The sequence below is a fragment of the Pseudonocardia sp. ZF1 genome (assembly GCF_056835605.1).
In genome coordinates, this window is the sequence record NZ_JAJNBY010000001.1 from 5168573 (window position 1) to 5394304 (window position 225732).

Annotated in this window: 214 protein-coding genes, 1 tRNA gene, 4 pseudogenes and 2 riboswitches (1 of these 221 running past the window's edge); of the genes and pseudogenes, 98 read left to right on the top strand and 121 right to left on the bottom strand. The window is 74.4% G+C overall.

All coding sequences use genetic code 11. The annotated features are described in order from the left end of the window. Positions 1 to 96: 96 nt before the first annotated feature. Positions 97 to 305, bottom strand: a riboswitch (cobalamin riboswitch). A 233-nt stretch (positions 306 to 538) separates the two neighbouring features. The 3 genes from mdo to ZF1_RS24830 all read left to right on the top strand — a co-directional run bounded on the left by mdo (position 539) and on the right by ZF1_RS24830 (position 4794). Continuing rightward, positions 539 to 1831, top strand: coding sequence for an NDMA-dependent methanol dehydrogenase (gene mdo, locus ZF1_RS24820; protein ID WP_073576638.1), 1293 nt, complete (start codon positions 539 to 541; stop codon positions 1829 to 1831). Positions 1832 to 1967: 136 nt separating this feature from the next. Further along, positions 1968 to 3239, top strand: a complete 1272-nt coding sequence (locus ZF1_RS24825) for an AAA family ATPase (RefSeq protein ID WP_350663360.1) — start codon at positions 1968 to 1970, stop codon at positions 3237 to 3239. A gap of 13 nt (positions 3240 to 3252) precedes the next feature. Further along, positions 3253 to 4794 carry a VWA domain-containing protein gene (locus ZF1_RS24830; RefSeq protein ID WP_482638458.1) on the top strand — a complete coding sequence of 514 codons (1542 nt, stop codon included), beginning with the start codon at positions 3253 to 3255 and terminating at the stop codon, positions 4792 to 4794. A 54-nt stretch (positions 4795 to 4848) separates the two neighbouring features. On the opposite strand, the gene ZF1_RS24835 is transcribed toward ZF1_RS24830, so the two are convergent. Then, positions 4849 to 5844, bottom strand: a complete 996-nt coding sequence (locus ZF1_RS24835) for a zinc-binding alcohol dehydrogenase family protein (RefSeq protein ID WP_251782914.1) — start codon at positions 5842 to 5844, stop codon at positions 4849 to 4851. A 177-nt stretch (positions 5845 to 6021) separates the two neighbouring features. Here ZF1_RS24835 and ZF1_RS24840 point away from each other — a divergent pair, with 177 nt between their 5' ends. Continuing rightward, on the top strand, positions 6022 to 6582 hold the full coding sequence (locus ZF1_RS24840) for a hypothetical protein (protein WP_482638459.1): 561 nt from the start codon (positions 6022 to 6024) through the stop codon (positions 6580 to 6582). Between the two features lie 128 nt (positions 6583 to 6710). Continuing rightward, positions 6711 to 7421 carry a mycofactocin oligosaccharide methyltransferase MftM gene (gene mftM / locus ZF1_RS24845; protein WP_073576643.1) on the top strand — a complete coding sequence of 237 codons (711 nt, stop codon included), beginning with the start codon at positions 6711 to 6713 and terminating at the stop codon, positions 7419 to 7421. Here mftM and ZF1_RS24850 read toward each other — a convergent pair. Together ZF1_RS24850 and ZF1_RS24855 are read right to left on the bottom strand one after the other, a co-directional pair. Beyond that, on the bottom strand, positions 7375 to 8511 hold the full coding sequence (locus ZF1_RS24850; protein WP_161152659.1) for a DUF418 domain-containing protein: 1137 nt from the start codon (positions 8509 to 8511) through the stop codon (positions 7375 to 7377). The genes mftM and ZF1_RS24850 overlap by 47 nt on opposite strands. After that, positions 8501 to 9100, bottom strand: a complete 600-nt coding sequence (locus ZF1_RS24855; protein ID WP_476652921.1) for a hypothetical protein — start codon at positions 9098 to 9100, stop codon at positions 8501 to 8503. Before ZF1_RS24855 ends, ZF1_RS24850 begins: the two co-directional genes overlap by 11 nt. Positions 9101 to 9210: 110 nt before the next feature. Between ZF1_RS24855 and ZF1_RS24860 the strand changes: the two genes are divergently transcribed. Beyond that, positions 9211 to 10551, top strand: coding sequence for a sensor histidine kinase (locus ZF1_RS24860; RefSeq protein WP_482638460.1), 1341 nt, complete (start codon positions 9211 to 9213; stop codon positions 10549 to 10551). Next, the gene (locus ZF1_RS24865) at positions 10548 to 11231 is read left to right on the top strand and encodes a response regulator (RefSeq protein WP_251782919.1); all 684 of its coding nucleotides are present in this window, start codon (positions 10548 to 10550) and stop codon (positions 11229 to 11231) included. The genes ZF1_RS24860 and ZF1_RS24865 overlap by 4 nt, the downstream gene beginning before the upstream one ends. Before the next feature lie 51 nt (positions 11232 to 11282). Here ZF1_RS24865 and ZF1_RS24870 read toward each other — a convergent pair whose 3' ends face one another. The 5 genes from ZF1_RS24870 to thiC form a co-directional block, all read right to left on the bottom strand. Next, on the bottom strand, positions 11283 to 12101 hold the full coding sequence (locus ZF1_RS24870) for an FAD binding domain-containing protein (protein ID WP_482638461.1): 819 nt from the start codon (positions 12099 to 12101) through the stop codon (positions 11283 to 11285). Beyond that, positions 12098 to 12646 (bottom strand): (2Fe-2S)-binding protein, encoded by a 549-nt coding sequence (locus tag ZF1_RS24875; protein ID WP_073576649.1) that lies wholly within the window; start codon positions 12644 to 12646, stop codon positions 12098 to 12100. The genes ZF1_RS24870 and ZF1_RS24875 overlap by 4 nt, the downstream gene beginning before the upstream one ends. Beyond that, positions 12643 to 14904 (bottom strand): xanthine dehydrogenase family protein molybdopterin-binding subunit, encoded by a 2262-nt coding sequence (locus tag ZF1_RS24880; protein WP_482638462.1) that lies wholly within the window; start codon positions 14902 to 14904, stop codon positions 12643 to 12645. Before ZF1_RS24880 ends, ZF1_RS24875 begins: the two co-directional genes overlap by 4 nt. Positions 14905 to 15094: 190 nt before the next feature. Then, on the bottom strand, positions 15095 to 15946 hold the full coding sequence (gene thiD / locus ZF1_RS24885) for a bifunctional hydroxymethylpyrimidine kinase/phosphomethylpyrimidine kinase (RefSeq protein ID WP_174525526.1): 852 nt from the start codon (positions 15944 to 15946) through the stop codon (positions 15095 to 15097). 195 nt (positions 15947 to 16141) lie between these two features. Continuing rightward, positions 16142 to 17779, bottom strand: a complete 1638-nt coding sequence (gene thiC / locus ZF1_RS24890; protein ID WP_251782920.1) for a phosphomethylpyrimidine synthase ThiC — start codon at positions 17777 to 17779, stop codon at positions 16142 to 16144. Between the two features lie 199 nt (positions 17780 to 17978). On the opposite strand from thiC, the gene ZF1_RS24895 reads away from it, so the two are divergent. Then, the gene (locus ZF1_RS24895) at positions 17979 to 18410 is read left to right on the top strand and encodes a nitroreductase family deazaflavin-dependent oxidoreductase (protein WP_405421475.1); all 432 of its coding nucleotides are present in this window, start codon (positions 17979 to 17981) and stop codon (positions 18408 to 18410) included. Between the two features lie 47 nt (positions 18411 to 18457). On the opposite strand, the gene ZF1_RS24900 is transcribed toward ZF1_RS24895, so the two are convergent. After that, positions 18458 to 20572, bottom strand: coding sequence for an FtsX-like permease family protein (locus ZF1_RS24900; protein WP_482638463.1), 2115 nt, complete (start codon positions 20570 to 20572; stop codon positions 18458 to 18460). Next, on the bottom strand, positions 20569 to 21381 hold the full coding sequence (locus ZF1_RS24905) for an ABC transporter ATP-binding protein (protein WP_226367756.1): 813 nt from the start codon (positions 21379 to 21381) through the stop codon (positions 20569 to 20571). Before ZF1_RS24905 ends, ZF1_RS24900 begins: the two co-directional genes overlap by 4 nt. 122 nt (positions 21382 to 21503) lie before the next feature. Between ZF1_RS24905 and ZF1_RS24910 the strand changes: the two genes are divergently transcribed. Continuing rightward, complete coding sequence (locus tag ZF1_RS24910) at positions 21504 to 22658, top strand: sensor histidine kinase (protein ID WP_405421469.1); 1155 nt, start codon at positions 21504 to 21506, stop codon at positions 22656 to 22658. Beyond that, a complete protein-coding gene (locus ZF1_RS24915) occupies positions 22655 to 23299 on the top strand; it encodes a response regulator (RefSeq protein ID WP_308215800.1) in 645 nt (214 codons plus the stop codon). The genes ZF1_RS24910 and ZF1_RS24915 overlap by 4 nt, the downstream gene beginning before the upstream one ends. Positions 23300 to 23310: 11 nt before the next feature. On the opposite strand, the gene ZF1_RS24920 is transcribed toward ZF1_RS24915, so the two are convergent. Together ZF1_RS24920 and ZF1_RS24925 are read right to left on the bottom strand one after the other, a co-directional pair. After that, positions 23311 to 23577 carry a hypothetical protein gene (locus ZF1_RS24920; protein ID WP_482638464.1) on the bottom strand — a complete coding sequence of 89 codons (267 nt, stop codon included), beginning with the start codon at positions 23575 to 23577 and terminating at the stop codon, positions 23311 to 23313. Positions 23578 to 23683: 106 nt separating this feature from the next. Beyond that, entirely contained in the window at positions 23684 to 24265 is a 582-nt protein-coding gene (locus ZF1_RS24925; protein WP_100878846.1) for a peptide deformylase, read from the bottom strand. Positions 24266 to 24469: 204 nt separating this feature from the next. On the opposite strand from ZF1_RS24925, the gene ZF1_RS24930 reads away from it, so the two are divergent. Together ZF1_RS24930 and ZF1_RS24935 are read left to right on the top strand one after the other, a co-directional pair. Beyond that, positions 24470 to 24787 carry a DUF3263 domain-containing protein gene (locus tag ZF1_RS24930; RefSeq protein ID WP_100878847.1) on the top strand — a complete coding sequence of 106 codons (318 nt, stop codon included), beginning with the start codon at positions 24470 to 24472 and terminating at the stop codon, positions 24785 to 24787. Between the two features lie 16 nt (positions 24788 to 24803). Beyond that, positions 24804 to 25499, top strand: a complete 696-nt coding sequence (locus ZF1_RS24935; protein ID WP_346109291.1) for a LytR C-terminal domain-containing protein — start codon at positions 24804 to 24806, stop codon at positions 25497 to 25499. A 77-nt stretch (positions 25500 to 25576) separates the two neighbouring features. Here the strand turns inward: ZF1_RS24935 and ZF1_RS24940 are convergent, their stop codons facing one another. The 4 genes from ZF1_RS24940 to moeA form a co-directional block, all read right to left on the bottom strand. After that, the gene (locus ZF1_RS24940; RefSeq protein WP_476652935.1) at positions 25577 to 27937 is read right to left on the bottom strand and encodes an AAA family ATPase; all 2361 of its coding nucleotides are present in this window, start codon (positions 27935 to 27937) and stop codon (positions 25577 to 25579) included. 23 nt (positions 27938 to 27960) lie between these two features. Further along, on the bottom strand, positions 27961 to 28968 hold the full coding sequence (gene pssA / locus ZF1_RS24945; RefSeq protein ID WP_346109295.1) for a CDP-diacylglycerol--serine O-phosphatidyltransferase: 1008 nt from the start codon (positions 28966 to 28968) through the stop codon (positions 27961 to 27963). Between the two features lie 10 nt (positions 28969 to 28978). Continuing rightward, a complete protein-coding gene (locus tag ZF1_RS24950) occupies positions 28979 to 29689 on the bottom strand; it encodes a phosphatidylserine decarboxylase (protein ID WP_226354032.1) in 711 nt (236 codons plus the stop codon). Between the two features lie 603 nt (positions 29690 to 30292). Further along, entirely contained in the window at positions 30293 to 31546 is a 1254-nt protein-coding gene (gene moeA / locus ZF1_RS24955; RefSeq protein ID WP_346109298.1) for a molybdopterin molybdotransferase MoeA, read from the bottom strand. 218 nt (positions 31547 to 31764) lie between these two features. Between moeA and groL the strand changes: the two genes are divergently transcribed. After that, entirely contained in the window at positions 31765 to 33393 is a 1629-nt protein-coding gene (gene groL, locus ZF1_RS24960; RefSeq protein WP_020622657.1) for a chaperonin GroEL, read from the top strand. A gap of 89 nt (positions 33394 to 33482) precedes the next feature. Here groL and ZF1_RS24965 read toward each other — a convergent pair whose 3' ends face one another. After that, the gene (locus tag ZF1_RS24965; RefSeq protein ID WP_482638465.1) at positions 33483 to 34448 is read right to left on the bottom strand and encodes a helix-turn-helix transcriptional regulator; all 966 of its coding nucleotides are present in this window, start codon (positions 34446 to 34448) and stop codon (positions 33483 to 33485) included. A 63-nt stretch (positions 34449 to 34511) separates the two neighbouring features. Here ZF1_RS24965 and ZF1_RS24970 point away from each other — a divergent pair, with 63 nt between their 5' ends. Further along, positions 34512 to 35120, top strand: a complete 609-nt coding sequence (locus ZF1_RS24970; protein WP_482638466.1) for a TIGR03086 family metal-binding protein — start codon at positions 34512 to 34514, stop codon at positions 35118 to 35120. An 81-nt stretch (positions 35121 to 35201) separates the two neighbouring features. On the opposite strand, the gene ZF1_RS24975 is transcribed toward ZF1_RS24970, so the two are convergent. From ZF1_RS24975 to ZF1_RS24985, 3 genes are all read right to left on the bottom strand, one after another. Then, positions 35202 to 35783: a PspC domain-containing protein gene (locus ZF1_RS24975; protein WP_308215801.1), complete on the bottom strand. Its 582-nt coding sequence runs from the start codon at positions 35781 to 35783 to the stop codon at positions 35202 to 35204. A 119-nt stretch (positions 35784 to 35902) separates the two neighbouring features. Next, on the bottom strand, positions 35903 to 36121 hold the full coding sequence (locus tag ZF1_RS24980; RefSeq protein ID WP_476652941.1) for a hypothetical protein: 219 nt from the start codon (positions 36119 to 36121) through the stop codon (positions 35903 to 35905). Between the two features lie 81 nt (positions 36122 to 36202). Beyond that, positions 36203 to 37864 carry a DNA repair helicase XPB gene (locus ZF1_RS24985; protein WP_253069366.1) on the bottom strand — a complete coding sequence of 554 codons (1662 nt, stop codon included), beginning with the start codon at positions 37862 to 37864 and terminating at the stop codon, positions 36203 to 36205. A gap of 363 nt (positions 37865 to 38227) precedes the next feature. Between ZF1_RS24985 and ZF1_RS24990 the strand changes: the two genes are divergently transcribed. The 4 genes from ZF1_RS24990 (at position 38228) to ZF1_RS25005 (ending at position 44379) form a co-directional block, all read left to right on the top strand. Next, entirely contained in the window at positions 38228 to 42574 is a 4347-nt protein-coding gene (locus ZF1_RS24990; RefSeq protein WP_482638467.1) for a nitrate- and nitrite sensing domain-containing protein, read from the top strand. Then, a complete protein-coding gene (locus tag ZF1_RS24995) occupies positions 42571 to 42999 on the top strand; it encodes a roadblock/LC7 domain-containing protein (RefSeq protein ID WP_020623626.1) in 429 nt (142 codons plus the stop codon). The genes ZF1_RS24990 and ZF1_RS24995 overlap by 4 nt, the downstream gene beginning before the upstream one ends. Positions 43000 to 43076: 77 nt before the next feature. Beyond that, complete coding sequence (locus ZF1_RS25000; protein WP_482638468.1) at positions 43077 to 43781, top strand: DUF742 domain-containing protein; 705 nt, start codon at positions 43077 to 43079, stop codon at positions 43779 to 43781. Then, complete coding sequence (locus tag ZF1_RS25005) at positions 43762 to 44379, top strand: GTP-binding protein (protein ID WP_062398279.1); 618 nt, start codon at positions 43762 to 43764, stop codon at positions 44377 to 44379. Before ZF1_RS25000 ends, ZF1_RS25005 begins: the two co-directional genes overlap by 20 nt. A gap of 79 nt (positions 44380 to 44458) precedes the next feature. Here the strand turns inward: ZF1_RS25005 and ZF1_RS25010 are convergent, their stop codons facing one another. Beyond that, positions 44459 to 46780, bottom strand: a complete 2322-nt coding sequence (locus tag ZF1_RS25010) for a helicase-associated domain-containing protein (RefSeq protein WP_482638469.1) — start codon at positions 46778 to 46780, stop codon at positions 44459 to 44461. A gap of 123 nt (positions 46781 to 46903) precedes the next feature. Here ZF1_RS25010 and ZF1_RS25015 point away from each other — a divergent pair, with 123 nt between their 5' ends. Next, on the top strand, positions 46904 to 47086 hold the full coding sequence (locus ZF1_RS25015) for a hypothetical protein (protein ID WP_062398283.1): 183 nt from the start codon (positions 46904 to 46906) through the stop codon (positions 47084 to 47086). A gap of 2 nt (positions 47087 to 47088) precedes the next feature. Further along, a complete protein-coding gene (locus tag ZF1_RS25020; protein WP_073576670.1) occupies positions 47089 to 47691 on the top strand; it encodes a nucleotidyltransferase family protein in 603 nt (200 codons plus the stop codon). Between the two features lie 73 nt (positions 47692 to 47764). On the opposite strand, the gene ZF1_RS25025 is transcribed toward ZF1_RS25020, so the two are convergent. After that, the gene (locus tag ZF1_RS25025) at positions 47765 to 48370 is read right to left on the bottom strand and encodes a LysM peptidoglycan-binding domain-containing protein (RefSeq protein WP_224401300.1); all 606 of its coding nucleotides are present in this window, start codon (positions 48368 to 48370) and stop codon (positions 47765 to 47767) included. 456 nt (positions 48371 to 48826) lie between these two features. Here ZF1_RS25025 and moaC point away from each other — a divergent pair, with 456 nt between their 5' ends. Genes moaC through ZF1_RS25040 form a run of 3 tightly spaced genes read left to right on the top strand, consistent with a single transcriptional unit; the run spans position 48827 to position 50261 of the window. Next, complete coding sequence (gene moaC / locus ZF1_RS25030; protein ID WP_073576672.1) at positions 48827 to 49336, top strand: cyclic pyranopterin monophosphate synthase MoaC; 510 nt, start codon at positions 48827 to 48829, stop codon at positions 49334 to 49336. After that, entirely contained in the window at positions 49333 to 49815 is a 483-nt protein-coding gene (locus ZF1_RS25035; RefSeq protein WP_073576673.1) for a MogA/MoaB family molybdenum cofactor biosynthesis protein, read from the top strand. The genes moaC and ZF1_RS25035 overlap by 4 nt, the downstream gene beginning before the upstream one ends. Continuing rightward, positions 49812 to 50261 carry a molybdenum cofactor biosynthesis protein MoaE gene (locus tag ZF1_RS25040; RefSeq protein ID WP_100878857.1) on the top strand — a complete coding sequence of 150 codons (450 nt, stop codon included), beginning with the start codon at positions 49812 to 49814 and terminating at the stop codon, positions 50259 to 50261. The genes ZF1_RS25035 and ZF1_RS25040 overlap by 4 nt, the downstream gene beginning before the upstream one ends. 158 nt (positions 50262 to 50419) lie before the next feature. On the opposite strand, the gene ZF1_RS25045 is transcribed toward ZF1_RS25040, so the two are convergent. After that, positions 50420 to 50950, bottom strand: coding sequence for a transglycosylase family protein (locus tag ZF1_RS25045; RefSeq protein ID WP_482638470.1), 531 nt, complete (start codon positions 50948 to 50950; stop codon positions 50420 to 50422). A gap of 578 nt (positions 50951 to 51528) precedes the next feature. On the opposite strand from ZF1_RS25045, the gene ZF1_RS25050 reads away from it, so the two are divergent. From ZF1_RS25050 to ZF1_RS25075, 6 genes are all read left to right on the top strand, one after another. Beyond that, complete coding sequence (locus tag ZF1_RS25050; RefSeq protein WP_073576676.1) at positions 51529 to 52422, top strand: AAA family ATPase; 894 nt, start codon at positions 51529 to 51531, stop codon at positions 52420 to 52422. A gap of 10 nt (positions 52423 to 52432) precedes the next feature. Beyond that, positions 52433 to 53614 (top strand): vWA domain-containing protein, encoded by a 1182-nt coding sequence (locus ZF1_RS25055; protein WP_083658813.1) that lies wholly within the window; start codon positions 52433 to 52435, stop codon positions 53612 to 53614. Continuing rightward, positions 53607 to 54722, top strand: coding sequence for an XdhC family protein (locus tag ZF1_RS25060; RefSeq protein ID WP_482638471.1), 1116 nt, complete (start codon positions 53607 to 53609; stop codon positions 54720 to 54722). Before ZF1_RS25055 ends, ZF1_RS25060 begins: the two co-directional genes overlap by 8 nt. Positions 54723 to 54979: 257 nt before the next feature. After that, complete coding sequence (locus ZF1_RS25065) at positions 54980 to 56239, top strand: iron-containing alcohol dehydrogenase (RefSeq protein WP_482638472.1); 1260 nt, start codon at positions 54980 to 54982, stop codon at positions 56237 to 56239. 22 nt (positions 56240 to 56261) lie between these two features. Next, complete coding sequence (locus ZF1_RS25070) at positions 56262 to 57644, top strand: MadS family sensor histidine kinase (RefSeq protein WP_307799856.1); 1383 nt, start codon at positions 56262 to 56264, stop codon at positions 57642 to 57644. Next, the gene (locus ZF1_RS25075; RefSeq protein ID WP_482638473.1) at positions 57641 to 58567 is read left to right on the top strand and encodes a MadR family response regulator transcription factor; all 927 of its coding nucleotides are present in this window, start codon (positions 57641 to 57643) and stop codon (positions 58565 to 58567) included. Before ZF1_RS25070 ends, ZF1_RS25075 begins: the two co-directional genes overlap by 4 nt. Positions 58568 to 58743: 176 nt before the next feature. On the opposite strand, the gene ZF1_RS25080 is transcribed toward ZF1_RS25075, so the two are convergent. Beyond that, complete coding sequence (locus tag ZF1_RS25080) at positions 58744 to 59553, bottom strand: class I SAM-dependent methyltransferase (protein ID WP_482638474.1); 810 nt, start codon at positions 59551 to 59553, stop codon at positions 58744 to 58746. 64 nt (positions 59554 to 59617) lie between these two features. Between ZF1_RS25080 and ZF1_RS25085 the strand changes: the two genes are divergently transcribed. Both ZF1_RS25085 and ZF1_RS25090 read left to right on the top strand, forming a co-directional pair. Then, entirely contained in the window at positions 59618 to 60223 is a 606-nt protein-coding gene (locus ZF1_RS25085; protein WP_482638475.1) for a hypothetical protein, read from the top strand. A gap of 74 nt (positions 60224 to 60297) precedes the next feature. After that, entirely contained in the window at positions 60298 to 60819 is a 522-nt protein-coding gene (locus ZF1_RS25090; protein WP_482638476.1) for a gamma carbonic anhydrase family protein, read from the top strand. Positions 60820 to 60871: 52 nt separating this feature from the next. On the opposite strand, the gene thiG is transcribed toward ZF1_RS25090, so the two are convergent. From thiG to thiO, 3 genes are all read right to left on the bottom strand, one after another. Continuing rightward, complete coding sequence (thiG, locus tag ZF1_RS25095; RefSeq protein WP_482638477.1) at positions 60872 to 61642, bottom strand: thiazole synthase; 771 nt, start codon at positions 61640 to 61642, stop codon at positions 60872 to 60874. Between the two features lie 2 nt (positions 61643 to 61644). After that, positions 61645 to 61845, bottom strand: coding sequence for a sulfur carrier protein ThiS (thiS, locus tag ZF1_RS25100; RefSeq protein ID WP_062398305.1), 201 nt, complete (start codon positions 61843 to 61845; stop codon positions 61645 to 61647). Continuing rightward, positions 61845 to 63017 carry a glycine oxidase ThiO gene (gene thiO, locus ZF1_RS25105; protein WP_062403851.1) on the bottom strand — a complete coding sequence of 391 codons (1173 nt, stop codon included), beginning with the start codon at positions 63015 to 63017 and terminating at the stop codon, positions 61845 to 61847. Before thiO ends, thiS begins: the two co-directional genes overlap by 1 nt. Next, positions 63015 to 63123: riboswitch (TPP riboswitch) on the bottom strand. It overlaps the preceding gene by 3 nt. A 30-nt stretch (positions 63124 to 63153) precedes the next feature. Between thiO and thiE the strand changes: the two genes are divergently transcribed. Then, on the top strand, positions 63154 to 63855 hold the full coding sequence (gene thiE / locus ZF1_RS25110; RefSeq protein WP_405421666.1) for a thiamine phosphate synthase: 702 nt from the start codon (positions 63154 to 63156) through the stop codon (positions 63853 to 63855). Positions 63856 to 63920: 65 nt separating this feature from the next. Here the strand turns inward: thiE and ZF1_RS25115 are convergent, their stop codons facing one another. After that, the gene (locus tag ZF1_RS25115; protein ID WP_482638478.1) at positions 63921 to 65114 is read right to left on the bottom strand and encodes a hypothetical protein; all 1194 of its coding nucleotides are present in this window, start codon (positions 65112 to 65114) and stop codon (positions 63921 to 63923) included. Positions 65115 to 65385: 271 nt separating this feature from the next. Beyond that, positions 65386 to 65856, bottom strand: a complete 471-nt coding sequence (locus ZF1_RS25120) for a DUF3159 domain-containing protein (RefSeq protein ID WP_482638479.1) — start codon at positions 65854 to 65856, stop codon at positions 65386 to 65388. A 350-nt stretch (positions 65857 to 66206) separates the two neighbouring features. Here ZF1_RS25120 and ZF1_RS25125 point away from each other — a divergent pair, with 350 nt between their 5' ends. Next, on the top strand, positions 66207 to 66995 hold the full coding sequence (locus ZF1_RS25125; protein WP_405421422.1) for an SGNH/GDSL hydrolase family protein: 789 nt from the start codon (positions 66207 to 66209) through the stop codon (positions 66993 to 66995). Between the two features lie 11 nt (positions 66996 to 67006). Here ZF1_RS25125 and thpD read toward each other — a convergent pair whose 3' ends face one another. The 4 genes from thpD to ectA all read right to left on the bottom strand — a co-directional run bounded on the left by thpD (position 67007) and on the right by ectA (position 70308). Continuing rightward, positions 67007 to 67933 (bottom strand): ectoine hydroxylase, encoded by a 927-nt coding sequence (gene thpD / locus ZF1_RS25130; RefSeq protein WP_482638480.1) that lies wholly within the window; start codon positions 67931 to 67933, stop codon positions 67007 to 67009. Positions 67934 to 68062: 129 nt separating this feature from the next. Beyond that, positions 68063 to 68458: an ectoine synthase gene (locus ZF1_RS25135; RefSeq protein WP_062398314.1), complete on the bottom strand. Its 396-nt coding sequence runs from the start codon at positions 68456 to 68458 to the stop codon at positions 68063 to 68065. A 9-nt stretch (positions 68459 to 68467) separates the two neighbouring features. Continuing rightward, on the bottom strand, positions 68468 to 69721 hold the full coding sequence (gene ectB, locus ZF1_RS25140; RefSeq protein ID WP_405421418.1) for a diaminobutyrate--2-oxoglutarate transaminase: 1254 nt from the start codon (positions 69719 to 69721) through the stop codon (positions 68468 to 68470). Continuing rightward, a complete protein-coding gene (gene ectA / locus ZF1_RS25145; protein ID WP_482638481.1) occupies positions 69718 to 70308 on the bottom strand; it encodes a diaminobutyrate acetyltransferase in 591 nt (196 codons plus the stop codon). The genes ectB and ectA overlap by 4 nt, the downstream gene beginning before the upstream one ends. Before the next feature lie 325 nt (positions 70309 to 70633). On the opposite strand from ectA, the gene ZF1_RS25150 reads away from it, so the two are divergent. After that, on the top strand, positions 70634 to 70942 hold the full coding sequence (locus tag ZF1_RS25150) for a hypothetical protein (RefSeq protein WP_157818361.1): 309 nt from the start codon (positions 70634 to 70636) through the stop codon (positions 70940 to 70942). 112 nt (positions 70943 to 71054) lie between these two features. Here ZF1_RS25150 and ZF1_RS25155 read toward each other — a convergent pair whose 3' ends face one another. Next, the gene (locus tag ZF1_RS25155) at positions 71055 to 71795 is read right to left on the bottom strand and encodes an SDR family oxidoreductase (protein WP_482638482.1); all 741 of its coding nucleotides are present in this window, start codon (positions 71793 to 71795) and stop codon (positions 71055 to 71057) included. 20 nt (positions 71796 to 71815) lie between these two features. Further along, positions 71816 to 72091 (bottom strand): Sec-independent protein translocase subunit TatA, encoded by a 276-nt coding sequence (tatA, locus tag ZF1_RS25160; protein ID WP_251782960.1) that lies wholly within the window; start codon positions 72089 to 72091, stop codon positions 71816 to 71818. 204 nt (positions 72092 to 72295) lie between these two features. On the opposite strand from tatA, the gene ZF1_RS25165 reads away from it, so the two are divergent. The 4 genes from ZF1_RS25165 (at position 72296) to ZF1_RS25180 (ending at position 77183) form a co-directional block, all read left to right on the top strand. After that, complete coding sequence (locus tag ZF1_RS25165; protein ID WP_482638483.1) at positions 72296 to 73165, top strand: HalD/BesD family halogenase; 870 nt, start codon at positions 72296 to 72298, stop codon at positions 73163 to 73165. Positions 73166 to 73170: 5 nt separating this feature from the next. Continuing rightward, positions 73171 to 74955, top strand: a complete 1785-nt coding sequence (locus tag ZF1_RS25170; RefSeq protein WP_482638484.1) for a choline/carnitine O-acyltransferase — start codon at positions 73171 to 73173, stop codon at positions 74953 to 74955. Positions 74956 to 74972: 17 nt separating this feature from the next. Next, positions 74973 to 75947 carry an NAD-dependent epimerase/dehydratase family protein gene (locus ZF1_RS25175; RefSeq protein ID WP_482638485.1) on the top strand — a complete coding sequence of 325 codons (975 nt, stop codon included), beginning with the start codon at positions 74973 to 74975 and terminating at the stop codon, positions 75945 to 75947. Positions 75948 to 76067: 120 nt separating this feature from the next. Further along, complete coding sequence (locus tag ZF1_RS25180) at positions 76068 to 77183, top strand: hypothetical protein (RefSeq protein WP_482638486.1); 1116 nt, start codon at positions 76068 to 76070, stop codon at positions 77181 to 77183. Between the two features lie 16 nt (positions 77184 to 77199). Here ZF1_RS25180 and ZF1_RS25185 read toward each other — a convergent pair whose 3' ends face one another. Both ZF1_RS25185 and ZF1_RS25190 read right to left on the bottom strand, forming a co-directional pair. After that, entirely contained in the window at positions 77200 to 79203 is a 2004-nt protein-coding gene (locus ZF1_RS25185; protein ID WP_482638487.1) for an alpha-amylase family protein, read from the bottom strand. A gap of 31 nt (positions 79204 to 79234) precedes the next feature. After that, positions 79235 to 79576 (bottom strand): alpha/beta fold hydrolase, encoded by a 342-nt coding sequence (locus ZF1_RS25190; protein WP_482638488.1) that lies wholly within the window; start codon positions 79574 to 79576, stop codon positions 79235 to 79237. Positions 79577 to 79620: 44 nt separating this feature from the next. Here ZF1_RS25190 and ZF1_RS25195 point away from each other — a divergent pair, with 44 nt between their 5' ends. Continuing rightward, positions 79621 to 80205: a VldE C-terminal domain-containing protein gene (locus ZF1_RS25195; RefSeq protein ID WP_224401287.1), complete on the top strand. Its 585-nt coding sequence runs from the start codon at positions 79621 to 79623 to the stop codon at positions 80203 to 80205. 9 nt (positions 80206 to 80214) lie between these two features. Here the strand turns inward: ZF1_RS25195 and ZF1_RS25200 are convergent, their stop codons facing one another. From ZF1_RS25200 to ZF1_RS25210, 3 genes are read right to left on the bottom strand one after another with little or no spacing between them, the layout of a single operon-like run. Further along, complete coding sequence (locus ZF1_RS25200; protein WP_482638489.1) at positions 80215 to 80724, bottom strand: VOC family protein; 510 nt, start codon at positions 80722 to 80724, stop codon at positions 80215 to 80217. 5 nt (positions 80725 to 80729) lie between these two features. Next, complete coding sequence (locus ZF1_RS25205; protein ID WP_073576696.1) at positions 80730 to 81341, bottom strand: CE1759 family FMN reductase; 612 nt, start codon at positions 81339 to 81341, stop codon at positions 80730 to 80732. Beyond that, positions 81341 to 82468: an LLM class flavin-dependent oxidoreductase gene (locus tag ZF1_RS25210; protein ID WP_482638490.1), complete on the bottom strand. Its 1128-nt coding sequence runs from the start codon at positions 82466 to 82468 to the stop codon at positions 81341 to 81343. The genes ZF1_RS25205 and ZF1_RS25210 overlap by 1 nt, the downstream gene beginning before the upstream one ends. 99 nt (positions 82469 to 82567) lie before the next feature. On the opposite strand from ZF1_RS25210, the gene ZF1_RS25215 reads away from it, so the two are divergent. After that, positions 82568 to 83029 carry a MarR family winged helix-turn-helix transcriptional regulator gene (locus tag ZF1_RS25215; protein ID WP_405421396.1) on the top strand — a complete coding sequence of 154 codons (462 nt, stop codon included), beginning with the start codon at positions 82568 to 82570 and terminating at the stop codon, positions 83027 to 83029. An 85-nt stretch (positions 83030 to 83114) separates the two neighbouring features. On the opposite strand, the gene ZF1_RS25220 is transcribed toward ZF1_RS25215, so the two are convergent. Genes ZF1_RS25220 through ZF1_RS25230 form a run of 3 tightly spaced genes read right to left on the bottom strand, consistent with a single transcriptional unit; the run spans position 83115 to position 85869 of the window. Then, the gene (locus ZF1_RS25220; RefSeq protein WP_208822929.1) at positions 83115 to 84140 is read right to left on the bottom strand and encodes an NAD(P)-dependent alcohol dehydrogenase; all 1026 of its coding nucleotides are present in this window, start codon (positions 84138 to 84140) and stop codon (positions 83115 to 83117) included. Continuing rightward, on the bottom strand, positions 84137 to 84856 hold the full coding sequence (locus ZF1_RS25225) for an iron-sulfur cluster assembly protein (RefSeq protein ID WP_224401284.1): 720 nt from the start codon (positions 84854 to 84856) through the stop codon (positions 84137 to 84139). The genes ZF1_RS25220 and ZF1_RS25225 overlap by 4 nt, the downstream gene beginning before the upstream one ends. Further along, on the bottom strand, positions 84853 to 85869 hold the full coding sequence (locus tag ZF1_RS25230; RefSeq protein WP_073576701.1) for an amidohydrolase family protein: 1017 nt from the start codon (positions 85867 to 85869) through the stop codon (positions 84853 to 84855). Before ZF1_RS25230 ends, ZF1_RS25225 begins: the two co-directional genes overlap by 4 nt. Positions 85870 to 86042: 173 nt before the next feature. Between ZF1_RS25230 and ZF1_RS25235 the strand changes: the two genes are divergently transcribed. The 4 genes from ZF1_RS25235 (at position 86043) to ZF1_RS25250 (ending at position 89299) form a co-directional block, all read left to right on the top strand. After that, positions 86043 to 87464, top strand: coding sequence for an AAA-type ATPase lid domain-containing protein (locus ZF1_RS25235; protein WP_482638491.1), 1422 nt, complete (start codon positions 86043 to 86045; stop codon positions 87462 to 87464). A 139-nt stretch (positions 87465 to 87603) separates the two neighbouring features. Next, positions 87604 to 87831, top strand: coding sequence for a hypothetical protein (locus tag ZF1_RS25240; RefSeq protein WP_482638492.1), 228 nt, complete (start codon positions 87604 to 87606; stop codon positions 87829 to 87831). 342 nt (positions 87832 to 88173) lie between these two features. Then, positions 88174 to 88797 carry a DedA family protein gene (locus ZF1_RS25245; RefSeq protein WP_208822936.1) on the top strand — a complete coding sequence of 208 codons (624 nt, stop codon included), beginning with the start codon at positions 88174 to 88176 and terminating at the stop codon, positions 88795 to 88797. A 49-nt stretch (positions 88798 to 88846) separates the two neighbouring features. Further along, positions 88847 to 89299 (top strand): hypothetical protein, encoded by a 453-nt coding sequence (locus tag ZF1_RS25250; protein WP_482638493.1) that lies wholly within the window; start codon positions 88847 to 88849, stop codon positions 89297 to 89299. Between the two features lie 14 nt (positions 89300 to 89313). Here ZF1_RS25250 and ZF1_RS25255 read toward each other — a convergent pair whose 3' ends face one another. The 4 genes from ZF1_RS25255 to ZF1_RS25270 form a co-directional block, all read right to left on the bottom strand. Next, the gene (locus ZF1_RS25255; RefSeq protein ID WP_251787395.1) at positions 89314 to 90180 is read right to left on the bottom strand and encodes a vWA domain-containing protein; all 867 of its coding nucleotides are present in this window, start codon (positions 90178 to 90180) and stop codon (positions 89314 to 89316) included. A gap of 83 nt (positions 90181 to 90263) precedes the next feature. After that, a complete protein-coding gene (locus ZF1_RS25260) occupies positions 90264 to 91196 on the bottom strand; it encodes an AAA family ATPase (protein WP_482638494.1) in 933 nt (310 codons plus the stop codon). Then, a complete protein-coding gene (locus ZF1_RS25265) occupies positions 91196 to 92308 on the bottom strand; it encodes an NDMA-dependent alcohol dehydrogenase (RefSeq protein ID WP_251787393.1) in 1113 nt (370 codons plus the stop codon). Before ZF1_RS25265 ends, ZF1_RS25260 begins: the two co-directional genes overlap by 1 nt. Before the next feature lie 113 nt (positions 92309 to 92421). Then, entirely contained in the window at positions 92422 to 94062 is a 1641-nt protein-coding gene (locus ZF1_RS25270) for a sigma-54-dependent Fis family transcriptional regulator (protein ID WP_482638495.1), read from the bottom strand. A gap of 100 nt (positions 94063 to 94162) precedes the next feature. Between ZF1_RS25270 and ZF1_RS25275 the strand changes: the two genes are divergently transcribed. Next, on the top strand, positions 94163 to 95560 hold the full coding sequence (locus ZF1_RS25275) for an amidase (protein WP_482638496.1): 1398 nt from the start codon (positions 94163 to 94165) through the stop codon (positions 95558 to 95560). Positions 95561 to 95581: 21 nt separating this feature from the next. On the opposite strand, the gene hppD is transcribed toward ZF1_RS25275, so the two are convergent. After that, positions 95582 to 96778 (bottom strand): 4-hydroxyphenylpyruvate dioxygenase, encoded by a 1197-nt coding sequence (gene hppD, locus ZF1_RS25280; RefSeq protein ID WP_405421370.1) that lies wholly within the window; start codon positions 96776 to 96778, stop codon positions 95582 to 95584. Then, a complete protein-coding gene (locus tag ZF1_RS25285) occupies positions 96778 to 97824 on the bottom strand; it encodes a Glu/Leu/Phe/Val dehydrogenase dimerization domain-containing protein (protein WP_482638497.1) in 1047 nt (348 codons plus the stop codon). The genes hppD and ZF1_RS25285 overlap by 1 nt, the downstream gene beginning before the upstream one ends. A 189-nt stretch (positions 97825 to 98013) precedes the next feature. On the opposite strand from ZF1_RS25285, the gene ZF1_RS25290 reads away from it, so the two are divergent. The 6 genes from ZF1_RS25290 (at position 98014) to ZF1_RS25315 (ending at position 101427) form a co-directional block, all read left to right on the top strand. Then, positions 98014 to 98628: a carboxymuconolactone decarboxylase family protein gene (locus tag ZF1_RS25290; protein ID WP_482638498.1), complete on the top strand. Its 615-nt coding sequence runs from the start codon at positions 98014 to 98016 to the stop codon at positions 98626 to 98628. Between the two features lie 35 nt (positions 98629 to 98663). Then, a complete protein-coding gene (locus ZF1_RS25295; RefSeq protein WP_073576711.1) occupies positions 98664 to 99104 on the top strand; it encodes a CBS domain-containing protein in 441 nt (146 codons plus the stop codon). A gap of 100 nt (positions 99105 to 99204) precedes the next feature. Beyond that, the gene (locus tag ZF1_RS25300) at positions 99205 to 100047 is read left to right on the top strand and encodes an aldo/keto reductase (RefSeq protein WP_405421364.1); all 843 of its coding nucleotides are present in this window, start codon (positions 99205 to 99207) and stop codon (positions 100045 to 100047) included. 74 nt (positions 100048 to 100121) lie between these two features. Further along, entirely contained in the window at positions 100122 to 100325 is a 204-nt protein-coding gene (locus ZF1_RS25305; RefSeq protein WP_405421362.1) for a CsbD family protein, read from the top strand. A gap of 126 nt (positions 100326 to 100451) precedes the next feature. Continuing rightward, complete coding sequence (locus ZF1_RS25310; RefSeq protein WP_308817178.1) at positions 100452 to 101057, top strand: NAD(P)H-dependent oxidoreductase; 606 nt, start codon at positions 100452 to 100454, stop codon at positions 101055 to 101057. 58 nt (positions 101058 to 101115) lie between these two features. Continuing rightward, positions 101116 to 101427, top strand: coding sequence for a hypothetical protein (locus tag ZF1_RS25315; RefSeq protein WP_482638499.1), 312 nt, complete (start codon positions 101116 to 101118; stop codon positions 101425 to 101427). Between the two features lie 7 nt (positions 101428 to 101434). Here ZF1_RS25315 and ZF1_RS25320 read toward each other — a convergent pair whose 3' ends face one another. The 14 genes and pseudogenes from ZF1_RS25320 to ZF1_RS25385 form a co-directional block, all read right to left on the bottom strand. Next, positions 101435 to 102187, bottom strand: coding sequence for an LLM class flavin-dependent oxidoreductase (locus ZF1_RS25320; RefSeq protein ID WP_482638500.1), 753 nt, complete (start codon positions 102185 to 102187; stop codon positions 101435 to 101437). 2 nt (positions 102188 to 102189) lie between these two features. Next, on the bottom strand, positions 102190 to 104142 hold the full coding sequence (locus ZF1_RS25325) for an acetoacetate--CoA ligase (RefSeq protein ID WP_482638501.1): 1953 nt from the start codon (positions 104140 to 104142) through the stop codon (positions 102190 to 102192). 134 nt (positions 104143 to 104276) lie between these two features. Then, positions 104277 to 105275: an LLM class flavin-dependent oxidoreductase gene (locus tag ZF1_RS25330; protein WP_346105796.1), complete on the bottom strand. Its 999-nt coding sequence runs from the start codon at positions 105273 to 105275 to the stop codon at positions 104277 to 104279. 33 nt (positions 105276 to 105308) lie between these two features. Then, positions 105309 to 106844: an acyl-CoA synthetase gene (locus ZF1_RS25335; RefSeq protein ID WP_482638502.1), complete on the bottom strand. Its 1536-nt coding sequence runs from the start codon at positions 106842 to 106844 to the stop codon at positions 105309 to 105311. A gap of 162 nt (positions 106845 to 107006) precedes the next feature. Further along, complete coding sequence (locus ZF1_RS25340) at positions 107007 to 107315, bottom strand: YciI family protein (protein ID WP_482638503.1); 309 nt, start codon at positions 107313 to 107315, stop codon at positions 107007 to 107009. Between the two features lie 58 nt (positions 107316 to 107373). After that, positions 107374 to 108321 (bottom strand): acyl-CoA desaturase, encoded by a 948-nt coding sequence (locus tag ZF1_RS25345; protein WP_482638504.1) that lies wholly within the window; start codon positions 108319 to 108321, stop codon positions 107374 to 107376. Positions 108322 to 108445: 124 nt separating this feature from the next. Then, on the bottom strand, positions 108446 to 109702 hold the full coding sequence (locus tag ZF1_RS25350) for an IS256 family transposase (RefSeq protein ID WP_482636365.1): 1257 nt from the start codon (positions 109700 to 109702) through the stop codon (positions 108446 to 108448). A gap of 266 nt (positions 109703 to 109968) precedes the next feature. Continuing rightward, positions 109969 to 110211: a hypothetical protein gene (locus tag ZF1_RS25355; RefSeq protein WP_482638505.1), complete on the bottom strand. Its 243-nt coding sequence runs from the start codon at positions 110209 to 110211 to the stop codon at positions 109969 to 109971. A gap of 113 nt (positions 110212 to 110324) precedes the next feature. Next, entirely contained in the window at positions 110325 to 110936 is a 612-nt protein-coding gene (locus ZF1_RS25360; RefSeq protein ID WP_482638506.1) for an Asp23/Gls24 family envelope stress response protein, read from the bottom strand. Positions 110937 to 111013: 77 nt separating this feature from the next. Beyond that, positions 111014 to 111352, bottom strand: a pseudogene (locus ZF1_RS25365) (RNA polymerase sigma factor); the annotation flags it as partial. Positions 111353 to 111714: 362 nt separating this feature from the next. Then, a complete protein-coding gene (locus ZF1_RS25370) occupies positions 111715 to 111912 on the bottom strand; it encodes a hypothetical protein (RefSeq protein WP_062398389.1) in 198 nt (65 codons plus the stop codon). Positions 111913 to 112046: 134 nt separating this feature from the next. Continuing rightward, on the bottom strand, positions 112047 to 112487 hold the full coding sequence (locus tag ZF1_RS25375) for an STAS domain-containing protein (RefSeq protein ID WP_083474382.1): 441 nt from the start codon (positions 112485 to 112487) through the stop codon (positions 112047 to 112049). Between the two features lie 368 nt (positions 112488 to 112855). After that, positions 112856 to 113035 (bottom strand): hypothetical protein, encoded by a 180-nt coding sequence (locus ZF1_RS25380; RefSeq protein ID WP_482638507.1) that lies wholly within the window; start codon positions 113033 to 113035, stop codon positions 112856 to 112858. Positions 113036 to 113390: 355 nt separating this feature from the next. Beyond that, a tRNA-Thr gene (locus ZF1_RS25385) sits at positions 113391 to 113465 on the bottom strand. Positions 113466 to 113619: 154 nt separating this feature from the next. Here ZF1_RS25385 and ZF1_RS25390 point away from each other — a divergent pair. The 3 genes from ZF1_RS25390 to otsB are packed head-to-tail and all read left to right on the top strand — an operon-like array spanning position 113620 to position 117304. Next, positions 113620 to 115092, top strand: a complete 1473-nt coding sequence (locus ZF1_RS25390; protein ID WP_405421241.1) for a threonine/serine exporter family protein — start codon at positions 113620 to 113622, stop codon at positions 115090 to 115092. Positions 115093 to 115124: 32 nt separating this feature from the next. Beyond that, positions 115125 to 116543, top strand: coding sequence for an alpha,alpha-trehalose-phosphate synthase (UDP-forming) (locus ZF1_RS25395; RefSeq protein WP_100878896.1), 1419 nt, complete (start codon positions 115125 to 115127; stop codon positions 116541 to 116543). Continuing rightward, a complete protein-coding gene (otsB, locus tag ZF1_RS25400; RefSeq protein WP_482638508.1) occupies positions 116540 to 117304 on the top strand; it encodes a trehalose-phosphatase in 765 nt (254 codons plus the stop codon). Before ZF1_RS25395 ends, otsB begins: the two co-directional genes overlap by 4 nt. Before the next feature lie 26 nt (positions 117305 to 117330). Here otsB and ZF1_RS25405 read toward each other — a convergent pair whose 3' ends face one another. From ZF1_RS25405 to ZF1_RS25415, 3 genes are all read right to left on the bottom strand, one after another. Beyond that, a complete protein-coding gene (locus ZF1_RS25405; protein WP_482638509.1) occupies positions 117331 to 118281 on the bottom strand; it encodes a transglycosylase domain-containing protein in 951 nt (316 codons plus the stop codon). Positions 118282 to 118768: 487 nt separating this feature from the next. After that, a complete protein-coding gene (locus ZF1_RS25410) occupies positions 118769 to 119611 on the bottom strand; it encodes an MOSC domain-containing protein (protein ID WP_405421235.1) in 843 nt (280 codons plus the stop codon). Further along, the gene (locus tag ZF1_RS25415; RefSeq protein ID WP_208826660.1) at positions 119605 to 120708 is read right to left on the bottom strand and encodes a LacI family DNA-binding transcriptional regulator; all 1104 of its coding nucleotides are present in this window, start codon (positions 120706 to 120708) and stop codon (positions 119605 to 119607) included. Before ZF1_RS25415 ends, ZF1_RS25410 begins: the two co-directional genes overlap by 7 nt. Positions 120709 to 120871: 163 nt before the next feature. Here ZF1_RS25415 and ZF1_RS25420 point away from each other — a divergent pair, with 163 nt between their 5' ends. From ZF1_RS25420 to ZF1_RS25430, 3 genes are read left to right on the top strand one after another with little or no spacing between them, the layout of a single operon-like run. Next, a complete protein-coding gene (locus ZF1_RS25420; protein WP_405421232.1) occupies positions 120872 to 121885 on the top strand; it encodes a metal ABC transporter solute-binding protein, Zn/Mn family in 1014 nt (337 codons plus the stop codon). A gap of 1 nt (position 121886) precedes the next feature. After that, on the top strand, positions 121887 to 122723 hold the full coding sequence (locus ZF1_RS25425; protein ID WP_208826658.1) for a metal ABC transporter ATP-binding protein: 837 nt from the start codon (positions 121887 to 121889) through the stop codon (positions 122721 to 122723). Between the two features lie 8 nt (positions 122724 to 122731). Then, entirely contained in the window at positions 122732 to 123577 is an 846-nt protein-coding gene (locus tag ZF1_RS25430) for a metal ABC transporter permease (protein WP_405421664.1), read from the top strand. Between the two features lie 81 nt (positions 123578 to 123658). Here the strand turns inward: ZF1_RS25430 and rlmB are convergent, their stop codons facing one another. Together rlmB and cysS are read right to left on the bottom strand one after the other, a co-directional pair. Further along, a complete protein-coding gene (rlmB, locus tag ZF1_RS25435) occupies positions 123659 to 124633 on the bottom strand; it encodes a 23S rRNA (guanosine(2251)-2'-O)-methyltransferase RlmB (protein ID WP_062398410.1) in 975 nt (324 codons plus the stop codon). A 14-nt stretch (positions 124634 to 124647) separates the two neighbouring features. Next, on the bottom strand, positions 124648 to 126039 hold the full coding sequence (cysS, locus tag ZF1_RS25440) for a cysteine--tRNA ligase (protein WP_208826657.1): 1392 nt from the start codon (positions 126037 to 126039) through the stop codon (positions 124648 to 124650). Between the two features lie 67 nt (positions 126040 to 126106). Between cysS and ZF1_RS25445 the strand changes: the two genes are divergently transcribed. Further along, on the top strand, positions 126107 to 126526 hold the full coding sequence (locus ZF1_RS25445) for a VOC family protein (protein ID WP_482638510.1): 420 nt from the start codon (positions 126107 to 126109) through the stop codon (positions 126524 to 126526). Here the strand turns inward: ZF1_RS25445 and ispF are convergent. The 3 genes from ispF to ZF1_RS25460 are packed head-to-tail and all read right to left on the bottom strand — an operon-like array spanning position 126523 to position 128200. Further along, positions 126523 to 126990, bottom strand: coding sequence for a 2-C-methyl-D-erythritol 2,4-cyclodiphosphate synthase (ispF, locus tag ZF1_RS25450; protein ID WP_405421226.1), 468 nt, complete (start codon positions 126988 to 126990; stop codon positions 126523 to 126525). The genes ZF1_RS25445 and ispF overlap by 4 nt on opposite strands. Further along, positions 126987 to 127703, bottom strand: a complete 717-nt coding sequence (ispD, locus tag ZF1_RS25455) for a 2-C-methyl-D-erythritol 4-phosphate cytidylyltransferase (RefSeq protein ID WP_482638511.1) — start codon at positions 127701 to 127703, stop codon at positions 126987 to 126989. The genes ispF and ispD overlap by 4 nt, the downstream gene beginning before the upstream one ends. A gap of 5 nt (positions 127704 to 127708) precedes the next feature. Continuing rightward, positions 127709 to 128200 carry a CarD family transcriptional regulator gene (locus tag ZF1_RS25460; RefSeq protein WP_020625956.1) on the bottom strand — a complete coding sequence of 164 codons (492 nt, stop codon included), beginning with the start codon at positions 128198 to 128200 and terminating at the stop codon, positions 127709 to 127711. Positions 128201 to 128544: 344 nt separating this feature from the next. Here ZF1_RS25460 and ZF1_RS25465 point away from each other — a divergent pair, with 344 nt between their 5' ends. Further along, complete coding sequence (locus tag ZF1_RS25465) at positions 128545 to 129282, top strand: copper chaperone PCu(A)C (RefSeq protein ID WP_482638512.1); 738 nt, start codon at positions 128545 to 128547, stop codon at positions 129280 to 129282. Then, positions 129279 to 130658 (top strand): DNA repair protein RadA, encoded by a 1380-nt coding sequence (radA, locus tag ZF1_RS25470; protein ID WP_075309695.1) that lies wholly within the window; start codon positions 129279 to 129281, stop codon positions 130656 to 130658. Before ZF1_RS25465 ends, radA begins: the two co-directional genes overlap by 4 nt. A 3-nt stretch (positions 130659 to 130661) precedes the next feature. On the opposite strand, the gene ZF1_RS25475 is transcribed toward radA, so the two are convergent. Beyond that, positions 130662 to 131498, bottom strand: coding sequence for a hypothetical protein (locus tag ZF1_RS25475; protein WP_482638513.1), 837 nt, complete (start codon positions 131496 to 131498; stop codon positions 130662 to 130664). Positions 131499 to 131922: 424 nt separating this feature from the next. Here ZF1_RS25475 and ZF1_RS25480 point away from each other — a divergent pair, with 424 nt between their 5' ends. Together ZF1_RS25480 and ZF1_RS25485 are read left to right on the top strand one after the other, a co-directional pair. Continuing rightward, positions 131923 to 132786, top strand: coding sequence for an A/G-specific adenine glycosylase (locus ZF1_RS25480; protein ID WP_208826213.1), 864 nt, complete (start codon positions 131923 to 131925; stop codon positions 132784 to 132786). An 11-nt stretch (positions 132787 to 132797) separates the two neighbouring features. Then, a complete protein-coding gene (locus ZF1_RS25485; protein ID WP_251783608.1) occupies positions 132798 to 133298 on the top strand; it encodes a 2'-5' RNA ligase family protein in 501 nt (166 codons plus the stop codon). On the opposite strand, the gene ZF1_RS25490 is transcribed toward ZF1_RS25485, so the two are convergent. After that, the gene (locus ZF1_RS25490; protein WP_405421218.1) at positions 133285 to 133479 is read right to left on the bottom strand and encodes a hypothetical protein; all 195 of its coding nucleotides are present in this window, start codon (positions 133477 to 133479) and stop codon (positions 133285 to 133287) included. The two genes, ZF1_RS25485 and ZF1_RS25490, sit on opposite strands and share 14 nt — an antisense overlap. Positions 133480 to 133668: 189 nt before the next feature. Here ZF1_RS25490 and ZF1_RS25495 point away from each other — a divergent pair, with 189 nt between their 5' ends. From ZF1_RS25495 to ZF1_RS25505, 3 genes are all read left to right on the top strand, one after another. After that, entirely contained in the window at positions 133669 to 134022 is a 354-nt protein-coding gene (locus ZF1_RS25495) for an MmcQ/YjbR family DNA-binding protein (protein ID WP_073576750.1), read from the top strand. A gap of 10 nt (positions 134023 to 134032) precedes the next feature. Beyond that, the gene (locus ZF1_RS25500) at positions 134033 to 134350 is read left to right on the top strand and encodes an antibiotic biosynthesis monooxygenase family protein (protein WP_073576923.1); all 318 of its coding nucleotides are present in this window, start codon (positions 134033 to 134035) and stop codon (positions 134348 to 134350) included. A 101-nt stretch (positions 134351 to 134451) separates the two neighbouring features. Then, positions 134452 to 135192, top strand: coding sequence for an SIR2 family NAD-dependent protein deacylase (locus tag ZF1_RS25505; protein ID WP_482638514.1), 741 nt, complete (start codon positions 134452 to 134454; stop codon positions 135190 to 135192). 45 nt (positions 135193 to 135237) lie between these two features. On the opposite strand, the gene ZF1_RS25510 is transcribed toward ZF1_RS25505, so the two are convergent. The 3 genes from ZF1_RS25510 to exaC all read right to left on the bottom strand — a co-directional run bounded on the left by ZF1_RS25510 (position 135238) and on the right by exaC (position 137811). Next, entirely contained in the window at positions 135238 to 135822 is a 585-nt protein-coding gene (locus tag ZF1_RS25510; RefSeq protein WP_178375743.1) for a cysteine hydrolase family protein, read from the bottom strand. 64 nt (positions 135823 to 135886) lie between these two features. Continuing rightward, positions 135887 to 136288: a DUF779 domain-containing protein gene (locus ZF1_RS25515; RefSeq protein ID WP_179761640.1), complete on the bottom strand. Its 402-nt coding sequence runs from the start codon at positions 136286 to 136288 to the stop codon at positions 135887 to 135889. After that, positions 136288 to 137811, bottom strand: a complete 1524-nt coding sequence (gene exaC, locus ZF1_RS25520) for an acetaldehyde dehydrogenase ExaC (protein ID WP_379674619.1) — start codon at positions 137809 to 137811, stop codon at positions 136288 to 136290. The genes ZF1_RS25515 and exaC overlap by 1 nt, the downstream gene beginning before the upstream one ends. A 191-nt stretch (positions 137812 to 138002) precedes the next feature. On the opposite strand from exaC, the gene ZF1_RS25525 reads away from it, so the two are divergent. After that, complete coding sequence (locus tag ZF1_RS25525; protein ID WP_482638515.1) at positions 138003 to 139475, top strand: helix-turn-helix domain-containing protein; 1473 nt, start codon at positions 138003 to 138005, stop codon at positions 139473 to 139475. 4 nt (positions 139476 to 139479) lie between these two features. On the opposite strand, the gene ZF1_RS25530 is transcribed toward ZF1_RS25525, so the two are convergent. Continuing rightward, complete coding sequence (locus ZF1_RS25530) at positions 139480 to 140514, bottom strand: YihY/virulence factor BrkB family protein (protein WP_073576755.1); 1035 nt, start codon at positions 140512 to 140514, stop codon at positions 139480 to 139482. Positions 140515 to 140542: 28 nt separating this feature from the next. Here ZF1_RS25530 and ZF1_RS25535 point away from each other — a divergent pair, with 28 nt between their 5' ends. Continuing rightward, on the top strand, positions 140543 to 141259 hold the full coding sequence (locus ZF1_RS25535; RefSeq protein WP_476652995.1) for a nucleoside/nucleotide kinase family protein: 717 nt from the start codon (positions 140543 to 140545) through the stop codon (positions 141257 to 141259). Positions 141260 to 141386: 127 nt separating this feature from the next. Here the strand turns inward: ZF1_RS25535 and ZF1_RS25540 are convergent, their stop codons facing one another. The 4 genes from ZF1_RS25540 to lysS all read right to left on the bottom strand — a co-directional run bounded on the left by ZF1_RS25540 (position 141387) and on the right by lysS (position 147150). Then, entirely contained in the window at positions 141387 to 143930 is a 2544-nt protein-coding gene (locus ZF1_RS25540; protein ID WP_062398450.1) for an ATP-dependent Clp protease ATP-binding subunit, read from the bottom strand. Between the two features lie 230 nt (positions 143931 to 144160). After that, on the bottom strand, positions 144161 to 144988 hold the full coding sequence (locus ZF1_RS25545) for a siderophore-interacting protein (protein WP_405421203.1): 828 nt from the start codon (positions 144986 to 144988) through the stop codon (positions 144161 to 144163). Between the two features lie 79 nt (positions 144989 to 145067). After that, complete coding sequence (locus ZF1_RS25550) at positions 145068 to 145415, bottom strand: histone-like nucleoid-structuring protein Lsr2 (protein ID WP_073576759.1); 348 nt, start codon at positions 145413 to 145415, stop codon at positions 145068 to 145070. Positions 145416 to 145692: 277 nt separating this feature from the next. Further along, the gene (gene lysS / locus ZF1_RS25555) at positions 145693 to 147150 is read right to left on the bottom strand and encodes a lysine--tRNA ligase (protein WP_482638756.1); all 1458 of its coding nucleotides are present in this window, start codon (positions 147148 to 147150) and stop codon (positions 145693 to 145695) included. Positions 147151 to 147310: 160 nt separating this feature from the next. On the opposite strand from lysS, the gene ZF1_RS25560 reads away from it, so the two are divergent. Further along, a complete protein-coding gene (locus tag ZF1_RS25560; RefSeq protein ID WP_482638516.1) occupies positions 147311 to 148069 on the top strand; it encodes a class I SAM-dependent methyltransferase in 759 nt (252 codons plus the stop codon). Positions 148070 to 148153: 84 nt separating this feature from the next. On the opposite strand, the gene ZF1_RS25565 is transcribed toward ZF1_RS25560, so the two are convergent. The 11 genes from ZF1_RS25565 to ftsH all read right to left on the bottom strand — a co-directional run bounded on the left by ZF1_RS25565 (position 148154) and on the right by ftsH (position 158843). Next, positions 148154 to 148957 carry a type III pantothenate kinase gene (locus ZF1_RS25565; protein ID WP_062398459.1) on the bottom strand — a complete coding sequence of 268 codons (804 nt, stop codon included), beginning with the start codon at positions 148955 to 148957 and terminating at the stop codon, positions 148154 to 148156. A 10-nt stretch (positions 148958 to 148967) separates the two neighbouring features. Then, positions 148968 to 149378, bottom strand: coding sequence for an aspartate 1-decarboxylase (gene panD / locus ZF1_RS25570; protein WP_208826235.1), 411 nt, complete (start codon positions 149376 to 149378; stop codon positions 148968 to 148970). 22 nt (positions 149379 to 149400) lie between these two features. Further along, positions 149401 to 150288, bottom strand: coding sequence for a pantoate--beta-alanine ligase (gene panC, locus ZF1_RS25575; RefSeq protein WP_482638517.1), 888 nt, complete (start codon positions 150286 to 150288; stop codon positions 149401 to 149403). Further along, a complete protein-coding gene (locus ZF1_RS25580; protein ID WP_251783589.1) occupies positions 150285 to 151208 on the bottom strand; it encodes a Rossmann-like and DUF2520 domain-containing protein in 924 nt (307 codons plus the stop codon). Before ZF1_RS25580 ends, panC begins: the two co-directional genes overlap by 4 nt. A 306-nt stretch (positions 151209 to 151514) precedes the next feature. Beyond that, positions 151515 to 153362, bottom strand: a complete 1848-nt coding sequence (locus ZF1_RS25585) for a PrsW family intramembrane metalloprotease (protein WP_482638518.1) — start codon at positions 153360 to 153362, stop codon at positions 151515 to 151517. A 48-nt stretch (positions 153363 to 153410) separates the two neighbouring features. Beyond that, complete coding sequence (locus tag ZF1_RS25590; protein ID WP_482638519.1) at positions 153411 to 153947, bottom strand: DUF3180 domain-containing protein; 537 nt, start codon at positions 153945 to 153947, stop codon at positions 153411 to 153413. Next, the gene (gene folK / locus ZF1_RS25595; RefSeq protein ID WP_346106319.1) at positions 153944 to 154459 is read right to left on the bottom strand and encodes a 2-amino-4-hydroxy-6-hydroxymethyldihydropteridine diphosphokinase; all 516 of its coding nucleotides are present in this window, start codon (positions 154457 to 154459) and stop codon (positions 153944 to 153946) included. Before folK ends, ZF1_RS25590 begins: the two co-directional genes overlap by 4 nt. Continuing rightward, positions 154456 to 154821: a dihydroneopterin aldolase gene (gene folB / locus ZF1_RS25600; protein WP_178375735.1), complete on the bottom strand. Its 366-nt coding sequence runs from the start codon at positions 154819 to 154821 to the stop codon at positions 154456 to 154458. Before folB ends, folK begins: the two co-directional genes overlap by 4 nt. Further along, entirely contained in the window at positions 154818 to 155648 is an 831-nt protein-coding gene (gene folP, locus ZF1_RS25605; RefSeq protein ID WP_208826391.1) for a dihydropteroate synthase, read from the bottom strand. The genes folB and folP overlap by 4 nt, the downstream gene beginning before the upstream one ends. Before the next feature lie 49 nt (positions 155649 to 155697). After that, entirely contained in the window at positions 155698 to 156312 is a 615-nt protein-coding gene (gene folE / locus ZF1_RS25610; RefSeq protein WP_412763174.1) for a GTP cyclohydrolase I FolE, read from the bottom strand. A gap of 32 nt (positions 156313 to 156344) precedes the next feature. After that, positions 156345 to 158843: an ATP-dependent zinc metalloprotease FtsH gene (gene ftsH / locus ZF1_RS25615; protein ID WP_346106321.1), complete on the bottom strand. Its 2499-nt coding sequence runs from the start codon at positions 158841 to 158843 to the stop codon at positions 156345 to 156347. Positions 158844 to 159188: 345 nt separating this feature from the next. Here ftsH and ZF1_RS25620 point away from each other — a divergent pair, with 345 nt between their 5' ends. Beyond that, positions 159189 to 160199, top strand: coding sequence for a serine protease (locus tag ZF1_RS25620; RefSeq protein WP_346106323.1), 1011 nt, complete (start codon positions 159189 to 159191; stop codon positions 160197 to 160199). A gap of 7 nt (positions 160200 to 160206) precedes the next feature. Here ZF1_RS25620 and hpt read toward each other — a convergent pair whose 3' ends face one another. From hpt to dacB, 4 genes are read right to left on the bottom strand one after another with little or no spacing between them, the layout of a single operon-like run. Continuing rightward, complete coding sequence (gene hpt, locus ZF1_RS25625) at positions 160207 to 160767, bottom strand: hypoxanthine phosphoribosyltransferase (protein WP_020623080.1); 561 nt, start codon at positions 160765 to 160767, stop codon at positions 160207 to 160209. Between the two features lie 59 nt (positions 160768 to 160826). Then, entirely contained in the window at positions 160827 to 161939 is a 1113-nt protein-coding gene (gene tilS / locus ZF1_RS25630) for a tRNA lysidine(34) synthetase TilS (protein ID WP_346864537.1), read from the bottom strand. Next, on the bottom strand, positions 161936 to 163021 hold the full coding sequence (locus tag ZF1_RS25635; RefSeq protein ID WP_346106326.1) for a zinc-dependent metalloprotease: 1086 nt from the start codon (positions 163019 to 163021) through the stop codon (positions 161936 to 161938). The genes tilS and ZF1_RS25635 overlap by 4 nt, the downstream gene beginning before the upstream one ends. 41 nt (positions 163022 to 163062) lie before the next feature. Continuing rightward, on the bottom strand, positions 163063 to 164472 hold the full coding sequence (gene dacB, locus ZF1_RS25640) for a D-alanyl-D-alanine carboxypeptidase/D-alanyl-D-alanine endopeptidase (RefSeq protein WP_062398478.1): 1410 nt from the start codon (positions 164470 to 164472) through the stop codon (positions 163063 to 163065). 226 nt (positions 164473 to 164698) lie between these two features. Here dacB and ZF1_RS25645 point away from each other — a divergent pair, with 226 nt between their 5' ends. Continuing rightward, the gene (locus ZF1_RS25645; RefSeq protein ID WP_073576771.1) at positions 164699 to 165187 is read left to right on the top strand and encodes an inorganic diphosphatase; all 489 of its coding nucleotides are present in this window, start codon (positions 164699 to 164701) and stop codon (positions 165185 to 165187) included. Positions 165188 to 165229: 42 nt separating this feature from the next. Here ZF1_RS25645 and ZF1_RS25650 read toward each other — a convergent pair whose 3' ends face one another. Further along, positions 165230 to 166441 carry an acetyl-CoA C-acetyltransferase gene (locus tag ZF1_RS25650; protein WP_482638520.1) on the bottom strand — a complete coding sequence of 404 codons (1212 nt, stop codon included), beginning with the start codon at positions 166439 to 166441 and terminating at the stop codon, positions 165230 to 165232. 13 nt (positions 166442 to 166454) lie between these two features. Continuing rightward, positions 166455 to 166907 carry a MaoC family dehydratase gene (locus ZF1_RS25655; protein WP_346106331.1) on the bottom strand — a complete coding sequence of 151 codons (453 nt, stop codon included), beginning with the start codon at positions 166905 to 166907 and terminating at the stop codon, positions 166455 to 166457. A gap of 222 nt (positions 166908 to 167129) precedes the next feature. Here ZF1_RS25655 and ZF1_RS25660 point away from each other — a divergent pair, with 222 nt between their 5' ends. Together ZF1_RS25660 and ZF1_RS25665 are read left to right on the top strand one after the other, a co-directional pair. Beyond that, complete coding sequence (locus ZF1_RS25660) at positions 167130 to 168095, top strand: ATP-binding protein (protein ID WP_346106333.1); 966 nt, start codon at positions 167130 to 167132, stop codon at positions 168093 to 168095. A 19-nt stretch (positions 168096 to 168114) separates the two neighbouring features. After that, positions 168115 to 168942, top strand: a complete 828-nt coding sequence (locus ZF1_RS25665) for a SirB1 family protein (RefSeq protein WP_346106335.1) — start codon at positions 168115 to 168117, stop codon at positions 168940 to 168942. A gap of 8 nt (positions 168943 to 168950) precedes the next feature. Here ZF1_RS25665 and ZF1_RS25670 read toward each other — a convergent pair whose 3' ends face one another. Beyond that, positions 168951 to 170327, bottom strand: coding sequence for an ATP-dependent 6-phosphofructokinase (locus tag ZF1_RS25670; protein WP_224401228.1), 1377 nt, complete (start codon positions 170325 to 170327; stop codon positions 168951 to 168953). 302 nt (positions 170328 to 170629) lie between these two features. Here ZF1_RS25670 and ZF1_RS25675 point away from each other — a divergent pair, with 302 nt between their 5' ends. Then, positions 170630 to 170806, top strand: coding sequence for a hypothetical protein (locus tag ZF1_RS25675; RefSeq protein WP_168172146.1), 177 nt, complete (start codon positions 170630 to 170632; stop codon positions 170804 to 170806). Here ZF1_RS25675 and ZF1_RS25680 read toward each other — a convergent pair. The 8 genes from ZF1_RS25680 to ZF1_RS25715 all read right to left on the bottom strand — a co-directional run bounded on the left by ZF1_RS25680 (position 170748) and on the right by ZF1_RS25715 (position 180258). After that, entirely contained in the window at positions 170748 to 171308 is a 561-nt protein-coding gene (locus tag ZF1_RS25680; protein ID WP_405421184.1) for a flavin reductase family protein, read from the bottom strand. The genes ZF1_RS25675 and ZF1_RS25680 overlap by 59 nt on opposite strands. Then, positions 171305 to 171904 (bottom strand): superoxide dismutase, encoded by a 600-nt coding sequence (locus ZF1_RS25685; protein ID WP_482638521.1) that lies wholly within the window; start codon positions 171902 to 171904, stop codon positions 171305 to 171307. The genes ZF1_RS25680 and ZF1_RS25685 overlap by 4 nt, the downstream gene beginning before the upstream one ends. Positions 171905 to 171968: 64 nt before the next feature. Further along, positions 171969 to 172409, bottom strand: coding sequence for a hypothetical protein (locus ZF1_RS25690; RefSeq protein ID WP_020627019.1), 441 nt, complete (start codon positions 172407 to 172409; stop codon positions 171969 to 171971). A 402-nt stretch (positions 172410 to 172811) separates the two neighbouring features. Further along, positions 172812 to 174275, bottom strand: coding sequence for a fused MFS/spermidine synthase (locus ZF1_RS25695; RefSeq protein ID WP_482638522.1), 1464 nt, complete (start codon positions 174273 to 174275; stop codon positions 172812 to 172814). Between the two features lie 22 nt (positions 174276 to 174297). Next, positions 174298 to 175317, bottom strand: a complete 1020-nt coding sequence (locus tag ZF1_RS25700) for an NADP-dependent oxidoreductase (RefSeq protein WP_208821624.1) — start codon at positions 175315 to 175317, stop codon at positions 174298 to 174300. Between the two features lie 92 nt (positions 175318 to 175409). Continuing rightward, the gene (locus ZF1_RS25705) at positions 175410 to 176570 is read right to left on the bottom strand and encodes an acyl-CoA dehydrogenase family protein (RefSeq protein WP_350663677.1); all 1161 of its coding nucleotides are present in this window, start codon (positions 176568 to 176570) and stop codon (positions 175410 to 175412) included. Beyond that, positions 176567 to 178651, bottom strand: a complete 2085-nt coding sequence (locus ZF1_RS25710) for an acetyl/propionyl/methylcrotonyl-CoA carboxylase subunit alpha (RefSeq protein ID WP_482638523.1) — start codon at positions 178649 to 178651, stop codon at positions 176567 to 176569. Before ZF1_RS25710 ends, ZF1_RS25705 begins: the two co-directional genes overlap by 4 nt. A gap of 8 nt (positions 178652 to 178659) precedes the next feature. Further along, a complete protein-coding gene (locus tag ZF1_RS25715; RefSeq protein WP_482638524.1) occupies positions 178660 to 180258 on the bottom strand; it encodes a carboxyl transferase domain-containing protein in 1599 nt (532 codons plus the stop codon). A gap of 102 nt (positions 180259 to 180360) precedes the next feature. Here ZF1_RS25715 and ZF1_RS25720 point away from each other — a divergent pair, with 102 nt between their 5' ends. Beyond that, positions 180361 to 181050: a response regulator transcription factor gene (locus tag ZF1_RS25720; RefSeq protein ID WP_073576792.1), complete on the top strand. Its 690-nt coding sequence runs from the start codon at positions 180361 to 180363 to the stop codon at positions 181048 to 181050. Positions 181051 to 181404: 354 nt separating this feature from the next. Continuing rightward, positions 181405 to 181683, top strand: a pseudogene (locus ZF1_RS25725) (pentapeptide repeat-containing protein); the annotation flags it as partial. A 285-nt stretch (positions 181684 to 181968) separates the two neighbouring features. On the opposite strand, the pseudogene ZF1_RS25730 reads toward ZF1_RS25725, so the two are convergent. Beyond that, positions 181969 to 183444: pseudogene (locus tag ZF1_RS25730) on the bottom strand (HAMP domain-containing sensor histidine kinase); the annotation flags it as partial. A gap of 96 nt (positions 183445 to 183540) precedes the next feature. Here ZF1_RS25730 and ZF1_RS25735 point away from each other — a divergent pair. Beyond that, positions 183541 to 184164 (top strand): SACE_7040 family transcriptional regulator, encoded by a 624-nt coding sequence (locus ZF1_RS25735; RefSeq protein ID WP_208821612.1) that lies wholly within the window; start codon positions 183541 to 183543, stop codon positions 184162 to 184164. Between the two features lie 22 nt (positions 184165 to 184186). Here ZF1_RS25735 and ZF1_RS25740 read toward each other — a convergent pair whose 3' ends face one another. Beyond that, positions 184187 to 186118, bottom strand: coding sequence for a heavy metal translocating P-type ATPase (locus ZF1_RS25740; RefSeq protein ID WP_482638525.1), 1932 nt, complete (start codon positions 186116 to 186118; stop codon positions 184187 to 184189). Between the two features lie 99 nt (positions 186119 to 186217). Here ZF1_RS25740 and ZF1_RS25745 point away from each other — a divergent pair, with 99 nt between their 5' ends. The 3 genes from ZF1_RS25745 (at position 186218) to ZF1_RS25755 (ending at position 187802) form a co-directional block, all read left to right on the top strand. Next, positions 186218 to 186538 carry an ArsR/SmtB family transcription factor gene (locus ZF1_RS25745; protein WP_062398503.1) on the top strand — a complete coding sequence of 107 codons (321 nt, stop codon included), beginning with the start codon at positions 186218 to 186220 and terminating at the stop codon, positions 186536 to 186538. 65 nt (positions 186539 to 186603) lie between these two features. Further along, positions 186604 to 187449, top strand: coding sequence for an alpha/beta fold hydrolase (locus ZF1_RS25750; protein ID WP_357437087.1), 846 nt, complete (start codon positions 186604 to 186606; stop codon positions 187447 to 187449). A 71-nt stretch (positions 187450 to 187520) separates the two neighbouring features. Further along, positions 187521 to 187802: a helix-turn-helix domain-containing protein gene (locus ZF1_RS25755; protein WP_357437089.1), complete on the top strand. Its 282-nt coding sequence runs from the start codon at positions 187521 to 187523 to the stop codon at positions 187800 to 187802. 11 nt (positions 187803 to 187813) lie between these two features. Here ZF1_RS25755 and ZF1_RS25760 read toward each other — a convergent pair whose 3' ends face one another. From ZF1_RS25760 to ZF1_RS25775, 4 genes are all read right to left on the bottom strand, one after another. Further along, positions 187814 to 188425, bottom strand: a complete 612-nt coding sequence (locus tag ZF1_RS25760) for a ClpP family protease (RefSeq protein ID WP_062403890.1) — start codon at positions 188423 to 188425, stop codon at positions 187814 to 187816. Positions 188426 to 188430: 5 nt separating this feature from the next. Further along, positions 188431 to 189048: a ClpP family protease gene (locus tag ZF1_RS25765; RefSeq protein ID WP_251783550.1), complete on the bottom strand. Its 618-nt coding sequence runs from the start codon at positions 189046 to 189048 to the stop codon at positions 188431 to 188433. A 79-nt stretch (positions 189049 to 189127) separates the two neighbouring features. Next, on the bottom strand, positions 189128 to 190762 hold the full coding sequence (locus tag ZF1_RS25770) for a DICT sensory domain-containing protein (protein WP_357437090.1): 1635 nt from the start codon (positions 190760 to 190762) through the stop codon (positions 189128 to 189130). A gap of 200 nt (positions 190763 to 190962) precedes the next feature. Then, complete coding sequence (locus tag ZF1_RS25775; RefSeq protein WP_482638526.1) at positions 190963 to 192624, bottom strand: putative PEP-binding protein; 1662 nt, start codon at positions 192622 to 192624, stop codon at positions 190963 to 190965. A 98-nt stretch (positions 192625 to 192722) separates the two neighbouring features. Here ZF1_RS25775 and ZF1_RS25780 point away from each other — a divergent pair, with 98 nt between their 5' ends. From ZF1_RS25780 to ZF1_RS25800, 5 genes are read left to right on the top strand one after another with little or no spacing between them, the layout of a single operon-like run. Next, positions 192723 to 193484, top strand: coding sequence for a DeoR/GlpR family DNA-binding transcription regulator (locus ZF1_RS25780; protein ID WP_357437094.1), 762 nt, complete (start codon positions 192723 to 192725; stop codon positions 193482 to 193484). Between the two features lie 26 nt (positions 193485 to 193510). After that, on the top strand, positions 193511 to 194458 hold the full coding sequence (gene pfkB, locus ZF1_RS25785; protein WP_073576934.1) for a 1-phosphofructokinase: 948 nt from the start codon (positions 193511 to 193513) through the stop codon (positions 194456 to 194458). Further along, on the top strand, positions 194455 to 194904 hold the full coding sequence (locus tag ZF1_RS25790) for a PTS sugar transporter subunit IIA (RefSeq protein ID WP_062398515.1): 450 nt from the start codon (positions 194455 to 194457) through the stop codon (positions 194902 to 194904). The genes pfkB and ZF1_RS25790 overlap by 4 nt, the downstream gene beginning before the upstream one ends. Continuing rightward, positions 194901 to 196415 carry a PTS fructose transporter subunit IIC gene (locus tag ZF1_RS25795; protein WP_482638527.1) on the top strand — a complete coding sequence of 505 codons (1515 nt, stop codon included), beginning with the start codon at positions 194901 to 194903 and terminating at the stop codon, positions 196413 to 196415. The genes ZF1_RS25790 and ZF1_RS25795 overlap by 4 nt, the downstream gene beginning before the upstream one ends. A 26-nt stretch (positions 196416 to 196441) precedes the next feature. Beyond that, positions 196442 to 196720 carry an HPr family phosphocarrier protein gene (locus ZF1_RS25800; RefSeq protein ID WP_062398519.1) on the top strand — a complete coding sequence of 93 codons (279 nt, stop codon included), beginning with the start codon at positions 196442 to 196444 and terminating at the stop codon, positions 196718 to 196720. A 7-nt stretch (positions 196721 to 196727) separates the two neighbouring features. Here ZF1_RS25800 and ZF1_RS25805 read toward each other — a convergent pair whose 3' ends face one another. Next, entirely contained in the window at positions 196728 to 198878 is a 2151-nt protein-coding gene (locus tag ZF1_RS25805) for a beta-galactosidase (protein ID WP_482638528.1), read from the bottom strand. A gap of 207 nt (positions 198879 to 199085) precedes the next feature. On the opposite strand from ZF1_RS25805, the gene ppc reads away from it, so the two are divergent. From ppc to ZF1_RS25835, 6 genes are all read left to right on the top strand, one after another. Further along, the gene (gene ppc / locus ZF1_RS25810; RefSeq protein WP_482638529.1) at positions 199086 to 201854 is read left to right on the top strand and encodes a phosphoenolpyruvate carboxylase; all 2769 of its coding nucleotides are present in this window, start codon (positions 199086 to 199088) and stop codon (positions 201852 to 201854) included. A gap of 80 nt (positions 201855 to 201934) precedes the next feature. Beyond that, on the top strand, positions 201935 to 202135 hold the full coding sequence (locus tag ZF1_RS25815) for a hypothetical protein (protein WP_062398523.1): 201 nt from the start codon (positions 201935 to 201937) through the stop codon (positions 202133 to 202135). 49 nt (positions 202136 to 202184) lie between these two features. Beyond that, entirely contained in the window at positions 202185 to 202985 is an 801-nt protein-coding gene (locus ZF1_RS25820; RefSeq protein WP_482638530.1) for an rRNA methyltransferase, read from the top strand. 398 nt (positions 202986 to 203383) lie between these two features. Further along, positions 203384 to 204142: a LamB/YcsF family protein gene (locus ZF1_RS25825; RefSeq protein ID WP_482638531.1), complete on the top strand. Its 759-nt coding sequence runs from the start codon at positions 203384 to 203386 to the stop codon at positions 204140 to 204142. A 14-nt stretch (positions 204143 to 204156) separates the two neighbouring features. Continuing rightward, positions 204157 to 206160, top strand: coding sequence for a prolyl oligopeptidase family serine peptidase (locus ZF1_RS25830; protein WP_482638532.1), 2004 nt, complete (start codon positions 204157 to 204159; stop codon positions 206158 to 206160). After that, the gene (locus tag ZF1_RS25835; protein WP_476653024.1) at positions 206157 to 206837 is read left to right on the top strand and encodes an SIMPL domain-containing protein; all 681 of its coding nucleotides are present in this window, start codon (positions 206157 to 206159) and stop codon (positions 206835 to 206837) included. The genes ZF1_RS25830 and ZF1_RS25835 overlap by 4 nt, the downstream gene beginning before the upstream one ends. A 14-nt stretch (positions 206838 to 206851) precedes the next feature. Here ZF1_RS25835 and ZF1_RS25840 read toward each other — a convergent pair whose 3' ends face one another. Further along, positions 206852 to 208468 carry an acyl-CoA synthetase gene (locus tag ZF1_RS25840; protein ID WP_482638533.1) on the bottom strand — a complete coding sequence of 539 codons (1617 nt, stop codon included), beginning with the start codon at positions 208466 to 208468 and terminating at the stop codon, positions 206852 to 206854. 31 nt (positions 208469 to 208499) lie between these two features. Continuing rightward, positions 208500 to 210062, bottom strand: a complete 1563-nt coding sequence (locus ZF1_RS25845) for an adenylate/guanylate cyclase domain-containing protein (RefSeq protein ID WP_482638534.1) — start codon at positions 210060 to 210062, stop codon at positions 208500 to 208502. A 161-nt stretch (positions 210063 to 210223) separates the two neighbouring features. Between ZF1_RS25845 and ZF1_RS25850 the strand changes: the two are divergent. Continuing rightward, positions 210224 to 210769: pseudogene (locus tag ZF1_RS25850) on the top strand (VC0807 family protein); the annotation flags it as partial. 211 nt (positions 210770 to 210980) lie between these two features. Here ZF1_RS25850 and ZF1_RS25855 read toward each other — a convergent pair. The 4 genes from ZF1_RS25855 to ZF1_RS25870 all read right to left on the bottom strand — a co-directional run bounded on the left by ZF1_RS25855 (position 210981) and on the right by ZF1_RS25870 (position 216054). After that, on the bottom strand, positions 210981 to 212141 hold the full coding sequence (locus tag ZF1_RS25855) for a pyridoxal phosphate-dependent aminotransferase (RefSeq protein WP_482638535.1): 1161 nt from the start codon (positions 212139 to 212141) through the stop codon (positions 210981 to 210983). Positions 212142 to 212504: 363 nt separating this feature from the next. After that, a complete protein-coding gene (locus ZF1_RS25860) occupies positions 212505 to 213401 on the bottom strand; it encodes a MaoC family dehydratase (protein ID WP_482638536.1) in 897 nt (298 codons plus the stop codon). Then, entirely contained in the window at positions 213401 to 214753 is a 1353-nt protein-coding gene (locus ZF1_RS25865) for a 3-oxoacyl-ACP reductase (protein WP_482638537.1), read from the bottom strand. Before ZF1_RS25865 ends, ZF1_RS25860 begins: the two co-directional genes overlap by 1 nt. Continuing rightward, on the bottom strand, positions 214750 to 216054 hold the full coding sequence (locus ZF1_RS25870) for an acetyl-CoA C-acetyltransferase (RefSeq protein ID WP_350589421.1): 1305 nt from the start codon (positions 216052 to 216054) through the stop codon (positions 214750 to 214752). Before ZF1_RS25870 ends, ZF1_RS25865 begins: the two co-directional genes overlap by 4 nt. A 136-nt stretch (positions 216055 to 216190) precedes the next feature. Here ZF1_RS25870 and ZF1_RS25875 point away from each other — a divergent pair, with 136 nt between their 5' ends. Both ZF1_RS25875 and ZF1_RS25880 read left to right on the top strand, forming a co-directional pair. After that, positions 216191 to 216910, top strand: coding sequence for a TetR family transcriptional regulator (locus ZF1_RS25875; RefSeq protein ID WP_179761606.1), 720 nt, complete (start codon positions 216191 to 216193; stop codon positions 216908 to 216910). Then, positions 216907 to 218892, top strand: coding sequence for an acyl-CoA dehydrogenase family protein (locus ZF1_RS25880; protein ID WP_482638538.1), 1986 nt, complete (start codon positions 216907 to 216909; stop codon positions 218890 to 218892). The genes ZF1_RS25875 and ZF1_RS25880 overlap by 4 nt, the downstream gene beginning before the upstream one ends. An 83-nt stretch (positions 218893 to 218975) precedes the next feature. Here ZF1_RS25880 and ZF1_RS25885 read toward each other — a convergent pair whose 3' ends face one another. Beyond that, the gene (locus ZF1_RS25885) at positions 218976 to 219161 is read right to left on the bottom strand and encodes a hypothetical protein (RefSeq protein WP_208821541.1); all 186 of its coding nucleotides are present in this window, start codon (positions 219159 to 219161) and stop codon (positions 218976 to 218978) included. 199 nt (positions 219162 to 219360) lie between these two features. On the opposite strand from ZF1_RS25885, the gene ZF1_RS25890 reads away from it, so the two are divergent. The 5 genes from ZF1_RS25890 to ZF1_RS25910 all read left to right on the top strand — a co-directional run. Further along, complete coding sequence (locus ZF1_RS25890) at positions 219361 to 219831, top strand: RrF2 family transcriptional regulator (RefSeq protein WP_073576818.1); 471 nt, start codon at positions 219361 to 219363, stop codon at positions 219829 to 219831. Positions 219832 to 219884: 53 nt separating this feature from the next. Then, positions 219885 to 220367, top strand: a complete 483-nt coding sequence (locus ZF1_RS25895; protein WP_073576936.1) for a carboxymuconolactone decarboxylase family protein — start codon at positions 219885 to 219887, stop codon at positions 220365 to 220367. Between the two features lie 126 nt (positions 220368 to 220493). Beyond that, complete coding sequence (locus ZF1_RS25900; protein WP_482638539.1) at positions 220494 to 222815, top strand: FdhF/YdeP family oxidoreductase; 2322 nt, start codon at positions 220494 to 220496, stop codon at positions 222813 to 222815. 102 nt (positions 222816 to 222917) lie between these two features. Then, on the top strand, positions 222918 to 224153 hold the full coding sequence (locus tag ZF1_RS25905; protein ID WP_482638540.1) for a multidrug effflux MFS transporter: 1236 nt from the start codon (positions 222918 to 222920) through the stop codon (positions 224151 to 224153). A 50-nt stretch (positions 224154 to 224203) separates the two neighbouring features. Further along, positions 224204 to 225732: the 5' portion of an ABC transporter ATP-binding protein gene (locus tag ZF1_RS25910; protein WP_350589426.1), read on the top strand. 328 nt of this gene lie beyond the right edge of the window; only the first 1529 of its 1857 coding nucleotides appear in the window; its start codon is at positions 224204 to 224206; its stop codon lies off the right edge, out of view.

Consider the following 225732-nt stretch of genomic DNA (forward strand, 5'->3'; position numbering starts at 1 on the left):
CCCGTCGCCGGCACGGGGCGCCTGCGACCGCCGGGCACGACGGTGCCCGGTCGTCCGCCCGGTCCTCCCGCGAGGCCACGGATCCGCGCACGCCGGACGGCGCACGCACCGGCGGCAGGTCTTCGGACTCACGGGCGCACTGCGCACACCTACTGGCCGTCGCTTCCCGGGATCACTCCCAGTGCTGTTGACGGCGGTCGTTCCCGTTCACCGCTGCGGGGCAGTCCCGGATTCCCACCGGGTTCCCTCTTGCCTCGTGACGCCCCGTCGTCGGGCCGGCACGAACCGTCGGCGAGCCGACAGTACCCCGGACCGGCCGGACAGACTGTTGCCGAGCGATCCCTGTTGCCATACATTGGCATTACTGTCACACCCTCCCCGGCGGCCGGGTCGAGGGCGACCTCACCCTGTGCCCCTCCGTTCGGAGGGGGAACCTGCCCGGTCTCCCGAGGGGTAATGGCGATCACCCCTGTGCCCGCGGCCACAGGGGTCATAGCGTGCGGTCTCGACCCATCCACCTGCCTCAGAAAGGGCTGACATGCAGGTAGACGAGCTGCTCAAGCCGTTCCCCATCAAGGAGTTCCACCCGTTCCCCCGTGCGCTCATGGGTCCGGGGTCGCACGAGCTCATCGGCCCGGAGGCCCTGAAGCTGGGCTTCAAGAAGACCCTGGTCATGACGTCGGGCCTGCGGGGCACCGACATCGTCCACAAGATCGTCGAGTCGATGAAGTACCACGGCCTCGAGGTCGTGCTGTACGACAAGGTCGAGTCGAACCCCAAGGACTACAACGTCATGGACGCTGTGGGCCTCTACCAGCAGAACAACTGCGACTCGTTCGTCTCCATCGGCGGCGGCTCCTCGCACGACGCCTGCAAGGGCGCGCGCATCTCGGTCGCGCACGACGGCCGCAACGTCAACGAGTTCGAGGGCTTCAACAAGTCCGAGAACCCGGCCAACCCGCCGCACATCGCGGTCTCCACCACGGCCGGCACCGGCTCGGAGACCTCGTGGGCCTACGTCATCACCGACACCACGACCGACCCCGACAACCCGCACAAGTACGTCGCGTTCGACGACGCCTCGGTCACCACCCTGGCGATCGACGACCCGGTGCTCTACTACGACTGCCCGATCGACTACACCGCGCAGTGCGGGTTCGACGTGCTCGCGCACGCCTCGGAGCCCTACGTCTCGCGGCTGGACTTCCAGCCGTCGCTGGGCAACGCGCTGCACGCGATCAAGCTGACCTCGCAGAACCTGCGCAAGGCCGTCTGGAACGGCCAGGAGCTCTCCGGCCGCGAGGGCATGATGTACGCGCAGTACATCGCCGCCCAGGCGTTCAACTCCGGTGGCCTCGGCATCATCCACTCGATCAGCCACGCGGTGTCGGCGTTCTACGACACCCACCACGGCCTGAACAACGCCATCGCGCTGCCCCGCGTGTGGGCGTTCAACATGCCCGTCGTGTACGAGCGCTTCGCCGACATCGCCGAGGCGATGGGGGTCGACACCCGCGGCATGACCAAGCCGCAGGCCGCCGACGCCGCGCTCGCCGCCTCCATCCGGCTGCTGCGCGACGTGGGCATCCCGGAGAAGTTCGCCGACGTCAAGCAGGACACCTACTCGAAGAACCGGCTGGGCACCGGCCCGACCAAGTTCTACGAGAACGCGCCCACCATCGTCGGTGACGCGGCCGACGTCGACCGGATCACCAACCACGTCCTCGGCGACGCCTGCACCCCGGGCAACCCGAAGGAGTGCACGTTCGAGACCGTCCGCCCGGTCGTCGACCACTCCATCAACGGTGACCTGGACGACCTGCTGACCTGATCCGCAGGTCAGTACGTCCACCGTCGCACCAGCGGGCCCAGCCATCCGAGGTGATACTCGGGTGGGTGGGCCCGCTGGCTGCGGCCCCGCTCTTCTCCGCACCAGAGCCGGTGCGGCCCGCGAAGGAGATATCCGCGTGTCCGAGGCTGTCGTCCCCACTGTGACCGAGGCGGCGGACGCCGTCGCCTCGACCGGTCCGTTCGAGTCCGTCGACCAGGTGATCGAGACCCTGCGGGAGCAGGGCTACATCGCCGACACCCGCCTGGCCACGACGGTGTTCCTGCTGACCCGGCTGGACAAGCCGCTGCTGCTGGAGGGGCCCGCCGGGGTCGGCAAGACCGAGCTGGCGAAGATGCTCGCCGTCGCCACCGGGCGCCGGCTGCTGCGCCTGCAGTGCTACGAGGGCCAGGACGAGACCAAGGCCCTGTACGAGTGGGACTACGGCAAGCAGCTCATGTACACCCAGATCCTCCGCGAGAAGATCGGGCAGCTCGTCGAGGACGCCCCCGACCTCGCCTCCGCGGTCGACCGCATCGGGTCCCAGGAGAGCGTGTTCTTCTCCGAGCGCTTCCTCGCGCCGCGCCCGCTGCTGGAGGCCATCCGCTCCGAACAGCCCGTCGTGCTGCTGATCGACGAGGTCGACCGCGCCGACGAGGCCCTGGAGGCCGTCCTGCTGGAGACCCTGGGCGAGTTCCAGATCTCCGTGCCCGAGATCGGCACCTTCGTCGCCGAGCAGCGCCCGTACGTGCTGCTGACCTCGAACAACACCCGCGACCTCGCCGCCGCGCTCAAGCGCCGCTGCCTGCACCTGTTCCTCGACTACCCGTCGGCCTCCCGCGAGCTGGAGATCGTCAAGTCGAAGAAGACCGGGCTGTCGGACCAGCTGGCCGAGGAGCTCGTCAACGTCGTGCGCGGGCTGCGCGAGCTGGAGCTGCGCAAGTCGCCCTCGATCTCGGAGACCATCGACTGGGCGCGCACGCTGGCCGTCCTGGGGGTCGACGAGCTGAGCTCGCAGATCCTGTCCGACACCGTCTCGGTCGTCGTCAAGTACGACAAGGACGTCAAGAAGGCGCTGGACGCGCTGCCGAACCTGGTCGACCCGAACGCGGTCGTCGCCGAGCAGGGCCACGGACACGGGCACGGCCACGGACACGGACACGACGGCGACCACAGCCACGACGAGCCCGCGCCGCGCGCCGCGCGCACCCCGAGCGCCCGCGACGACGACCCGGACGACGGTGACATCGACGGCCGCGCCAAGCGGGCCGCGAAGGACCAGGCCGGCCGGCACGGCGGCATCTACGGCGGCCTGCCGGGCGGCGTCGCCCCGCCGCCGTCGGCGGTCCGGAAGGTCTCGCCCGGCCAGGGCTCCCGGTCCTTCGGCGGCTCCCGCAAGCGCCCGGTCTGATCGGGGCGTCGGCGTGGAAGCGAGCATCCACCGTTTCGTCCGGCTCCTGCGGATCCGGGCGGTGCGCATCTCGGTGTCCGAGGCACTCGACGCGATGGCCTGCGCCGCCCAGCCCGGGGTGCTGTCCGACAAGGCGGTGCTCAAGGAGGCGCTGCGCATCGCGCTGATCAAGGACCGGCGTGACGAGTCGACCTTCGACGAGGTCTTCGACCTGTTCTTCGCCCTGGTCAGGGTGGGCGAGGCGGACACCGGCCACGGGCACGGCCACGGCCACGGCGATCTGTCCGACGACACCCCACTGGAGAACTTCACGCTGTCCGAGGAGCCGTCGGAGACCCCGCAGGAGGGGCACGACCACGGCTCACCGGTCGACATCAAGGAGTTCTTCGACCCGGAGGACCTGGCCGAGCAGTACAATCTGCACCAGGAGGCCAACAAGATCGACATGGCCTCGATGACGGACGAGATCGTGCTCTCCAAGGAGCAGGCGGGCGACGTCACCGACGGCCAGCGCGTGCAGATCGAGACCGACCGGTTCTCCGGCGGCGGTCAACCCGGCGACATCTCCCAGCAGCAGGGCACCAAGGTCGACGCCGACCTGTCGGTCGCCCAGCAGGACGCGCTGCTGGGCTGGCTGAACTCCGAGGAGGACCGGCTGTCGGAGGAGGAGCAGGGCACCGAGGACGACGCCGCTGCGCTGCGCCGGCGCCTCACCGGGGTGCTCGACAACCTCCCGGAGCTGCTCAAGGCGCACCTGGAGAAGCTGCTCGCGATCGAGCAGCGGATCGTCGAGGGCCACGACGACGCCGAACGCGTCGCCGAGGTCGACCGGGCGAGCGAGACCGAGCGCATGCAGCTGGAGGACTCGTTGCGGCGGCTGGCCAAGTCGCTGCACGGTGCGCTCACGCACCGCAGACGGGTCTCGCCGCGGGGCCGGATCGACTCGGCCCGCACCATGCGCAAGAACATGCGCTACGACGGCGTCCCGTTCTCCCCGGTCACCGTGCAGCGCCAGGAGGACAAGCCGCGCCTGGTGGTGCTGGCCGACGTCTCGCTGTCGGTCCGGGCCACCGCGCGGTTCACCCTGCACCTGGTGCACGGGCTGCAGGACCTGTTCGGCCAGGTGCGCTCGTTCGCGTTCGTGGCCGACCTCGTCGAGGTGACCGACCTGTTCGCCGACCACCCCGTCGAGCACGCCCTCGGTCTGATCTTCGGGGGCGACCAGCTCGACGTCGACGCCAACTCCAACTACGGCCTGGCCTTCGGCCAGTTCCTGGAGGACCACGGCTCGGCGGTCACCCGCCGGACCACGGTCCTGGTGCTCGGCGACGGCCGCGGGAACGGCAACGACCCCAACATGGAGGCGTTCGTCGAGATCACCCGGCGGGCCCGGGAGACGATCTGGCTGACCCCGGAGCCGCGGTACTCGTGGGGGCTCGGCCGCTGCGACCTGCCCGCCTACGCCGAGTACTGCGACCGCGTCCGCGTGGTCCGGGACCTGTCCGGTTTCGAGGCGACCACGAACGAGATGGCCGGCGAGCTGATCGGCCGCTGACCCCGCCGGTGGGTGGTGCCGGTGTCCGCACCGGGGCCACCCGCCGGGGTCCACCTACCGCTCGACCACGATCTTCCCGACGGTGCCGCCGGACTCGATGAGCCGGTGCGCCTCCCGCAGCGACGCCGCGGTCAGCCCCTGCAGGCGCCGCGTCTCGGTGGTCCGCAGCTCCCCGGCGTCCACGAGCCGGGACACCTCGTCCAGGATCTCCCGCTGCACCGTCGAGCCCGGTTCCGACAGCGGCCGGGTGAACATCAGCTCCCAGTGCCAGGCCTGCGACTTCGTCTTCAGCGGGAGCGTGTCCAGGCCCTCCGGCTCGTCGATGGCGACGACGATCCCGCGCGGGGTCATCAGCTCCGCGTAGGCCTCGACGTTGCCCGCCGACACCGGCGAGAACACGTACTGCACGCCGTCCGGGGCGACCTCGCGCACCGTGCCGACGAGGTCGTGGTGGTCGGCGACCGCGTGCGCACCCATCTGCCGCGCCCAGTCCGCGGACTCCGTGCGGGAGGCGGTGCCGACCAGCGTCAGCCCGGTGCGCCGGCCGAGCTGCAGGACCATCGACCCGACCCCGCCCGCGGCGGACACGACGAGCAGCGTCCCGGTGGTGTCGGCGGTGACGCGCAGGTGGTCGTGCAGGCACTCCCACGCGGTGATCGAGGTCAGCGGCAGCGCGGCCGCGGCGGCGAAGTCCAGGGTCGACGGCTTGCGCCCGACGATGCGGGAGTCGACGAGCTGGCGGTGGGCGTTGCTGCCGGGCCGGTCGATCGCGCCGGCGTAGTAGACCTCGTCGCCGGGGGCGTACCCCTGCACCCGGTCGCCCACCTCGACGACGACGCCCGCGGCGTCGAAGCCGAGGACCTTCGGCCCGTCGGCCGCGTCGAACGACGAGCGGACCTTGCCGTCCACCGGGTTCACCGAGACGGCGCGGACGTCGACGAGCAGGTCGTGCGGGCCGGGCGCACCGACCTCGATCTCGGCGTCGACGAGGCACTCGGGGTCGTCGACGGGCAGCGGTCGGGGCGCCACGACGGCGGGTACGGAAGCCATGACCGGACACTATCCGCCCCACCGGGCCGCCGCCCGACGCATCGATGCCCCCGGCTGGGCCGATCGGCCGATTTCGTGCCGCCGCAGGGGCGGCCCGGAGTACGATCGGGCGTCCCCTTCGGGAAGGAGGGCCGGATGTCGGACGGTGGCGGAGCGGTCCTCCGGATCGTCGGTCGCGTGTGCACCGCGCTGTGGGGCTACACGCCGGGGGTGATCCCGGCGATGGTCACCATGATGGGCAGCGGGCCCGCGCTGCGCTGGTTCGCGGCCAACTTCCCGCGCTTCCTGGTCACCCTGCGCGTGCTGGGCCCCGTACGCACCCACCTCGCCGGGCTCACGATCTCCCTGGTGAACGGGTGCACGTACTGCGCCTACGGTCGTGCGCACGCCCTGGAGCTGATCCACCTGCGCGACCGGGACCTGCTGTTCCCGCTCGATGCCCGCACCCTCGAGAGCTGGAACGGGCTGTCCCGCCGCGAGATCGGGCTGCGGCTGCGCGGTGTGCTCGAGGAGGCCGGGATGCACGCCGAGGTGATCTGGGTGAACCGCACCCTGGCCCTGCTCGACGGCGCCCCGCCCGTCGACGCCGACGAGCGCCGCATCGCCCACCTGTGCCGGATGGTCGGCACCATGAACGCGATCGCCGTCGCCGCGGGGACGACCCCGGACGGCGCCCACGACCCGGTCAACAAGGACGCCGCACTGAAGGCCCGGCTGCTCGCCGCCCAGGGCGCCTGAGCATCCCGGACCGGCACCGGAGCCCGCCCCCACCGTCCGGACGGGGAGGGACCCGGCCGTCGGACGTGGTGCGGCGTGCCCGCGACCGCCTAGCGTGGAGCGGGCCCCCGCACGCACAGGAGCGATCCATGATCGGAACCGACCGGCTCTCCAACGACCTCGCCGGCTGGCTGGACCGCACCCTGGTGCAGCCCGGGATCCTGCCGGCCGAGCGTTTCGAGGAGGCGTTCGTCGCCTGCGTCGCGAGCGCCGCGAAGGACCCCGACCTCCCGGACGACGCGTGGCTCGCCTTCTACCGCAACACCCTCGACGCGCTGGCCGGTGAGCCCGAGCCCGGCGGCACCAACGCCGAGATGGCGCCGGTGCACGCCCGCGCCCGCTCCCTCGTGCTGGGCGAGGAGGTGCTGGAGCTCGGCTGCTGCTTCGGCTTCCTGTCGCTGCAGCTGGCCCGCGACGGCCATCGCGTCACCGCCACCGACCTGACCGGAGGCACCGTCGAGCTGCTGACCCGGATGGCGCCGCAGCTCGGCGCCGACGTCGAGACCCACGTCGCCGACGCGCGTGCCGTCGCCCTGCCCGACGGCTGCGCGGACACCGTGTTCGCCGTGCACCTCGTCGAGCACCTGTCCGAGTCCGACGGCGACGAGGTCGTCGTCGAGATGCTGCGCCTGGCCCGGCGACGGGTGGTCGTCGCCGTCCCGTTCGAGAACGAGCCGAACCCCGCCTGGGGTCACGTCCGGGTCTTCGACGAGCGCGTCCTGACCCGGATCGGGGAGCGCACCGGCCATCCGTTCACGGTGTCCGAGCACCACGGCGGCTGGCTGGTGATCGACCTCTGAGCAGGGCCTGGGTGAGTGCCTCCAGCGGCCCGCGGTCGTGGCGGCGCAGCCACCACCCCGCCGCCGCGGCCGACCCGGCGACGACGAGGACCCACATCCCGACCACCGCCCCGGTCCGCAGCGGCGCCGCGACACCGGCGAGCGCCCCGGCCACGCCGAGCCCCCAGGCGCCGAACAGCACCGCGGCCACGACGTTCTGGCCGACGTAGCAGCTCATCGCGGTCCGGCCGAGCGCGATGAGCCCGCACCGCACCGGACCGGCCGGGCCGCGCAGCCGGGCCAGGACCTCCGGGACCAGGCCGAGCAGCCCCAGCGCGACCAGCGGGGCGACCAGGTAGCGCTCGACGAGGAACCACGGGTCACCGCCCAGCGTGGTGAGCACCGTGAGCAGCGCGCCGGCCACCCCGGTGCCGATCATCCGTCGGCGCAGGGTGGTCGCACCGGCGTCGAACAGCCCGGCGCGCAGCAGCGCGGACCCGGCCAGGAACAGCACCACCGCCGACGGGACGATCAGCGCCAGCTCGACCCGGTACAGCAGCGGGTCGGCCAGCCGTGCGGCCACCTGCCCGGTCCAGGTCGCCGGGTACGGCGGGAGCGGCACGTCTGCGCCGGTGCTCCCGGCCGTCGCGACGGTCGCACCGCCCACCAGCAGCACCGTGACCGCCCCGGCGACGCAGGCGGCCGCCACCCGCACCCGCGCCGACCGCCCCACCAGCCACGCGACGAGCACCGAGGCGGTCGCGTAGCCCATCAGCACGTCGAACTCGAAGACCAGCACGTAGTGCAGCAGTCCCTCGGTGAACAGGATCGCGGCGCGGGCGAGGTGGCGGCCCGGCCACCGCAGGCCGCGGCGCACCGCCGAGCGGTACTGCAGCTCCATCCCGATCCCGAACAGCAGCGTGAGCAGCGCGAGGAACTTCCCGTTCGCGACGGCGCGGAGCGCGGTGTCGAGCCACCAGCCCCCGGCGAACCCGGCGAACACCGCGCCCGGCCCGCGCGGGTCGGCGAACACCCAGACGTTCGTCGCGAAGGTCCCGGCGATCGCGAGGCCACGGAGCACGTCCGGGGCGGCGAGGCGGTCACCGGACACCGGTGCGCTCCCGGTCCCCGCTGCCGGGGAAGACGGTCGCCCACAGCGGCCCCACGACGAACCAGATCCCGGCGGCCAGCGACGCCGTCGCGAGCCAGGACCACATCGGGTCCTCCGGCCAGGCGCCCGGCGCCGGGAACGTGCGGCCGCCGGCCACCGACAGCAGGACCAGCACCGCCGCCGTGACCACCCAGGCGGCGACGACCTTGCGGTACTCGCGCCACTCGTACCGCGTCCGGGCGACCCCGCCCCGGGGCGGGCGCACCGGTGCCGGGCCGCCCGCGAAGCGGTGGGCGCCCCGGACGTCGGCCCACCGCACCAGCGAGTGCCCGAACGCGACGGTGATCCCGAGGTAGAGCGCGGCCAGCCCGTGCACCCGCGACGGTGCGCCGCCGGTCGCGAGGTCCACCGTCGAGGCGGTGACCAGCACGAGGTCCATCAGCGGCACCCCCAGCAGCAGCACCGCCCCCAGGCCCCGGCGGCGCAGCACGTAGCGCGCCCCCAGCCCGGCCGGCAGGAACACCCAGAACCCGATCTCGGCACCGACGATCAGCCACAGCAGCGGCTCGGCGAACAAGGACTCCCCCATGGCCGGTGATCGTGCCGACCCGGCCGCGGTGACGCGTCCGGCGTGCGACCGATCCGCGCGTACCACCTTCGACGGACGCCGCGCGGGCGCCGGGCGTGCTGGGATGGGGTGTGATCACGTACCTGGTGAACCGCGACGGCGGCGCACCCTCGGTGCTGCGGGACGCCGGTACCGGCGTGGTGTGGTTCGTGGTCGGGCTGCTGCTGATCTGGGCACTGCCCGACGCGGGGATCGCCTGGTGGGGCGCGGACACCGGGGCGACGACGGCGTCGCTGCTGGTCATGGGGCTGGGCTGCGCCGCGTCGGCGGTGCGCCGGATCGGGGTGCCCGCCGGCCTGCTGGTCGGCACGGCGGCCCTGGTCGCGGGCCCCGTCCTGGGCGGCCGCACCGAGATCGGGACGGTGCTCGTGTTCACCGACCTGCTCTACTGCGCCGTGGTGTTCCCGCCACGGCGCACCGCGCGTGCGGTGGCCGTCGCCGCCGGTGGGGTCGCCACCGTCCTCGGTGTCGCCGCGCTGCTCGTGGCGGGCACCCGCACCGGCACCTACGCCGTGCTCAACCTGACGCTGGTGGTCGGGCTCCCGCTGGTCTGGGGGCTGGAGGTGCGCCGGTTCCGGGACCTGGCGGCCGTCGAGGGGGAACGGGCCGTCGCGGCGGAGCGGACGGCGGCCCGGGAGCGGGACGCCGCCGTCGCCGCGGAACGTGCCCGGATGGCCCGCGACCTGCACGACGTCGTCGCCGGGCGGCTGTCGGCGATCGCGCTGCAGTCCGAGGCGGCACTGCAGCCCGGCGCCGACCCCGCGCTGGTCCGGCGGGTGCTGGGGACGGTGCGGTCCTCCGGCGTCGCCGCGCTCGGGGAGATGCGCACGATGATCGGGCTGCTGCGCGACGGCGACACCACCGACCCGCCCGGGGCGCCCGCCCGGCTGTCCGAGGTCGACACCCTGCTCGACGAGGCCCGCGCCGCCGGCCTGTCCCCCGCCCTCGACGACGGTCGCGGCGCGGCCCCGCTGCCCGCCCCGGTCGACCTCGCCGGGTACCGGATCGTGCAGGAGTCGCTGACCAACGCGGCGAAGCACGCGCCCGGCTCGGACGTGACGGTGCGCCTCGCCGTCACCCCCGGCACCCCCGGCATCCCGCGCCGAGTGGCACACCAGGCACGCGGCCCGGCCCCGTCCGGGTCCGTGGTGTGCCACTCGACGAGCCGGCTGCTCGTCGAGGTGCGCAACGGCCCCGGCCGGCGTCCCGCGGCGGGCCCGGGGCTGCACGGCGGCACCGGGCTCGACGGGCTGCGCGAGCGCGCCCGGGCCGTCGGCGGCACCCTGCACGCGGGCCCCGACCACGACGGCTGGCTGGTCCGGGCCGACCTGCCCCTGGGCCCGGCACCGGCCTCGGACCCGACCCTGGACATCCGCACCGGCACCGGCACCGGCGAGGAGGTGGGGCGGTGACCATCCGGGTGGTCGTCGCCGACGACCAGGAGGCCGTCCGCACCGGGCTGGTGCTGATCCTCGGCTCGGCACCGGACATCGACGTCGTCGCCGAGGTCGCCGACGGGCTCGCCGCGGTGCGGGCCGCCGCCGAGCACCGGCCCGACGTGGTGCTGATGGACATCCGGATGCCCGGCATCGACGGCATCGAGGCCACCCGGCGGATCACCGGGAGCAGGCCCACCGGAACGGGCGCCGGCACCGCGGCAGGGGCCACGCAGGTCCTGGTCCTGACCACGTTCGACCTCGACGAGCTCGTCGACGGCGCGCTCGCGGCGGGTGCCGGCGGGTTCCTGCTCAAGTCGGTCGACGCGGCCCGGCTCACCGACGGGGTCCGGGCCGTCGCCCGCGGCGAGGGCGTGCTGGCGCCGGAGGTGACCCGGCGGGTGATCCGCCGCTACGCGGGGGCGCCGCGGCCGTCGTCGGTGCCGGGGCTGGAGAGGCTCACCGCACGCGAGACCGACGTGCTCGCCGGGCTGGGCCGCGGGCTCTCGAACGCGGAGCTGTCCGCGGAGCTAATGATCTCGGAGGGGACGACAAAGACGCACGTCTCGCGCGTCCTCGCGAAGCTGGGCCTGCGCTCCCGCACCCAGGCCGCGATCGCCGCCCAGGAGGCGGGGCTGGTCCGTCCCGGGCCCTGACACGACCACGGCCCGCGCCCCGGGGAGGGACGCGGGCCGCGGGTGCGCGGGTCAGCGCGCGCCGTGCGCGGTCTCCAGGGCGCGGCGGGTCAGCACCTGCACCAGGTGGGTGCGGTAGGCGACCGACCCGTGGGTGTCGGCAGGCGGCTCGGCACCCTCGGCGGCCAGCGCGGCCGCCTCGGCGACCGACTTCCCGTCCTTCAGCGCCTGCTCCGTCGCGGTCGCCCGCAACGACGTCGACCCCATGTTGACCAGGCCGATGCGGTCGTCGGACACGGCGACGGCGACGATCGCCCAGTCGTTGCTGCGACGGGTGAACTTCTCGTACGCCCAGCCCTTGTCCCCGCAGCGCGGGATCCGGATCTCGACGATCAGCTCGTCGGGCTCGCGGACCGTGGTGAACACGCCGGTGTAGAACTCGCCGATCGGCACGGTCCGCTTCCCGCGCGGCCCCTGCAGGACGACGGTGGCATCCAGCGCGAGCAGCGCGGCGGGCAGGTCCGCGGCCGGGTCGGCGTGGGCGACGGTGCCGCCCAGCGTGCCCCGGGCCCGGATCTGCGGGTCGCCGACGGTGCGGGCGACGGCCCCGAGCAGCGGGACCTCCTTCGCGACCTCGGCCGAGTCGACCACGTCGCGGTGCTTGGTCGCCGCACCGACGGCGAGCTCGTCGCCCTCGACGCGGATGTAGCTCAGCTCCGGCAGCCGGCCGATGTCGATCAGGAACTCCGGCGCGCCGAGGCGCACCTTCATGACCGGGATCAGGGAGTGGCCGCCGGCCAGGACGCTGGCGTCCTCGCCCTTCTCGGCGAGCAGCGCGATGGCGTCGTCGAGGGTGTCGGGGCGGGCGTAGTCGAATGCGAGGGGGATCATGCGCCGGCCTCCCCACGGGAGAAGGCGGGCGCGGTGCGCAGCGCGTCGGACTCGGCCTCGGCCTTCTGCGCGGCGTCCGGGTCCTTGCCCGCGGCGACGAGCACGGCGCGCACGATGTTGTGGTAACCGGTGCAGCGGCAGAGGTTGCCCTCCAGGCCCTCACGGACCTTCCGCTCGTCCAGGTCGTCGTCGTGGCTGATCAACGACACCGCGGACATGACCATGCCCGGGGTGCAGAAGCCGCACTGCAGCCCGTGCTCGGACCGGAACGCCGCGGTGACCGGGTGCTCGGGGCGGCCCTCGGACGCGCCGTCGAGCCCCTCCATGGTGGTGACCGACTGCTGGTCGGCCTGCACCGACAGCACGGTGCACGACTTGACCGCGTCACCGTCGAGCAGCACGGTGCACGCACCGCAGGACGTGGTGTCGCAGCCGATGTTGGTGGCCTTCAGCCCGACGGTCTCCCGCAGGTAGTGCGCGAGCAGCTGGCGGGGCTCCACGTCGGCGCTGGTGGGCTCACCGTTGACGGTGATCTCGACCTTCACTTGGAGGCCTCCTGGATGGCTTCCCAGACCCGCATCGGGGTCAGGGGCATGTCGATGTGCGTGACGCCGAGGTGGGACAGGGCGTCGATGACCGCGCTCTGGGTGGCGGGGGTGGAGCCGATCGTCCCGGCCTCGCCGATGCCCTTGTAGCCCATCGGGTTGACCGGAGTCGGGGTCGTCATCTCGACCAGGTCGAAGCTGGGCAGCTCGGCCGCCGACGGGATGCCGTAGTCGGCGAAGGTCCCGGTGAGCGGCTGGCCCTCCTCGTCGTACATGACCTCCTCGAGCAGCGCCTGCGCGATGCCCTGGGCGATCCCGCCGTGCCGCTGCCCGTCGCAGAGCAGCGGGTTGAGGATGGGACCCGCGTCGTCGACGGCGATGATCTTCTCGACCGTCACCTTGCCGGACTCGGTGTCGACCTCGACGACGCAGACGTGCGCGCCGAACGGGAAGGTCGGCTTCTTGCCGTCCCAGGTGGTGTCGACCTTGAGCTGCTCGGCGGCCGCCAGCTCCGCCAGGGTCACCGACTTCGCGCCGGGGACGCCCTTGACGGTGATCGCGGCGTTCGCCGGGTCGAGCTCCAGGTCGTCGACACCCGCCTCGAGCAGCTCGGCCGCGCGCTGCTTGGCCAGGTCGATCAGCTCGGCCGAGGCCTGGTGCACCGCGACGCCGCCGGTCTGCAGCGACCGCGACCCCATGGTGCCGCCGCCGCGCGGGACGAGGTCGGTGTCGCCGTGCTTGACGGTGATCTTCTCGATCGGGACGCCGAGCTGGTCGGACGCGAGCATCGCCCACGCCGTCGCGTGCCCCTGGCCGTGCGGGGAGGTGCCGGTCAGCACCGTCACCGAGCCGTCGGGGTGGACCTCGACCGAGGCGTCCTCGGCGAACGCGCCACCACCGGTGATCTCGACGTAGGAGGACACGCCGATGCCGATCTGGCGGGCGTCGCCGGACTCGCGGCGGGCCTTCTGCTCGGCGCGCAGCCGGTCGTAGCCGGCGTTCTCCAGGGCGAGGTCGATCGCCTTGGCGTACTCGCCGGAGTCGTACTCCACCCCGCCCTTGGTCTGGAACGGGAACCGGTCCGGGGCGACGACGTTGAGCTTGCGGACCTCGGCCGGGTCCTTGCCGATCTCGGCCGCGAACAGGTCCATCGCACGCTCGATCGCGGCGGTCGCCTCGGGGCGGCCGGCGCCGCGGTAGGCGGCGACCGAAGTCGTGTTGGTGACGACGGCCTTCGCGCGGGAGTCGACGTGCTCGATGTCGTAGGTGCCGGGCGCCATCATCCGCGTGAACATCGGCAGGAAGGTGCCCAGGCGCGGGTAGGCGCCGAGGTCCTGCACGACGTCGAGCCGGTAGTGGGTGACCTTGCCCGCGCGGGTGCCGCCGATCGTGACGGTCTGGCGCTGGGCGCGGCCCTGCACCATGCCGGTCATGTTCTCGGAGCGGGACTCGTTCCAGCGGACCGGACGGCCCTGCTGCCGGGCGAGCCACGCGACGAGGGCGAACTCGGGGTCGGACCCGATCTTCGCGCCGAAGCCGCCGCCGACGTCCGGCAGGACGACCCGCACCTTCTCCTTGTCCAGACCCAGCCAGCCGGCGATCTCGTCGCGGCCGCCCTGGGCGTTCTGGTTGGACATGTAGACGGTGACGCGGTCGCCCTCCCAGAAGGCGCTCGCGGCGCGGGTCTCCAGCGGGGCCGCGGCCAGGCGCTGGTTCACCAGGTCCCGGGTGACGACGACCTCGCAGCCGTCGAAGAACGAGGCGTCCTGCTCCTCGTCGTGCCCGTACGCGGCCGCGGTGTTGGTCCCGGCCTCCGGGAACAGCAGCGTCTCGTCGCGGGCTGCGGCCAGCGGGTCGATCACCACGTCCAGGGGCTCGTACTCGACGTCGACCAGCTCGGCCGCGTCCTCACCCTGGTAGAACTCCTCGGTGAGGACCGCGGCGACCGGCTCGCCGACGAACCGCACGCGGTCGGTCGCGAGGAACGGGCGGGTCATGGCCTTGTTCGCGCCCGGGAACAGCAGCGCCGGTGTGATGTCGAGGTCGGCCCCGGTGACGACGGCGACGACGCCGGGCGACGCGAGCGCCGCCGAGGTGTCGATCGAGGTGATCGTCGCGTGGGCGAGCGGGGAGCGGACGAGCGTCAGGTGCAACGCCCCGGTCAGCCGCTCCTCGGTCAGGTCGTCGGTGTAGGTCGCGCCGCGCGTGAGGAAGACCGGATCCTCGGTGCGGACGACGCGGGTGCCCAAGATGCTCATCGGACGCGAGCGTATACATCTCGACCGGCCCGTGCGATGCAGACCACAGCGCCCGATCCCCAGGTCAGGGCACCCTTCGCGGAGCGACGCGCGGGCGGATCACCGCATCTGCGGCACGCCGGGGGCCGGTCGGCCCCGACCTCGGATCTGCTGAGGTCGCATCCATCTCGTATCCAAGGACCGGCGAGGGTCAGTCGCGTTCGTCCCACCACGGCCGTACGGCCCACAGCGCCGAGACCGGGCCGTGCCCGGCGCCCAGCGGGTAGGCATGGCGGACCGCCTCGACGATGTAGCGCTTCCCGAACCGGACCGCCGCCTCCAGCTCCATCCCGCGGGCGAGCCCGGACGCGATCGCGGCGGCCAGGGAGTCCCCGCCGCCGTGGGTGTGGCCGGTGTCGAAGCGCGGGCCGGGCAGCTCGACGGCGGTCTCGCCGTCGTAGAGCAGGTCCAGGCAGCCGTCGGTGTCCTCGGCGAGGTGGCCGCCCTTCACCAGGACCGCGCGCGGGCCGAGCGCGTGCAGCGCCTTCGCCGCGGCGTACTGGCCCGCGCGGTCGTGGACGTCGTGCTCGACGAGCAGCCGGATCTCGTCGAGGTTCGGGGTGACCAGCGTGGCCCGCGGGAACAGCGTGTGCCGGTAGGCGTCCAGCGCCTCGGCGGCCAGCAGCGGGTCCCCGTGCATCGAGGCCGCGACCGGGTCGACGACGAACGGCGTGGCCAGACCGGCGCCGATGCCGCATCCGTCGCAGGCCCGCGCGACGGCCTCGATGATCTCGGCGTTCGCGAGCATCCCGGTCTTCGCGGCCTGCAGCCCGATGTCGGAGGCGACCGTGGAGATCTGCCCGGCGATCGTGTCGACCGGGATCGTGTGCACGCCGGTGACGCCCACCGAGTTCTGCACGGTCACCGCGCAGACGGCGAGGCAGCCGTGCACCCCGCAGGCGGCGAAGGTGCGCAGGTCCGCGGCGATGCCCGCGCCGCCGCCGGAGTCGGTCCCGGCGATCGTCATGACCCGCGGGGGTGTGGTGCCGACGGTGGGTTCCATGGACGTGTCCTCCCTGGCCGGCATTACCCGGCCGGTACGCGGTCGGCGACGCCGGTCCGGTGGGACCCGGCCGCCCTCTCAGCCCGCCTGCTCCGCGAGCTCCCGCGTCGTGCGTGGTCGCCGACGACGGTAGACGGTGCCGGGGCCGCGGGTGGGATCCCCGCGGCCCCGGCGGTGCACGTCCCGGTCCGGGCCTCAGTCCGTGGCGGAGATCGGCAGGTACACCCGGCCGCCCTCGTCCCGGAACTCCCCGGACTTCTCCGCCATCCCGGCCTCGATCGCCTCCACACTGGTCAGCCCGTGCGCCTCGGCGTAGTCCCGGACGTCCTGGGTGATCTTCATCGAGCAGAACTTCGGCCCGCACATCGAGCAGAAGTGCGCCGTCTTCGCGGGCTCGGCCGGCAACGTCTCGTCGTGGTAGGCGGTCGCGGTGTCCGGGTCGAGCGAGAGCGCGAACTGGTCACGCCAGCGGAACTCGAACCGGGCCTGCGAGAGCGCGTCGTCGCGGGCCTGGGCGTGCGGGTGGCCCTTGGCCAGGTCCGCGGCGTGCGCGGCGATCTTGTAGCTGATCACCCCGACCTTGACGTCGTCGCGGTTCGGCAGTCCCAGGTGCTCCTTGGGCGTGACGTAGCAGAGCATCGCGGTCCCGGCCTCGGCGATGCGGGCTGCGCCGATCGCGGAGGTGATGTGGTCGTAGCCGGGCGCGATGTCGGTGGCCAGCGGGCCGAGGGTGTAGAACGGCGCCTCGTCGCACCACTCCTCCTCCAGCCGCACGTTCTCGACGATCTTGTCCATCGGGACGTGGCCGGGACCCTCGATCATGACCTGCACGTCGTGGCCGCGGGCGATCCTCGTCAGCTCGCCGAGGGTGGCGAGCTCGGCGAGCTGGGCCTCGTCGTTCGCGTCGGCGATCGAGCCGGGGCGCAGGCCGTCGCCGAGGGAGAACGTGACGTCGTAGCGGCGCAGGATCTCGCACAGCTCGTCGAAGTGGGTGTAGAGGAACGACTCGGCGTGGTGCGCCAGGCACCACGCGGCCATGATCGACCCGCCGCGGGAGACGATCCCGGTGACCCGCTTCGCGGTGAGCGGCACGTGGCGCAGCAGCACGCCGGCGTGCACGGTCATGTAGTCCACGCCCTGCTCGCACTGCTCGAGCACGGTGTCGCGGTAGACCTCCCAGCTCAGGGCGGCCGGGTCACCGTTCACCTTCTCCAGGGCCTGGTAGATCGGGACGGTGCCGATGGGGACCGGCGAGTTGCGCAGGATCCACTCGCGGGTCTCGTGGATGTCCCGGCCCGTCGACAGGTCCATCACGGTGTCGGCACCCCACCGCGTCGCCCACACCATCTTCTCCACCTCCTCGGCGATCGAGGAGGTCACCGCGGAGTTGCCGATGTTGGCGTTGACCTTGGTGAGGAACCGCTTGCCGATGATCATCGGCTCGCACTCGGGGTGGTTGCGGTTGGCCGGGATCACGGCCCGGCCGCGGGCGACCTCGGCGCGGACGAGCTCCGCGTCGCACCGCTCGCGGACGGCGATGTAGGCCATCTCGGGGGTGACGATCCCGGCCCGCGCCCAGGACATCTGGGTCCCCGGCTCCCGCGACCCGACCCACGGCTCCCGCAGCCGGGGCAGCCCGGCGTGCAGGTCGACGGTCGCGTCGGAGTCGGTGTACGGGCCGGAGGTGTCGTAGACGTCGTGGTGCTCGCCGTTGGAGAGCGGGATCCGCCGGACCGGGACGGTGATGCCGTCGGGTCCGGGGATCCAGGCCTTGGCCGACCCCTGGATCGGGCCGGTGGTGACCTGCTGCGGGCGCACTGGTGCCGTTGTCATGACAGTCCTCCCTGGCCGGCATTACCCGGCCGGTTCTGCGGTCGGCGACCGGCGAGTCGCCCTCTCAGCCCCGCGCGACGGAGCTCCCGCGTGTTCAGTTGGTCGTGCACCCGCACCGTAGGCACCGTCCGGCGACGCGCACCAGCCCCTCACCCGGCTGCGAGGAATGATCACAGGAGGTATCGGGTTCTCCACCGTTATGACGCAGAACGCTGAGCTCTCCCCGACCGACTGGGTCCGCGAGCAGACCGAGAAGATCCTCGAGAACGGCACCACCGAGGCCGTCACGGTCATGGACCGCCCGATCATCCTGGTCACGACGACCGGCGCGAAGTCCGGCAAGCAGCGCTACGTGCCGGTGATGCGCGTCGAGCACGGCGGCTCGTACGCGATGATCGCGTCCAAGGGCGGCACCCCGGAGCACCCGGCCTGGTACCACAACGTCGTCGCGAACCCGCAGGTCCAGGTGCAGGACGGCACGCAGACCGGCACCTTCGTCGCCCGCGAGGTCACCGGGGACGAGCGCCAGGAGTGGTGGGACCGCTCCGTCGACGCCTACCCGCCCTACGCCGAGTACCAGGAGAAGACCTCCCGGATCATCCCGGTGTTCGTGCTGGAGCCCGCGAGCTGAGCCCGGCGCCCGCGCTCCCGGTCCGCACCGGGCGCGCGGGCGGCCCCTCAGGCCGTGGCGACGCCGTGCGCGGGCTCGACCCGTCCGGCGCGGCGCATCGGCCCCACCGAGGCGACCACGGCGACGGCGACCACCACGGCGGCCAGCCCGCCGAGCTGGCCCAGCGGCAGCGCCGTGACCGACCCGATGCCGGTCGCCCGCAGCGCCAGCAGGCCGTAGACACCGCCCAGCACGACGCCGAGCACCGCCGCGACCGCACCGGCGAGTGCCGCCTCGAACGCCACCGCCCGCCGGGCCGCGGCCCGCGACAGACCGAGCGTGCGCAGCAGTGCGATCTCCCGGGTCCGCTCGCTGACCGACAGCGCGAGGGTCACCCCGACCCCCACGACGGCGACGAGCAGCGTGATCCCGACCAGCCCCAGCCCGATCCCGCGGACCGCCCCGACCGCGGACTCGGTCTGCTCCCGCAGCTCCGCGGTGAACGTGACGGGCGCCTCGCCTGCGGCCCGCACCACCGCCGTACGCACCGCGACCGGGTCGGCCCCCGGCGCCGGGTCGACGAGCACCGTGCCGTCGGACACCCTTGCGGTCAGCCCGGGCTCGGCGTCGAGCCGGGCCACGAGCGTCGCGGCCTCGGCGTCGTCGCCGGCGAACACGACGACGTCGGCCGGGTAGTTCCGTTCGATCGACGCCGTCGCGTCGGCCGAGGCGCCGGCCACGGCCACCAGCAGCGCCGCGGTCAGGCCCACGCCCAGTGACAGCACCGTCGTCATCGCCGCGGTGCGCCGCGACATCCGCCGCGCGTTGCCCACCGCGATCCGGCCCGGTGCCCAGCGTGCGACGACCGGCGCCACCAGCGCCGCCGCCCCGGACACCACGAACGGCCCGGTCACCACGAGCGCCGCGAACACCAGCATCCCGGACAGCGCGGCCAGCGCCGTCCCCGCCAGCGGGCTCCCCATGCCCACCCCGGCGACGGCGAGGACCACGGCCAGGACGAGCGCGACCGCGGCGAGCGGCAGCCGTACCCGGGCCCGCGGTGCACGGGCCCCGCTCGCGTCCGCCGCGCCGAGCGCCACCACCGGCGGGGTCCGCCCGGCGGCGAGCGCCGGGGCCAGCGCGGCCGCCACCGTCACGAGGACCGCCGGCAGTACGCACCCCGCGAGCCGCCCCCACGGCACCACGAGCGCCGGGGCGTCCAGCCCGGCCGCGCCCGCCGCCGCCAGGACGGCCCACCCGCCCGCGACGGCCACGAGCGCCCCGGCGACCCCCGCGACCAGCCCGGTGAGCGCCGCCTCGACCAGCACCGACCGCGTCACCTGCCCGCGGCCCGCGCCGACGCAGCGCAGCAGCGCCAGCTCACGGGTACGGCGGGCCAGGACGATCCGGAACGTCGAGGCGACCACCACGGCCGCGGCGACCAGCGCCAGCCCGACGAACACCGACAGCCCGGCGAGCAGCGCGTCCGCCGACGCCGAGGCCGACGCCAGGTCCTCGGTGCGCTGGTCGTCGGCGGTCCGGACCCCGGTGACGCCCGGGACGGCGGCGAGCGCGGCCGGGTCCGGGTCCCCCGCGACGGCGGTCCGGAAGCCGGACAGACCGGCGGCGGCCGGGTCGTCGTCGCGCACGACGAGCACGTCGCCGTACTCCGACCGGACCGGCACCACCCCGGTGACGGTCAGCGTGCGGTCGCCGAGGCCGACGGTGGCACCGGGGGCGAGCCCGGTGCGTTCCGCGGTGCCCGCCCCGATCAGCGCCTCCCCCGGCCCGGACGGCAGGCGACCGGCCGTCACCGGCTCCGGTCCCTGCAGCGGCCCAGTCATCGGGTCGGTGCTCAGCAGCCAGGTGCCGCTCGCACCGCCCGCGACGACGGCGGCCGTCGCCGACCGGGCGGTCGACACCGCGGTCACGCCCGACACCGCGCGCAGGCGGTCCTCCAGCTCCGTGGTGGCGGCCCCGGCAGAGGTGTCGGTCTCCACGGCGAACGTCGCGCCCGCGGGCACCGAGGACGTGCTCCCGACGAGGTCGGCCCGCAGGCTCGCGGTCAGCAGCACCGCACCGGCGGCGAACACCGTCGCCACCAGCACGGCCAGCCCGGTCAGCAGCAGCCGCCGCGGACTGCGCCGGGCACCGGCGACCGCGGCGCGGGTGGCGGGGTTCACCGGGTCACCGGCCCGGTGGCCGTGACGTCGGACAGGGCGGGGTCGTCGGCGCCGGTCAGCGCGCCCATCGCGGACAGCACCCGGTCCGGGGTGGGCCGGTCCAACCGGCCGGCGGCACGGCCGTCGCGCAGCAGCAGGACCTGGTCCGACGCGGAGGCGGCGATCGGGTCGTGGGTGACCATGACGACGGTCTGGCCGTAGTCGTCGACGCAGGCCCGCAGCAGACCCAGCAGTTCGCGCCCGGAACGCGTGTCGAGCGCACCGGTCGGCTCGTCGGCGACGACGATCTCCGGGCGGCCGAGCAGCGCCCTGGCCACCGCGACGCGCTGACGCTGCCCGCCGGACAGCTCCGAGGGCAGGTGGGTGAGCCGGTCGGCGATGCCGAGCCGTTCGACGAGCTCGGCCCGCCAGGCGTGGTTCGGCCTGCGCCCGGCCAGGGAGGCGGCCAGGTCGATGTTCTCGCCCGCGGTGAGGTGCGGCAGCAGGTTGCCGTCCTGGAAGACGAAGCCCATCCGGTCGCGCCGGACGCGGGTCAGCGCGGTGTCGTCGAGGCTCCCGAGGTCGGTCCCGCCCAGCAGCACCTGCCCGGACGTGGGCCGGTCCAGCCCGGCCAGGCAGTGCAGCAGTGTCGACTTGCCCGATCCGCTCGGGCCCATCACCGCGGTGAACCGCCCCGCGGGCAGCCACAGGGTGACGCCGTCGAGCGCGCGGACCGTGGCGCGCCCCCGCCCGTAGGTGCGCACCAGGTTCACCGTCGCCGCGGCGACCTGCGACGGCACGTCGGCCGGATTCCTCAACCCCTCGATCATGACGACGAGGCTGCCGCTCGACGGGGGTCCGGGGCATCGGCCCGTGGTAGGGCGTTGCCCGACCGGGTCGTCGTACTTCCGACCGAGGTCGGAGGGTCGCCGCCCGCCCTACGGTGTGTCCCATGAGCACCGCACCACGCCGCGGCCGCCCGCTCCTGGCCGGGCTCGAGCTGCTCGCCTACCTGTTCTGGGCGGGGTGCGACGCCGTCCTGGCGATGAACTACGTGGGCTTCTGGGTGCCGAGCGGAGCGGTGTACGGGCTGCTCGTGGCAGGCGTGGTGCTCCTCCGGTACCGGACGGGCAGCACGGCACTCCCCGTGGCGGTGGTCGCCTACGGGCTGTCCGCAGCCGGCTCGGTCGCGGGGCTGGTGACCGGCGGGATCCCGTTCGTGTCGCTGACCGAGCTGTTCGCGCTGGCCGTGGTCACGGTGTCGGTCGTGCGGACCGCACCGGTCCGGGTCGTGCTCGCGACGGCGGTGGTGTCGCTGTGCCTCATCGTGGGCATGCCGCTGCTGCGCGTGCCGGACATCGACCGCGAGGTGTTCGCCAGCCTGACCGTGGTCGGCTGGGCCGGGACGATGGTCGTCGCGACCGCGGCGCGCGAGCTGTGGCAGCGCCGCTCGGCCCGGCTCGCCCAGGCCCGCAACGACGAGCGCCTGGAGCTGGCCCGCGAGCTGCACGACACAGTCGCCCACCACGTGACCGCGATCGTGGTGGCCGCGCAGGCCGGGGTCGTCGTCGCGGGGAGCCGCCCGGAGGAGGCCGGCCGGGCGCTGGAGTCCATCGAGCGGGCCGGCGCCGAGGCCCTCGACGGGATGCGCCGCATGGTCGGGGTGCTGCGCGCCGGTGCCGACGGCGGCGCCGACCGCGCCCCCGGCCACGACGTCGCCGACGTCGAGGACGTCGTCGCGCGGTTCGACCCCGAGCGGACCCGCACCCGGCTGGAGATCGCCCCCGAGGTACGGGCCGCCGTGCTCGGGCCCGCGGTCGCGGCGACCGCGTTCCGGGTGGTGCGCGAGGCCCTGACCAACGTGCACCGGCACGCCCCCGGCGCGACGACGGTGTCGGTCGGCGTGCACCTGCAGGCCGGGAGACTGGTGACCGTGGTGCACAACGACGGGACCGGGACCGAGAACCCGCTGCGCGACCCGGGCGGGTTCGGGCTGGCCGGGATGCGTGAGCGGGTGGAGGCCCTCGACGGCTCGCTGCACGCCGGGCCGGACGGGCCCGGCCGGTGGATCGTCGTCGCCGAGGTGCCCGCCGGGGCGGGCCGGTGACCGCGATCCGCGTCCTGCTCGCCGACGACCAGGAGATGGTGCGCACCGGCTTCGGGCTGATCCTCTCCGCCGAGGACGGCATCGAGGTCGTCGGCGAGGCCGCGACCGGCACCGACGCCGTCGCCATGGCCCGCGAGCTGCGCCCGGACGTCGTGCTCATGGACGTCCGGATGCCGGGGATGGACGGGATCGCCGCGACCCGCGCGCTGACCGCGGACCCGTTCCCCCCGCGGATCGTGGTGGTGACGACCTTCGACCTCGACGAGTACGTCTACGGCGCGCTGCGCTCGGGGGCCTGCGGGTTCCTGCTGAAGACGGCGGGCCCGCGGCTGCTCGTCGAGGCGGTCCGGGCCGCCGCGGCGGGCGACGCCCTGGTGTCGCCGTCGGTCACCGTGCGGCTGCTGGAGCGGCTGACCGAGCCGGAGCCGGCCCGTGCCGAGGTCCACGCCGCGCTGTCACCGCGCGAGCTGGAGGTGGTGAAGGCGGTCGCCCGGGGCCGGACGAACTCCGAGATCGCCGGGGACCTGTTCGTCTCGCTGTCCACGGTGAAGACCCACATCGCCAACATCGGGTCCAAGCTGGACGCCCGCAACCGGGTGGAGATCGCGGCGTGGGCCTGGGAGAACCGGCTGGTCGAGTAGGGCCGGACCCCTCAGGCCCGGGCCGTGCTCCGGCCGACCGGGGCGAGCGGGCCACGCGGCGCGGGGATCCGCAGCGATGCGGCGACGTCGCCGAGCGCCTCCGGGTAGGCGACCGGCGCGACCGGCAGCGCGGGGACGTCGGAGTCGAGCACGGCACCGGCGGAGCGGGCGCGGTCGTGGTCGGAGGCGCGGGCGTCCCACAGCTCGAACAGCGGCTGCGCGGCCATGACCAGCAGCACCGCGAGGACGGGGGCGACGGCGAGGATCGAGAGCAGCATGGGGACCACGGTGCCCGCCGGGGGCACCCCGCCACATCGGCCGCGGGGCCGGTCTCCCGGGCCGACCCCTAGTACCGGGGTATGACTCCCGGGGTCGGACCCGGGGTCATCCCCGGGGGACGTCCTCGGCCTCGACGGCCGACGGGTCCCACGAGTCCGACGGCGAGCCCCAGCCGTTGCGCTTGAGCATCTTCTTCGCCGCGCGCTGGTGGCGGCCCATCAGCCGGTCCAGGTAGAGGTGACCGTCGAGGTGGTCGGTCTCGTGCTGCAGGCACCGGGCGAAGAACCCGCGCCCCTCGTAGGAGACCGGCTCACCGTCGAGATCGGTGCCGGTGACCCGGGCCCACTCCGCCCGGCCGGTCGCGAAGTTCTCGCCGGGCACCGACAGGCAGCCCTCCTGGTCGTCGTCCGGGTCGGGCATGACCTCCGGGATCCCGTCGGTCTCCAGCACCGGGTCGACCACGACACCGCGCCGCATCGTGCGCGTCTCCTCGTCGGGGCAGTCGAAGACGAACAGCCGCAGGTCCACTCCCACCTGGTTGGCCGCGAGCCCGACGCCGTTCGCCGCGGCCATCGTCTCGAACATGTCCTCGACCAGCGTCCGGACCGTGTCGTCGACCGTGCCGACGGGGCGGGTGGGGGTGTGGAGCACGGGGTCGCCGACCATGCGGATGCGCAGAACCGTCACCGGAGCAGCCTACGGTCGCCGCCGGGCGTGACCCGGCCGGGCGGTTTCGGTGTCGTCCGACCCGCCCTCCAGGCGCGTCGCAGCCCGGGACCGTCGGTCCCCTGTGGTTGAATCCGCACCGCGAATGACAGACGTGTCGTTCGTCGTCGCGGCGCCCGGGCGGGGCCGCCGCAGCACGAGATCGTCGTCCGCTCGAGGAGCGTGATGGAGTCCGCCGGGTCCCTGCCGGAACGCCGCGGAGCGCACCGGCGCACCGCTGCCGCGTCCCCCCGCGAGCTCGACCGTCGCGAACGCGAGATCCTCGCGTTCGAGGCCCAGTGGTGGAAGTACGCGGGCGCCAAGGAACAGGCGATCCGCGAGCTGTTCGACATGTCGGCCACCCGCTACTACCAGGTGCTGAACGCCCTGGTCGACAAGCCCGAGGCGCTGGCGGTGGACCCGCTGCTGGTCAAGCGTCTGCGCCGGCTGCGTTCCAGCAGGCAGCGCACCCGCGCCGCCCGTCGCCTCGGCCTCGAGCCCTGACAGCCAGGAGGTCACGATGACCGCACCCGCGTCCGGCGGGCAGTCACCGCTGAAGATCGCCGGTATCGCGCTGATCGGCGTCGGTGTGGTCGCCGCTGTCGTCGGCCTGATCGGCCTCACCGGCGGCGGTGAGGACGGCGGCAACCAGGCCGCGCCCCCGTCGGCGTCGGCCGAGCCGGCCCCGGCCCCGGCCCCCGCTCCGGGGGACGGCACCGGCGACGGCGCCACGCCCGGCACCGGTGGCACCCCCGCCCCGGGCACCCCCGGGGAGACCTCGCCGTTCACCCCCGGAGCGCCCGGCACGCCGGGCTCCCCCGGGTACGACGGCGCGGGCCCGGCCGTCGCCGCGCCGCCCGCCGCGGGCTCCGGCTCCGCGGGCCAGGGCGGCTCCGGTTCCGCAGCCGGTGAGGGGTCCGCCGTCGCGGCCCGCCCGGTCGTGCGGATCTACAACAACTCGACCATCCGCGGTCTCGCCGAGAAGGCGGCCGGGGAGTTCCGCACCAACGGCTGGACCGTGTCCCAGGTGCAGAACTACTCCCAGGGCGTCATCCCGACCACGACCGTCTACTACCGGCAGGGCACCGGCGAGAAGGCCGCCGCCGAGGAGATCGCGAAGAAGTTCGGTATCCGTTCCGAGCCCCGCTTCGACGGCATTCAGGACGCGACGCCCGGCGTCATCGTGATCGTGACGCGGGACTTCTCCGCCGCCTGACGTTCCACACGCACGACGGCCCCGGACGCCTCCGCGTCCGGGGCCGTCGGCGTTCCGGGGCCGTCCGTGTGCCGGACTCAGCCGTCGCTGCGGCGACGGGCGTAGGCCTCCAGCTCGGCGACCTGCGCCGGGTCCAGCGACGCCCGCACCGTGCGGCGCGCCGTCGCCAGGTGCGCGGCGGTCACCTCGCCCGCGTCGAGGGACTCGCGCATCGCGGTCAGCGCGGACTCGCGCAGCAGCGCCGCGCAGTCCGCGGCCGAGTAACCGTCCAGTTCGGACGCGAGCGCGTCGAGGTCCACGTCGTCGGCCAGCGGCACGTCGCGGCCCGCCGCGCGCAGGATGTCCGCCCGCGCGTCGGCGTCCGGCGGCGGCACGAACACCAGCCGCTCCAGCCGGCCCGGCCGCAGCATCGCGGGGTCGATCAGCTCGGGCCGGTTCGTCGCCCCGACCACGACGACCTCGCGCAGCGGTGTCGCGCCGTCCAGCTCGGTCAGCAGCGCGGCGACGACGCGGTCGGCCACCCCGGCGTCGGTGGAGCCGCCGCGACGCGGGGCGAGCGCGTCGACCTCGTCGAGGAAGATCAGTGCGGGGGCGGCCTCGGCCGCCCGGCGGAAGAGCTCGCGGACCGCGCGCTCGGACTCGCCGACGTACTTGTCGAGCAGCTCGGCGCCCTTCACCGCGAACACGTTGAGGTCACCGGAGCCGGCGAGCGCACGCAGCAGGAAGGTCTTGCCACCACCCGGCGGGCCGTAGAGCAGCACCCCGCGCGGGGCGTCGACCCCGAGCCGGGCGAAGGAGTCCGGGTGGCGCAGCGGCCACAGCACGGCCTCGGTGAGGGCCGCCTTGACCTCGGTCATGTCACCGACGTCGTCGAGGGTGAGGCCGCCGCTGCCCAGCGTGCCGCCACCGGACAGCGAGATCGGGCGGACCGAGCCGACGGCGTCGAGCAGGTCGGACTGACGGACCTGCTCGGTGGGGTCGGAGCCGGTGCCGCGCAGCGCCGCGCCCACCGCGGCCTCCCGGCGGACCGCCGCGAGGTCGGCGACGACGAACCCCGGTGTGCGGGCGGCGACCGCGCCCAGGTCGACGTCGTCGGCCCGGGGTACGTCGGCCAGCAGCCGCTCCAGCAGCGCACGCCGGGTCGCGGCGTCGGGCAGACCGACCGACAGCTCGCGGTCGACCAGGTCCGGCGCCCGCAGCCGCGGGTCCAGGGCCTCCGGCTCGGCACTGGTGACGACGAGCGCGGGCCCGCCCGGCGCGGTCGCCGCGCGCAGCTCGTCGAGCACCAGGGTGGCCAGCGGCGGCGGGTCGGTGGCGGGGAGCAGGGCGTGCGCGTCGTGTACGAGCAGCACCGCGGGTGCGCCGGTGCCGGTCCCGCCGGTGCGGGCCTGCGCGATCGCCGCCCGGACCCGCTCGGCCGCGGCGGCCGGCTCGACGGCGGCGACCGCCGGGGCCACGAGCTCGACGCACCGGGCGCCCGCCGCCGCGGCCGCGCTGCGGACCAGTGTCGCCTTGCCCGCGCCCTCCGGCCCCGAGACGAGCACGCCGAGCCGGGCGTCGCCGCCGAGCCGGGTCAGCAGCTCCGGGCGGCGGAACATCAGCTCGAACCAGTCCAGCAGGCGGCGGGCGACGGCCTCGTTCGCGGCGAGGTCCTCCAGCGGCAGCACGGGCTCGGCGGGTCCGGCCGGCGCGTCGGCCCCGGCCGCGGCTCCCGCGGCCCGCACGGCGGAGGGGGCGGTGGAGCCGCGCCCGGCCCCGCCCGGGCCGGGGACACCGGGCCCGGGCGCCGCCGGTCCCGCGAGGGCCGGGCCGCCGTTCCCGGGGACGCCGGAACCGGGGATGCGGAGCGCGCCGGCTGTGGCCGGGGCGGGGTCGCCGGTATCGCGGCCGCCCTGCCAGCCCACGACCGTCGACGGCGTCACCACGACCGGCCCCGCCGGGTCGGCGACCGCGACGGTCAGCAGCTCCGAGGTCCACGTCCCGCCGACGGCCGCGGCCAGCGCGCGGCGCACCGAACGGACGTCGGCCCCGGCCGCCGGGGCGATGTCCTGCGGGAGCAGGGACACGGCGTCGCCGCGGACCAGGACCTTGCCCGTCAAGGCGAGCCGCAGTGTCGCCGGGGCGACCGTCGCGGTGGTCAGCGCGGACCCGACCAGGCGCACCTCGCGGGCCGCGGTGACCGACGCCGGCGCGACGACGACGGTCGCGCCGTCGGTCAGCCCGGCGTTGGACAGGGTGACGTCGTCGAAGCGGGCCTGACCGTGCGGGTCGCCCGGCTCACCGGCGACGGCGAGCGCCGCGGTGACCCGGGCCCCGGTGAGCGTCACCGCGTCCCAGGAGCGCAGGCCGAGCGCGGCGAGCACCTCGGGGTGCAGCCGGACGACACCGCGGCGGGCGTCGGCGGCCGCGGGGGCCAGTCGGGCGACGAGCTCCAGCACGGGCGGTCCTCCGGGGGATCGGGTCAGCGACGGCGCAGGCCGAGGCGGCGGCCGGAACCGCGGGGCGCGGCGGCGACGCCCGGACCGCGCGGGTCGCGGACGGCGCCGGTCTCGCGCATGCCGTCCCGGCGGGCCTCGCCCTCCGGGTCGAGCCGGCGCCGGACACCGCGGGCCACCGCACCGGCACGGCCGGCGACCCGGCGGCGCAGCGGCGGGCGCAGACCGAGCCGACGGGCGGACCGGGCCGCGCGGGCGACGGCGCGGCGCTGGCGGGTCGGCACGTCCCACGCCTCGGGGTGGTGCGACAGCCAGCGGTAGCGGTAGGCCGTCCAGGGCAGGAGCAGCAGGTAGACGAACCCGGCGACGGCGATCCCGAGGAACGGGATCGTGATCAGGATCGCGACGACCGCGGCCACCCCGACGAGCAGCCACCGGGTGGTGCGCGGGGAGACCCGGACCGTCTTGAGCGACAGCGTCGGGATGCGGCTGACCATGAGCCCGGCCGTGACCAGCGCCCACACCGCGACCAGCGGACGCTCCGACCACCAGCCCTGACCGAAGTGCAGCCACAGGTAGATCGGGATGCCCGCGGTCAGCGCGGCCGCGGGAGCCGGGACGCCGACGAAGAACTCCCGGGCGAACGGCGGGGCGCTGTCGTCGTCGATCAGGGTGTTGAAGCGTGCCAGGCGCAGCGCCATGCACACCGCGAACACCAGGGCCACCATCCAGCCGGCCCGGGTGCCCTCGAACGCCCAGATGTAGATGACCAGGGCGGGGGCGACACCGAAGGACACGAGGTCGGCCAGCGAGTCGAGCTCGGCGCCGATCCGGCTGGAGGCGTCGAGCAGCCGGGCCAGGCCGCCGTCGAGGGCGTCGCAGAGCGCGGCCACCAGGACGGCGATGATCGCGAAGTCGAAGCGCGACTGGAGCGCGAAGTAGACCGCCGTCAGGCCCGCACAGAGGTTGAGGACGGTGACCGCGTTCGGCAGCAGCCGCACGCCGGCGGGATAACCGCCGGCGGGGCGGGACATCCCCACGACCTCAGCGCTCCGCCGGCCCGGCCACCAGGCCGAGCACGGTCTCCCCGCCCACGGTCCGCTGGCCGGGGCGGACCAGCGCGGTCGTCCCGGGCGGGAGGTAGGTGTCCACGCGCGAGCCGAACCGGATGAGGCCGAACCGCTCGCCCGCGGCGACCTCGTCGCCGTCGCGCAGGGCGCAGACGATCCGGCGGGCCAGCAGGCCGGCGATCTGCACGACCCCGACCCCGACGCCGTCGGCGCGGACCACGGTGATCGCGTTGCGCTCGTTGTCCTCGCTCGCCTTGTCCAGGTCCGCGGACAGGAACGTGCCGGGCGAGTACTGGACCCGCGCGACGCGGCCGTGCACCGGGACCCACTGGACGTGCACGTCCAGCACGGTCAGGAAGATCGAGACCCGGGTGTGCGGGACGCGCGGCAGGTCGAGCTCGGCGGGCGGGACCGTCTCGGTCACGGTGGCGACCGCGCCGTCGGCGGGGGCCAGCACCGCGTCGGTGCGCAGCGGCGGGGTCCGGACGGGGTCGCGGAAGAACAGCGCGGTGGCCGCGGTGGCGAGCAGGCCCGGCAGGGTGCCTCGGCCGGTGAGGGCGCGCACCCCCGCCGCGGCGAGCGCCACACCGGCGACGATCGGACGCCCGCCCGGGTGCATCGGGGGGATCGCGTCCCGGACCAGTCGGGCGATGTGGGTCGGGGAGGTCCCGGTTCCTTCGGCCATGGTGGGTCGTCGGCTCCTGATGCTCCGGTGGGGGATCACCAACGCTACGCGGGCGCCGCGGACGGCTGTCCGGCGGGACGACCGGGACACGCCGAGGATCCGGGGGTCCCCGCGCCGAGACGGGACCGGTGGCACGATCGTCGGTTCGTGCCCGGAGCCGGCCGCACGCGGTGCGCGACCCCGCGGGCCGGTCGGGGGCAGAAAAAGGGCCGGGGCCGTCGTCCCCCGAGACGACGACCCCGGCCTTGGAACCGCTCGTCCGCTCCCCAGCGACGGGCGGTGGGTCTTGTGCTGTAAAGGGTCTACCCCTCCACACCAGAAAGTATTCCTCTCCGACGACCGGCAGTCCAGATCACGACGGATGTCCGCCGTGATCTACCTCTTTCGGCCGAACGGACACCCCCTAGGACGTCGCCCGCGGTGAGATCGTTGCCCCGACGGCCGATGACATAGCTCACACTTTCGGCGCAGCCGCACGTCCGCGCGAGTGGTGGGCCCGTCGCACAGCGCGATCCCGCTCGCAGCACCCGGACGCCCGTTCCGGTCCGCCCGGCTCCGCGGGTCACCGCCCGGCGCGCCGGGCCGCGGCCACCGGACACCGGGTCACGGGGCGTCGAGCAGCCAGACCGCGACCTGCTCGCCGTCGGCGACGGAGGTGGTGTCGGCGGGCAGGTCGATCAGGCAGTCGGCCCGGGCGAGCGCCGCGATCAGGTGCGACCCGGTGGACCCCACCTCGGACACGGTCCCGGCGGCGGCGTCGAGCAGGCCGCGCCGGAACTGGCGGCGCCCCGCGGGCGAGGCCAGCGCACCGGACAGCCGGGCGGTCACCACCGGCCGCGCCGGCGCGGGGTGCCCGGCCGCCGCCCGGAGCGCGGGCCGGACGAACACCTCGAACGAGACCTGGGAGCTCACCGGGTTCCCGGGCAGGGTGACGGTGGCGACCCCGGTCCCGCCCAGCTCGAGCCGGCCGCAGCCCTGCGGACCGCCGGGCTGCATCGCGACCTTGCCGAACTCCACGCCGTGGCCGGTCATGGCGTCCTTGACGACCTCGTAGGCGCCGGCGCTCACGCCGCCGGAGGTGAGGACGAGGTCCACGCCGTCGCCGACCTTCTCCGCGAGCACCGCGCGGAACCGCTCGACGTCGTCGGGGACGAAGGACAGCTGCTCAGCCGTCGCGCCGGCCTCCCGGACCGCGACGGCCAGCATCGTGCCGTTGGACTCGTAGATCTGCCCGGGCTCCAGCGTGCCCCCCGGGGCGACGAGCTCCGAGCCGGTGGACAGCACGAGCACGTGCGGGCGACGGCGGACCGGCAGCTCCGCCCGGCCCACGGCGGCGGCGAGCCCGATCTGGGGCGCGGCCAGCACCGTCCCGGCCCGCAGCACGACGGCACCCGACGCGGCGTCCTCACCGGCCCGGCGGACGAACGCGCCCGGCTGCGGGGCCTCGTGGATCCGGACGCGGTCGAGCCCGCCACCGGGACCGGCGTCGGTCTGCTCGACCGGCACGATCGCGTCCGCGCCCTCGGGCACGGGGGCACCCGTCATGATCCTGGCCACCGTGCCCGGCGCCAGCGCGGGGACGTCGGTGCGCCCGGCCGGGATGTCGGCCGCGACCGGGAGCTCCACCGGCGAGGCAGCCGAGGCGCCGGCGAGGTCGGCCGCACGGACCGCGTAGCCGTCCATCGCGGAGTTGTCGAAGGGCGGCAGCGCGACGCCCGCCGTCAGGTCCTCGGCCAGCACCCGGCCGCTCGCGGCGGCCAGCGCGACCGGCTCGGTCCCGGTCGGCGGCAGCAGGGCCGCGACCGCGGCGGCGTGCTCGGAGACGGTGCGCGGACCGGCCTGCGACCAGGTGCTCATGGCCCCATCCTGCCCGCCGTCGCGGGCGGCCCGCAGCCCGGCGGGGTCCGCTTGCACTCACCACGGGCGAGTGCTAGAAACGGGCTCAGCATCCACTGGCACTCGTGTCCGTGGAGTGCCAAGGTCGGGTCGGTGAGTCCGGCGCAGGGTTGCCGGGCGTCCGTCGCGGGCACCGCATCCGATCACTCGACTCACCTCTATCGGAGGGCAACACCCCCATGGCGAAGCAGATCGCGTTCGACGAGGAGGCCCGTCGGGGCCTCGAGCGGGGCATGAACACCCTCGCCGACGCCGTCAAGGTGACGCTGGGCCCGAAGGGCCGCAACGTCGTGCTCGAGAAGAAGTGGGGCGCGCCGACCATCACCAACGACGGTGTGTCGATCGCCAAGGAGATCGAGCTCGAGGACTCCTGGGAGAAGATCGGCGCCGAGCTGGTGAAGGAGGTCGCCAAGAAGACCGACGACATCGCGGGCGACGGCACCACCACCGCCACCGTGCTGGCCCAGGCGCTGGTCCGTGAGGGCCTGCGCAACGTGGCCGCCGGCGCCAACCCGATGTCGCTCAAGCGCGGCATCGAGAAGGCCACCGAGGCCGTCTCCCAGGCGCTGCTGAAGTCGGCCAAGGAGATCGAGACCAAGGAGCAGATCGCTGCCACGGCCTCCATCTCCGCCGCCGACCCGCAGATCGGTGAGCTCATCGCCGAGGCGATGGACAAGGTCGGCAAGGAAGGCGTCATCACGGTCGAGGAGTCGCAGACCTTCGGGCTCGAGCTCGAGCTCACCGAGGGCATGCGCTTCGACAAGGGCTACATCTCGCCCTACTTCGTGACCGACGCCGAGCGCATGGAGGTCGAGCTGGAGGACCCGTACGTCCTCCTCGTCTCCTCCAAGATCTCGACCGTCAAGGACCTGCTCCCGCTGCTGGAGAAGGTCATGCAGTCGGGCAAGCCGCTCGCCATCATCGCCGAGGACGTCGAGGGCGAGGCCCTGGCCACCCTGGTCGTCAACAAGATCCGCGGCACCTTCAAGTCCGTCGCCGTCAAGGCCCCGGGCTTCGGTGACCGCCGCGAGGCGATGCTGGCCGACATGGCCATCCTGACCGGTGGCGAGGTCATCTCGGAGAAGGTCGGCCTCAAGCTCGACACCGCCGACCTGTCCCTGCTGGGCACCGCCCGCAAGGTCGTCGTGACCAAGGACGAGACCACCATCGTCGACGGCGCCGGTGACGCCGACCAGATCGCCGGCCGGGTCAACCAGATCCGCGCCGAGATCGACCGCACCGACTCCGACTACGACCGCGAGAAGCTCCAGGAGCGCCTCGCCAAGCTGGCCGGCGGCGTCGCCGTCATCAAGGCCGGCGCGGCCACCGAGGTCGAGCTCAAGGAGCGCAAGCACCGCATCGAGGACGCCGTCCGCAACGCGAAGGCGGCCGTCGAGGAGGGCATCGTCGCCGGCGGCGGCGTGGCGCTCATCCAGGCCGGTGCCGGCCTGTTCGAGGGCCTCGGCCTGGACGGTGACGAGGCCACCGGCGCGAACATCGTCAAGGTCGCGCTGGAGGCCCCGCTCAAGCAGATCGCGGTCAACGCCGGCCTCGAGGGCGGCGTCGTCGCGGAGAAGGTCCGCAACCTCCCCACCGGTGAGGGCCTCGACGCCGCCACCGGCGAGTACAAGGACCTCATCAAGGCCGGGATCATCGACCCCGCCAAGGTGACCCGCTCGGCGCTGCAGAACGCGGCCTCCATCGCGGCCCTGTTCCTCACCACCGAGGCGGTCATCGCCGACAAGCCGGAGAAGGGTGGCGGCGCCCCCGCCGACCCGACCGGTGGCATGGGCGGCATGGACTTCTGATCGGTCCTGCCTCACCAGGCACAGCACCACCCCGCGGGGGCGGTACCGGTTCGCCGGTGCCGCCCCCGCGGCGCGTCCGGGGGCCGCCGTCACCCCAGGGCGACGACGGCCGCGCGGGCCCGCTCCCGCAGCGCCGTCACCAGCTCCGGCGGGTCCAGCACCCGCACGTCCGGCAGCAGCGGCCACAGCGCCCGCCCGGCGTGGACGAGGTCCCCGAACGCGGCGACGACCTCGGTCGTCCCGTCCCGTGTCCGCTCCTCGTCCACGGTGACGGCCGACAGCGCGTCGCGGCGGTCGGCGGGCAGCACGAGGTGGACCCGGATCCCGGGCCGCCGCGCCCGGAAGTCCTCCCGGCGGCGCAACCACAGCTCCTCCAGGTCGACGCCCTCGGGCCGGTGCGCGGGCTCGGCCAGCGGCTCGGCCTCCTCGATCCGCGACACCCGGTAGGTGCGGTCGTCCCCGTCGCGCAGCGCCAACAGGTACCAGCGCCCCGACGCCTGGACCAGCCCGACCGGGTCGACGACGCGTTCGGCGGCGGGCCCGGGCTGCGCGCCCGGCCGGGTCCCGGTCCGGTAGCGGATGCGGAGCCGGACCCCGCCGAACACCGCGCGCTGGACGGCGGTGAGCACGTCGGTGGTCGCGCCGTCGTCGGTGTCGCGCAGCCAGCCATCACGCCGGACCAGCACCCGTCCGGCGGCGTCGGTGGCCTGTTCCCGGGCGGCGTCCGGCAGCGCGGCGACGATCTTGCGCATGGCCGAGGCGAACTCCGGCCCCAGCCCGATCGCGCCGGGCGTCGACGTCGCGCCGGAGCCGAGCAGCGCGACCGCCTCCCCCGGGGTCAGACCGGTCAGGTCGGTGGTGAAGCCCGGCAGCAGTGCGAAGCCGCCGTGCCTGCCGCGTTCGGCGTAGACCGGGATGCCCGCGGCCGACAGCGCCTCGACGTCGCGCAGGACGGTGCGCTCGGAGACCTCCAGCTCACGCGCGAGCACGGCGGCGGTGGTCCGGCCGCGGTGGCGCAGCAGGAGCACGAGGGACAGGAGCCGGTCGGCGCGCACGTCCCGGAGAATGGCATGGAATCACGACAGGAGGTGTCGGGTATCGCGGGCACGCTGGCGCCCATGACGAACCCGCCGCTCACCACCGACCCCCGCCCCGCCTACCTGGCCGCCCTCGACTGGGTCGCCGGCCTCGCCCGGGCCGTGCCCGCCGACCGGATGGCCGACCCCACGCCCTGCGACGACTTCGACGTCCGCACCCTGCTCGCGCACCTGGTCACGACACTGCGCAGACCGGCGGCGCTCGCCGCCGGGACCGACCCGATGGCCGCCCCGCTGGTCAGCGACGACGTCCTCGACGACCCGGTGTCGGCCTACGTCGACGAGGCGGCGGCGCTGCAGGCCGTCTGGTCCGGCCCGGACGGCGAGGCGCTGCTCGACCGGGTCGCCCGGCTGCCGTTCGGCGAGGTCCCGGCGCGGGCCGCGCTGGCCGTGTACCTGAACGAGACGCTGGTGCACGGCTGGGACCTGGCCGTCGCCACCGGGCAGGACCCGGAGGCCGACCGGGAGCTGGCGACGACGGCGCTCGCCACCGCCCACGCGTACCTGCCCGCCGAGCGGCGTGGCGGCCCGGTGCCGTTCGGCCCGGTCGTGGAGCACCGCCCGGAGGCGGGGCCGACCGAGCGGCTGGCGAACTGGTCGGGCCGGGTGTCGACGGGCTGGGTGGGCTGACGGGCCGGGCGGACCTACGGGCTCCGGTGTCGCGGCTCCCCCTCGTGAGCCGCGACGCCGGAGCCCCGCCCGCCCACCGGCTCAGGCGGCCGGTGCGATCAGCCAGGCGGCGAGGTAGACCAGTGCCGCCGCGCCACCGGTGACCAGGGTCAGGACGAGGACCGCGATGCGCAGCAGCGCGGCGTCCGCACCCAGGTCGGCGGCCAGACCGCCGCAGACACCACCGAGCATCCGGTCGGTCCTGCTGCGCCGGAGCCGGAACGCGGCGACGCGGTCGCCGATCCCCTGCGCCGTCGTCCGGGTCCCGGCGCCGCCGTACGGCGTGCCCGCGGTGTGCGGCGCCCCCGTCGTGTAGGGCGCCCCGGTGCCCGGACCGGGGTGGGCGGCCCCGGGGTCCGCAGCGGCGGCCGGGCCCGCGTCGGAGGGACCGGTGCCGGTGGGCGGGACCTCGGGTCCCGCGGTGCCGGCGCCCGCGGTACCGGCGCCTTCCGGCATGCCGGAGGTGGCGGCGCCGAGCGGTCCGGGGTCGGTCGCGTCGGAGCCGGTGGCCGCCGCGGCGACCGGCACCCGGTCGGTCACCGCGGCGTCGTCGGCTCCGGTCGAGGCGTCGTGGACGTCGGTCCCGGTGGGTGCCGTACCGGTCGTGCTCGCGTTGTTCTCCATGGCTCCAGGCTGTCGCCCCGGCGCGCGCCGGGACTCGGGACGAGCCCGGAGACCGACCCGGAACCGGGACCGCCCCGTCTCAGGGGCACGCCCCGCGCGTCCCGGGGTCGCGGCGCCGCTCAGCCCGGCGGACGGGGCCCGGGCGGGGGGTGGCCGGGCGGCGGCTCGACCGGGCCGCGCTGCTCCGGCGGGGCCGCGGACGGCGGGCCCGGCCGGTGCGGCGGGTCGGGCACCTGCCGGTCCCGCATGCGCACCACCCGGCCGAGCACCAGCGCGACGACGACCGACAGGACCAGCCACGCCCCGATCCCGACGAGGATCCACAGGGCGGTCGACATGTGCCCTCCCCGGCCGTCGCGGACCGCACCAGTGTGCCCGTGATCGGCGCCGTACGGAGGCCCCCGATCCGGGGGGCGGGCTCAGCCGGCGTCGGGCAGGGCGGGGCCGAGGAGGTCGTCGGCGTCGACGATCCGGTAGGCGTAGCCCTGCTCGGCGAGGAAGCGCTGCCGGTGCGCGGCGTAGTCGGTGTCCACGGTGTCGCGGGACACCACCGAGTAGAAGTGCGCCTGGCGGCCGTCGTTCTTCGGGCGCAGCAGGCGCCCGAGCCGCTGGGCCTCCTCCTGCCGGGACCCGAACGTGCCGCTGACCTGCACCGCGATCGTCGCCTCGGGCAGGTCGATGGAGAAGTTCGCGACCTTGGAGACCACGAGGGTGTCGATCTCGCCGCGGCGGAACGCGTCGAACAGCTTCTCCCGCTCCTTGTTGCGGGTCGAGCCCTGGATCACCGGGGCACCGAGCTTCTCCCCCAGCGCGTCGAGCTGCTCGAGATAGGCCCCGATGACCAGCGTCTGCTCGCCCTTGTGCCGGTCCAGGATCGCCTGCACGACGTTGAGCTTGGTGTTCGCCGTCGACGCCGTCCGGTAGCGCTCCTCGGAGTCCGCCGTCGCGTAGGACATGCGCTCGGCGTCGGTCAGCGTCACCCGCACCTCGATGCACTCGGCGGGCGCGATCCAGCCCTGCGCCTCGATGTCGCGCCACGGGGCGTCGTAGCGCTTCGGGCCGATCAGGGAGAACACGTCGCCCTCGCGGCCGTCCTCGCGGACCAGGGTCGCGGTGAGGCCGAGCCTGCGGCGGGACTGCAGGTCCGCCGTCATCCGGAAGACCGGCGCCGGGAGGAGGTGCACCTCGTCGTAGACGACCAGGCCCCAGTCTCGGGAGTCGAACAGCTCCAGGTGCTTGTACTCGCCCTTGGTCTTGCGGGTGACGACCTGGTACGTGGCGATGGTGACCGGGCGGATCTCCTTCTTCTCGCCCGAGTACTCGCCGATCTCCTCCTCGGTCAGCGACGTCCGCGCGATCAGCTCGCGCTTCCACTGCCGCCCGGAGACGGTGTTGGTGACCAGGATGAGCGTCGTCGCGCCCGCCTTGGCCATCGCGGCCGCACCGACGAGGGTCTTGCCCGCGCCGCAGGGCAGCACGACCACCCCGGAGCCGCCCTCCCAGAACCCGTCGACCGCGTGGCGCTGGTAGTCGCGCAGCGTCCAGCCGTCCTGCTCCAGCTCGATGGGGTGGGCCTCGCCGTCGACGTACCCGGCGAGGTCCTCGGCGGGCCAGCCGACCTTGAGCAGCGCCTGCTTGAGGTGCCCGCGCTCGGACGGGTGCACGACGACGGTGTCGTCGTCGAGCCGCGCGCCCAGCATCGGGCTGATCTTCTTCTGCCGGAGGATCTCCTCCAGCACGGCGCGGTCCAGCGCGGTGAGGACGAGGCCGTGCGCGGGGTGGTGGGACAGCTGCAGCCGCCCGTAGCGCCCCATCGTGTCGACGACGTCGACCAGGAGCGGCTGCGGGACCGGGTAGCGGGCCCAGCGGACCAGCGCGTCGACGACCTGCTCGGCGTCGTGCCCGGCGGCGCGCGCGTTCCAGAGGGCCAGCGGGGTGACCCGGTAGGTGTGGACGTGTTCGGGTGCCCGCTCCAGCTCGGCGAAGGGCGCGATGGCGGCACGGGCCGCCGCGGAGTCGGGGTGGTCGACCTCGAGCAGCAGTGTCTTGTCGGACTGGACGATCAGGGGGCCGTCGGTCACGGAACGAATCCTCTCGAGGCCGGGGAACGGAGCTGTGCGGGTCCGCCGGACGCCGAGCGGAGACGAGCGGTCGGCGTGTGTCACGTCACGTGACCATGAGGCAACCGGCCCTACGCCACTCGGGAGACGAGGGTTCCGGGGGCTAGACTCGGCAGCCGTCCGTCACGCACAGACGGGACCCGGCACGATCATATCCGTCCGACTCCCCCGGGACGCGGCAACCGCCGCCCCGTGTCGGTCGTGGTGTGGTCGAGCGGTTCCCGTCGTGACCCCGAAAGGCGCACCGGACCAGCTGATGCTCCCCGACCTCGTGCCCGCCGCGCCGCCCGTCCCCGGACCGGAGACCGACAGGGAGATCTCGCCGTGACCACCGTGACCAGCACGGAACACCCGAGCACGTGGTCGGAGCGACTCGACCCGCGGAACTGGAGCCTGGTCGCCAAGCTGGCGGTCGTCGGTCTGGTGCCCACGGTCCTCGCCCTGTCCATCGGCGCCGTCCGCGTCGTCGACCAGGCCAACGTGGCCGAGGAGCTCGGCCGCGGCAGCGGCCTGGTCGACGTGCACCGCCAGATCGAGACGCTGACCGGCGCACTGCAGACCGAGCGCGACGCCGCGGTCCGCTTCGTGGCGGGCAACCGGCTCGGTGACCGGGCCGCCGTCGACCGGGCGCAGGCCACGACCGACCAGGCGCTGCAGGCCACCACGGCGGGGCTCGACACCGCCGAGCAGCAGGCCCCCGACCTGGCCACGGCCCGCCGGCAGGCGGACACCACGCTGGGCCAGCTGCCGGTCATCCGGTCGCAGGTCGCCGAGGGGCCGACCGCGGCCGCCGACCTCACCGGCCGCTACACCGGGGTCGTCCAGCGCACGCTGGGGCTGGACCGGGCGCTGGTGGGGCGGCTGCAGACCGCCGACACCGCCGGCCTGACCACGGCGATCGCCGCCGGGTCGAGCGCCCGCGAGGCCCTGCAGCTGGAGCGCACCGTGATCGGTGGCGCGCTCGCCGCGGGGACGCTCGAGGAGCAGCAGCGCGCACAGGCCACCGGGGCCGAGGCCTCGTTCCAGGCCGCGGCCGGTGACTTCCAGTCGTCGCTGACGCCGGAGCAGGCCGAGTCCTTCGGGAACTTCGGTGCGGGCCAGGCGAACGGAGAGCGCAACGCGCTGCGTGACCAGGCACTCTCGGTCCCGCCGGGGGTCGCACCGCCGGTCGACCCGAACGCGTGGAACGCCGCCGTCGACCGGTCCGTCGCCGCGGTGGACCAGTCCACCGCCGCCGCCGAGCAGGCGTTCGTCGACGGCCGGGCCGCGGCCGCCGAGCAGGCGGGCAACACCGCGGGCCTCAACTCCGTGCTGCTGATGCTCACGATCCTGCTGACCGCGGGCATCATCCTGCTGCTGGGCCGTCAGATGGTCCGTTCGCTGCGTCTGCTGCGCAGCTCGGCGCTCGAGGTCGCGGAGCAGAAGCTGCCCGCGGCGGTGCAGAGCATGCGGTCCGGGCAGGCACCGAACGCGCTCGTCGAGCCGGTCCCGCTGGACAGCCGCGACGAGATCGGCCAGGTGGCGCGGGCCTTCGACGCCGTGCACGGCCAGGCGATCCGCCTGGCCGCCGACCAGGCCGCGCTGCAGCAGAACGTCAACTCGATGTTCGTCAACCTCTCCCGCCGTTCGCAGGCGCTCGTCGAGCGCCAGCTGCAGCTGATCGAGCAGCTGGAGAGCAACGAGCAGGACCCGGACCAGCTGTCGAACCTGTTCCAGCTGGACCACCTCGCGACCCGTATGCGCCGCAACAGCGAGAACCTGCTGGTCCTCGCGGGCACCGACCTGGCGAAGCGGAACGTGGCGCCGGTGCAGGTCGTCGACGTCCTGCGGGCCGCGGTGTCGGAGGTCGAGCAGTACCAGCGGGTCGTCGTGCAGACCCCGCCGAACGCGACGATCGCCGGTCGCGCCGCGAACGACCTCGTCCACCTGCTCGCCGAGCTGCTGGACAACGCGACGAACTTCTCGCCGCCGGACTCGCAGGTCGTCATGTCGACGACCCGCACCGCCGACGAGTCGCTGCTGGTCGAGATCTCCGACCGCGGTGTCGGCATGACCGACTCCGAGCTGGTCGACGCCAACCAGCGGCTGTCCGGCCCGGCCGAGGTCGACGTGTCGGCCTCCCGGCGGATGGGCCTGTTCGTGGTCGGCCGGCTGGCCGCACGGCACCGCGTCGGCGTCCGGCTCGCCTCGGCCGCCGTCGGCGGCGGCTCGGGTGGGCTGAGCGCCTCGGTGACCGTCCCGCCGCAGCTGGTGCCCTCCGCTCAGCTGCCCGAGCAGCGCCGCGACGGCGACCCGGGAGGCTGGGGCGGCGTGCCGCCCCAGGGTGGCGAGCAGCAGGCCCCGCAGCTGCCCGCCCCGGCGCTGACCGGCGGCGGAGCGCCCGACGGACCCCGGCCGGACTCCCCGGTCGCGGTGAACGGGAACGGTCGCGGTGGGTCGCTGCCGTCGATGGTCGCGGGCTCCGACGGCCCGATGACCCCGACCTTCGAGACCGGCACGCCCTCGTCCACGACGACGCGCAACGGCTCGGGCTCGAGCCTGCCGACACGCCGTCCGGGGTCGTCGCTGACGAAGAACGCGGCCCCCGGCGACGCCGGCGGGCAGACCGCCGACGGGTCGGCCCCGACCCTGAACGGGTCCGCCCCGCAGGGTCTGTCGGCCTTCGCGCCGTCGCAGGACGGCGCACGCGACGGGCGGACCCCGGCCGACGTCTTCACCCCGGCCGACGAGGCCGGCTCCGGTCCCGCCGACGGCGACGCCCCGCGCGACGCCGAGGCGTTCCGGAGCACCGGCCCGGCCCCGTCCGGCGACGGTGACGGTCCGTCCGGCGACGCGGGCACCGGCGCCGGGTCCGTCACCGACACCGAGGACACCGAGGCCGCGGTCCCCGGCGACGGCACCGACCACACCGAAACCGACGGCGATGCGGACCGCTCCGGTGGCACCGCGGCACCGTCGGCCGCCGCCGCGCTCGGGCTGGCGGGTGCCGCTGCGGCGGCCGCCGCGGCCCGGGCCCGCGCCGACCGCGACATGGACGACACCGTCGTCCTGGACCGGGCGATCGGTGACGGTCCCGAGGACCACGGGCGGACCCCGGCCGACGACGAGGACGCCGGGGAGACCGACGCCGTCACCGACGCCGGTCCGGACGGGACCGACCCGGACACCGACGGCTCCGTGGACTCCCGCGCCACCGACGGGGACACCGACCGGGACACCGACCGGGACACCGAGGGCACCGCACCGGAGGAGACACCGCTCGCGACCCGGACGAACGGCATCGCGCCGTTCCCTCCGGCCCCCGGGGACCGCACCGACGCCCGCACGACCGACGGTCACGCCCACGACGGGACCGGGGCCGCGGACGCGGCCGGCACCGATGTGAGGACCCCGTCCGACGACACCGATGTCGACGACACCGCCGACACCACCGGGGCCGACACCACCGGCGCCGGCCACACCGGGCCCGACCCCGCCGAGGACGACACCACCGGCACGGCCGCGTCCGCGGACGCCCCCGGGACCGGCGCCGACGGCGACCGTCCCGCGGACACCGCGTCCGTGGACGGCGCAGCCGCGGACAACGGCTCCGGGGAAACCGGATCCGGGGACGGCGGCTCCGCCGGTACCGAACCCGAGACCGCGGCACTCCCGACGATCCGCCCGTCCGGCCGTACACCGATGGGCGGGCCGCTCCCGGCCCGCACCAACGGGTCCCGTCCCTCCCCGTCGCGACGCCCGGTCATGCCGGCCCGCGGCGCCGGACCGGCGCTGCCCACCCGTGGGCCCGGCCGCCAGGGCCCGCCCCCGGCACCGGCCCGCGGACCGCAGCAGCCCGCGCCCCAGCAGGCGCAGCCGGTCCAGCAGGCGCAGCACCCGGAGGCTCCGCAGGAGCGTCCGGTGCAGCAGGCGCCGGGCAGGCAGGCGCCCGCACCGCTGCCGAAGCGGGAGGGTGGCCGGGCCGCGGGCCCGGCGGGCCTGGCCGCGAACGCCGCCGGTTCCTCGCAGGACGCGCTGTTCGCACCGAAGGTGCCCGTCGAGGGCGACCGGGGTCAGCTCCGGCGCCCCGGGGCGGTCGAGTCGGCCCGGGCCCAGACCGGGTTCGACATGGGTCAGACCACCCCGATCTTCGACGACATCGCCTCGGCCTGGTTCCGCTCGAACCGCTCGGTGCCGGTCCGCTGGCAGGAGGGCGCCGGCCCGAACGACGGCGCCCCGGCGCCCCCGTCGGGCTTCGCCTCCCCCGCCGACGACGTCTGGCGGCAGGCCCGCGAGGCCACCGACGGCGACGAGTCGGAGACCGCCGGTGACGACCTGACGACCGCCGGACTGCCCAAGCGACGCCCGCGGGCGCGACTGCTCCCGGGCAGTGCGGCAAGATCGACCGTGCTCAGCCCCGCTCCGGCGGAGCCGAGGGACGCCGAGAGCGTCCGTGGCCGTCTCGCCAGCTACCAGCAGGGCGTGCGTCAGGGCCGGGAGAGCGCCTCCGGTGTCCGCCGCAACGCACTGGCCGGCACGACGGACACGGTCGACGGCGACTCCGAGCAGCACGACCCGCAGGACCAGCACGACCGGCAGGGCACCCGTGCCCCGCAGGACACCACCGCGACCGGCACCCCCGAGCCCGCCGCGGACCGACCGAACTCGTCCGACCCCGAGGAGAACCAGTGAGGGCACCGCAGGCACAGCCGAGCCAGAGCCGTTTCGGCTGGCTGGTCACCAACTTCGCGGAGCGCGTCCCGGGTGTCGCGCACGCCATCGTGGTGTCGACCGACGGGCTGCTGCTGACCGCGTCCGACCGGCTGCCGCGCGACCGGGCCGACCAGCTCGCCGCCGTCGCATCCGGTCTGGTCAGCCTGACCCAGGGCGCCGCGCGCTGCTTCGACGCCGGTGGCGTCGTGCAGACCGTCGTCGAGATGGACCGCGGGATCGTGCTGCTGATGTCGATCAGCGACGGCTCCTGCCTGGCCGTGCTCGCCTCGCCGAGCTGCGACATCGGCCTCGTCGGCTACGAGATGACGCTGCTGGTCGACCGGGTCGGCCAGCTGCTCACCCCGGAGCTGCGCGCGGAGCTGCAGGGTTCGTTCGGGCCCTGAGGCCGCGACTCCGGACCCCCAGGACGCGTTACCGTCATGCACCCCATCCCAGGATCGACCAGAGCGGGTGAGATCCGATGACCCAGGACCCGGGCGGACACGGCCCCGAGCCGACGTTCGCCGACGTCATGAACGGGTTCAGCCTGGACTCCAAGCGCAAGCCGAAGAAGCGCCGATGGGGGCGCAACCGTCCGGAGGACGACGTCGAGCCGGAGGTCGCCGCCCCCGGGCGCCCGGTCCCGCCGCCGAACCCGGCCGAGGTGACCGGCCCCATCGGCGGATCGGCGGCCTACGGGCTGCCGCCCACCCCGGCCGAGCTGGAGGCCCAGCGGACCGGTGACCGGCCGGACCGGCCGTCGCCGTCGCCGTCACAGAACATGGGGCCCGGCCCCGCGCACGACCCAGTGGCAGCGCCGCCGCCGGTGCCCCCGTCCGCGGGTGGCGCCGCCTTCGTCCGGCCCTACGCCTGGACGCGGGGACGGACCAAGTCGGGCTACGAGCTGGCCGTCGAGACCCTGGTCTCGGTCAGCAACCGGGCCCGCAGCCAGCTGGAACGGCTGCCGATGGAGCACCGCTCCGTCGCCGACCTGCTGCTCGAGCAGACCCGCTCGGTGGCCGAGGTCGCGGCGCTGCTGTCGCTCCCCCTGGGCGTGGCCCGGGTGCTGCTCGGGGACATGGCCTCGAACGGCACGGTGACCGTTCACCAGACCGCGAGCACCCCCGGCAACGCGCCGGACCTCGCGCTGATGGAAAGGGTGTTGAGTGGACTCCGTCGGCTCTAGGCCACAGCCGCCCCAGCCCGCGGCCGGGATGGCCCGTGCCGCGACGATGTCGGCCAAGATCGTGGTGGCCGGTGGGTTCGGCGTCGGGAAGACCACCTTCGTCGGATCGGTCTCGGAGATCATGCCGCTGACCACCGAGGCGGTGATGACCGAGGCGAGCGCGTCGCACGACGACCTCTCCGCCACCCCCAACAAGCGGTCCACGACCGTCGCGATGGACTTCGGTCGCGTCTCCCTGGACGCCGACCTGGTGCTCTACCTGTTCGGGACGCCGGGCCAGCAGCGGTTCTGGTTCATGTGGGACGACCTGGTCCGCGGCGCGATCGGCGCCGTCGTCCTCGTCGACACCCGGCGCCTGGCCGACTCCTTCGCCGCGATCGACTTCTTCGAGGACCGTGGCCTGCCCTACGTCGTCGGGGTCAACGCCTTCGACGGGCAGCTGCAGCACACCCTCGACGACGTGCGCGAGGCGATGTCGATCGACCCGGCCGTCCCGATGGTCGTGTGCGACGCCCGGCACCGGCAGTCGACCAAGGAGACCCTGATCGCGCTGGTGCAGCACGCGATGCACCAGCGGATGGCCGCCGGCGCGCGCTGACCCGTACCCGACCCGACCCGGACACCGCGGCGGCGCAGGCACATCGTGTGCCGGCGCCGCTGCGGTACCGCGTCCGGGGCTAGTCGCGTCCGGCCGGTTGCTCCGATCCGGCGTCCACCGGCGCGATCGAGGTGATGCGGTGCAGCTGGATGCGGCGCAGCTCGCCGTCGAGCGCGTCACGGCCCTCGACGTACCCGCCGCCCACCGAGACCGGCGCGAGCACCCGGTCCCCGGCGACGCCGTGCGCGTCGACGTAGCCGATCCACACGGTCCGGCCCTCGCGCACCGCCTCCTGCAGCGAGGCCAGGTTCCCGGTCGCGCCGGTGAGTTCACGCCGCCCGGCGACGCTGTCGCGTACCCCGGCCAGGCGGTCCCCCGCCCGCAGCCGCTCGACGAGTTCCTCGGCCCGGTTCGTCGGGGACCGGTCGACGACCCGGCCGGCGTCCCGGGTGCCGCGACGCAGCCGCGGCTCGGTGCGCCGCCCCTTCGGCCCGAGGTCGACGACGGCGCCGACCGCGTCCTCCGCGGCCGGGCTGAAGCCGGCCGCCCGCAGCCCGTCGAGCACCTCGGCCAGCGGCAGCGAGCTGACCACGACGGTCGGGGCGATCCGGCGCAGCCCCAGCTCCTCGGCCGCGGAGTGCGCGAGCACCTCGGACAGGAGCACCTCGTCGTCGGAGCGCAGGAAGCAGCTGACCGCGCCGCCGCGCAGCCTGCCGTGCCGGCGGGCGACGTCGTCCACGAGGTAGGTCAGGGTCTGTGGGACCGGGGTGCGGGAACGGGCCTCGAGGATCGCGCGGACGTCGTCGGCGGTGCGGCCGGTGTCCAGCGCCCGGCGCAGGCTGCGCTCGGTGAAGCGGTACACCGTGGCGCCGCCCGCGGACTCGACCTCCGCCAGGATCGCGAGCTCGTGCGCGAGGTCCGCCGACAGCCGCCCGGGTGCGACGGCGGTCAGGTCGGCCTGGAGCAGGATCTCCTCCACCGGGGCGGGCAGCGCCGCGTGCAGCGCCGCGGCCAGCTCGGTGGGGTGCCGGGTGGGGTGCGCCGGGTCCGGGCGCAGGGCCGGGTCGAGCAGCACCCGCCCGGCCGTGGTGAGCGCGTCGAGGGCGACCACACCGATCGCGGTGGCCTCGGCGACGGTCCAGCCGACCGTCTCGTCGCGCAGCCGTCCGCCGCGGCGCGGGGCGTGCCAGGCCAGCAGCCGCGCCAGGTCCTCCGGCGACCCCACCGAGGTGCCGGGCGCGAGGTCGGCGAGCGCGTCCAGGACCCGGCGGCGGTCCCGCGCGGCCGGCGGACGACGCGGCCCGTCGGACAGCGCGGTGATCGGCTTGCCGGTCTCGTCGCGGCGCCCCACGAGCCCGGGCAGCCGCGGCAGCTCCAGCCAGGCCTGGGCCAGCACCGCCCAGCGGGACTCCTCGGGACCGGTCCCCCACACGTCCCACGTGGTGGTCGGCAGCCACTCCGGTGTCACCGACTCGGTCGCCCCGACCAGGTCCGCGGCGTGCAGGATCTCCAGGACCAGCGCGGCGGTCGGCTCGTCGGTGTCGGCCGCCTTCGCCGCACGCTTAAGCTCGCGGACGCCGAACCCGCCCGAGCGCAGCACCGGCACGGACTCCCGCGCCAGCCACTCCAGGAGCAGGTCGGTGCGGCGCAGGAACTCCAGCGCGGCCCCCGCGCCGGTGCCGTCGACCAGCGGGGTCTCCCGCACGCGCAGCGGGACGTCCGGCCGGGACAGGTCCAGCGACCCCATCGGACGGTCGCCGCGCAGGGCGAGCGCGACCTGGCGGGGCAGCTCGACGGTGTCGGCGTCGCGGCGCACGAGCAGTCCCTTGTCGACGAGGGAGCCGACCGGCCCGGTCGGCCCGGTCGCGTTGCGGGAGCGGCCGACCGGCGGGCCCTGGGCGAGCACGTCGAGGACCTTGCGCTCGTCGTCGCCCACCCCGGCGAGCAGCGTGTCGAGCTCGGGGCCCGCTGCCGCGCCGGTGGCGGGGGCGCCGAGCCCGGCGGGCCACGGCCCGACGACGTCGGCGGCCGCGGGGACCAGCGACACAGCCTCGTCCGGGCCCCAGGCCAGCGCGCGGTCGCGCAGCGCGGCGAGTCCCTCGGCGACGGTGGCCGCGTCGACGTCGGCGCCGAGCCAGCCGCGCAGTCCCGCGCCGGGCGTCGTCGCGTCGGCCGGGGTCCGCCACGCCGTCGCCAGCACCAGCGCGTCCAGGACGGTCAGCGCGACGGTGCCCAGGTCCTCACAGGCGCGCTGCACCGAGGCCCGGATCGAGGCGCGGGTCGCGAGCACGGTGAGGTCGCCGGGGGGCGGGACGGCGAGGTCCGGACGCGCGCGCAGCAGCGCGGCGAGGAACCCGTCGTCCTGCCCGCGCAACCACTCGACCAGGGACGTCTGCATCATCGCCAGGGTAGTCGGACGATCGCGGGCGCACCGGAGCGGACAGCCGCGCCCGCGTCCGCGATACTGGGCACAGGAGACTGCCGCGGTCCCGCCCGGGACCGGACGACGACGCTGGAGGACGCGATGGCCGCCAAGCCCGCGAAGCAGGACCGGATCCACCCGGAGTGGCCGCACTCCGACGACGGCGACCACCCGGTCACCGAGCTCCTGGGCAGCGTCCAGGGAAACATGTCGCCGTTCGGAGACATCGAGTTCCCGGTCGCCAGCGTGCCCTACGAGCACCCGGTCACCGAGATCAACCGCTGACCGTGGTCGCCGGCCTGTTGCTCGCGGGCGGCGCCGGGCGCCGCATGGGCACCCCGAAGGCGCTGGTCCGACTGCACGGTGAGCCGCTCGCGGTGCGGGCGGTGAAGGCGCTGCAGGCGGGTGGGTGCGGCCCGGTCACCGTCGTGCTCGGCGCCCGCGCCGACGACGTCACCGACGTGCTGCGCGGCGCCGGACTCGGCACCGACGGCAGTGACGTCGGTGTCGTGGTCGCCGAGGACTGGGACGAGGGCATGGGCGCGTCGCTGCGGCGCGGGCTCGGGTCGCTGACCCACCTGCCCGGCACCGGCGCGGCGCTGGTGCACCTGGTCGACCTGCCGGGCATCGGACCGGAGGCGATCCGCCGGGTCGTCGACGGCGCCGGGCCGTCGTCGCTGCGGCGCGCCGCGTTCGACGGCGTCCCCGGGCACCCGGTCCTGCTCGGCCGGGACCACTGGTCCGGGGTCGTCGCGCTGTCCTCCGGGGACTCCGGCGCCCGTGACTACCTGGCCGGCCGCTCCGACGTGGAGCTGGTCGAGTGCGGCGACGTCGCCGTTCCGGACGACGTCGACACCCCGGGGCAGCTGCGCCGCCTCGCCGGTACCTGACACCACCGCACCGGTCCCGACACACGCGTGCCCCGGTCCCTCGCCGAGGGACCGGGGCGTCGTCGTGCCGGGATCAGGTGTTGATGACCTGGCCGGGGGTGATCAGGTGCCCGGCGCCGAGGCCCGGGTTCTTGGACAGCAGGTCCTTCCAGTTCGCGATGCCGTGCGCGGCCGCGATCTGCCCGAGGGTGTCGCCGGACTTCACCGTGTAGGTGCCGCCGGACGACGCCGCGGGGGCGCTGGCCTTCACACGCTCCGGGGCCCGGGTGCCGGAGTCGGTCTCCAGGGTCCGCGGTGTGGCGGACCCGGACGCGCCGGTCTTGGACGAGCACGACGGCCAGGCGTTCCAGCCCTGGGCGGCCAGGACCTTCTCGGCGACGGCGATCTGCTGGGCCCGGGTGGCCTGGTGCGCCGACGTGGCGTACTCGCCGCCGCCGTAGGCCTTCCAGGTGCTCGGGCTGAACTGCAGGCCGCCGTAGTAGCCGTTGCCGGTGTTCGCGGCCCAGTTCCCGGTGCTCTCGCAGTGCGCGAGCGAGTCCCAGGTGGAGTCGGTGGCGGCGTTCGCGGTGCCCACGACGGCCAGCATCGGGGCGCCGAGGACTGCACCGGCGACGGCGGTCCGGACGATCGTGCGGCCGGCGGTGCTCGGTTTACGGTGTTTCCCACGGTAACGAGGCATGGCAGGTCTCCCGCGTGACGCGACCCGAACCGCACCCGGGGAGTGGGTGCCCGGTCCGGCGGCCGGGGGAGCGGCCACCGATCCGTCTGACGATCGGCCCTGTCCCACACCGATACCTCGGGGGCCGGTGGACCGCCGGACAGGGAGCGTTGCGGCACCGGAGCCCGGCCGCATGGGGGAGTCGGCCGAGCCGGGACCGAAGGTAGGTCACGTCAGGACGACGCGAAAGTCGACGGCGACACGGCGTGGCGTCGGACGTACCGGACACATGATGTTCGGGCCTTGCGTTTGCCCAGGTGACGAGACCCGATCACGAACGGGAAACGTTCGTGCAAACAGTACGATCGGTTCCACAAACGTGATACAGATCACAGCGACTGGGCCATCCGGGGGGCCCGGCCCGTGCACACGGAGTGGCAGGGGCCGCCCTACCGGCGCCCCCGTACTGTCGGGGTCGTGACCACCGAGCACAACCGGCCCGGCCCCGCGCTCAGCCACGTCGACGACGCCGGGGCGGCCCGGATGGTCGACGTCTCCGACAAGCCGCCCGGCCGCCGCGCCGCCGTCGCGACCGGGACCGTGCACACCACGGCCGAGGTCGTGCACCTGCTGGAGACCGACGGCCTCCCCAAGGGCGACGCGCTCGCCACCGCCCGCATCGCCGGGATCATGGGCGCCAAGCGCACCCCGGACCTCGTCCCGCTCTGCCACCCGATCGCGATCAGCGGGGTGACGCTGGACCTGACCCCGGCCACCGACGGCGACGCCGGCCGGGTCGCCATCCGCGCCGAGGTCCGCACCACCGACCGCACCGGGGTGGAGATGGAGGCGCTGACCGCGGTCGCCGTCGCCGGGCTCACCCTGCACGACATGATCAAGGCCGTGGACCCGGCCGCCGTGCTCGACGCCGTGCGCGTCGAGCGCAAGGAGGGCGGCAAGACCGGGCTGTGGGAGCGCGGGGCATGACCGCCGCGCGCACCGCCCGGGTCGTCACCGCGTCCAACCGGGCCGCGGCGGGCGTCTACACCGACCGCGGCGGGCCGCCGATCGTCGCCTGGCTGCGCGAGCGCGGCTACGACACCCCGGACCCGGTCGTCGTGCCGGACGGCGAGCCGGTCGGGCAGGCGCTGCGGACGGCCGTCGCCGACGGGGTCGCGGTCGTCGTCACCACCGGGGGCACCGGCATCTCCCCCACCGACGCCACCCCCGAGGTCACCCGGGCGGTGCTCGACCACGAGATCCCGGGCCTGGCGGACGCGATCCGCCGCGCCGGGGAGGAGAAGGTGCCCACCGCAGTGCTCTCCCGCGGCCTGGCCGGGGTCGCGGGCCGCACCCTGATCGTCAACCTGCCCGGTTCCCCGGGCGGGGTGAAGGACGGCCTCGGCGTGCTCGCCGGGGTCCTCGACCACGCGGTCGACCAGCTGCACGGAGGAGACCACCGATGACCGATCCCGCGACCACGCGGACCGCGACGGTCCTGCGTGCGGCCGTCGGCGAGGAGCCGCTCGACGTCGACGAGCACGCCCGCCTGGTCGAGCACGCCGCGGCCGGCGCGGTCGTCACCTTCGCCGGCGTCGTGCGCGACCACGACGACGGGAAGTCGGTGCACGGGCTGGAGTACAGCGCGCACCCGACGGCCGCCCGGATCGTCACCGAGGTCGCCGAGCAGGTGGCCGCTCGCTCCCCCGGCGTCCGGGCGCTCGCGGTCAGCCACCGGGTCGGCCCGCTCGACATCGGCGAGGTCGCCCTCGCCTGCGCCGTCGCCGCCGAGCACCGCCGTGAGGCGTTCACCGCCTGCGCCGAGCTCGTCGACGAGGTGAAGCGGCTGCTGCCGGTCTGGAAGCACCAGCGGTTCGCCGACGGCTCCGACGAGTGGGTCAACTCGACCTGAGCCCGGCCGCGCACCCCCGGAACGACGGAACGGCCCGGGTCCGCCTCCCCGCGAGGGGGGAGGAGGACCCGGGCCGTCGTCCGCCGGGGCGGGTGCTGGGGACACCGCGCACCCCGTGTCGTCCGTCCCGGATGGCGGTCCGGGGACGGTCGGCGGGATCAGCCGAGGTTCAGGACCTGGCCGACGCTGATCACGTTCACGTTGCCGATGCCGTTCGCGGCGGCCAGCGCGGCGACGGAGGTGCCGTTCGCGGCGGCGATCTTCCCGAGGGTGTCGCCCGACTTCACCGTGTAACCGCCGGCGGCCGGGGCGGCCGCCTTCTTCTTCGGCGCCGAGGCGGCCGGGGCCGACGCCTTCACACGCTTGCCGGTGTCGGCCGAGTGACCGGTGATGCCCAGCTTCTTCGAGCAGGACGGCCAGGCGCCCCAGCCCTGAGCGGCCAGCACCTTCTCGGCGACGGCGATCTGCTCGGCGCGGCTCGCGTTGTACGCCGAGCCCTGGCCGCCGTAGGCGGACCAGGTGGACGGCGAGAACTGCAGCCCACCGTGGTACCCGTTACCCGTGTTGATCGACCAGTTCCCGCCGCTCTCGCACTCGGCGAGCTGGTCCCAGACGCTGTCCGGGGCGGCGTTGGCGGTACCGGCGATCGCAGCCGTCGCGCCGACCGCGACGACACCCGCCGCAGCCATGCGCAGGAGACTTCGGCCCTTGGGTCCCTTGGTCATTGTTCCGCTCCCACCGCGCCGTCCCGAGGACACGCACACTCCGCGCAGGAGGTCCCCAGGGCACAGGTGTGCCCACCGTGTCGTCGCGGGTGCGTCGATCGGGACCGGGGAGCGACGTCCATGACGCCCGCGGAGGTGGTCTCTCTCGTCCCCGTCCCGTTCCGTTTCCTCGACGGACCGGACAGCCGCGGGACGGGGGTGGTTCGGCGCGGCGGGTCCGGATGTGTGACTCGTTCAGGCGGCCGCTCCGGTGGACCGGCCGACGAGAAAGGTGAATGCGCGGGAAGAATTCGTCAATGAAGGGACCCGTGAGCGGAATCACTGTGACAACGATGTAATTATCAGATTCTCCCTAAACGCACTGGTCAACGACGTCACATCACGGACCTATCACGTGGTCGTGAACATTTCTGATCCGGAAGCAACTCGAACCTTCCGGGGGCCTCGTTCGTCGTCACGGGGAGGTCCCGGACCCGCCCGCGCGGGGAGGAGGGACCCTCCTGCTGTGGCCGCGTTCACCGCTCGTCCTGCATGCTGGTTCGGTGAACGAACCTGCACCCGGCCCCGGGAGCCCGGCCGAGCTCGCCGACGCGCTGCGCGCGACCGGCTACCTCGCCGACGACGGTCTCGCGACGGCGGCCTTCCTCGCCCTGCGCATGAACCGTCCGCTCTTCTGCGAGGGCGAGCCGGGGACCGGCAAGACCGCGCTGGCCCAGGCACTGGCCGCCACGCTGGACGCACCGCTCATCCGCCTGCAGTGTCACGACGGAATCGACGCCGGTCAGGCCCTGTACGACTGGGACTTCCCCCGCCAGCTGCTGCACCTGCGCACCCTGGAGGCCGCGAGCGGGCGCGACGGGTTCGATCCGGACACCGTCGAGGCCGGCCTCTACGACGAGCGCTTCCTGCTGTCCCGCCCGATCCTGCAGGCGCTGCGCACCAGCCCGTCGGTGCTGCTCATCGACGAGATCGACCGCGCCGACGACGAGTTCGAGGCCTTCCTGCTGGAGGTCCTCACCGAGCACGCGGTGACCATCCCCGAGCTCGGGGAGGTGCGCGCCACGACGCCGCCGGTCGTCGTCCTCACCTCGAACCGGACGCGCGAGGTGCACGACGCGCTCAAGCGGCGCTGCCTCTATCTCTGGCTGGAGCACCCGAACATCGAGCGCGAGATCGAGATCCTGCACAGCAGGCTGCCCGAGGTGCCCGAGCGCCTCGCCGCGTCGGTCGCGCGGGCCGTGCAGAAGCTGCGCCACGCCGACCTGATCAAGCCGCCGGGTGTCGCGGAGACCCTGGACTGGGCCCGGGCGTTGCAGCTGATCGGTGCCCGGCACCTGGATCCGGAGTCGGCGGCGCGCACCCTCGGCGCCGTCCTCAAGTACCGGGAGGACGCCGACCGGGTCCACAAGCAGCTCGACACCCTGCTGGCGTCCTGACCCGGCCGCGATGACCGTCCCCCCGAGCCCGTCCCCGGCGGCCCCGCCACGGCCGCCCGCGGCGGAGCCCACCGGCACCACCGACGAGCTGTTGACCGGATTCGTCGGGTTCACCGAGGTCCTGCGCGCGGCGGGGGTCCCGGTCACCCAGGACCGGGTGACCGCCTACCTGCAGGCGCTCGACACCCTGGAGGTCACCGACCGGGACCAGGCGTACTGGGCCGGCCGGCTGACGCTGTGCGCCGACCCCGACGACATCGTCCGGTACGACCTGGCGTTCCCGTCCTGGTTCGAGCCGACCAGCAACCGCCCGTCGAGCAACCGCGACGACCGCCCGCCCGCACCACCGAAGCTGGCCGCGCTGCTGCCCGGCAGCGAGGGCGGGGAGGACGACTCCGACGACACCGACGGCCCGCAGATCAAGGCCGCCGCGACCGGCGCGGAGATCCTGCGCAACCGCGACCTCGGGGAGCTCTCCCCCGCCGAGCGCGAGCACCTGCGCCGGCTGATGACCCTGCTGAAGCCGGAGCCGCCGACCCGGGCGTCGCGGCGCCGCAGGCGCAACCGGCACGGCGAGGCCGACCCGCAGCGCACGTTGCGCGCGGCGCTGCGCAACCAGGGCGAGATCTTCCGGCTGGCCCGGCGCGACACCTCGCGCCGGCCGCGCAAGGTCGTGCTGCTGATCGACGTCTCGGGGTCGATGGAGCCCTACGCGGACGCGCTGATGCGCTTCGCCCACGTCGTCGTCCGTCGCTCGCCGCGCTCGGTCGAGGCGTTCACCCTGGGCACCCGGCTCACCCGCATCACCCGTGAGCTGCGGCTGCGCGACCCCGAGCACGCGCTGCGCGCCGCGGGCAGGGCGATCCCGGACTGGTCGGGCGGCACCCGGCTGGGCGAGGTGCTGCAGGCCTTCGTCGACCGCTGGGGACGCCGCGGTGCGGCCCGGCGGGCGGTCGTGGTCGTCTTCTCCGACGGCTGGGAGCGCGGCGGCACCGAGCTGCTCGGCACCCAGGCCGAGCAGCTGTCCCGGTTGGCCCACCGGCTGGTCTGGGTCAACCCGCACGCGGGCAAGGACGGCTACGCCCCGGTCCAGGGGGGAATAGTCGCGGCCCTTCCGCACTTGGACGACCTGCTGGCCGGGCACAGCCTGGACACGCTGGAGAAACTGCTTGAGGTGGTGCGCAATGCGTGACGTGATCGACCAGCTCGAAGGCTGGTGGAAGAACGGTGAGCCGGCCGCGCTCGCGACGGTGGTCGGGACCTTCCGGTCCGCACCGCGCCAGCCGGGGGCATCGATGCTCGTCGGCCCGGCGGGCGAGGCCGTCGGCTCGGTCTCGGGCGGCTGCGTCGAGGGCGCGGTCTACGAGCTCGGGCAGCAGGTGCTGTCCGAGGAACGGCCGGTGCTGCAGCGCTACGGCGTCTCCGACGACGACGCGTTCGCCGTCGGCCTGACCTGCGGCGGCATCCTCGACATCTTCGTGGAGAAGGTGACCCCGGAGACCTACGCACAGCTCGGCCGGATCGCCGAGGCGATCCGCGACGAGGACCCGGTCGCGGTGGCCACGGTCGTCGCGGGCCCCTCGGAGCTGCTCGGCAGGCGCCTGATCGTCTGGCCGGACCGGACCGAGGGCGGCACCGGTTCGGACCGGATCGACGACGCCGTGCGCGACGACGTCCGCGGTCTGCTCGACTCCGGCCGCAACGCGACGCTGACCTACGGCGTCCACGGCGAGCGACGCGGGGAGGGCCTGCAGATCTTCGTCGAGTCGTTCGCGCCGCCGCCCCGCATGATCGTGTTCGGGGCGATCGACTTCGCCGCCGCGGTGGCCCGGATGGGCACCTTCCTCGGCTTCCGGGTGACCGTCTGCGACGCCCGTCCGGTGTTCGCGACCGCGAGCCGCTTCCCGGGGGCCAACGAGGTCGTGGTCGAGTGGCCCCACCGGTACCTGCAGGCCGAGGCCGACGCGGGCCGGATCGACCAGCGCACCGCGCTGTGCGTGCTCACCCACGACCCGAAGTTCGACGTGCCGCTGCTGGAGGTCGCGCTGCGGCTGCCCGAGATCGGCTACATCGGGGCGATGGGCTCGCGGCGCACCCACGACGACCGGCTCGAGCGTCTGCGCGAGCGGGGCGTGACCGAGGCCGAGATCGCGAAGATGTCGTCGCCGATCGGGCTGGACCTGGGGGCCCGTACCCCGGAGGAGACCGCGGTGTCGATCGCCGCGGAGATGATCGCCCAGCACTGGGGCGGCGAGGGCGTCCGGTTGGCCGAACGCGAGGGGCCCATCCACGCGTCCTGACCTCCTCCGCTTTCGGCCAGGCCGGAGCCGGTCGACGACCCGGCTCCGACCTGCGGATCGGCGTGCCGTCCGCCGATCGAGGGGGTCGAGGGGGTCGAGGGACAGGGTGTCCCTGTACCGTGGGCCACACGCTCGTGACAGATCCGCTCGCCGTCGTCGAGTGGTGAGTCGACAACGCGCAGCAGCAGGAGGAGGGCAACGTGGTCCTCACCGGTTCGGCCGGTCCCGTCGCCCCTGACCACGGGCATCGCGGAACCGTGCGACGGGAGACCGTTCTCGTGCTCGACGGGGAGACCGGCACGTCCGGCGCCGACGAGGGTTACGCCGTCCGCGCGGCGCACCGCCCGCGGGAGCGGCCGCGGCTGTCCAAGTTCCACGCCCCGGAGATCGTCTTCGGGCCGGACTCGCTGCCGGAGACCGCGCACGCCGCACTGCGGCTCGGTGCGCGCCGCCCGTTCGTCGTCACCGACCCGGGGGTGACCGAGGCCGGGTGGCCCGCCGAGCTGCTGCGCCACCTGCGCGCCGCGGGCCTGCGTCCGCAGCTGTGGAACGAGATCACCCCGAACCCGAAGGACCACGAGATCCAGGCCGGGTTCGAGCGCTACGAGAGCTCCGGCTGCGACGTGGTGATCGGCGTCGGCGGCGGCTCGGTGATCGACGCCGCGAAGGGCGTCGCCCTGCTCGCGGCCAACGGCGGCACGATCCTCGACTACGAGGGCATCGACCGCATCGCCAACCCGATCCCGCCGCTGGTGATGGTGCCGTCGACCTCGGGCACCGGCGCCGACGTCTCCCAGTTCTGCATCATCACCGACACGGCCCGCCTCACCAAGATCACCATCATGGGCCGGGCCCTGGTCCCGGACGTCTCGGTGATCGACCCGCGGCTGCTCGTCACCATGCCGGACTGGCTCAACGCCGCGACCGGCCTGGACGCGCTCACCCACGGCATCGAGGCGTTCGTGTCGCTGGCCCACGGCCCGCTGACCGACACCCACGCGCTGCACGCGGTCGCACTCGTCCACGCCAACCTGCCGACCACGATGATCCGCCGCCACGACGACGGCCCCCGCACCGCGATGGCGCAGGCCGCGCTCGAGGCGGGCCTGGCGTTCACGAACGCGATCCTCGGCGCCACCCACGCCATGAGCCACCAGGTCGGCGGCATGCTCGACCTGCCGCACGGCCTGATCAACGGGGTGCTGCTGCCGCACGTGATCCGGTTCAACGGTTCGGCCTCCGACGCCGACGCGGCGCGCTTCGTCCCGATCGCCCAGGCCATGGGGCTGCCCGCCCGGCCGGGGATGCCCGGCGACGAGGCCGTGGACATGGTCGCGACCGAGGTCCGCAAGCTGGCCGACGAGGTCGGCGTCCCGACCGGGCTCGCCGCGATCGGGGTGCGCGAGGCCGACGTCCCGCGGCTGTCCCGGCTCACCCTCGGCGACGCCTGCCTGACCACCAACCCGCGCACGGCGAGCGTGGAGCAGATCGAGAACCTGTTCCGGGAAGCGCTGTGACGCCCGCACGGAGGCCCTCGCGGTGACCGCCGCCGCCCGCTTCCCGCGCCGCCGCACTCCCGCACCGCCCTCGTCGCCGGCCGCCGGGGGCCGGGCCCGCCCCGACCTCGATCAGCTCACCGGCCTGCGGACGGGCAAGCCGTCGTTCTACCCGGAGTACCGCGAGGGGGCCGAACGACTGCGCCGGGTCATCCTCGCGCTGGACCGGATCTCGGCCGCGCTGGTCCGCACGATGGAGGGCTCCGAGGCGCTGGTCCGCGCCGTCGCCGACGCGGCCGCCGACCACCTGTCGGCGGACTGGGTGGTGCTCGGGCTCGTCGACGGCGAGCTGCCCGACGCCGCGCCGCGGCACGTGGTCCTCGGCCCGGACGGAGTCGAGTGGGCCGACCTGGGGTCGGTGCCCGAGCGCGTGCGCCGGCACGTGGAACGGCTGCACGCCGGCGACGGCCATCACCACCACCACGAGGACGACCCGCGCCCCCGGCACCTGCACGTCCCGATCCGGCTCGACGGACGCACCGTCGGCGGGTTCGTCGCGTGGACGCCGCCGGAACGGCACATCGACGACACCGACCACTCGGTGCTGCGCATCCTGGCCGGTCAGACGGCGTCGGCGCTGCAGAACTGCGCGCTGCTGGAGCGCGCCGAGCGGCTGCACGCACGCACCGCGGCCCAGGCCGAGGACCTGCGCGTCCGCAACGACGAGCTGATGCTCACCCAGCAGGCACTCGGGGCGGCCCGCCAGCGGGAGGTCCTCGACAACGAGCGGCACCGCATCGCCCGCGAGCTGCACGACAGCGTCACCCAGTACGCGCTGTCGGCCGGGATGCACATCGAGCTGTGCCGGTCGGAGATCACCGAGCCGGTCCTGCTCCAGCACCTCGACACGGCGAAGGACCTGACCCGGCGCGCCGTCGAGCAGCTGCGGTCGGCGATCTACGCGCTCAACGACGACGACCACGCCGACAAGGACCTGCCCTCGATGCTGCGGCAGCTGTCCACCGTGCACATGCCCGACGAGCTGCGGGTCGAGGTGACGATCGGCGGGGCCCCGGTGCCGCTGCCGCACGAGCACGAGCAGTCGCTGTTCCGGATCGCCGGCGAGGCGTTGTTCAACACGGCGATGCACGCGTCGGCCTCGCGGGCGGTGGTGCGACTGGCCTACGCCGACGGCCGCGTCCGCCTGTCGATCTCCGACGACGGCGGCGCCTCCCCCGAGCAGATCCGCCGCACGCTGCGTGCGGCGTCGGTGCGCGGCCCCTCCGGGGAGCACCGCGGCCTCGTGAACATGGACGCCCGCGCCCGAGAGATGGGCGGGGCCCTGCGGTTCCGCCGCTCGCGGATCGGTGGGCTGCAGGTGCAGGTGGACGTCCCGATCGGGACGCCGGGGAAGGAGCTCGGATGAGCAGCGGCACACGGACCGCCCCGGGCGGTCCCGGGCACGTCTCCGGCGGCCCCGCCCGGGGCCGCGCCGTCACGGACGCCCGCAGCGGCGGCGGACCGGATGCCCGCGGCGGAGCCGGTGTCGGTGCGCGCGGCCCCGGCCTCGGCGGTGGTCACGGCGGTGGTCACGGCATCCCCGGTCAGGCGGGCCCCGGGCAGGGCGGCGGGAACGCGCCGGGCGGCGGGATGCACGGGTCCGGTGGGACCGCCGCGACCCGCAGCGGTCCCGGTCCCGCGGGCGTCGCGGCGCGGCCGATCCGGATCGTGCTGGTCGACGACCACTCGATCATGCGCCAGGGGCTGCGCGCGGTACTGGAGCGCGAGGACGACCTGCGCATCGTGGGCGAGGCGGGCAGCGCGCCGGAGGCGTTCGCCGCCGTCGCGACCGGCCGGCCGCAGGTGGTGCTGCTCGACCTCAAGCTGGCGTCCGGCCCGCAGACCGACGGTCTCGCGGTCTGCCGCAAGCTGTGCGCCGACCACCCCGGCATCGGGGTGCTGGTCCTGACGACCTTCGCCGAGGACCGCCTCGTCGTCGAGTCGGTGCAGGCCGGCGCCCGCGGCTACGTGGTGAAGGACGTCGACACCACCGAGCTCGTCCGTGCCATCCGCGCGGTGTCCCGCGGGGAGAGCGCGTTCGACGCCCGGTCGGCCTCGGCGATGGTGCGGTCGCTGTCCGGCGGGATGCCCGACCGGGAACGGCTGACCGACCGTGAGCTGGACGTGCTCCGCCTGCTGGCCCGGGGGCTGTCCAACCGCGCGATCGGCGCCGAGCTGTTCATCTCCGAGACGACGGTCAAGTTCCACGTCGGCAACCTGATGCGCAAGCTGATGGTGTCGCGTCGCGCCGAGGCGGTCTACGCGGCCACCAAGCTCGGCCTGCTCTGACCTCGACGTCCCCGGCCACGCCTCTCCGACCAGCACGGCGGCACCGCGGCACGGCGTGCGCGCAAGTCGAGGGGGCGTCGTCGACGAGTCCGGATCGCGTTCCGCGGAACACGAGGTCGGCCCGCCCACCCGGCATCCACGCCCGGACCGGGTCGGCGCATCCGTGACCGGCCCGGTCAGCGCGTCGCCTGGACGGTGACGCTCAGTGGCACATCGGGGAGGCCGTCGGTCACGTGCCACTCGCCGTCGTCGTCCTCGGCCATCCGGCCGGGCAGGGCCTCCCAGGGGACGGTCCGGTGCTCGGTGAGACCGGTCAGCGTCAGTCCCTGGTCGAGGAGCGCGGTGACGATCTCACCGAGGCCGTGGTTCCACTCGTGGGTCACGGTCGCGGTCAGGGGGCGTGCGGTGGCGACGTAGCTGCTGTCGTCGTCGAACTCCAGCGGTTCGGTCGTCTCGAACCAGGGGTGGCGGACGGCGAGGGTGTGCTCGTCGAGGGTCGCGAGGAAGGGGTGCATGTCCCGGACGAACAGCCTGCCGCCGGGGGCGAGCAGCCGGGCGACGACCGCCGCCCACCGGGTGACGCTCGGCAGCCAGCAGAGTGCGCCGATACCGGTGTAGACCACGTCGAAGCCGTGGTGCGGCAGGACCTCGTCGGCGCGCAGGACGTCGGACTCGACGTAGTCGATGTCGGCTCCAGCGCGGGCCGCGAGGGCACGGGCCTGCTCCAGTGAGGCCGGCGAGAAGTCCAGCCCGGTGACCCGGGCGCCGAGCCGGTGCAGCGACAGCGTGTCGGTGCCGATGTGGCACTGCAGGTGTACGACGCGAAGGCCGGCGACCGGGCCGAGCCGCTCGGCGTCGAAGCGGACCACTCCGGACAGCCGCGCGGGATCGGCGACGAGCGCGTCCACGCCGTAGTCGGGACTCTGCGCGTGCAGTGGGGCGCGGTCGTCCCAGGAGGCGCGGTTGAGGGAGAGCGAGCGGTCCACCCGCCCAGCAGAGCACGGGCGGGCCGTGGGGACGACCGGTTTCCGGTCCCGGTAGACAGGACCGATGCGCTGGTACGCCGAACGCCCCGACCGGATCGCCCGCCAGGTCGTCGCCGACGTCGTCGCGCTGCTGTGGACGGTCCTCGCCGTCACCGCCGGCGTGGCCGTGCACGACGGGCTGTCCGCGCTGCGTGGGCCCGGCGACTCGCTGGTCGTCGCGGGCGGGCGGGTCTCCGACGCCTTCACCGGGGTCGCCGGGGCGGTCGGTTCGATCCCGTTCGTCGGGTCCGACCTGGCCCGCGCGCTGGATCCGGCCGCGGGGGCGGGCACCGAGCTCGTCGCGGCGGGGCGGGAGTTCGGCGACGCCGTCGGCACCCTCGCGACGGGGGCGCTGGTCGTCGTCCCGCTGGTGATGCTGCTGCCGGTGCTGCTCGGCTGGCTGCCGCCGCGGCTGCGCTACGCCCGGCGGGCCGGTGCCGCCGTCGCGGCGCGGACCGCCGCGCCGGACCTGCTGGCCGTGCGGGCGCTGTCCCGGGTGCCGGTGTCGCGGCTGGTCCGGGTCGCGCCCGACCCGGCGGCGGCGTGGCGGTCCGGGGACCCCGCCGTCGTCGCGGCGCTGGCCGCGCTGGAGCTGTCCGACCTGGGTCTGCACGCACACCCGCACGACTGAGCGACACGGGGGGAGCGGGCGACGACGCGGTCTCGTCGCCGACGGGCACCGCGGCGGGTGCGAAGCTGTCGGCCATGCCGCTGTTCGCCCTGGAGGGCCTCTCCCCCACCGTGCACCCGGACGCCTTCGTCGCTCCGACCGCGACGCTCGTCGGGGACGTACGCGTCGAGGAGGGCGCCTCGATCTGGTACAACGCCGTGCTCCGCGCCGACCTGGGGCCGATCGTCGTACGTGCCGGCGCCAACGTGCAGGACGGGTCGGTGCTGCACGGCGGCGACGACCCGGTCACCGAGATCGGCGAGGGCGCCACGATCGGGCACCTGTGCGTGGTGCACGGCGCCGTGATCGGGGCGCGCGCGGTCGTCGGGAACGGCAGCACCGTGCAGGACGGTGCCCGGATCGGCGAGGGCGCGGTGGTCGCCGCCGGGTCGACGGTCGCACCGAACTCCGAGCTGGCTGCCGACCGGCTGATGCTCGGGTCCGCGGCGAAGGAGCGCGGCGAGCTGACCGAGCAGGCCCGCTGGTGGGTACGGACCAACCCGGACTTCTACCGCGCCCTGGCCCGGCGGCACGCCGACGGCGTCGCCCCCGCCTGAGCCTCCCGAGACGGTCCGGTGCGTTCCGCGGAACGCACCGGACCGTCGGTCCTCAGTCCTCGCGGCCGGGCGAGCTCGCCTGTGCCCGGTAGCGGCGCGGGATCCGACCGGCGTGCCGGGCGTCCCAGCCCGCCTCCACCCCGCGGCGCATCGCGCGGGCCATCCGCTCCGGGTCGGCGGCACGGGTCACGGCGGTGGCGAGCAGGACCGCGTCGCAGCCCAGCTCCATCGCCAGCGCCGCCTCCGAGGCGGTGCCGATCCCGGCGTCGAGCACGACCGGCACGCCCGCGGCGGCCACGATCATCTCGATGTTGTGCGGGTTGCGGATGCCCAGCCCGGTACCGATCGGCGAGCCGAGCGGCATGACGGCGGCGCACCCGACCTGCTCCAGGCGACGGGCGAGGATCGGGTCGTCGTTGGTGTAGGGCAGCACGGTGAAGCCGTCGTCGACGAGCTGCTCGGCGGCGTCGAGGAGCTCGACCGGGTCGGGCAGCAGCGTCGTCTCGTCGGCGACGACCTCCAGCTTCACCAGGTCGGTCTCCATCGCCTCGCGCGCCATCCGCGCCGTGAGGACCGCCTCGGCGGCGGTCCGGCAGCCCGCGGTGTTGGGCAGCACGGCGATCCCGAGGCGGCGCAACAGGTCCAGCAGCCCGGTCCCGCCCGCGACGTCGACACGGCGCAGCGCCACCGTCGTCAGCTCGGTGCCGGACGCGACCAGCGCCCGCTCCAGGATCTCCAGGTTCGCGGCACCACCGGTGCCCATCACCAGCCGCGAGTCGAACAGGTGGTCGCCGAACGCGAGCTTGTCGGTCTGCACAGCCATGCTCATCCTCCCTGTACCGCGGTCAGGACCTCGACCCGCGCGCCGTCGGCGGGGCGGTGCCCGGCCCACGAGGTGCGCGGCACGACCTCCCCGTCCACGGCGACGGCGATCCCCCGCTCCGGCAGCCCGGCCTCGGCCAGGATCCGGGCGAGGTCGGCGCCGTCGTCGACGTCGCGGTGCTCGCCGTTCAGCACGATCCGCATCAGTGGTTCCCCTCCTCGCGTGCCCCGGCGGCGGCCGGGGCGAACCGTCGCGGATCCGCCGCGCGGACCGGTTCCGGCACGTCGTCGCCGCGCAGCACCGCCGCGACGGCCGCCGCGGTCACCGGTACCAGCAGCATCCCGTTGCGGCCGTGCCCGGTGGCCGCGACCAGCCCGTCGGGCCCGGTGCGCCCGATCAGCGGCAGGTTGTCCCGGCTGCCCGGCCGCAGCCCGGCGGCGGTCTCGGTCAGGGCGTACTCGGCGATGCCGGGCAGGATCCGCTCCGCGTCGCGCAGCAGGTCGCGCACCCCACCGACGGTGACGTCGGTGTCGAAGCCGTTCTCCGCCGTCGTCGCGCCGATCACGAGGTCGCCGTACCCGGGCAGCGTCCGCGGCACGGCGTAGACCGGGCGCCCGTCGACGAGCGCCCGCACCGTCCGCGACGGCGGCGGCAGGGCACCGGCGCGGCGGGTCAGCCGCAGGATCTCGCCCTTCACCGGGCGGACCAGCCCGTCGAGCACCGGGTGCAGCGACGACGAGTGCGCCCCCGCCGCGACGACGACCGCGTCCGCCGCGACCTCGGTCCCGTCCGCGAGCCGCACGCCGGTGACACGGGCGCCGTCGTCGAGGACGCGCGCGACCCCGCGGTCGGAGACGACGACCCCGGCCCGCCCGGCCGCGGTCGCCAGTGCGGCGAGCAGCCGCCGGTTGTCCACCGACGGGTCGTCGGGCACCGAGAGGCCGCCGCGGACCTCCGGGCCCAGCGCGGGTTCGAGCCGGCGCAGCTCGCGACCGGTCAGCCGGTGCACGTCGCGGCCGAGGGACTCCAGGTAGTCCGCGAGCGCGGTCAGCTCGGCGCGGTCCCCCGACCCGGTCGCGGCGACGACGGTGCCCTCAGGGTGCAGCCCGGCGTCGGTGCCGGCGTCGGCGGACAGGGCCGCGGCGAACTCCGGCCAGCGCGCGACCGAGTCCAGCCCGAGGGCGAGGAGGTCCTCCTCGCCGGGCCAGGCCTCGGTGACCGGGGCGAGCATCCCGCCCGCCACCCAGGACGCGCCGCGACCGGGGGCCGGGTCGAACACCGTCACCGACCAGCCGTCGCGGGCCGCCGCGCGGGCGACGGACAGGCCGACGGCCCCCGCACCCGCGACGACCAGCCGTCCGGCACTCGCGCTCATCGGATCCACCTCACTCCCTGCGCCGGCATGACCCGGATCAGGTTCGACGGTCGGGACCGCGTCGCGGATCCCCTCTCAGCCCGCTGCCCGGGCTCCCGTGGTTCGTCGTCGTCCGGGGCCCAGGCTACGCCGTAGCCTGCGAGCCGTGTCCGACACCGATACCCGTCCCGGCACCGGCGACACCCGCCGCGCCCGGCTCGACGGCCTCACCGACGCCCGTCTCTACCTGTGCACCGACGCCCGCACCGCGCGCGGTGACCTGGCGGAGTTCGCCGACGCCGCGCTCGCCGGCGGGGTCGACATCGTCCAGCTGCGGGACAAGGGCGGGCCCGGCGGGCCGCTGGAGGCGAGCGCGGAGCTCGCCGCACTGGAGGTGCTCGCCGACGCCTGCCGCCGGCACGGCGCGCTGCTCGCGGTGAACGACCGCGCCGACGTCGCGCTCGCCGCGGGCGCCGACGTGCTGCACCTCGGCCAGGACGACCTGCCGGTGGCGTGGGCGCGCCGGGTCGTCGGCGACGACGTGCTCATCGGCCGGTCCTCGCACAGCCCCGCCGAGACCCTGACCGCCGCCGACGAGGACGGCGTGGACTACTTCTGCGTCGGCCCGTGCTGGCCGACCCCGACCAAGCCGGGACGTCCGGCCCCCGGCCTGGACCTGGTGCGCACGGTCGCCGGACGGACCCCGGCGCGGCCGTGGTTCGCGATCGGGGGCATCGACGGCGACCGCCTGGACGAGGTCCTCGACGCCGGTGCGGACCGGATCGTCGTCGTCCGGGCGATCACCGAGGCCGAGGACCCGCGCGCGGCCGCGGCGGCGCTGCGGGCCCGCCTGCACTGAGCCCGCCTGCGCCGGGCCGGCCGCGCTCGAACCGGCCCCGCGGCGCCGGGATCCGGCGCCGCGGATCAGTTCTGCGTGCCGGAACCCTGGTTGCCCGAGCCCTGGCCGCCGGAGCTCTGCCCGCCCGAGTCCTGACCCGACTGGCCGGAGCCTGGCTGCTGGGTCGGCAGGACCCGGTTCAGCCCGTCCTGCAGCGGGTTCGACGAGTCCGAGCCGTCCTGACCGGAGTCCCGGTCACGGGTGCCGGTCGGCGACTCCGACGTGCTGGTGCCCGACTCCTCGGTGGAGGTCGAGCTCGACGACGACGTCGACGAGTCGCCCCCGGAGCCCTCGCCCCGGTCGTTCTCCTGCTGGGTGGGGGGAGCACCGCCGCGGACGACGTTGCTCACCGAGGTCCCGGACGAGCCGGACAGCGACGAGCCCTTCACGAACTCGATGCCCGAGATCAGGAACATCGACACCGCGAAGGTGACGACGCCGAGCACCGCGGACACGATGACCGTCTTGCGGGTGACCCGGACCCGGCGGAACCGGCTGTGGCCCGCTCCGGCGGCGCGGGTGGTGCCGCCGGGTGTCTGCCACGGGTCCAGCAGCACCGTCTCCTCGCCGGTGGGCCCGGCGAGACCGTGGCCGGCACCGTTCTGCGCGGCGACCGCGGTGCCCTCGGCGACGCCCTTGCCGCGCCGGGTCGCCCTGTCCTTCAGCTCGAGTGCCTTGTCCTTGCTGACCTCGAGCGAGCGGGTGAACAGCGTGGTGGCCAGCGTCGAGATGATCGAGCCGAGCGCCGCGCCGATCACCGTGCCGACCGCGCCGAGGAACGAGCCGAGCACCGCCGTGACGATCGCCGCGCCGGCGCCGGCTGCGATCTTCGTCGGGCTGAGGTCGGCCTTGAGGCCGCTCGCCTTCGTGGTGTCCGACGAGGCGTCGCCGGAGCCGTCACCGGACCCGCCCGAGCCCCCGGACCCACCGGGTCCGTTCGGTCCGCCGCCGACCGGGCCCACCGGACCGCCGGGACCGGCCGCGCGGGTCGTGTCCGACGCGGGCGGCAGCACCCGGGTGCGCGGACGCCCGCCGGGCGGGGTCCCGTCCGGCACGCCCGGACCGGGCACGACCGGGCTCACCGGACGGCCACCGGGCGGGGTCTGCGTGGTCCGGCCGCGGACGGTGCCCGACGGCGGCTGCGGGACCCGGCCGCCGTGCGTGCGGGGCGGATGCGCGGTGCGCTGACGGGGCAGCCGCGGGGCGTCGGGGGCGGCCACCGGGCGACCGGCTGCCGGGTCGGGGAGCGGACGGCTGGGCGGGGGACGGGCCGGGCCGGGGACGCCACGGGGGCGTCGCCGAAGCCGGGCTCCGGGGGGCGCTGGTGTGGCATGGCTCCTTGCAGTGATCGTCGGTGCGGCGGCTCGCCCCGGGGGAACGTCCGGGCGGCCACGATTGCGCCGGACGATCACCCGAAGTGGTGACCTTCACACGACCGAGCAAAGGTCACGGGAAGATCACGATTCTAGCGCTACGAGGCGTCAGAGCCTGTCACCGGGGGTGACGGATGCCCGGGTGATCGGCCGGCAGCGCCGTACGCAGCAACGGCCACGACACGAGCACGCTCAGCCCGACCAGCACCGGGCTCAGCACGGTCCGCGCGACACCCAGGAGCACGACCTGGTCGGCCGCCCACAACGGGAGGAACACCGACAGCCGCAGGACGTACTGCGCCACCCACGCCCAGGACGCCCGCTGGTACCCGCGGAGCAGGTCCGGGTCGCGCCGCCACCTCGTGCGCTGTCCCAGCAGCCCGCCGACGACGACCCCCAGCAGCGGCCACCGCACGACGACCGAGATCGCCCAGGCCAGCGCGCTGCCGACGTTGGACACGATCTGGACCAGGAAGAAGTCCGACGCCCGCCCGGTCACCAGCGCGATCCCGGCCGCGACGACGACCCCGGCCAGCCCGAACAGCACCGCCCGCGGCCGCCGGCCGCGGTACAGCCGCCACCCTGCCACCGCGGCCCCGCGACGATCGCCGCGCCGGCCCCCAGTTGATCGGGAACGCCGACCCCGCCGCCCCCGCCACCACCCAGGCGAGCACGAACGCGACCACCGGTATCGAGGCGTCCATGGCACCGGCCCGGCCACCGAGCAGATCGGCGAGCCTCGGGTCCTCCCGGGATGCGGTGTGCGGAGCGCGATCGGACGTCACCCCGCTAAGGGTGCCCTATCCCGCACGCCGGGTCGACGGGATCGGATTGGCGGACAGCGCCGAACAGGGTGATCATCGGCGTAACACCGGACATCGTTGCGGTGAACAACAGACAAGGCACGCGGAGGACCGGGGACGAGAGGGGGCCGTGCCGATGCACCAGCAGACGCACGCACAGCACCGGAGCTACGTCGCGATCGGCGACAGTTTCACCGAGGGGCTCGACGACCTCACCCCCGACGGCCGGGCCCGCGGCTGGGCCGACCGCGTCGCCGAGACCCTCGCCCACCGCCGCCCGGGCTTCGGCTACGCCAACCTCGCCGTGCGCGGGAAGGTCCTCGACGAGATCGTCGCCGAGCAGCTCCCGGTCGCCGAACGGATGCGCCCCGACCTGATCACCTTCTGCGCGGGCGGCAACGACATCATCGGTTGGTCCTGCGACGTCGACGACCTCGCCGCCCGCTTCGACGCCGCGCTCGGCAGGCTGGTCGCGACCGGCGCCGAGGTGCTGATCTTCACCGGCTTCGACCTGCGCCGGATGCACCCGTTCATCCGCAGGCTGCGCGGCCGGATCGCCTGCTACAACGAAGACATGCGGGCCGCCGCCGAACGGCACGGCTGCCGCGTCGTCGACCTGTGGGCGATGGACTGCCTCGCCGATCCGCGGGCCTGGGGGCCGGACCGGCTGCACCTGGTCCCGCACGCGCACGAGCGGGTCGCCTGGCGGGTGCTGGAGACCCTCGGTGAGCAGGCCCCGGACTGGCGCGGGCCGTGGCCGGAGCCCGAGGGCGGACCGACCCCCTGGACCGCGCGCCAGGCCGAGGACCTGCGGTGGGTCACCCACCACGTGATGCCCTACCTGCGCAAGCGGCTGCGCGGCGGGCACACGTGGGACGGGTACCGGCCCAAGCGTCCGGAGCTCTCACCCCTCCAGGACGCCTGAGCGCGAGCCGCTCAGCGGACCGGTGAGTGGTCCCGGGCGGCGATGTGCGACGGCCGCGGCCGCGGCGCGGAGAACGGCGCCACGCAGGCGTTCTCGACGCTGTTGAACACCAGGAAGATGTTCGAGCGCGGGTACGGGGTGATGTTGTCGCCCGACCCGTGCATGCAGTTGGAGTCGAAGAACGTGGCGCCGCCCGCGTCGCCGGTCATCATCTCGATGCCGTGCCGCTGGGCCAGCTTCGCGATGGACCCCGGGTCGGGGGTGCCGATCTCCTGCTCCGTCAGCGACGTCAGGTGGTAGTCCTCCGGCGTCTCGCCGACGCAGGACACGAAGGTCCGGTGCGACCCCGGCATGATCATCAGGCAGCCGTTGAACGCGTGGTTGTCGGTCAGCGAGATCGAGCAGCTCACCGCACGCGGGCCGGGCATGCCGTCCTCGGCGTGCCAGGTCTCGAAGTCGGAGTGCCAGAAGAAGCCCCCGCCGCCGAGCCCGGGCTTGTAGTTGATGCGGCTCTGGTGGACGTACACGTCGGAGCCGAGGATCTGACGGGCCCGCGACAGCACCCGCTCGTCGCGCACCAGCCGGCCGATCGCCTCGGAGATCCGGTGGACCTCGAAGATCGAGCGGACCTCGTCGGAGGACTTCTCGACGATGCAGCGCTCGTCGGCGCGGACCTCGGGGTCGTGGGCGAGCCGGTCCAGCTCGGCCTGGTACTCCACGATCTCGTCGGCCGTCAGCAGGCCCGGCACCTGCACGAAGCCGTCGCGCTCGTGCGCCTCGAGCTCCTGGGCGCCGAACATGCCGGCGCTCGCCCGGTCGCTCCAGACGGTGGGCTCGGCGCGGTCGATGAAGGCGGGGGTGTTCGAGACGCGCGTGGGGTAGCGGTCCCCGGCTCCACGCACGAGACGCGGTTCGTCGTTGCCGACCAGTGCGGTCATGGACCCTCCTGTGAGTCGCTGTGGGTTCGGTGTCCCTTCGGATGGACGTCGTGTGAACGACCGCGAGGGGCGTTCCCGCTGTCACACAGCGGAAACACCCCTCGCGGTGTCGATCCCGGTACGGAGCCCTCAGTCCTCCGTGACCAGCGGGTACACGCCGTTCTCGTCGTGCACCTCACGACCGGTCACCGGCGGGTTGAACACGCACACGCAGGTGATCTCGGTCTTCGGGCGGAGCTGGTGCTTCTCGTTGCCGTTCAGCACGTAGATCGAGCCCGGCTTGAGCTGGTACGTGACGTCGTTGTCCTTGTCGTACAGCTCGCCCTCACCGGAGGTGATGAAGACGGCCTCGATGTGGTTCGCGTACCAGAAGTCGTTGATCGTCCCGGCCTTCAGCGTGGTCTCGTGGACCGAGAACCCCACCTTGTCGTTGGCCAGGACGATGCGCTTGCTGCGCCACTGCTGGTCCTCGGAGACCACGTCACGCTCGGTGTCGGTGATCTCGTCGATGGTGCGGACGATCATGGTTGTGGATCAGCTCCCGATGACGGTCTTGACGGACTCGCCGATGATCGCAAGACCTTCGTCGAGTTCGTCGTCGGTGGTCGTGAGCGGCGCCAGGAGCTTGAGCACCTCGTCGTTCGGACCGGCGGTCTCCAGCAGCAGCCGCTGCTCGAAGGCCTTCGAGGCCACCTTCTCGGCGAGCCCCTCCCCCTCGAACTGGATGCCCCGCGCCATCCCACGACCCTTGGTGAACATCTCGGTGCCCTGGTTGTCGCCGATGATCTTGTTGAAGGCCTCCTCGACCTTCTCCCCCTTGCGCAGCGTCTCCTTCTCCAGCGTGTCGTCGGTCCACCAGTTGCGCAGCGTGTGCGTGGCGGTGACGAACGCGGGGTTGTTGCCGCGGAAGGTGCCGTTGTGCTCGCCCGGGCCCCACTGGTCGTACTCGGGCTTGATCAGCACGAGCGCCATCGGGAGGCCGTAGCCGGAGATGGACTTCGAGATCGTGACGATGTCGGGCTGGATGCCCGCGATCTCGAAGGAGAAGAACGGGCCGGTACGGCCGCAGCCCATCTGGACGTCGTCGACGATCATGAGGATGCCCTTGCGGGTGCACAGGTCCCGCAGACCCTGCAGCCACTCGATGCGCGCCGGGTTGAGGCCGCCCTCGCCCTGCACGGTCTCGACGATGACCGCGGCCGGCTCGTTGAGGCTGGAGCCGGTGTCGTCGAGGACCTTCTCGAACCACAGGAAGTCGGGCATCTTGCCGTCGAAGTAGTTGTCGAACGGCATCGGCGTCGAGTGGACCAGCGGGATGCCGGCACCACCGCGCTTCATCGAGTTGCCGGTGACCGACAGAGCGCCCAGTGTCATGCCGTGGAAGGCGTTCGTGAAGTTGATCAGCGCCTCCCGGCCGCTGATCTTGCGCGCGAGCTTCAGCGCCGACTCGACGGCGTTGGCGCCGGTCGGGCCGGGGAACTGCACCTTGTACTCCAGGCCACGCGGCTTGAGGATGACGTCCTCGAACGTGGTCAGGAACTCGCCCTTGGCCGAGGTGTACATGTCCAGCCCGTGGGTGATGCCGTCACGGGTCAGGTACTCGATCAGCGGCTTCTTGAGCACCTCGGGGTTGTGCCCGTAGTTCAGGGCTCCTGCGCCACCGAAGAAGTCGAGGTAGGAGTGGCCGTCGACGTCGGTCAGACGGCTGCCCTTCGCCGTGTCGAAGACGACGGGCCAGTTGCGGCAGTAGCTTCGGACCTGGGACTCGAGATCCTCGAAAACGGTCATGTGTTCCCACCCTTGTCTGCTGCGATCGGGCCGATGAGATACAGGTTCTCCGGCTCGTGCTCGTCACCGAGCAGGTCCGGACCGAACAGGTCCTCCCGCTCGATCGTCATGTCGTGGCGCTCCGCGAACTTCGTGAACAGGCGGATCGAGGAGGCGTTGTCCGGCGTGATGGTGGTCTCCATCCGCTCGGCGCCCGCCTGGTCCCAGACGGCGTCCAGCATCCGGCCGGCGAGCCCCGCACCGCGTGCCACCGGATCGACGCACACCTGCCAGATGAGCAGGGCGCCGTTCTCGGGGCGCAGGTAACCGGTCACGTAACCGACGGCGCGGCCGTCGTCGCGCCGGGCGACGACCGAGGTGCGCGCGAAGTCGCGGCACCACAGGACGTAGGCGTAGCGGGAGTTCGCGTCCAGCGTCCGCGCCTCCACCGCCAGCCGCCACATGTCCACCCCGTCGGCCGGGACCGGGGAGCCGATCTCGTACGAAAGGTCACCGTCGGCGTCGGCCGCCGGGGCGGGCGCGCCGGTCGCGGCGTCCCCGTCCGGAGCCGTGGACGCCCGAGGAGGAGCCTGTTCGGGAGCGGTCATGACGGATGAGGTTAGTGCCGTCCGGCGCAGGTCGCAGCCGCTGACGACCGGCACCGACCCCGTGCGCCCTGATCGACGTGACCGGCGACACAGAGCGGCCCGTGACATAGCGACCGGGTGTCCGCCCAGGAAGACACCGTGATCGCCGAACAGCTCGGTGACCCCGACGGGGCCTGTCCGGCGCAGCCACGGACCCGGACGTGGCCCTCGCCACGCTCCGCGACCACCCGCCCGCACGTTCGGCCAATCGTGCGGATGCACTTGCATCTGCACCGCTGCGGGGTGAGGATGGTTATTCCGTCGAATCGTGCCCGGAGGAGCTGCCGTGTCGGTGACACCCGCCAGTACGCGCCCCGTGGCCGTGGTGACCGCGCCGGACGAGGAGCAGACCGTCACGGTCACCTGCGCCCGCGACAGCCGCAGCCACGTCGTGGCGCAGGCGGTGCTGGCCGACTCGCTCACCGCCGGAACCGGACACTGCACCGCGCTCTGCGGGCACGTGGTGCTGCCGGCGTCGCTGGCCTCCCCGCCCGGGGACGGCTGCCTGCTGTGTGCCGAGACCTCCGGGGCCGGGCGCCGCGCCCGCCGCCGCGGACGGATCGGTTTCGGGCGCTCGGCCCGCGCCGCCTCCTGAGCGCCGCCGCCGACCGCCGACCGCACAGCCGGTCCGTTCCCCCACCGCCGGCCGGGCCCCGACCCGCGCCGGTGGCTCCCTCAGCTGCCACCGGTCCGGTCCCGCCGGCGGATCAGCGCCCGCCGGACACGTCCAGCACGGCGCCGGTGACGTAGCTGGCCTCGTCCGACAGGAGCCAGGCGATCGCCGTCGCCACCTCGTCGGGGTGGCCGGCACGGCCCATCGGGATCGACGGCGCCATCCGCTCGATCCGCCCCGGCTCACCGGCCCGGGCGTGGAAGTCGGTGTCGAGCAGGCCCGGTCGTACGGCCGCCACCCGGATCCCGTCCGCGGCGACCTCCTTCGCGAGCCCGACGACGAGCGCTTCCACCCCGGCCTTCGCGGCCGCGTAGTCGGTCCACTCGTCGGGCGAGCCGAGCACCGCCGCGCGGGAGGTGACGTGCACGAGCACACCACCCGCCCCGCCGTAGCGGGTCGACATGCGGTGCACCGCCTCGCGTGAGCAGAGCAGGGCCGCGCGCAGGTTGAGCGCGACGACCTCGTCGATCCGGGCGTCGCTCATGTCCTCGAGACGCTGCCGCGAGGGAGCTCCGCCGGCGTTCGCGACCACGCCCGTCAGCGGCGAGGGCATGGCCGACGCAGCGTCGAACAGGCGCTCGACGCCCTCGGTGCGGGTGACGTCCGCTGCGACCGCGTCGGCGTGCACCCCGGCCGCCCGGCACTCCGCGACGACGGCCGCGGCGTCCTGGGGTGAGGCCCGGTGCCCGACGAGGACGTCCTGGCCGCGGCCGGCCAGGAGCCGGGCGGTGGCCGCGCCGACCCCGCGGCTGGCCCCCGTCACGAGCACCGTCATGCGTCGTCCGTCCTGCGGAGTCAGGCCCGGTGAGCCTCGGGACCGGGCTCCGGACGGGCGGTGCCCTCCGGCGTCCCCGGCTGCCGGGTACCGGGGTCACGGACCTCGGTGTCGGCACGGGGCGCGCCGCCGGGTCCGATCTCACCGGGGCGCTCGTCGTCGTCGCGCAGGCCGCGCATCTCGCTCTTCAGGATGCGGCTGGACCGACCGACCGACCGCGCCATCTCCGGCAGCTTCTTCGCGCCGAACAGCAGGACCAGCACGACCAGCACGATCAACCAGTGGGTGGGGCTCATAGCGCCCATGACAGCCTCCTCGCTCGTCGACCGGATCAACGAACCATCCTCCGCCGGGGTTCTCCCGCGCAAGAACAGCCTCCCACGGCGCACGGAACCTGATCGCTCGGTCACTCACCGTTGATCCGGCGGCCTCGAACGGGTTTGGATGACGGTGACACCGTGGGCGGCACCGGCGCTGCCCGGGGACGAAGGAGCTGATCCGTGCAGCCGACCGCACTCGCGACCCCGCAGGAGCTCGACCCGGTCGACCTGACCCGCTATCCGGTGCACGAACCGGGCTCGTCCGGGTGGGAGGACGCGGTCCGCCGGGCCCGCGCCCAGCTCGCCGCCGACGGCTGCGCGGTGCTCCCCGGGTTCGTCCGGGCGTCGTGGCGGGACCGGCTGCGGACCGAGGGCGAGGCGGTCGCCCCGCTGGCGCACTACGAGACCGCCGTGGTCAACGTCTACAACACCGACCCCGACCCCTCGCTGCCCGCCGACCACCCGGCGCGGGTGCCGATGGAGCGGGGCAACGCCTTCGTCGCCCGCGACCGGATCCCGGCGGCCGCGGTGGTCCACCGCCTGTACCCGCAGCCCGCCTTCCGCGCCTTCCTCGCCGCCTGCACCGGCGTACCCGAGCTGCACGAGCTGGCCGACCCGCTGGCCGGGCTGTGCCTGAACGTCGTCGGCGACGGCCGGTCGCACCCCTGGCACTTCGACACCAACGAGATCGCGATCAGCCTGCTCACCCGCGCGCCGGAGGCCGGCGGGGTCTTCGAGTACTGCCCGGACATCCGCAGCTCCTCCTCGGAGAACACCGCCGACGTCGCCGAGGTCCTGCACGGCAGGGCCGGCGACCGCGTCCGACGGCTGGTGCTGCGTCCCGGCGACCTGCAGCTGTTCCGCGGCCGGTACTCGCTGCACCGGGTGACCGAGGTGCGCGGCGACACCGCCCGGCACACGGCGATCTTCTCCTACAGCACGCGCACCGGGGTGGTCGGCAGCGCGGTCCGCACCCGCCAGCTGTTCGGCAGGACACTGTCCGAACACGGGGGGTCGCGCGCCGTGCGTGTCGACGGGCTGCTGGACTGATGCCCGTGACCACCACGTTCGCGGCCGACGACGACCTGCCGAAGGTGCCGCTCCCGACCCTGTCCGCCTCGGTCGACCGCTTCCTCGAGTGGTGCGCCCCGCTGCTCAACCCCGACGAGTACGCCCGCACCGAGTCCGCCGCCCGCGAGCTGCTCGCCGAGGGCGGCCCCGCGTCGGTGCTCCAGGCCGACCTCGAGCGCTTCGACGCCGGCGCCCACAGCTGGCTGGACGCGTTCTGGCCGTCGCGCTACCTGGGCCGGCGCGACCGGATCGCGCTCAACGCGAACTTCTTCTTCCTGTTCGGCCCCGGCTCCACCACCGACCCGTGCGCGCGGGCCGCGCAGCTCACCGTGGCCGCCCTCGGGCACAAGGCCGATCTCGACGCCGGGACGTTCCCGCCACTGGTCAACCGCGACGTGCCGCAGTCGATGGACCAGAGTCGCCACATCTTCTCCACCACCCGCATCCCGGGCGACCCCCAGGACACCGTCCGCACCCCCTACAGCGACGACTGGCCGGGCCCGTCCACCGAGCGGCACGTCGTGGTGCTGCACCGCGGCCGGATCCACCGCCTCGACGTGGTCGGCGCCGACGGCGCCGCGCACACCGCCGAGGAGATCGCCGGCGCCCTGCGGGAGATCCGGGACGCCCACCCCGAGCGGGCCGCCACCGGTGACGCGGTCGGCGCGCTGACCACCCTGGCCCGCGCCGAGTGGGCCGCGGTGCGGGACCGGCTGACCGGGCTGGACCCGGCCAACGCCGAGGCCGTCGACCTCGTGGAGCGGGCGCTGCTCGCGATCTGTCTCGACGAGACCGACCCCGCCGACGAGGAGTCCGCCGCGCGGACCCTGCTGGCGGGGGACTCCGGCGACCGGTGGTTCGACAAGGCGCTGTCGATCGTCGTGCTCGCCGACGGCACCGCCGGGGTCAACATCGAGCACTGCGAGCTCGACGGCACCACCGTCCTCACCCTGGTCGACGCGATGTTCGCCGACCCGCTGCAGGTGCACGCCGAGCGGATCGGGGCCCGCCCGCAGGGCGTCCCGTCGCACGCCGAGCTGCGGTTCGTCCTCGACGACGACCTGCGCGCCACCGTGGCCCGCGCGCACGACGAGTTCTCCGCGTTCCTCGACGCCACCGCCACCGAGCTCGTCGCCTTCGACGACTTCGGCGCACGCGACGCGAAGGCCCTGAAGTGCTCCCCGGACGCCTTCGTGCAGGCCTGCTACCAGATCGCGCACCGGCGGGCCAAGGGCGTCACCGGGGCCACCTACGAGTCGATCGCGACCCGGCAGTTCCGGCGTGGACGCACCGAGGCGATGCGGGTGATCACGCCGGAGATGGTGACCTTCGTCGACACCATGGGGGACCCGCAGGCCTCCGACGCCGACAAGGTCGACACCTTCCGGGCCGCCGCCGCGGCGCACGGCGCCCGCGCGAAGCAGTGCCAGCAGGGCGATGCGCCCGAGCAGCACCTGTGGGAGCTGGACTGGATCCGGCGCCGTCGCGGGGCGGACCTGGGCGTCACCGAGCAGCTCGCGGTGTTCGACTCCCCCGGCTGGACGATCATGCGCGACGACTGGCTGTCGACCAGCTCCGCGCCGTCGGACAACATCCGGTACTTCGGGTTCGGCTCGACCAGCTCGCGCTGCATCGGGGTGGCCTACGTGCTGCTGCCCGACCGCTTCCACGTGCACCTGTCCACCCCGGCCGACCAGGCCGAGGGGATGCACGCCTTCGCCCGGGAGCTGCGGACGGCGGTGACCGAGCTGCGGAACCTGCTTGCCTGAGCGGGTTCACTGGTGGGGTGGAGCGTTTCCTCGTCACCGGCAGTTCCGGCCACCTCGGTGAGGCGCTGGTCCGCACGCTGGCCGGCGACGGGGTGCCCGTCGTCGGTCTGGACCGGCGGCCCTCGCCGTGGACCGCGGTCGTCGCGTCGCTGACCGACCGCGACGCCCTGCGGTCGGCGCTGCGCGGGGTCAGCCACGTGCTGCACACCGCGACGCTGCACAAGCCGCACGTCGGCTCGCACAGCAGGCAGGACTTCGTCGACACGAACGTGTCGGGCACCCTCGCGGTGCTGGAGGAGTCCGCCGCCGCGGGGGTGCGGGGCGTGGTGTTCACGTCCTCGACCAGTGCGTTCGGCCGCGCGCTGACCCCGGCGCCGGGCGAGCCGGCGACCTGGATCGACGAGACCGTGGTGCCCCGGGTGCGCAACGTCTACGGCGCCACCAAGACCGCCGCCGAGGACCTGTGCGAGCTGGCCGCGCTGGACCCGGGGCTGCCGGTGGTGGTGCTGCGGACCTCGCGGTTCTTCCCCGAGGCCGACGACCGCGACGAGGTCCGCGCCGTCCACGACGACACCACGCTCAAGCTGGTGGAGTTCTGCCACCGGCGGGTCGACGTCACCGACGTCGTGTCCGCGCACCTGGCCGCGGCCCGGCGGGCGCCCGGGCTCGGGTTCGCCCGCTACGTGGTCAGCGCACCGCCGCCGTTCCACCGGTCAGACCTCGCCGAGCTGGGCCGCGACCCGGCCGCGGTGCTGGAGCGGCGGGCCCCGGCCCTCGCCGCGCTGCTGGCCGACCGCGGCCGGCCGGTCCCGCCGGTGGACCGGGTGTACTGCCCGGGCCGGGCGGTCGCCGAGCTCGGCTGGACCCCGGTCTGGGACGTCGACGCCGTCGTCGCGCGGGTGCGTGACGGCGGGCCGCCGCGCAGCCCGCTGGCCGACGCCGTCGGGGCGAAGGGGTACCACGATTCCCCGACCGGGGTGTACACCCGGTGATTTCACCTCGCCGGACCGGGTGACTGTAGGTCGTCAGGGCTAACGCCGTGGGTACGACCGGCGGTAGAGGTGACACAGCACGTGTCGCCGACCGTGACGCCGTACCCCGGAGGTCCTGCCATGACCGGCCCGCAGCACCGACCCAGCCCCGGCCCGCGCGGTGCCGACGCCGACCGCGCACGGCCGTCGCCGCGACCGCGGCACGGGTTCGACGACCACGAGTTCCCCGAGGACTCCTACCAGGGCGGCTACCCGGACCTGCGGCCGTCGCGGCCGGTGGAGCGGGCGACGCCCACCGACCCGGAGGGCGTCGGCGAGCTGTACGGCGGGACCGGTCCGCAGCCGACCGTGGGGCGGGGCGGGTACGCCGCACCGATGCGCTACGAGGGCTACGGCGCCCCCGTGCCGGCCGGCGGGTCGCAGCCGGGCGGCGACGACCCCGACGACCCCGACGACGGCGGGTACGGCCCGTACGGCCGGGCCGCGCACCGCCAGTCCGAGGAGCCGGTCACCCCGACCCGGGCCGCCTACGGCGAGTACGGCGACCCCGGGTCCCGCGGCGGGACCGCGATCGACGGCGGCCCGCCCTACCCCGGCCCCACCGGCTCCGGGTACGGGCGCACGCGGGCCCCGGAGGAGGACGAGCCGGTCCGCCCGGCCGTCCCGTACGACGACCCGGACCACGTCGCGGACCACGAGGACCTGCCCCGGGACGAGGTCGTCGGGGCCGGGCCGCTCGCCGCCGCCACGTCCGGCCACGACTCCGGCGACGACCGGGCCGGGCACGAACGGCCCGGGTACGGCGAGGGCGGCGGGACCGCGGTCGTCGAGCGCTCCGCCGTCGGGACCGGCGCCGGGGCGGTGCCCGCGCCGCGTCCGCCGTCGGAGTCCGGCGGCCGTCGTCCGGCGACGGTGGCCGAGGCCGCCGCGGCCCGGTTCGGCGCGACCGGACGGTCCGCCGACACGGCGGCGGCCGCACCGGCCGTCGAGGCGACCGGGCCGGTGACCACGACGCCACGCGCGGCCGCCCCCGCCACGGCCGCCGCGCCGGTGCGGGTCGCGAAGGACCCGACCGCGCTCACCGTGCTGCGGGTCCTCACCTACGTACTGGTGTCGCTGTCCTGCCTGGTCTTCCTGGCCGGGGTGGTCTACGGGCTCGTGGTGTACCTGGAGTTCCGCTCGGCGCTGGGCACGTCACCGCTGTTCGGGGGCGGCACGCCGTTCGGGAGCTGGTGAGGGCGCCGGGCGTGGCTCACGGCTCCGCGAGCCACGCCCAGGACAGCGGCGGGAGATGGGCCCGCCCGCCCTCGGTGCGGACCGGCCCGTCGGAGGACAGCACCGTGTCCAGGCCGGTGACCAGGGCGGCGTCGACCGAGGCGGGCCGGTCGGACACGTTGACCAGCCCGACGAAACGATCGTCGCGCGGGTGCCGCCGCGTCCACCCGAGCACCGCCGGGTCGTCGAGCACGGGCACCTCCACCGGCGCCGACGCGTGCAGCGCGGGCAGCTCGGCCCGCACCGCGGCGAACCCGGTCAGCGCACCGAACACCCGCCCCTCGACGGTGTCCGGGTCGTAGCGGCGGGCGAACGCGGCCTCGTCCATCGGGGGCCGGTGCATCCAGCGGTTGTCCGCGGCGCGCTCGGGGTCGGCGCGGTAGCCGGTGTCGTTGGCCAAAGCCAGCTCGTCGCCCATGTAGAGCAGGGGGATGCCGCCCCAGCCGTAGACGACGGCGTGCGCGAGCAGCAGGCGTCGCACACACGCGTCGAGGGCGGCGGGGTCGTGGCGGGCGCGGGCGTCGTCGATGCCGCAGAGCGCGGCGGCGCTGCCGGAGATGCGGGCGTCCCCCGTGTCCGGGTCCTCCTGGAACAGGGCGCCGCGGGCGAAGCTGCCCGGGAAGCGTCCGGCGAAGAAGTCGTTGAGGAACCGCCGGTGCGACGGGCCGTCCCAGCCGACGGCGGCGGCGTCGACGTCGGAGACGGCCCAGCCGATGTCGTCGTGGCAGCGGACGTAGGTCGCCCACGCCGTCGTCGACGGGGCGGGGGTCATGCGCCGCAGCGCGTGCGCGGCGAGGCGGGCGTCGCGGGTGGCCAGGCTCGACCACAGCATCACCATGAGCTGGTTGTGGTAGGCCAGCTCGCACTCGGGGCGGTAGCGGTCGTGCGCGCCGAGGTAGCCGACGAGGTCGTCGGGCGCGACGATCGCCTCCGCCTTGAAGACCACCGCCGGGGCCGCGATCCGGGTGAGCGCGTGCAGCGCCTGCAGCACGTCGTGGGCCTCGGGCTGGTTCTGGCAGTTCGTGCCGAGCCGCTTGCCGAGGAACGGCGCCGCGTCCATCCGCAGGACCTCGACCCCGCGCCCGGCCAGGGTGAACACGGTGCCGAGCATCGCGGCGAACACCTCGGGGCAGGTCCAGTCGAGGTCCCACTGGTAGTCCCAGAACGTCGTCCACACCCAGCCGCCGTCGCCGCCGCCCGCCCCGGGCACCCAGCTGAACGATCCGGGCGCGCGGTCGGGGAAGACGTCGGGGATCGTCGCCTCCCAGGCGTCGGGCATCTCCCGGTCCGGGTAGGCGGTGTAGAAGCCGGCGTAGCGCGGGTCGCCGGCGAGCCAGCCGCGCGCCCACGGGTGCTCGGCGGCGGTGTGGTTGAGGACGAGGTCCACGCACAGGCTCATCCCGCGCTCGCGCAGCGCCCCGGCGAGGGACTCGAGGTCGTCCATCGTGCCCAGCCGCGGGTCGACGGCGGTGTAGTCGGCGACGGCGTAGCCGCCGTCGTTCTCGCCGTCGCGCGGCCTGAGCAGCGGCATCAGGTGCAGGTACCGCACGCCCAGGTCGGACAGGTGGTCCAGGCGGGTGCGGATGCCGCGCAGGGTGCCCGCGAAGCGGTCGGTGTAGGCGACGTAGCCGACGGTGCGGGGGTCCTGGAACCAGTCGCCGTCGACCTCGCGGCGGCGGTCGAGCTCGCGCAGCGCCTGCGGGCGGGCGGCCGCGGCGGCCAGCGCGGCGCGCACCAGCCGGGCGGTGAGCCCGCCCGGGTCGGCGACGGCGCCGTAGAGGGCCTCCAGCGGCAGGTGCGCATCGGCGTACCAACGTTCGGTGCGGGCGAGGAACCCCGCCGCCTCGACCGCGCCGAGCGCGGCGACCGCGTCCCGGGACAGCTGCGGGAGCAGGTCGTGCAGGGCGGCCCGGGCCCGGCGGCGACGCTCGGAGTCGGGCCGGGCGCGGACGGCGTCGCCCGCAGCGGTCGTGCTGATCACCGCGCCATCCTGCCGAACCGCGCGGCCGCTGTCAGGTGCGCGCCGGCACCTGCCGCAGCCGGGCGACGACACCGGCCGGGGCCGCCCGCAGCGCGACGGTGGAGTCGGTGTCCGGGTCGTCGGCGGGGCTGCGGCCGGTGCCGCGCGGGTCGAACGTGACGACGGTGTGGTCGTCGGCCATCGCGTCGGCGAGCGGGCCGAAGCCCTCGGCACCCATCGGCGAGCCGACGAGCACCAGCAGCGGGCCGGTGCCGCGGACGTCGAAGGTGATGCGGGCGTCCGGGCGGTCGAGCAGATCCGTGGTCACGACGGTCATGGGTGCCTCCTCGCGGGCGGTGTCGCGGTGTCGACCGTCGGCGGGCACCGGACTCATCGCCGTACCGTGGGAGGCACTCCGACAGAACGGACGAAGACCCCGTGAAGACCCGCGTCGCCCCGGTGCTGGGCGTGCTCCTCGTGCTGGCCCTGCTCGTCGGCGGTCTGGCCTGGTTCGCCGGAAGCCGCGGGTTCACCCCCGACGACCTGCGCGACCTGGTCGACCCACCCCCGCCGGAGCAGTGCGACCAGCCGGACCCGACGACGTCGGGCTGCCTCACCCCGTCCGCGCTGCGCCTGCACGACGCCCTCGTCGGGCGGTTCGGCGAGCCGGGCCCGGGGGCGCCGGTGCGGGCGATCACGTGCTGGTCGGAGCACGCGTGGAACCCGTCGAGCGACCACCCCGCGGGCCGGGCGTGCGACGCGTTCCCCGCCCGCTACGGCGAGTTCCCCGCCGGGCAGGACCTGGAGGACGGCTGGGCGGTCGCGAACTGGGCGCGCGACAACGCCTCCGAGCTGCGGGTCCGCTACGTGATCTGGCAGGGCCGGATCTGGTACCGCGGCACCGGGGACTCCGGGGAGGGCCGGGAGAACTGGGGCCGGCCCTACGACGGCGGCGGGGTGTACGACCCGGAGGACGCCACCGGCGGGCACTTCGACCACGTCCACGTCAGCGTCCGCCGGTGAGCACCCCGCTCACAGCACGTGCTGGCCGTACATCTCCCCCAGCGGGTCGGCGATGAGCTCGATGCGGGCGCCGTCGGGGTCGCGGAAGTAGACCGAGACACCGGAGTGCACCTCGTGCTCCACCCCGGCCTCGGTGAGCCGCGCGACGAGCTCGTCCCACCGCTGCGGCTCGACGCTGATCGCCATGTGGTGCAGCCCGCCGAGGACCTCGGCGTAGGGGCCGACGTCGAGGCCCGGGAAGTCGAAGAACGCGAGCAGGTTCCCGTTGCCGATGTCGAAGAAGAAGTGCGAGGACCCCGGGTAGTCCCGGTTCTCGATCAGCTCGGTGAGCGGGAAGCCCAGCACGTCCTGGTAGAAGCGCACGGTCCGCTCGACGTCCGAGCTGACCAGCGCGGTGTGGTGCAGGCCGCGGGCGGTCGAGGCCGGCCGCTCCCCCGCCGGCTTCAGGTGGGCGGTGCGGATCCGGTCGCGGGCGGCGTCGAGGGCGGCGGTGTCGGTGGGGGTGCCGGTGTCGGTCATGGCGGTCAGCCCTTCAGCAGTGAGGTGAAGTCGGGGACGTCGGCGAACAGGTCGGTGCGGGTGGCCGGCGGCCGGGCGGCGACGGCGTCGGCCAGCTCGCCCGCGGCGCGCCCGACACGGCCGTCCAGTGTGGTGCCCACCTCGGTCGCGCCCCAGTCCTCGGGTGCGGCGAACACCGCGGTCGGGACCGTCGCGGCCCGCAGGTACGCGAACAGCGGGCGCATCGCGTGCTCCAGGGCCAGCGAGTGCCGCGCCGTGCCGCCGGTCGCGGCGAGCAGCACCGGGGTGCCGGTGAGTGCGTCGCGGTCCAGGACGTCGACGAAGGTCTTGAACAGCCCGCTGTAGGACGCCGAGAAGATCGGCGTCACGGCGACGACGGCGTCCGCGGCGGCCACCGACTCCAGCACCGGCGCCAGCGCGGTGTTCGGGAAGCCGGCGACCAGGTGGTCGGCCAGGTCGCGGGCGTGCTCGCGCAGCTCCACGACCTGCACCTCGGCCCGCTCGCCCCGGTCGGCCAGTGCGGCCGTGACCGCGGCGGCGAGACGGTCGGCCAGCAGCCGGGTCGACGACGGCGTCGACAGCCCGGCGCTGAGCACGACGATCCTGCGGGTGGTCATCACGCGACCTCCTTCTCCTGCGTCCCGGTGCTGCCGGTGCTGCCGGTGCCCGCGGCGTCGCGGGCGGCGACCAGCGAGGCGTGGGTCGGCGCGTCCGGGACGCCCGGCGCGCGCAGCGCGGCGAACTCGCGGCGCAGCACCGGCACGACCTCCTCGCCCAGCAGGTCGAGCTGCTCCAGCACGGTCTTCAGCGGCAGGCCCGCGTGGTCGATGAGGAACAGCTGACGCTGGTAGTCGCCGACATAGTCGCGGAAGTCGAGCGTCCGCTCGATGACCTGCTGCGGGCTGCCGACGGTCAGCGGGGTCTCGCGGGTGAAGTCCTCCAGCGAGGGCCCGTGCCCGTAGACCGGGGCGTTGTCGAAGTACGGCCGGAACTCGCGCACCGCGTCCTGGCTGTTGCGGCGCATGAACACCTGGCCACCGAGGCCGACGATCGCGCGGTCGGCCGGTCCGTGACCGTGGTGCTCCCAGCGCGTGCGGTAGAACTCGACCATCCGCTTCGTATGCGACGCCGGCCAGAAGATGTGGTTGTGGAAGAAGCCGTCGCCGTAGTAGGCGGCCTGCTCGGCGATCTCGGGGCTGCGGATCGAGCCGTGCCACACGAACGGCGCGACGCCGTCGAGCGGGCGCGGGGTCGAGGTGAAGCCCTGCAGCGGGGTGCGGAAGTGCCCCTCCCAGTCGACGACCTCGGTGTCCCACAGCGTGCGCAGCAGCGCGTAGTTCTCGACCGCCAGGTTCAGGCCCTGGCGGATGTCCTGGCCGAACCACGGGTAGACCGGGCCGGTGTTGCCGCGGCCGAGCATGAGGTCGACGCGGCCGCCCGCCACGTGCTGCAGCATCGCGAAGTCCTCGGCGATCTTCACCGGGTCGTTCGTGGTGATCAGCGTGGTCGAGGTGGACAGCTGCAGGGTCTCGGTGACGCCGGCGAGGTAGCCGAGCGTGGTGGTCGGCGACGAGGAGAAGAACGGCGGGTTGTGGTGCTCGCCGATCGCGAAGACGTCGAGCCCGACCTGCTCCGCGTGCTTCGCGATGGTCAGGACGTCCTGGATCCGCTGGGCCTCGGTCGGCGTGCGGCCGGTCGTCGGGTCCGGCGTGACGTCGCTGACCGTGAAGACTCCGAACTGCACGGCTTCCTCCTCTGCTCGTCGACGGCTCATTGGTTGATCCGTCATCTACATCCTGCGGCAACATAGATGATGAGTCAACTATTCCGCTACGATGGTGCCGTGACACGGTGGCTGGACGAGCGCGAGCAGGTGGCCTGGCGAGGGCTGCTCCGGATGCAGGCCCGCCTGCAGGGCGAGCTGCACCGGCGGCTGCAGACCGGGTCGGGGCTCTCGCTCACCGACTTCGACGTGCTGGTGGCCCTGACCGACCGGCCCGACGAGCGGTGCCGGGTGCTGGAGCTGGCGACGCTGCTGGAGTGGGAGAAGAGCAGGCTCTCCCACCACCTGGCCCGGATGCAGAAGCGCGGCCTGGTCGCCCGCGAGGAGTGCGACGACGACGGCCGCGGCAACTACGTCGTGCTCACCGCGGCGGGCCGGGCGGCGATCGAGGCCGCGGCGCCGGGGCACGTGGAGACCGTGCGGGAGCTGGTCTTCGACGCCCTCTCCGACGACGACGTGGCCGCGCTGACCCGGATCACCGCCGCCGTGCAGGCCCGGCTCGACGGCCGCGCCCCCCGCTGACCGCGTTCCGCGGAACGCGCGACGGCCCGCACCGGGCGTCGCCGGTACGGGCCGTCGTGAGCGGGACCGCGATCGGAACAGCAGGTCAGGGCACCAGGATGGCGCGGCCCCTGACCTTCCCGGCGTCGAGGTCGTCGAGCGCGGACTGGAAGTCGTCCAGGGCGTAGGTGCTGGTGTGCAGGGTGACCCGGCCGCGGGCGGCCAGCTCCATCAGGTCGCAGAGATCGTTGTAGGACCCGACCAGGTTGCCGACCACGTTCACCTCGGCCGAGATCAGGTCGATCGTCGGGACGTCGACGTTCTCCCCGTAGCCGACCACGTGGTAGTCCCCCGCACGCCGGGTCATCGCCAGGCCCTGGGCGGTGGAGCCGCCCTCGCCGACGAAGTCGATCACGGCCTCGGCGCCGTTCCCGCCGGTGAGCGACAGGACCTCGTCGACCTGCCCGCCGTCGGCGACGATCCCGTCGTCGGCGCCGATCTCCAGCGCCAGCTTCACCGCGTCCGGGTTGCGGTCGAGCACGACCAGCCGGGCCGGGGTCAGCGCCTTCAGCACCTGGATGCCGATGTGGCCGAGCCCGCCCGCCCCGATGACGACGCAGGTGTCGCGCGGTCCCAGCCGGCGTGCGGCCTTGGCCGCGGCGTGGTAGGCGGTGAGGCCGGCGTCGGCGAGGGCGGCGACGTCGGCGGGCTGCAGCGACGGGTCCAGCTTGACGACGCTGCGCGCCGAGGTGCGCAGGTACTCGGCGTAGCCGCCGTGGGTGTCGATGCCCGGGAACGCCGAGGCGGTGCAGTGCACGTCGTCGCCGGAGCGGCAGGCGCGGCACAGGCCGCAGGTGGCGAGCGGATGCAGGATGACGCCGTCGCCCTCACGGACGTGGGTCACGGCCGACCCCACGGACTCGACCCAGCCCGCGTTCTCGTGGCCGATCGTGTAGGGCAGCGCGACCTGCGACTTCTCCGCCCACTGCCCCTCGAGGACGTGCAGGTCGGTGCGGCAGACCCCGGCCCCGCCGATCCGGACGACGACGTCGAACGGGTCGACGACCTCCGGCTTCGGGACCTCGGTCAGCTCCATCGGCCGGTGGTAGCCGACCACCTGTACTGCTCTCACGACACGGATCCCTTCACGGACTCGGGGTAGCGGGTCTTCAGGAGCCCGCGGCAGAAGTGGGCGTTGCCCTCGATGGAGATCCGCACCGAGCGGGCCATCCGCAGCTTCAGCGGAACCTGCTCGGCCGGGTACGGGACGCCGTCGTGGCCGACCAGGACCGGCCGGTCGCCGCCGGTGGGCAGGCCGATCGCCGCGCGGCGGCGCAGCAGGGCGTCGGTGGCCGGGCCCGCGGGCAGGTCGGCCAGCGTGACGCCGTGCAGCGACTCGGGCGTCCGGTCCGGGTCGACCCGCAGCAGCCCGGTCAGCGAGCGCTCCATCGCGGCGGTGTGCGCCTTGCGCCGGAAGGTCTCGCGCAGCTCGTCGAGGTCGGACTCGGCCTCGTGCCGGAAGGTGCCCTTGTAGCCGGCGTCGGCGGCCAGCCCGGCGTTGATGAGGTCGGAGTCGTGGTGGTCGTCGAGCTCGACCACGACCTCGCCGGTCCAGTCCAGCGCGGTGAGCACGTCCTTCGCGTCCGAGCACATCAGGTAGGCGAAGTTCGGCGCGCAGAACGCGGTGGGCAGGCGCAGGTGCAGGGTGACCCGGTCGCCGTCGACGTCGAGGGAACGGACGAACTCCAGGTCGGTGATCGGCTCGTCCAGCTCGGGGTCGACGACGGCGTCGAGCGCCCGGAACGCCTGGTCGGTGCGCGAGGTGCGGGCGAGGGCGGGGGCGCTCACGACGCCACCGGGACCTCGGTCGGGGTCTCGTCGCGCAGCTGCAGCTCGGCGGGGACCTCGATGTCGTACATCGCCGCGGCGTTGAGACCCAGGATCTTCTTCTTCTGGGCGGTGGTCAGCGGCGCGTACTCGGACAGCTCGTCCGGGATCTCGAAGTCGACGAAGCGCTCGACCAGCCAGCGCGGGGTCCAGATCGCGTAGTCGCTGGAGAACTGGATGCGGTCCTCGCCCAGCCAGTACAGGAGCTCGCCGATGATCTGGCCGAAGTACTTGGGCCGGGTGTGGATGAACGGCATCGCGACGGCCAGGCCGGCGTGCACGTTCGGCTCCTGGGTGGCGATCCAGCAGAAGTCCTCGAGGCGCGGCAGGCCGCAGTGCTCGACGACGAAGTTCAGGTCGGTGAAGTCGGTGGCGACCTTGTCCACGTCGGCGACGTCGAACGCGTCGCGGTCCAGCGGGCGGATGGTGGGGCCCTTGTGGATGTGGATGTTGCGGATGCCCAGCTCCTGGGCCGCCTCGAGGTACTTGTAGGACCAGTGGTCGTCGAGCTTCCAGCCGCGGGACTCGCCGTGCCACTCCGCGGTGTAGAGCTTCGCGCCCTTCAGGCCGAAGCGCTTCGCGTCCTCGCGCAGCTGCCGCAGGCCCTGCTCGCCGTTGCGGGGGTCCCAGTGGTGGTTGTAGGTCAGCTTGTCCGGGTGGGCCTGGGCGAGGGCGAAGGCCTCCTCGGTCTGGCCGAACCCGTTGTCGTAGAACTCGCCCAGGTAGGCGGGCTGGAACACCGCGTGGTCGACGTGACCGTCGGTGAACAGGTCCTTCATCAGCCGCTCGCCGCCCTGGTAGAGGTAGTCCTCGTAGGGCCAGACCTCGGACTCGGGGCTCAGGTTGCGGTGGTAGTCGTAGAAGCAGTCGATGAACTGCTTGCCGTGGATGTTGCGCTGGTTCTCCGGGCGTGCGTCCCAGAGCGCCACGTGGGCGTCCACGATGAAGTAGGACTCACCGTTCTTCGAGTACATCGTCGTCCCTCTCAGGTCGCGGCGAGGTGGTGGGCACCCCGCGACTGCGCGGGCCGGTGGGGGATCCCGCGTCGAGGGCCGAAGGTAGGAACGGCGGCGCCCCGGCGGTCGTGATCACCGTCTCAACCTGAGACGAGACGGCGTCGCGACGGCGTCGCTGATGTGACACGGTCGTGAGCAGCAGGTACGAGGAGGTACGCGCGATGGGGCAGTCACTGGCTCCGGCCCGGATCTCGGCGTCCTGGGCGCGCAGCGAGACCTACGGCGCCCCCACCGAGGCCGTCGACCCGGCGTTCACCGGCGCCGTCGACGACGGCTCGTTGTTCGCCCGGTGCGGCGGCGAGGTGCTCGCCGGGCTGCACGAGGGCCTGCCGGGCGAGCCGATCTCACTGATGCTGACCGACGCCGACGGCATCGTCGTCTCCCGGCTCTGCGACGAGCGCGCCCTGCTCGACGCGCTGGACCGCACCTACCTCGCACCCGGGTTCGCCTTCGGCGAGCGGGAGGCGGGGACCACCGGGCTCGGCCTGGCCCTGGCCGACCGGGTCCCGTCGCTGGTCCGCGGCGACGAGCACTACTGCACCGGGTTGTGGGGCTACACCTGCGCGGCGGCCCCCGTGCTCGACCCCGTCGACGGGTCGCTGCTCGGCAGCATCAACCTCACCACCTGGTCGCAGCGCTCCGACGGTCTGCTGCTCGCGCTGGCGCGCACCGCGGCCGGGCAGACCTCGGCGCTGATGCTCGCGCACGGACGCGGCGCGAGTCCCCGGCGCGCGCCGCGCGGCGAGGTCTTCCGGGTCGCCCCGCAGCCCGTCGGCGGGACCGCGGCGCTCGGCCCGGCCTGGGCCGCCGCGCTCGACGAGGTCCGCGACGCGCTGCGCGACGGCGCCCGGGTCGGGGTGGTCGGCGAGCCCGGCGCCGGCAAGTCCGCGCTGCTCGCCGCGGCCCTGCGCGCCGTCCGCCCGCGGCACCGGGTGCTGCACGCCCGCCCGCCGGCCGCCGAGGACGCGGTGTCCTGGCTGTCGCTGTGGTCCCCGGAGCTGGGCAAGGACGACACCGCGGTCATCGCGGGACGGGTGCACGAGCTGCCCGCGCCCGTCGCGACCCGGCTGGCGGCGCTGGTCCGGTCGCTGCCGCGGGCGTCGCTGAGCGTCACCGCGGGCGGTGTCGACGGGATACCGGACGCGCTGTCACGGCTGCTCGACGTCGTCGTCGAGGTGCCGGCGCTGCGCCACCGTCCCGAGGACGTGCCGGTGCTCGCCGCGCACTTCGCCCGCGACGGCGTCACCTTCACCGACGCCGCCGCCCGCGCGCTGCGCACCTACTCCTGGCCGGGCAACGTCGAGCAGCTGCGCCGCACCGTGCGCGACGCCGCCGCCCGCAGCACCCTCGTCGACGTGCGGCACCTGCCCCCGGAGCTGCTCGCCACCCGATCCGGATCGCTGACCCGGATCGAGTCGCTGGAGCGCGACGAGCTGGTCCGCTGCCTCACCGAGCACGGCATGAGCGTCACCCGGGCCGCGGAGACGCTCGGCATCAGCCGCGCGACGGCGTACCGGCGGGTGCAGCGCTACGGGATCACGACCTCCCGGTGAGACCGTTGCGGCATCATCGGTTCCGTGCCGCAGACGGTCCTCGTCGCCGACGGCGTCCAGGTCCTCACCGGGTGCGCCGCGGTCCGGTCGACGCCCTCGTCCTGGACGTGATGATGCCCGCCCTCGACGGCCTCGGCGTGTGCCGCGTGCTGCGCGCCGACGACCGGAGAACGCGGCGACGTTCGACGCCGACCCCGACCACGTCGTCGAGGTGGCGGGGCGGGGCGGGACCGTGACGGTCGCCGACCGCGGCCCCGGCGGCGGCGCCGCGGTCGGCTTCTCCGTCGGCCCGCAGCGGCTCCTCCCGGGTCCCGGCACCGGTCTCACCGACAGCACACCGGATCCGACGGGCCCCGGAGGTACCTGACCCCCGGCCGGACGAGCGGATGCCCACCCGCCGTCCGCCCCGACCTGCCCACCCGGACGGGGGACGCGCTCACCGGACCGGTGCTACCGGTGGCCGTGCTCACGGCCGTGGCGGGACCTCCGGACCTGCCGATCCCGGTCGACGGTGGGACGATCGATGTGCCGGGCGACGACGCCCCGGGAGACCCGGCGGCCGGCCCGGCCACGGGACTCGACACCGCCACCCGACGACGCCGTCACACCCGGTGACGAGGACCCCGCGTCGTGCGACGACGACGGGCCGCCCGCCGCCCGGTGCGGCACACAGGGCACCATTCGGTGTAGGAGCTGATGGGAGGCGTTCGTGTTCGGACTCGCGGACACCGTGGCCGCACTGCTGGCCGCGATCCCTGCTGCGCCCGTCCGGTCGCTCCTCGTGATCGGGGTCGGGGCGTTCCTCGAGGGTCCGATCGTCACGGTCGCCGCCGCCGCGCTCGCCGGGGCCGGGCAGCTCCCCTGGTGGGGGGTGTGGCTGGCCGCGCTGGTCGCCGACGTCGTCGGGGACACCGCGCTCTACGCGCTGGGCCGCAACGGCGACCGGCCGGCCGTCGCCCGCGTGCTGAACCGGCTGGGCCTGACCGAGGAGCGCCGCGAGGTGCTGACCCGCGAGGTCCACACGCACCTGCCGCGGATCGTCATCGGCGCCAAGCTCGTCGACATCGGCGCGATCCCGGCCTACCTGGCCGCCGGGCTGTCCAAGGTCGGCTACCGCCGCTTCCTGGCCTGGATCATCCCCACCACCGCGGTGCGCGCCGCGGTGCTCGTCGGGATCGGCTACGCGGCCGGTGACCGGCTCGCCACCGACCTGGAGTCGCGGCCCTGGCTGCTCGTCGTCGGCGGGATCGCCGTCGGGCTGACCCTGGTCCTCGGGCGCACCGCGATCGTGCGGGCCACCGGCTCGCGACGTCGCGCCGACGCCCGGTCCTGACCGGGTCGATCCCCTCGCGCCGAACGTCCCCGACGGCCCGGGCCTGTCGGTGCGGTTCCCGACCCTGGTCGGGCTGCTGAGCCTCGCGAACGCGGTGTCGGCGGGGCTGCTGGTCACCGCGATCCTCGACGGCTCCTCCGGCGGCTCGGCCGCCCCGCTGCCGGCCGGCGGGGCGGCGATCTGGCTGACCGACATCATCGCGTTCGCGGTCTGGTACCGGCAGCTCGACCGCGGCGGGCCGGCGGCACGGGCGCACGGGCGCCGTCCCACCGCGGACCTCCTGTTCGTGCAGATGCAGAGCACCGACCCGCACGACGCCGACTGGGAGCCCCGCTCCGCCGACTACCTGTACCTGTCGTTCACCAACGCCACCGCGTTCAGCCCCACCGACGTGATGCCGCTGAGCCGGTGGGCGACGATGCTGATGCTCGTCCAGGCACTGGTGTCGCTGGTGACGATCACGCTCGTCGTCTACCGGGCCGTGAACGTGCTGGGCGGCTGAGTCCCGGGCGGGGCTCAGCCACCCAGGAGGGACCGCAGCACCCCCGGTGCGTCCGACGGGCCGGCGACCGGCGCCCACCGCGCGTTGCTGCGCGCGGCCAGCTCGGCCGCCTGCTCGTGGTCGGACTCCGGGGCCAGGATCAGCAGCTCCGGGACCTGCCGCGCCGCCGGGACCGGGTCGTGGTCGTCGGTGGCCCGGCAGTCCGAGAGCAGCACGACGATCCGCCGCTCCGCGCGCGTCCGTTCCAGCTGCGCGGTGGCCGCCCGCAACGCACCCGACAGCGCGGTCACCCCGTGCCCGCGCAGGCCCAGCACCCGGTCGACGACCGCCGACGGCGGACGGGTGGACCCGATGTCGCGCAGGACCCGGGTCTCGGCGGCGAACGACAGCACCGCGTGGTCACCGGGTGCCCGGAACGCGCAGGCCGCGGCGGTCAGCGCCGCCGCGGCGAGCCGGTCCCCGCCCATCGACCCGGACGCGTCCACCACCAGGCACAACGCGAGCGCGGGCCGCGCCCAGGTGCGCGCGGTCAGCTCGTCGAGCCCGACCGGGCGCCGCGCCGCGCGGGCCTCGGCGACCGCGCCCAGCGAGGCGTCCAGGTCCAGGTCGCCGCCGCGGTCGGCCGGGACCGCACGCAGCCTGCCGATCCCGCGCCGGGTGACCCGGCCGGACCGGCCGATCTCCAGCACGACCCGGCCGGCGAGCCTGCGGGCCGCCGCCCGCAGCTTCTCGTCGGTGGCCTTGCCCATGTCGACGAGCAGCGTCAGCGTCTCGTCGGGACGCTCGGCGAGCGCGGCGTCGAACGCGTCGGGGTCGAGCACCCCGACCTCGGGCGAGATCTCGGTGAACCCGGGGTGGCCCGCCAGGGAGCTGCGGGCCACCGTGCGGTCCTCCGGGCGCGCACGCGGCCGGGACGGACGGGTGGAGCCGTCCGCGGGCCGGGGACCGCCCGCCGGTGGCGGGCTCAGGCTCCCCCCGACGCATCACCGCCGTCCGCGGCCCCGTCGGCGTCGTCGGCGGGTTCCCGGCCGAACTCGGCCGTGTACAGCTCGCGGACGATGTCCTCGGCGCTGCGGGAGCCGGACTCGGCGAGCCGGATGCGGCCGGACAGCGCGACCAGCGCCGCGTCCAGCCCGGCCCGCCAGTCGGTGGTCTCCCGGCCGCGCCGGGCCGCCAGCGCCGCGGCGATACGGACGATGTCGATCGCCCCGCGCACCGAGGAGCCCACGTGCACGTCCGGGTGCTCCCGGGTCCGGCGGACCAGGGAGACGACCTTGGCCCGCCACTGCTCGTCGACCTCGGGGCCGCGCAGCGCGACGACCGCGGTCTCGTCCCCGGCGGTCTGGTAGCCCATCGCGATCCGGCAGACCCGGTCGTAGACGGCGGAGGAGATCCGGGCGGTGCCGACGGCGTCGAACGGGTTCATCGCGGCGACCAGCCGGAATCCCTCGTGCGCGGTGATGCGGCCCAGCCGGGGCACGTGCAGCTCGCCCTCGCTCATCACGGTGATGAGGACGTTGAGGGTCTCCTCCGGGATCCGGTTGATCTCCTCGACGTAGAGCAGGGCCCCGGAGCGCAGCGCCTCGGCCAGCGGACCGTCGACGAAGGTCTCGGGGTTGTAGCCCCGCTCCAGGACCTTGGCCGGGTCGAAGTGCCCGACCAGCCGGGCCGGGGTGAGCTCGGCGTTGCCCTCGACGAACACGAACGGGAGCTCGGCCTCCTCGGCCACCGACCGCAGCAGCGTCGTCTTCCCGGTGCCCGGCGGGCCCTCCAGGACGACGTGGGCGCCGGCCTCCAGCGCCGCGACGAGGAGTTCGACCTCCCGGCCGCGGCCGACGACGGGGGTCCCCGCGGGACCGGCCGCAGCCGGTCCCGCGGGGTTCGTGACAGACCCCATCAGTGCTCGTGGACGAGGACGCCGCGGACGTTCTTGCCCGCGAGCAGGTCGTCGTAGCCCTCGTTGACCTGCTCGAGGGTGTAGGTCCGCGTGATGATCTCGTCGAGCTTCAGGTCCCCGCTCTGGTAGAGGCCGAGGATCTTGGGGATGTCGACGGTCGGGTTGCAGTCGCCGAACAGCGAGCCCTTCACCGTCTTCTTGAACAGCGTCAGGATCGAGCCCGGCAGCGTGACGTTGGTCGTCGAGAGCTTGTTCAGGCCGGTCAGCACGACGGTGCCGCCCTTGCCGGTGTTCTCGAACGCGCCGGTGACGATCTCCTCGGTCACGATGCCCGCGGTGACGATCGTCTTGTCCGCGCCGTTGCCGTTGGTCATGGCGCGGGCCAGGTCACCGGCCTCTGCGGCGGTGGCGACGGCGTGCGTGGCGCCGAGCTCCATCGCCTTCTCGCGCTTGTTGGCCAGCGGGTCGACGGCGATGAGGTTCTTCGCGCCGGCGTAGCGGGCGCCCTGGACGGCGTTGATGCCGATGCCGCCGACGCCGGCGACGATCACCGTGTCGCCCGGCTCGACCTTCGCCGCGTTGACCGCGGAGCCCCACCCGGTGGGTACGCCGCAGCCGACGAGCACGGCCTTGTCCAGCGGGAGGTCGTCGTCGACCTTGACCACCGAGTTCTGGTGGATCGTGGAGTACTGGGAGAACGTGCCCAGCATGCACATCGCGCCGTACTGGCCCTTCGGCCCGGTAAAGGGGAAGCGCTCGCCCGGCAGGTAGCCCTCGAGGATGGTCGCGCCCATGTCGCAGATGGCCTGCTGCCCGGTCGCGCACCAGCGGCAGACCCCGCAGTTGGGGATGAACGAGCAGACGACGTGGTCGCCCGGCTTCACCCGGGTGACGCCCGGGCCGACGTCCTCGATGATCCCGGCGCCCTCGTGCCCGAGGACCATCGGCAGGCGTGCCTCGAGGTCGCCGTGCGCGATGTGGACGTCGGAGTGGCACAGCCCGGCGTGGGTGTAGCGGATGAGGACCTCACCCTGCTGCGGCCCGTCGAGCTCGAGCTCCTCGATCTCGATCGGCTTGCCGGCCTCGTAGACGACTGCTGCCTTGGTCTTCACGGGCACGCTCCTCTGCGCTGGTGACGTCGGTGTCGCCCCGGATCCTGTCCCACCCCCGGGGGTGTGGCGTGTTCCACATGTGGACACGTGCGCACTGCCTCATACCGGGCGGGCTACGTCTCCGCCACGTCGAGCGCGCGCATCCGGCGGTACAGGGTGGTGCGGCTGATCCCGAGCGCCCGCGCGGCCTCGCGCTTGTTGCCGCCCGCGACCGTCAGGGCGTGCTGGATCGCGACCCGTTCGGCGCGCTCCCGGCCGCCGAGCCGGGTGATCCGCGGGCCGGGCCGCAGGTGCTCCGGCAGGTCCTCGACGTCGATCCGGCGGGTCCCGGACAGGTGCGCCAGTTCGGTCACGACCCGGGTCAGCTCGGTGAGGTTGCCCGGCCAGGCGTACGCGGACAGCGCCGCGACCGCGGACCGGGTCAGGATCAGCTCCCGGCCCGGCCGGACCCGTGCGGCGATGTCGGCGACCAGCCCGGGCAGCTCGTCGCGGCGTTCGCGCAGCGGCGCGAGCTCGACGCGGCTCGCGCACCGGGCGACCAGCCGCGCCGCCGGGACGGACAGCTCCCCGACCGGGCCGCAGGTGAGTACGAGACGGGTCGGGCCGGCGTCGAGCAGCGGGCGGAGCACGGTGCAGAGCTCCTCGGGCAGGACGTCCACGTCGTCGACGACGACCGCGGGCACCCCCTCCCCGAGCAGCGCGGACAGCCGGGCCGCCCAGTCCCGGGACGGTCCGGTGAGGGCGTCGGTGGCCGCCAGCACGACCGGGTCGGCGGTACCGAGCAGCCGGGCCGCCTCGGTGCTGCGCCCGGTCCCGGGCTCACCCGCGACCAGCACCGAGCGCCCGGTGGGAACCGGCCGCGCGGTGCGGCGGACCTGCTCGCGCGGCGCCGCACGGACCGGGACGAGGTGGAACAGCACCCCGTCCGCCGTGTCCGCGACGGTCTCGGCCCGCACCCGGATCCCGGCGCCGTCGGGCGCCTCCAGCACCCGGGTCAGCGGGCCGTTCTCGACGACCTCGGTCCGCAGCGTCGCGAGCAGGTCCATCCCGCCCTCGCCCAGCACGGTGACCGCGCCGCGGTTGGTCAGCACCACGTCCGAACCGAGGACCACGATCGGCGACGAGCGCCGCCGGGTGGCCTCCTGGAAGGCGAGGAACAGCCTGCGGTCGCCGTCGCGGGCGGTCTCGACGATCCGCTCCTCGATGTCCCGGGCGGCACGCGACAGCAGCGGCGCGAACAGCGGGTGGGCGCGCCCGCCGGCGACCGTGATGTCGAGGACGCCCTCGGTACGGCCGCGCAGCGGGTGCCGGATCGGGTGGCCGAAGCAGCTGACGCCCTTGAGCCCGGCCAGGAAGTGCTCCTCGCCGTGGACGGCGATGCCGCGGCCGGTCTCGGCGGCCGTGCCGATCCCGTTGGTCCCCAGCACCTGCTCGTCGGCGGCCGCCCCGACCACCAGGCCGATGTCGTCGAACGCCGAGTCGAGGGTGCGGTCGTCGCACCAGATGTCGAGGATCCGGCAGTCCCGGTCGGCCAGCTGCACCGAGAACGGCTCACCGGCGAGCTCGGCCGCCAGCGCCTGCAGCACCGGCTCCGCGGCGACCGCGAGCCGGCCGACCCGGTCGACCTCCGCGATCTCCGGCCGGTCGACGCGGTCGGGGTCGATGCCCGCCAGCCGCGCACGCCGCCAGGACGAGGCGATGTGCTCGCGCACGCCCCCCGGGGCGGATCGGCCGACGGCTCCGTCGAAACCCATGGCGCACACCTTCCGTGACCGTGGTGACCGAGGCGACACTACCCGCGCCCGGCCGGGTCCCCGGTCGTGCGCGGGCGGGCGGGGTGCAGGATCGTCCGACATGGACCGACGCGTACACGCGTTCACCGACGACGCCCTGGGCGACGACGACGCCGTCGCCCTCGCCGAGCGGCTGCGCCGCCGTGAGGTCGCGCCCGCCGAGCTGCGCGCCGCCGTCGCCGCGCGCGCCGCCCGGGTCGAGCCGCACCTGCACGGCCTCGCCCTGGACCGCACCGCCGACCCCGTCACCGGGGACACCGGCGGCCCGCTGGCCGGGGTGCCGACGCTGGTCAAGGACAACGTCGAGGTGCGGGGATGGCCCGCGGGCCACGGCACCCGGGCGTTCGTCCCCGCCCCGTCGCGCGAGCACGCCGAGGTGACCCGGCAGCTGCTCGCGGCCGGGCTGGACCTGGTGGGCACGACCCGGATGCCGGAGTACGGGCTGAACGCCTCCACCGAGTTCGCCGACGCCGAGCCGACCCGCAACCCGTGGGACCCGCGCTTCTCGGCCGGCGCGTCCTCGGGCGGGGCGGCCGCGCTCGTGGCCGCCGGCGTGGTGCCGCTGGCCCACGCCAACGACGGCGGCGGCTCGATCCGCATCCCGGCCGCGGCCTGCGGGCTGGTCGGGCTCAAGCCGTCGCGCGGGCGGCTCGCGCCGAACGCGACCGGCGCCCGGATGCCGATCGACCTCGTCGCCGACGGCGTGGTGTCCCGATCGGTCCGCGACACCGCGGTGTTCCTCGGCGCCGCCGACCGCGGGCGCCGCAACCCGGCGCTGCCACCGCTGGGCCTGGTCGAGGGCCCCGCCCGGCGACGCCTGCGGGTCGGACTGCTGCTGGAGTCCCCCACCGGCGCCGCCGTCGACGCCGACACCCGCGAGACCGTCACCGCCGTCGCCGAGCTGCTCGCCAAGCAGGGCCACGAGGTGTCCGAGGCCGTCACCGGGGTGGGGACCCGGTTCGTCGACGACTTCCTCGACTACTGGGGGCTGCTCGCGTTCTCCGTGGTCACCGGCGGCCGGCTGCTGCACGGGCGCACCTTCGACCCGCACCGCCTCGACGGCCTGACCCACGGCCTGGCCGACCACTACCGTCGCGCGCTGGCCCGCACCCCGGTGTTCCTGCACCGCCTGCGCCGGGTCGCGGCCACCCACGCCGAGCTGTTCACCCGGCACGACGTGCTGCTCTCCCCGGTGCTCGCGCACACCCCGCCGGAGATCGGGTGGCTCGCGCCGACGGTGCCGATCGAGCAGCTCACCGCCCGGCTGCTCGACTACGTGGCGTTCACCCCGCTGGCCAACGTCGCCGGGGCGCCCGCCGTCGCGCTGCCCGCCGGGGCGACGGCCGGCGGGCTGCCGGTGGGGGTGCACCTGGAGGGCACGGTCGGCGACGAACGGACGCTGCTGGAGCTGGCGTACGCCATCGAGGCCGACCGCCCCTGGCGGCGGATCCGGGACTGACCCGGCCCGGACACGCACCGGTCAGACGTTGCCGCGGCGCTCCTGCTCCCGCTCGATCGCCTCGAACAGCGCCTTGAAGTTGCCCTTGCCGAAGCCGAGCGAGCCGTGCCGCTCGATGAGCTCGAAGAACACCGTGGGCCGGTCCCCGACCGGCTTGGTGAAGATCTGCAGCAGGTAGCCGTCCTCGTCGCGGTCGACGAGGATCCCGCGGGAGGCCAGCTCGGCGATCGGGACCCGCACCGACCCGATCCGGGCCCGCAGCTCCGGGTCGGAGTAGTAGGCGTCCGGGGTGTCGAGGAACTCCACGCCGCGCGAACGCAGCACGTCGACGGTGGTGAGGATGTCGTTCGTCGCCAGCGCGAGGTGCTGGGCACCGGGGCCGCGGTGGAAGTCGAGGTACTCGTCGATCTGGGACTTCCGACGGCCGGGGCTGGGCTCGTTGAGCGGGAACTTCACCCGGTGGTTGCCCGACGCGACGACCTTGCTCATCAGCGCCGAGTAGTCGGTGGCGATGTCGTCGCCGATGAACTCGGCCATGTTCGTGAAGCCCATGATCCGGTGGTAGAAGTCCACCCAGGAGTCCATGCGGCCGTACTCGACGTTCCCGACGACGTGGTCGAGCGCCTGGAACAGCCGGCGCGGCGCGTCCGCGGGCCGGTCCACCGAGGAGCTGCGGGCGACGTGGCCGGGCAGGTACGGGCCGGTGTAGCGGGACCGGTCGACCAGGGTGTGCCGGGTGTCGCCGTAGGTGGCGATCGCGGCGGAGCGCACGGTGCCGTGCTCGTCGGTCGTGTCGTGCGGCTCGACCAGCACGGTGGCCCCCTGGGCGCGGGCGTGGGCGATGCAGCGGTCGACGTCGGGGACCTCGAGGGCGATGTCGACGATGCCGTCGCCGTGCCGGCGGTGGTGGTCGGCGACCGGGCTGTCCGGGTCGACGGCGCCACGCAGCTCGAACCGGACCGCGCCCGAGCGCAGCACGTAGGAGTGGTGGTCGCGGTTGCCGGTCTCCGGCCCGGAGTACGCGACGAGCTCCATGCCGTAGACGACCTGGTAGAGCTGCGCGGCCTGGGTGGCGTTGCCGACCGCCCAGACCACGGCGTCCCAGCCGGTGACCGGGAACGGGTCGGCGGAGTCGTCGTGGGAGACGAGGCCGACCAGGCGTCGCAGGGCGGCGGCGTCGAGATCGGCGAGCTTCTCGGAGTCGGTGAGGATGTCCATCAGTGCTCTCCCGTCAGTGTGCGGGCGGCCAGCTCCTGTGCCGCGGTGACCGTGGTGGTGCCATGCGTGCGGGCGTCGGCGAAGACGCCGGTCAGGGTGTCGCCGATCGCGCGGGTCCGGCCGGCGACGGCGTCGGCGCTCCAGCCGAGGACCTCGCGGCCGACCAGGTGGATGGCGCCGCCGGCGTTGGCGACGAAGTCCGGGGCGTGGACGATGCCGCGCCGGCGCAGGACCTCGGCCGCGTACGGGTCGGCGAGCAGGTTGTTCGCCGCGCCCGCGACGACCGCGGTGGGGAGGGTCTCGGCGACCTCGGCGGTGATCAGACCGCCGGTGGCGCACGGGACCAGCACGTCGCACTCGCGGGTGGTCACCGCGCCGGTGTCGACCACCTCGGCGCCCAGCTCGTCGGCGACCGCGGCGCAGCGGGCCGGGTCGACGTCGGTGACGATCAGCTTGGCCCCGGCGTCGGCGGCGAGCCGGGCGACGTCGGCGCCGACCGCGCCGAGCCCCTGGACCAGCACCCGCAGCCCGTCGACGCCGTCGAACCCGGCCTCCGCGACTCCCGCGCGGATCGCGGCGAACACCCCGAGGGCGGTCATCGGGCCGGACGAGCCGGGCCCGCCCGCCGCGACCGAGCGGCCGAACACGTGCGGGGTCAGGCCGGCGAGCACGTCCATGTCGGCCGAGCAGGTCCCGACGTCCGGGCCGGTGGTGTAGTTCCCGCCGAGCAGCTCCAGGTTGGCCGCGTGGATCTCGAGGATGCGGCGCCAGGTCGCCTCGCCGAGCTCGGCGCGCGGCGCCGGGAGCGCGATCACCGACTTGCCGCCGCCCATCGGCAGGCCCGCGACGGCCATCTTCAGCGTCATCGCCCCGGCCAGGCGGCGGGCGTCGGCGACGGCGTCGCCGGGCGAGGGGTAGACCATCGCGCGGGTCCCGCCCGACGCCGGTCCGAGACGGGTCGAGTGCACCCCGATCACGAACCACGCGCCCGTCCCCCGGTCGTACCGGACCGAGGTCAGTTCGCCGTCCCACTCGGGCAGAGCCATCCCGCGCCTCCATCGCCTCGCTGGTGTGCAGCGAGGACACCGCTGATCCCGGTATCTACGCAACCGGCCCACCACGAGCTGCACACCGGCGGCAGGTCACCCGGCCGTGGTGCCGGTCCACCTGGACGGATCGCCCAGGAGATCGGCGTCACCCCCGGGGCCCGTCGCCGGCGTCCGTAACCTGGACCGGTGACGACCAGCGACGCCACGACGCCCGCCGACCTGCGCGGCAGGCCCCGACCGCCGGTCCACCCGCGGACCGCGCCGTCGGACCCGGCCGGGCTGGACCCCGGGCGCGCCGCGCTGCACGCCCGCATCGCGACCGGCCCGCGCGGAGCGCAGGCCCGGGTCCCGCTGGTCGACGACGCCGGCCGCCTGCTCGGCCCGTTCGCGACGATGCTGTTCTCCCCGCGCATCGGCGACGCCGTGCAGCAGGTCGGCGCGGCCCTGCGCACCGACGACGACCTCCCGCCCCGGCTGCGTGAGCTCGCCGTTCTCGCCGTCGCCGTGCACCACGGGTCGGCCTTCGAGTGGTCCGCGCACGAGGGCCTCGCCCGCGACACCGGGCTGTCCGGGGCGCAGCTGCAGGCCCTGCTCGACGGCGGCGTCCCCGACGGCCTCGACGAGGCCGAGCGGGTCGCGCTGACCACCGTGCGGGCCCTGCTCACCCGGCACGACCTGGGGGACGGCGCCTACGCCACCGCGCTGCGGGCGCTGGGCCGGGACACCCTCGCGGCGCTGGTGTGGCTGACCGGGTACTACTCGATGCTGGCCACGGCACTCGCCGTGTTCCGGCCGGAGTGAGGCCGGGTAACCCGCGTGGAGAGGGGAGGGACGCGATGAGCACCGCACCGAGCACCGCACCGGACGGGGTGCGCGTGGCCGCGGCCATGCACACCTTCCCCAAGACCTGTGGACCGGCGACGACCGTCGCGCAGGCGTGGGCGGCGTTCGAGCGACCCAAGGTGCACTCGCTGCTGGTCCTCGACGCGGGACGGCTGCTCGCGGTGGTCGACCGGGCCGACCTGACCGGGGCCGGACCGGACGAGCCCGCCGCGCCCCTCGGGACGCTCGGCGGGCGGGTGGCCCACGCCGGCGACGACCTGGCCTCGACCTGGGCGGCGATGGCCGACGCCGGGCGGCGGCGGGTCGCCGTCGTCGACGACGCCGGCCGGCTGCTCGGGCTGCTCTGCCTCAAGCGGCACGGTCGCGGGTTCTGCTCCGACGCGGGCATCCAGGCCCGGATCGACGAGCGCGCGGCGGCCCCGGACGGGCCGTGAGGCGGCCCACCGCGGGGAACACCGGCGCCGGGCCGGACGCTGGACGGGGTGACCACCTCCGACGCCGCCGTCGCCACCCGCAGTCGAGAGGACCCTCCCGGTGACCCACACCGACGACACCGTGCTCCTGAACGGGGGCGTCGCCATGCCCCGTCTCGGGTTCGGTGTGTCCGAGTCCCGCGACGCCCACGCCGCCGTCGCCGAGGCGCTCGCGCAGGGCTACCGCAGCATCGACACCGCCGCCGTCTACGAGAACGAGACCGGCGTCGGCGCCGCGCTGGCCGGTTCCGGCCTGCCCCGCTCCGAGCTGTTCGTGACCACCAAGGTCTGGAACGTCGACGGCGACCGCCCCGACGCGCTGGGCGCGGCACGGCGCAGCCTGGACCGGCTGGGGCTCGACCACGTCGACCTGCTGCTCGTGCACTGGCCCAACGACGACCTCGGGCACTGCCTGTCGACCTGGGAGGCGATGGAGCAGCTGCTGGCCGAGGGCCGCACCCGCGCGGTCGGGGTGTCGAACTTCCGACCGTCGCACCTGCGCAGGCTCCGCTCGCTCGGCGGTCGGCTCCCGGCGCTCAACCAGGTCGAGCTGCACCCGCACCACCAGCAGCCGGAGCAGCGCGCGGTGCACGCCGCGCTGGGCATCGTCACCGGCGCCTGGAGCCCGCTGGGCCGCGGCGCGGTCCTCGGCGAGCCGGTCCTGGCCCGGATCGCCGACCGGCACGGCGTCACCCCCGCCCAGGTGGTCCTGCGCTGGCACCTGCAGCAGGGCACCGTCGCCGTCCCGAAGTCCGACGACGCGGGGCGCATCGCCGCCAACCGCGATCTCGCCGGGTTCACCCTCGACGGGGCCGACCTCGCCGCCGTCGCCGCGCTGCACCGGACCGACGGACGGGGCCGGATCGGCCCGGTGCCCGGCCGGGTGGACCGCATCGCGTCCTGAGTGACGTGTGTCACGTCCGCGTGAGGACGGCGGGGCGACCATCCTCGAACGACCAGTCCATCGAGGAGGCAGTCGTGTCGTTCACCGACAAGGTCACGAACAAGGCCGAGAACGCCGTGGGCGTCGCCAAGGAGAAGACCGGCGCGGCCACCGGCGACCGGGAGCTCCAGGCCGAGGGCAAGGCCGAGCAGTCGAAGGCGTCGCTGAAGGACGCCGGCGAGAAGCTGAAGGACGCCGCGGGCAACGTGAAGGACGCGTTCGGCGGCTCGAAGGGCTGAGTCCGGGACGGAGTGACGGGGGCGACCGGGACGCATGCCGGTCGCCCCCACCGGGAACGCGACGGAGGTACCGAGCCGGGTCCAGTGCCGTACCGGGCTCCTCCCCTCACATCTACCGGAGGAACCATGAGCACCGTCAAGCTCGCCGTCGTCTACTACTCCGCCACCGGCACCGTCGACGCGATGGCCCACCGGGCCGCGCAGGCCGGCGAGAAGGCGGGCGCCGAGGTGCGCCTGCGCCGCGTCGCCCGCGAGGCGACCACCGGTGAGCGCGAGGCCACCGACGCGCAGGCCGCGCACGCCGAGGCCGCCCCGGAGGTCACCGCCGCGACCGCCGACGACATCGTGTGGGCCGACGCGGTCCTGTTCGGCTCGCCCACCCGCTACGGCAACATCGCGGGCCAGCTGAAGACCTTCATCGACTCGCTCGGCCCGCAGTGGGGCCAGGGCCTGCTCGCCGACAAGGTCTACGCCGGGTTCACCGCCAGCCAGACCCTGCACGGCGGCCAGGAGTCCACGCTGCTCGCGCTGTACAACACGATCCACCACTTCGGCGGGATCGTCGTCGCGCCCGGGTACACCGACCCGACCAAGTTCGTCGACGGCAACCCCTACGGCGCCTCGCACGTGACCGGGGCGGACAACGACGCCCCGCTCGGTGAGGCCGACAATGCGGCTCTCGACCACCTCGCCACCCGCGTGGTCACCGTCGCCGGGAAGCTCGCGGGCTGAGCCGGATCCGGCGACGCGACACCGTCCACCGCGCCACGCCGCGGGCTAGCCTCGGTGCATGTACTTCCGGATCACCCCCGGCGACGTCGAGCTCGTCGACCCGGATGACGTGCGGAGCTTCCATGTCGTCGCCCCCGCGGACCTGACCGAGGACACGCTCGCCGACACCGTGCGCAGCACCGGTCTCGGCGAGGTCGCCGACGACGGCGGGCACGTCCTGGTGCGCGTCGACGCGGTCCGCAGGCTGGCGGCGGGCCGGGTCGGCCCGGACTGGGAGGACGACCTCGCCGGGATGCTCGGTTACGCCCGGAGCAAGGGCTGGCTCTCCGACGACGGCGACTCGGTGCGCGCCCACGTCGAGCGCCGCTGAGACCGGGCTACGGCAGTAGCGCCCGGACCCTGTCGGGGTCCGGGCCGCCCGGCCCGATGACCACGACGGCGTCGTCGAAGCCCGCGTCGGCGTAGCGGGCCAGGTCGTCCCGCAGGCGCCCGAGGTCGGCCCCCGCGGGCACCGGGAGGGCGTAGGCGACCGCGCGACCGCCGCCGCCCCCGGCCGCCCGGTAGCGGCCGAGCGCCTCCACCATCTCGTCCGGCGTGGTGCGGTAGCCGGAGGCGAGCCAGCCGTCGAAGGACCGGGCGGCCTTCTCGACGTTCGCGCCCCACGACCCCAGCAGCAGCGGCGGCCGGGCGGTGGGGGCGTCCGCGAGCCGGGCGTCGGCGTCGCCGCCGCGTTCCAGCAGCTCACGCAACCGGACCACGTTCTCGTCGAAGGTCCGGAAACGGGTCCGGTGGTCCCGGTCGAGGGCGGCGTAGTCGTCGCGGGTCGAGCCGGGACTCACCCCGAGCGCGAGCCGGTCCCCGCAGACCGCCTGCAGCGACAGCATCCGGTGGGCCAGTTCGGCCGGGTGGTGCAGCGGGACCTGCACCGTGCCCGTCGACAGGCCGACGCCGTCGGTGGCGCCGGCTGCGACGGCCAGTGCGACGAACGGGTCGGGCACCAGCCGTCCACGGCCGATGATCTCCGGCGCCCACAGGTGCGCGAAACCGGCGCCGGCGAGTCGCCGGGCCCACCCGGCGACCGGGTACGGCGGCGCGTCGGACAGGTGCGCGAGCGTCGCGCCCAGCCGCACCGCTACGCCCGCCGGTCCGCGGCGAACCGGGCATACCAGCGCAACGCGTCCGGGTCGTCGACCGAGGCGATGTTCGCGGCCTTCTCCAGCGGACGGCCCGCCATCAGCTTCTTGATCGGCACCTCCAGCCGCTTCCCGCTCAGCGTGTGCGGCACTGCGGGGGCCTCGACGATCTCGTCCGGGACGTGCCGCGGCGTCAGCCGGGACCGCAGGGTGGACACGATCGTGGCCCGCAGGTCGTCGTCGAGGGCGTGACCCTGCGCGGGGACGACGAACAGGCCCAGCCAGTACTCGTCGTCGGGGAGATCGACGCCGACGACCAGCGCCTCGTCGATCTCCTCCATCGTGTCGAGGACGTCGTAGAAGTCGCCGCTGCCCAGCCGGACGCCCTGCCGGTTGAGGGTGGAGTCCGAGCGGCCGTGGATGGAGACGCTGCCGTCGGCGTGCAGGGTCACCCAGTCCCCGTGCCGCCACACACCGGGCCAGGTGTCGAAGTAGGAGTCGGTGTAGCGCTCGGCGTCCGGGTCGTTCCACAGGTGCACCGGCATCGACGGCATCGGCTGGAGGACCACCAGGTCCCCGACCTCGTCGACGACCGGGTTCCCGTCCTCGTCCCAGGCCGCACAGTCGACGCCCGCGAGCCGGCCGCCGATCCGCCCGGCCCGGACCGGGGAGTACTCGTTCGCGCCGACGAACGAGCCGGAGACGTCGGTGCCGCCACTGGTCGAGTCGATCCGCATGTCCGGGCTGACGTGGGAGTACAGCCAGTCGTAGCCGGCGGGCGGCAGCGCCGAGCCGCTGACCATGACGTGCCGCAGCCGGGACAGGTCGTGCTCGGCGCGCGGGGACACCCCGGTGTTCGCCGTCGCGGTGACGACGGCCGCCCCCATCAGGACGACGTCGGCGCCGGTCCGGGCGGCGACCTCCCAGACCGCGCCCGGCGGGTGGCCGGGGCTGCCCTCGTAGAGCACGATGCTCGCGCCCTGGGTGAGCGCCCCGAGCTGCATGTTCCACAGCGCCCAGCCGGTGGAGGTGTAGGTGAACATGCGCTCGCCGGCCCGCAGGCCGCAGTACAGCCCGGACCACTTCAGGCCCTCGAGGGTGATGCCGCCGTGGCCGTGCACGAGGCCCTTCGGCAGGCCGGTGGTGCCGGAGGTGAACAGCACCCACAGCGGGTGCGAGAACTCGACCTGCGTGAACTCCGGCTCGGCGTCGACGGCGAGCAGCTCGTCCCACGGCGTCGTGCCCTCGGGGGCGGGCCGGTCGAACACGTAGGGGACGGCCACGACGTGGCGCACGGTCGGCAGCTCGGCCCGCAGCCGCGCGACGACGTCGGCGCGGTCGACCTCGCGGCCGTTCCAGTGGTAGCCGTCGGCGACGACGAGCACGGTCGGTTCGAGCTGGGCGAGCCGGCCGATGGTGCCCTCGGCGCCGAAGTCCGGTGAGCAGCACGACCAGACCGCGCCGACCGCGGCCGCGGCCAGCAGCCCGATCACGGCGTGCTCGGTGTTGGGCAGGTAGGCGCAGACCCGGTCCCCGGGGCGCACCCCGGCCCGGCGCAGCCAGCCGGCGGCGGCCGCGACCGACCGGCGGAGCCCGCCGCGGGTGATCTCCCGGGCGGGCGCACCGCCCTCCTGCACGCACACCAGGGCGGGGTCGTCGTCGGCGCCGCGGCGCAGCGCGTGCTCGGCCCAGTTCAGCCGGGCCCCGGTGAACCACCGGGTGTGCGGCATGGCGTCCGCGGTGCGGACCTGCTCCCACGGCGTCGAGAACGCGACGTCGTAGTGGTCGACGACCGAACGCCAGAACCGGTCGACGTCGGCGACCGACCACGCGTGCAGGGCGTCGTGATCGTCGAACGGGCGGCCCTCCCGCTCGGCCAGCCAGTCCAGGTAGGCGCGCAACGCGGACCGCTCGATGCGCTCCGCCGACGGGCTCCAGAGGACGTCGGTCATCGGTGTCTCCTCCGTGGGGGCGTCCCGCGCGTCGGCGGACCCACCCGGGAGGTGGACCCGCCGACGCGGTGCTGCGGTGCGGTGCCGCGGTCAGCCCACGGCGGAATCGCCGGGCGACACCCGGCTCGGGGCGCTCAGGAGGCGAGCACCTTCGGCATGATGTCGTTCTTGATCCGCTTGAGGTCGTCGAGCGTCTTCGACACCGGGACGTCGGCGAACGGCGGCCAGATCAGCGGCATGGTCATGCCCGCCTCCTTGTACGCCTTGAGCCGGTCGGTGAGCTGCTTCTCGGTGCCCACCAGCAGGTTCGACGCGACGCCGTTGACGGTCTGGTCGACCTCCTCGTCGGTGATGACCGTCCAGATCATCGAGCAGATCTCGAGGTCCTTGGCCCGCTTCGGGCTGCCGATCTCCTCGAACTGCTCGTCGATGGCCGTGATCCACTTGGCGAGGCCCTCGGGCGAGTCCTGGATGCCGATCCAGCCGTCGAGGTCGTACTTGGTGATCCGGCGCGCCGAGCGCAGCGGGTCCTTGAGGCCGCTCATGAAGATCGGCGGGCGCGGGTCCTGCAGCGGCTTGTGCCCGAAGCCGCACGCGTCGAAGTCGGCGAACTCGCCGTGGAACTCGTAGTGGTCGGCGTTCTTATCCCAGATGCCCTGCATGATCTCGATCGACTCGCGCACGTGCTTGTGGCGCTTCGGGAAGATGTGGGCGGCGCTCGCCGCGGCGAACTCCTCGGGCATCCAGCCGGAGCCGACGCCGACGTTCAGCCGGCCGCCGGAGAGGTGGTCGATGGTCGCCAGCTCCGCGGCGAGGACGCCGGGCGAGCGGAACGGCGTGTCGATGATGCTCATCCCGATGCGGACCTTGGTGGTCTTGGCGGCGAGCCACGGGATCAGCGGGTAGCCCTGGAACCACTTGCCGCGCGAGGACACCGGCAGGGCGTTCGGCAGCCCGTCCATCATGCCGAAGGAGTACTGCAGCTCCTGGCGGTCGGACTTCTCCGGGACGACGATCCGGTCGAGCGTCCAGACCGAGTCGAAGTCCAGGTCCTCGGCGAGCGCGGTGAGGTCCTCCAGCTCCTTGACCGTGACGAGGTCGCGGAAGTTGGGGAGGTACAAAGCGAGCTTCATGTGATGCTGCCTCCTTGCGGCATGACAGTGTCGCTAACGGGAGAGTGTGACCCTGATCTCGTTCTTCAGAACTTTACCCACAGTCGAGCGCGGAAGATCGGTCCAGAGCTCGACCTGCTTGGGGGCCTTCACGGAACCGATGCGCGCCTTGACGAACGCGACCAGTTCCTCGGTGTCGATCTCGGCACCGGGCTGGGGCTGGACCACCGCGGTCACCCGTTCGCCCCACTTCTCGTCGGGCAGGCCGACCACCGCGCAGTCCCGGACGGCGTCGTGCGCCATCAGAGCCTGCTCCACCTCGGCGGAGTACACGTTGAAGCCGCCGGAGATGACCATGTCCTTGGCCCGGTCGACGATGTGCAGGAAGCCGTCGTCGTCGAGCAGGCCGATGTCGCCGGTGTGGTGCCAGCCGTGCGCGGACACCTCCGCGGTGGCCTCGGGGTTGCGGTGGTAGCCGGCCATCACCAGCGAGCCGCGGACGCAGATCTCGCCGCGCTCACCCCGCGGGACCGGGCTCCCCTGCTGGTCCAGGATCGCGACGGTGACCAGCGGCGACGGCCGCCCGGCCGAGGCCAGCCGTTCGGTGGCGACGCTCCCGTCGGCGCGACGGTGCTCGGCGGGCGACATCGTCGAGATCATCATGGGGGCCTCGGACTGGCCGAACAGCTGCGCCATCGGCCCGATCCGGTCCAGCGCCTCGGTCAGCCGGGCCACCGACATCGGGGCCGCGCCGTACCAGAAGCACTGCAGCGACGACAGGTCCGTCGCGTCGAGCGCCTCGTGGCCGAGCACCATGTAGATCAGCGTCGGCGGCAGGAACGTGTGCGTCACCCGGTGCGCCTCGATCAGCTCCAGGAACCGGCCGACGTCGGGCTTCGCCATGATCACGACCTCGCCGCCGCGGGCCATCACCGGGAAGCACAGGACGCCCGCGGCGTGGGTCAGCGGCGCCAGCGCGAGGTAGACCGGCCGCTCGTCGAACGGGTAGCTCATCAGCGTGATCGCCGACATCGTCTCGACGTTGCGGTCGGTCAGCAGCACGCCCTTGGGACGCCCGGTGGTGCCGCCGGTGCCGACCAGCGCCACGATCTCGTCGGGCGGTGCCGCCTCGGCGGACGGGTCGTCGCGGGCGGCGTCGAGCCAGGCGTCGAAGGCCTCGGCCCGCCCGTCCGGGCCCGGGTCGCCGAGGCGCACCAGGGTGGTCAGCTGCGGGAGGTCCGGGGCGATCTCGGCGACCAGGCCGTCGAAGGAGGGCTGGTAGATCAGCGTGGTGCAGTCGAACAGGTCGAGCAGCTCGGCGGTCTCGTCCGCCGCGTTCCGCGGGTTGATCGGGCACCACACCGCGCCGGCGCGGGCGATGCCGAACACGCAGGAGAACGCGGTCGGGTCGTTCGCCGAGAGGATGCCGACCTTGTCCCCCGGCGCGACGCCGGAGCGTCGCAGCGCCCGCGCGACGGCGTGCGAGAGATCGACGACGTCGCCGTAGGACAGCGACGTGCCGTCGAGGGTCAGGCAGGGGGCCGCGGGATCGAGGGAGACGCCCTTGTCGAGGTAGTAGGTCAGCGACATCGCGGCTCCCCGGATCTGCACCGTTGCGGACAGCGACGACCGTGGCGGGAATCTGGACAGTTGTCAAGATTCCCTGCCCGACCGGGATGGGGAACGCCGACGGCGGACGGCCCGGGAGGATGGTCCCGGGCCGTCCGCCGTCGTGGTGCGGGGGAAGGGTGCCTACGCCTGCCCGGTCAGCGCCCCGGCCAGCGGGCCCAGCGGCGGCGCCCACTCGCGGATCTCGGCGCGGGCGACGACGCCGGCCGTGGAGAACGGGTCCGCGTCGACGATCGCCTGCACCGCGGCCCGGTCCTCGACGCGGAAGATCAGCAGGCCGCCCGGGTCCTCACCCGGGGCCCAGGCGCCGGCGACGAGCATCGTCCCGTCCTCGGCGAGGGGGCGCAGGTAGTCACGGTGGGCCGGACGCGTGGCGTCCCGGAGCTCCGTGTCGTCGGTGTAGGTGTAGATCAGTGCGAAGGTCGTGGCCACACCGCGATCCTCGCACGCGACGAAGCCGACGGGCCACCGTCGGCGTCGCCGCCGGTCGTCACTTCGCCGCGAGGCGCTCCAGGCGACGGGTGGTGGGCCAGCGGACGTTCGTCGCCCAGCCCGCCTTCTCGAAACCGCGGATGACCACGGCGGAGATGTCGATCTGGCCCTTCTTCACGCCGTGCCGGGCGCAGGTCGGGTCGGCGTGGTGCAGGTTGTGCCACGACTCGCCGCAGGACAGCAGGGCCAGCCACCAGACGTTGGCGGACCGGTCACGCGCCGCGAACGGGCGCTCGCCCCAGATGTGGCAGATCGAGTTGATCGACCACGTGACGTGGTGCAGCACCGCGACGCGGACGAAGCCCGCCCAGAACAGCGCGGTCAGCGCACCCCACCAGGACATCGAGATCAGACCGCCGAGCAGTGCCGGGCCGAGCAGGCTCGCGACGACGATCAGCGGGAACGCCTTGTCGACACGGGCGATGTCGCGGTCCTCCAGCAGGTCCGGGGCGAACCGCTTCATGTTGGTCAGGTCGCGCTGGAACAGCCAGCCCAGGTGGGCGTGCCAGAAGCCCTTGACCAGGGCCATCGGGCCGGTGCCGTAGAGCCACGGCGAGTGCGGGTCGCCCTCCTTGTCGGAGAACGCGTGGTGCCGGCGGTGGTCACCGACCCAGTCGAGCACGCTGCCCTGCAGCGACAGGCTGCCCGCGATCGCCAGCGCGATCCGCAGCGGGCGCTTCGCCTTGAACGCGCCGTGGGTGAAGTACCGGTGGAACCCGACCGTGACGCCGAGGCAGCTCACGTAGTAGAGGACGAACGCCAGTACGACGTCGGTCCAGCCGAGGAAGCCCACGCTCCAGGCGAGAGGGACGGCCGCGAACAGCGCCAGGGTCGGCAGCACGACGAACAGCCCCACCAGGAACATCTCGCCGGGTGGGCGCTTGCCGTCCAGGACGGGTGCGGGCCCGCTCTTCGTGGGAGCCGGCGCCGCATCGAGTGTCGTCATGGCTCCACTACATCGAGTGGCCGGCGTCGGCACAGTCCGGCTGGCCCCCCTGTGTGGAAGGGGTATCTCCTCGGGTCAAGTCCCCGGGCGTGGTGTGTGACGGCTGACGCGTGATCTTGCTGGGTCAGGCGCTGAGCGCCGGGATAGTTGGGGTCGGGATGGTCTCCTCGTGGTCGTCGGTGGGGCTGGGGTCGGTGGCTGCGCGGGCTCTGGCGAGGACGTCGAGGCCGAGGTAGCGGCGTCCTTCGGTCCACTCGTCGTGCTGCTCGGCCAGGACCGCGCCGACGAGGCGGATCAGTGAGTCGCGGTCGGGGAAGATCCCGACGACGTCGGTGCGGCGGCGGATCTCGCGGTTGAGGCGTTCTGTGGGGTTGTTCGACCAGATCTGTCGCCACACCTCCTTCGGGAACGCGGTGAACGCGAGCACGTCGGCGCGTGCTTCGTCGAGGTGGGCTGCGACCTGGGGGAACTTCTCGTCGAGAGCACTGTGGATCCGGTCGAACTGGGCATGCACGGAGCTGGCGTCGGGTTGGTCGTAGACCGAGTGCAGCAACGTTTTCACCCACGGCCAGCTCGCCTTCGGTGTCGCCGACATCAGGTTCGCCACATAGTGGGTGCGGCACCGCTGCCACGATGCTCCGGGCAACGTCGCCCCGATCGCGGCGACCAGCCCGGCGTGCGCGTCGGAGGTGACCAGGCGGACCCCGGTCAGGCCGCGGGCGGTCAGATCGCGGAAGAAGCCCAGCCAGCCGGCGCCGTCTTCGGCGGAGGTGACCTGCAGGCCGAGGATCTCCCGGTGACCGTCAGCGTTGACCCCGGTGGCGAGCAGGGCGTGCACGTTCACGACCCGGCCGCCCTCACGGACCTTGAGCACCAGGGCATCGGCGGCGACGAAGGTGTAGGGACCCGCATCGAGCGGGCGGGCACGGAACTCGGCGACGTGGGCGTCGAGGTCGGCGGCCATCACCGACACCTGCGACTTCGACAACCGGGTGATGCCGAGCGAGTCGACGAGTTTCTCCATCCGCCGGGTCGATACCCCGAGCAGGTAGCAGGTCGCCACGACCGTGGTCAGGGCCCGTTCGGCGCGGCGGCGGCGCTCGAGAAGCCAGTCCGGGAAGTAGGAGCCCGTACGCAGCTTGGGGACCGCGACGTCGAGGGTGCCGGCGCGGGTGTCGAACTCGCGGTGCCGGTAGCCGTTGCGCACGTTGACCCGGTCGTCGGTGCGCTCGCCGTAGTCGGCGCCGCACACGGCGTCGGCCTCCGCGGACATCAGGGTGTTGATGAAGGTGGTCAGCATCTGACGCAGCAGGTCCGGACTCGCCTGGGCCAGCTGCTCGTGCAGGAACCGGGTGGGGTCGATACTGGAGGGTGCGGTCATCGCGTGGTCGTCCTTCTTGAGTTCTGTGAGAGGTGTTCAAGAAGATCACGCGGTGGCCGCCCTACACGAGGCTCCGCCCGTCACCGGGCCGGTCGCACACCACTCTGATGGACGCCACTTCTCCTCGGCTGGGCCGTTCGCTCGCTCCCGTACCCCCGTCAGCAGAACCTACGACGACGACACGACCGTCCGCTCCCGGTCGACGGCTCACCCGGTGAACTGCCGATCGGGAGGGCGGCGCGTGCGGTCGGGGGGACAGTGGCGTCTCAGGTTGTGTGCATCGACGCGCGGTGGCGGTGGTCGGTCCCGGCTCGCCGGTCCCGGCCCCACGGCCCGCGGGCACGCCTGTCCAACCACCGCCGGACCGCGGTCAGGAAACGGGTGACCGTCGACGGTCCGCGGCGGCGTTCGATGGTGGCATCGAGCGCGCCCAGCAGCCAGCTCAGGAGCGGGACCCCCACGGCGAACAGCAGCCAGATCCGGATCCAGCGGGACAGGAAGACCCACATGGGGAGCTCCGATCGTCAGGGTGTCCGCACTTCTGCGTCACCTGTCGCCCCGTGTGACGTCCCGGACGCGCCGTCCTCACCCGCCCACCGGGTGGCGTACGTCACCGCGGTCCTCAGGGTTCGGTGAAGACGTCGTCGATCAGCACGGTGACCTGGACGGGTTCGAGGTCCGTGAGGTGGCGGACCGTGGCGACCACGGCGCGGCGGACGTCGTCGGCGAGCTGGTGCAGCGGGCGCCCGAAGTCCGCGGCGAGGGTGATCTCCAGGGCCGTGCTCGCCCCGGCGACGCCTGCGGTGATCTCGGAGTCCGAGTCGCGGTGGCCGGACAGGTCACGGCTCAGGGCGACGCGGACACCGGGAACACCTTCGGCGGAGTGCCGCGCGGCGGCGACGACCACCCGCGCGGCGACGCAGGTGACCCCGTCGGCGGTACGGACCGTGGCGTAGTCGCTGTCGTCGATCGCGCTGCGGATGCGCGCGAGCGCCTCCTCCATCGGACCCTCGGGCGCGATCACCTGCTCGGCGGCCAGGTCGCGCAGGGGTGACAGGAGCCTGTCGTACTCCGCGAGGGCCGCCTGGCAGTGCACGCAGCCCTGCTGGTGCGCGTCACGGTCGGCACCGCGGCCGTCGGCGACCTGGGTGAGCAGCGCGTCGACCGCCGTGCCGCAGGTGAGGGTGTCCTGGTCCCGACGGTCGGTGTGGTCGGGCTGGTCGTGCTCGGCCATGCCCACCCCCGCATGGTGTCGGCGAGCCGGCGGCGGGCTCGGTACAGACGGCCGCGCAAGGTCGGTTCGGAGACGCCGAGGATGGCGGCGGCCTCGTCGGAGCCCAGCTGCTCGATGTCCACCAGCACGACGGGGGCCCGCTGCTCGGCGGGCAGGTCGGTGACCGCCGCCAGCATCGCCGAGAGCCTGTTCCTGGCCATCACCTGGACGTCGGCGCCCGGCGAACTGACGATGTCCGGGTCGGTCAGGGGTGTGTCGTCACGGCGACGCCTGATCGTGCCCAGACAACGGTTCACCACGATGCGGTAGAGCCACGTGGTGAACAGGCTCTTGCCCGCGAACCCGGCCAGCGCCGTCCACAGCTGGATGACGACCTCCTGGGCGACGTCCTCGGCGTCGTCGGGGTTGCCGAGCATGCGCAGGGCGATCCGGTAGATGCGGTCGCGGTGGCGCCGCACGAGCGCCTCGTAGGCGTCGAGCGAGCCCTCCTGGGCCTTGCCGACGAGCCAGTCGTCGGCCTGGTGGTCGAGCCGCTCGGGGCGGTGCCACGCCGCGCCGGGACGGGGCCGGGCCGGCTGTCGTCGTGTGCCACGTGGGTCCGTACCTCCGGCTGGACGGTCGACGTCGACCTGTCGGGCTCGGGAACTCGTTGTTGCGGTGCCGGGAGCGCCGACGCCCTCGAGCCGGCGACAGGGGCGACGGACACGGGGACGATCGTTGCCTACACACGGACGTCCCGCCCGGCGGAGCAGTGGCTCAGGCGCGCACCGGGCAGGGGTCACCGGTAGTCCTCGACGGTCACCGTGATCCCCGCGTCGGGGATGACCCCGCGGACGGCGGCTCTGACCTGGTCGGCGATCTCGGCGATCGGATGGGGGTGGCGGCCGACGACGTGGACGTCGACATGCGTGGAGTGTCGGGCGTCCGCGCCCGTCCGCCCGGCGCTCCCCGGGTCGACGCCGAGGCGGACACCCACGACCCGCCGTCCCGGCAGATGGGTGGCGACGGTGCCGAAGGGCCCGCCGTGGAGATCGACGACACCCGGACAAGCCCGAACCGCGTCGGCGAGTGGGACGCTGAGGTGGTCAGGATGTTCTGGTCGGGGGTCGGTCATGGGCCCTCTCCTCTCTCGTCGTCGCGAGCTGTCCAGGTCGTGTGGGGGGTGGGCGCCCGGTCGTGCTCGGCCGGCTCCGTGTCAGGTGCGATCGCCTGCGTGACGTCGTCGGCGAGATGCAGCACGCGCTCGATGCCGCTGACCGCGACGAGACGTTCGAGTGCACGGTTCCCCGACACGACCACGCGCATGTCGATCCCGTGGGCACGCGCGAGCCGGTGGGTGCGCACCAGCAGGTCCAGACCATGGGAGTCCAGGTAGCCCACCGCGGTCAGGTCCACGCACAACCGGGTCGGAGCCGGGTCCGGTACGAGCGCGATGACCGTGCGCCGCAGCTCCGGCACGCGTGCGGCGTCGACCTCGCCGACGATCCGCAGCACCACGATGCCCGGGCCCGGCCTGTCCACGAGCACGTCAGCGGCATGATGCCCGCTCATTCGGTCCTCCTCGACCTCGTCGTCGGTGATCGGGTGATGCCGGGTCCGCCGGGTGGGCCGACCGCGGCCGGGCGCATCGCCCGCAGATCCACCACGAGCTCGCCGCGGACGAGCGGTGGCGGTCGGTGCGGCGCCGCGGAGAGCACCTGCAGCCCTCGATCACGTCGACGATCTCGGCCGCCCGTCCGGCGGAGGCAACGGATGCACGGACCAGGGCGGCGATCCCGTCGGGCGCGCATGCCGCCCGTCCGACGGCCGGGGAAGGTGGCCGTCGACCTCGCCGCAGGGCCCGGGTGCCGATTCCCTCCGGCAGCGCGCAGCTCAGCGCCCGGGGCGCGGCCGGAGCGAGAGCCGGCCCGGTGTGGACGTCACGCGATGCGGGCCGCTCCGCCGCCGAGGGTGTACACGCCGCGGACCTCGCGGGCCGCCGGACCTGCGATCTCGGCGACGACTGCCTCGGCGATCCGGGTACTGCCCCGGCCGGAGGACAGCGCGCCCGACACCGCCGGGCCCGGGGTCGTCGCCGTGGGGGTGTTCGGGGTGGTCATGTCCGGTCTCCCTTCGTGCTGCGGGCCCGGCCGCCTGGTGTGCCGGGGTCTCTGCGGCGGAGGAGGCCTCCGTTGCCGGAAGGTCTCGTTCCGTTCCACAGCCGTGGGACACGATCGGGACAGGATCCTCACGCGGCGGTGCTGTGATGTGATGTGAGCCATCGCCGAGCGGTCGGTCCTCGTGACCGGGGGAGACCGGTGCCGGCGAGAGTGGAGGGTCGTCCTGCCATCCGGCGTCTCGCGAATCGTCCGTAGCCCTGCGTCACGCTGTCGGCCGGCCGGCACGGCCTCGACCACGGGGAGCCGTGCGAGCGGTCCTGCCGGAGACGTTCCGGAGCGGACCGCTGATCGGACGTGGAGCCGGAGGTCGGGATCGAACCGACGACCTACCGCTTACAAGGCGGTTGCTCTACCACTGAGCTACACCGGCGGGCAGGCCCCAGCCTAACCCGCCCCTCCGTCGCAACCGCTCACCCCGCCCGGCCGTCGGACGGTGTGAGGTAGGCCGACGCCCCGACGCGGGTCGGCGGCCCGCCCCTAGCCTGGTGGGCGACGCCAGACCCGCACGACGGAATGGAGGGATCGTGGCCGAGGAGACGCCGCCGGCCGACCGGTTCGCACGGCGACTGCGCGGCGCGCTGCGGCGTGACGCGAAACGGCTGCTCACCCCGGGTCCGTCGACGGTGCCGATGCTCATGCTCGGCCCGCAGGTCCCCGACGACGCCCGTGTGCAGGAGGTCCTGGACCTCTGCATGCGGATCGGTGAGATCGAGCTGTCCTCCGGCGAATCGGTCGACGAGGTCACGGCGACGATGCTGCGGCTGGCCAACCTGGCGGGTCTGCCGGCGGTCGACGTGGACATCACGTTCACCTCGATCACGATGTGCTGCCACCGCGGCAACGCCGCCCAGCCGGTGACGACGATGCGGCTGGTCCGCTACCGCACGCTCGACCTGTCCCGCCTCGCCGAGACCGAGGCGATCATCCGCGACGTCGAGGCGGGTCGGCTCGACGTGCGGGCGGCGTCGTCGAAGGTCTCCGAGGTCGTGCGGCACCCGCACCCCTACCCCCGCTGGGTGGCGACGTTCGGCTGGGCCGCGCTGGCCGCGTCGATCGCCCTGCTGCTCGGTGGCGGCCCGCTGACCGCGACGACGGCGTTCGTCACCACCGCGATCATCGACCGGATCGGCCGGGTACTGGCCCGGCGCGGGGTCGCAGCGTTCTTCCAGCAGGTGGTCGGTGGCTTCCTCGTCACCGCCTCGACGGTCGCCCTGGTGCAGCTGGAGGTGTTCCCGCCGGGCACCCGGGCGTCCTACATCGTCGCCGCGGGCATCACGGTGCTGCTGTCCGGGCTGAGCGTCGTCTCCACCGTGCAGGACGCCCTGACCGGCTACTACCTGACCGCGGCCGCCCGCATGGTCGAGATCTCACTGCTGTCGGCGGGGTTGCTGACCGGCGTCGTGCTCGGCCTGCAGCTGGGGCTCGCAATGGGGACCCAGATCGAGGTGTCCGGGGACCTGCCGTCGGGACCGGGCCAGTTCGGGCTCTCGCTGGTCGCCGGTGCGCTGGCGGCGGCGTTCTACGCGCTCGCCGGGTACGCACCGTTGCGGTCGTTGCCGATCGCCGGCGCGGTCGGCGCGTCAAGCTGGCTGGTCTACGGCCTGCTCACGCAGAACGCCGGGCTCGGCCAGGTACCCGCGACCGGTGCCGCGGCCCTGGTCGTCGGGCTCGCGGCGGGCCTGCTGCGGCGCGGCACACAGACCCCGCCGATGGTCGTCACCCTCGCCGGGGTCACCCCGCTGCTGCCCGGTCTGGCCGCCTACCGCGGCTTCTACCAGCTGGCGATCGAGGGGCCGTCCGAGGGATTGGTGACGATCACGATCGCGCTGGCCGTCGGTCTGGCGCTGGCCGCGGGCGTCGCCCTGGGGCAGTTCGTGGCCAGCCCGCGCCGCCGTCCCGAGGACCGGCCCGGCGGGGCCGAGAGCTCCCCCACCGGCGCCGCGGCCGTCGGCTCCCCGGTGCCCGACACCACGGCCGGCGGGGCCGATCCGAAGTAGGGTCGCCACGGGGCGAGCGTCGAGGAGGGCATGTGTCCACAGGGGAACCGGTGACCGCAGCGGATCTGGTGGTGGTGGCCAACAGGCTCCCCGTGGACCTGGAGCGGCATCCGGACGGCAGCACCACCTGGCGTCGCAGCCCGGGTGGCCTGGTCACGGCGTTGGAGCCGACCCTGCGGGCCCGGGAGGGTGCCTGGGTCGGCTGGCCCGGCGTCCCCGACGCCGAGGTCGAGCCCTTCGCCGAGGACGGCCTGTCGCTCTTCCCGGTGATGCTGACCGCGCAGGAGGTCACCGACTACTACGAGGGCTTCTCCAACGGCACGCTCTGGCCGCTCTACCACGACGTCGTCGCGCCACCGCAGTTCCACCGGCACTGGTGGCGCGCCTACACCGCGGTGAACCAGCGCTTCGCCGAGGAGGTCGCGAAGGTCGCCGCCCAGGGCGCGACGGTCTGGGTGCAGGACTACCAGCTCCAGCTCGTCCCGGGGAAGCTGCGCGAGCTGCGCCCGGACCTGCGGATCGGCTTCTTCCTGCACATCCCGTTCCCGCCGGTCGAGCTGTTCCGCCAGCTCCCGTGGCGGACCCGGATCATGGAGGGCCTGCTCGGCGCGGACCTCGTCGGTTTCCACACCGACGGCGGCGTCCGCAACTTCCACTGGCTCGCCCAGGAGCTCGCCGGGGCCTCCACCGACCGCGACCCGGAGGTGCTCCACCACGGCGGACGGCGGATCCGGCTCGGCGCGTTCCCGATCTCGATCGACTCGCACCGGCTCGACGAGCTGGCCCGGACCCCCGAGGTCGAGAAGCGTGCCGCCGAGATCCGGACGGAGCTCGGCAGCCCGGAGAAGATCGTGCTGGGTGTCGACCGGCTCGACTACACCAAGGGCATCGACGTCCGGCTCCGCGCGTTCCACGAGCTCCTCGAGGAGGAGCGGGTGTCCGTCGACGACGCGGTGATGATCCAGCTGGCGACGCCGTCGCGGGAGCGGGTCGAGCACTACCAGCAGATGCGCGCCGACATCGAGCAGGCCGTCGGCCGGATCAACGGCGAGTTCGCCCGCGTCGGGCACCCGGCGGTGCACTACCTGCACCGGTCGTTGCCGCGCGAGGAGCTCGCCGCGTTCTTCCTCGCCGCCGACGTCATGCTCGTGACCCCGCTGCGCGACGGCATGAACCTCGTCGCCAAGGAGTACGTCGCCTGCCGCCCCGACGACGGCGGCTGTCTCGTGCTGTCCGAGTTCGCCGGTGCCGCGATCGAGCTGACCAGCGCCCTGCTGGTCAACCCGCACGACACCGACGGCGTCAAGGAGGCGCTCTACGCGGCGCTGACCATGAACGCCGAGGAGGGGCGCAAGCGGATGCGCACGCTGCGCCGCCAGGTCCTCGACCACGACGTCGACCGCTGGGCCACCGGGTTCCTGGAGGCGCTCGGCATCCGGGTCGAGCAGTGAGCCCCGACGCCGTCCTGGATCAGCTCGCCGGCGTGGGGCGGCTGCTCGTCGCCCTCGACTTCGACGGCGTGCTGGCCCCGCTGGTCGACGACCCGTCGGCGTCGCGGCCGCTGCCCGCCTCGGCCGACGCCGTCCGGCGCCTCGCGGCGCACGACGCGACGACCGTCGTGATGCTGTCCGGCCGGGGCCGCGACGACCTCGCAACCGTCTCCGGGTTCGTCCCGCCGGTCGGGCTGGTGGGCAGCCACGGCGCCGAGTACGACGACGGGCTCGCCGCCCTGCTCGGGCGCGGCGGCCTGCTGACGCCCGAGCAGGAGCGCCGGCGGACCGCGCTGCTCGACGGCCTGCGCACCCTGGTCGACGGGACCCCCGGGGCGCGGCTGGAGACCAAGCCCGCGGGCGGAGCGGTGCACGTGCGCGGCATGAACCCGGCCGCCGGGGCGGCACTGCTGGAGCGGGTCCACGCCGAGTGGGCCGGTGACGGCGTCGACGCCGTCGCGGGCAAGGACGTGCTGGACCTGGCCGTCGTCGAGACCACCAAGGGCTCCGCGGTGGAGGCGCTGCGGTCGGCCCTGCACGCGGACGCGGTGCTGTTCGCCGGGGACGACGTCACCGACGAGACCGCGTTCCGGGTGCTGGGCGACGGCGACGTCGGCATCAAGGTCGGCGACGGCGCCACCGCTGCCCGCTTCCGGGTCGCCGACCCGCAGGAGATGGCCGGGGTCCTGGAGCGGCTGGCCGCGCTGCGCTGCGGGTCCTGACCGGGTCCTGACCGGGTCGCGGCAGCTCAGTCGAGGTCGGCCAGCGCGGCCGGGGGCTCGCGGCACGGGTCGTCGGCGGCGGGCAGGTCGGAGGCGTTGCCGGGGATCCCGAGGCCCTCGGTGGCGGCGAGCCCGCCCATCTGGGTGTACCAGCGCGGGGCGCGCTCGCGGGCGTGCCAGTAGCCCTTCGCGCTGATCCAGCCGCGTTCGCCGGGGTCGGCGACGCCGTTGCCGTTGGCGTCGCCGAGGAAGCGCATGCCGCCGCCGGGGGCGCGTTCGACGTGCAGCGGGGACGGCAGCAGTCCGATGAGCTGGGCGGACTCGTCCACGCTGAGCGAGCGGCTGGACTTGCCGAAGTAGTACCAGGAGGCGGCGCAGACGCCGTAGACGCGCGGCGCGAACTGCGCGACGTTGACGTAGATCTCCAGGATCCGGCGCTTGGGCATGACGAGCTCCATCGTCTCCGCCGGCGGGATCTCCAGCGCCTTGCGCACCGGTTCCAGCGGCGGGTAGCGCCCGGCCCACAGGAACAGGTTCTTCGACGTCTGCTGGGTGATGGTCGACCCGGACGGGTCGTCGGTGCCGTCCATGTACGCCTGCACGCGCGCCCACTGCATCCCGTAGTCGACGGCGAGGGTGCGCTCCGGGAACTGCTGGTCCTCCTGCCCCATCACCACGATCAGGAAGTTGCGCGACACGTGCTCGGCGTCGGTCCACTGCGCGACGGTCGGCCCGAAGTTCCACAGCCGGAACATCGTGTACGGCGGGTTGACCAGGGTGAACAGCAGCACCAGGACCAGCGGGACGGCCTGGGCGACCAGGGCCCAGCGCAGCAGCCTGCGCAGCCGGGCCCGGGTCGACGGCGGCGGGGTCCCCGGGGGCTGCTGCGGCCGCAGCCGGCGCAGCCGGTCCCGCAGCGCCGCGACCTGCGGCCCGATCGGGCGGCGCGGGGCGGGCCCGGACTCCGAGCGGGGCACCGCGCCCGCACCTCGGCGCGGGGGCGGGCCGGTCCGGCGGGCGCCGCGACGCGTGGGCAGTGGCCGCTGGGCCGGGTGGAGCACGTCTGGGCGGTCGGACGCCACGGGGCGCGGGATCGGGCGCCGGGCGTCCGGGGAGTCGGACGGTGCGGGGCGCGGGGCCCGACGCAGGCCGTCGGGGCGGTCGGGCGGCGCGGAGGGCCGCGGGGCCGGCGGGGTGGCACGGCGCGGGCCGGCCGCCCGCCCGCCGGCGGACGTCCGGGAGGCGGGGGCGGCACGACACGTGGCGGCCCGGCCCCGGGACGCGACGCGGGAGGCGGCATCGGGGGGCGCCGCCCGGCGGGGCCCGGGGGCGGTGGTGGCGGACGGCGACGTGGGTCGCGCTCGTCGTTCAGCGCAGCCTCCCCCTCACCCCGGTCCGGCCACCCGGACGGGCGACCCGAACCCGACGATACCGACGGGGCGGGAGGAACCGTGGCCGGTCCGGTCAGCGCGGAGGGCCGCAGGCCGGGTCGACGGCGTCGAGCACCTCGACCTCGTCGCCGACGGCGATCTCGGCTCCCGGGTCGTCCGGGATCAGGTTGACCCCGAACCACACCTTGCCGTCGAACCGCCGGTGCCGGGCCAGGGTCGCCATCGGCTCGCGGCCCTTGACGGCCGTGTCCGGGTCGACGGTGGTGAGCACGCAGCGGGCGCAGCCCTTGGCCACCCGGAACTCCGCGGCGCCGATCCGGATGCGCCGCCAGCCGTCCTCGGCCCAGGCCGGTGCGCCGTCGACGACGGCGTTCGGCCGGAACCGGGTCATCGGCAGCGGGGCCTCGGCCGCGTTCGGGCCGTCGGCGACCAGCGCGTCCAGCGCGTGCAGCGAGGCGGTGGAGGCGAGCAGCAGCGGATAGCCGTCGGCGTAGGAGACGCGGTCGTCGTCGTGGGAGAAGCCGGGGTCGGGACGGCGCCGGGCCGGGTCGTCGAGGTGGATCAGCCGCACCGGGTCGCCGAGCAGCTCGGAGAACCACGCGTCGGCCGCCGGGCCGGCCGGGACGCCCGCGGTGTCCCAGCGGTGCACGCGGGCCGGCACCGGCTCGCCGTCGGGCACGGGGACGGTGAGCGGCGGCAGCCCCGGTCCGGTCAGGCGGAGCCCGTCGGCGGCGGGGGTGGGCGCGACGAGCACGAGCCGCGGGTGGGTGCGCGCGGTGACCACGGCGCCGTCGTCGCGGACCAGCATCCAGCGCCGGTCCCCGGCGAGACCGGCCCGTTCGACGACGGCGCGGGCGACGTCCGCGCCCCGGCAGGACTTGACCGGGTAGCGCCGCAGCCCCGTCAGGCTCACCATCCGGAGAAGAACTCCCCGGACTGGCGCAGCCCGCGGGTGGTCGTACCGACGATCAGCTCGGTCGGGAGCGTGACGTGCTCGGGGACGTGGCGGTCGCCGCGTTCGAGCAGCAGCCGTCCGGCCTCGAGGCCCTTCTCCCGGAACGGCTGGCGGACCGTGGTCAGGCCGACGCGCTCGGCCTCGGGCACGCCGTCGAACCCGGCGACCGAGAGGTCCTCGGGCACCCGCAGGCCGCGGTCGCGGGCCTCGCGCAGCGCGCCGAGGGCGAGGATGTCGGAGGTGCACACCAGCGCGGTGATCCCGGGGTGGGAGTCCAGCAGGGTGGCGGCGCCGTCCGCGCCGGCGTCGAGGGAGTGCTCAAACCGCTCGATGACCGGGACGTCGGCCCAGTCGACACCGGCCTCGGCGAGCGCCGCGCGCAGCCCGGCGAGGCGCTCGCGCTGCACGGCGTAGGAGCTGCCCTCCTGCCGGGCGACGTCGGCCCTGCCGTCGTGCCGGTGCGAGGACAGGCGCATGCAGAGCACACCGACGCGGCGGTGGCCGAGCTCGACGAGGTGCCGCCCGAGCGCGAGGGTCCCGGCGCGGTCGTCGACGCCGACGCGGTCCACCCCGGTGATCCCGGTGGGCTGGTCGCAGACGACCGTCGGCACCGGGCGCTGCAGGACGGCCCGGAAGTGCGGGTCGTCCTCGCTGACCGAGTAGACGACGAAGCCGTCGACCCCGGCCTGGTAGACGGAGTCGACGTCGGAGTGCTCGGGGCTGACCGGGATCAGCAGCAGACCGGTGCCCGCCTTCTCGCAGGCCAGCGCGAGCCCCTCCAGGAAGCCGGTGGCGCCCGGGTCGCGGAAGGCGTAGCTGAGCGCCTCGGTCAGCAGCAAGCCCACCGCTCCGGCACGCCGGGTGCGCAGCGAGCGGGCGACCGGGTCCGGGCCCGGGTAGCCGAGCCGCCGGGCCGCCTCCAGGACGCGCTCGCGCAGCGGCGCGGACAGCTGGTCGGGGCGGTTGTAGGCGTTCGACACGGTCGTCCGGGAGACCCCGAGCTCGGCGGCCAGCGACGCGAGCGTCGCCGGGCGCCGCGGGTGCTGGGGGCCGGTCATTCCCCGAACGGTAGCGGCGCGGTCACGCACGTGAAAGTCCGCCCCGACCGGCCACGACGGGATCACACGCCGCGCGCGTTCCGGGCTCCCCGTACAGCGGTAGAGTGAATCTGAGAACGATTTCCAATAAATCTATGCCGATATGTTGATGGGAGTTCCGTCCGTGTCCCGATCCCCGCTCCGCCCGGCCGCGCTCGTGGCCGGGCTGGCCGCACTCGCCCTGGGTCTGACCGCCTGCGGCTCCGGCCAGGTCGACGCCCCCACCAGCGCCGACACCCCGCAGGTGAAGATCGTCGCCTCCACCGACGCCTGGGGCGCGGTCGCCCGCGCCGTGGGCGGCAACTACGCCAGGGTCGAGTCGGTCATCAGCTCCCCCGACGTCGACCCGCACGGCTACGAGCCGACCCCGCAGAACGCGGCGACCGTCGGCGAGGCCCAGCTGCTGGTCATGAACGGCGGCGGCTACGACGCGTTCATGACCGACCTCGTCGCCGCGTCCGGCAACAAGGCCCCGCTGGTCGACGCCGTCGAGGTCTCCGGCATCGAGGGGGCCCAGGAGGCCGCCGCCGACGACCACGGCCACGACCACGCCGCCGGGGCCACCCCCGAGCCCGCGGGCGAGGCGGACCACGAGCACGAGCACGGCTCGTTCAACGAGCACGTCTGGTACAACCCGGCCGCGGTCGGCCGCGTCGCCGAGCAGCTCGCCGACCAGCTCGGCCGCATCGACCCGAGCGCCGCGGAGTACTTCCGCACCAACGCCCAGACCCTCGAGGGCGGCGTCGCCCAGCTGACGTCGAAGGCCACCGAGATCGGCCGCGCGCACCCGGGGGCCCGGGTCGCCGTCACCGAGCCGGTGCCCGCCTACCTGCTGCAGGCCGCCGGGATCGCGAACGCGACCCCGCAGGAGTTCTCCTCGGCCGTCGAGGAGGGCACCGACCCGCCGGCCGCCGTCGTCGCGCAGATGCTGGGGCTGTTCACCGCGCAGCCGCCGGTCGACGCGCTGGTCCTCAACAGCCAGACGACCTCGCCGACCACCGACCAGGTCCGCGACGCCGCCCAGAAGGCAGGCGTCCCGGTGGTCCAGATGTCGGAGACGCTGCCCGCGGGCACCACCGACTGGGTGCAGTGGATGAACGCCAACCTGGACGAGCTCTCCGCGGCGCTGAACCGCTGACATGGGTTCCTCGCAACAGTCCGCGCTGTCGCTGCGCGGGGCGGGCCTCCGGTTCGGGGACCGGACCCTGTGGTCCGGCCTCGACCTGGACGTCGCACCCGGCGAGTTCGTCGCCGTCCTCGGCCCGAACGGCTCCGGCAAGACGACGCTGATGCGCGTCCTGCTGGGGCTGCTCCCGCTCTCCGACGGCACCGTGACCGTCGGCGGACACACCCCGCGGCGCGGCAGCCCCGAGATCGGCTACGTCCCGCAGCAGCAGCCGCTCGACCCGGACCTGCCGCTGCGCGGGCGCGACCTCGTCGGCCTCGGGCTCGACGGGCACCGCTTCGGTCCCGGCCTGGGCCGGCGACGCGAGCGGCGCGAGCGCGTCGACCGCGCGCTGGCCCAGGTCGGCGGCACCGGGCACGCCGACGCCCCCGTCGGGCGGCTGTCCGGGGGTGAGCAGCAGCGGCTGCGGGTCGCGCAGGCACTCGTCGGGGACCCGGCGGTGCTGCTGTGCGACGAGCCCCTGCTCAGCCTGGACCTGTCCCACCAGCGGATCGTGACCCGGCTGATCGACGAGCGCCGCCGCGCCGCGGGCACCGCGGTGCTGTTCGTGACCCACGAGATCAACCCGGTGCTGCCGCTGGTGGACCGGGTCCTCTACCTCGTCGACGGCCGGTTCTCGATCGGCACCACCGACGAGGTCATGACCTCGGAGACGCTGTCGCGGCTCTACCGCACCGACGTCGACGTGCTGCGGGTCCGCGACCGGCTGGTCGTCGTCGGGGCCGAGGACTCCCCGGTCACCCGGGACGAGCACGCCGAGCACGGCGTCGCGGTCGGGGGTGGCGCGTGACCGAGTTCCTGGCCCGGATCCTCGACCTGTCCGGCACCGGCACGCTGCTGGGCTACCCGTTCGTCCGCAACGCGCTCATCGCCTGCGCGGTGCTCGGGCTGGTCGCCGGGCTGCTCGCCCCGCTGATCGTCAGCCGCGGGATGGCCTTCGCCGTGCACGGCACCGCCGAGCTGGCCTTCACCGGGGCCGCGGCCGGGCTGCTGCTCGGCGTCGCCGTCGGGGTGGGGGCGGTGGTGGGCGCCGTCGTCGCCGCGGTGATCTTCGGTGTGCTGGGCCTGCGCCAACGCGAGCGGGACTCCGCGATCGGCGTGGTGATGGCGTTCGGGCTCGGCCTGGGCGTGCTGTTCCTGGCCCTCTACGACGGCCGCTCCTCCAACCGGTTCGGCCTGCTGACCGGCTCCATCGTGTCGGTCGACCAGCAGAACCTGTGGGTGCTGGGGGCCGTCGCCGTCGTCGTTCTCGCGACCCTGGCGCTGCTCTACCGGCCGCTGCTGTTCGCCAGCACCGACCCCGACGTCGCGCTGGCGCGCGGCGTGCCCGTCCGCGCGCTGACCCTGGTGTTCGGCGTGCTGATCGGCCTGGTGACGGCACTGGCCGTGCCGATCGTCGGGGCGATCCTGGTGCTGTCGGTGCTGATCGTGCCCGGCGCCGCGGCGAACCGGGTCACCGCGAACCCGTTGCTGGCGACCGTCCTCGCGATCGTCATCGCGGAGGTCGCGCTGGTCGGCGGGACGATCCTGTCGCTGGCGCCGGGGCTGCCGATCTCGGCCTACGTGGCGACCATCGGGTTCGTCGCCTACCTGCTCTGCCGGCTGGTGGGCCGGCTGCGCGGCCGGGGCCCGGTCCGCGCCTGATCTCCCCCGGCCTCGCACGAACGGGCCCCTCGTACGAATGGTTCGTACGAGGGGCCCGTTCGTGCAGGGAGGGGGGTTCGCTCAGCGGCCGACGCGACGACGGCGGGCCACCTCGGCCAGAACGACGCCGGTGGCGACCGAGGCGTTCAAGGACTCCACGCGGCCGGCCAGGGGGATCGAGACGGTCACGTCGCAGGTCTCGCGGACCAGCCGGGACAGGCCCTTGCCCTCCGACCCGGTGACGATCACCAGCGGCCCGGAGGCCAGGTCGAAGTCGTCGAGGGAGACGTCGCCGTCGGCGGCCAGACCGGCGACCATCAGCCCGGCGGAGGCGTACTCCTGCAGCGTGCGGGTCAGGTTCGTCGCGCGCGCGACCGGGACCCGGGCCGCGGTGCCCGCCGAGGTCCGCCAGGCCACCGCGGTCATGCCCGCGGCGCGCCGCTGCGGCACGACGACGCCGTGGCCGCCGAACGCACCCACCGACCGGACGACCGCACCCAGGTTGCGCGGGTCGGTCACCCCGTCCAGGGCGACGGCCAGTGCCGGGCGCCCGGAGTGCGACGCGGCCTCGAGCACCTCGTCCGGGTGGGCGTAGGCGTACGGCGGCACCTGCAGGGCGAGGCCCTGGTGCAGCGCTCCCCCGCTGATCCGGTCGAGGTCGTTGCGCGGCACCTCCAGGATGGAGATGCCCCGCTCCGCAGCCAGCGCGACGGCCTCGGTGACGCGGTCGTCGGCGGACATGCCGGTGGCCACCTGCAGCGCCGTCGCCGGGACGCCGGCCCGCAGGCACTCGACGACCGGATTGCGGCCGAGCACGGTCTCCGGGGTCTCCCCGTCACCGCGACGGCCCGCGACCGGGCGTCGGCGCTGCTGCTGGTCCTGGGCGGCGCGGCGCGCGGCCGCCCTCGCCTTCGGGTGGCCGGGTCGCATCTCGCCGGGCGGGGTCGGGCCCTTGCCCTTCAGTGCGCGCCGGGGCTGGCCGCCGGATCCGACGACCATGCCCTTCTTGGTGCCTTCCTTACGGATCGCACCGCGGCGCTTGGAATTGCCTGCCATGAGTTCTACGAGTCCTAGTTGTCTTTGAGAGTCCAGGTGGAGCCGTCGGCGCCGTCCTCGACGGCGATCCCGGCGGCGAGCAGCTCGTCGCGGAGCCGGTCCGCGGTGGCGAAGTCGCGCTCGGCGCGCGCGGCCCGGCGGCGCTCGAGCATCGTCTCCACCAGGGTGCCCAGTGCCTGACGGGCGGCGTCGCCCGACTCCTCGGCCACACCGCCGGCTGCCAGCGGGTCCAGGCCGAGCACCTCGGTCGTCGCGCGGACCGCGGACGCGGCCCGCAGCGCGCCGGTGACGTCCCCGGCGTCGAGGGCGGTGTTGCCCTCGCGCACCAGGGTGTGCACGGTGCCGAGCGCGAGCGGGGTGCCCAGGTCGTCGTCGAGTGCGGCGGTGAACGCGCCGGGCAGCTCGGCGGCGACCTCGGGCAGGCCGTGCCGCTCGCGCACGCGGTGCACGAACGACTCGATCCGCCGGTACGCGGCGACGGCCTCGTCCAGCGCGGCGTCGGAGTACTCGATCGCCGACCGGTAGTGCGGGCCGACCAGGTAGTAGCGCAGCTCGGCCGGGCGGACCCGTTCGAGCAGGTTCTCGATCGCCAGGGTGTTCCCCAGCGACTTCGACATCTTCTCCCCGCCCATGGTCACCCAGGCGTTGTGCAGCCAGAACCGGGCGAACCCGTCCCCGGCCGCGTGGCTCTGGGCGCGCTCGTTCTCGTGGTGCGGGAACACCAGGTCCAGGCCGCCGCCGTGGATGTCGAACTCCGGGCCGAGGTAGGCGGTCGCCATCGCCGAGCACTCCAGGTGCCAGCCGGGCCGCCCGTTCCCCCAGGGGGTGGGCCAGCTCGGCTCGCCGGGCTTGGCGGCCTTCCACAGCGTGAAGTCCAGCGCGTCGCGCTTGTGCCCGCTGTCGCCCTCGCCCTGGTGCACGTCGTCGACGCGCTGGCCGGACAGCGACCCGTAGTCGGGCATCGTGCGCACCGCGAAGTAGACGTCGCCGCCGGCGGCGTAGGCGTGGCCGCGCTCGATCAGGCGCTCGATCAGCTCGACCATCTGCGTGATGTGCCCGGTCGCCCGGGGCTCCACCGACGGCGGCAGGCAGCCCAGCGCGTCGTAGGCGGCGGTGAAGGCCCGCTCGTGCGTGGCCGCCCACTCCCACCACGGGCGGCCCGCGGCCTGGGCCTTGCGGAGGATCTTGTCGTCGATGTCGGTGACGTTGCGCACCAGCGTGACGTCGTACCCGGACCGGGCCAGCCAGCGGCGCAGCACGTCGTAGTTCAGGCCCGAGCGCACGTGACCGATGTGTGGGAGGCCCTGCACCGTCGCCCCACAGACGTACATCGACACGGCTCCGGTCCGCAGCGGCGTGAACGCGCGCTGCTCCCTGGTCGCTGAGTCGAGAAGTCTGAGGCTCACGTCACCAGGGTACGGGCCTCCGATTCGTCCACTACACGGGCGGTGCGGACGGGGCAAGGTGTCGGCCATGGGTGTTCAGCGGATGTACCCGCGGCTGGTCGTGCACGACGCCGACGCCGCGATCGACTTCTACCGCGCCGCGTTCGGCGCGCAGCTCGTGGAGCGCTACACCGACGGCTCCGGCGCCGTGGTGCACGCCCTGCTGCGGGCCGGCGGCGCGGAGTGGGCCGTCAAGGACGGCGACGACGTCGACCCCCCGCCGTCGGGGCCCGGCGGGGTGATCCTGGCCCTGGAGGTCGACGACCCGGACGCGGTCGCCACGGCGATGGTGGAGCACGGCGGCCGGGTGCTGTTCCCGGTGACCGACCACGACTACGGGCAGCGCGGCGGCCGGCTCGCCGACCCGTTCGGCCACGCCTGGATGGTGGCGGCCCACGCCGACGATCTCACCCCGGAGCAGATCCAGGAACGGACCGGGCGTCTCTAGCCCGCGGGCAGCAACAGCGCCGTCGCGACGGCGGCGCGGCCCTCGCCGCGCCCGGTCAGCCCCAGCCCGTCGGTCGTCGTACCGGACACCGACACCGGGCCACCCACCACCTCCGAGAGCACCCGTTCGGCCTCGGCCCGGCGCTTCCCGATCTTCGGGTCGTTCCCGATCACCTGGACGGCGGCGTTGCCGACGGTCCAGCCGTCGCGGGTGAGCAGGCGGCGGACCTCGGCGAGCAGGGTCGCCCCGCTCGCACCCGTCCACTCCGGACGGCCGGTGCCGAACACCGCGCCCAGGTCGCCCAGCCCCGCCGCGGACAGCAGGGCGTCGCACAGGGCGTGTGCGGCGACGTCGCCGTCGGAGTGCCCGGCGCAGCCGTCGGTCCCGGGCCACAGCAGACCCGCGACCCAGCAGTCGCGGCCCGGCTCGACCGGGTGCACGTCGGTACCGATCCCGACCCTCATGCGTGTTCCTCGTGCTCGATGACGCGGCCCGCCCCGGCGAGCAGCAGTTCGGCGATGCGCAGGTCCCACGCGGTGGTGACCTTGAACGCGAGCGGGTCCCCGGCGACGGTGGTGACCGGGTCGCCGAGCGCCTCGACCAGCCCGGCGTCGTCGGTGCGGGGGTCGGGTGTGCCCGCGTGGGCGCGACGCAGGTCGGCCGCGCGGAACCCCTGCGGTGTCTGCACCGCACGCAGCTCGGAGCGGTCCACGGTGGACACGACGGTCCCGGCGCCGTCGACCCGCTTGACCGTGTCGGCCACGGGGAGCACCGGGATGACCGCGGGCGCGCCCGCGCGCACGGCGCCGACCACTCGGCGGACGACGTCGGGTGGTGTGAGCGGGCGCGCGGCGTCGTGCACCAGCACGACCTCGGCGTCCGTCCCGGTCGCAGCGAGACCGGCCGCGACGGAGGCGGTGCGGTCGGCACCGCCGGCGACGACGGTCGCCGGGCGTCCGGGCAGCATGGCGGCGGCGGCGTCCACCTGGTCCGCGGGGACGACGACCACCACGTGTCCGACGACGTCGGACGCGAGAAGGCCGTCGACCGCGCGTACCAGCATGGGAACCCCGGCCAGTCCGACGAACGCCTTGGGCACACCTGCACCCAGACGCACCCCGGAACCGGCCGCGGGAAGCACCGCGACGACACCCGCCCCGGAGGACGGTCCGTGCACGCCGGTCAGGCGTTCGCGGTGGCGAGCACCTCGTCGAGCAGGACCTCGGCCCGCTCCTCGTCGGTGCCCTCGGCCAGCGCGAGCTCACTGACCAGTATCTGCCTCGCCTTGGCCAGCATCCGCTTCTCACCGGCGGACAGGCCCCGGTCCTTCTCCCGCCGCCAGAGGTCGCGGACGACCTCGGCGACCTTGTTCACGTCACCGGACGTGAGCTTCTCCCAGTTCGCCTTGTACCGGCGCGACCAGTTCGTGGGCTCCTCGGTGTGCGGCGCGCGCAGCACCTCGAAGACCCGATCCAGTCCCTCCTGGCCCACGACGTCACGAACACCGACCACCTCGACGTTGTCGGCGGGGATGCGCACCGTCAGATCGCCCTGCTGAACCTTCAGGACGAGGTACTGCACTTCCTCGCCCTTGATCGTCCGGGTCTCGATCGCCTCGATGAGCGCGGCACCGTGGTGCGGGTAGACGACGGTCTCTCCGACCTTGAAAACCATGTGTCCTCTGGCCCCTTTCGCTGGGTCCAGATTAACACGTCGCCCGGGCGGGACGGTGACCGGCTTTCACCGTCGTCGCAGGTCAGGGGGTTGACAACGGCGGAGGAACGTGTTCCCCGCGGGCGTGGCGCCCATCCGGACCGGCCCGGCCGCGTGCCGGTCGCCGCCGCGGCACGTCCCGGACCACCGGGTCTGCCGCCCCACCGTCCGGCGGGGACGCGGTCGTCACACCCGGGTGCCCGACCGCGCAACGCGCCGGAGCGCGCGACTAGGCTGCCCCCCGACAGACCCAGCATGTGCGCCGGGGGCACTTCGGGGCACCGGCAAGGAAGGACACGACGACCGTGAGCCGCACCCGCCGTCCCGCCCGGACCCTGGCCGGGGTCGCCGGCGCCGTCGCCCTGACCGGCCTGCTGATCAGCGGCTGTGGAGCCGGGCAGATCGCGCAGACCGCAGAGCAGGTCGCCGCCGTCAACGGCGCCAACGCCACGGTCGGCTCGGTCGACCTGCGTGACGTCCAGGTCGCCTACCCGACCACGCCCGCGGGCCCGGACGCGCTCTACCGCCAGGGCGGCGCCGCACCGCTCGTCGCCACCCTGGTCAACACCGGCTCGGTCGCCGACCGCCTGGTGTCGGTCACCTCGCCGGCCGCCGCGTCGGTGCAGATCCAGGGCGACGCGACCATGCCGCAGGACGTCGCGCTGGTCTCGCCGGGCAACCTGCAGCTGGCCCCCACCAACGCCAAGCGCGTGCAGCTCGTCGCCGAGGGTCTGACCCGTCCGGTCCCCTCCGGCGCGCAGCTCCCGATGACGTTCGTGTTCGAGAAGGCCGGCTCGGTGACCCTCACCGTCCCGACCGGCGTGCCGACCGTCGAGGGTTCCCCCGGGCACGCCCCGGAGCGCGCGTCGTTCGCCGACGGCGAGGAGGGCGCCAACGGCGCCGAGACCGGCGTCAACTCCGAGACCGGTGGCCAGGCCGAGGCCCCGCCGGTGGACCGGCCGAACCCGGTCCCGGCCGGTGAGGGTGCCCCCGTCGCGCCCGGCAACGAGGGCAGCGGCGCCGGCGGCGCCGCCGGCAACTGACCCCCCGGTCCCGCGCCGCCCGCTCGGGCGGCTACCGCTGCACGGAGTGCGACCACCGCACGGCGCAGTGGGTGGGGCGCTGTCCGGGCTGCCAGGCCTGGGGGTCGCTCGAGCAGGTCGAGCCGGTGCGCACCGGCGGGGGCGGCCGGACCGTCGTCGCGGGGGCGCCCAGCACCCCGGCCCGGCGGATCGCCGAGGTGGAGCTGGACTCCGCCCGGGCCCGGCCGACCGGGGTCGACGAGCTGGACCGGGTCCTCGGTGGCGGGCTCGTCCCGGGCGCGGTGGTGCTGCTGGCCGGTGAGCCGGGCGTCGGGAAGTCCACGCTGCTCCTGGAGGTCGCCGCACAGGCCGCCGCCCGGTCCCGGGTCCTCTACGTCTCCGGTGAGGAGTCCGCGGGCCAGGTCCGCTTGCGCGCCGAGCGCACCGGCGGCGTCCACGACGAGCTCTACCTCGCCGCCGAGTCCGACCTCGAGTCGGTGCTCGGCCACGTCGACGCGCTGCGGCCGTCGCTGCTGGTGGTGGACTCCATCCAGACCATGTCCACCGCCTCGGTCGACGGCAGCCCCGGCGGGGTGACCCAGACCCGCGCCGTCACCGTGGGGCTGACCGCGCTGGCGAAGGAACGCGGCCTGGCCGTGCTGCTCGTCGGCCACGTCACCAAGGACGGCGGCATCGCGGGTCCGCGGGTGCTGGAGCACCTGGTCGACGTGGTGCTGCACTTCGAGGGCGACAAGCACTCGGCGCTGCGGATGGTCCGCGGGGTGAAGAACCGGTTCGGTCCGGCCGACGAGGTCGGCTGCTTCGAGCTGCGCGACTCCGGCATCGTCGGTCTCGCCGACCCCTCGGGGCTGTTCCTCGGCCGGTTCGGCCAGGGCGCCGACGCGGTGCAGCCGGGGACCGCGGTGACCGTCGTGATGGACGGGCGACGGCCGCTGCTGGCCGAGGTGCAGGCGCTCGTCGCGGGGGCGAACATCCCGAGCCCGCGCCGGGCGGTGACCGGGCTGGACTCGTCGCGGGTGCCGATGCTGCTCGCCGTCGTCGAACGGCGGGGCGGGCTCAAGCTGCACGACGCCGAGGTCTACACCGCCACCGTCGGCGGGATGCGGATCACCGAGCCGGCGGCCGACCTCGCGATCGCGCTGGCGGTCGTCTCGGCGAAGCGGGACGCGGCGCTGCCCGCGGACCTCGTCGTGCTGGGCGAGCTCGGGCTGGCCGGCGAGCTGCGCCGGGTGCACGGGGTGGACCGGCGCCTCGCGGAGGCCGCACGGCTGGGCTTCACCCGGGCGATCGTCCCCACCGGGGCCGAGGTCGGGCGGACCGGGATGCAGATCACCGAGGCGTCGTCGCTGCGCGAGATCATGGCCCGCATCCGCTGAGCCTCAGCTCATGAGCAGCGGGGCGGGCTCGCTCACGACCCGGTCGAGCCGGGCCAGCACCCGGTAGCCGCCCGGGCCCACCCGGGTGCGCTCGCCCGCACAGCCGGGCTCGGAGGCGAGCCCGGTCCAGGTCACGGCGAAGGCCACCGGCTGGCCGGGCACCAGGGTGCGCAGGTCGTCCGACGACGGGTTGGAGCAGTCGTTGGACGACCAGAGCTTGGTCGCCCCGTCGCCGCTCCAGACGGCGATCTCCTGCTGGGCGCCGTCGAGGTCGCGCACGCAGGGCTGGCCGGAGACGTTGGTGACGACCAGCCGCAGCTCGGGCCGCGCGCCGGAGGGGTAGGTCGGCTGCCCGGTCTCGGCACGCACCTCGATCATCGCGTCGGTGCAGGGCACCGGACCGGTCGGCGGGGAGGGTGCGGCCTGCGGCACCTGCACGGACGGGCGTGGTGTGTCGTCGGGGCGGACCGTCTCGTCCGCCGGGCCCGCGTTCGGGGTCGCGGGCCCGGCGGACGTCCCCGCCGCGGCGGCCGGCGGGGGTCCGGGCGCGGCGGGGTCGGGGAGCGGCACGGACGTGGGTGCCCCCGTCCCCGGGGCTGGGGATGCCGGGGACGGGGACCCCGGGGGCGGCGCGGGTGCGGCCGTCCCCGTGTCCGGTGTGGTCTGCGACGACTGGGGGGTCGTCCGTGCGGCCGTCCCGGCGGACTCGTCGGAGCCCCGCGGGATCAGCAGCCAGGTGGTGAGCCACAGCAGCGCGAAGAGCGCGAGCAGCGCGACGCCGACCGCGCACGCGCGCCGACGCCAGTAGACCGACGCCGGCAGGGGACCCACCGGGTGCATGTCACCGACGGTAGATCTCCGATTACACGAAGTCGCCGCCGCCGCGCCGGGAACGGACATGTCCGGCGAGGTCCACCCGGCGGGGCGACCCGCGCGTCCCGACCGGGTGAGTGCAGTGGCGGAACGGCCGCCCGGGTGCCCCCCGGACCGGCCCGGACGGGGTCCGCGCCCCGGATCGCCCGACCCCCGTGCGGGTGGCGCACCGACCCGGGGTGACCGGCGCCGTCCGACGACAGGGTCCCGCCCGGCACCCGCGGACGGGAACCGCCCCGGTCGTGGCGCGCGCCCCGGTGGCGGGCGCGGTAGGGACCGTGATCCACGCGCCGGCACCCGGGACGGTCGCCGGGCGACGCCGACGGCGCCCGGTCCGCGGTCACGGCGGGGCCGTCGCCGGGGCCCGGCGGGGGCGCGCGACACTGGGACGGTGGTGGCCGATCTGATCTCCCCGTGGTTCCGGGCGCACGCCCGCGACCTGCCGTGGCGGCGCCCGGAGACCACGCCGTGGGGAGTGCTGGTCAGCGAGTTCATGCTCCAGCAGACCCCGGTCGCCCGGGTCGAACCGGTCTGGCGGGACTGGATGGAGCGCTGGCCGGCGCCGTCGTCGCTGGCCGCCGCGCCGCGCGCGGACGTGCTGCGGGCCTGGGGCAAGCTCGGCTACCCGCGCCGCGCGATCCGGCTGCACGACGCGGCCGCGGCGATCGCCGCCCAGCACGGCGACGCCGTCCCCTCCGACGTCGAGGCGCTCGAGGCCCTGCCCGGTGTCGGCTCCTACACGGCGCGGGCGGTGGCGGCGTTCGGCTTCGGGCTGCGCGCCGCCGTCGTCGACACCAACGTCCGCCGGGTCGTGGCCCGCGCGGTGCACGGTCAGGGCGACGCCGGACCGGCCCGCACCCGGGCCGACCTGGCCGACGTGGACGCACTGCTGCCCGACGACGACGCCGAGGCCGCCGTCGTCTCGGCCGGGCTGATGGAGCTGGGCGCGGTCGTCTGCACCGCCCGCTCGCCGCGCTGCGCGGACTGCCCGGTCGCGGCCCGCTGCGCCTGGGTGGCGGCCGGCAGGCCCGCCTACGACGGCCCGCGCAAGCCGGTCCAGGGCTTCGCCGGCACCGACCGGCAGGTACGCGGCAAGCTCATGGACGTGCTGCGCACCGCGCACGGGCCGGTCGAGCGGGCCGCGCTGGACGCCGTCTGGTCCGACGCGGGCCAGCGCGACCGGTGCCTGCACTCGCTGCTGGTCGACGGCCTGGCCGAGCAGACCGACGACGGCCGCTTCGCCCTCCCCGTCTGAGCGGGGGACCGATGCCCAGCACCGTCCGCTTCCGGCTCGACGACGACGGCGCCGCCGCGCTCACCGCGCTGCGCGACCGGCTCGCCGCGGCCGGGATCCCGGTCGCGGCCGGCACGCCGCACGTCACCGTCGCCGCGGCGGGCACGGTCCCGCCGCCCGCCGTGCGGGAGCTGACCGCCCAGCTGCGCCTGGTCGCGCTGCCGGTGCTGTGGCTGGCCGGTCTCGGCTCGGTCGGCCCGGACGCGCCGGACGCGCTGGCGCTGACCGCCGTCACCGACCCCGAGGTGCTGGCCGTGCACACGGCGGTGCACGACGCGCTGGCCGGGCGGGTGCGGGGCGCGCACGCCGCGCACCTGCCGGGTTCCTGGCTGCCGCACGTGGTGCTGGCGACCGGGCGACCCGCCGAGGCGTTCGCGCGGCTGCACCCGGTCGAGCCGGTGCGGGCGCGGATCACCGCCGTCGAGCTGCACGACTCGCGCACCGGGGAGACGGTGGCCCTCAGCGCGGGCTGAGCCCCGCGAGGGCCTGCTCGACCAGCGCCTCCACCATGGGGGTGAGCGGCCCGCGGCGGTCGGCCGGGATCGCACACCAGCGCAGGACGGCCCCGAGGTAGCCGTCGAACAGGAGGTCGGCGGCGACGTCCGGGTCGGTGGCCGGGTCGGTCCCCCGCCGTCGCGGCCCCGCTCGATCCACTCCGCCGGCCGCCGGGCCGCGGTCGTCCGGTGCCGGACCGGCCCGGGCGCGGCGAGCCAGCCGAGCATCATCTGTCCGGTCCCGTCCGGGTCGGTTGTACCGGCCGGGGTCGGAGCCCGCGCGGCTGGTCGTATACCTGCACGGCGGCGGCCCGTCCCCTGTGGTGCGCCCCGACCCTAGGCTCGCCCCGTGGCGGACGAACAGGACGTGCGGCGGATCGCGCTCGCCCTCGACGGCGTCGTCGAGAACCCGAGCGAGGGGTTCGACTTCCGGGTGCGCGGCAAGGGCTTCGTGTGGTCCTGGCCGGAGCGGGTGCCCGGGCGTCGGCGGGTCATCCGCACCGACGTCGCGGTGCTGTACGTCGGCGACGAGGCGGAGAAGCAGGCCCTGCTGCGCGGCGAGCCCGACCTGTTCTTCACCGACCCCGGGCACGAACCGTGGCCGCTGGTGCTCGTCCGCCTGGACCAGGTGGACGAGGCCCGCCTCGCCGAACTGGTCGGCGACGCCCGGCGCATGCGCATCGACGACGCCGGGCAGGGATAACGTGGCGGACATGGCCATTGTGAAGATCAACGCGATCGAGGTCCCGGAGAACGCGGGCCCCGAGCTGGAGAAGCGGTTCGCGAACCGCCTGCACGCCGTCGACGGGCAGCCCGGCTTCCTCGGGTTCGAGCTGCTGCGCCCCGTCTCCGGCGACGACCGGTACTTCGTCGTCACCCGCTGGGAGACCGAGGCCGACTTCCAGGCGTGGCGCGAGGGCCCGGCCGCCGAGGCGCACGCCGGCCAGCGCTCGCCGCAGCCGGTCGCCAAGGGCGCGTCGCTGCTGGAGTTCGAGGTCGTCGACCTGCAGCAGATCGCGGCGGGGTCCTGATCGACGCCCGCGAGGTCGCCGCGGCCTTCTCCGACGAGATCGCCGCGGCGGCCCGCCTGGTCCGCGACGCGGACGCCCTGCTGGTCACCGCGGGCGCCGGGATGGGCGTCGACTCCGGGCTGCCGGACTTCCGCGGCGGCGAGGGCTTCTGGCGGGCCTACCCGCCCTACGCCCGCCTCGGCCTGCGCTTCGAGGAGCTGGCCGATCCCGCGCACTTCGCCGACGACCCGGCGCTGGCCTGGGGCTTCTACGGCCACCGCCTACACCTCTACCGGGACACCGTGCCGCACCCGGGGTTCGCGGTGCTGCGCCGCTGGGCCGGCCGGGTGCCCTCGAACGTGTTCACCTCGAACGTCGACGGCCAGTTCCAGCGGGCCGGCTTCGCCCCGGACGACGTCGCCGAGGTGCACGGCTCCATCCACCACCTGCAGTGCCTGCGGCTCTGCGGTCACGGCGTGTGGCCCGCCGACGGCGTCGAGGTGCCGGTCGACGAGGCCACCATGCGTGCCGTCGGCGAGCTGCCCCGCTGCCCGGGCTGCGGCGGCCTCGCCCGTCCGGCGATCCTGATGTTCGGCGACGGCGGCTGGGACGACGCGCACGCCGCGACGGCGCTGCAGCGGCACGTGGACTGGCTGGCGGCGCACCGGACCGGGGTGGTCGTCGTCGAGCTGGGGGCGGGCGGTGCGCTGCCCACGGTGCGTCGCCGCTCGGAGCTCGCCTCGGCCGCGACCGGCGCGCTGGTGCGGATCAACGTCCGCGAGCCGCAGGTGCGCCACGGCCGCGGGGTCGGCATCGCGGCCCCCGCGGCCGCGACCCTCGCCGCGATCGACGCCGCCCTCTGAGCCGACCCGCCCCGCGCACCTGCGTGCCGCGGGGCGGGGCAGGGCTCAGGAGGGGACGGCCTTCTGGTCCGGGACGACGATCGCGGGCAGGTCGGCGAGGCCGGCCAGCGCCGCGTCGTGGACCTCGGATGCCGGGACGGTGCCGTGCACGCCGGGCAGGGCCCGGGTGGCCGTGGCCGCCGCGACGACGGTCGGCACGTAGCCGCCGGAGAACGCGCTGCGCGCGGTGGAGTTCACGCACATGTGCGTCATGAACCCGGCGAGCACCAGGTCCTGGTAGCCCTCCAGCAGCTCCGCCAGCCCGGTGTGGACGAACGCGCTGGGGAAGTTCTTGGTCACCACGGCCTCGCCGTCGCGCGGGGCGACCGAGTCGTGGATGGCGCCGATCGGCGCGGTGACGTCGTACGGGCTGCCCTCGCCGGCGTCGTGCCGGACGTGGATGATCCGGGACCCGGCGGAGCGGGCGCGGTCGAGCAGCTCGGCCGCCTCCCCGAGGGCCGGCTCGACGTTCTCCAGCCGCATCACGCCCTCGGTGTAGGTGTTCTGCAGGTCGATCATGATGAGTGCGGATCGGGACAGCGGGGCCGGTTCCGCCGGCAGGCCCATCAGTCCGCGCAGGGTGTGCGTCATCGGTGCTCCTCGGGCGGGGACGACCACGGCCCGGGACGGTCGTCCCGGGCCGTGGAGGGGGTGGTCAGTCCTGCATCGCCCGGTACTCGTCGTCGGTGAACAGCCGCGAGCGGATCAGGAACCGGACGCCCTCCGGCGCCTCGACCGAGAACCCGCTGCCGCGCCCCTTGACGACATCGACCGTGAGATGCGTGTGCTTCCAGTACTCGTACTGCGACGCCGACATCCAGAAACCGATCGGCCGGTCCACACCCTCGACGACCAGGTCGCCGAGGTGGACGTCCGACCCGCCCGTCCGGAAGTCCCCGTCCGGGTAGCACATGGGGGCGCTGCCGTCGCAGCACCCACCGGACTGGTGGAACATCAGCGGGCCGTGCAGGTCGGTGAGTTTCACGAGCAGATCGGCGGCGGCCGGCGTCAGCGTCACCCGCTCGGTCGGGGTGACGCCGACGTCCGGCTCACCCATCAGAAGAAGCCCAGCGCGTTCGGCGAGTAGCTCTGCAGGATGTTCTTCGTCTGCTGGTAGTGGTCCAGCATCATCTTGTGGTTCTCGCGCCCGATACCGGACTGCTTGTAGCCACCGAAGGCCGCGTGCGCCGGGTAGGCGTGGTAGTTGTTCACCCACACCCGGCCGGCCTGGATCTCGCGGCCCGCGCGGTAGGCGGTGTTCGCGTCGCGGCTCCACACGCCGGCGCCGAGACCGTAGAGCGTGTCGTTGGCGATCTTCATGGCGTCGTCGTAGTCGCTGAAGCGCGCGACCGACACGACCGGGCCGAAGATCTCCTCCTGGAAGATCCGCATCTGGTTGTTGCCCTCGAACACGGTCGGCTTGATGTAGTAGCCACCCGCGAGGTCGCCGCCCAGCTCGGCCTTCTCACCACCGGCGAGGACCTTGGCTCCCTCCTGCCGGCCGATGTCGATGTAGGAGAGGATCTTCTCGAACTGGTCGTTCGAGGCCTGCGCACCCATCATGACGTCGGTGTCGAGCGGGTTGCCCTGCTTGATCTGCTCGACGCGCTTGACGGCCTGCTCGATGAACTCGTCGTAGATGCCGCCCTGGACGAGGGCGCGCGACGGGCAGGTGCAGATCTCGCCCTGGTTGAGGGCGAACATCGCGAAGCCCTCGAGCGCCTTGTCGTAGAACGCGTCCTGCTGCGAGGCGACGTCGTCGAAGAAGATGTTGGGGCTCTTGCCGCCGAGCTCCAGGGTGACCGGGATCAGGTTCTCCGAGGCGTACTGCATGATCAGCCGGCCGGTGGTGGTCTCACCGGTGAAGGCGATCTTGCGGATGCGCTTGTTCGACGCCAGCGGCTTGCCGGCCTCGACACCGAAGCCGTTGACGACGTTCAGCACGCCCGGCGGGAGCAGGTCGGCGACCAGCTCGAGCAGCACGTGGATCGAGACCGGGGTCTGCTCGGCCGGCTTCAGGACGATCGCGTTGCCGGCGGCGAGCGCGGGGGCCAGCTTCCAGATCGCCATCAGGATCGGGAAGTTCCACGGGATGATCTGGCCGACGACGCCCAGCGGCTCGTGGAAGTGGTAGGCGATGGTGTCGGCGTCGATCTCCGACGACGTGCCCTCCTGCGCCCGGATCGCACCGGCGAAGTAGCGCAGGTGGTCGACGGCGAGCGGGATGTCGGCGGCGAGGGTCTCGCGGCAGGCCTTGCCGTTGTCCCAGGACTCGGCGATGGCGATCAGCTCGAGGTTGGCCTCGACCCGGTCGGCGATCTTGTTCAGGATGTTCGCGCGCTCACCGGCGGAGGTCTTCCCCCACGCCGGGGCGGCGGCGTGCGCGGCGTCGAGCGCCTTCTCGACGTCCTCCGCGGTGCCCCGGGCGACCTCGGTGAAGTTCTCACCGGTGATCGGGGTCGGGTTCTCGAAGTACTGGCCCTTCACCGGAGCGACGTACTCGCCGCCGATGAAGTGCTCGTAGCGCGGCTTGAAGGAGACGACGCTGCCCGGCTGACCGGGGTTGGCGTAGACGGCCATGAATGTTCCTTCCCTGAGGTGCTTCGTCGAACCGAGGGCGCGGTGCGGAACGCACGTTGCGCGTGACCGCCGACACTAGGAAGGTGGGGGTTGCACGGAAGTTGCACGCAGATGCGGAACCTGACCCTCCGGTGAGTACCGACGACGCGGATTCGACTCAGGTAAGGCAAAGTTGACCATAAGGTGAGGACGTGGCTGCGCAGCACGCGGATCGCCGGGTGTACGAGCGGGCGCGCGACGCCGTGCTCGGCGGCTCCTGTGCGCGCGGCGCCGGGGTCCGGCCCGAGGTCCGCGCCTCCTGGGCCCGCTCGCTGGCCGCGGCGGTCGACCCGGAACGCTCCCGTCCCCCGCACGACTACGACCGCGCCGAGCTCACCGACCGGCGGGCGGCGCACCCCCTCGCGTCCGTGCTGCCGGTGCTGCGCGACACCCTCACCGACGCCGCCGAACAGGCGCGGCACATGATGATCGTGACCGACGGGCAGGGGCGGATCCTCTGGCGCGAGGGCGCCCGCGCGGTGCTGACCCGGGCCGAGCGGGTCGACCTGGTGGAGGGCACCCGGTGGAGCGAGGACGCCGTCGGGACCAACGCGATGGGCACCGCGCTGGCCGGCGCCGCGCCGGTCCGCATCCACTCCGCCGAGCACCTGGTCAGCGCCTACCACCCGTGGACCTGCGCGGCCGCCCCGGTGCACGACCCGGCGACCGGACGGGTGGTGGGCACCGTCGACGTCACCGGGCCGGAGGAGAGCTTCCACCCGACGACGCTGGCGCTGGTCACCGCGGCCGCGCGGCTGGCCGAGCACCGATTGCTGGCCATCGCCGAGGCCCACGACCGGCGGCTGCGCGAGGAGTACTGGCCGCACCTGACCCGGCTCGGCGGCACCCCGGGCGCGCTGTTGTCCGCGCACGGGCGGGTGCTGGCCGCGTCGCCGGGCAGCGAGTTCCCGGAGCGGATCGCCCTGCCCGACGGCGGGGACCGGGTCGTCGTCGACGGCGTCGCGGTCGGCGGCGTGCCGCTGGGCGGCGGGCCCGTCGCGGGCGTGCTGGAGCCACTGGGCGAGGGCTGGCTGCTGCGGCTGCCCGCGGGCGGACCCGTCCGGACGGCCCTGACGCTGCCGCTGCTCGGGGCGCGTACCCCCGTCGTCGCCCGCCGGGACGGGCGCCCGGTGCGCCTGGGCCTGCGGCACGCCGAGGTCCTCGCGCTGCTGGCGCTGCATCCGGAGGGGCTGACCGCCGACCAGCTCGCCGCCGCCCTCTACGGCGACGGCGGCCGCGCCATCACCGTGCGCGCCGAGGTCCACCGGCTGCGCCGCGCCGTCGGTGAGGACACCGTGCGCACCCAGCCCTACCGGCTCGTCGCCGACCTCGACGCCGACTTCCTGCGGCTGCGCGCGGCGCTGCGGGAGGGCCGGATCCGCGACGCCGCGGCCGAGGCCGCCCGCGGGCCGCTGCTGCCGACCTCGGACGCACCGGAGATCCGCCGGGCCCGCGAACAGCTCGCCGTCGCCGTCCGGTCGGCGCTGCTGCGGGCCGACGACCCGGACGCGCTGTGGACCCTGGTCCGGTCCGGCCGGGGCGACGGCACCGACGACGAGGAGCTGCGCCACCGGCTGCGGACGCTGCTGCCGTCGTCGGACCCGCGGCGCGACGAGCTCGGCTGAGCGCTCAGTCCGGGTCGGTGTGGTCGGGGATGCCGTCGTCGTCGGAGTCGGGCAGCCGCGGATCCTCCTCACCGGCCCGCACCGCCTCCAGCTGCGCGGACAGCGCCACCCCGGCCAGCAACGCGACCCCGCTGATGTTCGCCCAGATCAGCAGGGCCATCACCGCCGTCAGCGGACCGTAGGTCTCACCGAAGGTGTCCGCGACGGCGACGTAGAGACCCAGCAGTCCGGACGCGACCAGCCACAGCAGCACCGTGACCGCGGCCCCGGCGCCCAGCCAGGACAGTCCCGGCTGGCGACGGCGCGGCGCGAACCGCAGCAGCACCGTCACCGCGACGACGAGCAGCGCGAGCCCGACCGGCCAGCGCACGACGTCCCACACCGTCTCGGCGACCGCACCCCACCGGTACACCTCGCGCACCGCGTCCCCGAACGGCTCCCCCGCCACGATCAGCAGCAGCCCGGTCGCCATGGCCACGCCCGCGGTGGCGGTCAGCGCCGCGGCACGCGCGTACTTGGCGAGCGCGGGCCGGTCCCGCTCGGTGCCGTAGATCCGGTTCGCGCCCCGCTCCAGCTGCGCGAACGCCGAGGTCGCCGCGGCGAACGCGGTGAGCAGGCCGAGCGCGAGGACCAGCTCACCGCGTTCCCCGGTGGGGGTGTCGTCCCGCTCGGCCTGCTCACCGGGGTCGTCCGGGTCGGCCTCCCCCGCTCCGGCACCGCGGACGGCCTCGGCGACCAGCTCGTCGCTGGTCCCGGGGGACAGCGCCAGCACCGTGCGGGCGACGACCTCCGAGGCGCCCTCGGCGCCCGCCGCGGCGGACAGCCCGACCCCGGCGATGATCAGCGGGACGGCGGCGAGCGCCAGCTGCAGGCCGAACGCGCGGGCGTGGGAGAAGCCGTCGCCGTAGCGGAAGCGCAGGAAGCCCGCGGACAGCAGGTGCCCGAGGCCGTAGCGGCGCAGCGTGTGGGCGGCGTCGTCGGCGGAGAGCTCCTCGCCGGTCATCAGCCGGGTCTCGGGGACCGGGCGCACCGAGCTCATGCGCAGAACCTAGCCGCAGGCGGAAAGAATGACGCTCGTGGACACCCCGGCACGGACCGACCGCTTCGACGAGCTGGTGGAGCGCGCCCGGGCGCTCGCCGCCGGACGACGACGGGCGGTGCTCGGCATCGCGGGGGCCCCCGGGGCCGGCAAGACGACCGTCGCGCTGGCCCTGGTCCGGGCGCTCGCCGCCACGCCCCCGGACGGGCTCGGCCCCGGCTGGGTCGCCCACGTCCCGATGGACGGCTTCCATCTCGCCGACGTCGAGCTGGACCGGCTGGGCCGCCGTCATCGCAAGGGCGCCCCGGACACCTTCGACGCCGACGGCTACGCCGCGCTGCTCGCCCGTCTGCGGCTCACCCCCGACGACGGCGCGGGCCCGGTGTACGCCCCGGCGTTCGACCGGGAGATCGAGCAGCCCGTCGCCGGGTCGGTCCCGGTGCACCCGGAGTGCCGGCTCGTGGTCAGCGAGGGCAACTACCTGCTCCTCGGCACGCCCCGCTGGCGGGCGGTGCGGGCCGGGTTCGACGCCGTGTGGTTCCACGAGACCGACGAGGCGCTCCGGCTGGAGCGCCTGGTCGCGCGGCACGTGCATTTCGGCAAGACGCCCGAGGCCGCCCGGGCCTGGGTGGAACGGACCGACGAGCCGAACGCCCGGCTCGTCGAGGCCTCGCGGGACCGGGCCGACCTGGTCGTCGCGCTGCCCGACCACGCCCCCGGCCCGCTCCCAGGGGAACCTTCGTAGCGCTCTACGCCTCGAAGGTTCCCCTGGGGGCCACCGGGCCGGGGCCGGAACCGGGCTCCGGACCGACGACGGCGGGCCGCCCCGGGAACTCCCGGGACGGCCCGCCGTCGTCATGCGTGGGTCTGTCTCACTCCTCGCCGGCCAGCGCGGTGGGCGGGGAGTCCGGCACCGGCTCGGACGGCTTGCGCTCACCACGGAAGGTGAACTTGGCCTTGTCCGACCAGGCGTTGGAGCCCTCCTCCGCGGAGGTGTCGAGGCCCTCGACGTCGACGATGACGATCTGCCCGGCCTCGATCTCGCCGAACAGGATCTTCTCCGACAGCTGGTCCTCGATCTCCCGCTGGATCGTCCGGCGCAGCGGCCGGGCGCCCAGGACCGGGTCGAACCCGCGGTGGGCCAGCAGCTTCTTGGCGTTGTCGGTGAGCTCGATGCCCATGTCCTTGTTCGCCAGCTGCTTCTCCACCCGCCCGATCATCAGGTCGACCATCTGGATGATCTGTTCCTGGTTGAGCTGGTGGAAGACGATGATGTCGTCGATGCGGTTGAGGAACTCCGGCCTGAAGTGCTTCTTCAGCTCGTCGTTGACCTTCGTCTTCATCCGCTCGTAGTTCGACTTCTCGTCGCCACCGGAGGAGAAGCCCAGTCCCACGGCCTTCGAGATGTCCTGGGTGCCCAGGTTCGAGGTGAAGATCAGCACGGTGTTCTTGAAGTCGACCGTGCGGCCCTGGCCGTCGGTGAGACGGCCGTCCTCGAGCACCTGCAGGAGCGTGTTGTAGATCTCCTGGTGCGCCTTCTCGATCTCGTCGAACAGCACCACCGAGAACGGCTTGCGCCGCACCTTCTCGGTGAGCTGGCCGCCCTCCTCGTAGCCGACGTACCCGGGAGGGGCACCGAACAGCCGCGAGGCGGTGTAGCGGTCGTGGAACTCACCCATGTCGATCTGGATGAGGGCGTCGTCCTCGCCGAACAGGAAGTTCGCGAGCGCCTTGGACAGCTCGGTCTTACCGACACCGGACGGGCCGGCGAAGATGAACGAGCCGGACGGGCGCTTCGGATCCTTCAGACCGGCGCGGGTACGACGGATCGCCTGCGAGACGGAGCGGACCGCGTCCTCCTGGCCGATGATCCGCTTGTGGACCTCGTCCTCCATCTTGAGCAGACGGGTCGTCTCCTCCTCGGTCAGCTTGAACACCGGGATGCCGGTCCAGTTGCCCAGCACCTCGGCGATCTGCTCGCCGTCGACCTCCGCGACGACGTCGAGGTCGCCCGACTTCCACTGCTTCTCGCGCTCGGCCTTCTCGCCGAGCAGGGTCTTCTCCTGATCGCGCAGGTGCGCGGCCCGCTCGAAGTCCTGCGCGTCGATCGCCGACTCCTTGTCCCGGCGGACGTTCGCGATCTTCTCGTCGAACTCCCGCAGGTCCGGCGGAGCCGTCATCCGGCGGATGCGCATCCGGGCGCCGGCCTCGTCGATCAGGTCGATCGCCTTGTCCGGCAGGAAGCGGTCGTTGATGTAGCGGTCGGCCAGCGTCGCGGCCGAGGCCAGTGCGTCGTCGGTGATCGTGACGCGGTGGTGCGCCTCGTACCGGTCACGCAGACCACGAAGGATCTCGATCGTGTGCTCGACCGACGGCTCGGACACCTGGATCGGCTGGAAGCGGCGCTCCAGCGCGGGGTCCTTCTCGACGTACTTGCGGTACTCGTCGAGCGTCGTCGCACCGATGGTCTGCAGCTCGCCGCGGGCCAGCATCGGCTTGAGGATCGAGGCGGCGTCGATCGCGCCCTCGGCGGCACCCGCACCCACCAGGGTGTGGATCTCGTCGATGAACAGGATGATGTCGCCGCGGGTGCGGATCTCCTTGAGCACCTTCTTGAGGCGCTCCTCGAAGTCACCGCGGTAGCGGGAACCGGCGACCAGCGAGCCCAGGTCGAGGGTGTAGAGCTGCTTGTCCTTCAGCGTCTCCGGGACCTCGCCCTTGACGATCGCCTGGCCGAGGCCCTCGACGGCGGCGGTCTTGCCGACGCCGGCCTCGCCGATCAGCACCGGGTTGTTCTTGGTCCTCCGCGAGAGGACCTGCATGATCCGCTCGATCTCCTTCTCCCGGCCGATGACCGGGTCCAGCTTGCCCTCACGGGCCTGCTGGGTGAGGTTGCGACCGAACTGGTCCAGCACCAGCGACGAGGACGGCGTGCCCTCGCCACGGCCACCGGTGCCGCTCTCCTGCGGCTCCTTGCCCTGGTAGCCGGACAGCAGCTGGAGCACCTGCTGACGGACACGGTTGAGGTCGGCGCCCAGCTTGACCAGCACCTGGGCCGCGACGCCCTCGCCCTCGCGGATGAGGCCGAGCAGGATGTGCTCGGTCCCGATGTAGTTGTGGCCGAGCTGCAGCGCCTCGCGCAGCGACAGCTCCAGCACCTTCTTCGCCCGGGGGGTGAAGGGGATGTGCCCGGACGGGGCCTGCTGCCCCTGGCCGATGATCTCCTCGACCTGCTGTCGCACGCCCTCCAGAGCGATACCGAGGGACTCGAGCGCCTTCGCGGCGACGCCCTCTCCCTCGTGGATCAGGCCAAGGAGGATGTGCTCGGTCCCGATGTAGTTGTGGTTGAGCATCCGGGCCTCTTCCTGGGCCAGGACGACAACACGTCGCGCTCGGTCGGTGAACCTCTCGAACAATTCGCACTCCTTGCCTGCTGCGCCTCACTGACGGCGCGACCAGCATCTCCGTACGGTCCGGGCTCGCCCGAACCGACACTGCGCCCTCGCGTGACACCGCGCCAGGCCACCCTCGCGGGAGACCACATATCACTGTATCGGTCGAAGGGGCCCCGGCGCCTCCACCTGACGTGCACCGGGGTACGTGCCCGCAGTAACACGGGTGACACCTGCCGTGTTCCCGACGGACGTCAGCCGGTCGCGGCAGCGGCCTCCTCGCGCTCCCGCTCGGCCGCCTTGAACTGCCGGAACCCCTCCTCGTCGCGCCCGCGGCGCCAGTACCCGGAGATCGACAGGTCGTCCTTGGCGACGCCGCGCTCGCGGGTGAGATGCCTGCGGAGTTCGCGCACGGCGATCGCCTCACCGTGCACGAAGGCGTGCACGCGCCCGGGGAGGAACTCCAGACCCGCGACGACGGCGGGCAGCTGCTCCGAGTCCGGGTCGCCCCCGGCGTCGGTGCGGTACAGCCACCGCACGTCCACCCCGGGGCCCGTCGGCACGTCGATCTCGTCGCCGGGACCGTCCACCTGCAGGACGGCGACGACCGGCCGCCCGGCCGGGATCCGCTCGAGCGCGGCGCAGATCGCGGGCAACGCGGCCTCGTCGCCGACGAGCAGGTGCCAGTCGGCGTCCGGGTCCGGTGCGTAGGCGCCGCCCGGGCCGAGCATCCGCAGCCGGTCGCCCGGGCGGGCGGCGGCCGCCCACGGGCCGGCGAGGCCGGTGTCGCCGTGGTGGACGAAGTCGATGACGAGCTCGCCTGCGGCGTGGTCGAGCGAGCGGACGGTGTAGGTCCGCTGGGCGGGCCACCGGTCGCGCGGCAGCTCGGCGTGCACCCGGTCCATGTCCAGCGGCTCGGGGTACTCGACGCCGGGGAGCGGGAAGAGGATCTTGACGTAGCGGTCGGTGTACTCCGTGACGGGGAACGCGGCCAGGCCGTCGCCACCGGCGACGACGCGCACCATGTGCGGGCTCAGGCGTTCGGTGCGGAGCACCCGGAGATCGGTGACGGGGCGGGCCATCAGGCTGCCTCCCAACGACGAGAGGGGAAGGGGCCGTCGCGACGGTACCCCTCCCCCGCCCCGCCGGGTAAGGCAGACCTTAGTTCTCCTGGTGGTAGGCCTCGAGCACCTCGGCCGGGATGCGGCCGCGGTCCGAGACCTTCATCCCGCGGTTGCGGGCCCACTCGCGGATCGCCTGGTTCTGCTCGCGGTCGACCGACGGGCGGCGGGCCGCCCCGCCCGACGAGCCGCTGCTGCGCCGGCGGGCCGCTCCACCGGCGCGACGGGCGGCCGCGACGTAGTCGGCGAGCACGTCGCGCAGCTTCTTCGCATTCCCGTCGGACAGGTCGATCTCGTAGTTGCGTCCGTCGAGACCGAACTCGATCGTCTCGTCCGCCGCGTCACCGGTCAGATCGTCGACGAGCCGGACTTCCTTGATCTGCGCCATCTCCGCAGCCTCCCTGAATGGCCGAACACGTTCATGATGAGGGACCGGGGCGGACATCGGCGACTGCGCGATGCAATAGCAGGACGCAATATGAGGCCACCGGGTACCGGTTCCGACTCGAATCCGAGAGTATCCGAGAAATGTTCGTGTCGTCGACCTGGGTACGGCGAAATACGGCGAACCGAGTTCGACACCACTCGTACGGGTCCGCCAAACACGACGCCCCCGGTCGCTCTTCGCGGCCGGGGACGTCGTCGGATGTGCGTTCGGAACCGGTTCAGGACTCGCCGCGGACCAGCGGGAACAGGATCGTCTCGCGGATTCCGAGGCCGGTCAGCGTCATCAGGAGACGGTCGATACCCATTCCCATCCCACCGGTGGGCGGCATGCCGTACTCCATGGCGCGCAGGAAGTCCTCGTCGAGCTGCATGGCCTCCGGGTCGCCCGCCGCGGCCTTGAGCGACTGGGCGTGCAGGCGTTCCCGCTGCTCGACCGGGTCCACCAGCTCGGAGTAGGCCGTGGCCAGCTCCACGCCGAAGACGATGAGGTCCCAGGACTCCGACAGCCGCGGGTCGTCGCGGTGCGCACGGGTCAGCGGCCGCACCTCGACCGGGAAGTCGCGCACGAAGGTCGGCGCGTGCAGGGTGTGCTCGACCAGCTTCTCGAACAACTCCAGCACGATCTGTGCGGCCGTCGGGTAATCGGTGATGTCGACGTCGTGGGCGTGCGCGATCCGCTGCAGTTCCGACAGTTCCGTGTCCGGCGTCACGTCCCGCCCGACGGCCTCGGACACCGATCCGTAGATGGTCACCGATCGCCACTCGCCACCGAGATCGTGCTCGGTGCCGTCGTGGTGGCGCACCGTGGTGGAACCGAACAGCGCCTGCGCCGAGGACTGGATCAGCTCCCGGGTCAGGACCGCCATGTCGTCGTAGGTCGCGTAGGCCTGGTAGGCCTCCAGCATCGCGAACTCCGGGGAATGCGTGGAGTCGATGCCCTCGTTCCGGAACACCCGGTTCAGCTCGAAGACGCGCTCGATACCACCGACCACGCAACGCTTCAGGAACAGCTCCGGTGCGATCCGCAGATACAGATCGGAGTCGAGTGCGTTCGCGTGCGTCACGAACGGACGCGCAGTGGCACCGCCGTGCAGGTTCTGCAGCATCGGCGTCTCGACCTCGATGAAGTCGCGGCCGGTGAGCGACTCGCGGACGGTCCGCAGCACGGTGGACCGCGCGCGCACGGTCTCGCGGGCCTGCGGGCGCAGGATGAGGTCGACGTAGCGCTGCCGGACCCGGTTCTCCTCGGAGAGCTCCTTGTGCGCGGTCGGCAGCGGCCGGACCGACTTCGCGGCGACCGACCACTCGTCGACCATCACCGAGAGCTCGCCCCGTCGCGAGGTGATGACCTCACCGCGCACCGCGACGAAGTCACCCATGTCGACGACGGCCTTCCAGCCGGCCAGCGCCTCGGCCCCGACCCGGTCGAGCGAGAGCATGGCCTGCAGCTCGGTGCCGTCGCCCTCGCGCAGCGTCGCGAAGCACAGCTTGCCGGTGTTCCGCACGAAGATCACCCGGCCGGCGACGGCCACGGTCTCGCCCGTCGCGGTGTCCGCGGGCAGGTCCGGGTGGGCGTCGCGGACCTGGCGCAGCGAGTGCGTGCGGGGGACCTCGACGGGGTACGGGTCGGTGCCCGCGGCGATCAGCTCCGCGCGCTTGGCCCGGCGCACCCGCATCTGCTCGGGGAGGTCGGCCTCGGTCGCCGGGTCGGACGGTGTGCCGGGAGTGTTCACGGCAGGTCAGGCTATCGGCGGTACCCGGGAGCGCCCGTCGTCACCCCCCCACCTCCGCGGCGAGGCATCGCGCGGTGGCCGGCCACCGGCCTACCGTGCGGAGGTGCCCGACGACGAGGTGGACCGCGGCCGCACGTTCGGTGCCGTCGCCCGCGCCTACGACGACCACCGCCCCGCCTACCCCGACGCCGCCGTCGACGCGGCGCTGGCCGGGACCGCGGAGCGGCCCCGCGTGCTCGACCTGGGAGCGGGGACCGGCAAGCTGACCCGCGTCCTGACCGCGCGCGGCCTCGACGTCGTCGCGGTGGAGCCGGACCCGGCGATGCTCGCCGTCCTGCGGGAGCGCTCCCCCGGCGTCGAGGCCCGGACCGGGTCCGCGGAACGCATCCCGCTGCCCGACGGCCACGTCGACGCCGTGCTGGTGGGCCAGGCGCTGCACTGGTTCGACCTCGACCGGGCCGCCCCGGAGATGGCGCGGGTGCTGCGGCCCGGCGGCGTGCTGGCCGGGCTGTGGAACGGCGGGGACGACGACGTCGCCTGGATCCGCGAGTTCGGCGAGCTCACCGTGCGCGGGCGGCGTGTGCCCGGCGACCCGGCCGGTGGCGGCGGCGCGACGCCGCACCCGGGCTCCCCCTGGTTCGTCGACGACGGGGAGGAGCGCGTCACCTGGGGCCGCCCGACCACCGTCGACGAGCACCTCGCCGACATCGCCACGCACTCCTGGGCGCTGCTGAGCACCCCGCAGGACCGGGACGCGGTGTTCGCCGCCGCCCGGGAGTTCCTGACCGGGCGGGTCGCCGGCCCCGACGGCCGCTTCACCATGCCGATGCGCACGATCGTGCGGCGGTCCCGCAGGCTCTGAGCCCGGCCGGCGGGCGCGGTCCACGGGGCCGGTCAGCGGGGCCGGTCAGCGGGGCCGGTCAGCGGGGCCGGTCAGCGGGGCCGGTCAGCGGGGCCGGTGGTGGCGCAGGTGGGTCAGCCGCAGCCCGTGCAGCGTCAGGTCCGGGACGTGGTGGGTGACGGTGTCGGCACGGCCGTGGACGAGCTCCGCGAGCCCGCCGGTGACGATCACGGTGACCGGCAGCGCGTCCGGGCCCAGCTCGGCGAGGATGCGGCGGACCAGCCCGTCGACCTGCCCGGCGGCGCCGTAGAGCACCCCGGCCTGGACGGCCTCGACCGTCGTCCGGCCGATGACCGAGCGCGGCTCGACCAGGTCCACCGGCCGCAGCGACGACGCCCGCTCGGCCAGCGCCTGCATCGCGATGTCGATGCCCGGGGCCAGGGCCCCGCCGAGGAACTCGCCCTTCGCGGTGACCACGTCGATGTTGGTGCAGGTCCCGAGGTCGACGCAGATGCAGGTGGTGCCGAACAGGTGGTGCGCGGCGAGCGAGTTCACGACCCGGTCCGCGCCCACCTCGCGCGGGTGGTCCACCAGCAGCGGCACGCCCGTCCGCACCCCCGGCCCGACTACGAGCGTGCGCATCCGGTCCGACCAGCGCGAGAGCAGCGTGCGCAGCTCCCGCGACGGCCCGGGCACCGTGGACAGCGCGGCGACCGCGGTGACCTCGGGGAAGTGCGCGCCGAGCATCCCGGTGACGGTCAGGTCCAGCTCGTCGGCGGTGGCGCTGGTGTCGGTGCGCAGCCGCCAGCGCCGCTCCGGCTCCGGGTCGAGCGCCTCCGCACCCGTCCCGGTGTCGGGGTAGAGCCCCAGCGAGACGTGGGTGTTCCCGACGTCGATGCAGAGCAGCACCGTGTCGTCCTCAGCGGGCCGCGCTGGTCAGCAGGCCCGAGCCCTCCGGGGCGTGTCCCGGGTCGGCGCCCAGGTCGGCGATCCGGTTGTCGGCGTCGACGAAGACGACCCGCGGGCTGTAGCCGCGCAGCTCGGCCTCGTCATAGGAGCCGTAGGAGATCAGGATGACCAGGTCACCGGGGTGCACCAGGTGCGCGGCGGCGCCGTTGATGCCGATCACCCCGGAGCCGGGCTCGCCGGTGATCACGTAGGTCTCCAGGCGGGCACCGTTGGTGATGTCGACGATGCTGACCTGCTCGCCCTCGAGCAGGTCGGCGGCCGCCATGAGGTCGGCGTCGACGGTGACCGAGCCGACGTAGTGCAGGTCGGCCTGCGTCACGGTGGCGCGGTGGATCTTGGACTTCATCATCGTGCGGTTCACGGCGGTTCTCCTCGGGACGCGGTCAGAACGCGATGGGGGCGTTGTCGATCAGGCGGGTGGCGCCGACCCGGGCGGCGACGAGCAGGCGGCCGTCCCCGGCGCCCGGGGCGGGGGCCGGTCCGAGGTCGGTGTCGCGCAGCTCGAGGTAGTCGACGTCGACCTCCGGCTCGGTCGCCAGCTCGGCGCGGGCGGCGTCCAGCACGGCGTCGTGCCCGCGGACCGACACCGCGGCCCCGGCCGCGAGCGCGCGCGACAGCACGGCGGCGGCGCGGCGCTGCCCGGGGTCGAGGTAGACGTTGCGCGAGGACAGGGCCAGGCCGTCGTCCTCGCGGACGGTCGGGACGCCCACGACCCGGGTCGGGAAGTCCAGGTCGCGCACCATCCGGCGGATCAGCGTCAGCTGCTGGTAGTCCTTCTCGCCGAACAGCGCGACGTCCGGGCCGACGATGTGGAACAGCTTGGACACGACGGTCAGGACGCCGTCGAAGTGGCCTGTCCGGGAGGCGCCCTCCAGCTCATCGCCGAGCGGCCCGGCGGTGACGCGGGTCTGCGAGCCCGGCGGGTACATGTGCTCGACCTGCGGGGTGAACACCAGCTCGACGCCCTCGTCGCGGCAGGCGTCCAGGTCGGCCTCGATCGGGCGCGGGTAGCGGTCCAGGTCCTCGCCCGCGCCGAACTGCAGCGGGTTCACGAAGATCGACACGACCGGGACGACGGCGCCGGGGATCCGCTTCGCGTGCCGGATCAGCTCGCGGTGGCCCTCGTGCAGGGCGCCCATCGTGGGGATGAGGACGACCTTGCGGCCCGCACCGCGCAGCGCGCGGGTGACCGCGGCGAGCTTCGCCGGGTCGGCGTGCACGGTCAGCCGGCCGGTGCCGTAGCCGTTCCGGGTGGAGCCGGGGGTGCTCACTTCTCCTCCAGTGCGGTCTCGATGTCGCGGACGCCGTCGGGGCCGAGGAGCCCGGCGGCGGCGGCGCGGTGGGCGGTGCGCCCGGCCAGCGCCCGGTATACGGCGGCCAGGTCGGCGTCGGCGTCGCCGATGTGCTCCAGGTGGGTCCGGACGGTGCCGGCGTCGCCGCGGGCGACCGGTCCGGTCAGCGCGCGGTCGCCGTGGCGCAGCGCGTTGTCCAGCGCGGCCGACAGCAGCGGCGCGACGAGCCGCTCCGCGGGCCGGATGCCGGCGGTCTCCAGCAGCTGCACGCAGTCCCCGACCAGGGTGGTCAGGTGGTTGGCGCCGTGGGCGAGCGCGGCGTGGTAGAGCGGGCGCATCGCCTCGGGGATGCGGACGGGCTCGGCCGACATCTCCAGCACGAGTGCCTCGGCGACGCTCCAGCCGACGGCGTCGCGCGGGTCGCCGTGCTCCGGGTCGCCGGGGGCGGTGACGCCGATGCAGCAGGCGGCGAGCCGGTCGACGTCCTCGGGGCGGCCGGTCACCGTCATCGCCGGGTGCAGCGCCAGCGGCAGCACACCCCGCTCCGTCGCCGGGTCCAGCACCGCGACGCCGCGCGACCCCGCCGTGTGGACGGCGATCTGGCCCGGGCGGAAGCATCCGGCGGCGGCGAGACCACGGACCAGGCCGGGCAGCACGTCGTCGGGGACGGCGAGCAGGACCAGGTCGGCGCGCGAGCAGACCTCGTCCGGCGGGAGCAGGGGGACGTCGGGCAGCAGGGTCTCCGCCCGGCGCACCGAGGCCTGCGAGACCCCGGAGGCGGCGACGACGTGGTGGCCCGCGCGGGCGAGCGCGGCGCCCAGCACCGCACCGACCCGACCGGCCGAGACCACCCCGACCGCGAGCCGCGCGGGGCGACCGCCATCGATCGCAGAGTCCATCACGAGAATCCGTTTCCTCCCGTTCCGGTCCTGGTGGGGTACCGGTCGGGCAATCCGCGGGTGGCGCGACCTCCGGTGGCCGCGCGCCGGACGCGAGGGTAGACGGGCGCCGGGTGGCGGGGCGTGCTCCTGAGACCGGCCTCACCCCCGGCCCCGCCGGTGATCGACGGTTGTGGAGTTCAGCGCCCGCCTCGCGAACGCTCCGCTCCACAACCGGTGATCATGGAACGGGGTGGGGGCGGGCGGGCGGTCCCCGGCGCCCCGGATCGGCCCGGATCGGCCCCGATCGGCCCCGATCGGCCCGGGTCAACGGGCGGCGGGACGGTCCGGGTCGTCGTCGGGGCGGAGCATCGGGCGGGTGGGGCCGGGGTCGGACGGGTTGTCGTGGTGGCGGCCGCGGGGCTCGGCGGCGGGTGGTTCCGGACGGCGGACGGCCCGGGTGAGGTGCTCGTCGCCTCCCCCCGGGGCGGGTCCGGCGGCGCCGGGGACCGCGGGGCCCGGCGCCGGCGAGGCGGACGGTGCCGGACCGGACACCGGGGAACCGGGCGGCTGGTGTCCGGGTGACGGCGAGCCCGCTCCCCGGCCGCCGGGGACCGGACCGGGCCCGGCACCCGGCTGGCCCGGACGTCGGGCCGGCTCCTGCGGACGGCCGGGCACGCCCGGGCCGTCGGAGCGGGCCTCGGGATCGGCCGACCCCGGACCGCGCGGGCCGGCGGGACGGGCGACGCCGGGCGGTCCCGGGGTGTACGGGGCGGGTGTCCGCGGCGCACCCGACCACGGAGCGACCCGCGGTCCCTCGGGGCGCCCCCAGGGCGCCGCGGTCATGAGCGTGTCCGGGCCGGGCGGGAGCGGCGGCACGGCGGGCCCCGCGGAGGCGGACGCGCCGCCGCCGTCGGGGAAGGTCGGGATCCGGAACTGGCCGGAGAAGCTGCCGTCCGGCGCGGCCGGGGGCGGCGGCTCCCAGTCCGACGGACGCTTCCGCGCCCAGGCCGCGACCAGCGCCTCCGGCACCCCGACGGCGACGGCGCGGGCCCGCAGCACCGCGGCCAGCTTCTCGTCGTGCAGGGCGTGGGCGCTCTCCTTCACCGCGCCGCGCGCGATCCGGTTCCGCATGAACGCCAGCTCGGTGACCGCGGACTGGTACTCGGCGACGGCCTTCGCCGCCGCCGGGCCGGAGCGGCGCCGCACCAGTGTGCGCCAGCCCTTCCGCCGGGACAGCCGGGCCAGCAGGGTCACCTCGCTCGGCGCGATCCAGCCCGCGGCGGCGAAGCCGGGCAGCTGCGCGGCGACGATCCGCGCCTCGCGGCGACGGGCGAACACCACGAGCAGGATCAGCCCGACGAAGATCGGGACCATCACGAACAGGTAGATCTGGAAGAAGCCGCCCGGCGTCGCGGCCAGCACCGACGCGCCGTTCCACAGCGCGTGCAGCACCACCGCGGCGACGTAGCCGGCGATCATCGCCAGCACCCGCACCCCGATGCTGCGGCTGGCCACCGCGATCCCGGCGGCGATGCCGATCATGCAGGTGAACAGCGGGTGCGCGAACGGCGAGGCGACGCCGCGGACGAACAGCGTCGCGAGCACGCCGGCCGACTCCGGCTCGGACACCGCGCGGCCGAGGTAGAGGATGTTCTCGCTGAAGGCGAACCCGGCGGCGACGATCCCGGCGTAGACGACGCCGTCGACGATCCCGTCGAACTCGCGGCGCCGGAACAGCAGCAGCCCGACCAGGAACAGGCCCTTGGTGAACTCCTCGACGACCGGGGCGACCACGACCGGGCCGAACAGGTCGCCCGCGCCGCGCCCGGCGGCCGCGTCGAGCACCGCCGAGGCGCTCGTGTTGATCAGCAGGGCGACCAGCGCGGCGAACCCGGCGCCCCAGAGGAACGCGCCCATCAGCATCCGCGGCGGCTCGGGCTCCCAGCGGTCCACCCAGAGGAACGCCGCCACCACCGGCACGACCGGCAGCAGCGCGGCCAGGGTCCCGACGATCACACCCGGCGTCCCGATCGCGCGTTGCAGCACCCCGATCGTGATCACCGCGAGCAGGGCCAGCACCACCAGGCCGACGACCGGCAGCAGCACGCCCCGTCGCTTGGCGGACGGCGCCGGCACCGGTGTGTACGGGCGGCCGAGCGTCGGGGACGTCATGACCGTCCAGCGTAGAGAACCGGCCCCGCCCGCGCGGGGGGACGCGCCTCAGGTCGAGCGGATCCCACCGTCGGTGTCGTCCGGGTCGTCGGGGGCACGGCAGCAGTACTCCAGCCAGAACGCGGCGCCGATCAGCAGCAGCGCGCTGACCACACCGAACCCGGCGACGACGCTGTCCCGGAACGCGGCCACCACGACCGCGGCCCGCGGCAGCGTGTGCATCAGCACGCCCACCCACAGCCCGGCGACCACCGCGCCGCCGACCGCGGAGGCCTTGGCGAGCAGCACCGCCCGGGCCGCGACGAGCGGCGGTACCGGGACGGCCCCGTTCCGCCGCTCGGTCCGGCGCCGCAGCACGACCCCGCCCGCGGCCTCGGCGGCGGCGAGGACCGTGACGACGACCGCCGCGGCGACCGGCAGCGTCGGCAGCGACCCGTAGGTCAGCTGGACGAGAATGTTGCCGAGCAGGGCCGCGACCACGGCGATCGCGGCGACGTCGCGGACCCGGGTCGGGCGCACGGTCGGGCGCGGGTCGCCGTCCGGGCCGCGGCCGGGGCGCCGTCCGCCCGGTCCGGGCGCGGTCATGCCGGGTCCCGCAGGACGACGTCGTCGCGGCGGTGCGCACCGGCACGGCCGTCCGGGCCGAGCCGGTCCAGCAGGTCGGCGACCGGCCCGTGCCCGTGCAGGACGGCGCCGGGCTCGGCGAGCAGCCAGGGCAGCAGCACGGTGGCCCGGTCGGGGGTGCCCGGGTGCGGCAGGAGCAGCTCCGGGTCGTCCGAGGTGACCGGGGCGCCGTCGTCGGTCACCTGGACGACGTCGACGTCGAGGGTGCGCGGCCCCCACCGCTGCTCGCGGACCCGGCCCGCGGCGTCCTCGAGTGCCTGTCCACGGCGCAGCCAGCCCCACGCATCGAGCCCCGGGTCGTCCGCGACCAGCACCGCGTTGAGGAAGTCCGGCTGGTCGGTCACGCCCCACGGCGCCGTCTCGAACACCGGCGACACCGCCACGACGGCCGCCCCCAGGTCCGCGACGACCGTGCGCAGGTGCGCGGCCCGGTCGCCCAGGTTGGAGCCGAGGGACAGGACCGCGCGGGTCACGCCCGGCTCCGGGTCAGGACGACCGCGACGTCGTCGAAGGTCAGGGGGATCGGCGCCGACGGCTTGTGCAGCGTCACCTCGACGGCGGCGACCCGGGCGTCGTGGTCCAGTACGGCCTGCGCGATCTCCCCGGCGACGGCCTCGACGAGGTCCCGGGCCGGACCGCCGACGATGCCCGCGGCCAGCTCGGCGAGCTCGCCGTAGTGCAGCGTGTCGGCCAGGTCGTCCGAGGCGGCGGCGGGCGCGAGGTCGGCGTGCACCACCAGGTCGACGACGAACTCCTGGCCGTCGCGACGCTCGTGGTCGAACACGCCGTGGTTCCCGCGGACCCGCAGACCCCGGAGCTCGATCCGGTCGCTCACCGCCCGGTCTCCCGCGGAGTGCGGGCGCGCGAGGCGCCGAGCCGGCAGGCGGCGGCGACCGCGATGGCGTCCATCGTGGACTCGACGTCGTGCACCCGCACGCCCCAGGCGCCCGCGTTGGCGGCGAGCGCGCTGACCGCGGCGGTCGCGATGTCGCGGCCCGGCGGGGTGCGCGGCTCGCCCTCGGCCGAGGCCAGGAGCTCGCCGAGGAACCGCTTGCGCGAGGCCCCGACCAGCACCGGGAAGCCCAGGTCGACGAACACGTCGAGCCGGCGCAGCAGCGCCCAGTTGTGCGCGGCGTTCTTGGCGAACCCGAGACCGGGGTCGAGCACGATGCGGCCGGGGTCGACCCCGGCCATCACGGCGTGGTCGACCCGGGCGACTAGCTCGGACCGGACCTCGCCGATCACGTCCTCGTAGCCCGCGAGCTGCTGCATGCCGGCGCTGTGCCCGCGCCAGTGCATGATCACCCAGGGCGTCCTCGACTCGGCGACGACCGCGGCCATCCGCGGGTCGGCCAGGCCGCCGGAGACGTCGTTGACCATCGCCGCACCGGCCTCGACGCAGGCCTGCGCGACCTCGGACCGGGTCGTGTCGACGCTGACCCGCACGCCCGCGGCGACGAGCTCGCGCACGACCGGCAGGACGCGGTCCCGCTCGGTCGCGGCGTCGATCCGCTGCGCCCCGGGCCGGGTCGACTCCCCGCCGACGTCGACGAGGTCGGCCCCGGCGTCGCGCATCGCGACGCCGTGTGCGACGGCGTGCGACCGGTCGACGTAGCGGCCGCCGTCGGAGAACGAGTCGGGGGTGACGTTCAGGATCCCCATGACCGCACAGCGGCCGAGCTCCGGCAACGCCCCGCCGGGGGCGACCACGTCAGCGCCCCCTGATCAGCGAGAGCGCCTCCGCGCGGGAGGTCGCCGAGCTCTTGAACAGCCCGCGCACCGCCGAGGTGGTGGTGCGCGACCCCGGCTTGCGGATGCCGCGCATGGCCATGCACAGGTGCTCGGCCTCCAGTACGACGATCACCGCGCGCGGGTTCAGCTTGCGCACCAGGGCGTCGGCGATCTGCGCGGTCAGCCGCTCCTGGACCTGCGGGCGCTTGGCGTACAGGTCGACCACCCGGGCCAGCTTGGACAGGCCGGTGACCTGGCCGTCGACGGCCGGGATGTAGCCGACGTGGGCCACCCCGTGAAAGGGCACGAGGTGGTGCTCGCAGGTGGAGAACATCGGGATGTCCTTGACCAGCACGAGCTCGCCGTGGCCCTCGTCGAAGGTCTTCTCCAGCACCGTGTCCGGGTCGACGAACAGCCCGGCGAAGATCTCGCCGTAGGCGCGCGCGACCCGGGCCGGGGTCTCCTTGAGGCCCTCGCGGTCCGGGTCCTCCCCGACCGCGATCAGCAGCTCGCGGACGGCGCGCTCCGCACGGTCCAGGTCGACCCCGCCGGGTACGGCCCGGGTCACCCCGGGCGCCACCGCGGCGGACTCCACCGGTCCGGAGCGTCCGTCCGTCGTCGACGTGCTCAGTGTCCTGCCTCCGGGTCGTGTCCGCGTCGCTGCTCGCCGGCGCCGGGATCGTTCGCACCACCCGGCGCGCCGTTGCCGTGCGCGCCGTTGCCGTTGCCGCCGTCGCCCGCTCCGGGACCGGACCGGGGACCGCCCTGGGCGGGGCCCTGCGGCCCGCCCTGCTGCTGCGGCTGCGCCCAGTTCGGCGGCGGCCAGCTCTGCCCCTGCGGGGTGGTCGCGGGCCGCCAGTCCGGCGGGGCGCCGTAGTTCGGGGCGACGGCGGGCGGCGGGGGCTGTCCCGGTCCGCCGTAGGACCCGGCCCGGCCGTAGCCGTGGGCCGGGGCGCCGTGCCCGTTGCCGGGCGCGCCGTAGCCGTTCCCGTTCCCGTTGCCGCCGCCGTGCCCCTGGCCGCCGTCGCCGGGGCCGTAGCCGCCGTCGTTCGGGGCGTCCGGGCGGCTCGGGGCCGAGCCGCCCGCCGGGAACGGGGAGGCGCCGGGGGTGCCGGGCGCGTCGCCGTAGCCGTTGGCGGAGCCCGAGCCGACCTCGACCGGGGTGCGCTCGTCCTCCTCGGGCGGCAGGACCTCACCGCGCTCGTGCGCCAGCTCGCGCCGGGTCTTGATCGGCGGCTTCTCCGACGGCGTGCGCACGCCGAAGTCGTCGAACGCGGTGATCCGCGGCCGCTTCTCCACCGACCCGAAGATCCGCTCGAGGTCCTTGCGGTTCAGGGTCTCCTTGTCCAGGAGCTCCAGCACGAGGTCGTCGAGCACGTCGCGGTAGGTGTTGAGGATCTCCCACGCCTCGGTGTGCGCGGCCTCGATGAGCTTGCGCACCTCCTCGTCGATCTCGTGGGCGACCTCGAGCGAGTAGTCCGCCTGGTTGCCCATCGAGCGGCCGAGGAACGGGTCGCCCTGCTCGCGGCCGTAGCGGACGGCGCCGAGCTTGGCGCTCATGCCGTACTCGGTGACCATCGCACGGGCGATCTTGGTGGCCTGGTCGATGTCGGAGGACGCGCCGGTCGTGGGCTCGTGGAAGACGAGCTCCTCGGCCGAGCGCCCACCCATCGCGAACACCAGCCGCGCGATCATCTCGGCGCGGGTCATGAGGCCCTTGTCGTCCTCCGGGACGACGAGCGCGTGCCCGCCGGTGCGCCCGCGCGGCAGGATCGTGAGCTTGTAGACCGGCTCCAGGTCCGGCATCGCCCACGCGGCCAGCGCGTGCCCGCCCTCGTGGTATGCGGTGATCTTCTTCTCGCGCTCGGAGACGATCTTCGACTTGCGCCGGGGGCCGCCGACGACGCGGTCGACCGACTCCTCCAGCGCGGCGCCGTTGATCAGCGTCCCGTGCTCGCGGGCGGTCAGCAGCGCGGCCTCGTTGATCACGTTGGCCAGATCGGCACCGGACATGCCCACGGTGCGCTTGGCCAGCGACTCGAGGTCGACGTCGTCGGCGAAGGGCTTGCCCTTGGAGTGCACCTTCAGGATCGCGCGACGGCCCGCCAGGTCGGGGGCGCCGACCGGGATCTGCCGGTCGAACCGGCCCGGGCGCAGCAGCGCCGGGTCCAGGATGTCCGGCCGGTTCGTCGCGGCGATCAGGATGATGCCGCCGCGGGCGTCGAAGCCGTCCATCTCGACGAGCAGCTGGTTCAGGGTCTGCTCGCGCTCGTCGTGCCCGCCGCCGAGGCCGGCGCCGCGCTGGCGGCCGACCGCGTCGATCTCGTCGACGAAGATGATGCAGGGCGCGTTCTGCTTGGCCTGCTCGAACAGGTCGCGCACCCGGGAGGCACCGACACCGACGAACATCTCGACGAAGTCGGACCCGGAGATCGTGTAGAACGGCACGCCCGCCTCACCGGCGACCGCACGGGCCAGCAGCGTCTTGCCGGTGCCGGGCGGGCCGTAGAGCAGCACGCCCTTGGGGATCTTCGCGCCCAGGGCCTGGTAGCGGCCCGGGTTCTGCAGGAAGTCCTTGATCTCGTAGAGCTCCTCGACCGCCTCGTCGGCGCCCGCCACGTCCGCGAACGTGTTCTTCGGCATGTCCTTGTTCAGCTGCTTGGCCTTGGACTTGCCGAAGCTCATGACCCGGTTCCCGCCGCCCTGGGCGTTGTTCAGGAACCAGAACAGCAGGATCAGGACCAGCGCCAGCGGGATCATCGTGATCAGCAGCGTGGAGAGGAAGGAGTCCTGGCGGACGACGGTGTCGTACTCGGCGATCCCGGGGACCTGGCGGACCTGGTCGAAGATCTGACCGGAGATCTGCGCCGGGTACTGGGTGAGGATCTGGGTCGTCTCGTTGCCGTCGACCTCGATCGGGCGGTCCAGCGTGAGGCGGAGCTGCTGCTCACGGTCCTCGACGAGGGCGTCCTTGACGTTCCCCGACTGCACCTGGGAGAGCGCGACCGACGTCGTGACCTCGGTGTATCCGCGGGTGTCGTCGAACAGCTGGCTGAACCCGAGATAGATCAGGAGTGCGACGAGGATCCAGATCAGCGGGTTGCGGAGCAGGCGCTTGCGGTCCATGCAACGTCGGCCTGGGTGGCCTTCACCTTCCCGGGAGTGGTTCTCGGCAGCGGCGGCGGACGGTGTACCGCCCCGCCGGAGGGCCCTGACCCGCCAGGATAGCCCCACGGTGGGTGGCGTGCTCCGGACGGACCTGGCCGGACCGCCCGGTGAGCGGACGGCCGATCGGTGAACGAACCGGCGACCTGCCCGGTTCCCCCACAGGGGTGTCCCGACGCACACGTCGACACCGTGGTGTGGGACAACTGTGCAGCACGCTCGGTACCGGGACGGCGGCGGAGGGCAGCGGCGCCCTGCTCCGTCCGGTCCAGCGGCGATGGTCTGCGGGTCGGGAGGGACGATCGGATGGCGCTGCACGCGGTGGCCGGACCCCGGCGGACGGTGTCGGTGCTCGCCGCCGGTCTCGCCGCCGCGGCGGCACTGGCGGTGTTCACCGTGCCGGTGGGGACGGCCGCCGCCGTGCCCGTGATCCCGCCGCCCGCGGCCGCCGCACCGACGCCGCCGGTCGTGACCGCGCCGCCGGCGACCACCGCCCGGGCCGAGGCGAGCGACCTCGTGCCGCACCCGGCCGTCGTCGCGGGGCCGGGGTCGATCGGCCCGGGGACCGTCACCGAGACCACCGGCGCGGGCCTGTGCACGGCCGGGTTCGTGTTCACCGCGGGCGAGCGCACCTTCCTCGGGCAGGCCGCGCACTGCGGCGGCACCGGCGACGAGACCGAGACCGACGGCTGCACCTCCGACGCGGTGCCGCTGGGCACCCCGGTGCTGGTGCACGGCCGCGACGGCACGGTCACCGGGACGCTGGCGTGGAGCTCGTGGAACACCATGCAGGCCCGCGGGGAGCGCGACCCCGACGCCTGCGCCTACAACGACCTCGCGCTCGTCGAGCTGCCCGCGGGCGCCCGCCCCTCGGTGGGTGCCGCGGTGCCGTTCTTCGGCGGTCCCGGCGCGGTCCGCACCGCGCCGCTGCCCGCCGGCACCCCGGTCTACGGCCTGACCAACCCGCCGGGCGCCGGCGGCGTCCGCACGGTCGGGGTGCGCGCCGGTGCGGCCGCCGCCGAGGTCGGTGGCGGCTGGGGACACGCGGTGTTCGCCGTGCAGGACGGCGTCGCCGGGGAGTCGGGCAGCCCGCTGCTCGACGCACAGGGCCGCGCGATCGGCGTGCTGTCCAGCCTCACCACCACCGACGACCTGCCCAGCATCGAGTACACCGACCTGGCGAGGGCGTTGGACTACGCCGCCCGCACCGACGGTCCGGCCGGTCTGGCACTCGCCGGCGGACCCGCGTTCACCGCGGCCCCGGCCGGGGTGGACCCGCGCGCGCTGGCCACACCGGCCGGGCCCGGGCTCGGCTGAGCCGCGCTCAGGCGTAGACCGACGGGTCGAGCGTGCCGATGTAGGGCAGGTCGCGGTAGCGCTCGGCGTAGTCGAGGCCGTAGCCGACGACGAACTCGTTCGGGATGTCGAAGCCGACGTAACGGACCGGGACGTCGACCTTCACCGCGTCCGGCTTGCGGAGCAGCGTCACGACCTCCAGCGACGCGGGCGAGCGGGTCTGCAGGTTGCCCAGCAGCCAGTTCAGGGTCAGCCCCGAGTCGATGATGTCCTCGACGATCAGCACGTGCCGCCCGGCGATGTCGCGGTCGAGGTCCTTGAGGATCCGCACGACGCCCGACGACGAGGTCGACGAGCCGTAGGAGCTCACCGCCATGAACTCCAGCTGGGCCGGGATGGGCAGCGCGCGGGCGAAGTCGGTCATGAACATGACGGCGCCCTTGAGGACGCCGATCAGCACGAGGTCGGACTCGCGGCCGTCGCGCACGAGGTCGGCGTAGTCACCGGCGATCTGCTGCGCCAGCTCCGCGGTCTTCTCGCGCACCTGCTCCTCGGTGACCAACACCGAGGAGATGTCCCCGTCGTACACCCGACCCCCTCGCACGGACCGTGTGGCGGTCCGGTCGACCCTGTGCACCGGACCCGCGGTCACGCCCGGTCACGCGGCCGGCTGCGGCGGCGCAGCACGAGCCTGCCACGGGCGCGGGTCAGCACCAAGCCGCCGCCCACCGCCGGTCCGCCCTGCCCGCGCCAGGCCCCGACGAGGTCGTCGGCCGCCCGCAGCTGCGCGTCGGTGAGGGCCCGCGCGCCCGCTCCGGCGAGCCATTCCCGCAGGACCCGGCGCCGTACGGCGGGCTCGGCAGCGGCCAGTACACCGGTGTCGAGCGCGGTGCCGAGGGCCTCCCCGACCCCCGCCGCGGCCCCGGTGGGGTCGGTCACGGCGGTACCCGGTGGTGAGCCGTTGTCGCCGGAATCACCCGGCCCGGGCCCCCCCGCCGGTGCATTCCGCTCACCGTCCGTGGCCACGCGGGCCGCGGACAGCAGCCGGGCCGCGGCGACGGAGAGGGCGGCGTCGTCGTCGTGGAGCTGGTCCGCGGTGCGGGCGAGCGCGGCCGCGACCCCGCCGCCCAGGACGTCCTCCAGCAGCGGCAGCACCTCGTGGCGCAGCCGGGAGCGGACGAAGCGGGGGTCGGCGTTCTGCGGGTCGGCCCAGGCCGCGACGCCGGCGACCGCGCAGGCGGCGACGGTGTCGGCCCGGCGCACCCCGAGCAGCGGGCGCAGCCACGGCTCGGTCCACTCGCGCATCCCGGACAGCGACCGGGCCCCGGAGCCCCGGCCGAGGCCCAGCAGGACCGTCTCGGCCTGGTCGTCGAGGGTGTGCCCGAGCAGCACCGGCGACGACGGCGTCGGCCGCGCCGCCCGCAGCGCCGCGTACCGGGCGGCCCGGGCCGCGGCCTCGGGGCCGCCCGCGGCGCCGACGACGACCGGGTGCACCGTCGCCGTCACCCCGAGCCCGCGCAGCAGCGTGGCGAGCCCCGCCGAGCGCTCCGCGGACCCGTCCTGCAGCCCGTGGTCGACGACGGCGGCGTGCACCGGCCCCTCGACCGCCTCCCGGACGGCGAGCACCAGCGCGGTGGAGTCGGCCCCGCCGGAGCAGGCGACCAGCGGGGGGGCGGCCGCCACGTCGCCGGGCAGTCGGTCCAGTGCGGCCCGCACGGCACGCCGGACCCGGCCGGCCCCGGCGGGCCCGTGACCCGTCAGGCGACGCGGCGCAGCCACGCGGCGGGGTCGTCCAGCTCGGCGCGGGTCGGCAGCGTCTCCGGCGACTCCCAGACCCGGTTGATCCCGGCCATCCCGGCCTCGCGCTCGACGGCCCGGCAGAACGCGGCGCCGACGGCGTACTGGCGCATCTTCGCCTCGACCCCGAGAAGCGCGCGCAGGATCCGGTCGATCAGCCCGCCGCCGCGGCGGCGCTCGGTGAACCGGCGCCGGATGAGCGCGACGTCGGGGACCACGTCCGGCCCGACGGCGTCCATGACGTGGTCGGCGTGCCCCTCCAGCAGGGTCGACAGGGCGAGCAGCCGGTCGAGCACGGCCCGCTGCTCGGGGCCCTGCAGCAGCTCGACGAGCGCGAGCACGTCGGCCTTGCGGCCGTCCTCGCCGCGCAGCGCGCGGATCGCGTCGGGCAGCCGGGCGAGCCGCGCGGTGTCCGGTTCCTGCAGCGACAGCAGCTCGGTGACCAGCCCGGAGAAGTGGTCGCGCAGCCACGGCACCGCGGTGAACTGGAGCCGGTGGGTGGCCTCGTGCAGGCAGACCCAGAGGCCGAACTGGTCGCCGTCGACGTCGAGTGAGCGCGAGGCGGCGTAGACGTTCGGGGCGACGACGATGAGCCGCCCCGCCCCGCCGGGCCCGCCGAACGGGTCGTACTGGCCGAGCACGCGGGCACCCATGTAGGCGAGCAGCGCGCCGAGCTGCATCCCCGAGCCGGCCGCGGTGACCGTGCGCAGCGGCCACGGCGAGTCGGGCAGCCGGGCGCCGGAGGTCAGCGCCTCCATCCCCCCGACGGCGGCACGCGCCCAGGCGGGCCGGTCCAGCACGTCGGCGGGCAGCAGCGGCAGGTCCGCCCCGAGGCCGGTGACCTCGCGGACGTGTCCCTCGGCGCGGGCGGAGTCGGTGCGCAGGCGCTCCACCAGCGCGCCCGCCACCGCGGGGGTGGTGCGGGGCCCGGCGGGCATCAGCGATGCCGCCGTCGACGCGGCCAGGGACCAGTTCACCGGCAGCCCGGCGCCGGTGATGTCGGGCCGGGGGCGGCCGGTGACCGGGCCGGTCGTGTCGGTCTCCATGCGTCCCACGCTACCCGCGACGACGGGTGCGCGAGACCGGGTCAGCCGCGGCAGCCGCAGCGCGACAGCGTCGCCGCGATGCGGTCCAGCGCGGGCCGGGCGTCGGCGGGCGAGGTGCCGTTGGACAGCAGCGCGAACACCAGCAGCCTGCCGTCGACGTCGGTGACGACCCCGGCGAGGCTGGAGGCGCCGGACAGCGTGCCGGTCTTGGCGCGCACGACACCGCGCCCGGCGACCGACCGCGGGTCGCCGAACCGGTCGGCGAGCGTCCCGCCACCGCCGGCGACCGGGAGCCCGGTGAGGATCGGGCGCAGGAACTGCACGTCGGTCGGGCTGTCGGACTGGGCGGCGGCCGAGGACAGCACCGCGCCGAGCAGCCGGGCCGGGATCAGGTTGTCCCGGGACAGGCCGCTGCCGTCGGCGAGCTGCAGCCCGGACACGTCGTAGCCGGCCTGGACCAGCGCCTCGGTGACGGCCTTCGAGGCGCCGTCGAACGAGGCCTCGCCGTCCTTGGACACCGCGACCTGGCGGGCCATCGCCTCGGCCGTGACGTTGTCCGAGGCGGTGAGCATGTACTCGATGAGGCTCGCGATCGGCGGGGAGGACACGCTGCCCAGCACCGGCGCGTTCGCGGCGGCGACGCCCTCGCGGACGTCGGAGGCGCCGAGCGCGCGGGCCAGCGCCTTCCCGGCGGCCGCGGCGGGGTCGGTGCTGCGCGGGCCGTCCTGCTGCAGCGGGTCGGTGCGCCCGCCGTCGAGCATCAGCGCCGACATCGGGGCGACGTAGCCGTCCGCGACGTCGGTGGGCCCCCAGCCCGGGGACTCGGCCGGACCCTTCCAGAGGCTCGCGTCGGTGTAGACCGTCGTGATCGGGCGGCCGACGGCCTTCTTCACCTGCTCGGCGAGGTCGGCGATCCGCGCGGGCTCCGGGTAGAGCCCGTCCTGCCCGTCGGGCAGCGCGGTCAGCGACGGGTCGCCGGACCCGACGAGGACGACCGAGTCCGGGGACGGACCGGGCACGACCCGGGTCGCGAGCCGGTCGGTCGGGTTCAGCGACAGCAGCGCGGCCGCGGCGGTGAGCAGCTTCGTCGTGGAGCCGGGGACCATGCCGCGGTCGCCGTCGCGCTCCCAGATCGGCTTCACCCCGCGCGGGGCCGCGGAGTCCATGACGACCCCGGTGACCTCGCCGAGCTCGGGCGCGTCGAGCTGGGAGGACAGGGCCTGGGTGATCCCGGCGGCACTCGGCACCGGCGCCGTCGGTGTGAGCGGGCGCAGCGCGGGCATCGGGACCGGCGGGTACTGGGTGGCGGTGGTGCCGAGCCCGAACGAGCTGCGGGCGTCCGGCCCGGCCAGGGCGACGGCGCCGAACAGCGAGGCCAGTGCCATCACCGCGACCGCGACCACGGCGAACCGCCGGTAGCTGCGCTCCGGCCGGCGATGCCTGCGTCCCACGGACCCTCCTGTACCTGCTCGTCCGGCGGCCGACCTGCCCGCACGGTGGTGCGACGCGGGCCACATCGGCCCGCTCCGCCCTCACCGGCGTGCACCCGCGCCCACCCGGTCCCTCACACTAGGGGGCAGCACCGACACCGCCGGAGCGGGCGGGCCAGCGGCCCCGCCCCGGATCCGGTGGAGCCGTGACACAAGACCGCTGACCCTCTTCAAGGAGCAACGAACCGTGGACTTCGACGTCACCATCGAAATCCCCAAGGGCGGCCGGAACAAGTACGAGGTCGATCACGAGACCGGACGTATCCGGCTCGACCGCACCCTGTTCACCGCCACCCAGTACCCCGCCGACTACGGGTTCATCGACGACACCCTGGGCGAGGACGGGGACCCGCTGGACGCCCTGGTCCTGGTGCAGGAGCCGACCTTCCCCGGGTGCGTCATCCGCTCCCGCGCGATCGGCATGTTCCGGATGAAGGACGAGAAGGGCGGCGACGACAAGGTCCTCTGCGTCCCCTCGGACGACCCCCGCCAGGAGCACCTGCGCGACATCCACCACCTGGCCGAGTTCGACCGGGCGGAGATCCAGCACTTCTTCGAGATCTACAAGACCCTCGAGCCGGGCAAGAGCGTCGAGGGCGCGTCCTGGGTCGGCCGGGCCGACGCCGAGCGCGAGATCAAGGCGTCCTACGAGCGCGCGAAGAACGCCGGGCACTGACCGGTCGCCGGGGCGGCCGTGCACGGCCGCCCCGGCTACGGGTCACACCTTCTCGAACACCGCGGCGAGCCCCTGGCCGCCGCCGATGCACATCGTCTCCAGCCCGTAGCGGGCGTCGCGACGCACCATCTCCCGGGTGAGCGTGGCCAGGATGCGGCCGCCGGTGGCGCCGACCGGGTGCCCCATCGAGATCCCCGAGCCGTGCACGTTGGTGCGCTCGAAGTCGGCGTCGGTGAACTTCCACTCCCGCGTGCAGGCCAGGACCTGCGCCGCGAACGCCTCGTTCAGCTCGATCAGGTCGATGTCGGCCAGGGTCAGCCCGGCCGCGTCCAGCGTCTTGGCCGTCGCCGGGACCGGGCCGATGCCCATCGTCTTGGGCGGGACCCCGCCCAGGCCCCAGGACACGACCTTCGCCAGCGGGCGCAGTCCGAGCTCGGCGGCCTTCTCCGGGCTGGTCACCACGCAGATCGCGGCGCCGTCGTTCTGGCCCGACGCGTTGCCCGCGGTCACGGTGGCGTCCGGATCGTCCTTGCCCAGGATCGGGCGCAGCGTCGCCAGCTTCTCGACCGTCGAGTCGGGGCGGACGTGCTCGTCGCGCTCGACGACGGTGTCGCCCTTCCGGCCGGGCACGGTCACCGGGACGATCTCCTCGGCGAACACCCCGGACTCCTGCGCGGCCGCCGCCCGGTGGTGCGAGCGGACGGCGTACTCGTCCTGCTCGGCGCGACCGATCGCGTAGTCGCGGCGCAGGTTCTCCGCGGTCTCCAGCATGCCGCCCGGCACCGGGAAGTTCTTCCCGCCGGCGGTGACGCGGCCGCGGGCCAGCGAGTCGTTCAGCATCACGCCGGGGCCGCCCTTGACCCCCCAGCGCATCCCGGTGGAGTAGAACGACGCGCCCGACATCGACTCGGCACCGCCGGCCAGCACGACCTCCGCCGCGCCCGTCCGGACCTGGCCGGCCGCGTAGAGCACGGCCTGCAGGCCCGAGCCGCAGCGGCGGTCGATCTGGATGCCGCCCGCGGTCACCGGCAGGCCGGCGTCGAGCGCGGCGACCCGTCCGATCGCCGGGGCGTCCATCGTCGGGTAGCAGTGGCCCAGCACGACGTCCTCGACGACGTCGGGGTCCAGCCCGGTCCGCTCCATCAGGGCGCGGATCACGGTCGCGGCGAGGGTGTGGGCCGGGACGTCGCGCAGCGACCCCCCGAACCCGCCGACCGGGGTCCGCAGCGGCTCGCAGATCACCGCATCACGCATGGGTTCTCTCCTCCTAGACGAACTGCCGGGTCAGCCATTCGGCGACCAGGGCGGGCTTCTCGGATCCCTCGACCTCGACGGTCACGCCGATGGTGAGCTGGACGCCGCCGGAGACGTCGCTGACGTCGGTCAGCTCGACCCGGGCGCGGATCCGGCTGCCCACCGGCAGCGGGCTGGTGAACCGGACCTTGTTGAGGCCGTAGTTCACGCCCATCGTGACCCCGTCCACCTTGTAGACGGACTGGACCAGCTTGGGCAGCAGCGACAGCGACAGGAAGCCGTGGGCGATCGTGGCGCCGAACGGTCCGGACGCGGCCCGCTCGGCGTCGACGTGGATCCACTGGTGGTCGTCGGTGGCGTCGGCGAAACCGTCGATCCGCTCCTGCGTGACGGTCAGCCAGGGCGAGGTCCCGATCTCGGTCCCCTTGGCCGCCCGCAGCTCGTCCACTCCGTCGAAGACGCGCATCTGTCACTCCGTTCGTGGTAGGTGATGGGTGATCCGTTTCCAGCTTTCCCTACCGCACCGCGGGCCGCCGGGGGGTGCGACGTCGTCGAACACACACGCCCCGCACCGCACGACCGGTGCGGCTTGGTTAAGGTCACCTCGTCAGGAGCCGCCTTGAGCAGATGGGCACAGCTTCGACGTGGAAGGCCTACGCCCCATGACCCCGACCGCCCCCGACCGCCGATGACCACCACCACCACCACCCCGCGTCCCGACCCGGACGGCCTCGTCCACCGGGCCGTGCCGTACCGGGATCCCGAGCACCAGGCCGCCGCCCTCACCGCACCGGTGACCGAGGCGCTGGAGTCGGGCCGTCGCGCGCTCGTGGTCGTCGACCCGCGGTGTGCCGCGGTGCTGCGCCGCTCCCTCGGCCACGACGCCGGGGTGGAGTTCCGCACGCCGGACCGGATGCACTCGGCCCCGCCGTTCACGGTCGCGGGGCGCTGGAGCCGCGCGGTGCGCGAAGCGCTGGCCGACGGCGCGTCCGGGGTGTGCACGGTCGGCCAGCCGGTCGAGCTGCCCGGCGCGGACGCCGCCTACTGGACCCGCCTCGACCTCGCCCTCTCGCACGCCCTGCGCGCGCTGCCCGTCGAGCTGCTGTGCTGCTTCCCCGACGTCGAGGCCGACCGCGCGCACGCCGGGGCCCTGCACGACGAGTTCCTCGTGGACGGCGCCCCGGTCCCGAGCGGCTGCCGGCGCGACGACCACGAGCTGCTGGCCGAGAACCCGCAGTGCCCGCCGGACGAGCTGGGGCCGGCGATCGTGACGCTGCCGGTGACCTTGGACGACCTCGGGTCGATGCGGCGCGTCGTCGAGCGGCAGGCCGAGCTGTCCGGGCTGGGGCCCAGCCGGACCTCCGACCTCGTGCTGGCAGTCAACGAGCTGATCAGCAACGGCGTCGAGCACGGGTCGGGTAACCCGGTCCTGCGGATGTGGCGCACCGAGGCGGGGCTGGTCTCGGAGATGAGCGACGCCGCGACGTGCCGGCTCGCGTTCCCCGGGCTCGCCGCGCCACCGGTCGCCGGGAACCGCGGCCGGGGGATGTGGCTGGCCTCGGAGCTGTCGGACGTGCTGCAGGTGTGGACCGCGGAGGACGACCCCGGTCAGGTGACGGGCACGGTCGTGCGCGTCACGATGTCGCCCCCGTGAATCCCGGTACGGTCCCGGGGTGACCCGGCACGACCGCGCCGACCCGGTGACCCGCTTCCTGCGGATGGTGACCGGGCCCGAACCGCCGCTCGACGAGGCCGCACTGGCGATCGCCGCCGGCGCCGCCCCGGATCCGGAGGTCGCGGCGGTGTCCACCGCACGGGCCCGCGCCACGCTCGACGAGCTCGCCGACGGTGTCACCGGCTTCGAGTCGCTGCTGCACCGGTTGTTCACCGAGGCCGGGTTCCGCGGCAACTCCGCCGACTACGCCGACCCGCGCAACTCCTTCCTGCCCGACGTCCTCGAACGCCGCACCGGCATCCCGATCACCCTGTCGGTCGTCGCGATCGAGGTGGGCCGCCGGGCCGGGGTACCGCTGGAGGGCGTCGGCATGCCCGGGCACTTCCTGGTGCGGGTGCCCGGCACCCAGCGCCTCGTCGACGCCTTCGACGGCGGCAGGCGGCTCGACCCGGCGGGCTGCGAGGAGCTCTTCCGCGCGACGACGGGCGCCGGCCCGGAGGTGCCCTTCGACGCGGGCATGCTGCCGCGGACCTCGACCCGCCAGATCCTCGCCCGGATGCTGGAGAACCTGCGTGCGACCTACGGCCGCTCCCGCGACCACGACGGCCTGGAGTGGGTACTCCGGATGCGGCTGGGCCTGCGCCACCAGGGCCCGGAGCTCATCCGCGAGCTCGGCGAGGTGCTCGCCGCGCAGGCCCGCTGGGACGAGGCGGCCCGGCTGATGGAGTCCTGGGTGGACGGTCCGGGGCGCGGATCGCGCTCGGGCGCCGACGTGCTGGACCAGGTGCGCACCGAGGCGATGAAGCACCGGGCCCACCTCAACTAGGACGCCGGTCAGGTGTGCGGGGCCCGGGTCGGTGCTCCGGAGTCCTCGCCGAAGCGCCACGGCTGCCCGGTCGACTCCAGCACGGCCATCCACAGGTCGCCGTGCGGGTCGACCTGGTTGCGACGGCTGACGGCCAGGCTCATCGGGATGTGCACGAACCGGCGCCGCACCCGTCCGACCACCATCGCGGTGCGCCCGGACATGGCGGCGTGCACCGCGGCCTGGGACAGCCGGACGGTGTAGACGCTGTCGTAGGGGTTCGCGGGGACGCTGCGGATGATGTAGCTCGGGTCGACGTAGCGGACGGTGGTCTCCATCCCGGCGTCGGCGAAGGAGTCGGCGATGCGCTCCTTGAGCCAGGGGCCGACGTCGGAGAGCTTCGCGTTGCCGGAGGCGTCGGTGCGCCCGACCGGCGGCAGCATCTCCTGCCCCGCCCCCTCCGCGACGACGACGACCGCGTGCCCGCGCTGGGACACCCGTCGTCGCAGGTGGTTCAGCAGACCGGTCTCGCCGTCCAGCTCGAAGGGCACCTCGGGGATCAGGACGGCGTCGGCGTCGGACCGCACGAGCGAGGCGTAGCAGGCGATGAAGCCGGAGTGCCGGCCCATCAGCTTGACCAGGCCGACGCCGCCGGGGGTGGACTTGGCCTCCACCGTGACCGACCGGATGGCCTCGCTGGCCTGGGAGAACGCCGTCTGGAAGCCGAAGGACTGGTCGATGAACGGGATGTCGTTGTCGATCGTCTTCGGGATCCCGACGACGGCGATCCGCAGCCCCCGCTCCCCCACCACCCTGGCGATCTCCATCGCGCCGCGCATGGTGCCGTCGCCGCCGATCACGAACAGCACGTTGAGGTGCATCTGCTCGAGGCAGTCGACGATCTCCTCGGGGTCCTGCGGGCCGCGCGAGGTGCCGAGGAAGGTGCCGCCGTCGACCGGGATGTCGCGCACCGACTCCGGGCTCAGCTCGACGACGTCGTGGCCGTAGGAGGAGACGAAGCCGCGGTAGCCGTTGCGGAAGCCGACGACCCGGCGCACGCCGTAGTGGTAGGTCAGGGTGCGGACCAGGCCGGAGATGACGTCGTTGAGCCCCGGGCACAGTCCGCCGCAGGTGACGATCCCGGCGCGGGTCTTCGACGGGTCGAAGTAGATCTGCCGGCGCGGCCCGCACGGCTCCAGGCCCGGCAGCTCCTCCGGTTCGACGCCGCGGGCGCGGATCCCGGCGGCGGTGTCGTCGAGCAGGACCCGGTCACCGGCGTCGACGTAGTGCTCGGTGGTGCGGCGGGCGTCGAGCAGCGGCGCCAGCGGCGAGGTGATGCGGGCCGGGCCGAGCGTGTCGATGGCCAGGTCCCCGGGCGTGATGCTGCTGTACTCCGAGGTGGTCACGCGCACACTCCGTCTGGATCGATTCGCCCGGGGGCCGGGCGATCATCGTGACGCACACCGGGCGAATCGTCGATCCGACCCCCCGGGGACGACGCCGCGGGGCCACCCGCGGGTGCGCCGGGTCCCGCCGATCGGACCATCGTCGTCGCCGGTGCGTCACCGGCCGGCCCGCGGACCGCCCCGCGTCCCCGCGGTGTGCATCGCCGGACGTCACCGATTTCGCCCACCCTGTCGCACACGCGCTGTGAACGAAACGAGCACCCGGGGTGAACGCCGCAGGTCGCGTAGGGCAATATTCGTCCATGCGGAGCATCGACCCCCGTCACACCTGGTCCACCGGATTCGCCCGCACCATCGCCGAGGAGCTGCGCCACGGCGTCGCGACCGGCGCGGTCACCTGGAGCGAGGCCGACGAGCTGCTCAACCGTCTGCGTACGGTGATCGACCAGGCGCTGGACGTGCATCCGCAGCCACTGTGACCGCGTCCTCGTCCTCGACGGGGACGCCGCGGTAGGCCCGTCCGACCCACACCAGGGGTCGGCCGCGACGGCGCAGCCCGAGCAGCTCGACGACCTCGGCCGCGACCAGCAGCGACGCGCCGACCTCGGTGACCGACAGGACCCGGCAGCGCAGCGCGGTGCCCACGTCGACCAGCCACGGCTCCCCGGTCGGCAGGGCCATCCACCGGACACCGGCTCCGAACCGTTCCGCGCCCGGGACCGCGAACGCCGTCGCGAGACCGGTGTCGGTGTCGTCGAGCAGGTGCACGACGACCGTCCCGCCCCCGGCGAGCGCACCGGCCAGCCGCGAGTCACGGGCGGTCGAGAACGACACCGCGGGCGGGTCCACCCCGACCGAGGCGACCGACGACGCCGTCATCCCGACCGGCCCGTCGGGCCCGGTCGCGGTGAGCACGGCGACTCCGGCGGGGTGCCCACGGAACGCCGCCCGCAGGCCCCCGGCCGGATCGGCGACCGTCACGCCCGCGCCCGGGCGAACCGCTCGGCGGCGTCGGCCCAGTCGACGACGTTCCACCAGGCCTTGACGTAGTCGGGCTTGACGTTCTTGTACTGCAGGTAGAAGGCGTGCTCCCACATGTCGAGCAGGACGATGGGGGTCTGGCCGGCGGGGAGCTGGGACTGCTGGTCGTAGAGCTGGTGGATGAGCAGGCGGTCGCCGAGCCGGTCGTGGCCGAGGACGGCCCAGCCGGAGCCCTGGATGGTGGTGGCGGCGGCGGTGAAGTGGGCCTGGAAGCCGTCGAAGGAGCCGAAGTCGGCGTCGATGGCGGCGGCGAGGTCGCCGGTGGGCTTGTCGCCGCCGTCGGGGGAGAGGTTGTTCCAGAAGGCGGAGTGGTTGACGTGGCCGCCGAGGTTGAACGCGAGGGTCTTCTCGAGTCCGACGATGGCGCCGAAGTCGTTCTTGTCGCGGGCGTCGGCGAGCTTGTCGAGGGTGGTGTTGAGGCCCTGGACGTAGGTGTTGTGGTGCTTGGAGTGGTGCAGCTCCATGATCTCGGGCGCGATGTGCGGGGCGAGCGCGGAGTAGTCGTAGGGCAGGTCCGGAAGCGTGTAGTCGGCCATGCCCGCAGCCTGATAGCTGAACCGGACTTCAGGTCAAGTGTGACGGCGGCCGCACGGCCCGACCTCAGTGGTCGTCGCGCCCGGTGAGCGCGTGCTCCAGCTCGTCGGCGAGGTGGACGACCTGGCGGAACGGGAACTCGAACCCGTCCAGCGCGGCCGGGCCGAGCGGGATCGAGTGCCGGAACACCACGACGCCCTCCTCCGCGGCCAGCCCACCGACCACCGACGGCCCCGCGAGCTCCAGGGCGCGGCCGAGGTCGACCTCGCCGAGCCGCGCGACCGGGGACTCGATCTGCACCCACTCCTGGTCCGGGTCGGCGACCGCGGCCGCCGCGTCGGTGACCTCGACGCCGGGGCGGCCCGCACCCTCCCGCACCCGCTTCACGACGACGAGCTGGTCCCGGTCCTCGGTCGTCGGCAGCCGGAACCGCAGCTCGTCCGCACCCTGGCGGACGATCTCGTACCGGACCACGACGTAGGCCTTCAGGTCCTCCCAGGTCGCCACGCCCGTCTCCCCCTCGATCGTCCGACGGGGCCCACCGGACCCCGTCGCCGACCCTAGCGTGATCCGGACCCCGCGCGGCCGGGCCTCACCTCCCGATGAGCCTCGCCTCCCGGTGCCCCGGCCTCCCGCGCGGCTGCTCGGCGACGCCCCGAGTCGTCCGAGCCCGGACCGGTTCCACCGACGAGATGGAGCTGAGGGTCGTCACGGCGGTCTGCGGACCACCCCGGGCTGCATCTCGACGAACGGGCCGGCAGGCCGACGATTCGTCCGTGCTCGGATCACCGGCGCCGAGATGCAGCTGAGCGGGCGCTGGAGATCCACAAGTCCCGCTGAGCTGCATCTCGGCGCAGCGGGACGCCGAGCTGGGCGGGGCACGGCACCCCGGGGCGCGGAGGGGGCGTCCTATCCCGCCAGCCCGGTGGTGATCAGCTGGTCCACCGGGGCGCGGTCGTCGGTCAGGACCGGGGCCCCCGCGGTGAACGCGGCGGTGCGGGCCGGGTCGAGGACCGTGCCGGCCGGCTCGGAACGGGCGACGGCGGCACCGAGGGCGGCCGGGTCGAGCGGCCGGTCCGAGGCGACGACCACGACGTTCCCGCCCCCGCCGGGGGCGAACTCGTCGGGGCGGGCGAGGAGCATCGTCGTCGCGAACCGGGACTCGACGGTCGCGGTGGCGGCCTTCACCAGGTCGAGCGGGTACCGGTCGATCACGTTGAGGACGTAGAGCCCGCCCGGGCGCAGCACCCGCGCCACCTCGTCGAGGAACTCCGCGGTGGACAGGTGCCAGGGCACCGAGCGGGCGCCGAAGGCATCGCCGACGACCAGGTCGGCGGAGTCGTCGGGCAGCGCGGCGAGGTTCACCCGGGCGTCGCCGGTGCGCACGGTGGTGCCGGGGATCCCGCCCGCGTCCAGGGAGCGGACGCCGAGGTCGATCACGCCCTGGTCCAGCTCCAGCACGGTCGAGGTGCTGCCGGGGCGGGTCGCGGCGAGCCAGCGCGGCATGGTCAGCGCGCCGCCGCCGATGTGCACCGCGTCGACCGGGCGCCCCTGTCCGAACGCGGTGTCGACGGCCGCGGCGAACCGCTTCGTGTAGGCGAACTCCAGGTGCGCGGGGTCGCCGAGGCGGACGTAGGAGTGGCGCAGGTCGTCGAGCACCAGATAACGACCGGCCGGGTCCGCGGGGTCGGTCCGGACGGCGGCGCAGTAGTAGGTGGTGTCGGCGTCGCAACGCCCCGGCAGCGCGACGAGCGCGACGGCCAGCAGCAGTGCCGCGGCACCACCCTTCGCGATGTCCGAGCGCCGGCGCCGGGGCGCCAGGACGAGCCCGAGCACGAGGCAGGCGGCCGCGGTGACCAGCAGGATCGCGCTCACCGGCAGCAGCGCGACCAGCACGAACCCGGTGAGGAAGGTCCCGGCGAGCGACCCGAGGGTGCCTGCCGCGGACAGCCCGCCGACGACCTCGCCGGAGCGGTCCAGCCCGGTCAGCCGGGCCTTGGTGACGGCCGGGGTGACCGCGGCGAGCGCCGTCACCGAGACCAGGGTGGACGCGGCGACGAGCACCACGGCGGCGTACGGCCCGGCCCCGAGCAGCGGCCCGAGCAGCCGGACCACCGGCCGCACGGCCAGCGTGCCCAGCCCGCCGACGACCATCATCAGCGCGGCGACCGCCACCGGGTCGCGCTCGTCGGCCCACCGCCCACCCAGCGAGGCGCCCGCCGCGATCCCGGCGAGGGCCACCCCGATCACGGCGGTGGTCGACTCGAGCGTCAGTCCGACGTAGGGCGCGACGAGCCGGGTCGCGAGGGTCTCGACGACGAGGATCGCCGCCCCCGAGACGACGACGGCGGTCCGGGCCATGGCGGGGCGCACCCCGCCATGGTGCACGCCGGGGTCAGGCCCGGTTCAGCCGGAGCACGAGCTTGCCGGTGTTCTCGCCGCGGAAGAGCTTGAGGAAGACCTCCGGGAAGTCCGCGACGGTGCCGTCGACGACGTCCTCACGGCTGCGCAGGCGGCCCTCGGCGAGCCAGCCGGCGAGCTCCGTGCCCGCCTCGCCCCAGCGGGGGAGGTAGTCGCCGACCAGGAAACCCTCCATGCGGGCCCGGTTGACCAGCAGGTTCATGTAGTTCTTCGGGCCGGTCATGCCGCCCTCGGCGTTGTACTGGCTGATCGCGCCGCAGATGACGACGCGGGCGTGCATCGCGAGCCTGCCGAGCACGGCGTCGAGGATGTCCCCGCCGACGTTGTCGAAGTACACGTCGACGCCCTCGGGGGCGAGCTCCTTCAGGCGCTGCGACACGTTCTCGGAGCGGTAGTCGATCGCGGCGTCGAACCCGAGCTCGCCGGTGATCCACGCACACTTCTCGGGGCCGCCCGCGATGCCGACGACCCGGGCGCCCTTGACCTTCGCGAGCTGCCCGACCACCGACCCGACGGCCCCGGCCGCACCGGAGACGACGACCGTGTCGCCCTCCTTCAGCGCACCGACGTCGAACAGCCCGAAGTAGGCGGTCATGCCGGTCATGCCGAGCAGCGCGAGGTAGCGCTCCGGCGGCACGTCCGCGGTCGGGGAGACCTTCTGCAGGCCGCGGCCGTCGCTCTCCACGTACTCCTGCACGCCGAGCACACCGGTGACGGTGTCGCCGACGGCGAAGTCCGTGTTCCTGGAGGCGACGACCTCACCGAGGCCGAGCGCGCGCATCACCTCGCCGATCCCGACCGGGGGCGCGTACGAACGCCCCTCGTTCATCCAGCCGCGCATCGCCGGGTCCAGCGAGATGTGGCTGACCCGGACGACGATGCGGCCCTCGCCGGGCTCGGGCACCGGCTCGGTGGTGTGCTCCCACACCTCCGGGCCGGGGGTGCCCTGCGGGCGTGCGGCGAGCCGTACCTGGTGGTTGACCTCGTTGCTCATGACACCGGTCTACCCCCGTCACGCGCGCGGCACCGCATCACGGTCGTCACGCGCGTGACGGGAATGTCGTTCGGGGACCGAACGGATCGTCGCTACAGGCCCAGGTGCCGCGCGATCAGCATCTTCTGCACCTCGGAGGTGCCCTCGCCGACCTCGAGGATCTTGGCGTCGCGGTAGAACCGCCCGACCGGGTACTCGTTCATGAAGCCGTAGCCGCCGAAGATCTGGGTGGCGTCGCGCGCGTTGTCCATCGCGGCGTTCGACGAGACGAGCTTGGCGATCGCCGCCTCCTTCTTGAACGGCTCCCCCGCGACGAGCAGCCGCGCGGCGTGCTGCCAGGCCAGCCGGGCGGTGTGCGCGCGGGCCTCCATGTCGGCGATCTTGAACTGGATCGCCTGGTAGGAGCCGATGGTGTTCCCGAACGCCTCGCGCTCACCGGCGTAGCGGACGGACTCGTCGACGCAGCCCTGGGCCAGCCCGGTCGCCAGCGCCGCGATCGCGACCCGACCCTCGTCGAGGATGGACAGGAACTGGGCGTAGCCGCGGCCGCGCTCGCCGAGCAGGTTCGCCTCGGGGACGCGGACGTCGTCGAAGAAGAGCTCGCGGGTGTCGGAGCAGTTCCAGCCGACCTTGGAGTACTTCTCGCTCACCGTGAACCCGGGCGTGCCCGCCGGGACGAGGATCGCCGAGATCTCCTTGCGGCCGTCGGGCTTCTCGCCGGTGACGGCGGTGACGGTGACGACCGAGGTGATGTCGGTGCCGGAGTTGGTGATGAAGCACTTCGACCCGTTGATCACCCACTCGTCGCCGTCGAGGCGGGCGGTGGTGCGGGTGGCGCCGGCGTCGGAGCCACCGCCGGGCTCGGTGAGGCCGAACGCGCCGAGCGTGCGGCCCGCGGCCAGGTCGGGCAGCCAGCGCGCCTTCTGCTCGTCGGTGCCGAAGCGCAGGATCGGCATGGCACCGAGCCCGACGCCGGCCTCCACGGTGATCGCGACCGAGGAGTCGACCCGGGCGAGCTCCTCCAGGGCCAGGCAGAGGGCGTGGTAGTCGCCGCCCATGCCGCCGTAGGACTCGGGGACGGGGAGGCCGAACAGGCCCATCTCGCCCATCTTGGCGGTGATGTCGTAGGGGAACTCCTCGCGGATGTAGAGGTCGCCGATGACCGGCGCGACCTCCTTGCGGGCGAACTCCTCGACCGAGGCGCGCAGCGCCTCGTACTCCTCGGCGGTGGTGGCGTCCTGGGCGGTGGTCATGCCTGCTCCTCCTGGGTGGCGGGCTCGACCACGAGCAGCACCGCGTCCTTCGCGACGGTGGCTCCGGCCCGGGCCCTCAGCTCGCGCACCGTCCCGTCGACGGGGGCGGTGAGCACGTGTTCCATCTTCATGGCCTCGACGACGACCAGCTTCTGACCTGCGACGACGGCGTCCCCGTCGGCGACCTCGACGACGGTCACCGTCCCCGGCATCGGCGAGACGACCGGCCCGCCCGCACCGCCGGCGGCCGCGGCGGCCTCCGTCGGCGCCTGCTCGCGCACGCCCCAGGCGTGCCCGTCACGGCCGATCCAGACGACCCCGTCGGCACCCTCGGCGACGGCGAACCGGCGGGTGCGGCCGTCCTGGGTGTGCTCCACGACCCCCGGTGCGACGGCGGCGGTGCGGCAGCGGGCGGCGGCCGCGGCGGGTGTCGCCGACGCCGGGACGGCGGTGTCCCCCGCGTCCCCGTCCGCGGTTCCATCGGCGGCGGGCAGCGCCAGGTCGAACCCGGCCGCCCGGCCGCGGGCCCGAACCTCGACGGCGCCGTCGGCGCCACCGGTGACCAGGCGGCTCACCGTCCAGGCGGGCTCCCCGACCCGCCAGCCACCGGGGACGTCGAAGGGGTCCACCACGGGCCCGGCCGGCTCCCGGCGCAGCAGCCCGAGACCCGCGACCGCACCGAGGACGTCGGCGGGCACCGTGTCGTCGACGAGCGCGGCGCCGCGCCGGGCGATCAGCCCGGTGTCGAGGTCACCGGCGCGGACGTCGTCGTCGGCGAGCAGGGCCCGGAGGAACCCGATGTTGGAGTCGATCCCGAGCAGTACCGTGTCGCGGAGCGCGGCGTCGAGCCGGCGCAGCGCCTCGTCGCGGGTCGCGCCGTGGGCGATGACCTTGGCCAGCATCGGGTCGTAGTCGGACCCGACGACGGTGCCGGTCTCGATCCCGGCGTCGACCCGCACCCCGGGCGGCGGCGTCCAGTCCAGCACCGGCCCGCCGGAGGGGAGGAAGGTGAGCGCGTCGCCGGACACGGCGGTGGCCTCGGCGTACACGCGGGCCTCCATCGCGTGCCCGGTGAGCACCACGTCGTCCTGGGTGATCGGCAGCGGCTCCCCCGCGGCGACGCGCAGCTGCAGCTCGACCAGGTCCAGGCCGGTGACCTCCTCGGTGACCGGGTGCTCGACCTGCAGGCGGGTGTTCATCTCGAGGAAGAAGAACTCGTCGGGACGGTCCGAGCTCACGATGAACTCGACGGTCCCGGCGCCGGTGTAACCGACGCTGCGGGCGGCCTCGCAGGCGGCGCGGCCCATCTCGTCGCGCTGCGCGGGGGTGAGCAGAGCCGACGGCGCCTCCTCGATGATCTTCTGGTGGCGGCGCTGCAGCGAGCACTCGCGCTCGCCGAGGTGCACGACGGCGCCGTGCGCGTCGGCCATCACCTGGATCTCGATGTGCCGCGGCGTGGTGACCAGCCGCTCGACGAGCAGGGTGTCGTCGCCGAAGGAGCCGCGGGCCTCGCGGCGCGCACCGGCGATCGCGTCGGCCAGCTGCTCCGGTGAGTGCACCTCGCGCATGCCCTTGCCCCCGCCGCCCGCGGACGGCTTGAGCAGCACCGGGTAGCCGATGTCGGCGACGACGGAGGCCAGGTCGTCGTCGGTGAGGCCGGAGCCGTCGGAGCCGGGCACGACCGGGACCCCGGCCTTGGCGACGGTCTGCTTGGCGCGGATCTTGTCGCCCATCGCCTCGATCGCCGACGACGGCGGCCCGACGAAGGCGATCCCCGCCTGTTCGCAGGCGGCGGCGAACGCGGTGTTCTCGGACAGGAAGCCGTAGCCGGGGTGGATCGCCTGCGCACCGGTCGCCCGGGCGGCGGCGATCACGTTCTCCACCGACAGGTAGGACTCGCCGGCGGCGGCCGGGCCGATCCGGACGGCCTCGTCGGCGGCGCGGACGTGCGGGGCCGCGGCGTCGGCGTCGGAGTACACGGCGACCGACCGGACGCCCAGCGAGCGCAGGGTGCGGATGACGCGGACCGCGATCTCGCCGCGGTTCGCGACCAGGACGGTGTCGAACAGTGCCGATCCCATGGGGGCCCTCACATCCGGAAGACGCCGAAGGCCGGGTCGGCCAGGGGCGCGTTGGCGGCGACGGACAGGGACAGCCCGAGGACGGTGCGGGTGTCGGCGGGGTCGATGACGCCGTCGTCCCACAGCCGGGCGGTGGAGTAGAGGGGGTGTCCCTGCTCCTCGTACTGGGCGCGGATCGCGTCCGGGTCGGCGTTGCCGACGGTGCCGAGCACGGTGGCCGCCTGCTCGCCGCCCATGACCGAGATGCGGGCATTGGGCCACATGAACAGGAACCGGGGCGAGTACGCCCGCCCGCACATGGCGTAGTTGCCGGCGCCGAAGGAGCCGCCGATGACGACGGTCAGCTTCGGTACCCGGGTGGAGGCGACGGCGGTGACCATCTTCGCGCCGTTGCGGGCGATGCCGCCCGCCTCGTACTCGCGGCCGACCATGAACCCGGAGATGTTCTGCAGGAACACCAGCGGGATGCCGCGCTGGTCGCACAGCTCGACGAAGTGCGCGCCCTTGGTCGCGGACTCGGAGAACAGGATCCCGTTGTTGGCGACGATCCCGACCGGGTGGCCGTGGATCCGGGCGAACCCGGTGACCAGGGTGGTGCCGTACTCGGACTTGAACTCGGCGAACCGCGAGCCGTCGACGACGCGGGCGATGACCTCACGCACGTCGTAGGGGGTGCGGGTGTCGGTGGGCACCGCGGCGTAGAGCCCGGCGGGGTCGACGGCGGGCTCCTCGGTGGGGCGCACCTCCCACGGCCGCGGGGCACGCGGGCCGAGCGTCGCGACGATCGCGCGGACCCGGGCGAGCGCATCGGCGTCGTCGACGGCGAGGTGGTCGGTGACGCCGGAGACCTTCGCGTGCAGGTCCCCGCCGCCCAGCTCCTCGGCGGTGACGACCTCGCCGGTCGCGGCCTTCACCAGCGGCGGGCCGCCCAGGAAGATCGTGCCCTGGTTGCGGACGATGACGGCCTCGTCGCTCATCGCGGGGACGTAGGCGCCACCCGCGGTGCAGGAGCCGAGGACGGCGGCGATCTGCGGGATGCCCTGCCCGGACATCTGCGCCTGGTTGTAGAAGATCCGACCGAAGTGCTCGCGGTCGGGGAACACGTCGTCCTGCTCGGGCAGGTACGCGCCCCCGGAGTCCACCAGGTACACACACGGCAGCCGGTTGTGCAGCGCCACCTCCTGCGCGCGCAGGTGCTTCTTGACCGTCATCGGGTAGTAGGTGCCGCCCTTGACCGTCGCGTCGTTGGCCACGACCACGACCTCCCGGCCGGCGACCCGCCCGACCCCGGTGATCATCCCGGCGCCGGGGGCCTGGTCGTCGTACATGCCGTTCGCGGCCAGCGGGGACAGCTCCAGGAACGGCGACGACGGGTCCACCAGCGCATCCACCCGGTCGCGCGGCAGCAGCTTCCCGCGCTCGACGTGCCGGGCCCGCGAACGCTCCGGCCCGCCGAGCCGGGTCCGCTCCAGCCGGTCGCGCAGGTCGGCGACCAGGGCGCGGTGCGCGGCGTCGTTCTCCGCGGCGCGCGGCTCGGCCGGGTCCACCGCCGTGCCGAGCCGCGGGGCCTCCGGGGCCGGCGCGGGTGGGGCCTGCGGTGCCGTCATCGGTCCTCCCGGGGAACGCTGCCTGTTAATGACCGTTAACAGGTTAGCGGTTGTTAACACGTGGCGTCCAGAGCGGGCATCCCGCGGACTACGCTGGGGTGCGTGCGCCTGCTGCTGGTCGAGGACGAGAAGCCGCTCGCCGAGTTGGTCCGCCGCGGCCTCGCCGGGGAGGGGCACGAGGTGGAGGTCGCACACGACGGGCCCACCGGGCTGCAGCTCGCGCTGACCGGCCGGCACGACGTGGTCATCCTCGACATCATGCTGCCGGGCCTGTCGGGTTACCGGATCCTGCAGCACCTGCGCGACCGCGGCGTGTGGACGCCGGTGCTCATGCTGACCGCCAAGGACGGCGAGTACGACGAGGCCGACGCCTTCGACCTCGGCGCGGACGACTACCTGACCAAGCCGTTCTCGTTCGTCGTGCTGCAGGCGCGGCTGCGTGCGCTGCTGCGCCGGGCCGGGGAGGCCGCACCGACCGTGCTGCGGGTCGGGGACCTCAGCCTCGACCCGGGCACGCACCGGGTGCACCGCGGCGAGACCGAGATCCCGCTGACCCCGCGCGAGTTCGGCGTGCTCGAGCACCTGATGCAGAACACCGGGCAGGTCGTGACCAAGACCGACATCCTGCGCTCGGTCTGGGACGCCCACTACGACGGCGAGGTCAACGTCGTCGAGGTCTACGTCGGCTACCTCCGCCGCAAGATCGACGCACCGTTCGGGACGCACAGCATCGAGACGCTGCGCGGCGTCGGCTACCGGATGTCCGAGCCCGCGCCCGCGCCGCCCCGCTGACCCGCGGGGACCTGCTCAGCGACGACGGTCGAACGGCCGCCGCGGCGACGGCGCCCCGACCGGCTCCCGCTCGGCCCGGGCGGGCTCGCGCCCGGCGTCCCGGGTGTCGCGGGACGTCTCCCGGCTGGCGACGGCGGTGCCGCCACGTCCCCGCTGCCCACGCGGCGTGACGACCGGCAACGGCCGGGTGGCGTTCTCGTCGAACGGGCTACCGACGGTGTTCGGCCGGATCGGCAGCGGCCCGGTCGGCGGGTCGAGGCGACTGTGGGCGGGTGGTGCGGACACGTCGTCCTCCGGGTCGGGCGGGGTCGTCACCGGACCGCTGTCCGGGGTCCGACCGTCCGTGCCCGAGCCGTGGGTGACGGCCGTGTCACCGGGCGTGCGTATCATGCCATCCGGAGCGGCGGTCCCGCGTGCCGACGCGCCCGCCCCCACGGGACCCGCCGACACCGGGCGGGCCGGGGCCTCGGGAGCGACCGCGGAGCCCATGACCGGGCGGACCGGAGCGGTGCCGCCCGACGCCGTGCCGTTCTGCGCCGTACCGTCCTGCGCCGTGCCGTTCTGCGCCGTGCCGTTCTGCGCCGCGCCGTCCTGCGCCGTGCCGTTCTGCGCCGCGCCGTCCTGCGCCGTGCCGTTCTGCGCCGTGCCGTTCTGCGCCGTGCCGTTCTGCGCCGTGCCGTGCTCCGGTGTCCCCTGGTCGGCGCCGCCCTGCCCCAGCCACGCGGCCGGGCCGAGGTCGGCGGGCTCCTCGGCCCGCGCCCACGGCGACCGTGTGGTCACCCGCGGGATCGGACCGGAGGGCCGGTCGTCGCACAGCTCCGCGGCCGGCTCGCCGTCGAGCCCGGCCCCGGCGTGGTCGGCGTCCACCGGTCCGGGGGTCTCCTCCTCGGGCAGCGGTGCCGTCACGGCGGGCACGGTGACCCGGAACCGGGCCCCGCCCAGCTCGGGCGACGAGGTCGCCTCGACGGTCCCGCCGTGCGCCGCGACCAGCTCGGCGACGATCGCCAGGCCGAGCCCGGAGCCACCGTCGCCGCGGGAGCGGGCCTCGTCGAGCCGCACGAAGCGCTCGAAGACCCGGGCGCGGTCGGCCTCGGGGACGCCGTTGCCGTCGTCGTCGACCTCGATCACCGCGAGGTCGCCCTCGGCGCGGACCGACACCGCGACCGTCGACGACGCGTGCCGCTTGGCGTTGTCGACCAGGTTGCGCAGCACCCGGACGAGCTGCCCGCGGTCGCCGACCACCCGGACGGGCTCACTGGTCACCCGGACCGCGACGGCGGTCTCGGCCGACGGACGCTCCCGCTCGGCGTCGGCGATCTCGTCGAGGTCGACCTCCTCGCGGCGCGGCGCGATGCCGCGCTCGTCGGCACGGGCGAGGAACAGCAGGTTCTCGACCAGGCCGGTCAGCCGGGAGGCCTCCCCGCGCAGGACGTCGACGGTGGCCCGGTCCGCGGACGCCTCCGGCATGCCCGCGCCGAGCAGCTCCAGACCGGTCGACACGGTCGCGAGCGGGCTGCGCAGCTCGTGGCTGGCGTCGGCGACGAAGCGGCGCTGGGTCGCCTGGGAGGACTCGATCCGCCCGAGCATCTGGTTCATGGTGCGAGCGAGACGGCCGACCTCGTCGCGGGCGACCGGCTCGTCGACGCGCTGGGAGAGGTCCTTGTCCCCCATCCCGGCGACCCGGGACCGCATGTCCTCCACCGGACGCAGCGCGCGGCCGGCGAACAGGTAGGTGAAGCCGCCCGCGACCAGTACCAGCAGCGGGACCCCGCCCGTGACGAGCCAGGTGACGAGGTCGACGGCGCGGTGCATCTGGTCGGTCGGCTGCGCGGAGTAGATGGTGATCGGCCGGTCGAAGGCCCGCACGCCGAGCCCGACGACCATCATGTTCTCGGTCTCGAGCGGGCCGGGCTCCGGCTCCGGGCCGCCCGCGTCGTGGAAGGTGACCGGCACGTCCATCTGGGAGCGCGTCTCGTGCGGGGCGAGGACCCAGTCCACCAGCTTCGGCTGCCCGTCCAGCGGCTCCGACGAGGCGAACACCTCGATGTTGCGACCCTCGCCGTTCGACCCGACCCGGTCGTCCGGCGCTCCGGTCCGGTCGCTCCAGGCCGTGACGACCTGCACCAGGTCGGTGCGGCGGGCGGTGGTCACCACCGCGTTCTCCTTGGCCGGGTCGCCGGGGCGGTAGTCGGCGAAGTTGGCCTGGATGCGCTCGGCCACCTGCTGGGCGTTGGCCAGGAGCGCCTCCTCGGTGTTGCGCTTCAGCTGGCTCTCCAGGACCAGCACCAGCGACACACCGGCGACGACGAGCACCATCGCGACCGCCGTCGCCGCCGCGAGGGCGGACGCGGCGCGCACGCCGAGACGCTCGCGCATCCGGCGCAGGGTCCTCATCACGCTCACGAGGGTATCGCCGCCGACCTGTGCGGAGCCTGAGACGGACCGCACGGCGCGTTAACAACCGTTAACCGACGACGCTACGATCGTCCGATGGTCGCAGCAGGCCCCTCCCCCGCGGACGGCGCGGGCGCGCGCACGGAGGCCCCGTCGCGGCGCGAGCAGATCCTCACCGAGGCGGCCCGGCTGTTCGCCCGGCACGGCTTCCACGGGGTGAGCATCGCCGACCTGGGCGCCGCGGTCGGCGTCAGCGGCCCCGCCCTCTACCGGCACTTCCCCGGCAAGGAGGCGCTGCTCGCCGAGCTGCTCATCGACATCTCCGAGCGCCTGCTCGACGGCGGCCGCGCCCGCGTGCACCACGACGACCCCCGTGCCGCGCTGGCCGACCTCGTCGACTTCCACGTCGCGTTCGCGACCCGCGAGCCGGAGCTGATCGTCGTGCAGGACCGGGACCTGGCGAACCTGCCCGAGGAGCCGCGCCGCACCGTGCGGCGGCTGCAGCGCACCTACGTCGAGCTGTGGGTGGACACACTGCGCCGGGCGCACCCCGACGTCGCCCCGGCCGAGGCCCGCACCGTCGCCCACGGGGTGTTCGGCCTGCTCAACTCCACGCCGTACGCACCGCGGGCCGAGCAGCCGTCCCCGCGCGGGGCGGACGCCCGGGCCGCGGTGCTGCGCCGGATGGCGCTGGCCGCGCTGGCGGTCGCCCCGGCCTGAGCAGCACCGGCCGGAGCACCCGTCAGGCCCCGACGGGCTCCCGTTCGGGATCCACGGCGACCGGCGCGACGGCGGCCCGGGCCCGCCGGTCCTCCCGGCGCGCGACGACGAGCAGCCGCAGCCCGTTCAGGCACACCAGCACCGTGGACAGCTCGTGCCCGGCGACGCCGACGACCAGCGGCAACGTCCCGATCAGGTCCCACCCGACCAGGACCACGATCACCGTGGCGGCGAAGGCCAGGTTCGCCCGCGCGATCCGCCGAGCCCGCCGGGCCAGCACGACCAGCGGGGCCAGCGAGCCGAGCGGGTCACGGGTGAGCACGCCGTCGGCGGCCTCCAGGGACAGCGCCCCCGCCCCCTCGGAGACCACGAGGCCGACGTCGGCCGACGCGAGCAGCGGCGCGTCGTTGATGCCGTCGCCCGCGGCGAGTACCCGGCGGCCCCGGGCCTGCTCGGCGCGGACGACCTCGACCTTGCCGTCGGGCAGCAGCCCGGCCCGCACCCGGGTCAGGCCGAGCCGGTCGGCGAGCACCCGGGCCGGGCGCTCGGCGTCGCCGGTGAGGACCTGCGGGTCGCCGCCGACCTCGTGGCGCAGCGCGGCCAGCGCGGTCGCGGCACCCGGACGCGGCTCGTCGGACAGCCCGACCACCCCAGCGGGCTCGCCGTCCACCAGCACGACGACGGCGGTCCGCCCCGCCTCCTGCAGCGCGGCGACCCCGGGGACCTCCACGTCACCGGCGAGCTCCGGGCGCCCGACGGCGACGGTCCGCCCGCCGACGACCGCCCGCACACCCTCGCCCGGGACCGCGGTGAACCCCTCGGCGTGGGGCAGGTGCAGGCCGCGCTCCAGGGCGTGCGCGCGCACCGCCCGGCCCAGTACGTGCTCGCTGCCGGCCTCGGCGGCCCCGGCCAGGGCGAGCAGCTCGTCGGCGCGACGGGACCCGATCGGGGTCACCGACACCACCTGCGGGCGGCCGGAGGTCAGCGTGCCGGTCTTGTCGAGCACCACGGTGTCGACCTCGGCGAGCGCCTCCAGCACGGTGACGTCCTTGACCAGGGTCCCGCGCCGGCCGGACACCGCGACCGCGGCGAGCAGCGGCGGCATCGTCGCGAGCACGATCGCGCACGGCGAGGCCACGATCATGAAGACGATCGCGCGCAGCAGCGTCTCGGTGAACGGGGCGCCGAGCAGCAGCGGCACCGCGAGCAGCAGCACCGTCCCCGCGACGACCAGCACCGAGTAGCGCTGCTCGACGCGCTCGATGAACAGCTGGCGGCCCGCCTTGGTCTCGGCGGCCCGCTCGACCTGCGCGGCGACCCCCGCGACGACGGTGTCCGCGGCGTCGCGCGAGACCCGGACCCGCAGCACGCCGGTGCCGTTCACGGTGCCCGCGAGCACCGCGTCGCCCGGACCGGTGCGGGCCGGGACCGGCTCACCGGTCAGCGCGGAGGTGTCGACCTCCGACACCCCGTCGAGCACGGCGCCGTCCCCGGGGACCCGCTCCCCCGGCCGCACCACGACCACCTGCCCCGCGGCCAGCTGCGCCGCCGGGACGGTGCGCTCGGTGCCGTCGTCGGCGACGACGGTCGCGGTCTCGGGGGCGAGGTCGAGCAGCGCGTCGATGCTGGCCCGGGTGCGGGCGGTCATGACCGACTCCAGCGCCCCGGACGTCGCGAAGATGACGATGAGCAGGCCGCCGTCGAACCACTGCCCGATGGCGGCCGCGGCCACCGCGGCGACGATCATCAGCAGGTCGACGTCGAGCCGCTTCTCCCCGAGCGCACGCAGGCCCTCGAGCGCGGGCTCCCAGCCGCCGAGGACGTAGCAGGCCAGGTACAGGCCGACGACCACCGCGGACGGCGCGCCGAGCAGGTCGGCCCCGAGCGCCGCCAGGAAGGCCAGCAGGGAGGCCCCGGCCCAGCGGACCTCGAGCAGGGTCAGAGCGGATCGCATGCGTGAGACCGTACCTGCGCATGCACGAAGATACGCAGTCAGCCATCCACATGGTGTGACGGTGGACCATCCGCGCAGTCACGCAGGTATCCTCGCGTCGTGCACGAGTCCATCCACGGCTTCGCGATGCCGCCCGAGGACGAGGTTCGCCGGGTGGCGGACGCGATGCGCATGCTCTCCGACCCGACCCGGGTCAAGATCCTCTGGGCGCTGCTGCAGGGCGAGTCCTCGGTGGCCTGCCTCGCCGACCTGGTCGGCGCCGCCCCCACCGCGGTGAGCCAGCACCTGTCGAAGCTGCGACTGTCGGGCCTGGTCGAGAACCGGCGCGAGGGGACCTACGTGTACTACACCGTGGAGGACGCGACCGTCCGCGCCGTGCTGGAGCGGATGCTCGGGCAGGGCACGGTCGTCGACGGGTAGGTCCGCGGTGGGGCGGGTACGCGGATCGGGAGGACGCAACCGATCTTCCCGGAGGAGTGCACCCCATGCCCCAGCTCAGCATCGGTACCGAGAACGGCAGCCCGGTCGAGCTGCACTACACCGACCAGGGCTCCGGCGCACCCGTCGTGCTGATCCACGGCTGGCCGCTGTCGGGGAGGTCCTGGGAGAAGCAGGTCCCCGCGCTGGTCGACGCCGGCCACCGGGTCGTGACCTACGACCGTCGCGGCTTCGGCCAGTCCTCCCAGCCCTGGGACGGCTACGACTACGACACCTTCGCGGACGACCTGCACGCCCTGCTCGTGCACCTCGACCTGCGCGAGGCCACCCTCGTCGGGTTCTCGATGGGCGGCGGCGAGGTCGTCCGCTACGTCGCGAAGCACGGCACCGACCGGGTCGCCCGTGTCGTGCTGGCCGCGGCCGTCCCGCCGTACCTCTACAAGTCCGACGACAACCCCGACGGCGGTCTCGACGACGCCACGATCGAGCAGTTCCAGGGCGGCGTCACCGGTGACCGGATCGCCTTCCTGGAGGAGTTCACGTCGAACTTCTTCGCCGCGGGCGACCGGACCGACCTGATCAGCGAGCCGAACCGGGCCTACCACCGCGCGATCGCCGAGTTCGCGTCGCCGAAGGGCACCCTGGACTGCATCACCGCGTTCGGACGCACCGACTTCCGCGACGACGTGCAGAAGGTCTCCGACGCCGGCATCCCGACCCTGGTCATCCACGGCGACGCCGACGCGATCGTCCCGTTCGAGGTGTCCGGCAAGCGCTCCCACGAGTCGATCGAGGGCTCGCGGCTCGCGCTGATCGAGGGTGGCCCGCACGGTCTCAACGCCACCCACCCCGACGAGTTCAATGCCGCGCTGCTCGACTTCCTGAAGGCCTGAGCGCCCGTCCCGGGTTCCGCTGTGGGCGGAACCCGGGGACCGCGGCCCCCGCCGGGACCTACCGTGCTCCCGTGAGCGAACCCCTCTGGCGGCACGCACTCGGTCGTGAGCTGCGGCGACGGCGGCACGCCCGCGGTGAGACCCTGCACGCGACGGCCGGGCGCGCCGGGGTGTCCCCGCAGTACCTCTCGGAGGTGGAGCGGGGCCGCAAGGAGCCCTCCAGCGAGATGATCGCCGCCGTCGCCGGGGCGCTCGGTACCGACCTGGCCGGGCTGACCCGCGGCGTCGCCGACGGTCTCGCGACGGCGCCGCGGGCGCGCGGGCCGCAGTGCGCCTACGCGCTGGCGGCCTGACCCGGCGCCGCTCAGCGACGCTCGCGGGTGCGCGGCGGCTGCGGTTCGAGCACGGTGTCGAGCAGGCCGTAGTCCCGGGCCGCGGACGCGGTGAACACGCGGTCGTGGTCGGTGTCGGCGCGCAACCGCTCGACGGTCTGCCCGGTGTGCCGGGCCAGGATCTCCTCGATGTCGGCGCGGATCCGGACCAGCTCGTCGGCCTGCAGGATCAGGTCCGGGATGGACCCGCGGCCCTGCGCCGCCGGCTGGTGCAGCACGACCCGGGCGTGCGGCAGCGCGCCGCGACGGCCCTCGGTCCCGGCGGCGAGCAGCACCGCACCCACCGAGACGGCCTGCCCGACGCACGTCGTCGCGACCGGGCAGCGGACGTGGCGCAGCGTGTCGTAGATGCCGAGCATCGCGCTGGGGTCGCCGCCCCCGCAGTTGACGTAGAGCTGCACCTCGCGGTCGGGGTCGTCGGCCTCCAGGAACAGCAGCTGGGCGATCAACGCGTTCGCCACGCCCGCGTCGATCTCGGTGCCCAGGTAGACGACCCGCTCGGTGAGCAGGTGGGAGTAGACGTCGAGGACCCGCTCGCCGCCCGGGGTGCGGGCGATGACGTTCGGGATCGTGTAGGTGCTCACCGCCGTCACCGCCCCACGCCGAAGCCGGTCGGGACGGCACCGCGGCGCGGCACCACCTGGTCGAACCGGTCGACGACGGCGTCGACGAAGCCGTAGTCGAGCGCCTCGGCCGCGGAGTACCAGCGGTCGTGCAACGAGTCGGTGAAGATCCGGTCCACCGGCTGCCCGGTGTCCCGGGCGATGAGGCCGAGCACGGTGTCGCGGGTGTGGCGCAGGTCGTCGGCCTGCAGCTCGATGTCGACGGCCGTCCCGCCGATCCCCGACGAGCCCTGGTGCATCAGCACCCGCGAGTGCGGCAGCGCGCGGCGCTTGCCCGGGGTGCCCGCCGAGAGCAGGAACTGCCCGGCGCTGTAGGCGATGCCGAGCACGAGCGTCGAGACGTCGCAGGGCACCAGCCGGAACAGGTCCCGCAGCGCCAGCATCGCCGGCACCGACCCACCGGGCGAGTGGATCCAGAAGGCGATGTCGGCGTCCGGGTCACGGGCGGCCAGTGCCACGACCTGGGTGGCGAGCAGGGTGCCGTTGTCGTCGTCGAGGGGGCCGTCGAGCACCACGACGCGCTGGTCGTAGAGGTCGCGGCGGGCGCGGTCGTCGAAGCGCGGGGTGCGCGGTGAGTCGCTCATGACCCCACCGTGGCCGGGGGACGGCCCGGTCCGCGCCCGGTTCTGCCCAGGGCAGCTCCGCCCAGGGCGAACGCGCCGGTCAGCCGGGGTGACCGCCGTTGTCGCGGTGCCGGTCGGCGAACACGTCGTAGTCGGCACCCCGGTCGCCCTGGACCAGGCGGCGCACCGCCTCCTGCGCCGCGGCCCGCGGGTCGGCGGCCGCCTCACCGGTGACCGGCTGCGGGCCGGTCGAGGACGCGTCGAGGTAGGGCCGGGGCCGCGACGGCGGCGGGGCCGGTGCGGGCCGCGGCGGCGGGGCGTGCGCGTCGGGCGGGGGCGCGACCGGGTCGCCGGACCCGCCGCCGTTCGCGGCCGGGCGCGGGCGCGGTGCGACGTCGTCGGGACCGCGGTGCCGGGCCGCGGCCGACGGCTCCGGGGACGGCCGCGGCGGGGCGCCCTCCCGCCCGGTCGCGGCGACGACGATGCGGTCTCCGGCCGGGTTCCGGCCGGCGTCGACCGGGCCGGCGTCGCCCGGCTCCTCGGGCAGGTGGGCCAGCGCCGCGCGCAGGTCGGCCAGCGGCAGCGGCCGTGTCGCCGTGACCGCGAACGCGACCCGCCCGGCCAGCGCGATGCCCGGCCAGCCCTGCGAGGCCAGCGCCAGGCGCTCGCCGACCCGGTCGCAGAGCCCGGCCAGGTGCCGGTCCGAGGCACCGGGCACGACCAGCGCGAACTCGCGCTCGGACAGCCGCAGGGCCGCGTCGACCGGGCCGAGCGGCTGGGTCATCGCCGCCGCGACCTGGTGGGCGGCGAACCAGGCGGCGCGGTCGTCGTCGTGCACGACGGAGCCGTCGAGGCCGGGCAGGTCGAACAGTGCGACGCCGACGGGCAGCGTCTCCGGCCCCGCCGGTCCGGCGAAGCGGTCCAGGGCCTCGGCGGTGGGCAGACCGCTCGCCGGGTCGACCGCGGCGGCGGCACGGGCGGCCGCGGCGCGCTGGGCGTCGGCCAGCTGGGATCGCAGCTCACGGGTGCCGGCCCGGGCCGACAGCAGCCGGTCGATCATGTGGTTGAGCGAGGTCGTCGCCCAGGCCTCTCCGGTGGTGCCCGCCGAGGCCGCCGGGTCGCCGCCGGTCGGCATCGAGGAGCCGAGCAGCTCGTCGACCGTGCGCCGCACCGAGGCCGGCAGCCGGTCCCCCAGCGCGAACCGCAGCCGCGCGAGCTCGGTCCCGGCCTGGGCACGGGCGTAGCCCCAGCGGCCGAGGAACACCCGCCCGGCCTCGCCCCGTTCGCGCGGGTCGCGGGCGTACTGGTCGGTCGCGACCAGGAACGCGCCCGCCCCGGGCCCGAGCGCGACGACACTCCACTCCGACGCCAGCGGCTCGTCCGGGTCCAGCACCACGAGGTGGACGCCGTCCGGCACGTCGTGCACCCCGCCGTCGGCGAACGCGACGACGACGTGCATCCCGGCCTGGGCCATCCGCGCGTAGACCTCGCGCTCGCGGTCGAAGAAGCGCAGCTGCTGGAACAGCGCGACGACGACCGTCGGGTCCTCCCGCGGCCCGGACATCACCGCGCGCTCGATGGAGTGCGACAGGTGCACGAGCAGCCGCTTCGACGCCGGCTCCGGGCGCGCGCCCGAGGCGCGCTCCCAGGCCTCGCGGCGGCCCTCGGACAGCCCGTCGACGTAGGCCTGCTCCGAGGCCACCCGGACGGCGTGGGCAAGCGGTCCCTCGGACATGGGTGACCTCCGGTCGTCGGACGGCGCCCGGTTCGCGACACGGGATCACGCCGTGTGTCGACCCAACAACCGCGGGTCGCCGAGGGCAACCGGTGGCCGGGTACGTCCGGTGGGACCACAGGCCACTGCGACCAGCGGCGTGACGCCGCCGGTCCACCCACCGCGCAGCCGAGCGGGAGGACGAACGCGACGAACGGCGATCAGCCGTCGAGAGCGGCGACGGCGCGGCGGGCTGCGACCGGGTCGGCCGCGGCGCAGGCCGCGCGGGCCCGCTCCCGGCACTGCTCCACCGTCAGCCCGGCCAGGGTCGCCCCGACCGCGGCGAGCGCACCGGACCCCATCGACAGGCTCGCGACCCCCAGACCCACCAGTACCGCGGCCAGCCCCGGGTCGGCCGCGGCCTCGCCGCACACCCCGACCGGGGTGCCGGTGCGCGCCGACGCCTCGCCGAGCAGCCCGAGCAGCCGCAGCAGCGCCGGCTGCCACGGGTCGTTGAGCGCGGCCACCGGCCCGGACTGGCGGTCCGCGGCGAACAGGTACTGGGCCAGGTCGTTGGTGCCGACCGAGACGAAGTCGACCTCGGCCATGATCTCGTCGGCGGTGAGCACCGCGGCCGGGATCTCGATCATCACGCCGGCCTGGGAGATGCCGTGCGCCCGGCAGCGCTGCACGAACCAGCGCGCCTCCTCGGCGGTGGCGACCATCGGCGCCATCACCTTGAGCGCGACGCCGGTCTCCTTCGCCGCGGCGGCGAGCGCGGCGAGCTGGCGCTCCAGCACGCCGTCGCCGTTGCCGGGGACGCGGGCGATCCGCAGGCCGCGCACGCCCAGCGCCGGGTTGGGCTCGCCGTCGAGCGACAGGAACGGCAGCGGCTTGTCCGCGCCGGCGTCGAGGGTGCGGGCGGTGACCGGCCTGCCGGCGAACGCGGACAGCACCGCGGTGTAGACCTCGCGCTGGGCGGCCTCGGTCGGCTCCTCGGCCGCGGAGAGGAACGCGAGCTCGGTGCGGAACAGGCCGACGCCCTCGGCCCGGGCCTCCGCGGCCTTCGCCGCGCCGGGGCCGTCGCCGACATTGGCCAGGACCGGCACGACACGGCCGTCGGCGGTGCGGCCGACGCCGTCCCACTCGGCGGTGACCGAGGCGGCGGCGGCGAACGCGGTGGCCTCGTCGAGGGTGGCGACCTCGACGACCTCACCGGTGCCGCCGTCGACGGTCAGCGCGGCGCCCTCGGCGATCCGGGTCGCGCCCGCGCAGCCGACGACCGCGGGGATCCCCAGCGAACGCGCGAGGATCGCGGTGTGGCTGGTCGGGCCGCCCTGCTCGGTGACCAGGGCGAGCGCGACGCCCGGCTTCAGCCCGGCGGTGTCGGCCGGGGCCAGGTCGGTCGCGACGAGCACGGCGGGCGCGTCCAGGTCGGCGACGCCCGGCGCGGGCAGCCCCAGCAGCTCCGCGACGATCCGGTCACGCACGTCGTGGATGTCGCGGGCGCGCTCGGCCATGTAGCCGCCCATCGACGACAGCATCTCGGCGAAGGAGTTCGCGGCCTCCCACACCGCGCGCGCGGCGGGCCGCCCCTGCTCGGTGACCAGCCCCTGCGCGCTCTCCAGCAGCGCCGGGTCGCCGACCATCGTCACGGTCGCCTCCAGCACCTCGCGCGCGTCGCCGATGACGGTCGCGGCGCGCGCGGTCAGGCGCTGCGAGACCAGCTCGACGGCCGGCGCGATCCGCGCGGCCTCGGCGGCGGCGTCGGCCGGGGCGGGGCCGGCGGCCGGCTCGCCCGGCGGCTCGGCGACGCGGACGACGCGGCCGCCGGCGCGGCCGGGGCTGGCGGGGATTCCGATGAGGGCGGTCGTGCTCGGCATGAGTGGCTCCCGGGGTTACGTCGACGTGACCCGTTGACAAACACAGTAAAACCCACATACTCAGACACAAGCAAGCATCGAAGCGGGAGCGAACAAAGATGTACGCAGCGGAGCGTCAGCAGTGGCTGCTCGACCGGACCCGGGACCGGGGCCGGGTCGACGTGGCCGCTGTCGCCGAGGAGCTCGATGTCACCCCCGAGACCATCCGCCGGGACCTCGGGGCCCTGGAGCGCCAGGCCCTCGTCCGGCGGGTGCACGGCGGGGCGATCCCGTCGGACCTGCTGAACTTCGAGCCCGGGGTCGGCCAGCGCGACAGCCAGTTCGGCGCGGAGAAGGAGCGGATCGCCAAGGCCGCCCTCGCCGAGCTGGGCACCGCCGCGACCGTCCTGCTCGACGCCGGGACCACGACCTCCCGGCTCGCGAGCACCCTGCCCCGCGAGCGCGACGTCACCGTCGTCACCAACTCGCTGCCGATCGCGTCCTCGCTGGCCGGGCGCCCGAACGTGGACCTGCGGCTGCTCGGCGGCCGGGTCCGCGGGACGACGCTGGCCACCGTCGACGACTGGGGCACCGAGGTGCTGGCCGGTCTCACGATCGACGTCGCCTTCATCGGGACCAACGGCTTCTCCGTGGTGCGCGGCCTCACCACACCGGACACCGGCGAGGGCGCGACCAAGCGGGCGATGCTGCGCGCCGCCCGCCGCACCGTCGTCCTCGCCGACGCCAGCAAGTTCGGCTCCGACCAGTTCGTCCGCTTCGGCACGCTGGCCGAGGTCGACACGCTGATCACCGACACCGGCCTCGACCCGGCGGACGCCGCCGAGCTGGAGGCCGCCGGCCCGAAGGTGGTACGCGCATGACCCCCCGCACGCTCCCGACCCCGCCCATGTTCGTGACGGTCACCCCGAACCCGAGCCTGGACCGGACGATCGCGCTGCCGCACCTGGTGCGCGGCGAGGTGCACCGCGCCGGGTCCGTCCGGGTCGACCCCGGCGGCAAGGGCGTCAACGTCGCCCGTGCGCTGGCCTCGGCCGGGCACCGGGCGGTGGCCCTGATGCCGTCGGGCGCCACCCCCGGTGAGCGCCTCGCGGCGCTGCTGGAGCCGACCGACGTCACGACCGTCGCCGTCCCCGTCGCCGAGGCCACCCGGGTCAACATCACCCTGGTCGAGCCGGACGGCGTCACCACCAAGATCAACGAGCCGGGCCCGCGACTGTCCGCCGACGAGGTCGAGGCGCTGTTCCAGCGCGCCTGCGCCCTCGGCGCCGGCGCCACCTGGCTGGTCAGCTGCGGGTCACTCCCCCCGGGGGTCGGCGACGACTTCCACGCCGAGCTGACCCGGCGCTGCCGCCGTCCCGGCCTGAAGGTCGCGATCGACACCTCGGACGCGCCGCTGCACCACGCCGTCGCGGCGGCCCCCGACCTCGTGAAGCCCAACCACGCCGAGCTGGCCGAGCTCGTCGGGCGCCCCCTGGGCAGCCTCGGCGACGTGCTGCTGGCCGCCCGCGAGCTGCGTGCCCGCGGGATCGGCGCGGTCCTGGTCAGCCTGGGTGCCGGTGGCGCCCTGCTGGTCGACCGGTCCGGCGAGTACCACGCCCGGACCCCTCCGATCACCGTGCTCAGCACGGTGGGCGCCGGTGACTCCACCCTGGCCGGGTTCCTGGCCGCGGGTGGGGAGGGACCCGACGCCCTGCGGCAGGCCGTGGCCTACGGCGCCGCCGCCTGCCGACTGCCCGGCTCCGCCACGCCGGGTCCGGCCGACATCCGAATCGACGACGTCGAACTGGCCCCCACGCCGGACGTCACCCTCGCCCTCACCGGAGATGCCGCATGACTGCCCTGATCACCGCTGATCTGGTCGACCTCGACGTGCCGTCGGCCGACCGGAAGACCGCCGTCACCGCGCTCGCCGAGCGCCTGGTGAAGGCCGGCCGGGTCACCGATCTCGACCGGTTCCTCGCCGACATCGAGGCCCGCGAGGCCCAGATGCCGACCGGCCTGGAGGGCGGCATCGGCATCCCGCACTGCCGTTCCGCGGCCGTCACCGAGCCGACCCTGGCCTTCGGCCGGGCGCCGTCGGGTGTCGACTTCGGCGCCGAGGACGGCCCCGCCGACCTCATCTTCATGATCGCCGCCCCCGAGGGCGGGAACACCGACCACATGACGGTGCTCGCCGCGCTGGCCCGTCGCCTGGTCCGTGCCTCGTTCAAGAACGAGCTCCGCAACGCCACCGACCCGGCCGCCGTCGCGACCTTCATCCAGCAGGAGGTGGGAGCATGAAGCTCCTCGCCGTCACCGCGTGCCCCACGGGCATCGCGCACACCTACATGGCCGCCGAGGCCCTCGAGGTCGCCGCCGAGGAGTCGGGCCACGAGATCGTGGTCGAGACCCAGGGCTCGGCCGGCTCGACGCCGTTCACCCAGGCCCAGCTCGACGAGGCCGAGGCCATCATCCTCGCCGCCGACGTCGAGGTGCGGGACAAGGAGCGCTTCGCGCACCTGCCGACCGTCACCTCCCCGGTCAAGAAGGCCATCGGCGGCGCGCCGGGCCTGATCGAGCAGGCCGTCGCCAAGGCCACCGCGCAGCCCAAGGGCAGCGCGGTCGTCCCGGCCCAGCGGGCCGACGGCGAGCCGGAGATGGCCACCAAGAACTTCGGCTCCGGCTTCGGCTCGAAGCTGCGCGGCTGGCTGATGACCGGCGTCTCCTACGTCATCCCGTTCGTCGCCGCCGGCGGTCTGCTGATCGCGCTGGGCTTCGCCCTCGGCGGCTACCAGATCACCGAGGCGCCCGACGTCGTCTCCTTCGGTGACGACGGCGTCGCCTCGGTCGCGTTCGACCCGGGTGCACTGCAGTCCTGGGCCGCGCTGTTCTTCCAGGTCGGTGGCCTGGCATTCGGCTTCCTGGTCCCGGTCCTGGCCGGCTTCATCGCCTACGCCATCGCCGACCGCCCGGCCCTGGTGCCCGGCTTCGTCGGCGGCATGATCGCCGTCCAGACCCAGGCGGGGTTCCTCGGCGGCCTGGTCGCCGGTCTGCTCGCCGGTGCGGTCGTCTACGGACTCAAGCTGTGGCAGCCGCCCCGCGCCCTGGCCGGGATCATGCCGGTGCTGGTGCTGCCGCTGATCGGCACCGCGGTCGTCGGCGCGATCATGTTCCTGGTCGTCGGCACGCCGCTCGCGGCGGCCACGACCGGCCTGACCAACTGGCTCAACGGCCTGTCCGGCACCAACGCGATCCTGCTCGGCGCGCTGCTCGGCCTGATGATGGCCTTCGACATGGGCGGCCCGGTCAACAAGGCCGCCTACGCCTTCGCCGTCGCCGGGCTGTCCACCGGTTCGGAGACCGCGCTGATGATCATGGCCGCGGTGATGGCCGCCGGCATGACCCCGCCGCTGGCGCTGGCCCTGGCCACCGCCGTCCGCAAGAACCTGTTCACCAAGGCCGAGCAGGAGAACGGGCGCGCCGCCTGGCTGCTGGGCGCCTCGTTCATCACCGAGGGCGCGATCCCGTTCGCCGCGGCCGACCCGCTGCGGGTCATCCCGTCGCTGATGGCCGGGTCCGCGGTCGCCGGCTCGCTGTCGATGGCCTTCGGCGCGACCCTGCGGGCCCCGCACGGCGGCATCTTCGTGGTCCCGCTGATCGGCAACCCGTTCGCCTACCTGCTGGCGATCATCGCGGGCACCCTGGTCTCCGCCGCCCTGGTCGTCGGCCTGAAGTCGGCCCGCCGCACCCCGGCTCCGGCCGCCGCCGAGCAGACCGCCACCGCCCCGGCCGCCGCGCCGGTCGCGGGCTGACCCACCCGAGAGAAGGAGCACCCACCATGGCCGAGCGCCGTGTGAAGGTCGGTTCGTCGGTCGGGCTGCACGCCCGCCCCGCCAACCTGTTCGTGACCGCCGCCAAGGAGCAGGGGGTCAAGGTGAGGATCGGGACCGCCGACGGCGAGCGTGGTCCGGTCGACGCCGCCTCGATCCTGTCGGTGATGGGCCTGGGAGTGAAGTCCGGCGAGGAGGTCGTGCTGACCTCCTCCGACGACGAGCAGGGCGAGGCCGCCGTCGCGGCCCTGGCCGAGCTGCTGGAGCAGGACCTCGACGCGAGCTGACCCCGCGTCACCCGGTACGACCCCGACGCCCCGCCGCGCCTCCCGCGCGGCGGGGCGTCCGGCCGTCCGCACCCCGGTCCTGCCGAGACGCACGTTTCCGCCCTCCCGGGGGCAGGAACGTGCGATTCGATCCCGCGGATCGGTCCCGCAGGACGGTCACCCCGCGCGGGGGCAGCGTGCCGGCCGGGCCGGCGAGCACCTCCGCCGCGCCGAGCGGCCCCAGGTCGACGGGGGCGTCGGTCCGGTTGACGACGAACCGGAAGCCGTCGCGGCGGACCAGCTCCACCCGGCCCACCAGCTCGCCGGGCAGCTCGGGGGCGATCCCGGCGGCGGCCAGCAGGCGTCGCAGCAGCGGGGCGCGGTCGGCGAGGCGGGTCGGGACGTAGGTCGCCGATCCGTCCCCGACCGGGCGGCGGGTCACCGCGGGCAGCCCGGCGAGGTCCCCCGCGGCCGGGTCGGTACCGCAGCCGGTCCAGCGGGTGAGCACCTCGACGGCCGGGTCCACCACCTGCACGGCCTCGCTCCACAGGTCACCGGTGGAGCCGTCGTCGAGCTCGACGACGGCGCCCGGGTCAAGCGGCGCGAACTCCTCGACCCGGATGCCCAGCAGGTCGCGCAGCGCGCCCGGGTAGCCGCCGAGGACGGCGTGCGCGTCGTCGTCGACGGCGCCGGAGAAGTAGGTGGCGACCAGGTGCCCACCGGCCCCGACGTAGGCGGTCAGCGCGGCCGCCCGGTCCGGGCCGACCACGTGCAGCACCGGGGCGACGACCAGCCCGTAGCCGGACAGGTCCGCGTCGGCGGACGTGACGTCGGCCCGCACCCCGGCGTCGAGGAACGCCCGGTACCAGCCGAGTGCCTCGGCCTTGTAGCGCAGCTCGGTGGTCGGGGTGAACGGCTGCTCGGCCGCCCACCACGACGGCCAGTCCCACAGCACCGCGGCCGGCGCGGGGACCCGTCGCGCCCCGGCGACCGGGGCCAGGTCGCGCAGGGTCGCCCCGAGCGCGGTGACGTCGCGGAACAGCGCCGAATCCGGCCCGGCGTGCGGCACCATCGCCGAGTGGAACTTCTCCGCGCCCGCCGCGGACTGGCGCCACTGGAAGAAGCAGAGCGCGTCGGCGCCGTGCGCGAGGTGGGTGAGCGCGTCGCGGGCGAGCTCCCCGGGGCGCTTGGCGCGGTTGACCGGCTGCCAGTTCACCGCCGACGTCGAGTGCTCCATCAGCCACCACGGGTGCCCGCAGGCGAGGTTGCCGGTGAGGTTGGCCGAGAACGACAGCTCGTCGCGGGCGTCCGGACCGGGGAACACGTAGTGGTCGTTGGCGACGATGTCGACCTCGGGCGCCCAGGCCGCGTAGTCCATGCCGCTGGTCTCGCCCATCACCATGAAGTTGGTGGTCACGGGCACGTCCGGGGTGAGCGCGTGCAGCAGGTCCCTCTCCGCGCGCAGGTGGTCGAGCAGGGCGTCGGAGGAGAAGCGGGCGAAGTCGAGCTGCTGGGTCGGGTTCGGGTGGGTGCCCGGGCCGGTGCGGCGCGGGGTGCCGATCTCGTCCCAGTCGCCGTAGTGCTGGGACCAGAACGCGGTGCCCCAGGCGTGGTTGAGCCGGTCGAGGTCGCCGTAGCGGCGCTGCAGCCAGGCGCGGAACGCGACCTGTGCGTCGTCGGAGTGGTCGTGGACGTCGTGGCAGCCCAGCTCGTTGGACACGTGCCAGGCGGCGAGCGCGGGGTGGTCGCCGTAGCGGCGGGCGAGCCGCTCGACCAGGGCGAGGGCGTGGCGGCGGAACACCGGGGAGGTCGGGCGGTGGTGCTGGCGCCCGCCCGGCGCCAGGGTCCGACCGTCGGCGTCGACGGCGAGGATCTCCGGGTGCCGGTGATGCAGCCACGGCGGGGGTGACGCCGTGCCCGTCGCGAGGTCGACGGCGATCCCGCCCGCGTGCAGCAGGTCCAGCACGTCGTCGAGCCACCCGAGGTCCCAGCGGTCCGGCGCGGGCTGGAGCAGCGCCCAGGAGAAGACGCCGACGGTCGCGACCGTCACGCCTGCCTCGCGCATGAGCGCCACGTCGGACTCCCACACCGCGCGCGGCCACTGCTCGGGGTTGTAGTCGGCCCCGAACTCGATGCGGGGACGGGAGGCACCGGGGGTGCGACGCAGCCAGCGGGTCATGCGCCCAGTGTGACCCGCGATGATGTGCGATGTCGTGCGGATGTGTCCGAGTTCGTGCGGATCAGGTTTCCCCGGGGTTACGGGCGGCGCCAGCGATGGCCCCGCCCCGCGCCGGCGGGGGACGATGCCGCTGCCCGAACCCCGTTCCCGACGACGCGAGCGGCCCGTCCCGACCCGCGCCACCGCGCGGAGAACCGGAGAGCCTGCGTGAGCCCCTCGGAGACCACCGCACTCGCCCCTGACTCGCTGACCGCGCACTCGGGCGTCGTCAGCGAGAGCGAACAGAAGGCGCTGCGCGCCGACATCCGGCGGTTGTCGACGATGCTCGGGCGGACGCTGTCCGACGAGTCCGGTCCCGAGGTCCTGGAGCTGGTCGAGCAGGTGCGCCGGGCGGCCCGGGACTCGGCGCGCGGCGAGGCCGGGCCGGACGTCGTCGCGGCCCTGCTCGACGGGATCGACACCGGCACCGCGGTACTGCTGGCGCGGGCGTTCTCCCAGTACTTCCAGCTGGCCAACGTCGCCGAGCAGCTGCACCGGTCCCGTGAGCTGCGGGAACTACGCCCGGTCGACGCGCGACCGCTGCGGACGGTGCTGCGCCGCCTGGCCACCGAGGCCGACCCGGACGAGGTCGCCGACGTGCTGGCCCGGGCCGAGCTGCGCCCGGTGTTCACCGCGCACCCGACCGAGTCGACCCGGCAGTCGGTGCTGGGCATCCTGCGCCGGATCGTCGACGCCCTCGACGACCGGGCGCCCGACGAGGAGCTCGCCGCGCTGGTCGACCTGCTCTGGCAGACCGACGACATCCGCCCCGGCAAGCCGATGGTGATCGACGAGGCCCGCAACGTCGCCTGGTTCGCGGCCCGGCTCGGCGAGCGGACCGTCCCCGACCTGCTGGGCGAGTTCGCCCGGGAGGCCGCCGAGGCCGGGCTGGAGATCCCCGACGACGCGCGTCCGCTCGTACTGGGGTCGTGGGTCGGCGGCGACCGCGACGGCAACCCCAACGTCACCCCCGCGGTGACCCGCGAGGTGCTGGAGCTCAACGCCGACCGGGCGATCCGGATCCACACCGCGCTGGTCGAGAAGCTGGTCTTCGAGCTGTCGGTGTCGACGCGGGTGATGGGGGTGTCGGAGGAGCTGCGCGGCTCGCTGGCCCGGGACCGCCGCGCACTGCCCGCGGTGCACGACCGCTACATCCGGCTCAACGCGCACGAGCCGTACCGGCTCAAGCTGTCCTACGTCGCGGCCCGGCTGGAGAACACCCGCCGGCGGATCGCGGCCGGCGCCGCGCACGAGCCGGGCGTCGACTACCTGGGGTCGGCCGGCTACCTGGAGGACCTGCTCGTCGTCGACCGGTCGCTGCGCGGCCACCACGGCGCCCGGATCGCCGGCGGCACCCTGGCCCGGGCGATCCGCTCGGCCCGCGCGCTGGGCCTGCACCTGGTCGAGATGGACGTGCGCGAGCACTCGCAGAAGCACCACGACGCGCTCGGCGCGGTGTTCGACGGGCTCGGCGAGCTGGAGAAGCCCTACGCCGAGCTGACCCGCGACGAGCGCCGGGAGCTGCTCTCGGCGGAGCTGCGCAGCAAGCGGCCGCTGTTCCGCCGCCACTACGGCGTGCCCGAGGCCGCCGCGCCGGTGCTGGACCTGTTCGACACGGTGCACGCGCTGCAGCACGAGTTCGGCGACGAGGTCGTGCGGACCTACATCGTCTCGATGGCCCGCGACGTCGACGACCTGCTCGCCGTCGCCGTGCTGGCCCGCGAGGCGTACATGGTCGAGATCGGCGAAGACCCGCGTTCTTCGATCGACCTCGTGCCGCTGTTCGAGACCGTGGAGGAGCTGTCCCGGGCCGGGGAGCTGCTGGAGGGGCTGTTGTCGGACCCGGGGTACCGGCAGCAGGTCCGCAACCGCGGTGACCTGCAGGAGATCATGCTGGGGTACTCCGACTCCAACAAGGGCGCGGGGATCACCGCGTCGCAGTGGCAGATCCACCGGGCGCAGCGCCAGCTGCGCGACGTGGCCGCCGAGCACGGGGTGCGGCTGCGGCTGTTCCACGGTCGCGGCGGGTCGGTCGGGCGTGGTGGCGGCCCGGCCGGTGAGGCCATCGCGTCGGCCCCGTTCGGGTCGGTCGACGCCACGATGAAGCTCACCGAGCAGGGCGAGGTCATCTCCGACAAGTACTCGCTGCCCAGCCTGGCGCACGACAACCTGGAGATCCTGCTGGCGTCGATGCTGGACGCGTCGCTGCTGCACCAGGCGTCGCGCTGGCCGGCCGAGACCCTGAAGCGGTGGGACGAGGTCATGGACTGTGTGTCCGAGGCGGCCACCGCGACCTACCGGACGCTCGTCGACGACCCGGGCCTGCCGCTGTTCTTCACCGCGGCGACGCCGGTGGAGGAGCTGGGGCGGCTCAACGTCGGGTCGCGGCCGTCGAAGCGACCGGGGCAGGGCGAGCCGACGCTCGACGACCTGCGGGCGATCCCGTGGGTGTTCGGCTGGACGCAGACCCGGATGGTCGTGCCCGGCTGGTACGGCCTGGGCTCGGGGCTGAAGGCCGCCCGCGAGGCCGGCTACGCCGACGAGCTCGCCGAGATGCGGGAGTGGGCGTTCTTCCGGAACCTGGTCGGCAACGTCGAGATGACGCTGGCGAAGACCGACCTGCGGATCGCGTCGAACTACGTCGCGACCCTGGTGGAGCCGGAGCAGCAGGGGCTGTTCGCGCAGATCCGGGCCGAGCACGAACTCACCCGCCGCGAGCTGCTCGCGGTGACCGGGGAGGACCAGCTGCTCGCCCGGCACCCGGTGCTGCGGGGCACGCTGTCGGTGCGCGACACCTACCTCGAGCCGCTGCACCACCTGCAGGTCGAGCTGCTCGCCCAGCGCCGGGCCGCGGGCGACGACCCGGATCCCGACCTGGAGCGCGCCCTGCTGCTGACGATCAACGGGATCGCGGCCGGGATGAAGAACACCGGCTGAGCCCCGGTACCGGGCCGGGCCGGACGCGGGACCGGACCCGGGGCGGCACCACCTCGACGCCCGACCGGTACGTTCCGGACATGGAGCACGATCGGAACACACCCGGCCCGGAGGGCCCCGCGACCCGCCGGGTGGTCGCCTGGGTGCTGATCATCGCGCTGGCCGGGCTCCCGCTCAGCTACCTGGCCGGGACCGCGGGCCCGCAGATCGTCGGCGCGCTGGTGGTCGTCGCGCTGCTGGTCGGCGGTGTGGCGTTCTGGCTGCACCGCCGCACCCGCTGACCGGCCACCCGCCGGAACCGGTGCGGCCGCGGGCTGCTGGACTGCCCGGGTGCAGTACCGCCACGCCCCGGCCGCGAACCACGCGGCGCTCGACGCGGTGCTGGCGTCGGCGCCGGGCCGCCCGACCCTCCCGGTACGACTGACCGTCGAGCTCGCCGGCCGCGCCCGCGTCCACCTGCCCGCCGACGCCCCGCTCACCGTGTGGGACCCGTGCTGCGGCGCCGGGGCGACGCTCACCGTGCTGGGCCTGCTCGTGCCCGGCCTCGCGCGGTTGGTGGGCACCGACGCCGACCCCGAGCCGCTCGACCTGGCCCGGCGCAACCTCGCCCTGCTCGACCCGGGCGGCCTCACCGCCCGCGCCGCGGACCTCGAGGCCCTCGCGGCCCGGCACGACAAGCCGTCCTACGCCGACGCCGCGACCGCCGCCCGGGCCCTGGTCCCGGCGAGTACCCCGGCCTGGTCCGTCACCCTCGCCGACGCCCGCGACACCGCCGCCGTCCGCAACGCACTGGCCGGAGCGGGTCCGCACGGGACCGGCCCGGACCTGGTCCTGGCCGACCTGCCGCACGGGCACCGGACGACCTGGGCCGCCTCCCCCACCCGGCCCGGCGGCGTGGCCGGCACCCCGGCCCCGGACGCCGGGCCCGTCCGCGCTGCCGCCGACGACCAGGACCCCGGGGTCGAGTTCCTGCGCGCGGTCGCGACCGCGCTCCGCCCGGACGCCGTGGTCGTGGCCGTCGGGCGTGGGCGGACGGTGCCGCTGCCGGGCGGGGCCCGGCCCCTCGAACGGGTCCGCGTGGGGCACCGGGCCGCCGTCCTGGTGCGGGCGGGGGCGCTGCAGGAGGGCTGACCGGGCAGGGCTGCCCGCCGCCCTCGCGCCGGGGCAGGGCCGGTCGGTCCTCGTCCGTGCCTCGCCCCGGCTCCCCCGGTTCCGGGGAGGCCCGACGTCCGCAGAACCGTTCCCGGGACGCACTGTTTCTCGCAGGACAGGATGCCGATGAGGCGACGCGCCTCCACGCCGGCAGGAACCGGCCCCCGGACACCCCTGTTCTCCGAATCCGCTTACCGGGTAAGCGAGTTCGGAGAACCAGCACCCTCCGGTGCCCCCGGGCCCGGGCGAGATGGCCCGATCCCGGGCCGCCGGGCCCAGGAGCTCCGATCTCCGAGCGAGCCGACACCGGTCACACTGGGCCCCGGACCGACACGGACTCCGATGCAGACACCGACACCGACACCGAGGACACGCCCGTGAGCACGATCGACCTGAACGCCGACCTCGGTGAGTCCTGGGGCCGGTGGACCCTCGGCGACGACGAGGCGATGCTCGGGCTCGTCACCTCGGCGAACGTCGCGTGCGGGTTCCACGCCGGGGACCCCTCGACGCTGCGGGTCACGACCACGGGGGCGGCCGGGGCGGAGGTCGTCGTCGGGGCGCAGGTGTCGTACCCGGACCTGCGCGGGTTCGGGCGCCGGTTCCTCGACATCGAGCCCGACGCGCTGACCGACGACGTGCTCTACCAGATCGGCGGCCTCGAGGCCCTGTGCCGGGCCGCGGGCACCCGGGTCCGCTACGTCAAGCCGCACGGCGCGCTCTACAACGCCACGCGGACGCACACCGCGCAGGCGCGTGCGGTGGTCCGGGCGGTGCGGGCGTACGACCCGTCGCTGCCGGTGCTCGGGCTGCCCGGGTCCGAGCTGCTCGCGGAGGCCGAGCGGGCCGGGCTGCGCGCGGTGGGCGAGTTCTTCGTCGACCGCGGCTACACCGGTGAGGGCGGGCTCGTGCCGCGCGGCGAACCGGGTGCACTGCTCGACGACCCCGCGGAGGCGGCCGAACGGCTGGTCCGCGTGGTCGGGACGGGGACGGTGCCCGCGGTCGACGGCAGCGACGTCGCGGTCCGTGCCGAGTCCGCCTGCCTGCACGGCGACTCCCCCGGCGCCGTCGCGACCGCCCGACGGGTCCGTGACGCGCTCGCCCGGGCCGGGATCACCGTCGCACCGTTCGTGTGAGCGATGATCGGGTCATGACGAACGACCCGCACGCCTGGCTCGAGGACGTCACCGGCACCGAGGCCCTGGAATGGGTGTCGCAGCGCAACGCCCGCACCGAGGCGCGGCTGACCGGCACCCCGCTGTTCGCCGAGCTGGAGTCGGGGATCCGCGAGGTCCTCGACTCCCGCGACCGGATCCCGTTCGTCACCGCCCGCGGCGGGCACTACTACAACTTCTGGACCGACGAGCAGCACCCGCGCGGCCTGTGGCGGCGCACCACGCCGGAGTCCTACCGCAGCGCCGACACCGAGTGGGAGGTGCTGCTCGACGTCGACGCGCTCAACGCCGCCGAGGGCGAGAACTGGGTCTGGCACGGTGCCCGGTTCCTGCGCCCGGACCTCGACCGCGCGCTGGTCGACCTGTCCCGCGGTGGCGCCGACGCCGACGTCACGCGCGAGTTCGACCTCCCGACCCGCAGCTTCGTCGACGGCGGATTCTCCCGGCCCGAGGCGAAGGGCGGGATGAGCTGGATCGACCGGGACACCGTCTACCTGTCCACCGACCTCGGCCCGGGCACCATGACCACGTCGGGCTACCCGCGCACGGTGCGGCGGCTGCGCCGCGGCGAGGCCCTGGAGTCCGCCGAGCTGGTCTACGCCGGCGAGGAGACCGACCTCAGCATCTCGGCGTTCCGTGACCACACCCCCGGCTTCGAGCGGGACTTCCTGCGCCGGGCGCTGGCCTTCTACGCCGACGAGCTGTACCTCATCGGCGGGGACGGGACCCTCACCAAGATCGACGTCCCGGACTCCGCGATGACCGACGTGCACCGCGAGTGGTGCACCGTCGAGCTGCGCGAGGACTGGGGCTCGTTCACCGCGGGCTCCCTGCTCGCCGCCCGTTTCGACGACGTCCTGGCCGGCACCCCCTCGTGGGAGGTGCTGTTCGAGCCCACCGACTCCTCCTCGCTCGCCGGGTACGCCTGGACCCGCCACCACCTCGTGCTCGACGTGCTGGAACACGTCGTCGACCGGCTCGTCGTGCTCACCCCGGGCGAGCAGGGCTGGACCCGCGCGCCGTTCACCGGGGCACCGGAGTTCGGCAGCGTCACCGTCGCCGCGGTCGACGTCGACGAGAGCGACGACGTCTGGCTGATCGTCACCGACTACCTGACCCCGTCGACGCTGTCGATCGCGACGGTCGGCGAACAGCCCCGTCCGCTGCGCAGCGCGCCCGCGTTCTTCGACGCGTCCCGCCACGTCATCGAGCAGCACTTCGTGACCAGCGACGACGGCACCCGGGTCCCGTACTTCCTGGTCCGGCGCGACGACCTGCCCTTCGACGGCTCCGCCCCCACCCTGCTCTACGGCTACGGCGGCTTCGAGATCCCCATGACCCCCGGCTACTCCGGTGGCACGGGCCGGTCCTGGCTGGAGCGCGGCGGGGTGTACGCGGTCGCGAACCTGCGCGGCGGCGGCGAGTACGGGCCGCGCTGGCACCGGGCGGCGCTGCGCGAGAAGCGGCCGCGGGCCTACGAGGACATGGCCGCCGTCGCCCGGGACCTGATCGACCGCGGCGTCACCTCGCGGGCTCACCTCGCCGTGCAGGGCGGCAGCAACGGCGGCCTGATGGCCGGGAACATGCTGGTCCGCTACCCGGAGCTGTTCGGCGCGGTGGTCATCCAGGTGCCGCTGCTGGACATGAAGCGCTACAGCCACCTGCTCGCCGGTGCCTCCTGGATGGCCGAGTACGGCGACCCGGACACCGACGACTGGGAGTTCATCCGGACGTTCTCGCCGTACCACCTGATCGACGACGCGGCCGACTACCCGCCGACGATCCTGCTGACCTCCACCCGCGACGACCGGGTGCACCCCGGCCACGCCCGCAAGTTCACCGCCGCGCTGGAGGCCGCCGGCCACGACGTGACCTACTACGAGAACATCGAGGGCGGGCACGGCGGCGCCGCGGACAACGCGCAGGCCGCCAGGATGGCCGCACTGGCCTACGGATTCCTGTGGGAGAAGCTGGCATGAGCGACGTCGTGATCAGGGTGCGGGGCGAGCACGAGCGGCAGGTGCCCGCCGAGCGCGGCACCGCGCTCGTCGTCGTCCAGGCGCAGGGCCCCGAGGCCGCCCCGGTGCGGGCGGAGGTCGAGCGCGGCACCGCGGCGCTCGTCGCCGACGTGCGCGGCCTGCACGACCCCGACGCCGGGCCGGTCCGGCGCTACGTCGTCGACCAGGCCCGCAGCTGGGTCGAACAGCCCTCCTTCGAGGGGCGCCCGCAGCCGCCGGTGCACCACGCGTCGGTGTCGGTGTCGGTGGAGTTCGACGACGTCGCCCGGCTCGGCGCGTGGCTGTCCGGTGTGGACCGGTTCACCGGTGCGCAGATCCAGGGGATCACCTGGGACCTGGCCCGCGACCACCGCCGCGAGATCGAGCGCGCGTCCCGGCAGGACGCGCTGCGCCAGGCCGTCGAACGCGCCCAGGACTACGCCGACGCCCTGGACCTGGGCACCGTCGCCCCGCGCTCGGTCGCCGACACCGGGATGCTCGGCGGCCGGGCGGTCGCGATGAGCGCGCGGGCCGTCGGCGCGCCCGGCAGCTGGGGCGCCGAGTCCGCCGACGGCGGGCTCGGGACGCTGCTCGCCCCGGACGACATCACCGTCCGGGCCGAGGTGGAGGCCGAGTTCGTGGTCCGGCCGGGCTGCTGACGCCCGGGGCGGGCTCAGCCCTCCCGGGCGGCGATGTCGCCGTGCTCGGTGCGCAGCTCCCGCTTGAGGATCTTGCCGCTGGGGTTCTTGGGGAGGGCGTCGGCGAACACGACGTACTTGGGCCGCTTGTAGCCGGCGAGCTTGTCCTTCGCGTGCGCGTCGACCTGCTCGCGGGTCAGCGTCACCCCCTGCTTCGGGACGACGACCGCGGTGACGGCCTCGATCCAGTGCGGGTGGCTGACGCCGAACACGGCGACCTCGGCGACCCCGTCGAGCAGGTAGAGCGCCTCCTCCACCTCGCGGGAGGCCACGTTCTCCCCACCGGTCTTGATCATGTCCTTCTTGCGGTCGACGACGGACAGGTACCCGTCGGCCGTCATCACGCCCAGGTCGCCGGAGTGGAACCAGCCCCCGGCGAACGCCTCGGCGGTCTTCTCCTCGTTCTCGTAGTACCCCAGCGTCACGTGCGGGCTGCGGTGCACGATCTCGCCGACCTCACCCGGCGGGACCTCGTTCCCGGCGTCGTCGACGACCCGGGTCTCGACGTTCAGCGACGCCCGCCCGGCCGACCCGGCGTGGCTGAGCTGCTCGTCCGGACCCAGCAGGGTCGCCAGCGGCGAGGTCTCGGTCTGGCCGTAGAAGTTCCACAGCCGCACGTCGGGCAGTCGCCGGGACAGCTCCTGCAGCACCTCGACCGGCATGGCCGCGGCGCCGTAGTAGCCCTTGCGCAGGCTCGACAGGTCCCGGGTGTCGAAGTCCGGGTGGCGCAGCAGCGAGATCCACACCGTCGGCGGGCAGAAGAGCTTGGTGACCTTCTCCCGCTCGATGGTCTCCAACAGCCGGGCCGGGTCCGGCGACGGGAGGATGATGCTGGTCGCGCCCAGGTAGACGTCGACGGACAGGAAGCAGTCCAGCTGCGCGCAGTGGTAGAGCGGCAGCGAGTGCAGCTCGACGTCGTCGTGGGTCATCCCGCCGTCGACGACGCACGACACGTACTGGGTGATCAGCGACCGGCTCGGCAGCATGACGCCCTTGGGCCGCGACTCGGTGCCGGAGGTGTACATGAGGCGCAGCGGGTCGTCGTCGGCGACGTGCACGTCGGGCTCGCCGGGGTCGCCGTCGCCGTCGATCCAGGCGTCCAGGTCGGCCCAGTCGCCGGCCGGCGCCTGCCCGGACAGCCCGATCCGGGCCCGGACCGACGCCGGCTCCGACGACTGCGCGAGCGCCTTCTCCCCGGTGGCGGCCAGCGCGTCCTCGACGACGAACGCCGTCGCCCCGGAGTCGTCGAGGATGAACGCGATCTCCTCGGCGTTCAGCATGAAGTTGATCGGCACGAGCACGACTCCGAGCCGCGCGGTGGCGTAGACGAGCACCGCGAACTGGCGGCAGTTGTGCGAGAGCAGCGCGAGCCGGTCGCCCTTGGCCAGCCCCTGCTCCGCCAGGGCGGCGGCGCACCGGTTCACCGCCGCGTCGAACTCGGCGAACGTCCAGCGGGTGTCGCCGTCGACGACCGCGGTCTTGCCCGGGTACCGGACGGCCGTGCGGTGCAGGAGGTCCCCGAGCGAGTGCCGTCGCGCCCGCTGGATCGCCGCGGCGGTCTGCTCACTGAACCCGGTAGCGCCGTTGCCCATGGCGGCATCCTGCCCGAGGACACCCCGACAGTCACGTACGACTGTTCTCCCCGGATCCGACGGGCGCGGCGGTGTCCTGGGCGTGCTCGGCGGGCACGCAGACGCCGGTCGGCTCGTCCCGTCCGCGTAGCGTCACCGACTCCCCGGCCCGCCACCGCGCGGCCTCCGCACCGGCGGCGTCGACGGCCCGCGCGGACGCGACGACCATCCCCGGCACGGACTTCGCCAGCTCGGTGAGCCGGGCGGCCTCGTTCACCGGGTCGCCGATCACGGTGTACTCGTAGCGGCGCGGGTCCCCGATGTTGCCGGCCACGGCGTCGCCCGCGGACACGCCGATCCCGGCCTCGGCCTCGGGCATCTCCTCGGCCAGGCGGGCGCCCAGGCAGCGGGCGGCGCTCAGCGCGGCGCCGGGGGCGTCGTCGAGGTCGAGCGGGGCACCGAAGACCGCGAGCGCGGCGTCGCCCTCGAACTTGTTGATCCACCCGCCGGCCTGCTCGACGCACTCGACGACCACCCCGAAGAAGCGGTTCAGCACCGCCACGACCTCCTCGGGCGGGCGGCGGGCGGCCATCGCCGTCGAGCCGACGAGGTCGACGAACAGCACGGCGACCGGGCGCACCTCGCCGCCGAGCCGGATGCCGTCGCCGCGCGCCGAGGCCGCCTCGGCGACGTCGCGACCGACGTGGCGGCCGAACAGGTCGCGGATCCGCTCCCGCTCGCGCAGGCCCTCGACCATGCTGTTCGTCCCGGCCTGGAGCTGGCCGAGCTCGGTGTTGTCGTAGACGGGCAGGCTCACGTCGAGATCACCGTCCTGCACCCGGGCCAGCGCACGGCGCACGGCCAGCACGGGGTCGGCGATGGCGCGGGCGGCCCCGAGCGTCGTGATCAGCCCGACCCCGATCGCGGTGCCGCCCAGCGCGAGCATGGTGACCGCGAGCTGGGTGGGCGAGGAGTCGCCGAACACCAGCGCGACGAGCCCGGCCAGCATGATCCCGGAGATCGGGACCGCGGTGCCGAGCGCCCAGAACCCGACCGAGCGCAGCATGACCCCGGTGACCAGGCGACGCCGCTTCGGCGGCCGTCCGGACAGCACCCGGGCCGCGGCACGGCGCAGCATCCGCTCGACCAGCAGGTAGGACAGCGACGACGTGGTCACGCCGCCGATCAGCACGGTGGCGGTGACCGAGAAGCCCAGCCGGCCGGAGTAGCGCAGGTTCAGGAAGCAGAACAGGATCGCGGCCACCATCCACAGCAGCGCGACCATCGACGAGATGCGGGCGGGCGCCCGCAGGACCAGCGCTCGCTCGTCGGCCTGCGGATCCCGCGAGGAGCGGCGCAGGGTCAGCTTCCGGCGGCCGAACCAGATCCCGACCGGGACGGCGACGAGCAGGTAGATCCCGAGCACGACGAGGTTGACCAGCCGGATCTCGACGGCGTCGAGCAGCTGCTCGCGCGGCAGCACGAAGGCCGCGATGACCAGCACCACGGCCGCGCCGATGACGTTCGCCGACGCCACGACGAGGGCGAGCAGGGCCCGTACCGGCAGCCCGACGACCTGACGGCCCGGCCGCGTCGCGGGTCGCTGCGCATCCATGGGCCGGAGTCTAGGCCGATCGAGTGAGCTGGGCCGCCGGAGATCGGGACCGGTGGGTGGAGAGCCGATCTCCACCCGGGGTCGGTCTCCGGGTGGATCCGGGAGGGGGTCCGCGCGCGGGACCGTCGTCGGGACCGATCCGCCGTACTCCGGAGGCACCGATGACCCCGACCACCACACCGACGGCCACCCCGTCGGCCACCGCCCCCGCGGGCCGCGGCGCCGTGCTGCGGCAGACCGTGGGCTCGCTGCTGGTGGACGCGGCGCTGCCCTACCTCGTCTACGTCGTGCTGACCGGGCAGGGCATGTCCGACGTCGTGGCGCTGGCCTGGTCCGCGCTGCCGCCCGCGCTGAACGTGCTGGTGCAGGCGGTGCGGCACCGCAGGCTCAACCCGGTCGGGATGATCGTGCTGGTCACCATCGCCGCCGGGCTGGCGACGTCGCTGCTCAGCGGCGACGCCCGCTTCGCCGTGGCCCGCGACGCGATCCAGAGCGTCGCGTTCGGGCTGCTGCTCGCCGGGTCGTTGGTGGTCGGGCGCCGACCGCTGGTGTTCCACGTGTGCCGGTTCTTCGGCAGTGCCCGGCGCCCCGACCTGCCGGAGCTGATGGAGCGCCAGTGGGCGGCCAACCCGGTGTTCCGGCGGACGCTGCGCCGCGCGACGGGCGTCGCGGCGCTGGTGATGGCGCTGGAGGCGGCGCTGCGGATCACCCTGGCCTACACGCTGGCCCCGGTGGTGGCGCTGCCGATCCTGTCGGTGCAGTCGATCGTGGTGTGGGGGGGCGATGTCGGCGCTGCTGGTCGTCAGCGTCAAGCGGGCGGCGCGGGCGGGCCGGTGACCTCCAGCGGGTCTCGCAGCCGCTCCCGGTCGGCGCCGACGACGACCGGCACCCGGCTCGCGCCCGGGCCCGGCACCGCGGTCACGCCCGCAGCCCCGCGAGCCGCGCGGCCGCCTTCTCCAGCACGTCGTCGCGCTTGCAGAACGCGAACCGCACGAACGGCCGGTACGCCCGCGCCGCCTCGGGCGACGGGCAGAACACCGACACCGGGACGGCGGCGACCCCGCACAGCCCGGGCAGCTTCCAGGCCAGGTCGACGCCGTCGTCGAACCCGAGGGGGCGCGGGTCGGCGACCACGAAGTACGTCCCGCGCGGGGTGAGCACGTCGAACCCGGCCGCCCGCAGCCCTGCTGACAGCAGGTCCCGCTTGCGGGCCAGGTCCGCGGTGAGGCCGGTGTAGAAGTCGTCGCCCAAGGCCAGCGCGTGCGCGACGGCGGGCTGCAGCGGGGCGCCGCCGTGGAAGGTGAGGAACTGCTTGACCGCCCGCGGCGCGGCGACGAGCTCCGGCGGGCCGTGCACCCAGCCGACCTTCCAGCCGGTCACCGAGAACGTCTTGCCCGCCGAGGAGATCGTGAGGGTGCGGTCGGCGAGTCCGGGCAGCGACGCCATCGGCACGTGCCGGGCGTCGTCGAAGACCATGTGCTCGTACACCTCGTCGGTGACGACGACGGCGTCGTGCGCGACGGCGAGCTCCCCGACCCGGGTCAGCTGGTCGCGGGTGAGCACGGCGCCGGTCGGGTTGTGCGGGGTGTTGACCAGCACCACCCGGGTGCGGTCGGAGAACGCGCCGGCCAGCGCGTCGTCGTCGAAGCCGAAGTCGGGCGGGAGCAGCGGCACGGTCCGCAGCGTGGCGCCGGCCAGCGCGACGGCGGCGGCGTAGGAGTCGTAGGCGGGCTCGAAGGCGACGACCTCGTCGCCGGGTCCGCAGAGCCCGAGCAGGGTCGCGGCGATCGCCTCGGTCGCCCCCGTGGTGACGACGACGTCGGCCGGGTCGACGTCGAGGCCGTACCAGCGCTGCTGGTGCGCGGCGACGGCCTCGCGCAGCGCGGGTACACCCGGGCCGGGCGGGTACTGGTTCAGGCCGCGCTCGGTGATGTTGGCGGCGGCGTCGGCGAGCAGGGAGGCCGGACCGTCGGTGTCCGGGAAGCCCTGGCCGAGGTTGATCGCACCGGTCTCGACCGCGAGGCGGGAGATCTCGGTGAAGATCGTCGAGGTGAACGGGCGCATGCGCTCGACCAGCATGGGCCCGACACTATCCGGGTGGGCGGGTGGCGCAGCTCCTGATCGAGGGTCTGCGCGAACCCGTGCCGGTCCGCGGACGCCGGTGGGTTCCACCGCGCCGGGACGAGCTCCTCCGCCCGACCTAGTCGAGTCCGCGGACGATGTGGGACTCGTCGTCGTGCTGCTCGTCGGTCTCGATCGAGATGTCCTCGTTCATCGCATGGCCTCCTCACGGATGTCGGATGACGAATGATGGACACAGAGGAAGACGTCCGTCATCGGGAAAACGTTGCTGTACCGGCCTGTGGACCGATCCAGAATCACCCGACCGGGTGAGCAGACCTGCCCACCCGGTCGGGGTCGTTCCTCGTCCATGCGTCGGGCCTACCCGCCGATGCGGCCGACCAGGTGGAGCTTGTGCGCGTCCTCGGCGCTGCGCAGGGCCAGTCCCCACGCCCCGCCTGCGGTCTGCTCGGTCACGAGCTCGACCTTCGCCGGGAGCAGCACCGGCTTGCGGAACACGACCTCGTAGGTGCAGGCGTCGGGGACCCGGCCCTCCAGCGCCGCGGCGGCGTGCGCCGCGGTCCACATGCCGTGCGCGATCGCCCGCGCGAAGCCCATCGCCTTCGCGGTGAGCGGGTGCAGGTGGATCGGGTTCACGTCGCCGGAGACGGCCGCGTAGCGGCGCCCGATGTCGCCCGGGACCCGCCACAGCGCGTTCGCCGGACCGGTGGGCACCGGCGGCTCGGCGATGTCGGCCGTGCCGTCGCCGCCCACCGGGCCGTCCGGGGCCGTCGCCCCGCGGGCCAGGTAGGTGCTGCGGCCCTCCCAGACGGTCTCGCCGCCCGCGGAGACCTCGCCGATCAGATCCACCTGCGCGCCCTTGGGGTGGCGGGTGAACCGCTCGGCCCACACCCGGACGTCGAGCGTCTCGGTCGGGGTGATCGCCCGGTGCACGGTGATCCGGTTGGCGATGTGCACCAGTCCGGGCAGCGGCAGCGGGAACGACCGGCCGGCCATCAGCACGACCTGCAGCCCGAAGGTGAGCATGTGCGGGTAGGTCACCGGCAGGGCGTTGCCGACCCGGAACCCGCAGACCCGGGCGTAGTCGGCGAGGTGCCCCTGCTCGACGGTGACGCCGCGGCGGACCAGCTCGGTCGCGGGGAGCGACCGGCCGGAGGCGCCGGGCAGCGCCGCCCGGGCGGCCGCGGAGGCGTAGTACTGCCCCAGCGACGGCGGGCCGGGCAGCTCGGTGACCTTCCGGTCCTCGGCCACGGTCATCAGGCCCCCAGCATCGACTGGCCGCAGACGCGCACGACCTGCCCGTTGAGCCCGCCGGACTCGGCGCGGCCGAACCAGCCGATGGCCTCGGCGACGTCGACCGGCAGCCCGCCCTGCTTGAGCGAGTTGATCCGGCGGCCGCCCTCGCGGGTGGCGACGGGCATCGTCGCGGTCATGTCGGTCTCGATGAACCCGGGCGCGACGGCGTTGATCGTCGCACCACGCTCGGCGAACCGCGGGGCGAGCGCGCGGACCATCCCGATCACACCGGCCTTCGAGGCGGCGTAGTTGGTCTGGCCGCGGTTGCCCGCGATGCCCGACTGGGACGACACGCAGACCACGCGGCCGGCCTCGTGCAGCGGGGAGCCCTTCGCCAGCAGCGCCTCGTTGATCGTCAGCTGGGCGCCCAGGTTGACCGCGAGCACCGAGTTCCACCGGTCCTCGGTCATGTTCGCGAGCAGCTTGTCGCGGGTGATGCCCGCGTTGTGCACCACGATGTCGACGCCGTCGTGCCGGTCGGCGAGGTGCGAGAGCAGCCGGTCCGCCGCGTCCGACGCGGTGATGTCCAGCTGCAGCGCGGTGCCGCCGGTGCGGTTCGCGGTGCGGGCCAGGCCCTCGCCGGCCGCCGGGATGTCGACGGCGACGATCGTCGCGCCGTCGCGGGCGAGGGTGTCGGCGATGGCTGCGCCGATGCCCCGTGCCGCCCCGGTGACCACCGCGATGCGCCCGGCGAGCGGCTGATCCTCGGCGCGCGGGTCGTCGACCTCGGCCGGCTCCCGCGGGGTCCCGACCGGGGCGGCGACGTGCGCGACCTGGCCGTCGACGTAGGCGGAGCGGGCCGACAGGAAGAACCGGACCGACGAGTCGATCGCCGCGGGGGTCACGTCGGAGGTCACGACGAGCAGGTTCGCCGTCGCGCCGAACCGCAGCTCCTTGCCGATCGAGCGGACCAGGCCGTCGAGCGACTGGGCGACGGCGGCCGCCTCGGCCCCGGACGCCTCGGCGGGCTCGGCGCCGATCAGCAGCACCCGGCCCGAGGGCCCGAGCCGCTTCACCGCGGGGGTGAGGATCTGCTGGGCGGCGGCGAGGTCGGCCAGGGTCCGCGCTCCCGACAGGTCGACGACGACGCCGTGCAGCCGGTCCTCGCCGACCGCCGTGAGCGCGGGGACACCCTGCTCCTCGACGAACGCGGTGACGGCCTCGGCGAAGCGCGACCCGCCGACCGACGCGACGAGCACCGGGCCGGCCAGCAGCGGGTCCCCGGGGCGGTGCCGGCGCAGCGTCGGCACCGTGGGCAGCCCCAGCTGCTTGGCGATGCCGGTGTTGGACAGGGTCGCGAGCAGGTCGCTCATGCCTTCTTCGCCTCCAGGATCGCGACGACGCCCTGGCCGCCTGCGGCGCAGATCGAGATCAGGCCGCGCTGGTCCTTCTTCTCCGTGTCGGCCTTCTCCCGCAGGAGCTTGGCCAGGGTGGCGACGATCCGCCCGCCGGTCGCGGCGAACGGGTGCCCCGCGGCGAGCGAGGAGCCCGCGACGTTGAGCTTCGCGTCGTCGACGGCGCCCAGCGGCGCGTCGAGGCCCAGGCGCTCCTTGCAGAAGCGCGGGTCCTCCCAGGCCTTGCGCTGCACGAGCACGACCGAGGCGAACGCCTCGTGGATCTCGTACAGGTCGAAGTCCTGCAGGGACAGACCGTTGCGCTCGAGCATCCGCGGGACGGCGAACACCGGCGCGGTCAGCAGCCCGTCCGGGCCGTGCACGTAGTCCACGGCCGAGGTCTCGGCGTCGACGACGTGGGCCAGCACCGGCAGCTTGTGCTCGGCGGCCCACTCGTCGGAGCCGAGCAGGACGAGCGCGGCGCCGTCGGTCAGCGGGGTCGAGTTGCCCGCCGTCATCGTGGCGTCCGGGCCCTTCCCGAAGACCGGCTTGAGCTTCGCGAGTTTCTCCACCGAGGAGTCCGCGCGCAGGTTGTTGTCGCGGGTCAGCTTCAGGTAGGGCGTGACGAGGTCGTCGAAGAAGCCGCGGTCGTAGGCGGCGGCCAGGTTGTGGTGGCTGCGCGCGGTCAGCTCGTCCTGCTCGGTGCGGCCGATGCCCCACTCCAGCGCGGTGCGCGCGGCGTGCTCGCCCATCGACAGGCCGGTGCGCGGCTCGGAGTTCTCCGGGATGTCCGGGACGATCTGGCCGGGGCGCAGCTGCCCGACGAGCTTCAGCCGGTCCACCGTCGTCCGCGCGGCGTTGAGCTTCACCAGCACGCGGCGCAGGTCGTCGTTCAGCGCGATCGGCGCGTCCGACGCGGTGTCGACACCACCGGCCACGCCGGAGTCGATCTGGCCGAGCGCGATCTTGTTGGCGACGGCGATCGTCGCCTCCAGCCCGGTCCCGCAGGCCTGCTGCACGTCGTAGGCCGCGGTGGCGGGGTTCAGCCGGGAGCCGAGGACCGCCTCGCGGGTCAGGTTGAAGTCGCGGGAGTGCTTGAGCACGGCGCCGGCCACGACCTCACCCAGGCGCTCGCCGGCCAGCCCGAAGCGGGCCACCAGACCGTCGAGCGTCGTGGTGAGCATGTCGAGGTTCGAGGCGGAGGCGTAGGCACCGTTGGCCCGCGCGAACGGGATGCGGTTGCCGCCGATGACGGCGGCGCGCCGGGTGCTGGCTGGCATGGGGGTCGTCCCTCCTGGATCGGGTCCCGCCCCACCCGATCGGGTCGCCGCGCTGCACGCGGCTCCGGGCGGGCGGAGCATCAGCTCGTGGTTCGTCGTTACCACGGGGTAGCCGGTACTCAAGGTACACGGTACTATGGGTTTCGTGAAGGCCGGACGGGACAGACGCGACAGCAGATGGGACGCCCACCGCGAGCAGCGGCGGGTGGCACTCGTCGGGTCCGCGATCGGGGCCATCCGCCGGCACGGCGCCGGCATCGGGATGGACGAGATCGCCGCGTCCGCCGGGACCAGCAAGACCGTGATCTACCGGCACTTCGGCGACCGGGCCGGCCTCTACACCGCGATCTGCGAGTCGGTGGCCGGCGTCCTGCTGACCGAGGTCCGGCGGGCCACCGCCGATGCCCTGTCCGACGCGGGCCGCGGGCCGCGGGCGGCCGTCGCGGCCGGGATCGACGCCTACCTCAGGCTGATCGAGATCGACCCGGAGCTGTACCGGTTCGTGGTACAGCGACCACTGCTCACCCAGGGCACCACCCGGCGCGCCCCCACCGCCGACAGCGGCCGTACCGGGACGAGCGACCCGGTCAACGACCTCGTGACCGTGATCGGCGACGAGGTGGCGGTGGTCATCGCCGGCAACCTCGGCACCCCGACGGGGACCGGCACCGACCCGCGGGCCGCGGCCCGCATCTGGGGCCACGCGATCGTCGGCCTCGTCCGGGGGGCGGCCGACGACTGGCTCGCCCGCCCCGACGGCACCCCCCGCGAGCGGATCGCCACCCATCTCACCGACCTGGCCTGGTCCGGACTGTCCGGCCTGGCATCGCACGTGCAGCAGGAGGTTCAGCCATGACCCGCAGCACCCTTCCGAGCCCCGACGCCGTCCCCGCCGAGGCGCTCCGCACCGTCGTCGACGGGCGCTGGGCCCGGGCCCGGCAGGAGACCCGCGAGCAGCTGGCGGCCAACGCCGAGATGCGCGCGGACCCCGACCTGACCTCGGCGCAGTACCGCGAGTGGATCACCGACTCGCTGAAGTTCCTGACGTCCTCGGGCCGCCCGCACACCGGGTTCGACCCGTCGGTCGGCGGCCAGGGCGACGTCGGCGGGGTCGTCGCCGCGTTCGCGATGCTCGCCTACGGTGACCTGTCGCTGCTGGTCAAGGCCGGCGTGCAGTGGGGCCTGTTCGGCGGCGCGGTCCAGGTACTCGGCACCGAGCGGCACCACGAGCAGTACCTCCGCAAGATCATCGACGGCGAGCTGCTCGGCTGCTTCGCGATGACCGAGACCGGGCACGGCTCGGACGTCCAGCACCTGCACACCACCGCGACCTACGACCGAGAGACGGGTGAGTTCGTCGTCCACACCCCGTACCCGCAGGCCCGCAAGGAGTATATCGGCAACGCCGCGCGGGACGGCCGGATGGCGGTCGTGTTCGCCCAGCTGATCACCGGCGACGAGAAGCCCGGCGTGCACGCCTTCCTCGTGCCGCTGCGCGACAGCGACGGCAGGGCCCTGCCCGGCGTGCAGATCGGCGACGACGGCCGCAAGGCCGGACTCAACGGCGTCGACAACGGACGGCTGGCCTTCGACCACGTCCGCATCCCGCGTGAGAACCTCCTCAACCGCTTCGCCGACGTCGCCCCGGACGGGACGTACTCGTCGTCGATCGAGAACGAGACGGCGCGGTTCTTCTCCATGCTCGGCACGCTGGTCCGTGGCCGCATCTCGGTGGCGGGCGGCGCCGGCGCGGCGACCGAGAAGGCGCTCACCCTGGCCGTGCGCTTCGGCGAGCGCCGTCGCCAGTTCGCCAACCCGGCGACCGGCGAGGAGATCGCCGTCCTCGACTACCTCGCCCACCAGCAGAAGCTGCTCCCCGCGCTGGCGACGACGTTCGCCCTGCACTTCACCCAGGACGACCTGGTCCAGCGGATGCACGACATCCAGGCCCCCGGTGCCGGACCGGTCGGCGCACGCGAGCAGCGCACGCTGGAGCAGTCCGCCGCCGGGATCAAGGCGATCGCGACCTGGCACGCCACGCACACCATCCAGACCTGCCGGGAGGCCTGCGGCGGCGCGGGCTACCTGGAGGAGAACCTGCTGCCCGCCCTCAAGGCCGACACCGACGTGTTCACCACGTTCGAGGGCGACAACACGGTCCTGCTCCAGCTGCTGGCCAAGGAGCTGCTGTCGGACTACGGCCGCACGATCAAGAAGGGCAACCCGCTCGAGATCGCGCCGCTGCTCGGCCGTCAGCTCGCCGCGGTACTGGCCGAGCGGACCGGGGCCGCGTCGCTGACCCGGCGGCTCCCGTTTCGCGGGATCGACCTGACCGACCGCACGCGCCGCCGGGAGCTGCTGGCCGTCCGTCGCGAGGACACCCTGGCCGCGGCGATCCGCAACCTGGCTCCGGCCATGCGCAAGGGCAACGACGAGTTCGCCGTCTTCAACTCCGCCCAGGACCTGCTGCTCACCGCGGCCCGCGCGCACGTGGACACGCTGGTGGAGGCGTCGTTCGCGGACAAGCTCGTGACCGTCGACGACCCCGCGGTGCGCGCGCTGCTGGAGCGGGTCTACGACCTGCACGTGCTCACCGTGATCGACCGCGAGCGGGCCTGGTACCTGGAGACCGGCCGGCTCACCGCCGCCGAGTCCCGCTCGATCCGGCCGCTGGTCAACGGGCTGTGCGCCGAGCTGCGTCCGCACGCCCGGACCCTGGTCGACGGCTTCGGTGTCCCGGACGAGTGGCTGGCCTGCCCGATGCTCGACGACGAGGCGTGGGCCCCGGCCCCCGGCCGTCCGGCCGAGCCGCTCACCGACCAGGTCGAGACGGGCTGACCCGGACCACACGTCCCGGCCACGACGGACGGCCGGCCCCGGAGATCCGGGGCCGGCCGTCGGTCGTCTGCCTCAGGGGCGGGTCAGGCCTCGAACCCCAGCGCGTCGACCACGGCGCCGATCGTCGACGAGAGGTCGGCGACGGTGTCGTCCACGTACTCGGCGATCGGCGTGATCTCCGCGGCGTTGGCGGTGCCGGTGGCACCCAGCATCACGAGCGGTGCGGCGACGGCGGCAGCGGCCAGACCGGCGATACGGCGCTTGTCCATGACGGTTCCTTCCTTCGGGGGAGCTTTCGTACGCCCCGAGGGTGGAAGACCGGAGCGTCCGATTTCCAGGTTCCGGCAGTACCTGTAACCGACCGCTTACATCGATGCGTTTGCCGTCACCTGTCGGACACATCGACGGAGACGGTGATCACCCGCAGAACCTGGACAACGGATATCCTGGATATGTAGTGTCCAGTTCATGCGGATGGGACAGGGCGTCGAGTGGGCGCTGCACTGCTGCCTGAACCTGGCCTGGGTCGGCGACGCCGTCCCCGGCGCCCGGCTCGCCGGGTTCTACGACCTCCCGCCCGCGTACCTCAACAAGCAGCTCCAGGCCTTGGTACGGGCCGGGGTGTGCGAGTCCGTGCCCGGCCCACGGGGCGGGTTCCGGCTCGCCCGGCCCGCGGACGAGGTGTCCCTGCTCGACGTCGTCGTCGCGGTCGAGGGACCGGAGGACGCGTTCCGCTGCACCTCGATCCTCGGCGCGGCGCCGGGCGGGGACCCGTCGCTCGACTACTCCGGCCACTGCGCGATCTCGCTGTCCATGCGCTCGGCCGAGCTCGCCTGGCGCCGCGAGCTGGCCGGCCGCTCGCTCGCCGAGGTCGCCGCGGACGTCGTCCGCACCGCCCCGGACGCGCCGCAGCACGTCCGGGCCGCGCTCGCACCGTGATCGCACCACCCACGACACCGTCCACGAACGCCACCGACCCGAAGGGGACCGTCATGGAACCGCGCATCTCCCGGCCCTACCGCCACGTCCCGGACGGCTACCGCGCCCTGACGGCGCTGGAGGCCTCCACCCGCGACGACGCCGTCCTCCCCCGCACCGTGCAGGAGCTCGTACGACTGCGGGCGTCGCAGATCAACGGCTGCGGCTTCTGCGTGGACATGCACTCGCACGACGCACTGGACTCCGGCGAGGCCGTCGAGCGCCTGTTCTCCGTGGCCGCCTGGCGAGAGGCCCCGTGGTTCACCCGCCAGGAGCGGGCCGCGCTGGCCCTCACCGAGGAGGTGACCCGGCTGGCCGACCGACCCGATGCCGTCCCGGACGCGGTGTGGGACGAGGCCGCCGCGGTGTTCGACGAGCGGGCCCTGACCCTGCTGGTCACCACGGTCGCGACGATCAACGCCTGGAACCGGATCAGCGTCGCCACCCGGCAGATCGCGGGAAGCCACCGGCGCGCTGCGGCCGCGGGACGTCCGTGACCTTCCCCGCGCAACGGCGGACCGGCTGGGCACGACGTCGCACGCTGGGGCAACATCGTTCCCGTGCCCCGTACGCGTGGGTGATCTGCCCCGTTCCGCCGTCGTCGTGTTCGAGATGAGGTGCCCGTGTCCCCCACCCCGGTCAACAGCGCCCCGATCCACCCCCCGGTCGACACCGAGGAGTCCGATCTGCGCGTCTCGGAGCGGAAGACCTCCGCCGCCGGGGCGAAGGCTGTTGCGATCTCCATGAAGCGCTCCCTCGCCGAACAGGGCGTGGTGAAGACCGCCAAGAACCTGCTCACGATGAACCAGGTCGACGGCTTCGACTGCATGAGCTGTGCCTGGCCGGACCCGACCCCGGGCGAGCGGCACACCGCCGAGTTCTGCGAGAACGGCGCGAAGGCCGTGTCCTGGGAGGGCGACCGCCGCCGGGTCACCCCGGAGTTCTTCGCCGAGCACTCCATCGCCGACCTGCGTGACCGCAGCGCGCACTGGCTGGAGAGCCAGGGCAGGCTGACCCACCCGATGGTTCGCCGGGCCGGCGGCACGCACTACGAGCCCATCTCGTGGGACGACGCGTTCGACCTGGTCGGGACCCACCTGCGCGCCCTGTCGAGCCCGGACGAGGCGCTGTTCTACACCTCCGGCCGGGCCTCGAACGAGGCCGCGTTCGTCTACCAGCTGTTCGCCCGCGCCTACGGCACGAACAACCTGCCCGACTGCTCCAACATGTGCCACGAGTCGACCTCGGTCGGCCTGGCCGAGGCGATCGGCGTCGGCAAGGGGTCGGTCTCGCTGCAGGACCTGCACGACGCCGACCTGATCGTCATCTCCGGACAGAACCCGGGCACCAACCACCCGCGCATGCTGTCGGCGCTGGAGACGGCCAAGAAGAACGGCGCGCGGATCCTCGCGATCAACCCGCTGCCCGAGGCCGGGCTGTTCAAGTTCGACAACCCGCAGACCCCGCGCGGCATGTCCGGCATCGGCACCCACCTGGCCGACGAGTTCCTGCAGATCCGCTCGGGCGGCGACCTCGCGCTGTGGCAGGCGTTCGGGCACCTGCTGCTCGCCGCCGAGGACCGCAACCCGGGCAGCGTGCTGGACCGCGACTTCATCGAGCGGCACACGAACGGCTTCGAGGCCTACGCCGCGCACGTGAAGGACCTGGACCGCGACGCCGTCGTCGCCGCGACCGGGCTCACCTGGGGCGAGATCGAGAAGGCCGCGGAGATGCTCGCGACCTCGAAGCGGATCGTGAACTGCTGGGCGATGGGCATCACCCAGCACCGCAACGCCGTCGCCACCATCAAGGAGATGGTGAACGTCGCCCTGCTCCAGGGCATGATCGGCAAGCCGGGCGCGGGCCTGTGCCCGGTCCGTGGCCACTCGAACGTGCAGGGCGACCGCACGATGGGCATCTGGGAGCGGGTCGCGGACAGCTTCCTCGACGCGATCCGCGACGAGTTCGGCTTCGAGCCGCCCCGCGAGCACGGCCACGACTCGGTCGCGGCCGTGCAGGCGATGGCCGACGGGCGGGCGAGCGTGTTCGTCGGCCTGGGCGGCAACTTCTCCCAGGCGATGTCGGACACCGGCGTCACCGAGCCGGCGCTGGAGCGCTGCGCGCTGACCGTCCAGATCTCGACCAAGCTGAACCGGTCGCACGTCGTCGCCGGGACCGACGCGCTGATCCTGCCCGCGCTGGGCCGCACCGAGAAGGACCTGACCGGCGGCCGGGCCCAGCGGGTCACCGTCGAGGACTCGATGTCGGCGGTGCACGCCTCGCACGGCCGCTCCGAGCCGGCCGGTGAGCTGCTGCGTTCCGAGGTCGACATCCTGTGCGGGATCGCGCGGGCCACCCTCGGCGCGGACCACCTCGTCCCGTGGGCCGAGTTCGCGGCCGACTACGACCGCATCCGCGACCGGATCGGCCGGGTCGTCCCGGGCTGTGAGGCCTACACCGAGAAGGTCGCCCGCTCCGGCGGGTTCACCCTCGCCCACCCGCCGCGGGACAGCCGCACCTTCCCGACGGCGTCGGGCAAGGCGGAGTTCACCGTCAGCCCACTGGAGGTGCTGACGCTCCCCGAGGGGCGCCTGGTCCTGCAGAGCCTGCGCAGCCACGACCAGTTCAACACCACGATCTACGGCCTGGACGACCGCTACCGCGGCATCCACTCCGGCCGCCGGGTCGTGTTCATCTCCGACGCCGACCTGCGTGAGCTGGGCTTCGCCGACGGCGACCGGGTGAACCTGGTCAGCGAGTGGACCGACGGCAGCGAGCGGCGCGCGGACGACTTCCGGCTGGTGTCGTACTCGACGCCGAAGGGCTGCATCGCCGCGTACTACCCGGAGACGAACCCGCTGATCCCGCTCGAGTCGTACGCGGACGGCTCGCGCTGCCCGACCTCGAAATGGGTGCAGGTCCGGCTGGAGCCCGCCACCCGGTGATCGACGTGTGAGCGCGCTCACCCGTCCGGTGATGTCCGGACGGAATCGGCGTCACCCCTCGTGAGGTTGCACCGTTCGGCCACACGAGGGGGGGACGTCCGAGTGACCACCACTGCAGTCACCGCGCCGAGCCGGTTACGGATCGCGCTGATCCTGGGCGCGTTGATCGCGCTCGGTCCACTGACGATCGACACCTACCTGCCCGCGCTGCCGGACGTCGGGCGCGACCTCGTCGCGTCCGAGCCGGTCGTGCAGCTGACGCTGACCGGCACACTCGCCGGTCTCGCGCTCGGCCAGCTGGTGATCGGCCCGCTGTCCGACGCCTACGGCCGTCGCAGGCTCCTGCTCGCCGGCACCGCCGTGCACGTGCTGGCCTCCGCGCTGGTCGCCCTCGCCCCGAGCATCGAGGTGCTGGCGGTGCTGCGGGTGCTGCAGGGCGTCGGCGCCTCGGCGGGCGCGGTGATCGGCCTCGCCGTGGTGCGCGACCTGTTCACCGGCCGGGCCGCGGCGACCATGCTCTCGCGGCTGATCCTGGTGATGGGCGCCTTCCCGGTGCTCGCCCCGACCCTCGGCGCCGCCCTGCTCAACTGGGTCTCCTGGCGCGGGGTCTTCCTCTTCCTGGCCGGCTACGGCCTGGTCATGCTGGCCGTGGTCACCTCGGGGCTGCCCGAGACCCTCCCCGTCCCCCGACGCCGGTCGGCCCGGTTCGGCCCCACCCTGCGGACCTACGGCGGGCTGCTGCGCGACCGGACCTTCGTCGGGCTGGTGCTCGTCGCCGGGCTCGCGATGGGCGCGCTGTTCAGCTACGTCTCCGGCGCCGCGTACGTCTACCAGCAGCAGTTCGGGATGGACCAGCAGACGTTCGGCATCGCCTTCGGCGCCGGCGCGATCTGGCTGGTCGTCGGCACCCAGCTCAACCCGGTGGTGCTGCGCCGCTTCGAGCCCCGCCAGGTGATGTCGACCGCCGTCGCCGCCGGGGTGCTCGTCGGGCTCGTGCTGGCCGTGCTCACCGCGACCGGCACCGGCGGCCTGCCCGCCGTGCTCGCCGGGGTGTGGGCACTGCTGCTGGCCTGTGGCTTCGTCCTGCCGAACGCGCCCGCGCTGGCCCTGGCCCGGCACGGCGAGTCCGCCGGGACGGCGTCGGCGCTGCTGGGGTCGCTGCAGTTCGGGATCGGCGCCGCGACCTCGCCCGTGGTCGGGCTGCTCGGCAACGACGCGGCCGCGATGGGCACCGCCATGTTCGGCGCGATCGCGCTCGCCGGGATCGCGCTGGTCGCCGTCGCACGGCCGTGGACGCTGCCGGACCTGAACGACGAGCCCGAACTCGCGGCCGCATGAGGACCGCACGTTTGACCTGAAGTCAGCTTCACGTCATAGCGTCGCGCACCATGGACGCGAGCACCTGGACGGCCCTGCGCAACGCGAGCACCGAGCCCGGCAGGCGCACCCGCCCGGCCGGGGAGACGGCCCACCGGATCCTGGACTTCGCCCGGCCGCATCGGCGGCGGATCGCGGCGTTCCTCGCCGTGAGCACCGTCGCCGCCGTGCTGACGGTGGCGGTACCGCTACTGGCCGGGCGGGCCACCGACGCGGTGACCCGCGGCGAGCGGCTCTCGGTACTCGCGCTGCTGGCCGGGCTGATGGCGGCCGTCGCGCTGGTCGAGGCGGCGCTGTCGATGCTGACCCGCTGGTACTCGGCGAACCTCGGCGAGAGCCTGATCCACCAGCTCCGGACCACCGTGTTCGACCACGTGCAGCGGATGCCGGTCGCGTTCTTCACCCGCACCCGCACCGGCGCCCTGGTGTCGCGGCTGAACTCCGACGTGCTCGGGGCGCAGCGGGCGTTCTCCGACACCCTCGCCGGGGTGGTGTCCAACGTCGTCGTACTGGTGCTGACCCTCGCCGCGATGCTGGTGATCTCCTGGCCGGTGACCCTGCTGGTGACGCTGCTGCTGCCGGCGTTCCTGGTCCCGGCCCGGCTGATGGGGCGGCGGCTCGCCGCACTGGAGCGGGCGGCCGCGGACCACAACGCGGCGATGAGCACCCGGATGACCGAACGGTTCTCCGCGCCCGGCGCCACCCTGATCACGCTGTTCGGTCGCCCGGAGCGCGAGTCCGCGGAGTTCGCCGAGCGGGCCGACCGGGTCCGCGCGATCGGGGTGCGATCGGCGATGCTGCAGTGGACGTTCGTGACGGCGCTGACGCTCGCGTCGTCGCTGGCCGTCGCCGTCGTCTACGGGGTCGGGGGCGGCTTCGCGCTGGCCGGGGCGCTGTCGGCGGGGAACGTCGTGGCGCTCGCGCTGCTGCTGACCCGGCTCTACCAGCCGCTGACCGCGCTGGCCGGCGCCCGGATGGAGATCATGACCGTGCTGGTCAGCTTCGAGCGGGTGCTCGAGGTCCTCGATCTGGAGCCGATGATCACCGACGCCCCGGGGGCGCGCCCGGTGCCCGACGGGCCGGTCGGCGTCGAGTTCGACCGGGTCTCGTTCGCCTACCCGACCGCCGAGCAGGTGTCGCTGGCGTCGCTGGAGGAGGTGGCGACGCTCGACACCCGCGGCGGGGAGCAGGTGCTGCACGAGGTGTCGTTCAGCGCCCCGCCCGGCGCCGTGGTGGCGGTCGTCGGGTCGTCGGGGGCCGGGAAGTCCACGGTCGCCCAGCTGCTCGCCCGGCTCTACGACGTCGGCGACGGCGCGGTCCGGATCGGCGGGGTGGACGTGCGCGAGCTGACGACCGCCTCGGTGCACCGCGCGGTCGGGTTCGTGACCCAGGACGGGCACCTGCTGCACGACACGGTGGCGGCGAACCTGCGGATCGGGGCACCGGATGCCACGGACGCCGAGCTGTGGGCGGCGTTGCGCCGGGCCCGGCTCGACGGCCTGGTGGCGGCCCTGCCGGACGGGCTCGCGACCGTCGTCGG

What these genes read in the sequence shown, in the direction of transcription:
- mdo (WP_073576638.1), top strand. Translation starts at nt 539, where the DNA reads ATGCAGGTAGACGAGCTGCTCAAGCCGTTCCCCATCAAGGAGTTCCAC.
- ZF1_RS24835 (WP_251782914.1), bottom strand. Translation starts at nt 5,844, where the DNA reads ATGGCTTCCGTACCCGCCGTCGTGGCGCCCCGACCGCTGCCCGTCGAC.
- mftM (WP_073576643.1), top strand. Translation starts at nt 6,711, where the DNA reads ATGATCGGAACCGACCGGCTCTCCAACGACCTCGCCGGCTGGCTGGAC.
- ZF1_RS24855 (WP_476652921.1), bottom strand. Translation starts at nt 9,100, where the DNA reads ATGGGGGAGTCCTTGTTCGCCGAGCCGCTGCTGTGGCTGATCGTCGGT.
- ZF1_RS24870 (WP_482638461.1), bottom strand. Translation starts at nt 12,101, where the DNA reads ATGATCCCCCTCGCATTCGACTACGCCCGCCCCGACACCCTCGACGAC.
- ZF1_RS24880 (WP_482638462.1), bottom strand. Translation starts at nt 14,904, where the DNA reads ATGAGCATCTTGGGCACCCGCGTCGTCCGCACCGAGGATCCGGTCTTC.
- thiD (WP_174525526.1), bottom strand. Translation starts at nt 15,946, where the DNA reads ATGGAACCCACCGTCGGCACCACACCCCCGCGGGTCATGACGATCGCC.
- thiC (WP_251782920.1), bottom strand. Translation starts at nt 17,779, where the DNA reads ATGACAACGGCACCAGTGCGCCCGCAGCAGGTCACCACCGGCCCGATC.
- ZF1_RS24895 (WP_405421475.1), top strand. Translation starts at nt 17,979, where the DNA reads ATGACGCAGAACGCTGAGCTCTCCCCGACCGACTGGGTCCGCGAGCAG.
- ZF1_RS24905 (WP_226367756.1), bottom strand. Translation starts at nt 21,381, where the DNA reads ATGATCGAGGGGTTGAGGAATCCGGCCGACGTGCCGTCGCAGGTCGCC.
- ZF1_RS24910 (WP_405421469.1), top strand. Translation starts at nt 21,504, where the DNA reads ATGAGCACCGCACCACGCCGCGGCCGCCCGCTCCTGGCCGGGCTCGAG.
- ZF1_RS24920 (WP_482638464.1), bottom strand. Translation starts at nt 23,577, where the DNA reads ATGCTGCTCTCGATCCTCGCCGTCGCCCCCGTCCTCGCGGTGCTGCTG.
- ZF1_RS24930 (WP_100878847.1), top strand. Translation starts at nt 24,470, where the DNA reads ATGGAGTCCGCCGGGTCCCTGCCGGAACGCCGCGGAGCGCACCGGCGC.
- ZF1_RS24935 (WP_346109291.1), top strand. Translation starts at nt 24,804, where the DNA reads ATGACCGCACCCGCGTCCGGCGGGCAGTCACCGCTGAAGATCGCCGGT.
- pssA (WP_346109295.1), bottom strand. Translation starts at nt 28,968, where the DNA reads ATGTCCCGCCCCGCCGGCGGTTATCCCGCCGGCGTGCGGCTGCTGCCG.
- ZF1_RS24950 (WP_226354032.1), bottom strand. Translation starts at nt 29,689, where the DNA reads ATGGCCGAAGGAACCGGGACCTCCCCGACCCACATCGCCCGACTGGTC.
- moeA (WP_346109298.1), bottom strand. Translation starts at nt 31,546, where the DNA reads ATGAGCACCTGGTCGCAGGCCGGTCCGCGCACCGTCTCCGAGCACGCC.
- groL (WP_020622657.1), top strand. Translation starts at nt 31,765, where the DNA reads ATGGCGAAGCAGATCGCGTTCGACGAGGAGGCCCGTCGGGGCCTCGAG.
- ZF1_RS24970 (WP_482638466.1), top strand. Translation starts at nt 34,512, where the DNA reads ATGACGAACCCGCCGCTCACCACCGACCCCCGCCCCGCCTACCTGGCC.
- ZF1_RS24975 (WP_308215801.1), bottom strand. Translation starts at nt 35,783, where the DNA reads ATGGAGAACAACGCGAGCACGACCGGTACGGCACCCACCGGGACCGAC.
- ZF1_RS24980 (WP_476652941.1), bottom strand. Translation starts at nt 36,121, where the DNA reads ATGTCGACCGCCCTGTGGATCCTCGTCGGGATCGGGGCGTGGCTGGTC.
- ZF1_RS25000 (WP_482638468.1), top strand. Translation starts at nt 43,077, where the DNA reads ATGACCCAGGACCCGGGCGGACACGGCCCCGAGCCGACGTTCGCCGAC.
- ZF1_RS25010 (WP_482638469.1), bottom strand. Translation starts at nt 46,780, where the DNA reads ATGATGCAGACGTCCCTGGTCGAGTGGTTGCGCGGGCAGGACGACGGG.
- ZF1_RS25015 (WP_062398283.1), top strand. Translation starts at nt 46,904, where the DNA reads ATGGCCGCCAAGCCCGCGAAGCAGGACCGGATCCACCCGGAGTGGCCG.
- ZF1_RS25025 (WP_224401300.1), bottom strand. Translation starts at nt 48,370, where the DNA reads ATGCCTCGTTACCGTGGGAAACACCGTAAACCGAGCACCGCCGGCCGC.
- ZF1_RS25035 (WP_073576673.1), top strand. Translation starts at nt 49,333, where the DNA reads ATGACCGCCGCGCGCACCGCCCGGGTCGTCACCGCGTCCAACCGGGCC.
- ZF1_RS25040 (WP_100878857.1), top strand. Translation starts at nt 49,812, where the DNA reads ATGACCGATCCCGCGACCACGCGGACCGCGACGGTCCTGCGTGCGGCC.
- ZF1_RS25045 (WP_482638470.1), bottom strand. Translation starts at nt 50,950, where the DNA reads ATGGCTGCGGCGGGTGTCGTCGCGGTCGGCGCGACGGCTGCGATCGCC.
- ZF1_RS25055 (WP_083658813.1), top strand. Translation starts at nt 52,433, where the DNA reads ATGACCGTCCCCCCGAGCCCGTCCCCGGCGGCCCCGCCACGGCCGCCC.
- ZF1_RS25060 (WP_482638471.1), top strand. Translation starts at nt 53,607, where the DNA reads ATGCGTGACGTGATCGACCAGCTCGAAGGCTGGTGGAAGAACGGTGAG.
- ZF1_RS25075 (WP_482638473.1), top strand. Translation starts at nt 57,641, where the DNA reads ATGAGCAGCGGCACACGGACCGCCCCGGGCGGTCCCGGGCACGTCTCC.
- ZF1_RS25085 (WP_482638475.1), top strand. Translation starts at nt 59,618, where the DNA reads ATGCGCTGGTACGCCGAACGCCCCGACCGGATCGCCCGCCAGGTCGTC.
- ZF1_RS25090 (WP_482638476.1), top strand. Translation starts at nt 60,298, where the DNA reads ATGCCGCTGTTCGCCCTGGAGGGCCTCTCCCCCACCGTGCACCCGGAC.
- thiG (WP_482638477.1), bottom strand. Translation starts at nt 61,642, where the DNA reads ATGGCTGTGCAGACCGACAAGCTCGCGTTCGGCGACCACCTGTTCGAC.
- thiS (WP_062398305.1), bottom strand. Translation starts at nt 61,845, where the DNA reads ATGCGGATCGTGCTGAACGGCGAGCACCGCGACGTCGACGACGGCGCC.
- thiO (WP_062403851.1), bottom strand. Translation starts at nt 63,017, where the DNA reads ATGAGCGCGAGTGCCGGACGGCTGGTCGTCGCGGGTGCGGGGGCCGTC.
- ZF1_RS25125 (WP_405421422.1), top strand. Translation starts at nt 66,207, where the DNA reads ATGCACCAGCAGACGCACGCACAGCACCGGAGCTACGTCGCGATCGGC.
- thpD (WP_482638480.1), bottom strand. Translation starts at nt 67,933, where the DNA reads ATGACCGCACTGGTCGGCAACGACGAACCGCGTCTCGTGCGTGGAGCC.
- ZF1_RS25135 (WP_062398314.1), bottom strand. Translation starts at nt 68,458, where the DNA reads ATGATCGTCCGCACCATCGACGAGATCACCGACACCGAGCGTGACGTG.
- ectB (WP_405421418.1), bottom strand. Translation starts at nt 69,721, where the DNA reads ATGACCGTTTTCGAGGATCTCGAGTCCCAGGTCCGAAGCTACTGCCGC.
- ectA (WP_482638481.1), bottom strand. Translation starts at nt 70,308, where the DNA reads ATGACCGCTCCCGAACAGGCTCCTCCTCGGGCGTCCACGGCTCCGGAC.
- ZF1_RS25155 (WP_482638482.1), bottom strand. Translation starts at nt 71,795, where the DNA reads ATGACGGTGCTCGTGACGGGGGCCAGCCGCGGGGTCGGCGCGGCCACC.
- tatA (WP_251782960.1), bottom strand. Translation starts at nt 72,091, where the DNA reads ATGAGCCCCACCCACTGGTTGATCGTGCTGGTCGTGCTGGTCCTGCTG.
- ZF1_RS25180 (WP_482638486.1), top strand. Translation starts at nt 76,068, where the DNA reads ATGACCGGCCCGCAGCACCGACCCAGCCCCGGCCCGCGCGGTGCCGAC.
- ZF1_RS25190 (WP_482638488.1), bottom strand. Translation starts at nt 79,576, where the DNA reads ATGAGTCCGGTGCCCGCCGACGGTCGACACCGCGACACCGCCCGCGAG.
- ZF1_RS25200 (WP_482638489.1), bottom strand. Translation starts at nt 80,724, where the DNA reads ATGACCGACACCGGCACCCCCACCGACACCGCCGCCCTCGACGCCGCC.
- ZF1_RS25205 (WP_073576696.1), bottom strand. Translation starts at nt 81,341, where the DNA reads ATGACCACCCGCAGGATCGTCGTGCTCAGCGCCGGGCTGTCGACGCCG.
- ZF1_RS25230 (WP_073576701.1), bottom strand. Translation starts at nt 85,869, where the DNA reads ATGTACTCGAAGAACGGTGAGTCCTACTTCATCGTGGACGCCCACGTG.
- ZF1_RS25260 (WP_482638494.1), bottom strand. Translation starts at nt 91,196, where the DNA reads ATGGGGTCTGTCACGAACCCCGCGGGACCGGCTGCGGCCGGTCCCGCG.
- ZF1_RS25270 (WP_482638495.1), bottom strand. Translation starts at nt 94,062, where the DNA reads ATGGGTTTCGACGGAGCCGTCGGCCGATCCGCCCCGGGGGGCGTGCGC.
- ZF1_RS25275 (WP_482638496.1), top strand. Translation starts at nt 94,163, where the DNA reads ATGGACCGACGCGTACACGCGTTCACCGACGACGCCCTGGGCGACGAC.
- hppD (WP_405421370.1), bottom strand. Translation starts at nt 96,778, where the DNA reads ATGGACATCCTCACCGACTCCGAGAAGCTCGCCGATCTCGACGCCGCC.
- ZF1_RS25285 (WP_482638497.1), bottom strand. Translation starts at nt 97,824, where the DNA reads ATGGCTCTGCCCGAGTGGGACGGCGAACTGACCTCGGTCCGGTACGAC.
- ZF1_RS25295 (WP_073576711.1), top strand. Translation starts at nt 98,664, where the DNA reads ATGAGCACCGCACCGAGCACCGCACCGGACGGGGTGCGCGTGGCCGCG.
- ZF1_RS25310 (WP_308817178.1), top strand. Translation starts at nt 100,452, where the DNA reads ATGAGCACCGTCAAGCTCGCCGTCGTCTACTACTCCGCCACCGGCACC.
- ZF1_RS25315 (WP_482638499.1), top strand. Translation starts at nt 101,116, where the DNA reads ATGTACTTCCGGATCACCCCCGGCGACGTCGAGCTCGTCGACCCGGAT.
- ZF1_RS25325 (WP_482638501.1), bottom strand. Translation starts at nt 104,142, where the DNA reads ATGACCGACGTCCTCTGGAGCCCGTCGGCGGAGCGCATCGAGCGGTCC.
- ZF1_RS25330 (WP_346105796.1), bottom strand. Translation starts at nt 105,275, where the DNA reads ATGAAGCTCGCTTTGTACCTCCCCAACTTCCGCGACCTCGTCACGGTC.
- ZF1_RS25335 (WP_482638502.1), bottom strand. Translation starts at nt 106,844, where the DNA reads ATGTCGCTGACCTACTACCTCGACAAGGGCGTCTCCCTCGATCCCGCG.
- ZF1_RS25345 (WP_482638504.1), bottom strand. Translation starts at nt 108,321, where the DNA reads ATGACGACACTCGATGCGGCGCCGGCTCCCACGAAGAGCGGGCCCGCA.
- ZF1_RS25350 (WP_482636365.1), bottom strand. Translation starts at nt 109,702, where the DNA reads ATGACCGCACCCTCCAGTATCGACCCCACCCGGTTCCTGCACGAGCAG.
- ZF1_RS25355 (WP_482638505.1), bottom strand. Translation starts at nt 110,211, where the DNA reads ATGTGGGTCTTCCTGTCCCGCTGGATCCGGATCTGGCTGCTGTTCGCC.
- ZF1_RS25360 (WP_482638506.1), bottom strand. Translation starts at nt 110,936, where the DNA reads ATGGCCGAGCACGACCAGCCCGACCACACCGACCGTCGGGACCAGGAC.
- ZF1_RS25375 (WP_083474382.1), bottom strand. Translation starts at nt 112,487, where the DNA reads ATGAGCGGGCATCATGCCGCTGACGTGCTCGTGGACAGGCCGGGCCCG.
- ZF1_RS25380 (WP_482638507.1), bottom strand. Translation starts at nt 113,035, where the DNA reads ATGACCACCCCGAACACCCCCACGGCGACGACCCCGGGCCCGGCGGTG.
- ZF1_RS25410 (WP_405421235.1), bottom strand. Translation starts at nt 119,611, where the DNA reads ATGGTGAGCCTGACGGGGCTGCGGCGCTACCCGGTCAAGTCCTGCCGG.
- ZF1_RS25415 (WP_208826660.1), bottom strand. Translation starts at nt 120,708, where the DNA reads ATGACCGGCCCCCAGCACCCGCGGCGCCCGGCGACGCTCGCGTCGCTG.
- ZF1_RS25425 (WP_208826658.1), top strand. Translation starts at nt 121,887, where the DNA reads ATGGGTTCCTCGCAACAGTCCGCGCTGTCGCTGCGCGGGGCGGGCCTC.
- rlmB (WP_062398410.1), bottom strand. Translation starts at nt 124,633, where the DNA reads ATGGCAGGCAATTCCAAGCGCCGCGGTGCGATCCGTAAGGAAGGCACC.
- ZF1_RS25445 (WP_482638510.1), top strand. Translation starts at nt 126,107, where the DNA reads ATGGGTGTTCAGCGGATGTACCCGCGGCTGGTCGTGCACGACGCCGAC.
- ispF (WP_405421226.1), bottom strand. Translation starts at nt 126,990, where the DNA reads ATGAGGGTCGGGATCGGTACCGACGTGCACCCGGTCGAGCCGGGCCGC.
- ZF1_RS25460 (WP_020625956.1), bottom strand. Translation starts at nt 128,200, where the DNA reads ATGGTTTTCAAGGTCGGAGAGACCGTCGTCTACCCGCACCACGGTGCC.
- ZF1_RS25475 (WP_482638513.1), bottom strand. Translation starts at nt 131,498, where the DNA reads ATGCACCCGGTGGGTCCCCTGCCGGCGTCGGTCTACTGGCGTCGGCGC.
- ZF1_RS25485 (WP_251783608.1), top strand. Translation starts at nt 132,798, where the DNA reads ATGCCCAGCACCGTCCGCTTCCGGCTCGACGACGACGGCGCCGCCGCG.
- ZF1_RS25500 (WP_073576923.1), top strand. Translation starts at nt 134,033, where the DNA reads ATGGCCATTGTGAAGATCAACGCGATCGAGGTCCCGGAGAACGCGGGC.
- ZF1_RS25505 (WP_482638514.1), top strand. Translation starts at nt 134,452, where the DNA reads ATGGGCGTCGACTCCGGGCTGCCGGACTTCCGCGGCGGCGAGGGCTTC.
- ZF1_RS25510 (WP_178375743.1), bottom strand. Translation starts at nt 135,822, where the DNA reads ATGACGCACACCCTGCGCGGACTGATGGGCCTGCCGGCGGAACCGGCC.
- ZF1_RS25515 (WP_179761640.1), bottom strand. Translation starts at nt 136,288, where the DNA reads ATGGGTGAGCCGGACGTCGGCGTCACCCCGACCGAGCGGGTGACGCTG.
- exaC (WP_379674619.1), bottom strand. Translation starts at nt 137,811, where the DNA reads ATGGCCGTCTACGCCAACCCCGGTCAGCCGGGCAGCGTCGTCTCCTTC.
- ZF1_RS25530 (WP_073576755.1), bottom strand. Translation starts at nt 140,514, where the DNA reads ATGAGCTCGGTGCGCCCGGTCCCCGAGACCCGGCTGATGACCGGCGAG.
- ZF1_RS25535 (WP_476652995.1), top strand. Translation starts at nt 140,543, where the DNA reads ATGACGCTCGTGGACACCCCGGCACGGACCGACCGCTTCGACGAGCTG.
- ZF1_RS25545 (WP_405421203.1), bottom strand. Translation starts at nt 144,988, where the DNA reads ATGGCCCGCCCCGTCACCGATCTCCGGGTGCTCCGCACCGAACGCCTG.
- ZF1_RS25550 (WP_073576759.1), bottom strand. Translation starts at nt 145,415, where the DNA reads ATGGCGCAGATCAAGGAAGTCCGGCTCGTCGACGATCTGACCGGTGAC.
- lysS (WP_482638756.1), bottom strand. Translation starts at nt 147,150, where the DNA reads ATGCGGGTGCGCCGGGCCAAGCGCGCGGAGCTGATCGCCGCGGGCACC.
- ZF1_RS25580 (WP_251783589.1), bottom strand. Translation starts at nt 151,208, where the DNA reads ATGGACTCTGCGATCGATGGCGGTCGCCCCGCGCGGCTCGCGGTCGGG.
- ZF1_RS25585 (WP_482638518.1), bottom strand. Translation starts at nt 153,362, where the DNA reads ATGACGTCCCCGACGCTCGGCCGCCCGTACACACCGGTGCCGGCGCCG.
- ZF1_RS25590 (WP_482638519.1), bottom strand. Translation starts at nt 153,947, where the DNA reads ATGACCGCGCCCGGACCGGGCGGACGGCGCCCCGGCCGCGGCCCGGAC.
- folP (WP_208826391.1), bottom strand. Translation starts at nt 155,648, where the DNA reads ATGGGGATCCTGAACGTCACCCCCGACTCGTTCTCCGACGGCGGCCGC.
- ftsH (WP_346106321.1), bottom strand. Translation starts at nt 158,843, where the DNA reads ATGGACCGCAAGCGCCTGCTCCGCAACCCGCTGATCTGGATCCTCGTC.
- ZF1_RS25620 (WP_346106323.1), top strand. Translation starts at nt 159,189, where the DNA reads ATGGCGCTGCACGCGGTGGCCGGACCCCGGCGGACGGTGTCGGTGCTC.
- ZF1_RS25635 (WP_346106326.1), bottom strand. Translation starts at nt 163,021, where the DNA reads ATGGAGACCGACACGACCGGCCCGGTCACCGGCCGCCCCCGGCCCGAC.
- ZF1_RS25650 (WP_482638520.1), bottom strand. Translation starts at nt 166,441, where the DNA reads ATGCGTGATGCGGTGATCTGCGAGCCGCTGCGGACCCCGGTCGGCGGG.
- ZF1_RS25655 (WP_346106331.1), bottom strand. Translation starts at nt 166,907, where the DNA reads ATGCGCGTCTTCGACGGAGTGGACGAGCTGCGGGCGGCCAAGGGGACC.
- ZF1_RS25660 (WP_346106333.1), top strand. Translation starts at nt 167,130, where the DNA reads ATGACCACCACCACCACCACCCCGCGTCCCGACCCGGACGGCCTCGTC.
- ZF1_RS25675 (WP_168172146.1), top strand. Translation starts at nt 170,630, where the DNA reads ATGCGGAGCATCGACCCCCGTCACACCTGGTCCACCGGATTCGCCCGC.
- ZF1_RS25685 (WP_482638521.1), bottom strand. Translation starts at nt 171,904, where the DNA reads ATGGCCGACTACACGCTTCCGGACCTGCCCTACGACTACTCCGCGCTC.
- ZF1_RS25700 (WP_208821624.1), bottom strand. Translation starts at nt 175,317, where the DNA reads ATGAGCAACGAGGTCAACCACCAGGTACGGCTCGCCGCACGCCCGCAG.
- ZF1_RS25705 (WP_350663677.1), bottom strand. Translation starts at nt 176,570, where the DNA reads ATGACCACCGCCCAGGACGCCACCACCGCCGAGGAGTACGAGGCGCTG.
- ZF1_RS25710 (WP_482638523.1), bottom strand. Translation starts at nt 178,651, where the DNA reads ATGGGATCGGCACTGTTCGACACCGTCCTGGTCGCGAACCGCGGCGAG.
- ZF1_RS25715 (WP_482638524.1), bottom strand. Translation starts at nt 180,258, where the DNA reads ATGACGGCACCGCAGGCCCCACCCGCGCCGGCCCCGGAGGCCCCGCGG.
- ZF1_RS25735 (WP_208821612.1), top strand. Translation starts at nt 183,541, where the DNA reads ATGGTCGCAGCAGGCCCCTCCCCCGCGGACGGCGCGGGCGCGCGCACG.
- ZF1_RS25740 (WP_482638525.1), bottom strand. Translation starts at nt 186,118, where the DNA reads ATGCGATCCGCTCTGACCCTGCTCGAGGTCCGCTGGGCCGGGGCCTCC.
- ZF1_RS25750 (WP_357437087.1), top strand. Translation starts at nt 186,604, where the DNA reads ATGCCCCAGCTCAGCATCGGTACCGAGAACGGCAGCCCGGTCGAGCTG.
- ZF1_RS25765 (WP_251783550.1), bottom strand. Translation starts at nt 189,048, where the DNA reads ATGAGCGACTCACCGCGCACCCCGCGCTTCGACGACCGCGCCCGCCGC.
- ZF1_RS25770 (WP_357437090.1), bottom strand. Translation starts at nt 190,762, where the DNA reads ATGTCCGAGGGACCGCTTGCCCACGCCGTCCGGGTGGCCTCGGAGCAG.
- ZF1_RS25775 (WP_482638526.1), bottom strand. Translation starts at nt 192,624, where the DNA reads ATGCCGAGCACGACCGCCCTCATCGGAATCCCCGCCAGCCCCGGCCGC.
- ZF1_RS25780 (WP_357437094.1), top strand. Translation starts at nt 192,723, where the DNA reads ATGTACGCAGCGGAGCGTCAGCAGTGGCTGCTCGACCGGACCCGGGAC.
- pfkB (WP_073576934.1), top strand. Translation starts at nt 193,511, where the DNA reads ATGTTCGTGACGGTCACCCCGAACCCGAGCCTGGACCGGACGATCGCG.
- ZF1_RS25790 (WP_062398515.1), top strand. Translation starts at nt 194,455, where the DNA reads ATGACTGCCCTGATCACCGCTGATCTGGTCGACCTCGACGTGCCGTCG.
- ZF1_RS25795 (WP_482638527.1), top strand. Translation starts at nt 194,901, where the DNA reads ATGAAGCTCCTCGCCGTCACCGCGTGCCCCACGGGCATCGCGCACACC.
- ZF1_RS25800 (WP_062398519.1), top strand. Translation starts at nt 196,442, where the DNA reads ATGGCCGAGCGCCGTGTGAAGGTCGGTTCGTCGGTCGGGCTGCACGCC.
- ZF1_RS25805 (WP_482638528.1), bottom strand. Translation starts at nt 198,878, where the DNA reads ATGACCCGCTGGCTGCGTCGCACCCCCGGTGCCTCCCGTCCCCGCATC.
- ZF1_RS25815 (WP_062398523.1), top strand. Translation starts at nt 201,935, where the DNA reads ATGGAGCACGATCGGAACACACCCGGCCCGGAGGGCCCCGCGACCCGC.
- ZF1_RS25830 (WP_482638532.1), top strand. Translation starts at nt 204,157, where the DNA reads ATGACGAACGACCCGCACGCCTGGCTCGAGGACGTCACCGGCACCGAG.
- ZF1_RS25835 (WP_476653024.1), top strand. Translation starts at nt 206,157, where the DNA reads ATGAGCGACGTCGTGATCAGGGTGCGGGGCGAGCACGAGCGGCAGGTG.
- ZF1_RS25840 (WP_482638533.1), bottom strand. Translation starts at nt 208,468, where the DNA reads ATGGGCAACGGCGCTACCGGGTTCAGTGAGCAGACCGCCGCGGCGATC.
- ZF1_RS25845 (WP_482638534.1), bottom strand. Translation starts at nt 210,062, where the DNA reads ATGGATGCGCAGCGACCCGCGACGCGGCCGGGCCGTCAGGTCGTCGGG.
- ZF1_RS25855 (WP_482638535.1), bottom strand. Translation starts at nt 212,141, where the DNA reads ATGCTGGTCGAGCGCATGCGCCCGTTCACCTCGACGATCTTCACCGAG.
- ZF1_RS25860 (WP_482638536.1), bottom strand. Translation starts at nt 213,401, where the DNA reads ATGACCGTGGCCGAGGACCGGAAGGTCACCGAGCTGCCCGGCCCGCCG.
- ZF1_RS25865 (WP_482638537.1), bottom strand. Translation starts at nt 214,753, where the DNA reads ATGAGCGACCTGCTCGCGACCCTGTCCAACACCGGCATCGCCAAGCAG.
- ZF1_RS25870 (WP_350589421.1), bottom strand. Translation starts at nt 216,054, where the DNA reads ATGCCAGCCAGCACCCGGCGCGCCGCCGTCATCGGCGGCAACCGCATC.
- ZF1_RS25875 (WP_179761606.1), top strand. Translation starts at nt 216,191, where the DNA reads ATGGGTTTCGTGAAGGCCGGACGGGACAGACGCGACAGCAGATGGGAC.
- ZF1_RS25880 (WP_482638538.1), top strand. Translation starts at nt 216,907, where the DNA reads ATGACCCGCAGCACCCTTCCGAGCCCCGACGCCGTCCCCGCCGAGGCG.
- ZF1_RS25885 (WP_208821541.1), bottom strand. Translation starts at nt 219,161, where the DNA reads ATGGACAAGCGCCGTATCGCCGGTCTGGCCGCTGCCGCCGTCGCCGCA.
- ZF1_RS25890 (WP_073576818.1), top strand. Translation starts at nt 219,361, where the DNA reads ATGCGGATGGGACAGGGCGTCGAGTGGGCGCTGCACTGCTGCCTGAAC.
- ZF1_RS25895 (WP_073576936.1), top strand. Translation starts at nt 219,885, where the DNA reads ATGGAACCGCGCATCTCCCGGCCCTACCGCCACGTCCCGGACGGCTAC.